The organism is Colwellia sp. 1_MG-2023 (genome assembly GCF_030546755.1).
Lineage (GTDB): Bacteria > Pseudomonadota > Gammaproteobacteria > Enterobacterales > Alteromonadaceae > Thalassotalea_H.
The window spans coordinates 1-230,686 of the sequence record NZ_JAUOPE010000002.1 but is presented as its reverse complement, the minus strand read 5'-3'; the positions used below and the strand labels follow the sequence as shown (position 1 = coordinate 230,686).

General features: G+C 37.6%; 183 protein-coding genes, 1 tRNA gene and 2 pseudogenes (1 of these 186 cut by a window edge). 113 read left to right on the top strand and 73 right to left on the bottom strand.

Going from position 1 to position 230,686, the window contains the following annotated elements:
• Positions 1–1,377, bottom strand: partial view of a chloride channel protein gene (locus tag Q4493_RS03150; protein WP_303449346.1) — the 5' portion only. The gene continues 348 nt to the left of window position 1, outside the view; 1,377 of the gene's 1,725 nt are visible here — the first part of the coding sequence; it begins with the start codon at positions 1,375–1,377; its stop codon lies off the left edge, out of view.
• Positions 1,378–1,536: 159 nt separating this feature from the next.
• On the opposite strand from Q4493_RS03150, the gene Q4493_RS03145 reads away from it, so the two are divergent.
• Both Q4493_RS03145 and erpA read left to right on the top strand, forming a co-directional pair.
• Complete coding sequence (locus Q4493_RS03145) at positions 1,537–2,205, top strand: DUF6776 family protein (protein ID WP_303449345.1); 669 nt, start codon at positions 1,537–1,539, stop codon at positions 2,203–2,205.
• A 53-nt stretch (positions 2,206–2,258) separates the two neighbouring features.
• Positions 2,259–2,600, top strand: a complete 342-nt coding sequence (gene erpA, locus Q4493_RS03140; protein ID WP_303449344.1) for an iron-sulfur cluster insertion protein ErpA — start codon at positions 2,259–2,261, stop codon at positions 2,598–2,600.
• A 31-nt stretch (positions 2,601–2,631) separates the two neighbouring features.
• On the opposite strand, the gene Q4493_RS03135 is transcribed toward erpA, so the two are convergent.
• Positions 2,632–3,249, bottom strand: coding sequence for a TetR/AcrR family transcriptional regulator (locus Q4493_RS03135; RefSeq protein ID WP_303449342.1), 618 nt, complete (start codon positions 3,247–3,249; stop codon positions 2,632–2,634).
• Positions 3,250–3,392: 143 nt separating this feature from the next.
• On the opposite strand from Q4493_RS03135, the gene Q4493_RS03130 reads away from it, so the two are divergent.
• The 4 genes from Q4493_RS03130 (at position 3,393) to Q4493_RS03115 (ending at position 10,421) form a co-directional block, all read left to right on the top strand.
• Positions 3,393–4,433 (top strand): MBL fold metallo-hydrolase, encoded by a 1,041-nt coding sequence (locus tag Q4493_RS03130; RefSeq protein WP_303449341.1) that lies wholly within the window; start codon positions 3,393–3,395, stop codon positions 4,431–4,433.
• A 118-nt stretch (positions 4,434–4,551) separates the two neighbouring features.
• Positions 4,552–5,640 (top strand): efflux RND transporter periplasmic adaptor subunit, encoded by a 1,089-nt coding sequence (locus Q4493_RS03125; RefSeq protein ID WP_303449340.1) that lies wholly within the window; start codon positions 4,552–4,554, stop codon positions 5,638–5,640.
• 9 nt (positions 5,641–5,649) lie between these two features.
• Positions 5,650–8,790, top strand: a complete 3,141-nt coding sequence (locus Q4493_RS03120; RefSeq protein WP_303449338.1) for an efflux RND transporter permease subunit — start codon at positions 5,650–5,652, stop codon at positions 8,788–8,790.
• A gap of 224 nt (positions 8,791–9,014) precedes the next feature.
• Positions 9,015–10,421, top strand: a complete 1,407-nt coding sequence (locus tag Q4493_RS03115; protein WP_303449337.1) for a M20/M25/M40 family metallo-hydrolase — start codon at positions 9,015–9,017, stop codon at positions 10,419–10,421.
• Positions 10,422–10,490: 69 nt separating this feature from the next.
• Here the strand turns inward: Q4493_RS03115 and Q4493_RS03110 are convergent, their stop codons facing one another.
• Positions 10,491–11,651, bottom strand: a complete 1,161-nt coding sequence (locus tag Q4493_RS03110; protein ID WP_303449336.1) for an HD-GYP domain-containing protein — start codon at positions 11,649–11,651, stop codon at positions 10,491–10,493.
• A gap of 301 nt (positions 11,652–11,952) precedes the next feature.
• On the opposite strand from Q4493_RS03110, the gene Q4493_RS03105 reads away from it, so the two are divergent.
• From Q4493_RS03105 to Q4493_RS03065, 9 genes are all read left to right on the top strand, one after another.
• Positions 11,953–12,570 (top strand): tetratricopeptide repeat protein, encoded by a 618-nt coding sequence (locus tag Q4493_RS03105; RefSeq protein ID WP_303449334.1) that lies wholly within the window; start codon positions 11,953–11,955, stop codon positions 12,568–12,570.
• A gap of 57 nt (positions 12,571–12,627) precedes the next feature.
• The gene (rnr, locus tag Q4493_RS03100) at positions 12,628–15,069 is read left to right on the top strand and encodes a ribonuclease R (protein WP_303449568.1); all 2,442 of its coding nucleotides are present in this window, start codon (positions 12,628–12,630) and stop codon (positions 15,067–15,069) included.
• A 117-nt stretch (positions 15,070–15,186) separates the two neighbouring features.
• On the top strand, positions 15,187–15,942 hold the full coding sequence (gene rlmB / locus Q4493_RS03095) for a 23S rRNA (guanosine(2251)-2'-O)-methyltransferase RlmB (protein ID WP_303449333.1): 756 nt from the start codon (positions 15,187–15,189) through the stop codon (positions 15,940–15,942).
• A gap of 218 nt (positions 15,943–16,160) precedes the next feature.
• A complete protein-coding gene (locus Q4493_RS03090) occupies positions 16,161–17,294 on the top strand; it encodes an ABC transporter substrate-binding protein (RefSeq protein ID WP_303449331.1) in 1,134 nt (377 codons plus the stop codon).
• 136 nt (positions 17,295–17,430) lie between these two features.
• Positions 17,431–17,853 (top strand): 30S ribosomal protein S6, encoded by a 423-nt coding sequence (rpsF, locus tag Q4493_RS03085; RefSeq protein ID WP_303449329.1) that lies wholly within the window; start codon positions 17,431–17,433, stop codon positions 17,851–17,853.
• A 39-nt stretch (positions 17,854–17,892) separates the two neighbouring features.
• Positions 17,893–18,213 carry a primosomal replication protein N gene (gene priB, locus Q4493_RS03080; protein ID WP_303449327.1) on the top strand — a complete coding sequence of 107 codons (321 nt, stop codon included), beginning with the start codon at positions 17,893–17,895 and terminating at the stop codon, positions 18,211–18,213.
• A 58-nt stretch (positions 18,214–18,271) separates the two neighbouring features.
• A complete protein-coding gene (gene rpsR / locus Q4493_RS03075; RefSeq protein ID WP_070375547.1) occupies positions 18,272–18,499 on the top strand; it encodes a 30S ribosomal protein S18 in 228 nt (75 codons plus the stop codon).
• 20 nt (positions 18,500–18,519) lie between these two features.
• The gene (gene rplI / locus Q4493_RS03070; protein WP_303449322.1) at positions 18,520–18,972 is read left to right on the top strand and encodes a 50S ribosomal protein L9; all 453 of its coding nucleotides are present in this window, start codon (positions 18,520–18,522) and stop codon (positions 18,970–18,972) included.
• Between the two features lie 221 nt (positions 18,973–19,193).
• Positions 19,194–20,846, top strand: coding sequence for an EAL domain-containing protein (locus tag Q4493_RS03065; protein WP_303449320.1), 1,653 nt, complete (start codon positions 19,194–19,196; stop codon positions 20,844–20,846).
• Here Q4493_RS03065 and Q4493_RS03060 read toward each other — a convergent pair.
• Positions 20,800–21,747 carry a 1-aminocyclopropane-1-carboxylate deaminase/D-cysteine desulfhydrase gene (locus tag Q4493_RS03060; RefSeq protein WP_303449318.1) on the bottom strand — a complete coding sequence of 316 codons (948 nt, stop codon included), beginning with the start codon at positions 21,745–21,747 and terminating at the stop codon, positions 20,800–20,802. The genes Q4493_RS03065 and Q4493_RS03060 overlap by 47 nt on opposite strands.
• A 121-nt stretch (positions 21,748–21,868) precedes the next feature.
• Between Q4493_RS03060 and Q4493_RS03055 the strand changes: the two genes are divergently transcribed.
• From Q4493_RS03055 to Q4493_RS02915, 29 genes are all read left to right on the top strand, one after another.
• Entirely contained in the window at positions 21,869–22,774 is a 906-nt protein-coding gene (locus tag Q4493_RS03055; RefSeq protein ID WP_303449316.1) for a hypothetical protein, read from the top strand.
• A complete protein-coding gene (locus Q4493_RS03050) occupies positions 22,774–23,382 on the top strand; it encodes a PilN domain-containing protein (RefSeq protein ID WP_303449314.1) in 609 nt (202 codons plus the stop codon). Before Q4493_RS03055 ends, Q4493_RS03050 begins: the two co-directional genes overlap by 1 nt.
• Positions 23,382–24,074 carry a hypothetical protein gene (locus Q4493_RS03045; RefSeq protein ID WP_303449312.1) on the top strand — a complete coding sequence of 231 codons (693 nt, stop codon included), beginning with the start codon at positions 23,382–23,384 and terminating at the stop codon, positions 24,072–24,074. The genes Q4493_RS03050 and Q4493_RS03045 overlap by 1 nt, the downstream gene beginning before the upstream one ends.
• Positions 24,067–24,384, top strand: a complete 318-nt coding sequence (locus Q4493_RS03040; RefSeq protein ID WP_303449311.1) for a hypothetical protein — start codon at positions 24,067–24,069, stop codon at positions 24,382–24,384. Before Q4493_RS03045 ends, Q4493_RS03040 begins: the two co-directional genes overlap by 8 nt.
• Before the next feature lie 14 nt (positions 24,385–24,398).
• Positions 24,399–26,087, top strand: a complete 1,689-nt coding sequence (mshL, locus tag Q4493_RS03035; protein ID WP_303449310.1) for a pilus (MSHA type) biogenesis protein MshL — start codon at positions 24,399–24,401, stop codon at positions 26,085–26,087.
• A 59-nt stretch (positions 26,088–26,146) separates the two neighbouring features.
• Positions 26,147–27,049 (top strand): ExeA family protein, encoded by a 903-nt coding sequence (locus Q4493_RS03030; RefSeq protein WP_303449308.1) that lies wholly within the window; start codon positions 26,147–26,149, stop codon positions 27,047–27,049.
• Positions 27,046–28,251 (top strand): lipopolysaccharide assembly protein LapB, encoded by a 1,206-nt coding sequence (locus Q4493_RS03025; RefSeq protein ID WP_303449306.1) that lies wholly within the window; start codon positions 27,046–27,048, stop codon positions 28,249–28,251. Before Q4493_RS03030 ends, Q4493_RS03025 begins: the two co-directional genes overlap by 4 nt.
• A 4-nt stretch (positions 28,252–28,255) precedes the next feature.
• On the top strand, positions 28,256–29,971 hold the full coding sequence (locus Q4493_RS03020; protein WP_303449304.1) for a GspE/PulE family protein: 1,716 nt from the start codon (positions 28,256–28,258) through the stop codon (positions 29,969–29,971).
• 4 nt (positions 29,972–29,975) lie between these two features.
• Positions 29,976–31,217: a type II secretion system F family protein gene (locus Q4493_RS03015; protein ID WP_303449303.1), complete on the top strand. Its 1,242-nt coding sequence runs from the start codon at positions 29,976–29,978 to the stop codon at positions 31,215–31,217.
• A 2-nt stretch (positions 31,218–31,219) separates the two neighbouring features.
• Positions 31,220–31,729, top strand: coding sequence for a hypothetical protein (locus tag Q4493_RS03010; protein WP_303449302.1), 510 nt, complete (start codon positions 31,220–31,222; stop codon positions 31,727–31,729).
• A gap of 149 nt (positions 31,730–31,878) precedes the next feature.
• Entirely contained in the window at positions 31,879–32,490 is a 612-nt protein-coding gene (locus tag Q4493_RS03005) for a type II secretion system protein (protein ID WP_303449300.1), read from the top strand.
• Positions 32,491–32,548: 58 nt separating this feature from the next.
• A complete protein-coding gene (locus tag Q4493_RS03000; protein ID WP_303449299.1) occupies positions 32,549–33,064 on the top strand; it encodes a type II secretion system protein in 516 nt (171 codons plus the stop codon).
• Positions 33,065–33,147: 83 nt separating this feature from the next.
• Positions 33,148–33,630 carry a type II secretion system protein gene (locus Q4493_RS02995; RefSeq protein WP_303449298.1) on the top strand — a complete coding sequence of 161 codons (483 nt, stop codon included), beginning with the start codon at positions 33,148–33,150 and terminating at the stop codon, positions 33,628–33,630.
• A 15-nt stretch (positions 33,631–33,645) separates the two neighbouring features.
• The gene (locus Q4493_RS02990) at positions 33,646–34,164 is read left to right on the top strand and encodes a type II secretion system protein (protein ID WP_303449297.1); all 519 of its coding nucleotides are present in this window, start codon (positions 33,646–33,648) and stop codon (positions 34,162–34,164) included.
• Entirely contained in the window at positions 34,154–34,726 is a 573-nt protein-coding gene (locus tag Q4493_RS02985; protein WP_303449296.1) for a prepilin-type N-terminal cleavage/methylation domain-containing protein, read from the top strand. The genes Q4493_RS02990 and Q4493_RS02985 overlap by 11 nt, the downstream gene beginning before the upstream one ends.
• The gene (locus Q4493_RS02980; protein ID WP_303449295.1) at positions 34,726–35,511 is read left to right on the top strand and encodes a PilW family protein; all 786 of its coding nucleotides are present in this window, start codon (positions 34,726–34,728) and stop codon (positions 35,509–35,511) included. Before Q4493_RS02985 ends, Q4493_RS02980 begins: the two co-directional genes overlap by 1 nt.
• Positions 35,501–35,977: a hypothetical protein gene (locus Q4493_RS02975; protein ID WP_303449294.1), complete on the top strand. Its 477-nt coding sequence runs from the start codon at positions 35,501–35,503 to the stop codon at positions 35,975–35,977. The genes Q4493_RS02980 and Q4493_RS02975 overlap by 11 nt, the downstream gene beginning before the upstream one ends.
• A gap of 165 nt (positions 35,978–36,142) precedes the next feature.
• Positions 36,143–36,760 carry a PEP-CTERM sorting domain-containing protein gene (locus Q4493_RS02970; RefSeq protein WP_303449293.1) on the top strand — a complete coding sequence of 206 codons (618 nt, stop codon included), beginning with the start codon at positions 36,143–36,145 and terminating at the stop codon, positions 36,758–36,760.
• Between the two features lie 177 nt (positions 36,761–36,937).
• Positions 36,938–41,761 carry a LamG domain-containing protein gene (locus Q4493_RS02965; RefSeq protein WP_303449292.1) on the top strand — a complete coding sequence of 1,608 codons (4,824 nt, stop codon included), beginning with the start codon at positions 36,938–36,940 and terminating at the stop codon, positions 41,759–41,761.
• A gap of 178 nt (positions 41,762–41,939) precedes the next feature.
• Positions 41,940–42,983: a rod shape-determining protein gene (locus tag Q4493_RS02960; RefSeq protein ID WP_303449291.1), complete on the top strand. Its 1,044-nt coding sequence runs from the start codon at positions 41,940–41,942 to the stop codon at positions 42,981–42,983.
• A 175-nt stretch (positions 42,984–43,158) separates the two neighbouring features.
• On the top strand, positions 43,159–44,046 hold the full coding sequence (gene mreC, locus Q4493_RS02955) for a rod shape-determining protein MreC (RefSeq protein ID WP_303449290.1): 888 nt from the start codon (positions 43,159–43,161) through the stop codon (positions 44,044–44,046).
• Entirely contained in the window at positions 44,027–44,512 is a 486-nt protein-coding gene (gene mreD, locus Q4493_RS02950) for a rod shape-determining protein MreD (RefSeq protein WP_303449289.1), read from the top strand. The genes mreC and mreD overlap by 20 nt, the downstream gene beginning before the upstream one ends.
• Before the next feature lies 1 nt (position 44,513).
• Positions 44,514–45,098, top strand: a complete 585-nt coding sequence (locus tag Q4493_RS02945) for a nucleoside triphosphate pyrophosphatase (protein ID WP_303449287.1) — start codon at positions 44,514–44,516, stop codon at positions 45,096–45,098.
• A gap of 28 nt (positions 45,099–45,126) precedes the next feature.
• Positions 45,127–46,590, top strand: a complete 1,464-nt coding sequence (rng, locus tag Q4493_RS02940; protein WP_303449285.1) for a ribonuclease G — start codon at positions 45,127–45,129, stop codon at positions 46,588–46,590.
• Between the two features lie 93 nt (positions 46,591–46,683).
• A complete protein-coding gene (locus tag Q4493_RS02935) occupies positions 46,684–50,670 on the top strand; it encodes a YhdP family protein (protein ID WP_303449284.1) in 3,987 nt (1,328 codons plus the stop codon).
• Entirely contained in the window at positions 50,663–51,490 is an 828-nt protein-coding gene (locus tag Q4493_RS02930) for a carbon-nitrogen hydrolase family protein (RefSeq protein WP_303449283.1), read from the top strand. The genes Q4493_RS02935 and Q4493_RS02930 overlap by 8 nt, the downstream gene beginning before the upstream one ends.
• Positions 51,491–51,504: 14 nt before the next feature.
• The gene (gene tldD / locus Q4493_RS02925; protein ID WP_303449282.1) at positions 51,505–52,944 is read left to right on the top strand and encodes a metalloprotease TldD; all 1,440 of its coding nucleotides are present in this window, start codon (positions 51,505–51,507) and stop codon (positions 52,942–52,944) included.
• Between the two features lie 312 nt (positions 52,945–53,256).
• Positions 53,257–53,484 carry a hypothetical protein gene (locus Q4493_RS02920; protein ID WP_303449281.1) on the top strand — a complete coding sequence of 76 codons (228 nt, stop codon included), beginning with the start codon at positions 53,257–53,259 and terminating at the stop codon, positions 53,482–53,484.
• Between the two features lie 73 nt (positions 53,485–53,557).
• Complete coding sequence (locus tag Q4493_RS02915; RefSeq protein ID WP_303449280.1) at positions 53,558–56,080, top strand: TonB-dependent receptor; 2,523 nt, start codon at positions 53,558–53,560, stop codon at positions 56,078–56,080.
• Between the two features lie 72 nt (positions 56,081–56,152).
• Here Q4493_RS02915 and Q4493_RS02910 read toward each other — a convergent pair whose 3' ends face one another.
• Together Q4493_RS02910 and Q4493_RS02905 are read right to left on the bottom strand one after the other, a co-directional pair.
• Positions 56,153–56,983 (bottom strand): S1 RNA-binding domain-containing protein, encoded by an 831-nt coding sequence (locus Q4493_RS02910; protein ID WP_303449278.1) that lies wholly within the window; start codon positions 56,981–56,983, stop codon positions 56,153–56,155.
• 122 nt (positions 56,984–57,105) lie between these two features.
• Positions 57,106–57,552: a TerB family tellurite resistance protein gene (locus Q4493_RS02905; protein ID WP_303449277.1), complete on the bottom strand. Its 447-nt coding sequence runs from the start codon at positions 57,550–57,552 to the stop codon at positions 57,106–57,108.
• A 214-nt stretch (positions 57,553–57,766) separates the two neighbouring features.
• On the opposite strand from Q4493_RS02905, the gene nagX reads away from it, so the two are divergent.
• The 4 genes from nagX to Q4493_RS02885 all read left to right on the top strand — a co-directional run bounded on the left by nagX (position 57,767) and on the right by Q4493_RS02885 (position 65,238).
• Complete coding sequence (gene nagX / locus Q4493_RS02900; RefSeq protein WP_303449276.1) at positions 57,767–58,915, top strand: transmembrane glucosamine N-acetyltransferase NagX; 1,149 nt, start codon at positions 57,767–57,769, stop codon at positions 58,913–58,915.
• Positions 58,916–59,190: 275 nt separating this feature from the next.
• Positions 59,191–60,396: an efflux RND transporter periplasmic adaptor subunit gene (locus tag Q4493_RS02895; protein WP_303449274.1), complete on the top strand. Its 1,206-nt coding sequence runs from the start codon at positions 59,191–59,193 to the stop codon at positions 60,394–60,396.
• Between the two features lie 3 nt (positions 60,397–60,399).
• Complete coding sequence (locus Q4493_RS02890; protein WP_303449272.1) at positions 60,400–63,549, top strand: efflux RND transporter permease subunit; 3,150 nt, start codon at positions 60,400–60,402, stop codon at positions 63,547–63,549.
• A gap of 309 nt (positions 63,550–63,858) precedes the next feature.
• Positions 63,859–65,238 (top strand): PhoH family protein, encoded by a 1,380-nt coding sequence (locus Q4493_RS02885; protein ID WP_303449270.1) that lies wholly within the window; start codon positions 63,859–63,861, stop codon positions 65,236–65,238.
• A 126-nt stretch (positions 65,239–65,364) separates the two neighbouring features.
• On the opposite strand, the gene Q4493_RS02880 is transcribed toward Q4493_RS02885, so the two are convergent.
• Positions 65,365–65,982: a MarC family protein gene (locus Q4493_RS02880; protein WP_303449269.1), complete on the bottom strand. Its 618-nt coding sequence runs from the start codon at positions 65,980–65,982 to the stop codon at positions 65,365–65,367.
• Positions 65,983–66,219: 237 nt separating this feature from the next.
• On the opposite strand from Q4493_RS02880, the gene Q4493_RS02875 reads away from it, so the two are divergent.
• Positions 66,220–66,741, top strand: coding sequence for a DUF3124 domain-containing protein (locus Q4493_RS02875; RefSeq protein WP_303449267.1), 522 nt, complete (start codon positions 66,220–66,222; stop codon positions 66,739–66,741).
• Here Q4493_RS02875 and Q4493_RS02870 read toward each other — a convergent pair.
• From Q4493_RS02870 to Q4493_RS02830, 9 genes and pseudogenes are all read right to left on the bottom strand, one after another.
• Entirely contained in the window at positions 66,734–68,713 is a 1,980-nt protein-coding gene (locus tag Q4493_RS02870) for an LTA synthase family protein (protein ID WP_303449266.1), read from the bottom strand. The genes Q4493_RS02875 and Q4493_RS02870 overlap by 8 nt on opposite strands.
• A 94-nt stretch (positions 68,714–68,807) precedes the next feature.
• Positions 68,808–69,554: an ABC transporter substrate-binding protein gene (locus Q4493_RS02865; RefSeq protein WP_303449264.1), complete on the bottom strand. Its 747-nt coding sequence runs from the start codon at positions 69,552–69,554 to the stop codon at positions 68,808–68,810.
• A 21-nt stretch (positions 69,555–69,575) separates the two neighbouring features.
• Positions 69,576–69,941 (bottom strand): diacylglycerol kinase, encoded by a 366-nt coding sequence (locus Q4493_RS02860; RefSeq protein ID WP_303449263.1) that lies wholly within the window; start codon positions 69,939–69,941, stop codon positions 69,576–69,578.
• A gap of 3 nt (positions 69,942–69,944) precedes the next feature.
• A complete protein-coding gene (locus Q4493_RS02855) occupies positions 69,945–71,627 on the bottom strand; it encodes a phosphoethanolamine transferase (RefSeq protein ID WP_303449261.1) in 1,683 nt (560 codons plus the stop codon).
• 10 nt (positions 71,628–71,637) lie between these two features.
• Positions 71,638–72,021, bottom strand: a complete 384-nt coding sequence (locus Q4493_RS02850; RefSeq protein WP_303449259.1) for a hypothetical protein — start codon at positions 72,019–72,021, stop codon at positions 71,638–71,640.
• Positions 72,022–72,337: 316 nt separating this feature from the next.
• Positions 72,338–73,756: a HAMP domain-containing sensor histidine kinase gene (locus Q4493_RS02845; protein ID WP_303449258.1), complete on the bottom strand. Its 1,419-nt coding sequence runs from the start codon at positions 73,754–73,756 to the stop codon at positions 72,338–72,340.
• Positions 73,756–74,430, bottom strand: a complete 675-nt coding sequence (locus tag Q4493_RS02840; protein WP_303449257.1) for a response regulator transcription factor — start codon at positions 74,428–74,430, stop codon at positions 73,756–73,758. The genes Q4493_RS02845 and Q4493_RS02840 overlap by 1 nt, the downstream gene beginning before the upstream one ends.
• A gap of 206 nt (positions 74,431–74,636) precedes the next feature.
• Positions 74,637–74,948, bottom strand: a pseudogene (locus Q4493_RS02835) (hypothetical protein).
• A gap of 80 nt (positions 74,949–75,028) precedes the next feature.
• Positions 75,029–76,033, bottom strand: coding sequence for a LacI family DNA-binding transcriptional regulator (locus Q4493_RS02830; protein WP_303449255.1), 1,005 nt, complete (start codon positions 76,031–76,033; stop codon positions 75,029–75,031).
• 317 nt (positions 76,034–76,350) lie between these two features.
• Between Q4493_RS02830 and Q4493_RS02825 the strand changes: the two genes are divergently transcribed.
• A complete protein-coding gene (locus Q4493_RS02825) occupies positions 76,351–77,613 on the top strand; it encodes a sugar MFS transporter (protein WP_303449253.1) in 1,263 nt (420 codons plus the stop codon).
• A gap of 7 nt (positions 77,614–77,620) precedes the next feature.
• Positions 77,621–80,239 (top strand): exo 1,3/1,4-beta-D-glucan glucohydrolase, encoded by a 2,619-nt coding sequence (locus tag Q4493_RS02820; RefSeq protein ID WP_303449251.1) that lies wholly within the window; start codon positions 77,621–77,623, stop codon positions 80,237–80,239.
• Between the two features lie 112 nt (positions 80,240–80,351).
• Here the strand turns inward: Q4493_RS02820 and Q4493_RS02815 are convergent, their stop codons facing one another.
• The 5 genes and pseudogenes from Q4493_RS02815 to Q4493_RS02795 all read right to left on the bottom strand — a co-directional run bounded on the left by Q4493_RS02815 (position 80,352) and on the right by Q4493_RS02795 (position 90,786).
• Entirely contained in the window at positions 80,352–81,167 is an 816-nt protein-coding gene (locus Q4493_RS02815; protein WP_303449250.1) for a polysaccharide deacetylase family protein, read from the bottom strand.
• 228 nt (positions 81,168–81,395) lie between these two features.
• Complete coding sequence (locus Q4493_RS02810) at positions 81,396–84,374, bottom strand: TonB-dependent receptor (RefSeq protein ID WP_303449248.1); 2,979 nt, start codon at positions 84,372–84,374, stop codon at positions 81,396–81,398.
• 590 nt (positions 84,375–84,964) lie between these two features.
• Positions 84,965–87,613 (bottom strand): annotated as a pseudogene (locus Q4493_RS02805) (family 16 glycosylhydrolase); the annotation flags it as partial.
• Positions 87,614–88,092: 479 nt separating this feature from the next.
• Complete coding sequence (locus tag Q4493_RS02800) at positions 88,093–89,412, bottom strand: glycoside-pentoside-hexuronide (GPH):cation symporter (protein WP_303449246.1); 1,320 nt, start codon at positions 89,410–89,412, stop codon at positions 88,093–88,095.
• Positions 89,413–89,454: 42 nt separating this feature from the next.
• A complete protein-coding gene (locus Q4493_RS02795) occupies positions 89,455–90,786 on the bottom strand; it encodes a GH1 family beta-glucosidase (RefSeq protein WP_303449245.1) in 1,332 nt (443 codons plus the stop codon).
• Between the two features lie 219 nt (positions 90,787–91,005).
• Between Q4493_RS02795 and Q4493_RS02790 the strand changes: the two genes are divergently transcribed.
• A complete protein-coding gene (locus tag Q4493_RS02790; protein WP_303449244.1) occupies positions 91,006–94,317 on the top strand; it encodes an ATP-binding protein in 3,312 nt (1,103 codons plus the stop codon).
• Positions 94,318–94,776: 459 nt separating this feature from the next.
• On the opposite strand, the gene Q4493_RS02785 is transcribed toward Q4493_RS02790, so the two are convergent.
• The 7 genes from Q4493_RS02785 to Q4493_RS02755 form a co-directional block, all read right to left on the bottom strand.
• Positions 94,777–95,232 (bottom strand): MarR family winged helix-turn-helix transcriptional regulator, encoded by a 456-nt coding sequence (locus Q4493_RS02785; RefSeq protein ID WP_303449242.1) that lies wholly within the window; start codon positions 95,230–95,232, stop codon positions 94,777–94,779.
• A 321-nt stretch (positions 95,233–95,553) separates the two neighbouring features.
• The gene (pulA, locus tag Q4493_RS02780) at positions 95,554–99,924 is read right to left on the bottom strand and encodes a pullulanase-type alpha-1,6-glucosidase (RefSeq protein WP_303449241.1); all 4,371 of its coding nucleotides are present in this window, start codon (positions 99,922–99,924) and stop codon (positions 95,554–95,556) included.
• 2 nt (positions 99,925–99,926) lie between these two features.
• On the bottom strand, positions 99,927–100,604 hold the full coding sequence (locus Q4493_RS02775; protein WP_303449240.1) for a hypothetical protein: 678 nt from the start codon (positions 100,602–100,604) through the stop codon (positions 99,927–99,929).
• A gap of 287 nt (positions 100,605–100,891) precedes the next feature.
• Entirely contained in the window at positions 100,892–102,523 is a 1,632-nt protein-coding gene (locus Q4493_RS02770; protein WP_303449238.1) for a methyl-accepting chemotaxis protein, read from the bottom strand.
• 301 nt (positions 102,524–102,824) lie between these two features.
• Positions 102,825–103,904 (bottom strand): phosphotransferase enzyme family protein, encoded by a 1,080-nt coding sequence (locus Q4493_RS02765; RefSeq protein WP_303449237.1) that lies wholly within the window; start codon positions 103,902–103,904, stop codon positions 102,825–102,827.
• 36 nt (positions 103,905–103,940) lie between these two features.
• Positions 103,941–104,858: a sugar phosphate nucleotidyltransferase gene (locus Q4493_RS02760; RefSeq protein ID WP_303449235.1), complete on the bottom strand. Its 918-nt coding sequence runs from the start codon at positions 104,856–104,858 to the stop codon at positions 103,941–103,943.
• 7 nt (positions 104,859–104,865) lie between these two features.
• Positions 104,866–106,332, bottom strand: a complete 1,467-nt coding sequence (locus tag Q4493_RS02755; RefSeq protein WP_303449234.1) for a Gfo/Idh/MocA family oxidoreductase — start codon at positions 106,330–106,332, stop codon at positions 104,866–104,868.
• Between the two features lie 530 nt (positions 106,333–106,862).
• On the opposite strand from Q4493_RS02755, the gene mraZ reads away from it, so the two are divergent.
• The 16 genes from mraZ (at position 106,863) to lpxC (ending at position 124,877) form a co-directional block, all read left to right on the top strand.
• On the top strand, positions 106,863–107,321 hold the full coding sequence (gene mraZ, locus Q4493_RS02750) for a division/cell wall cluster transcriptional repressor MraZ (protein WP_303449566.1): 459 nt from the start codon (positions 106,863–106,865) through the stop codon (positions 107,319–107,321).
• 31 nt (positions 107,322–107,352) lie between these two features.
• Positions 107,353–108,294 (top strand): 16S rRNA (cytosine(1402)-N(4))-methyltransferase RsmH, encoded by a 942-nt coding sequence (gene rsmH, locus Q4493_RS02745; RefSeq protein WP_303449232.1) that lies wholly within the window; start codon positions 107,353–107,355, stop codon positions 108,292–108,294.
• A complete protein-coding gene (gene ftsL, locus Q4493_RS02740) occupies positions 108,294–108,611 on the top strand; it encodes a cell division protein FtsL (RefSeq protein ID WP_303449230.1) in 318 nt (105 codons plus the stop codon). Before rsmH ends, ftsL begins: the two co-directional genes overlap by 1 nt.
• A gap of 8 nt (positions 108,612–108,619) precedes the next feature.
• Entirely contained in the window at positions 108,620–110,374 is a 1,755-nt protein-coding gene (locus tag Q4493_RS02735) for a penicillin-binding protein 2 (protein ID WP_303449229.1), read from the top strand.
• Positions 110,367–111,896 (top strand): UDP-N-acetylmuramoyl-L-alanyl-D-glutamate--2,6-diaminopimelate ligase, encoded by a 1,530-nt coding sequence (locus Q4493_RS02730; RefSeq protein WP_303449228.1) that lies wholly within the window; start codon positions 110,367–110,369, stop codon positions 111,894–111,896. Before Q4493_RS02735 ends, Q4493_RS02730 begins: the two co-directional genes overlap by 8 nt.
• Positions 111,893–113,290, top strand: a complete 1,398-nt coding sequence (gene murF / locus Q4493_RS02725) for a UDP-N-acetylmuramoyl-tripeptide--D-alanyl-D-alanine ligase (protein ID WP_303449227.1) — start codon at positions 111,893–111,895, stop codon at positions 113,288–113,290. The genes Q4493_RS02730 and murF overlap by 4 nt, the downstream gene beginning before the upstream one ends.
• Positions 113,290–114,372: a phospho-N-acetylmuramoyl-pentapeptide-transferase gene (gene mraY / locus Q4493_RS02720; protein ID WP_303449225.1), complete on the top strand. Its 1,083-nt coding sequence runs from the start codon at positions 113,290–113,292 to the stop codon at positions 114,370–114,372. The genes murF and mraY overlap by 1 nt, the downstream gene beginning before the upstream one ends.
• A 40-nt stretch (positions 114,373–114,412) precedes the next feature.
• Entirely contained in the window at positions 114,413–115,777 is a 1,365-nt protein-coding gene (gene murD / locus Q4493_RS02715; RefSeq protein WP_303449224.1) for a UDP-N-acetylmuramoyl-L-alanine--D-glutamate ligase, read from the top strand.
• Between the two features lie 23 nt (positions 115,778–115,800).
• Positions 115,801–116,985, top strand: a complete 1,185-nt coding sequence (gene ftsW, locus Q4493_RS02710; protein WP_303449565.1) for a cell division protein FtsW — start codon at positions 115,801–115,803, stop codon at positions 116,983–116,985.
• Positions 116,985–118,076, top strand: coding sequence for an undecaprenyldiphospho-muramoylpentapeptide beta-N-acetylglucosaminyltransferase (gene murG, locus Q4493_RS02705; protein ID WP_303449222.1), 1,092 nt, complete (start codon positions 116,985–116,987; stop codon positions 118,074–118,076). Before ftsW ends, murG begins: the two co-directional genes overlap by 1 nt.
• 44 nt (positions 118,077–118,120) lie before the next feature.
• Complete coding sequence (gene murC / locus Q4493_RS02700) at positions 118,121–119,551, top strand: UDP-N-acetylmuramate--L-alanine ligase (RefSeq protein WP_303449563.1); 1,431 nt, start codon at positions 118,121–118,123, stop codon at positions 119,549–119,551.
• Entirely contained in the window at positions 119,544–120,503 is a 960-nt protein-coding gene (locus tag Q4493_RS02695; protein ID WP_303449220.1) for a D-alanine--D-alanine ligase, read from the top strand. The genes murC and Q4493_RS02695 overlap by 8 nt, the downstream gene beginning before the upstream one ends.
• 12 nt (positions 120,504–120,515) lie before the next feature.
• Positions 120,516–121,295: a cell division protein FtsQ/DivIB gene (locus Q4493_RS02690; protein ID WP_303449219.1), complete on the top strand. Its 780-nt coding sequence runs from the start codon at positions 120,516–120,518 to the stop codon at positions 121,293–121,295.
• A gap of 5 nt (positions 121,296–121,300) precedes the next feature.
• Positions 121,301–122,536: a cell division protein FtsA gene (gene ftsA, locus Q4493_RS02685; protein ID WP_303449218.1), complete on the top strand. Its 1,236-nt coding sequence runs from the start codon at positions 121,301–121,303 to the stop codon at positions 122,534–122,536.
• 121 nt (positions 122,537–122,657) lie between these two features.
• Entirely contained in the window at positions 122,658–123,827 is a 1,170-nt protein-coding gene (ftsZ, locus tag Q4493_RS02680; RefSeq protein WP_303449217.1) for a cell division protein FtsZ, read from the top strand.
• 132 nt (positions 123,828–123,959) lie between these two features.
• Positions 123,960–124,877 carry a UDP-3-O-acyl-N-acetylglucosamine deacetylase gene (lpxC, locus tag Q4493_RS02675; RefSeq protein WP_303449215.1) on the top strand — a complete coding sequence of 306 codons (918 nt, stop codon included), beginning with the start codon at positions 123,960–123,962 and terminating at the stop codon, positions 124,875–124,877.
• A 43-nt stretch (positions 124,878–124,920) separates the two neighbouring features.
• Here lpxC and Q4493_RS02670 read toward each other — a convergent pair whose 3' ends face one another.
• The gene (locus Q4493_RS02670) at positions 124,921–125,397 is read right to left on the bottom strand and encodes a DUF721 domain-containing protein (protein WP_303449214.1); all 477 of its coding nucleotides are present in this window, start codon (positions 125,395–125,397) and stop codon (positions 124,921–124,923) included.
• A 65-nt stretch (positions 125,398–125,462) separates the two neighbouring features.
• Between Q4493_RS02670 and Q4493_RS02665 the strand changes: the two genes are divergently transcribed.
• The 3 genes from Q4493_RS02665 (at position 125,463) to mutT (ending at position 129,792) form a co-directional block, all read left to right on the top strand.
• A complete protein-coding gene (locus Q4493_RS02665) occupies positions 125,463–126,365 on the top strand; it encodes a M23 family metallopeptidase (RefSeq protein ID WP_303449212.1) in 903 nt (300 codons plus the stop codon).
• Positions 126,366–126,465: 100 nt separating this feature from the next.
• Positions 126,466–129,168 carry a preprotein translocase subunit SecA gene (gene secA / locus Q4493_RS02660; RefSeq protein ID WP_303449211.1) on the top strand — a complete coding sequence of 901 codons (2,703 nt, stop codon included), beginning with the start codon at positions 126,466–126,468 and terminating at the stop codon, positions 129,166–129,168.
• 231 nt (positions 129,169–129,399) lie between these two features.
• Complete coding sequence (gene mutT, locus Q4493_RS02655) at positions 129,400–129,792, top strand: 8-oxo-dGTP diphosphatase MutT (protein ID WP_303449210.1); 393 nt, start codon at positions 129,400–129,402, stop codon at positions 129,790–129,792.
• 31 nt (positions 129,793–129,823) lie between these two features.
• Here the strand turns inward: mutT and yacG are convergent, their stop codons facing one another.
• The 9 genes from yacG to Q4493_RS02610 all read right to left on the bottom strand — a co-directional run bounded on the left by yacG (position 129,824) and on the right by Q4493_RS02610 (position 138,018).
• A complete protein-coding gene (yacG, locus tag Q4493_RS02650; protein WP_303449208.1) occupies positions 129,824–130,060 on the bottom strand; it encodes a DNA gyrase inhibitor YacG in 237 nt (78 codons plus the stop codon).
• Between the two features lie 60 nt (positions 130,061–130,120).
• The gene (gene zapD / locus Q4493_RS02645; protein WP_303449207.1) at positions 130,121–130,867 is read right to left on the bottom strand and encodes a cell division protein ZapD; all 747 of its coding nucleotides are present in this window, start codon (positions 130,865–130,867) and stop codon (positions 130,121–130,123) included.
• 99 nt (positions 130,868–130,966) lie between these two features.
• A complete protein-coding gene (gene coaE / locus Q4493_RS02640) occupies positions 130,967–131,581 on the bottom strand; it encodes a dephospho-CoA kinase (RefSeq protein ID WP_303449206.1) in 615 nt (204 codons plus the stop codon).
• Between the two features lie 27 nt (positions 131,582–131,608).
• Positions 131,609–132,496 (bottom strand): A24 family peptidase, encoded by an 888-nt coding sequence (locus tag Q4493_RS02635; RefSeq protein ID WP_303449205.1) that lies wholly within the window; start codon positions 132,494–132,496, stop codon positions 131,609–131,611.
• Positions 132,497–132,576: 80 nt separating this feature from the next.
• Positions 132,577–133,827 carry a type II secretion system F family protein gene (locus Q4493_RS02630; protein WP_303449204.1) on the bottom strand — a complete coding sequence of 417 codons (1,251 nt, stop codon included), beginning with the start codon at positions 133,825–133,827 and terminating at the stop codon, positions 132,577–132,579.
• A 90-nt stretch (positions 133,828–133,917) separates the two neighbouring features.
• Complete coding sequence (gene pilB, locus Q4493_RS02625; protein ID WP_303449203.1) at positions 133,918–135,627, bottom strand: type IV-A pilus assembly ATPase PilB; 1,710 nt, start codon at positions 135,625–135,627, stop codon at positions 133,918–133,920.
• A gap of 137 nt (positions 135,628–135,764) precedes the next feature.
• A complete protein-coding gene (locus Q4493_RS02620; protein ID WP_303449202.1) occupies positions 135,765–136,211 on the bottom strand; it encodes a prepilin-type N-terminal cleavage/methylation domain-containing protein in 447 nt (148 codons plus the stop codon).
• A 333-nt stretch (positions 136,212–136,544) separates the two neighbouring features.
• Complete coding sequence (nadC, locus tag Q4493_RS02615) at positions 136,545–137,456, bottom strand: carboxylating nicotinate-nucleotide diphosphorylase (protein WP_303449201.1); 912 nt, start codon at positions 137,454–137,456, stop codon at positions 136,545–136,547.
• A gap of 37 nt (positions 137,457–137,493) precedes the next feature.
• Complete coding sequence (locus Q4493_RS02610; RefSeq protein WP_303449200.1) at positions 137,494–138,018, bottom strand: TIGR02281 family clan AA aspartic protease; 525 nt, start codon at positions 138,016–138,018, stop codon at positions 137,494–137,496.
• A gap of 148 nt (positions 138,019–138,166) precedes the next feature.
• Between Q4493_RS02610 and ampD the strand changes: the two genes are divergently transcribed.
• The 7 genes from ampD to Q4493_RS02575 all read left to right on the top strand — a co-directional run bounded on the left by ampD (position 138,167) and on the right by Q4493_RS02575 (position 149,035).
• Positions 138,167–138,754 (top strand): 1,6-anhydro-N-acetylmuramyl-L-alanine amidase AmpD, encoded by a 588-nt coding sequence (ampD, locus tag Q4493_RS02605; RefSeq protein ID WP_303449199.1) that lies wholly within the window; start codon positions 138,167–138,169, stop codon positions 138,752–138,754.
• A gap of 97 nt (positions 138,755–138,851) precedes the next feature.
• Positions 138,852–139,781, top strand: coding sequence for a beta-lactamase regulator AmpE (gene ampE / locus Q4493_RS02600; RefSeq protein ID WP_303449197.1), 930 nt, complete (start codon positions 138,852–138,854; stop codon positions 139,779–139,781).
• A gap of 307 nt (positions 139,782–140,088) precedes the next feature.
• Positions 140,089–140,844: a pyruvate dehydrogenase complex transcriptional repressor PdhR gene (gene pdhR, locus Q4493_RS02595; RefSeq protein ID WP_303449561.1), complete on the top strand. Its 756-nt coding sequence runs from the start codon at positions 140,089–140,091 to the stop codon at positions 140,842–140,844.
• Between the two features lie 147 nt (positions 140,845–140,991).
• A complete protein-coding gene (gene aceE, locus Q4493_RS02590; protein ID WP_303449195.1) occupies positions 140,992–143,667 on the top strand; it encodes a pyruvate dehydrogenase (acetyl-transferring), homodimeric type in 2,676 nt (891 codons plus the stop codon).
• Between the two features lie 20 nt (positions 143,668–143,687).
• Positions 143,688–145,352, top strand: a complete 1,665-nt coding sequence (aceF, locus tag Q4493_RS02585) for a dihydrolipoyllysine-residue acetyltransferase (protein WP_303449194.1) — start codon at positions 143,688–143,690, stop codon at positions 145,350–145,352.
• Positions 145,353–145,552: 200 nt separating this feature from the next.
• Complete coding sequence (gene lpdA, locus Q4493_RS02580) at positions 145,553–146,983, top strand: dihydrolipoyl dehydrogenase (protein WP_303449193.1); 1,431 nt, start codon at positions 145,553–145,555, stop codon at positions 146,981–146,983.
• A gap of 102 nt (positions 146,984–147,085) precedes the next feature.
• Positions 147,086–149,035, top strand: coding sequence for a S9 family peptidase (locus Q4493_RS02575; RefSeq protein ID WP_303449192.1), 1,950 nt, complete (start codon positions 147,086–147,088; stop codon positions 149,033–149,035).
• Between the two features lie 68 nt (positions 149,036–149,103).
• Here Q4493_RS02575 and Q4493_RS02570 read toward each other — a convergent pair whose 3' ends face one another.
• Positions 149,104–150,189, bottom strand: a complete 1,086-nt coding sequence (locus Q4493_RS02570; protein WP_303449191.1) for an OmpA family protein — start codon at positions 150,187–150,189, stop codon at positions 149,104–149,106.
• A gap of 200 nt (positions 150,190–150,389) precedes the next feature.
• Here Q4493_RS02570 and Q4493_RS02565 point away from each other — a divergent pair, with 200 nt between their 5' ends.
• A complete protein-coding gene (locus Q4493_RS02565) occupies positions 150,390–150,722 on the top strand; it encodes a hypothetical protein (RefSeq protein ID WP_303449190.1) in 333 nt (110 codons plus the stop codon).
• An 83-nt stretch (positions 150,723–150,805) separates the two neighbouring features.
• Here Q4493_RS02565 and Q4493_RS02560 read toward each other — a convergent pair whose 3' ends face one another.
• Complete coding sequence (locus Q4493_RS02560) at positions 150,806–153,613, bottom strand: bifunctional aconitate hydratase 2/2-methylisocitrate dehydratase (RefSeq protein WP_303449189.1); 2,808 nt, start codon at positions 153,611–153,613, stop codon at positions 150,806–150,808.
• 497 nt (positions 153,614–154,110) lie between these two features.
• Positions 154,111–154,392 carry a peptidylprolyl isomerase gene (locus tag Q4493_RS02555; RefSeq protein WP_303449188.1) on the bottom strand — a complete coding sequence of 94 codons (282 nt, stop codon included), beginning with the start codon at positions 154,390–154,392 and terminating at the stop codon, positions 154,111–154,113.
• 322 nt (positions 154,393–154,714) lie between these two features.
• Here Q4493_RS02555 and Q4493_RS02550 point away from each other — a divergent pair, with 322 nt between their 5' ends.
• The 3 genes from Q4493_RS02550 to Q4493_RS02540 are packed head-to-tail and all read left to right on the top strand — an operon-like array spanning position 154,715 to position 156,934.
• On the top strand, positions 154,715–155,263 hold the full coding sequence (locus tag Q4493_RS02550; RefSeq protein WP_303449187.1) for an RNA polymerase sigma factor: 549 nt from the start codon (positions 154,715–154,717) through the stop codon (positions 155,261–155,263).
• Positions 155,256–155,990, top strand: a complete 735-nt coding sequence (locus Q4493_RS02545; protein WP_303449186.1) for a hypothetical protein — start codon at positions 155,256–155,258, stop codon at positions 155,988–155,990. The genes Q4493_RS02550 and Q4493_RS02545 overlap by 8 nt, the downstream gene beginning before the upstream one ends.
• Before the next feature lie 5 nt (positions 155,991–155,995).
• Positions 155,996–156,934 carry a hypothetical protein gene (locus Q4493_RS02540; protein WP_303449185.1) on the top strand — a complete coding sequence of 313 codons (939 nt, stop codon included), beginning with the start codon at positions 155,996–155,998 and terminating at the stop codon, positions 156,932–156,934.
• 102 nt (positions 156,935–157,036) lie between these two features.
• On the opposite strand, the gene Q4493_RS02535 is transcribed toward Q4493_RS02540, so the two are convergent.
• The 5 genes from Q4493_RS02535 to Q4493_RS02515 form a co-directional block, all read right to left on the bottom strand.
• Positions 157,037–157,447, bottom strand: a complete 411-nt coding sequence (locus Q4493_RS02535) for a hypothetical protein (RefSeq protein WP_303449184.1) — start codon at positions 157,445–157,447, stop codon at positions 157,037–157,039.
• A gap of 291 nt (positions 157,448–157,738) precedes the next feature.
• A complete protein-coding gene (locus tag Q4493_RS02530) occupies positions 157,739–159,916 on the bottom strand; it encodes a malate synthase G (RefSeq protein WP_303449183.1) in 2,178 nt (725 codons plus the stop codon).
• A gap of 313 nt (positions 159,917–160,229) precedes the next feature.
• Positions 160,230–160,940, bottom strand: coding sequence for an LrgB family protein (locus Q4493_RS02525; RefSeq protein WP_303449181.1), 711 nt, complete (start codon positions 160,938–160,940; stop codon positions 160,230–160,232).
• A complete protein-coding gene (locus Q4493_RS02520; RefSeq protein ID WP_303449180.1) occupies positions 160,933–161,289 on the bottom strand; it encodes a CidA/LrgA family protein in 357 nt (118 codons plus the stop codon). Before Q4493_RS02520 ends, Q4493_RS02525 begins: the two co-directional genes overlap by 8 nt.
• 9 nt (positions 161,290–161,298) lie before the next feature.
• A complete protein-coding gene (locus Q4493_RS02515; protein WP_303449178.1) occupies positions 161,299–162,243 on the bottom strand; it encodes a LysR family transcriptional regulator in 945 nt (314 codons plus the stop codon).
• A gap of 332 nt (positions 162,244–162,575) precedes the next feature.
• On the opposite strand from Q4493_RS02515, the gene Q4493_RS02510 reads away from it, so the two are divergent.
• The 3 genes from Q4493_RS02510 (at position 162,576) to Q4493_RS02500 (ending at position 168,214) form a co-directional block, all read left to right on the top strand.
• On the top strand, positions 162,576–164,177 hold the full coding sequence (locus Q4493_RS02510; protein WP_303449177.1) for an isocitrate lyase: 1,602 nt from the start codon (positions 162,576–162,578) through the stop codon (positions 164,175–164,177).
• Between the two features lie 350 nt (positions 164,178–164,527).
• On the top strand, positions 164,528–166,507 hold the full coding sequence (locus tag Q4493_RS02505) for a methyl-accepting chemotaxis protein (RefSeq protein WP_303449176.1): 1,980 nt from the start codon (positions 164,528–164,530) through the stop codon (positions 166,505–166,507).
• A 129-nt stretch (positions 166,508–166,636) separates the two neighbouring features.
• Positions 166,637–168,214, top strand: coding sequence for a YdiU family protein (locus tag Q4493_RS02500; protein WP_303449175.1), 1,578 nt, complete (start codon positions 166,637–166,639; stop codon positions 168,212–168,214).
• Here the strand turns inward: Q4493_RS02500 and Q4493_RS02495 are convergent.
• Positions 168,211–168,666, bottom strand: coding sequence for a CBS domain-containing protein (locus Q4493_RS02495; protein ID WP_303449173.1), 456 nt, complete (start codon positions 168,664–168,666; stop codon positions 168,211–168,213). The two genes, Q4493_RS02500 and Q4493_RS02495, sit on opposite strands and share 4 nt — an antisense overlap.
• A gap of 311 nt (positions 168,667–168,977) precedes the next feature.
• Here Q4493_RS02495 and Q4493_RS02490 point away from each other — a divergent pair, with 311 nt between their 5' ends.
• The 6 genes from Q4493_RS02490 (at position 168,978) to Q4493_RS02465 (ending at position 176,627) form a co-directional block, all read left to right on the top strand.
• Positions 168,978–171,116: an ABC transporter permease subunit gene (locus tag Q4493_RS02490; protein ID WP_303449559.1), complete on the top strand. Its 2,139-nt coding sequence runs from the start codon at positions 168,978–168,980 to the stop codon at positions 171,114–171,116.
• A 15-nt stretch (positions 171,117–171,131) separates the two neighbouring features.
• Positions 171,132–172,769, top strand: coding sequence for a phosphate ABC transporter permease PstA (gene pstA / locus Q4493_RS02485; RefSeq protein WP_303449171.1), 1,638 nt, complete (start codon positions 171,132–171,134; stop codon positions 172,767–172,769).
• Positions 172,770–172,847: 78 nt separating this feature from the next.
• Positions 172,848–173,672 carry a phosphate ABC transporter ATP-binding protein PstB gene (pstB, locus tag Q4493_RS02480; protein WP_303449169.1) on the top strand — a complete coding sequence of 275 codons (825 nt, stop codon included), beginning with the start codon at positions 172,848–172,850 and terminating at the stop codon, positions 173,670–173,672.
• Positions 173,673–173,693: 21 nt separating this feature from the next.
• The gene (gene phoU / locus Q4493_RS02475; RefSeq protein WP_303449167.1) at positions 173,694–174,380 is read left to right on the top strand and encodes a phosphate signaling complex protein PhoU; all 687 of its coding nucleotides are present in this window, start codon (positions 173,694–173,696) and stop codon (positions 174,378–174,380) included.
• A 261-nt stretch (positions 174,381–174,641) separates the two neighbouring features.
• Positions 174,642–175,322 (top strand): TIGR00153 family protein, encoded by a 681-nt coding sequence (locus Q4493_RS02470; protein ID WP_303449165.1) that lies wholly within the window; start codon positions 174,642–174,644, stop codon positions 175,320–175,322.
• A gap of 9 nt (positions 175,323–175,331) precedes the next feature.
• The gene (locus Q4493_RS02465) at positions 175,332–176,627 is read left to right on the top strand and encodes an inorganic phosphate transporter (protein WP_303449163.1); all 1,296 of its coding nucleotides are present in this window, start codon (positions 175,332–175,334) and stop codon (positions 176,625–176,627) included.
• A gap of 85 nt (positions 176,628–176,712) precedes the next feature.
• On the opposite strand, the gene Q4493_RS02460 is transcribed toward Q4493_RS02465, so the two are convergent.
• Both Q4493_RS02460 and Q4493_RS02455 read right to left on the bottom strand, forming a co-directional pair.
• Positions 176,713–177,441 carry a hypothetical protein gene (locus tag Q4493_RS02460; RefSeq protein WP_303449162.1) on the bottom strand — a complete coding sequence of 243 codons (729 nt, stop codon included), beginning with the start codon at positions 177,439–177,441 and terminating at the stop codon, positions 176,713–176,715.
• A gap of 77 nt (positions 177,442–177,518) precedes the next feature.
• Entirely contained in the window at positions 177,519–178,259 is a 741-nt protein-coding gene (locus Q4493_RS02455; RefSeq protein WP_303449161.1) for an ABC transporter substrate-binding protein, read from the bottom strand.
• A gap of 164 nt (positions 178,260–178,423) precedes the next feature.
• Here Q4493_RS02455 and Q4493_RS02450 point away from each other — a divergent pair, with 164 nt between their 5' ends.
• From Q4493_RS02450 to Q4493_RS02435, 4 genes are all read left to right on the top strand, one after another.
• Positions 178,424–178,801, top strand: coding sequence for a YacL family protein (locus Q4493_RS02450; RefSeq protein WP_303449159.1), 378 nt, complete (start codon positions 178,424–178,426; stop codon positions 178,799–178,801).
• A gap of 98 nt (positions 178,802–178,899) precedes the next feature.
• Positions 178,900–180,171 (top strand): efflux RND transporter periplasmic adaptor subunit, encoded by a 1,272-nt coding sequence (locus tag Q4493_RS02445; protein WP_303449158.1) that lies wholly within the window; start codon positions 178,900–178,902, stop codon positions 180,169–180,171.
• Complete coding sequence (locus Q4493_RS02440) at positions 180,171–183,311, top strand: efflux RND transporter permease subunit (protein WP_303449157.1); 3,141 nt, start codon at positions 180,171–180,173, stop codon at positions 183,309–183,311. Before Q4493_RS02445 ends, Q4493_RS02440 begins: the two co-directional genes overlap by 1 nt.
• Before the next feature lie 28 nt (positions 183,312–183,339).
• Positions 183,340–184,491 (top strand): PQQ-dependent sugar dehydrogenase, encoded by a 1,152-nt coding sequence (locus Q4493_RS02435; protein WP_303449156.1) that lies wholly within the window; start codon positions 183,340–183,342, stop codon positions 184,489–184,491.
• Positions 184,492–184,627: 136 nt separating this feature from the next.
• Here Q4493_RS02435 and Q4493_RS02430 read toward each other — a convergent pair whose 3' ends face one another.
• Positions 184,628–185,470, bottom strand: coding sequence for an HDOD domain-containing protein (locus tag Q4493_RS02430; protein WP_303449154.1), 843 nt, complete (start codon positions 185,468–185,470; stop codon positions 184,628–184,630).
• Positions 185,471–185,690: 220 nt separating this feature from the next.
• On the opposite strand from Q4493_RS02430, the gene Q4493_RS02425 reads away from it, so the two are divergent.
• Positions 185,691–186,782 (top strand): YCF48-related protein, encoded by a 1,092-nt coding sequence (locus Q4493_RS02425; protein ID WP_303449153.1) that lies wholly within the window; start codon positions 185,691–185,693, stop codon positions 186,780–186,782.
• A gap of 372 nt (positions 186,783–187,154) precedes the next feature.
• On the opposite strand, the gene Q4493_RS02420 is transcribed toward Q4493_RS02425, so the two are convergent.
• Entirely contained in the window at positions 187,155–188,282 is a 1,128-nt protein-coding gene (locus Q4493_RS02420; protein ID WP_303449152.1) for an NF038122 family metalloprotease, read from the bottom strand.
• A 774-nt stretch (positions 188,283–189,056) separates the two neighbouring features.
• Between Q4493_RS02420 and trpS the strand changes: the two genes are divergently transcribed.
• Entirely contained in the window at positions 189,057–190,076 is a 1,020-nt protein-coding gene (gene trpS / locus Q4493_RS02415; protein ID WP_303449151.1) for a tryptophan--tRNA ligase, read from the top strand.
• Between the two features lie 150 nt (positions 190,077–190,226).
• On the opposite strand, the gene Q4493_RS02410 is transcribed toward trpS, so the two are convergent.
• The 3 genes from Q4493_RS02410 to Q4493_RS02400 form a co-directional block, all read right to left on the bottom strand.
• Positions 190,227–191,192, bottom strand: coding sequence for a S41 family peptidase (locus tag Q4493_RS02410; RefSeq protein ID WP_303449150.1), 966 nt, complete (start codon positions 191,190–191,192; stop codon positions 190,227–190,229).
• A 624-nt stretch (positions 191,193–191,816) separates the two neighbouring features.
• On the bottom strand, positions 191,817–192,407 hold the full coding sequence (locus Q4493_RS02405; protein ID WP_303449149.1) for a hypothetical protein: 591 nt from the start codon (positions 192,405–192,407) through the stop codon (positions 191,817–191,819).
• A 488-nt stretch (positions 192,408–192,895) separates the two neighbouring features.
• The gene (locus Q4493_RS02400) at positions 192,896–193,369 is read right to left on the bottom strand and encodes a hypothetical protein (protein WP_303449148.1); all 474 of its coding nucleotides are present in this window, start codon (positions 193,367–193,369) and stop codon (positions 192,896–192,898) included.
• A gap of 164 nt (positions 193,370–193,533) precedes the next feature.
• Here Q4493_RS02400 and Q4493_RS02395 point away from each other — a divergent pair, with 164 nt between their 5' ends.
• Complete coding sequence (locus Q4493_RS02395; RefSeq protein WP_303449147.1) at positions 193,534–194,580, top strand: AraC family transcriptional regulator; 1,047 nt, start codon at positions 193,534–193,536, stop codon at positions 194,578–194,580.
• Between the two features lie 75 nt (positions 194,581–194,655).
• Here Q4493_RS02395 and Q4493_RS02390 read toward each other — a convergent pair whose 3' ends face one another.
• The 9 genes from Q4493_RS02390 to Q4493_RS02350 form a co-directional block, all read right to left on the bottom strand.
• Complete coding sequence (locus tag Q4493_RS02390; RefSeq protein ID WP_303449146.1) at positions 194,656–195,081, bottom strand: hypothetical protein; 426 nt, start codon at positions 195,079–195,081, stop codon at positions 194,656–194,658.
• 317 nt (positions 195,082–195,398) lie between these two features.
• Positions 195,399–196,052, bottom strand: coding sequence for a hypothetical protein (locus Q4493_RS02385; RefSeq protein ID WP_303449145.1), 654 nt, complete (start codon positions 196,050–196,052; stop codon positions 195,399–195,401).
• Positions 196,053–196,054: 2 nt separating this feature from the next.
• Positions 196,055–196,546, bottom strand: a complete 492-nt coding sequence (locus Q4493_RS02380; protein WP_303449143.1) for an RNA polymerase sigma factor — start codon at positions 196,544–196,546, stop codon at positions 196,055–196,057.
• Positions 196,547–196,756: 210 nt separating this feature from the next.
• Entirely contained in the window at positions 196,757–197,764 is a 1,008-nt protein-coding gene (locus Q4493_RS02375; protein ID WP_303449141.1) for an alpha/beta hydrolase, read from the bottom strand.
• Positions 197,765–198,083: 319 nt separating this feature from the next.
• Positions 198,084–199,103, bottom strand: a complete 1,020-nt coding sequence (locus Q4493_RS02370) for a serine hydrolase (RefSeq protein WP_303449139.1) — start codon at positions 199,101–199,103, stop codon at positions 198,084–198,086.
• Between the two features lie 42 nt (positions 199,104–199,145).
• Complete coding sequence (locus Q4493_RS02365) at positions 199,146–199,922, bottom strand: bifunctional 2-polyprenyl-6-hydroxyphenol methylase/3-demethylubiquinol 3-O-methyltransferase UbiG (protein ID WP_303449138.1); 777 nt, start codon at positions 199,920–199,922, stop codon at positions 199,146–199,148.
• Between the two features lie 186 nt (positions 199,923–200,108).
• Positions 200,109–200,903, bottom strand: a complete 795-nt coding sequence (locus tag Q4493_RS02360; RefSeq protein WP_303449137.1) for an ABC transporter substrate-binding protein — start codon at positions 200,901–200,903, stop codon at positions 200,109–200,111.
• A 261-nt stretch (positions 200,904–201,164) separates the two neighbouring features.
• Positions 201,165–201,842, bottom strand: a complete 678-nt coding sequence (locus Q4493_RS02355) for a DUF2306 domain-containing protein (RefSeq protein ID WP_303449136.1) — start codon at positions 201,840–201,842, stop codon at positions 201,165–201,167.
• Between the two features lie 18 nt (positions 201,843–201,860).
• Complete coding sequence (locus Q4493_RS02350; protein ID WP_303449135.1) at positions 201,861–202,565, bottom strand: hypothetical protein; 705 nt, start codon at positions 202,563–202,565, stop codon at positions 201,861–201,863.
• A 145-nt stretch (positions 202,566–202,710) separates the two neighbouring features.
• Between Q4493_RS02350 and Q4493_RS02345 the strand changes: the two genes are divergently transcribed.
• From Q4493_RS02345 to Q4493_RS02330, 4 genes are all read left to right on the top strand, one after another.
• Positions 202,711–203,406, top strand: coding sequence for a response regulator transcription factor (locus Q4493_RS02345; RefSeq protein WP_303449134.1), 696 nt, complete (start codon positions 202,711–202,713; stop codon positions 203,404–203,406).
• A gap of 95 nt (positions 203,407–203,501) precedes the next feature.
• On the top strand, positions 203,502–204,692 hold the full coding sequence (locus Q4493_RS02340; protein WP_303449133.1) for a HAMP domain-containing sensor histidine kinase: 1,191 nt from the start codon (positions 203,502–203,504) through the stop codon (positions 204,690–204,692).
• A 73-nt stretch (positions 204,693–204,765) separates the two neighbouring features.
• Positions 204,766–204,891: a hypothetical protein gene (locus Q4493_RS02335; protein ID WP_303449132.1), complete on the top strand. Its 126-nt coding sequence runs from the start codon at positions 204,766–204,768 to the stop codon at positions 204,889–204,891.
• A gap of 290 nt (positions 204,892–205,181) precedes the next feature.
• Complete coding sequence (locus Q4493_RS02330) at positions 205,182–205,409, top strand: IS3 family transposase (protein WP_303449131.1); 228 nt, start codon at positions 205,182–205,184, stop codon at positions 205,407–205,409.
• Between the two features lie 133 nt (positions 205,410–205,542).
• Here the strand turns inward: Q4493_RS02330 and Q4493_RS02325 are convergent, their stop codons facing one another.
• On the bottom strand, positions 205,543–206,502 hold the full coding sequence (locus tag Q4493_RS02325) for a hypothetical protein (RefSeq protein ID WP_303449129.1): 960 nt from the start codon (positions 206,500–206,502) through the stop codon (positions 205,543–205,545).
• A 126-nt stretch (positions 206,503–206,628) separates the two neighbouring features.
• Between Q4493_RS02325 and Q4493_RS02320 the strand changes: the two genes are divergently transcribed.
• The 3 genes from Q4493_RS02320 (at position 206,629) to Q4493_RS02310 (ending at position 212,482) form a co-directional block, all read left to right on the top strand.
• Positions 206,629–207,681: a competence protein CoiA family protein gene (locus Q4493_RS02320; protein WP_303449128.1), complete on the top strand. Its 1,053-nt coding sequence runs from the start codon at positions 206,629–206,631 to the stop codon at positions 207,679–207,681.
• Positions 207,682–208,088: 407 nt separating this feature from the next.
• The gene (locus Q4493_RS02315; protein ID WP_303449126.1) at positions 208,089–211,520 is read left to right on the top strand and encodes a TM0106 family RecB-like putative nuclease; all 3,432 of its coding nucleotides are present in this window, start codon (positions 208,089–208,091) and stop codon (positions 211,518–211,520) included.
• A gap of 32 nt (positions 211,521–211,552) precedes the next feature.
• Entirely contained in the window at positions 211,553–212,482 is a 930-nt protein-coding gene (locus tag Q4493_RS02310; protein WP_303449125.1) for a hypothetical protein, read from the top strand.
• A gap of 213 nt (positions 212,483–212,695) precedes the next feature.
• Here Q4493_RS02310 and Q4493_RS02305 read toward each other — a convergent pair.
• Positions 212,696–212,772, bottom strand: a tRNA-Ile gene (locus Q4493_RS02305).
• Between the two features lie 192 nt (positions 212,773–212,964).
• The gene (locus tag Q4493_RS02300) at positions 212,965–215,709 is read right to left on the bottom strand and encodes a choice-of-anchor B family protein (RefSeq protein WP_303449123.1); all 2,745 of its coding nucleotides are present in this window, start codon (positions 215,707–215,709) and stop codon (positions 212,965–212,967) included.
• Positions 215,710–215,926: 217 nt separating this feature from the next.
• On the opposite strand from Q4493_RS02300, the gene Q4493_RS02295 reads away from it, so the two are divergent.
• Both Q4493_RS02295 and Q4493_RS02290 read left to right on the top strand, forming a co-directional pair.
• Positions 215,927–216,700 carry an MbnP family copper-binding protein gene (locus Q4493_RS02295; protein ID WP_303449122.1) on the top strand — a complete coding sequence of 258 codons (774 nt, stop codon included), beginning with the start codon at positions 215,927–215,929 and terminating at the stop codon, positions 216,698–216,700.
• Positions 216,693–217,859 (top strand): methanobactin export MATE transporter MbnM, encoded by a 1,167-nt coding sequence (locus Q4493_RS02290; protein WP_303449557.1) that lies wholly within the window; start codon positions 216,693–216,695, stop codon positions 217,857–217,859. Before Q4493_RS02295 ends, Q4493_RS02290 begins: the two co-directional genes overlap by 8 nt.
• Before the next feature lie 153 nt (positions 217,860–218,012).
• Here the strand turns inward: Q4493_RS02290 and rpoD are convergent, their stop codons facing one another.
• The 4 genes from rpoD to rpsU form a co-directional block, all read right to left on the bottom strand.
• Positions 218,013–219,854 (bottom strand): RNA polymerase sigma factor RpoD, encoded by a 1,842-nt coding sequence (gene rpoD / locus Q4493_RS02285; RefSeq protein ID WP_303449121.1) that lies wholly within the window; start codon positions 219,852–219,854, stop codon positions 218,013–218,015.
• 147 nt (positions 219,855–220,001) lie between these two features.
• Positions 220,002–221,756: a DNA primase gene (dnaG, locus tag Q4493_RS02280; RefSeq protein ID WP_303449120.1), complete on the bottom strand. Its 1,755-nt coding sequence runs from the start codon at positions 221,754–221,756 to the stop codon at positions 220,002–220,004.
• A 142-nt stretch (positions 221,757–221,898) separates the two neighbouring features.
• Positions 221,899–222,345, bottom strand: a complete 447-nt coding sequence (locus Q4493_RS02275) for a GatB/YqeY domain-containing protein (RefSeq protein ID WP_303449119.1) — start codon at positions 222,343–222,345, stop codon at positions 221,899–221,901.
• 42 nt (positions 222,346–222,387) lie between these two features.
• Positions 222,388–222,603 carry a 30S ribosomal protein S21 gene (gene rpsU, locus Q4493_RS02270; protein ID WP_076420232.1) on the bottom strand — a complete coding sequence of 72 codons (216 nt, stop codon included), beginning with the start codon at positions 222,601–222,603 and terminating at the stop codon, positions 222,388–222,390.
• A gap of 229 nt (positions 222,604–222,832) precedes the next feature.
• Between rpsU and tsaD the strand changes: the two genes are divergently transcribed.
• Positions 222,833–223,873 carry a tRNA (adenosine(37)-N6)-threonylcarbamoyltransferase complex transferase subunit TsaD gene (gene tsaD, locus Q4493_RS02265; RefSeq protein WP_303449115.1) on the top strand — a complete coding sequence of 347 codons (1,041 nt, stop codon included), beginning with the start codon at positions 222,833–222,835 and terminating at the stop codon, positions 223,871–223,873.
• Positions 223,874–223,933: 60 nt separating this feature from the next.
• Here tsaD and plsY read toward each other — a convergent pair whose 3' ends face one another.
• Entirely contained in the window at positions 223,934–224,524 is a 591-nt protein-coding gene (gene plsY / locus Q4493_RS02260) for a glycerol-3-phosphate 1-O-acyltransferase PlsY (RefSeq protein ID WP_303449556.1), read from the bottom strand.
• Positions 224,525–224,719: 195 nt separating this feature from the next.
• Here plsY and folB point away from each other — a divergent pair, with 195 nt between their 5' ends.
• The 4 genes from folB (at position 224,720) to Q4493_RS02240 (ending at position 227,733) form a co-directional block, all read left to right on the top strand.
• Positions 224,720–225,076, top strand: coding sequence for a dihydroneopterin aldolase (gene folB / locus Q4493_RS02255; RefSeq protein ID WP_303449113.1), 357 nt, complete (start codon positions 224,720–224,722; stop codon positions 225,074–225,076).
• A complete protein-coding gene (gene folK / locus Q4493_RS02250; RefSeq protein ID WP_303449112.1) occupies positions 225,076–225,567 on the top strand; it encodes a 2-amino-4-hydroxy-6-hydroxymethyldihydropteridine diphosphokinase in 492 nt (163 codons plus the stop codon). Before folB ends, folK begins: the two co-directional genes overlap by 1 nt.
• A gap of 10 nt (positions 225,568–225,577) precedes the next feature.
• Positions 225,578–226,390, top strand: a complete 813-nt coding sequence (locus Q4493_RS02245) for an undecaprenyl-diphosphate phosphatase (RefSeq protein WP_303449111.1) — start codon at positions 225,578–225,580, stop codon at positions 226,388–226,390.
• Positions 226,391–226,575: 185 nt separating this feature from the next.
• Entirely contained in the window at positions 226,576–227,733 is a 1,158-nt protein-coding gene (locus Q4493_RS02240) for an acyl-CoA dehydrogenase family protein (RefSeq protein ID WP_303449109.1), read from the top strand.
• A 64-nt stretch (positions 227,734–227,797) separates the two neighbouring features.
• On the opposite strand, the gene Q4493_RS02235 is transcribed toward Q4493_RS02240, so the two are convergent.
• Entirely contained in the window at positions 227,798–229,222 is a 1,425-nt protein-coding gene (locus Q4493_RS02235; RefSeq protein ID WP_303449108.1) for a diguanylate cyclase, read from the bottom strand.
• Between the two features lie 180 nt (positions 229,223–229,402).
• On the opposite strand from Q4493_RS02235, the gene Q4493_RS02230 reads away from it, so the two are divergent.
• A complete protein-coding gene (locus Q4493_RS02230; RefSeq protein ID WP_303449107.1) occupies positions 229,403–230,230 on the top strand; it encodes a tetratricopeptide repeat protein in 828 nt (275 codons plus the stop codon).
• A 150-nt stretch (positions 230,231–230,380) separates the two neighbouring features.
• On the opposite strand, the gene Q4493_RS02225 is transcribed toward Q4493_RS02230, so the two are convergent.
• Positions 230,381–230,686, bottom strand: a 306-nt coding sequence (locus Q4493_RS02225; RefSeq protein WP_303449106.1) for an integrase core domain-containing protein, incomplete at its 5' end; no start/stop codon positions are given.

Below are 230,686 nucleotides of genomic sequence, written 5' to 3'. Positions count from 1 at the left end.
TGGTGATGAGTCCATTATTAAAGCAATGTTTTCTTGCATCACCCCTAATACCCCGATACGTTGCAATGACTTTTCAATAGGGGGCTTACGGTATAATAATTTTTGTACTTCCAGCTGCATAATAATAATGGAACGGTTTTTTAAAAACTGTCCCGAGACGACACATGCAGATGTGATTGCGATCATCGCGGGTATGATAATTTCTATTTGATTGGATAATTCAACAACTGCAAGTAATGCTGCCAATGGAGCATTTAGAGTCGCCGCCATAAATCCGGCCATGCCCATTAAGGCGTAATCGGTTGCAATATGTTGTCCAGGTAAGTAAGTCATTGCAATCGTTGAAGCACAAGTACCTGCAATAGCGCCAATAGCGAGAATAGGGCCAATAATACCACCAGGAATCCCTAATCCTAAGGCCGTTACAGTCATTATCATTTTGGCAATTAATAAGCCAAGCAATAATTGAAAATGCTGTTCATAGGCTAAAGAAAAATTAACCGCACTGATATCGGTTCCCATTGCATAAGGGATAAAGAAGCCTAATCCCCCCGTAATAAACGCGGCTAGTAACAAGCGAGGAATAATATGATAATTACCTGAATATTTTACTAATAACGTTAAATATCGATTAAAAATAAAGGCTAGCACTCCAAGAGCCATACCTAGAATAATAATTAATGGGTAATGGCTGATAGTTAGCTCTATCTTATTAAAGTAATCTAAGTTGTGAGCCGGTCCAAAAAAGTTTTGTGTGATTAACGAGCCAACAATGGCGGCAATCATCACTGGAATAAAAATATGAACTTTATATTCGCGTAATATTACTTCCATTACGAATATTACCGCAGCTATTGGTGTATTAAAACTAGCAGAAATACCGGCTGCGATACCACAGGCACATAAAGTTCTAGTGGTATTAAATGATAATCTTAGCAAACTGCCAATATAGCTACTACAGGCGGCACCTAAATGAACGGCTGGGCCTTCACGTCCGACTGAAAACCCCGATGCTAAAGCAATCACCGTCCCAACAAATTGGTGGATGGTATTTCTTAAAGGAATAATGCCATGAGCGACTTTTAACCGATGTAAAACAAAGGGGATCCCGGTTCTTAAATAACGATAACCAGTAATCCTTGAAAAGATAATAATAAGGATTGCGCCAATTATCGGTAAATCAAAACGACTTACCATATCTAAACTGGTATAATCGTCTAATTGGTTCAGATAGAATTGTTGTAAACCTTCAATACTTAATGTAAACAATATCACTAACAGCGCGGAACATGCCCCACCAATAGCCGCAAGCAAGCATAATTGCCAAGAAGTTCTGGGCAATGATAAATGTTTTCTTAACGGGGTTAATGAGATCATATTAGGCTTAATTAGTTACAGACAAAGTCAAATATCAGTTTTTTATTTCATGGATATCATAATACGTTACAAATGAGTTGGTTAGCAAAAATAAATCTGAATACAGTGGTACTTCGATTAGGCACCTTTCGATCGGCAATTTTACTATTGGCGTTGATCATGACATGTTTATTTTGTGGTTATCGTATGGGAAATTTCTTTCATGCCTATCAAGAGCAAACGCTTGAACAACAAAAACAACGTTTAGATAACTTATATCGTAAACAAGGTGAGCAAACTCGCCGCATAAATACTTTAGAAGTTGAATTAGAAGTTGAACGTTTAGCGAATCAAAAATCACAACGATTGTTAAAAGAAATGGAAGCACAACATTATCAAGTCAAAAAAGAATTGGCGTTTTATGAAAAAGTGATGGCACCTGAGAAGCAAGCCGATGGTTTAGTGATTGATAATGTCGTAATTTCAGCTACAACTAGTCCAAACCATTATCGTTTTCAAGTGATCTTAGTGCAGCAAAAAGTGAAAAAACGTTATGCTAAAGGTCATGTTGAACTTAACTTTGTTGGCAGTTTAGATAATAAACCACATACCATTAATGTGAATAAACTTGCTGAATTAACTAAAAAGCAGTTGTCATTTAATTTTCAATACTTTCAAATTATTCAAGGTGAATTTACATTTCCTGAAAATTTTAAGCCAGAAAAATTAACATTAGCTGCGATAATGCCTAAAAGCAGGTGGCAGAGCTATCAACGTGTTGATGAAAGTTACCCGTGGCAAACAGTTCTTGAAAATATTCCACAAACACCACCAGTAATACTTGATTAAATTAGTCAAGTTTAAGATAATTACCACCTATATTTAAAGAGATTGTTAACCCCATGTCTGATACTGAATTACCGATTAAATTTTCTGATGCTGCCGCCAATAAAGTGTTAGCTTTGGTGACAGAAGAAGAGAACCCTGAACTTAAATTACGTGTGTATGTTACAGGTGGTGGTTGCTCTGGTTTTCAATATGGTTTTACCTTTGATGAAAAGATCAATGATGGTGATATGACCATTGTAAAAAAAGGTGTCACTATGGTGATCGATCCGATGAGTTTACAATACTTAGTTGATGGTGAAGTCGATTATGTTGAAGGCTTAGAAGGGAGTCGTTTCTTAGTAAATAACCCAAATGCTTCTACAACTTGTGGTTGCGGCGCTTCATTTTCTATTTAATCTCATGCGAATAAAGTAAAGCTAGCTCATGCTAGCTTTTTTGTTGATAACGCGCCAAAAACATACGAGCGGTTTCTTGAGCTAAAGTCCTTTTTTTATCATCATGATAATCCTTGTCCATTTGGAATAATTGCGGCCAAAAACACCCTCCTTTGATCAAGTTATGTATTTGATCACTCGCAAAATCTACATCATCTATTAATAATTTTTTATCTTTAATTGCTGCATTTAACCAGCGAATAATAGCATTTTCTTGGCAAGATATTTTTTCAAATTCTTTTTGTAAGGCTTCTGAGTTATAAAAGAAATGACCAATAGCCACTTTAGACACATCCATATGCTCTTCAGTACAAATGAAGTTTATTTCAGCTAGCAGTAACTCCATTAATTGCTCTTCCAGTGATATATTTGATTGATATACGACATTTACCTGTGTTTCGGCCTTTTGCCAAAGTTCGGCAACTAGATACATTAAAAGAGCTTCTTTCGTAGCGAAATGATTATAAACAGTTCGTTTAGAAACTTTTGCTAGCTCAGCCAGCTTATCCATACTAGTAGCTTGAACCCCAAACTCTTTAAAAGCTTGTTTTGCGGCATCAATAATAGCTTCTCGTTTAAGTTCGCTTCGTGTTTTAGTTTTAAATGTCATCAATAAAATCGCAGATTAAAAAATATATTTTACACTCATCAGTTTACTTTTCAATTGTATTTTTATAAACTGCACCGTGTAGTTTACTTTTGGTTGTTGAAATGAGTGTTAAAAAATTAATTATAATATTTATAGGGGTTGTCATGGCTTATGGTGTTTTTGCTAAATTGAATGGACATGTAGGTAAAAGCCATTATCAAAATAGTGACTTAAACTATGATGTATCAATGAGTAGTTATTGGAAAATAATTAAAGCTTATATCAATGCAAAACGATTTGAGGCAGAGCCAAAAAGTGATATTCCGGTTAGTTTTATTACGCAAGAGCAATTATTGAATGATAAGTTTGATGCCGTAATTCGTTTAGGTCATTCAAGTTTATTAGTTAGAATTGATGGTGAATTCATTCTAATCGATCCTGTCTTTAGCGAAAGAGCATCACCTGTGCAATGGTTAGGACCAAAACGATTTCATCAAAGCCCAATTAGTCTTGATAAGTTACCGCAACTCAAGGCCGTAATTATTAGTCATGATCATTATGATCATTTAGACAAAAACACCATTAAACTACTTGACGATAAAACATCGACGTTTGTTACTCCCTTAAATGTTGGTGACTATTTAGTCAAGTGGGGAATAAGTGAAGAAAAAGTTCATCAACTTGACTGGTGGCAAGAAGTACAATTGAATAATTTAACACTTGTTGCAACGCCAGCTCAACATTTTTCAGGACGTGGTATTTTTGATAAAGACCAAACATTGTGGGCGAGTTGGGTTATCCATGGCAAGGAAAGCAACTTGTTTTACAGTGGTGATAGTGGTTATTTTTCAGGATTTAAAGAAATTGGCAATCGTTATGGGCCGTTTGACATTACGATGATCGAAACTGGCGCTTATAACGATCTTTGGAGTGAAATTCATATGTTGCCAGAAGAAAGTGTTCAAGCTCATATAGATTTACAAGGTAAAGCAATGATACCCGTACATAATAGTACCTTTGATTTAGCGCTTCATGATTGGTATGAACCACTAGAAAGAGTTAATGAATATTCAAAGATAAAAAATGTAAATTTATTAACCCCAAAATTTGGTGATTCAGTCAACGTGAAAACACCTCATTCTAACGAAAAATGGTGGCGGTTAAATATTAAGAAATCGCAGCCAGTATTAGAAAGATTTAAGTAGTATAAACTTTACAGATTTATATTTATTAACAACTTGTTGCAATCGATATTTAGACAAAATTTGAGCAACTAGGTACAATTAATTAAGTCGAATTATTATTAATTTTTCAGGAAACATAATGACACGAATTCAACATGGACGAAGATGGTTAACAGAGCGCCCATATATTATCGCTTTATTCATTACGCTTACTTTAATTCTTTGGATGGCTTCTGGCATTATGCAAGCTCAAGAAGTCCCTAAAAAAACAGCTAAAGAAAATAATGTCATACCTAAAGTTAAAGTGGCGACGCTTTTCGCTGAACAAGTCAGTGATGTAGTTGAACTTTATGGTCGAACTGAGCCCGATAGAGTGACTCAGCTCAAAGCTGAAATATCAGGAAAGATTAAACAAGTGTTAGCAAAAAGAGGTTCGAAGGTCACTAAAGGGCAAATAATCGCTAAGCTTGAAATGAATGATCTTGAAGCACAATTAATGCGAAGCAAAGCTTTATTGAGTCAACGTGAAATTGAATATCAGGGAGCAAAAAAGCTGAATGCCGATGGTTATCAAGGACAGGTGCAAGTTAGTAGTGCCGCAGCCAATCTTGCTGCTGTTAAAGCGGAAATAAAACGATTGGAAATCGCCATTAGTTATACGGTTATTCGTGCTCCCTTTGATGGTATTTTAAATACTCGATATGTCGAAGAAGGTGATTATGTAAAAAGTGGCGATGATATTGCCATGATTGCTGATTTAGATCCGCTGGTTGTTCGGGCGTTCGTTACGGAACAACAAATTTCGCAGTTATCGGTTGGGCAAAGTGCGGAAATAAGTTTATTAAATAAAACTAAACTGCCAGGACACTTAAGATATATCTCCAGTGTTGCAGATGACAGTACCAATACCTTTAAAATTGAAGTCGCCATTGAAAATAGTGATTTAAATCTATTAGCTGGCATTAGTAGTGAAGTCGCTATTGTTTTAAATGAAGTTTCGGCAATGAAATTGTCACCGGCTCTATTAGCGCTTGATGAAATGGGCAATATCGGGGTGAAAACAGTCAATCAAAATACTGTTGTTTTTACGCCAATTGATGTGGTTAAAAGTGAAAATGATGGTATTTGGTTAGCAGGTCTTGGCGAGCAAGCCGATGTCATTATTCTTGGGCAAGGCTTTGTTCGCGCTGGCGATACGGTTGATGCCATAATGAGCACTGAAAAGTAAGGAGGCTTTGTGCTAACAATTATTGAAGCCGCTTTATCGCGGACGCGCTCTGTATTAATGGTGTTTTTACTTTTATTAATCACAGGGGCGATCACATACGCTAATATCGCCAAAGAAGCCAATCCTGATATTACTATCCCGAATATTTATGTCTCTATGGTTCACGATGGCATTTCACCAGAAGATGCCGAGCGTATGCTTGTTCGTCCGATGGAAAAAGAGCTGAAATCTATCGCTGGCATAAAAGAAATGAAATCCACCGCCAGCGAAGGGCATGCATCAATTAATATTGAGTTCTTGGCGGGATTAGATCCTAAAGAAGCCTTAGCCGATGTCCGTGATAAAGTCACCCTTGCCAAGGCTAAGTTGCCTTCTGAATCTGAAGAGCCAGAAGTTCATGAAGTGACGATGGCAAATCAAGTTCCAGCAGTTACCGTGATTTTATCTGGTCCTGTAACCGAGCGAGGTTTATTAACCCTTGCTCGTGATCTCAAAGATAAAATTGAAGGGATGCAAGAGGTCCTTGAAGTTGATATTGGCGGTGACCGCGAAGATATGGTTGAAATTATCGTAGATCCTTTGCTGATGGAAAGCTACGGTTTAGATCAAACGGATATTTATAACTTAGTTGAGCGTAATAATCGTCTGGTACCCGCAGGGACTATGGACACGGGCAAGGGACGTTTCGCCATTAAAGTCCCATCGGTATTTGAAACTGTACAAGATTTGCTTGAATTACCAATAAAGGCTGATGGCGATAAGGTAATTACCTTTCAAGATGTTTCTACAGTGCGTCGTTCATATAAAGATCCTACGACTTTTGCTCGGTTAAATGGTGAGCGTTCTATTTCAATAGAAGTAAAAAAACGCTCGGGTGAAAATATTATTTATACCGTTGATAATGTCAAAGCACTAATCGAAAAAGAGCGAGAGAAATGGCCTAATCAAGTAGTAGTTGATTACATTGGTGATCAATCTATTGAAGTTAAAAATACCTTAAGTGACTTACAAAATAATGTTTTATCTGCGGTGTTACTTGTGGTTATTGTCATTATTGCCGCTCTTGGCACACGTACTGCTATTTTAGTTGGTGTGGCAATTCCGGGGGCTTTTTTAACCGGGATTTTAGTGTTGGCCATTGCAGGGTTAACGGTAAACATTGTTGTTTTATTTGGATTAATTATGGCAGTGGGCATGTTGGTAGATGGCGCCATTGTCGTGACCGAATTTGCAGATCGCGAAATGAGTGAAGGCAAGCCAAGACATATAGCCTATGGTTTAGCAGCTAAGCGCATGGCATGGCCGATTATTGCATCAACCGCCACCACTTTAGCGGCTTTTGCCCCTTTGATGTTTTGGCCTGGAATGATGGGAGAATTTATGAAATATCTGCCGATCACATTAATTGCTGTATTAACCGCTTCTTTAGCGATGGCACTAGTGTTTGTGCCAACCATAGGCAGCGTTATAGGCAAAACTCGAGTGTTAAGCAGAGAAGAAAAATTACGCATCCAAAACACCGAGCAAGGTAATTTAACTCATTTAACCGGTTTTACCGGCAAATATGTGGCCTTATTAACAACCGCTGTTCAACATCCTTGGAAAATTGTATGTGCTACTTTTGGTACCGCTGTATTTGTGATGTGGTTGTATGGTGCTTCTGGTTTAGGCGCAATATTTTTCCCAGAAATAGAGCCTAACAGTGCCACCATTGTAGTACGTTCACACGGTGACCTATCGGTGAAAGAAAAAGATCAAATAATGCGAGATATTGAAACACGTATTCTTGATTTGGAAGAAATTAAAACCTTATATACCCTCACTGGTGGCAATGATATTGTTGGTTCATTTCAAGTGAACTTTGTTAATTGGCAATTTCGACGTAAGTCGGATGAAACCATTAAAGAAATTCATCAGCGTACTACTGATTTAGCTGGTGTTGAATTAGAAGTGCGCAAAAATGAAGATGGTCCACAATCAGGAAAAGACCTCAGACTTGAGTTGAATTCTCGTTTCCCTGACAAATTGAATGATGCGGTTAAAATTATTCGTCAGGCATTAATAACTAATGGTAATTTTACTGATATAGAAGATTCAGGGGCAAAACCCGGTATTGAGTGGCAATTAAAAATTGATCGTTCTAAAGCGGCTACTTATGGGGCTGATGCTGCGATTGTTGGTTCAACAGTGCAAATGGTTACTAATGGTTTGAAATTAGGAGAATATCGTCCTGATGATGTCGACGATGAACTCGATATTAGAGTTCGCTTCCCGGAAGAAAAACGCAATATTGGTCGACTTGATACATTACGCATTAAAACAGCGGAAGGCTTAGTGCCCATTAGTAGCTTTGTTACTAGAGAAGCTGCGCCTAAAGTCGATACCATACATCGAACCGATGGTAAAAGAGTTGTCACTATTCAAGCTAACTTAGTGAGTGGCGCACAGCTATTAACCGAATTGCCGGCATTGAAAGCACAGTTTCCATCATTAGGTATCGACCCAAGTGTTAATATTAGTATTAAAGGCCAAAACGAAGACCAACAAGAGTCGGAAGCATTTTTAGTGAACGCCTTTGGTATTGCGCTTTTTGTCATGGCGATAATATTAGTCACACAGTTTAATAGTTTTTATCAAGCATTTTTAATTTTAAGTGCCGTTATTTTTTCTACTGTAGGGGTTTTCTTGGCACTGTTTTTAGTACAAAAACCTTTTGGTATTGTGATGGGCGGGATAGGTGTTATTTCCCTGGCAGGCATAGTGGTAAATAATAATATCGTATTAATTGATACTTATAATGTCTTACGAAAAGAAGGATTGTCGCCAATTGATGCAGTGTTACAAACAGGTGCTCAACGCCTTCGCCCTGTTATGCTAACGACAGTTACGACTATTTTAGGGTTATTACCTATGGTACTGCAGGTGAATTTAGACTTCTTTAATCGCACTGCCGTTTTTGGTGCGCCATCTACGCAATGGTGGACACAATTAGCGACAGCCGTAGCTGGAGGTTTAGCGTTTGCCACCGTGTTAACTTTGTTTTTAACGCCATGTTTAATTGTCTTAAGAGATCGAAATAAGCAGGCTCGTAAAGGGCAAAGCAAATTAAACTTTATCAAAAGATTGAAGCGTTTAAATCCAGCTGCTTAGTTGAATTGTTTGCAGGTAATCACTGAGCATTGAGGCTATTTTAGCTTCATTGAATTCATGTAATTAGATAGATTCACTTTGATTAAATATTTATACTAAGTTATGAAGTCGATGTATTTAACTGGTCGGTTTGTAGAGAAAATAGAATACTTATGACCACAAACTCAGCTTCAAGCTGAAAATAAAAAATTGTTTATATAGAAATACTCAAAATTGGAGTTTCAATGAAATTGATTAAACTTGCAGCTATTGCTGCTTGCGTATTTACAGCACCTATTTTTGCTAAAAACAGCATTATCCCTGTTTCATCAGAAACGAAGGAAGCTACCATCAACCTTCGCGATAAAGCCATTAATGATGACAGTGCTTATGAAATTTTAAAGTCTTTAACCACTGAAGTTGGGGCTCGACATCCGGGTACCCCGGGTGAAAAAGCCGGCATTGAATGGGGCATTCAAAAATTAAAGGCGTTAGGCTTTGATAAAGTATACACCGAAGACGTTAAAATGAATGGTTGGCTACGTGAAGTTGAAGTGGCAGAAATTTTAGTGCCTTCTTATCAAAAAATGGTCATCACGGCACTTGGCCGTTCAAAATCTACACCTAAAGGTGGTTTAGAAGCTGAAATTGTACACTTTAAAAATTATGCGGAACTTGAAAAAGCGGGTGATGGAAGCTTAAAAGGAAAAATAGCTTTTATTAGTAACCGTATGGAAAGGTTTAAAAATGGTGCGGGTTATGGTCCTGCAAACATTGCGCGCAGTAAAGGACATGAACTTGCCGCTAAAAAAGGAGCTGAGGCGCTATTAATACGTTCAATAGGTACAGACGATCATCGTAATCCTCACACAGGAGCAACCAATGTTGCTATGGGATATACCGCAGTACCAGCGGTAGCACTTTCTAATCCTGATGCCGATCAATTAGTTCGTTTGATGGAATTTGGTCATACGCCGAAAATTCGTTTGAATATTCAAACGAAAGATTTAGGCCCTATTGTTACTAAAAATGTTATCGGTGAAATAACGGGTAGAGAACTACCGAATGAGGTGGTTGTTATTGGCGGACATTTAGATAGTTGGGATTTAGGAACCGGTGCTGTTGATGACGGCGCTGGTGTTGCTATTGCTATGGCAACTGGCGCTTTTATTAAGAATAACGCCAAGATTACTCCTCGACGAACCATTCGTGTCATTCTTTGGGGAGCTGAAGAGTTGGGCTTAATTGGGGCTCGTGCTTATGCCAAAGCAAGACAAGAAGATGACACTATAGCTAATCATGTTATTGGTTCAGAATCAGACTTTGGTGCAGGTCCGGTATATGGTCTGCAATCATCAAAAAATGTTTCAGCTAACGCATTACATGTTGTTGATACTATGGCTGCTATTATGGGTAAACTAGGCGTTAGCCGTCGTTCAGGTGACACAAGCGGAGGTCCTGATATGATTCCATTGGCTGCTTTAGGTGTACCAGCATTAAATTTAATGCAAGATGGCAGTGACTATTTTGATTTGCACCATACGCCTGACGATACATTTGATAAAGTGAACCCTGAACATATGCGTCAAAATTTGGCTGTTTGGACTGTGTTTACTTATATTGCCGCAGAATGGCCGGGCTCATTTAAATAAGCTGCTTTATTTTGAGTTACAAAAGTTGATAAATCCCTTGTTAATGTGACAAGGGTTTGTAGTTTCTGATCAGCCTTCCATTAACAGGAATTCGATGATTTTGTTCATATCTAGATCAAAGTCATCGGCTCTGACCCCTTTGACGATAAAGTCGTTATTTTTTGCTAAATCAATATCTTCAGTCATCACATAGTTATGTTGTTTTGAGTTATAAAATGAACGAACTTTCGGATTGGTAGGATCTTCAAGATTTCGTTGTTCAACAATGGCAATTTTGTTTGAGTTTAATTCAACAAGCGAACCAACCGGATAAACTCCCATGCATTTGATAAACAGATTAACAAGTCGTTGATCTAAATGATTGCTTTCTGCCAGATTACGTAAAATATTGAATGCTTTAATATGACTATAGCCACTTTTATAACAACGATTTGCGGTTAATGCGTCAAAAATATCACAGATAGAAATCATTCTTCCGTAGGTTGAAATATCTTTACCTGCCACATTAAATGGATAACCATTCCCATCAAGTTTTTCATGATGCAAAGCAGCAACTTCTAAACTTAGTGCTGAAATTCCCGGAGTGTTTTCAATAATATCTATGGAGTGATTTACATGGGTTTTCATGGTGACAAATTCATCTTCTGTGAGTTTTCCGGGTTTATTGAGAATTGCTTCAGGAACCATTATTTTGCCAACATCATGCAAAAAAGCACCGATTGATAATTGCTGGACAATAGATTTTTCTATTTTGAGGAAACGGGCAAAAATTGTCATCAATACCGACACAGAAACAGAGTGTTCTAAAAGATATTCATCGGTATTTCTGATGTTTATAACGCAGGCTAGTGCATCAGGGTTTTTAAATATTTCAGTAATGGTTTCATCTGTTATTTGTTCTACAGGACTTAAATCTAAAGGTTTACCCGTTTGCGCATCTGAAAATATTTTCTTTTGAATAGCTTTCGACTGGTTAAATAATTCTTTCGCTTTATAAACGTCCATGATTATGGGCGAACTGTTATTGTTTTTTGTTATAGGTTTTTGATGTTTTATTGTTTTATTTGTATCAATTAATACACTCAGTACCCCTTTAGCGATCATATTCTTAATGACAAGTTCACTTTTTATGTGACCTGCTTGCGTTAGAGTAAATTGCTGTTCTTGTTTAACAATTTTCTCAACATAATGACCTACTTGTAGTGCTGATATTTCAACTTCTTTCTTCATTTTTCTGGGTAACACCTTAAATCCATCTAAACAAATCCATACATATTAAGTTAGCTTGTCGTTATCACTTGCTTAATTTATTGTGCTCAGCGACTTTATATGTGGTATCAATTTTGCTTTTATTTAATCATTGTTATTGTAACGGCAGTTAATCTGAGATTAAATCCTATCAGTTTAATCATAATAGACTTTGTCTTCATTGAAACATTTTTTCAAAGTTTTTTTGATTTTTGTAAAGTTTGGCCGATATAAAGTTAACTTGCTGCTTCATCCTTACTCTGGGCTTTTAATAGGTAAATTTATGCGTATTTTTTTAGGGTTATTGTTATTTTTTTGTAGTTATATGCCCAATGTTTACGGCGCAAAATTAAATGTTGTGCAAATTTATACTGATGACGTATTGCTTGACTTGATTAAAGAAAACAAACACTTAAGTCAAATGGTTGTTGATGAATGTCAACTAGTACAAGACATTGAAGCGCGAGCCGTGATTTCACACAAACCCGCTTTTCAATTTTTATGGGGAGATATGCTAGCCTTTGGTGTTTGCGTAAAGAAAAATGTGCCGTTAGGCCTACATTATATGCGTGAATCAGCAGATCAAGGTTTACCTGAGGCGTTAGAACAGTTAGGGCGGTATTATCATGTTGGTAAGTTTATGCAACCAGATATTCGACAGGCAATTATTTTCCTCAAAGAAGCGGCTAGTCTTGATAATTTAAAGGCACAAATTCGCCTCGCTGAAATTTATAATGCTGGTGAAGGCAGTCCGTTAGATTTTCCTGAGTTGTATGCTCAACTACATCATTCCGTGACTGATGATAAAAAAACACATAAAAAAATCACACATTTATTGACAGGGCTTGCTGAAAAAATGCCTGAACGAGTGGTTAATGCAGCAAAAGAAGGAAAATATTAATACCAAATGGTACAACTAAGATATAATAATAAACAAATCACTTGAGTAAGTATTAGTATTATTAAAGATCCACACCAACAACGCGAAGCAAAAAAGTACGATAACCCTGTGGCTAGTCGTGAATTGATCTTGTCAATTATCGAAAAGCTACCAACTCCGCCAAATTTCAAAACACTTTGTCAAACGTTAAAATATCAAGACGAAGAGCATATTATCGGTTTGAAGCGTCGATTACGTGCGATGGAAAATGCAGGGCAATTAATTTTTAATAAATTTAAACAGTATGCTATCGCCCCTAAAAATCATCTACTTACCGGTACGGTTATTGGCCATCGAGATGGTTACGGATTCTTTGCTCCCGATACAAAACCGGGTGATAAAAAGCCTAAAGACTTATTTATATCATCTCATGAAATGCAACGGGTTTTTCATGGTGATGTGGTTGAAGCGATTTTAGTTGATAGAGCGGATCGCAAAGGTCGGCAAGAAATTAAAGTAACAGATATTATAAAACCGCGGAAAGCAGGTATTGTTGGTCGTTTTTTTCTTGAACATAATATTTGTTTTGTGGTGCCAGACGATGCACGTATTAAGCAAGATATCTTAATTGATCCTAAAGAAAGGTTAGGAGCGCGTCATGGTCAAATGGTTGTTGTTGACGTTGTTCAACGACCATCTAAAAGAAATAATGCTGTTGGAAAAGTGATTGAAGTGTTGGGTGATCATATGGCGCCTGGTATGGAAATCGAAATAGCGCTAAGAGAGCACGACTTACCTTATCAATGGTCACCTGAAGTTGAAGCTGAAATTGCGACCATTGCCGATGAAGTGGAAGACGAAGCGAAATTACCACGTGTTGATTTACGACACCTTCCTTTAGTGACTATTGATGGGGAAGATGCACGTGATTTTGATGATGCTGTTTATTGTCAACCGAAAAAATCAGGTGGTTGGCGATTGTGGGTAGCGATTGCTGATGTTAGTTATTATGTTCGCCCAGGTACCGCACTTGATGATGAAGCTCTGGCGCGAGGCAACTCGGTTTATTTTCCAAGCCAAGTTATTCCAATGCTTCCAGAAAAACTCTCTAATGGTTTATGTTCGTTAAATCCTGATGTCGATAGGCTTTGTATGGTTTGTGAAATGACCATTAGTGAAGCCGGTAAATTATCTGGAAGTAAATTTTATCCTGCAGTGATGCGTTCTCATGCGCGTTTTACCTATACAAAAGTTGCGGCAATATTAGGGGATGCAGAAACAACGGGCGATGAAACGTTACGTAGCCAATATCAAGCATTAGTACCTGATTTAGAAAATTTAAATGCCATGTACCACACACTAATTACGGCACGAAATAGCCGTGGTGCTATTGCTTTTGAAACGGAAGAGTCACGTTTTATTTTTAATGCAGATAAAAAAATTGAATCGATTGAGCCACTGGTCCGTAATGATGCGCACAAAATTATCGAAGAATGTATGATTTTGGCTAATGTTGCGACTGCAAAATTTGTTGAGAAGTATAAAATGCCTGGCTTATTTCGCGTTCATGACAAACCGAGTGAAGACAAGTTTAATAATTTTGTCAGTTATTTAGCTGAACTTGGTTTGCAAATGCCGCGTGTTGACAATGAAGATGGTTTGCCGGCGCCACAAGATTACAGTGACATTTTGGCGCAAGTGCAAGGTCGTCCTGATCAAGAACTTATCCAAACCATGTTACTAAGATCAATGCGCCAAGCGGTATATCAAAGTGAAAATATTGGTCATTTTGGTTTAGCACTTGAATCTTATAGCCATTTTACTTCTCCGATTCGACGATATCCTGATTTAGTGATTCATCGGGTTATTAAAGCTATTTTGCAAACCCAAGCAGACAGTGCAGCCAATGATGGTTGTTATAGTTATGCAGAAGAGGCGGTTATTGAACTTGGCGAACATTGCTCGATGACAGAGCGGCGCGCTGATGATGCCACTCGCGATGTTTCAGACTGGCTCAAGTGTGAATTTATGCAAGATCATGTTGGTGATACTTTTACTGGGGTAATCTCAACTGTTACTAATTTTGGCTTGTTTGTACGTTTAGCAGACTTACATATTGAAGGTTTAGTCCACATCACTTCGTTAGGGCGTGATTTTTATCATTTTGATGATGTTCGCATGTGTTTATCAGGCGAGAAAACCGGCAATAAATTTCATGTCGGTGATGTATTAGAAGTACAAGTTGCAGCGGTTAATCTCGATGAAAAGAAAATTGATCTAGCATTATCAGGAGAGAATGCGGTTATTAGTCGTGCTAAACCTTTACCAAAAGGTAGAGGAAAACATACGGGTAAAAGCAAACCGAAAGGTTTTAATGACAAGAAAAGCGGCAATGCAAAACCTGCAAGTGGTGCTAAAAAGGCAAAACCGAAAAAAGATAAACCTGAAAAATCAAAATCTGCAAAGCGTAAAGCGAGAAAAAAACGGCCGGGTAAAAATGCTCGAAAAGCCACTAAGTAAAGACTTGGCTAAATTTTTATAGCTAAAGCGTGAATAAAATTTGCTTGTAGTCGTCATTATTTAACGAAGAACGTTAATAAGAAATATTAAAATATAATAGTAAGTAAGAGAAAAAACATGGCAAAAAATGATGAATTAGTATTTGGTATTCATGCAGTTAACGAATTGATTAAGCGCTCACCTGAACGTTTTATCGAATTGTTTTTATTAAAAGGCCGTGACGATGAACGGTTAATGCCAATGATCAATTTATCACGAAAATATGGTATCCCTGCTCAAATGGTGAGTAGAAAGGTGTTGGACGATAAATCAAACGGCGAACAGCATCAAGGTGTTGTTGCTCGTGTTCAACAAGGGAAAACGTTCACTGAAGCTGATTTAGATGACATTATTGCTGGTGCAGAAAAAAAAGGGACTCCGCCTTTTTTATTGATTTTAGATGGCGTAACTGATCCGCATAACTTAGGAGCCTGTTTACGAAATGCCGATGCCGCGGGTGTACAAGCGATTATAGTCCCCAAAGATAATGCTGCGCGATTGACAGGTACCGTTCGAAAAGTCGCCGTAGGTGCGGCAGAAACCGTTCCACTTGTGCAAGTAACAAACCTTGCTAGAAGCATGAAGCACTTACAACAAATGGGTGTATGGATAATAGGTACTGCAGGAGAAACCGATACCTGCTTATACGATGTTAAACTATCTGGACCAATGGCGCTTGTAATGGGAGCCGAAGGTAAAGGCATGCGTCGGTTAACGCGTGAAAATTGCGATCAACTCGTGAAACTGCCCATGGCAGGGAGTGTTTCTAGTTTAAATGTTTCTGTTGCAACAGGGATTTGCTTGTTTGAAATTGTTCGTCAACGACTCAATTAAATTTAGCTGAGCACTTGATATGCTTATGTATTCTATATCATTAGATACGTTCAAATATTGCATATATGTAGGTAATTGTTATTTTAAATGTCAATTATTGCAAAAATTGACTATTCTAAAAAGAATAAGCAAACGGTAAAAAGTTTAAAAGCTTGCTGTTAGCTGTTATGGATATTAAGTTTTCAAGGATGCCTTTGAACTGATTGTGATGCCAATACATGCTGTACAAAAACTTTATTCTGCTGCGTTTAACTCTTTGTGCATTCATTTGCGTTAGCAGTAATGCTGTTGGTAATCTTAATAATCAGCAAGTTATTAAATTAGCCGTTTCTAATGCCACTTCAGGTCCTACCTCACAACTTGGAATCCGTTTAAATCAAGGTGCAAATGCATACTTCAGTCGAGTCAATCTTGAAGGTGGAGTTGCCGGTAAAACCATTAAAATTGAACATTTAGATGATGGTTACGAACCTTTCAAAACGTTAAAGAATACGCAGAAATTTTTAGCCAGAAATGACATTTTTGCTTTTTTTAATTATGTTGGCACTCCTACAACCCACGCGATATTAAATTTAATAAGCGATAGCGAAACGCCTTTTTTGATGCCTTTTACAGGTGCTGAATTTTTACGTACCCCTGCTATTGGTAATATTTTTCACTTACGCGCCAGTTATTATCAAGAAACAGAGCAGCAAATAAATTACTTGGTGGACTCTAAAAAAATAACGAATATTGGTTTATTAATTCAAGCTGATGAATTTGGTACTGCTGTAGAAAAAGGCTATTTAATGGCGCTAAAAGACAGAGGTCTTAAACCCACTGTTACCACAAGATATCGTCGAAATACCAATGAAATTGACTTAGCATTAAGTATTCTTAAGGCTAAAAATGTTCAAGCAGTGGCTTTTGTTGGTACTTATGAACCATTTGCTCAATTAATTAACTCTGCTTATCAACAAAATTTCACGCCTTTTTTTACCTCTGTTTCATTCATTTCTAGTCATGATTTGTTTCAGCGTCTCAATCAAGCGAGTAATGTGTTAGTGACAGAAGTGATGCCAGATCCGAATGCTTGTTATGATGATATTTGTTTGCAATTTAAACAGGATATGAGAGCACAAGGAATTGAAGAGGTCGATCAAATACTTTTTGAAGGGTACCTGAATGCTTTTGTTTTTGTTGAAGTTGCTAAACTATGCGGTATTGCGTTGAGCCAGAGTTGCTTCCTCGAAAATATGGCAAATTTTGAGTATAACCAAAAAGGTTTATCAATTTCATTTAAAGACAATGCCCATCAAGGGCTTTCCAGTATTTTCCTCAATTTCTTTACTTCAACAATTAATAGCCAATAACGCGATTAAAAGCTTGCCTTTATTGGTTAATTTACCTACACTACGCGACCTTAATTCAGCCTGAACTTTTTTGTTCCTTGCCTCAACTGGTGTTGGCTGAGCCAGATAATGAGGCTACAACCGTAAGGAGCTCGTAATGCGTCATTACGAAATCGTATTTATGGTTCACCCTGATCAGAGTGAACAAGTACCTGGTATGATCCAGCGCTACACAGATTTGATCAATGCTGCTGAAGGCAAAATCCACCGTCTAGAAGACTGGGGTCGTCGTCAATTAGCATACCCAATCAATAAACTTCACAAAGCACACTATGTTTTATTAAACATTGAAGCGCCACAGTCAGTTATTGATGAGTTAGAAACTTCTTTCCGTTACAACGATGTTGTTATTCGTAACATGATCATGCGTACTAAAAACGCAGTAACTGAAGCATCAGCTATGGCAAGTGCTAAAGAAGAACGTCGCGACGATCGCCGCGAAGTTAAGCAAGAAGTTGCGCCAGCTGTTTCAGAAGCTCCGGCTGAAGAAGCACAAGAAGAAGCTGCGAGCGAAGAATAAGCTGGTCGTGACAATCTCTCAATGTTAGCAGCTTCTGTTATGGAAAATACTAATTTAGAGAATTGCCTCGTGTTGGTAGGAGAAGTGGTTAAGCCACCTAAATTATCAACTAGCCCTGCAGGTATTCAACATTGTCAGTTTTCAATGGACCATAAGTCCATACAAAATGAAGCCGGCATGAATAGACAAGCTTTTGTCAGAATACAAGTAGTGGCAACTGGTGAAATGTCACAACACTTAACTCGTGATTTAATAGCGGGCAGTAAATTAAAAGTGACGGGTTTTATTAATCGTCATGAATCCAGAAACGGTAATCCGCTTTTGGTCTTACATGCTCAGCATATTGAAATGATTAATTAGGTGATTATTATTTAGCGTATGTTTGCTAAAAAATAACATCGAATATTAGGAGAAATCCATGTCTCGTTTTTTTAGACGTCGTAAATTTTGCCGCTTCACAGCGGAAGGCGCTACCTCTATCGATTATAAAGATATTGCTACGCTGAAAAACTATATCACTGAAAGTGGTAAAATCGTTCCTAGCCGTATTACTGGTACAGCTGCTAAATATCAACGTCAACTTGGTCGTGCGATCAAGCGTGCTCGTTACTTAGCATTGTTACCATATACTGATTTACATAAGTAACCTAATAAGGGGTTTTGAAAATGGAAGTAATTCTTCTTGATAAAATCGCCAAATTAGGCGGCCTTGGTGACAAGGTAACTGTTAAGTCTGGTTATGCTCGTAACTTTTTATTACCACAAGGTAAAGCTGTTTTTGCCTCTAAAGCAAACGTTGAGCACTTTGAAGCTCGTCGTGCTGAATTAGAGAAGAAATTAGCTGAAGTATTAAGTGCAGCAGAAGCTAAAGCAGCGAAAATCGTTGAATTAGCAGAAGTTACTATCGCTTCATCAGCTGGTGAAGAAGGTAAATTATTCGGTTCTATCGGTACTAAAGATATTGCTGATGCGATTACTGAAGCTGGCGTTGAAATTGCTAAAGCTCAAGTACGTATGCCTTTAGGTACAATTCGTGAAGTAGGTGAGTACGATATCGTTCTTCACTTACACAACGATGTTGATACTAGCATCAAAGTGATTGTTATCGCTGAAGCTTAATTTATTTTTCTTTATTAAAAGTTAATTAAATTAAGTTATTAAACACCGCACGGGAGTTATCCTTTGCGGTGTTTTTTTATAGTTAATACAGTTTAATCAAACGATTCGTTTCATTACTTATCGCGCGATAAATATCCAGATACAAATCATTAGGCATAAAAATGCGTACTTTATTCATTATTGACTACACTTGCTGGTAACTTGAATTTTTAATGATTGATATGTCAAATACGTTTCAAAATACTGCTAATGCTTTTCATCGGCTTGTTCGACATGTGTCGATAAGTTTGATCATCTGTGCGCTTTTATTTGTTTTTATCAATTATTTTATCGAAGGCCCGAGCGCATGGAATAACATGGTCTGCATTGTTTCTATCATGCTGTTAGCGGTTTTACATTTGATCAACTATTACTTTCAAAAAATGTTACAGCAGCAACTTAAGCATATTACTGCATTAGAAAAATGGGCAGATTTATCGAGAATTTGTGGTGAAATTCAAGTAATACCTCATAATGACGATAATTTAAGCCAAACCATTTTGACATTAAATCAACAATTATTAATAGCAAAAAACAGCGATACTCATCTTGATAAGGTATTAAGAAGTAATGCGCTGCTTGATAAAGATACCGGCGTAGGCAATAGCGAATTTTTTAATAATCGACTTGATGCCTTGTTAAAAGAAGAAGACTGTCAAGGCGCTGTTTATTTTATTCAGTTTAAAGACTTTGATTTAGTACATGCTTTGTTTGGTGAGCAACAATCATCAGTGTTGTTGGATAATTTAATTCAAACAATAAAATCCCGTTTGACCGCTTTACCTAACTACTTTATTGCTCGACGAGATGATTCGGAACTTGCCATTATTGTTCCTGATATATTTTTCAATGATGCAGAAAAGTTAGCTGATAAATTATTAAACTCTTTGTGTGCAATCGCATTGCCTGTTGGAATGAATAAAGATGAATTTATTCATATCGGCGTGAGTTATTTTTCTCAAGCAGAAAATTCATATCAAGTAAAATCTGAAGCCGATATGGCATTACGTTCTGCGCAATTACAAGGACCATCACAATGGTTTATGTATGATCCGGGGGAAGTGGAACATGCCAGTGCCAAAGGTTCGCTCAAGTGGCGTACTTTTTTAAATCATGTTATTGCTAAAAATGCGTTAGTTATCTTTTTTCAACCGGTTATTTCTGTGAATGACGAACGGATATTACATCATGAAATCTTGACTAAAATTAGAGATGCCGACGGTAGTTTAATCAGCGCTAGAGTATTTTTGCCGATGGCGAAAAAGTGTGGTTTGATTCAACAGATCGACTTGTTAGTGTTTAAACAAATTTGCCGATTATTAAGCTATGATAATCAACAAAAAGATCAATGCAGTTTAAACTTATCGATTGAGTCATTATTGTCAGATGTTTTTCTTAAAGAGTTTATAGCTGTTTTACAAGATTATCCCGGTATTCATGAAAAGTTGATCATTGAGATCAGTGAATATCATTTAGTGAACCATCTTGAAAAACTACAAAAGCCATTAGCTATGCTTCATCAGTTAGGCATTAAACTCATCGCCGATAAAGTTGGTCAGTATGTGGTAAGTGCTCAATATCTCAGTATTTGTCCCATTTTCAGTATAAAATTGCATCGAAGTATTGTCCTAAATATTCATCGGAAAACAGAGAATCAAATATTCATTCAAAGCTTAAAGGCAATTTGTGATGTGCAAAAGGTTAATGTCTATGCTTTAGGGGTTGAAAATTTAGATGAATGGCAGACGTTAAAGCGATTAGGTGTTGACGGTGGTCAAGGGCACTACTTTACTGAGCCTGTTGCGCAAGTGGCAAAGGCCATTCACTTGCCTTAAGTTTCTTTTGTTCAATTAACCCACCTAACCCTTGTAAACCGCCAGTATGTAACAGCACAATTTTATGGCGTGGTGGAAAATAATTTATTGTGATTAAGTCTAGTAGCGCTAAGATCATTTTACCCGAATAAATAGGTTCGAAGGGAACTCCTGTAATCGCTGAAAAATCTTGTAATTTTTTTAAGCTTTCAGGGCTAAATTTAGCGTAGCCGCCGTCATGATAGTCATTGAGTATTTGCCAATTATTAAATAACCTATCTACTTTATCGTTAAGTAATGCCCGTACTTCGTTTGCTAAGTAATCTGTTTGCTTTAACACCGCAATACCAAGAATTTTATGCTGATTATTATCACCTGCAATTAACCCTGATAGGGTACCGGCACTTCCTACTGGGGTCAGTAAAGTATCATAGTGTGTTTGTTGATTTAATTCATGACAGATTTCTGCAACGCCTTTAAGCGCTAATGTATTACTTCCGCCTTCAGGAACAATGAAATAGCCAGGGTATTGCTGTGATAATTGTTGTAAATATTCAACCGTATCACGTTTTCGATAAGTGATTCGATCAACAAATTTTAATGCCATGCCCCATTGTTTAGCTTTTGACAGCGTAAAGTTTTCGGCAAAATGAGCTTCTCCTCGAATAACCCCTATGGCGAGAAGATCGTGTTGTTTACAAGCAAAGGCGAGTGCATGTATATGATTTGAATAAGCACCACCGAATGAGATGATGCCTTTATATCCATTTTCTTTAACGTGTTTTAAATTGTATTTTAGCTTTCGCCATTTATTACCCGAAATAATTGGATCAATTAAATCATCACGCTTTATCTGAACATGCAGCTGATATTGCTCAAAAAGTGGGTGCTGTAATGTTTGTAATTCTGATAAATTTGACATGAAAGCTAATGATTTTATTTAATTAATCGGTTTTTTTACTTTAAAAAACTTGCGCATAACGGCTAATCAGGGATAATGAATTTAACGACAATTTGTTTTTAAAGCATAATAATATCGATAAATGTCAATAATCGCACGGATAAATCAACTATTTTCATCACCGGAACCTTCAGGTTTACTCGGTGTCTGTTTGCAACAGCAAACTATAGCCTTTTGCTCCCTTGAAAAAAATCAACAAGCTGAATTTCATCGTTCAGGGGTTGTTGATGATCGATATGTTGCTGCATTTAAGCAATCAAAAGCGAAAATCAATTTAGTAGGGCAGTGTAACCTTGTTTTATCAGCAAAACAGAACCAATTAGTTCAAGTTGATAAGCCGAAAGTACCTGATGAAGAAATCAATGCGGCTATTAAATGGCAGATAAAAGATCTAGTGTCGATTGCGCCAGAAGATATGATTGTTGATTATTATGATGGACCAGTGATGGGCGGCGGCCTTGAAAAAATTAATGTTGTTTGTGCCGCTAAAAGTGAGTTGTTGCCTTTAGTTGAAAATATTCATCAAGATAATTGCCAAATTAATAGAATTACCGTGGAAGAGTTTGCTTTTGCAAGTTTGTGCCCGGTTGAAGATGATGCTCGTTTAATGGTATGTCAGCAGCCAAACGAAGAAATATTATTGATCATCGTTAAAAATAAAGAATTATGTTTTCAGCGTCGACTACGTGGTATGGCGACCATTGCGAGTAAATCAGAAGATGAACTTAATATGGGTGTTATTGATTCCTTGAGTTTAGAAATTCAACGTTCAACTGATTACTTTGAAAGACAATTAAAACAAGCACCGATTCGCAGTATAGAAGTATTGGTGCCAATGGTTCATGAAGCCTTTTTAGCACGAAAACTTGCAGAAAACACCAATGTACCGGTGAATTTATTTACTATGCCAGAAGGGTATAGTGAGCATAGAGAGTATGCTGCCTGTATTGGTGCCACCATGTTAAATGACATGGAGAAAAGTGCGTAATGAGAAAGTTATCAATTAATTTATTGCAAGCAGAATTAATGCCCGAGAAACCGCTTTGGACCTTAAAGCGTGTAGTAAGTGTATGGGCTATTGCATTTGTTTTGATGTTAGGTTGGATGTTCTATAGCAACTTTCAATTAACTCAACGCACTCATGAATTTAATCAAGCGAATGAGCAGAAACAAAAATATGAAGCCTTGCAGGCCGATTTAGAAATACAAGTAAGCCAAAATAGGGCAGATCCACTTCTACAAGAAAAATTAGCAACAGTTAAATTGCTGTTCGTGAATAAAACAAATCTTCATAAACAATTAACTGATACTAATAGTACTTATTCTGCAGGTTTTTCAAAAGCCATGACTGAATTATCTGAACTTCATCATCAAGATGTCAGTTTACAAAAAGTTCATATGAACAAAAGTCATATGACGTTTTCAGGAATTGCCAGAAAACCTGAAGCGGTTCCCACGTGGTTAGCGGCTTTTGATAACGCGACATTCTTATCAGGACAATCATTTAAGCATTTTAGTTTGAGTGAAAATGAAGAGGCGGTGACTCAGTTTACTGTGAGCTCTCAACGTTTATCTGAACAATCAGGAGGTCAATAATGAAAGCATTATGGCAAGATTATTCAGAGAAATATTTAAACATCTCTACAAGAGAACAGTATTTAGTGTTGCTAACTGGTTTGGTTGCAATAATTTTTATCTTTTTTACTGTGTTTATTGATGAAAAACTAGTCGAGAGTAATTCCCTTGCTCATCAAACTAAACAAATTAACAACAGTAATCAAACGGCTCAAACGACAATAAATATACTTGAGCAGTCTTTAGCAAAAGATCCTAATGAAGCCATTCAAAAACAAATTGCACAATACGAAAAAAAATTATCATCAGTAGATAGTGAATTACTTTTGTTGACGTCTGATTTAATTAATCCAGTGCAAATGCGTTACGCGCTTATTGATTTATTAAAAACTCAATCATCGGTCGCTCTGTTATCTTTTGAAGTCATAGCTGCTCAACCTGTGGCTACGGAAACATCACCTAATCATGAAAATAAGCTTGAGAGTGAGATAAATAATGATGGTGAGCAGTCACTTACATTATATAAACATGGTATAAAACTGAAACTGAAAGGTAGTTATTTTAAATTACGGGATTATTTGAGCCAGTTAGAAAATATGCAATGGACCTTTTTTTGGCAAGAGTTTGATTATCAACTTATCGAGTACCCCAATAGCGAACTGACTATTGAAATGTATAGTTTAAGCACTCAGAAGGAGTTTATTGGTGTATAAATGCTTATTACTGTTTTTATGTATCACTTCTGTTAGTGTTAACGCTGAGTCTGTTGACCCAACTAAACCGTTAAATTTTAATCTAGGTTCAGTTGCTAGCGTAGTGAATAAAAATGCCTTAGTGTTACAAACCATTGTTGAAAATGATGGACAAAAAAGCGTGGTCATCAATGGTCAACTTTTATCTTTAGGTGATCAAATACGTCAATATACTTTATCTGAGATAACAAAACATGATGTGCTGTTATCTTCACCAGAAAAAAATATTAAGCTATCAATGTTTTCATCTGTAGTGGCTAAATCAAAATGAAAAGAAAAATAATTATGCATACGCCTTCAAAAAGTTTTTATATAACATCTTTGTTAGTTTTCTTGCTTGGTTGTCAAACGGTGCCGTCACAACCAACACATGTCAAAGCTGAATTAGACGATGCAATTGCACAAGCTAGCAAAAGCAAAGCTCCTAAACCTTTATCGACCGTACCTTCTTCGGTGCAGCAAGAGTTAATGAAGCAAAGTATGACGCAAGCACGTCAAGGATTACTTGCCGAAAAACGTTTAGAAATTGCCGCTAGCCAAGTTGATGCTCAAGCTTTTTTTGCTGCCCTTGTTCAAGATTCAAAATACAGTGTCGCGGTTCATCCTGATGTTGCGGGTACTATTACGTTAAATTTAAAAGATGTCACTTTAGATGAAGCTCTTGATGTAATTGCTAGTCTTTATGGCTATGACGTGCAAAAACAAGGCAATGTTATCAAGGTATATCCAGCAGGTATTCGTACCGAAACTATTCCATTAAATTATTTGTTTGTTAAACGCTTTGGTACGTCAAGTACTAGTATTAATTCTGGTGGCGTGTCAGAAAATGATCCAAATAATGGTGGAAGCAACGGCAATAATAATAACAATCGAAATAATAATAACCGTTCCAATAATAGTAGTAACGGTAATAACCAGAACGGTCAAAATAATCAAAATGGCAGCAGTGGTATCAATATTTACACTGAAAACGAATCTGATTTTTGGACCGAATTAAAAGAAACGTTAACGTCTTTAGTAGGTGATCAAGACGGGCGTTCGGTGATTGTTTCTCCACAAGCCGGTTTAATTACAGTGCGAGCATTACCTAGCGAAATTGCTTCGGTTAAAAAGTTTATTAATGACACACAAAATCATTTACGTCGACAAGTGATTATCGAAGCAAAAATTATGGAAGTTACCCTGAACGATGATTATCAACAAGGGGTGAAATGGGATCAAGTGTTAGGTCATGCGTCGAGTACAGATCTGACTTTTTCAACGACTGGAAACATTGCCAATAATGTTATTTCTTCTGCCATTGGCGGTACAACAGCATTGAGCTTTATTAATTCAGATTTTTCAGGCGTGATTGAACTACTGCAAACGCAAGGCAATGTTCAAGTACTTTCTAGCCCAAGAATTACGGCAACTAATAACCAAAAAGCGGTAATTAAAGTAGGTGAAGACGAATATTTTGTCACTGAAGTTTCTAATACTACAACGACAGGAACAGCTACCACCACTACTCCAGAAGTGCAGTTAACGCCATTCTTTTCAGGTATTGCTTTGGACGTAACGCCACAAATAGACGAACATGGCGAAGTGATTTTACATATTCATCCGTCGGTAACATTAACCGATGAACAATCAAAAACTATTCGTTTAGGGAGTGAAGACTTTACCTTGCCACTGGCGCAAAGTAGCGTACGAGAGTCTGATACTATTATTCGAGCAAACTCTGGCGAGATTGTCGTCATTGGTGGTTTAATTGAAACAAGAAAAGTGGATTTAGAATCTAAAACGCCGTTACTTGGAGACATTCCTTTAGTTGGTGAACTGTTTAAGAGTAAAAATCAAACCATGCAGAAAAAAGAATTGATTATTATGTTAAAGCCAATCGTCATTGGGCAAAACACATGGAAAGATCAATTAAAAGATGCGCGAGCATTATTAAAAGAATGGTTTCCAGAAGAAGATCAAATCGAAGAATAAAGTAGGGTTCAACGCACTAATTTTTGACAATAATCGTGTCTTAATCGGCTAAGTAAGTTATGTATTTATATCACTTTGGTTTAAAAGAATTACCTTTTACTTTAACGCCAAATACTAACTTTTATTTAGGTCTTGAACCGCATAACGAAGCGTTGGCTGTCTTAACTACAGCGTTAAAAACAGGTGAAGGTTTCATTAAAGTGGTTGGTGAAGTTGGCACAGGCAAAACTTTGCTGTGTCGAAAACTGCTCAATGAAATACCCGAGCATTTTGTGACTGCTTATATTCCCAATCCATATTTAAAGCCAGATGAACTAAGGCGCGCCGTTGCTGTTGAGTTGGGAGTTAAGCAAGCGCAACGTATGTCAGTGCAGTTATTAACGCAACGTATTCAACAACGATTACTTGAACTACATAGTCAAGGCCATTCAGTGGTATTGATTTTAGATGAATCGCAAGCATTACCTGCGGAAAGTTTAGAGGCACTTCGTTTATTTACGAATTTAGAAACGGAAACAAGAAAGTTATTACAAGTGGTGTTATTCGCACAGCCAGAATTAGATCATCGATTAAATGAGCCCGCGTTTCGACAATTAAAGCAACGTATTACCTTTTCATACAACTTACGGACAATGGATAGCGATGAAGTTGAAAGTTATATTCAACATAGAATGGTAGTGGCGGGTTATAAAGGAGCTACTTTATTCAACCACCGTTTATGTAAAAAAATAGCCAAAGTGACTAAGGGAACACCAAGATTGGTGAATATTTTATGTCATAAAATGTTGATGTTAAGTTATGGGCAAGGACAATACCAAATGACCAGTAAACACTTAAAAATTGCCTGCCATGATACCGAAGCTATCAACCAGCCAGATTATAAGTTAACCCTAATATTTAGTCTCTGCGTAATGATCAGCGTAGTGATTTTTATGGCGTATTATTATGGAGCATTGAAATGAGTGTCATTAATCAGATGCTAAAAGATTTGGATGAGCGCCAAAATGAGCAACAACACTCGCAAAATAGTGCTGTGCCAATAAGAAAACAAGGCATGCCTTGGAAGTTAATCGCTATTATTGTCATCATAGTAATTGCGCTAAATATTCTCGGAATTTTTATGTGGCAGCTTTATAATGAAAATAAATCGTTAAAAAGCTTGAACGATAATTCATATGAGCAAAATCAACACGCACAACAATTGGTAGAAGGCGTAGATAATGCCTTTAATACTGATGCTGCAAGTAAGAAAATTAACACGCTTATTGAAACCGTTAACAACGAAGAAGATACGTCACCCGCCGAAGATGAAATTAAGGAAGATAAAGCGCAGGAAAATGCTCAAACAATTACTACTTTGGCAAATACCAGCATTACAAAACCAAATGATTTAACAAAACCAAATGATTTAATAGAAAAAAATGTTTCCAATAACGAAATTAAAAACGTTTCTAATTTGAACCATCAAACCGCGTTAAATACAAAAACGACAGAAAATGAAAATATTAACCTTGATGCATTGCCAGTAAAAGAAGCGGAAAAAACAGTCATCAAAAGTGAGAAACCGCAGTTAACCATTTCACGCAAACAATTAACGGCTGCTGAATTAACTCAGCAAAAAATTGATCAAGCCGAGCAAGCGTTAGCTGAGAATAAGTTAACCAGAGCTGAAAAATTGTTTGAAGATATTCTGCTAATGTCACCAGATCATCAAATTGCTCGGAAAAAATTGGCGGCGTTATGGTTTGGTAGGCAATCTTACCAACCTGCCATTAATTTACTCTCGCAAGGTATTCAACTATACCCACAAGATAGCGAATTTCGTTTAATGAAAGCTCGTATATACTTAAATCAAGGGCAAACGACAGCGGCGGTTAACACCTTAAAAGAATTACCCGCTGTTGAGAATGTAGAATATCAAGCATTGCTTGCTAGTCATGCCCAACAAATATCACAATTTAACATAGCAATAACAGCCTATCAGTTATTAACAACATTAGAGCCAAATGCAGGGCGATGGTGGCTTGGTTTAGCGGTTGCGTACGATAGTGATAGTAATTTTGAACAAGCAAAACGTGCTTATGGTCAAGCGATAAATAAAAATGATCTTTCTGACAATGCTCGACAATTTGCTGTTCAGCGAGTTCAAGAGTTAGGAGAATAATTAAATGGCAGCCCCTAAATTAAAAATGCGGCTAGGTGATTTATTGGTACATGAACATATCATTACCAATGAACAATTAATGCAAGCGTTAAACAGTCAAAAATCAACGGGTAGAAAACTCGGTGATACCTTGATTGAATTGGGTCATATTGCAGAACGTCAATTATTAGAATTTTTAGCGCAGCAATTGGATGTACCATTTTTAGATATAAGCCAACGTAGGATTGACCCTGCCGTGGCGAAGCTTTTACCTGAAGTGCATGCGCGTCGCTTACGCGCTGTTATTATTGAAGATCAAGGTGATGCAGTTCTGTTAGGCATGAGTGATCCCGCTGATTTAAGTGGTCTTGATCAACTTGAACAAATGTTATCGCCTAAAGCGTTAAAACTTGCCGTGGTGATGGAATCGCAATTGTATGACGCCTTTGATGGCTTATATCGTCGTACGGCTGATATCGAGTCATTTGCTAGTCAGTTAGAAGAAGAGTACGAACAAACCACTGATTTTGATTTAAGTACTTCTTTTGTTGATGAAGGTGGTGATGCAACGGTAGGTAAGTTACTGCAATCAGTGTTTGAAGACGCAGTACAAATGCGCGCATCTGATATTCATATTGAGCCTGATGAGCATTTATTACGTATTCGTCAACGTATTGATGGTGTCTTACAAGAAAACGTTTTAAAAGAAAATAAAATAGCCTCAGCGATGGTTTTGCGTTTAAAACTGATGGCAGGTTTAGACATTTCAGAAAAGCGTCTTCCTCAAGACGGACGTTTTAATTTGCAGATCAAGGGCCATTCAATTGATGTGCGTATGTCAACTATGCCCGTTCAGCATGGTGAGTCAGTAGTTATGCGCTTGCTTGACCAATCAGCAGGCTTATTATCGCTTGATGAAACCGGCATGCCAGCTGATATCGTGGCTAGAGTACGGCATCAAATTTCGCGTCCTCATGGTATGATCCTCGTTACAGGGCCAACGGGTAGTGGTAAAACAACTACGCTTTACGGGGCATTGAGTGAATTAAACCAATCAAGCAAAAAAATTATTACTGTTGAAGATCCGGTGGAATATCGTTTACCACGAGTCAATCAAGTGCAAGTTAATAGTAAAATTAACCTAACTTTCTCTGGAGTATTAAGAACAGCATTACGACAAGATCCTGATATTCTTATGGTTGGTGAGATGCGTGATCATGAAACTGTTGAAATAGGCTTACGGGGAGCATTAACGGGTCACTTGGTGTTATCTACCTTACATACTAACGATGCTATCACCAGTGCATTACGTTTAATGGATATGGGCGCAGCAGGCTTTCTCGTAGGTAGCTCTTTACGGGCGGTTATCGCACAGCGACTAGTACGAAAAGTTTGTGATAAATGCCAGGAAGAATATCAACCGAGCAGCCAAGAAAAATTATGGTTAACCCATTTAGCAGGAGACAAAGCTAATGGTGCCACTTTTAAACAAGGTAAAGGTTGTCAAACTTGTCAATATACCGGTTATAAAGGTCGTATTGGTGTTTTTGAATTATTAGAAATGAATGAGCCAATGATGGCTGCATTGAAACGTGAAGATGCAGAAAGCTTTACTGAATTATCAAAAGCAAACCCAAGCTTTACTCCTTTAGCGGTTGCGGCGTTTAACTATGCAACTCAAGGTATCACAACGGTTGAAGAAGTCCTTCGCCTCGTAGAAATAATAGATGTGAAAGAGTAAATAAATGGCAGCTTTTAGCTATATAGGTCGAAACTCACAAGGAGCACAGGTTAAAGGCTCTATTGATGCTCCGAATGCAAATGCCGCAGCGGAACAATTATCACGTCAACAAATTGTGCCAGTTTCAATTGAAGCAGCAAAAAAAGTGGTTAATAGTTCGGGTGATCTTGCTGATATAGATATAGGTGAATTGTTAGGTTTTTCAGCTATTTCATTGGACGACTTAATTGTTTTTTGTCGACAAATGTATGCATTAGTTCGTTCGGGCGTGCCGATTCTACGTGCTATAAACGGCATGGCAGAATCAAGTAACTCACCAAAGCTTAAAGTGGCGTTAGCTGAAATAGCCACTCAGCTTGAAGGCGGCTATGAACTTTCTTCAGCCTTACATCAACACCCCAAATTATTTTCACCACTTTTTGTTTCATTGGTACATGTTGGTGAAAACACCGGTCAACTTGACGAAGCATTTAGTAAATTAGCGAGTTATTTTGAGCGAGAACAAGACACCCGAAAACGCATTAAAACTGCGTTGCGTTATCCTTCATTCGTATTAGGTGCAATTGCCATTGCTATCGTTATTTTAAATATTTTTGTGATCCCTACATTTGCGAATATGTTCTCAAAATTAGGCGCTGACTTACCCTGGGCAACGAAAGCTCTGATCTCAAGCTCTAATTTTTTCTTAGATTACTGGCCGCATTTATTGGTGGTTTTACTAGGTGTTTTCTTTGGTTTAAGAGCTTATTTAAAAACAGAAAAAGGCCTATATCAGTGGGATAGAATAAAAACAAGATTGCCCATAGTTGGTTCTATTATTGAACGTTCAATTCTATCTCGTTTTTCGCATAGTTTTGCAATTGTCTTAAAAGCAGGGGTTCCGATGACTTCCGGCTTAACACTTGTTTCTGACGCGGTTGATAACACGTATATGAGTGAAAAAATTATTGCTATGCGAACGGGGATTGAAAGCGGCGAAAGTTTATTACGCTCTGCTGTTGCCAGTAAGCTATTTACTCCTTTAGTGTTACAAATGATAGCCGTAGGTGAAGAAACTGGTCGAGTAGATGAATTGCTAGAAGAAGTTGGCGATTATTACGAGCGAGAAGTCGATTATGAATTAAGTACGCTTACCGCAAAAATTGAACCTATACTAATAGCGATAGTAGCATCAATGGTATTGATTCTAGCATTAGGTATATTTACACCTATGTGGGATATGATGTCGGCATTTAAAGGAAAATAATAGTGAAGCGTGCCGAGGGGAGTAACCGTGGAAAAACGCTTGGCGAAAATGTCCTTATTATTGCGTTAATCGCAGTATTGATGGCGAGTTTTATCTATTACTTTTTTAAACAAGAGCAACAGTTAACTGAAGTAGGTTTTGATGCTGTTGCCCGTAACTTTTCGGCTAGTGTTTTAGCAATTAGGGCACAGTGGTTTATGGACGGACAGCCAGATGAAATTATCTTAAAAGAAAAAGATAAACCAAATGTCATATTGAAAATAAATTCACAAGGTTGGATTGACGTTGATGATAAAAATGAAAAATGTAAGAAAATTTGGTTTGCGTTAATGACAACCGATTTATATTTTATGAATCAGCCGATTGCGGTGCTAGAAATAAACACGAAGAAAAGTACGACCAATCAGGATGAATATAAGATTACTAACACGTGCCGTTATACTTTACCTTCAGGGGTAAGCTTTGATTACGATATGCAAAATGGGAAAGTGAGTGAAGTAAACTACCTGTAGTTGTCATTGATGAAGGTAGACATTGTTACTGAAAAGCATAAAATTACCAAATAATGTAAAACTTGTTAATGAATTAAGTGACTTAGCAAGCTAAACGTTGTTAGAATCAATTTAGATAAGATTGTTAGTGAAGAATATTAGAGGTTGATATGAAAAAACAGTCAGGTTTTACCCTTATAGAATTAGTGATTGTTGTGGTTATTTTAGGATTTTTGGCGGTAACAGCTATTCCTAAATTTCTTGATCTTACCGATCAAGCCAAGCAAGCTAATATTGAAGGCATGGCAGGAGGGTTTGCAACCGCTGTATCATTGACGCGTGCTCAATGGGAAGCAGAAGGCCGACCGCAAGACACTAACACTAACTTTGTGAACTATGATGGTTCAGCGTTGTACTTAACAACACCAGCAACGAATACCAATGCGTTTCGACCAGGTTACCCTATGGGTTTAACCACAACAGGTGCAAATAACGGTAATATGAATACGACTCGTTGTATCGAAGTATGGAATAATATTCTAGCGCAACCACCGTCAATTTCTGATACGGCTGCTGACTTAAATAACGGTGCTAATATTGATTATTTTGTTGTGCAATCGGTAGGTACGGGTAGTAACGGTAATAATACGTGTATCTTTTATTTAAAAGAGTCATTACCAAAATCAGGTGGCTCATATGCAACACCAACAAGCACAGCTCAAGGTAATAACTTTACCTATGACCCTGCTTCAAGCACAGTGGCAATTACAATTAACAATTAATCAATCAATACTAAATAAAGATTAAATAAATTATTTTCATTAAAAATAAGGCAGGTTTATGAAAAACTTATCAAATATAAATACAAAAGCTAAAGGTTTTACCCTAATAGAATTAGTGGTGGTTATTGTTATTTTAGGTATTTTAGCGGCCACAGCAGCACCTAAATTTATCGACTTAACTAGTGATGCGACTGGCGCAACAATTGAAGCCGTTAAGGGATCTGTAGATAGTGCAACTAATATGGTTCATGCAAAAGCTTTAATTAGTAACAATGTTAGCGGAGCATCTACTATAACAATAAATGGTGCTACAGTAGGTTTAGTGGATGGCTGGCCTGAAAATGGTGATGCAAATGCAACCACATGGGGAGCAATTTTAGATATTGATGCAGCTAACTTTTTATCGGCAACTGACGGCACAACAGCAACAAATGGGCGAATTGTCTGGTATCCTACTGTTGATCCTGCATTAACTGCGGCTGCTGCGGTGACTGCTAACTGTTACGTGTCATATGTAGAAAGTACTGATTCAAATATTAAGCCTGCAATAACGTTTGAGACATCGGGCTGTTAAATCTTGCCATTATGGTAAAATTTGATATCTTCAAAGGAGAGCATTGCTCTCCTTTTTTAATGAATAGATAAAGCGAACGGTTAATGAAAAGTAAAGGTTTTACTCTGATAGAGTTAGTGGTGGTTATCGTTATTCTTGGCATTTTAGCCGCAACGGCGGCTCCAAAATTTATTAATTTAGAAGCGGATGCGCACACGGCGACTTTACAAGCAGTGAAAGCCTCGATGGAAGGGGCATCGGCTTTAGTTTACGGTAAAGCGATTGTAAAAGGCATTCATAACGAAGCTTTTGCATTTCCAGCATTACCGTCGATAACTTTACCCGGAGGAGTGACAGTTTTTACTCATTATGGTTATCCTCTGGGTACTGATACTGAATGGAAAAAATTAATCGATTACGACACTGATGCTTTTAGCATACAAAAATCCACCGATTCAACCAGAGTATATATTTATAGAAAAGGTGAAACGGTGCCTACTTCAACAAGTGATGCTTGCATAGTGCACTATACGCGATCTACAGGAGCTAATACCAAGCCAGTTATTGGTGTTAACCCTTGTTTATAACTAAGTCATGTTCTTATGAAGCTTAAATTTTTTGACAGCACAAGACTCACTACCAAAGGTTTTACCTTGATTGAGTTATTGGTGACTATCATTATTTTAGGCATCTTATCGGTAACAATTGTCCCTCGGATGTTTACTTCAAATGGCTTCGAGGCTTATGCATATCGCACTGAAGTGATTTCTACGCTTCGTAATATTCAGCTGCGTGCTATGCAACAAACCGTTGATACTGATATTTGTCGGCAAATCAAAATATCGACAGATAAAAAAATAATCGGTTTACTTAAAACCGATACAGCCAATGCGAACAATTGCGATACAAGTCAATGGTCTGATGCGCAAGCCGGTGAAGTAACCAGCGTAAAAGTAGATGCTGAACATTCAGTTACTTTTAGTTATAGCGATACTGGAGTCTTTTCATTTGATCAAATGGGCCGGCCTCAAGGTTGTGCTGCAACCTGTGAAATTTATGTTGTTGGTGAAGAAACCTTAACCATTACCATAGAACCTGAAGGATACATTCATGCATCCTAAATTCGGTCGTTTAAATATCCGTAGGCATACACTTAGAATGGTAAATGGCTTTACTTTAATTGAAACGGTCATTGGCATTGTGGTGTTGTCGATAGCTTTTTCAGTGTTACTTACCTTGATTTATCCGATGACTGAGCAAAGCGCTGATCAACTTCATCAAATTAAAGCGGCAGAGCTGGGTCAGTCAATGCTCAATGAAATTCAACAAAAAGCCTTTGATGAAAACTCGGATAAAACGGGTGGCTTAATTCGTTGTGGCGAAGTGTCTGCACCTGCATGTAGTACAACAATGGGTGCTGATAGTGGAGAAACAAGAGCCACTTACGATGACGTTGATGATTATAATGAAATTAATAAAGGGGATGTCATACAAAATTCGTTAAATGATAATACACTTGCTGCTTTATATGTAGGTTATGGCGTTGATGTGGCTGTGTGTAACGATGGTGATTATAATGGTGAATGTGATGCCAGTACTGATATTGCAAAACTTATAAAAGTTACTGTGACCACGCCAACAGGTTTTGATATTGTTTTTTCAACGTATCGAGCAAACTTCTAATGCATCGCCTCCCTTCTAAATATCAATCAGGCTTTACCTTAGTTGAGTTAGTCACTGTGATTATTATTCTGGGGATCCTTGCCGTTGGTATGGGTAATTTTTTGCAATTTGGTAGCCGTATTTTTACTGAAACCAGTGCTCGTGATCAATTAGTTTCGTCTGCTCGTTTTGCTATTGAACGATTAAATCGAGAAGTACGTCATGCGGTACCTAATAGTGTTAAAGAAGTTAACGCTAACGGGAATTGTTTATCGTTTTACCCAACCATTGCTAGTACGGTTTATATCGACATACCGGTTTCCCCAGAAGCCGATAACGATGAAATAACCATAATCCCCTTTGATGATAATACTGTTGCTTTAGCTAACAATGTTATTGTTTACCCATTAATGGCGACGGATTTTGAGCCTTCGGTAAATACTAAATACCATCCGTTTACGTTACCTATAGATAAAACAGCCACGCCTTGGGTATTAAGTTTTTCTTCGCCAGTAAGTTTTGCGAATGACTCACCCACACAAAGAATTTTTTTCTATGGAGATGAAGTCAGTTATTGTGTGGTAGGTACTCAATTAATCCGAAGTGCATCGGGTAATAGCTCGGTAATGGCCGATGATATTTTAAATTACTACAGCACGAATAATATGGCAGCCTTTAAAGTGACAGAAGCGACGCAAACGAGAAATGCAACCATTCAAGTACGCTTACAATTTGGTGTCAATGGCGAAGAAAGTGGTGAACAAGTAACGTTTAACAACGAGATACAGGTGCCAAATGTTCCTTAATATTTCAAACTTATCGAAAATGAAAACTAATTTCGTTAGCACTCGCACAGCACAAGGTGGCAGTTCACTGGTGATTGCAATTTTTGTGATTGTGATTATTTCAATGTTAGGGGCGGCATTAGTTAAGATGATGCGTTCAAGTTCTGACAGTATTGTCTATGAAGTGTTAGGCACTCGTGCCTATAACGCGGCACAAATTGGCCTACAATGGCAATTACAGCAATTATTCCCCCTTAATAATACTAATCAACTAACTTGTGCTGCAGTGTTAAATACTCCAACCAATGAAGCACAATTTATAAGTAATGCACCAGGCTTGGAAAACTGTGACCTTGTTTTCCCAATTAGCTGTACAGATATAGACGTGTTGGGGACACGTTATTACACGATAACTAGTACAGGACAATGCGACGTAGCTGGGGTAATAACCTCAAGAACGTTAGAAGTGCAGGCAAGATCTTTGTAACAGCTATTTAACAAAAAAGTGTAAAAACTTTTTACACTTTGTTTTAGCTTAACAAACTCTATTTTTTATATTGTTGATTTTTAGTGTGTTTTTGTTTTTGGTATAAGGTTTGCATTGTTATAGGTAATTGTAGAGTTGTCTAATCATTAATACGAGGTTTCTTTAATGTTTAAGTTTACTATCAGCGTTTTATTTGTACTGTCATTATTTGTTTCAAACGCATCATATGCGTCTATTCTTTTTGTTGATTACTCAGGTGATTATACTGAAGATAAACTGACGTCAGATTTACTTGATATTAATTTTATTAATATCGGTGATTGGGATTATGTGTGGGCATCACCTGTTAATACAGAGTATTGGGATAGTGATGGTGATACTATTTATGACAATCAGCTTTTATCAGCAGACTTTCAACTAAACTGGCAAGAAGCACAAGATTGGCAATTACAGTTGTTACGTAATTTAGGCGTTGAAGCCTTTTTTAATGAAGAAACAGGCGAGTACATTGAAGCGGTAAAATATTGGAATACTGGTTTTACCGGATTATCTTCAAGTATTGCTGAACCTGACGCCGTTACTACTTCAGATTTTGTTGCAGGTCTAATTAGTAGTGCATTTGAAGGCTTAGGTGCAGGTCTTGATTTTGCTGATACTTTCTATGTTCGTGAAGCCTCTAAGCGCCCAGATGCAGTTGCTACAAAAGTACCTGAACCTGCGACATTGCTGATATTTTCATTTGCTTTAATTGCTTTGTCGTTAAGAAAAAGATTCGTAAAATAATAATTTAGTAGTATCCCGTTTCATGAAATATAGCCTTGCAGGACGCAAGGCTTTTTTTATGCGTAAAAGAAAAATGAAAATATCTACATAAATACAAGCTGTTACTTGTGAAAATTTAGGGTAAAGAGTAACTTTAGCGTATAGTTATAAATAAGTTTGACGCTAGGGCCGCTTTAAATGCTTGCACGTTATTTTACACCGTTGTTATTTTTTATCTTATTCCATGCTGCAGTAGATGCCTCAGAATGCTTGTCAGTTTTTCCTGATTACTATAACCAAGCAAACTCTTCTAATGAGCAATTAAGTAATTTTCCTATAAATAATTCAGGTGCTTATCTTACAAATGGAACAACCTTGCCACGCGGTGATAATTACTATTTAGGTTCAACCGTCGGAAATAATGGCCAAATTTATGTTGGGGGAATTTCTGGCGGGGAAACTACGGCTCGCTTATTTTTTCGTAGCTCTGTTTCATGGCAAAACGTCAAGATAAATGAAAACGGTAACCCGGAAGATTTAATTATTATTGTTGATGGTAGTTTATCGATAACTGGGAGTAACACATTAATAAACGCTATCATCTATGTGAAGGGGGCTTTAACCGTTAATAATGGAACTTTTAACGGCGCTTTAGCTTCAGTCGGTTCTGCTAGCGGCTCTGCTAGCTTTAATTATGATGAAAGCTTTATCAATAACGCTGATTTTAATGGTATGTGTGAAGGTAAAGATAAGCCATTAGCTGAATATCGCTTTGATGAAACTAGCTACGATAGTTCAAGCGATGAAGTGATTGATAGTATTGGTGGCTTTCATGGTCAAGCCTTCGCAACACAACCTGTGCTAGGTAAGGTCTGTAATGCGGCTGATTTTTCAGCGTACGGAACTGCAGATTATATTAAATTAAATGAAAGCGTCCTACATGCAAAAACTGATTTTACCGTCTCTGTATGGGCGAAAACAACGAAAACAAATAATCAAATTATATTGTCAGGCGCCGGTTCGGATAGCGCCAATGAATTGATGTTTTGGTTTGTTAATAATAACTTGTTTCGCCCATTTCTAAGAGGACAAAATACTGACATTGCAACAAGTACTATTGCTGATGATAACTGGCATCATCTGGTGTGGACACGTTCAGGAACGCAAAACTGTTTATATAAAGATAATGCACTTCAAGGCTGTAAAACCTTACAATCAACTACATTAAATATTCAAAGTTTAATTCTTGGTCAAGAACAAGACAGAATTGGTGGTGGTTTTGATCCAAACCAAGGCTGGGAAGGACTTATTGATGAATTAGTGGTGTTTGATTCTGCTATTTCTACAGATGAAATAGAGGAAATTTACAACAATCAAAATGCGGGGTTAGGTTATGATGGCAGTGCGCGTACTTGTCCTGTATTACCTGATGCTGATCCTATCGCTAACTTTCATTTTGATGAATGTTCATATTCTGGTGTAAATGGCGATACCATTGACCAAACAGGTAGTTATTCTGCCACTAGCCAAAATACACTTGAATCGTTAACAACCGGGGTGGTTGAAAGTGCAGCAGATATTTCGCATTACAGTCATCATTTCACCACGTCTATTCCTGTGCCGAGTTCTTTTAGTGTCTCTACTTGGTTTAAAAAGCCTACTTCGACAACCAATAGTCGATATTTTGTTTTAGGTGCTATGCAAGGCGGTGGCGATTTATTGTATCTAGATCGAAATAATAGTTGGCGCTGGGGTGTTTATGATGGCAGTAGTTCTACCAATGGCAGTTATTCATTTTCTTCACTTGATGATAACTGGCATCACATGGTGTTGAATTATAGTGGTTCGAAAACAGATCTGTATATCGATGGCGTTCTTGTCGATACAATCGCTCGAAAGCCTAGTGGAACCTTAGCCTATATAGGCACTTCTTATGATTCTGTCGGCTCGTCGAGTGCGCAAGGTTTTCGTGCGCCACTTGATGAATTTATGGTTTTCGATGTAGCGTTATCTACGTCACAAATTGCCACTATTTATAATAATCAACTCGCAGAAAATAACTACGACGGCACGACGCGTGATGCGATTAATTGTAGTCTCGATCCCATAGCCTTATATCGATTTGAACAAACAGACTTTTCATCAGGTATCGTTGATAGCAGTGGCTTTGATAACCACGCCAGTAATAGCAACGGTCTTTCAATTGCTGCGGGAAAATATTGTCGCGCTTTTGACAGTAACGGCACGAATAGCACATCAACCACAGATAACGCTTTTATTTCTTCGCTGGATTTAGATGATGATGTCGGCATCAAAGGTACAATTAGTTTTTGGTTTAATAGTAATACTGCATGGGATCAAGGGGGCTATAACGGCGGAGAACGCACCTTATTTGATGCCAGTGTTGGTAGTTCAGCTTCAGATAAATACTTTGCTTTAGAGCTCCAATCTAGCGGCCGTTTACGCTTTACCTTTGAAGATAGTGTAGATTCTGATTTTAGTATCGAAGAGCCGTCTGTGGGTGCTCGTTCGGCGAATACTTGGTATTATGTAACGGTGACGTGGGATTATGAATCTGACACCTTTGAGCTATACGTCGATGGCAGCTTAAGAACACAACAAAGCCAAAATACCAATGGTAGTATGAGTAATTTAGGTTCAATTGTTTTTGGTGACAACGCTTCTACTTATTCCGCTAATGGGAATGGTTCTTTGCCTTCGCGAACATCGGCAAACGGTAAATTTGACGAAGTGCGCATTTATCCGCGGGTGTTAAGCCAAACGGAAATCAGTGCTGATATGGATGACAACAATGGTTGTGTTAATAATATCAATCACTATCAAATAATTCATGACGGTCAAGGCCTAACCTGCGCACCCGAAACTATCACAATTAAAGCTTGTATTAATGTTTTTGATGGCAGCTGTACGTTAAGTACAGATGAAGTAACCTTAGATGTGGTGGCAACGGGGGCACCTGCTGTTACCAATAACATCACATTTACGGGGTCAACCACCACAAACATCGCCTATACCACGCCAGAAACTGTGGTGTTATCTATTAATAATCCGACCATTGCGCCCGTGAGTGCAACTGTTTGTAATGATAACAGTGCGGGGAGCTGTGATTTGGATTTTGCTGATGCAGGCTTTGTTTTCTTAAATGGCGGCAATGCCAATAATATCATTGATAACCAAGTCTCAGGAGACATATTTAATACGTTAGAAATTCAAGCGTTATATAGTAATAATGGTGTTTGTGAAGGGCTATTTACCGGTAATGTTGATGTGAATTTATCACAAGAAAACAAAACGCCAAATAATACAAATCCGGGTAACAGTTTTGAAGTAAACGGGGTTCCAATAGTAAAAGGTTCAACTCCTTCATCAAGCGTCACATTAAATTTTGGCAATGATAGTATCGCAACTATCCCTGCTCCACGATATTTAGACGCAGGACAAATTCAATTACATGCTAGTTATAACGAGGCCGGCGTGAGTTTGCTGGGGAGTTCATTACCATTTTGGGTCAGGCCTAGCTATTTTCAAATTGATGCCGTTTCATGTAAAGATGATGTCGGCGGTTGTAATAAAGACTCAACGACAACGCATAAAGCAGGGGATAACTTCGCTTTTTCCGTAACCGCTTATAACAGTGCAGATACAATTACCCAAAACTATCGCCAAAGTGATGGCCAATTACAGTTAAAACTAACACGGGTTTTACCAAATGTAGCTGGTAGTGTTGAGGGAATTTTCACCTATGCAAGTGGTCAATCACGCTCGACGGCAAGCGGAATATTTAGTCATGCAATTTTGGAAGATTTCTATGCCGGTACATATGGTATTTCAACATTTGCTAATGGCCAATATGACGAAGTGGGCGTGATTAATGTGGATGTAGAAGATATTAATTATGGCGGAGAAAACTTAGTTATTGCCGCACAAGATATTGATATTGGTCGGTTTACGCCTCATCATTATCGACAAACCATTAAAGCAGGTCATGCTGGCAACTTAATTGCAAATCATGGTGCCACTTGTGACAGTGAAAACTGGGTGTATAGCGGACAAACCACTGCTGGTATTGGTAGTATTCGTTATGATTCATTACGACCTACATTGACGATTACCGCTTATAATGCCGGGAACAACCCGACTGAAAACTATCGAGGCGGTTTTGTTAAATTAGCAAATGATGATGTAACTTTCGGTGTTGTTAATTCAACTCATGCCAATGCTTTACCTTTGACGGGTGTCGTTACTATGGATGGTAATATCACTGATTCTATTGACAATACTGCGATAGACAAAGGTTCTGTTGAATATGAATTATCTGAGGATCATCATTTTACTTACACGAGAAACTCAACCAGTTTAGTCGCGCCTTTTGATGCTTCATTTGAAATTCCTGTTCTTACTATTGAAGATGGCGATTCTATCAATTTAAAACCTTCAGCTGGCGGAACAGATTATTTTGTTAACCCGAGCTTTAGTCTTGCTCAGTCAAATACGGTTAATGTTCGCTTTGGTCGTTGGCATATTGACAATGCTTATGGTCCTGAAACAGAAAACTTGCCGGTAACAATGACAGCTCAACAATGGAATGGTACTAGTTTTGAAACTAATAGCGATGAAAGTTGCCTTATTCCACAATACGGCAGTAAAGTGACATCAGGTAGTTTTTATGACCCATTAGTTGATTGGCAATATCGCTTATTAGACACCCCAGATGGCGAGCCAATTACGCCAAATAATACAAGTGTTATCACCCCAGTTCCACTTATCTCTTTTGAAAATGGCGAATATAAATCGTTTATTTTTAATGCGCCTGATGAGCCTGCGGATGATGAAAATTATCAAAGAGGTTCTCTGCAGTTTGAATATGCTGTTCCTGCTTGGCTGAAATATGATTGGCAAAATCAAGATGGTACTTTTGATGATAACCCGATAGGGCAGATAACCTTTGGTTTATTTAGAGGCAATGACCGTATTATTTCATGGCGAGAAGTGGAAAATTAATCTGAATTTATTCATTTTTAGCTATTTGAGCAAAAAAAAGTAAAAAAACTACTGTTTTTTGCAAAATCATGCATCACATCTTCTAAAGTCTGGGGTATGATGAGCAGCAATTATAAAAATAACTTTATTACCCTAGTACATATTTATACTAGCGAGATAGCAAGGACATAGAGATCATATGTTTAAAAAATTACGCGGCATGTTTTCTAACGATTTATCAATTGATTTAGGAACAGCAAATACCCTGATTTATGTAAAAGACCAGGGCATAGTATTAGATGAACCTTCTGTAGTGGCAATTCGTCAAGACAGAGCCGGTGGTTCGAAAAGTGTGGCGGCAGTGGGTGCTGCAGCAAAACAAATGTTAGGTCGCACACCGGGTAATATTGAAGCGATTCGCCCGATGAAAGACGGGGTTATCGCCAACTTTTTCGTCACTGAAAAAATGTTGCAGTATTTCATCAAACAAGTACATAGTAATAATTTCTTACGTCCAAGTCCCCGTGTCTTAGTTTGTGTGCCATGTGGTTCTACACAAGTTGAACGTCGTGCGATTAGAGAATCAGCCTTAGGTGCGGGTGCTCGAGAAGTTTATTTGATTGATGAACCAATGGCGGCAGCGATTGGTGCGGGTATGCCTGTTTCTGAAGCGACGGGTTCAATGGTAGTCGATATTGGTGGTGGTACCACGGAAGTTGGTATTATTTCTTTAAACGGTGTGGTGTATTCTTCTTCTGTACGCATCGGTGGTGATAAATTTGACGATGCCATTATCAATTATGTCCGCCGTAACTTTGGTAGCTTGATTGGTGAAGCAACGGCTGAGCGAATAAAACATGAAATTGGCTCTGCTTATCCAGGTGAAGAATTAATCGAAATTGAAGTGCGTGGTCGCAACCTTGCTGAAGGTGTTCCGCGTAGCTTCACGCTAAACAGCAATGAAATCTTGGAAGCATTACAAGAACCTTTAACCGGTATTGTCAGTGCGATTATGGTCGCGTTAGAGCAATCACCGCCAGAGTTAGCATCAGATATTTCTGAACGCGGCATGGTGTTAACTGGTGGTGGCGCATTATTAAAAGATTTAGATCGATTATTAATGGAAGAAACCGGTATTCCTGTTGTTGTTGCTGATGACCCGCTTACGTGTGTTGCTAGAGGCGGCGGTAAAGCTTTAGAGATGATTGATATGCATGGTGGCGATTTATTCTCTTACGAATAAACGCCCTGATTTCTTCTTTGCTACTGGTTTTCATTTCTTCGTTAAAAGTACTCATTGACTAGCGTCAACTCCGTGCTTCTTCCTTGAACTGAAAGCCATTAGCTTCGAATGAAATAGCGCAAATCATGTAAAATTTTGTTTATTTGGAAAATCTATTGGCTTGTAGCATTAATTTATGAATCCAATTTTTAAACATGGACCATCCCCACAGCACCGGCTAGTTCTGGTGCTGTTTTGTTCTGCTTTGTTGATATTTTTCGATCATAAAGTCAACAGTTTCGAGTCTGTTCGAGGCTATCTTCAATCAATGGTGAGTCCATTACAATACCTTGCCACTACGCCTAAACAACTTATTGATTGGGGGGTGGAAAACATTGTCACTCGTAAGCAATTGATCGAAGAGAATCAAGAATTTAAAACTAATGAGCTGCGCTATCAAGAACAATTAATGCAGCTAAGTATGCTCAAAAAAGAAAATGATCGATTGCGTTCTTTATTAGCTTCTCCTGTTCGAGCAGACGCTAAAAAAATGGTCGCTGAAATATTATCTGTTGATAGCGATCCGTACTCACATCAAGTGGTGATTAATCGTGGCGCGAACCAAGGGGTTTTTGAAGGTCAAGCGGTGATAGATGACCAAGGTATTGTCGGACAAGTATTACATGTCGGAACTATTTCTAGCCGTGTTTTATTAATTACTGACGTTACTCATGCTGTGCCTGTTCGAATTAGTCGAAATGGTATTCGTTTGGTCGCCAGTGGCACCGGTACCATTGATCGATTAACACATAATTATGTGCCCCATAGTACCGATGTGCGAGTAGGCGACTTATTAGTGACCTCAGGATTAGGCGGCAAATACCCCGAAGGTTATCCTGTTGCACGAGTTTCGGCCGTTAGACAAGATGAAACGCGGCCTTTTGCACAAGTACAAAGTGAGCCGGTTGCTCAGATAAATCGTTTACGATATTTATTATTGTTATGGCCAGAAAAGCCAACCAATATTTTTTCATCAAAGGATGATTTAGCGGCAATTAATGAGGATGACGATATTGGCACATAACGGCATAATCATAATTTTTACCTTATTAGTGGCTTTGATGGCGAGTATTATGCCAATGCCATTGAGTATTGACGCTTTTCGGCCTGATTGGGTTCTCGTTGTTTTACTTTATTGGTGTTTAGCCTTGCCTACCCGAGTTAATGTAATAACGGCTTGGGTTATGGGATTCTTATTGGATGTATTGTTAGGTTCGGTATTAGGACTGCATGCCGCTGCTATGGCACTGTCTGTTTATATTGTGGCTGGAAACTTTCAAAAAATACGAAACTTCTCTGTTTGGCAACAAGCACTGATAATTGGCGTGATATCAGCTTTATATCATTTACTGGTTTTTTGGTTTCAGCGATTTTTAACCGATGTTGTTTTTCTTCCTAGCTATTTATACCCGGTTTTTACTTCCATTATTTTATGGCCTTGGGTGTTTTTATTACTGCGTAAAGTCCGTCGTCATTTTAAAATAAAGTAATATGAAATCATTAATTTTAGCGTCACAATCGCCACGTCGTCGTGAGTTATTAGCACAATTAGGTTATCAGTTTACTTGCTGCCCAGCTGATATTGATGAAACAGTCAAAATTAATGAGACGCCGATAGAATATGTTCAACGTTTAGCTGTAGAAAAATCTGCTCATATAGCAAAAAGTCAGCCGGAAACAACCTTGGTATTAGGATCAGATACTTGTGTTGTTTATCAGAATCAAATATTAGGTAAGCCAGATAATTTAACTCAATCGATAGATTGTTTATCTATGTTGTCAGGAAATACTCATCAAGTGTTAACGGCAATTGCGGTTGTTCAGGGACAGTTCAGCAAGGCTTTGGTAGTTTCTACCGATGTCACGTTTAAAACGTTAACTAAAGAAGAAATCATCAACTATTGGCACACAGGTGAGCCGCAAGATAAAGCTGGGTCTTATGGTATTCAGGGCATCGCCGGACAATTTGTGAAACACATTAGTGGTAGTTATTCTGCCGTGGTTGGCTTACCGTTATATGAAACGGCACAATTGCTCGCTGAATTTTCTTGCCCAACGCCTGTCCAAAGTATTTAACGTACAGAATTGAATAAAAGGATTAATCATGAGTGGTGAGTTACTCGTTAATGTTACACCAAGTGAAACGCGCGTTGCGTTAATTGAAAACGGCGTGTTACAAGAAGTTCATGTTGAACGTGAAGCTAAACGAGGATTAGTAGGTAATATTTATCTCGGTAAAGTTATTCGAGTGCTACCCGGGATGCAGGCGGCATTTGTTGACATAAACTTAGATAAAGCCGCTTTTTTACATGCTTCAGATATTAACTCTAAATTGATCTTAAAAGAAGATGAACAAAGTGATCAAGTACCTGATATAAGATCTTTAGTTCATGAAGGGCAACATATTGTCGTACAAGTGGTTAAAGACCCTTTAGGAACAAAAGGCGCACGTTTAACTACTGATATTACCGTGGCGGCACGTTATTTAGTACTGATGCCTAATTCTAGCCATGTGGGTATTTCTCAACGTATAGAAGAAGTTGAGGAAAGAAAAAGATTAAGAGATATTGTGTTACCGTATTGCGGTGAAGAACATGGCTTCATTGTTCGTACAGCCGCAGAAGGTGCTGGCGATGAAGAGTTGCGTCATGATGCTGAGTTTTTACGTCGAGTATGGATAAAGGTTTTAGAAAGAAAAGCACGTAAACAAACCCAAACAGCGATTTATCAAGATTTATCATTAGCGTTTCGTGTCCTGCGTGATTTTGTCGGAATCTCTTTAGAGCGAATTCGAATTGATTCTAAACTTACCTTTGATCAACTGGGCGAGTTTACACAAGAGTTTGTCCCTGAATTAAAAAAGGTACTTGAATACTATCCCGGCGAAAGACCCATATTTGACTTGTTTGATGTTGAAAATGAAATTCAACGAGCCTTACATCGTAAAATTGAGCTTAAATCTGGTGGTTATTTAATTATCGATCAAACAGAAGCTATGACAACGATAGATATTAATACCGGAGCATTCGTTGGTCATCGTAACTTAGAAGAAACTATTTTTAATACCAATATTGAAGCAACCCAGGCTATTGCAAGACAACTAAGGCTGCGTAATTTGGGGGGGATTATTATTGTTGATTTTATTGACATGCTTAATACTGACCATCAAAAACGCGTACACCACAGCCTTGATGTAGCCATGAGCAAAGATAAGGTAAAATATAGTATCAGTGGTTTTTCTGCTTTAGGATTAGTGGAAATGACTCGTAAACGTACTCGCGAAAGTTTAGAGCATATATTATGCGGTGAGTGTTCTGTGTGTGAAGGAAGAGGACATTTAAAAACTGTTGAAACAATTTGTTTTGAAATTTTGCGTGAAATCGTTCGAGTAAATAGGGCTTATGATGCAGATAAGTTCATTGTTTATGCTGCGTCATCCGTGAGTGAGTCATTAATTAATGACGAGTATCATAACCTTGCTGAGCTTGAAGTATTTATTGGTAAGCAGATAAAAATACAAACTGAAATCATGTATAATCAAGAGCAATTCGATGTAGTGATGATGTAAATAACTCAAGGAGGAGTCATTTGAATTTACCGGTAAAATGTAAAATCGAGTAAAGCAATTTGGTCGATAAAGTGTAGAGATATTTTTAAAGATATGGGTATATCGAAGGTTTCAAATCGTTGGTTAAATCGCACCTACAAATGTATTGCCATTTTTTTGGTGATCTTTGCGGTGTTGATCAGTGCTTTGCGTTTATTTCTGCCTTACGCCCATAATTACCGGGAAGATCTACAAGATTACATAAATACCACCTATCAAAGCGATATTGTTATTGGCGCTTTAAATATGGGATGGCAGAGCTCCGGACCAACTTTACAAGCGGAAAATGTCAGTCTTTTGCAAACGGATGGCTCTGAAGTTTATATACAAGCTTTTGATATTAATATTGATTTTTGGAAGAGTATTCGCTTTAGACGAATCATTACCAAAGACTTTACTTTAGATGGCGTAAAAGTTTTATTTGACGACAAAGTATTAGCGAATAATGCTAATTCAGAGCAAAATGCTACGTTAATCAATAGTGTCACAGAACTATTTCTCAAACAAATAGGGCGCTTTTCGGTAAAAAATAGTCAAGTTATTTACCGCAAAGGTAAAAGTAAACATACCTTTTTAATTAGCCAAATAGATTGGTTAAATCAAGGAAAAAGCCATCAAGCACACGGTAATGTAATTGTTGATGGATTAACATCAAATAACCTACAGGTTAAGCTTGATCTTCAAGGCGAAAAATTAGCTGATATGAAAGGGGTTATTCATTTAGATGCTAATCGATTAAATATTACTCCTTGGTTGGACCAAGTGCTGGCTATTGATAATGAGAATACCCATTCAACGGTTAATTTTAATGCTTGGTTGTCAATAGACAAAGGAATAGCAAAAAAACTTCAAGTAGTACTAGGTAATAATCAAATTGCTTGGCAACACCAAGAAAATATTCGCACATTAAATATCGATCAAGGACAGATTTTATTTCAACACCTTGATAGTCTAGAAAAACTGCAAATCACTTCATCTGATATTCAAGTTAGCTCAAATGAACAAACATGGGCACCTTTAAATTTTGATATCAAAAAAGTAAATAAAGAAACCCATGGGTTTATTTCAACCGTTGATATTGCAGGTCTTGCTGATTTATTGCCGTTAGTGATTGAAAAAACAGACGTTAATTTATTAATTGATGAGTTAGATCCAGTCGGCACAATAAATGATGTTTATTTTAAGTTTGCCAATGATAAACTTTCCACCGTTGCGCAATTCTCTGACTATTCCAGTCAATACAGTAACGGTATTCCGGCAATCGAGAATGTAACTGGTGAAATAATATATTCAGATCAGCAACTGCAAGTGGACTTTAATGCCAGTGATGGCGCTTTGAACTTCGATAAACATTTTAAAGCACCTATTGTTTATCAACATTTAGCGTCAACCATCACCATGAAATTTGTTGAGAATTCATGGCAACTTACCAGTGATAATATCAGCTTTGCTTCAGATGAAATTAAACTCAATGCCGAAATAGGTGTGTTTTCCGAGCCTGATAAAGACATAGAGTTATCGTTATTAGCAACTGCTTTTGACGGTAACGCAATATACGCACAATCATTTTATCCTCATTTATTAATGGGAGAAGATTTAGTTGATTACCTAAATGGTGCCTTACAGCAAGGTAAACTTGAGCAAGCCTTGGTATTAATTCAAGGACAGCTAAATAGTTTTCCTTATCCGAAGAACAAAGGCACATTTATAGTTGATGCTGAATTAGTTGGCTCTACTTTTAAATTTGATCCAAATTGGCCTTCGATTAACCATTTTAATGCCAATTTAAATTTTACTAACAATAGTATGATGATCACTGGCCGTGAAGGATTATTAAGCGGTATTGATGTGAAGGGAGTAACAGCTGCTATTACTGATTTAACGCAAAACAGTGTATTAGCGGTAGAAGCTAAATTTAAAGAAACGGCACCAGGGCTCGTTACCAATTTAATGATCACTAGCCCGTTAAACGAAAGTGTTGGTGCGGTACTAGAAAAAGTTGTGATCAGTAAAAATATAGCGGGCAAGTTTTCATTATCTTTACCTTTAGATAATCCGGATTTAACAGTCGCACAAGGTGAAATCGCCTTTAATCAAAATAAAATAGCATTACAAGCACCTGAAATGAATTTTACTCAAGTGAACGGGTTATTGAGCTTCGAAAATGAAAAAGTTAATACCCAGCAACTAAAATTAATGTGGCGCAATATGCCATTAACACTGGACGTAAATACCTATGATAAAGAAGAACATTATCAAACAGATATTAACATTAATGCACAATGGCAGAACAAAGAATGGCTTGCCCAACTACCTGAATTACTTAAACCTTATGGAGATGGTTCATTAGATTGGCAAGGTGCGCTTGAGATTAAAAACTTTCATGATGGACAGTTTTCATATCAATTAAACATTCAGTCAGATTTACTACAAACACAATTAAATTTACCTGCGCCTTTTGATAAAAAAGTAAATCAAAATAAACTCGCTAGCGCTAAAGTTTATGGTAACCAAGATCAATCTCGAATTGATGTCAAAATTGGCGATTCGCTTAATTTTTATGGCAATTTAAATCATCAATTGGCTGCGTTTACCCAATCACACCTTATTTTAGGTGATGAAGAAATGTATTTACCGATGAATGGATTCCATATAACGACGAATTTAGATGAAGCTAAATTTGAACAATGGCAGCCTTTTGTTGGCAAAATTATTGATAGTATACCCGCTGCTGATACAACCGATTCTTCTCCTGGGTTGTTGGAAAAACCGCAGCGAATACGAGGAAATATTGGCAAGCTTACCTTCTTAGATGAAGCTATTCATGGTGTATCTTTTAAATTAGAAGATGAATTAAGTTGGTGGTTATTAGAATTAACTAGCAAAGAAGCTAGAGCAAAAGTGAAGTTTTATCCCGATTGGCATACTCAGGGACTTGATGTTAACGCTGATTTTATTCATTTAGCCCCCGAAAAACTGTTGTTTGCTAAATCCAAAATATCTGATGGTGAAGTAGAAATAGCTGAGACTACTCAGACAAACGAACAAGCCGCGCCATTTGATATTCACGTTAATGACGAGTTTTTTAAAAACGTTCCTCCGTTACAAGTTAGGTGTGCTAGTTGCTCTTACGGAAATTTAAACCTTGGTAGTGTTAATTTTATCTTGGAAAGAAAACGAGATGATTTACTCGTGGTGAATAATTTTGTTTCACAACGAAAAGATAATAAATTATCGCTTAACGCACAATGGCAGCATGATCAAAAAACCTCAAAGACAACAGTTACAGGCGATTTAAATAGCAAAGATATTGAACGTGAACTTGAACGTTTAGGTATTTCATCAACGGTGAAAGATAGTGGCTTAAAATCAAACTTTAATGTGAATTGGTTTGGTGGCCCACAAGATTTTACTTTAGCGAGTGTCAGTGGTGATATCCGAGGCGAACTTGATGAAGGTTATTTAGCTGAGGTGCCAGACCAAGCCCGTGCGTTTTCAATTTTAAGTTTACAATCTTTAGTGAGAAAACTTAAATTTGATTTTAGAGATATCTTTAGTGATGGTATGTTCTACAGTAAAGTCACTGGCGATTTTCACCTTCAAGACGGCATTATTTATACTAAAAATACTTTTTTAAAAGGTTCGGCCGGAGACTTAACGGTTAGCGGTAATACCGATCTAATTAATGAAGCATTAGATTATCGCATGTCGTATAAACCTAATGTTACCTCAAGTTTACCGGCTATTGCGTGGATAGCTACCTTAAACCCAGTGACGTTTTTAGCGGGTATTGCCATTGATGAAGTGATCACTTCTCAAGTTGTTTCAGAATATAAGTTTGAAGTAACGGGATTGATCAGTGAGCCAAGCTTTAAAGTGGTTGACAGGAAAACACAAAATATTAGTGTAGGCAGAGACTCTCCTCCACAAGTGGTGGAAAATATTCCAACGCTTGAGCAAGAAACATTGAACGTGCCCCCTCAAGAGCACAAAATTATCAATGAGCAAAAGCCAAATAGTCAGGAAAATAAAAGTGGTTAAACTCTCTGCAATACAACTTACCTCTGAGCCAAACGTAGCCGCTAATTTAGCGGTTATCGAACAAGCGTTATCAGCTTTGGCGTATAGTGATAACCACCTTGTAGTATTGCCAGAGTGTTGTTTGTTTTTCGGTGGCAAAGATGCTGAACAATTAGCATTAGCGAAGGCAACCTACCAAGATAATGCTTTAATTGAGCAGTTGGCTGCATTGGCAAAAAAGTATGCGGTAAATTTGATTGCAGGCAGTATCCCAATTTATCAGCCTAATACTGATAAATTTACCAATAGCAGTTGTGTATTTTTATCGTCAGGTGAGCAAATAGCGCAATATGACAAGATTCATTTATTTGATGTGAATGTCGATGATAATGAAAAGAATTATCTGGAATCACGTTATACTCAAGCGGGACAAAACGTAGTTACTGCCAATATCAATCAAATGAAGGTAGGCTTAACCATTTGTTATGATTTACGTTTTCCTGAATTATACCGTCAATTAACAACGTTAGGCGCTCAAATAATCACGGTTCCCAGTGCCTTTACTAAAGTAACAGGCCAAGCACATTGGGAAAGTTTATTACGTGCTAGAGCGATAGAAAACCAAGTATATATCGTTGCCGCCGGCCAACAGGGTGTTCATGAAAATGGACGCGAAACATGGGGGCATAGTATGATTATTAGTCCTTGGGGTGAAATACTCGCGAGTAAATCAAAAGGGCAAGGCACCATTAGCGTAGATGTTTGTTTATCCGAACTATCTAAAATTCGTTCGGCCATTCCGGTAGCTGAACATAACCGATTTTTTACCACATTGAAGTAACAAGTAGAAATTATATGAATATAGTTGAGCGTGAGCTCTTGGCTGATAGCCAAATCGATAGAAGTTTTTTGCATGACACCCTAAATAGCATATATCAACGAAATGTTGATTTAGCGGATCTGTATTTTCAATCAAGCGCTCATGAATCTTGGCTGTTGGAAGATGGTGTTGTAAAAGAAGGTTCATACAATATTGAACGTGGTGTAGGTGTTCGCGCTATTTCAGGTGAAAAAACAGGCTTTGCGTATTCTGATGATATTTCAGCACATGCTTTAACAAAAGCGGCTGACGCTGCAAAAGGTATCGCTTTTGCAGGAAAAAGTGGCACTGTTCATGCGTTTAAAGCGCAATCACAACCTGAAATATTTCAAGGCGTTGACCCAATTGGTAGTTTGACTCAAGAGCAAAAAATCACTCTATTACATGAAATGGAAGCCCATGCGCGTTCTATTGATAGCCGTGTTAAACAAGTGATTGTTAGCTTATCTGGTGTGTTTGAAAAAGTATTAGTCGCGGCAAGCGATGGTACATTTGCGACAGATATTCGTCCATTGGTGAGGTTGAATTGTTCGGTATTAGTTGAGGACAATGGTAAACGAGAACGTGCAAGTGCCGGTGGTGGCGCTAGAACTGATTATAGTTATTTTTTCGAGGCTGAAGGAAATAAAGCGCGTTATTTAGCTTATGCTGAAGAAGCGGTTCGCCAAGCATTAGTCAATATAGTTGCTATCGAGTCGCCTGCGGGAAGTTTCCCTGTTGTGCTTGGCTCTGGTTGGCCGGGTGTGCTTCTACATGAAGCGGTTGGTCATGGCTTAGAAGGCGATTTTAATCGTAAAGGCTCATCAGCATTTTCAGGAAAAGTGGGAGAGCAAGTAACTTCAGAGCATTGTACGATTGTTGATGACGGTACGTTAGCGAATCGTCGCGGTTCTTTGAATATTGATGATGAAGGTACGCCTGCTCAATATAATGTGTTAATCGAAAAAGGCATTTTAAAAGGTTATATGCAAGATAAGCATAACGCATCATTAATGGGCGTAAAACCAACCGGTAATGGTCGCCGTGAATCTTACGCGCATTTACCTATGCCACGCATGACCAATACCTATATGCTAGCGGGTGAACATGATCCGAAAGATATTATTAAATCAGTTAAAAAAGGTATTTACGCGCCACATTTTGCTGGCGGACAAGTAGATATCACTTCGGGTAAGTTTGTTTTTACTAGTTCAGAGGCTTATCTAATTGAAAATGGTGAAATAACGACACCAATTAAAGGTGCTACATTGATTGGAAGCGGCCCTGAAGCGATGAAAAATGTTAGCATGGTGGGTAACGATTTAGCGCTTGATGCTGGTGTTGGCGTGTGTGGTAAAGATGGCCAAAGCGTGCCTGTTGGTGTTGGGCAACCTACATTAAAAGTCGATGAAATGACCATAGGTGGCACGCAATAACCCTTATTTTATCGTTAATGGATATGATTATTTAAATTTACAATTAGTTTAATTGTTTTGTTAAAGACACCTTTTGAGGTGTCTTTTTTTGTGCGAAAAATAAACATGAAGCTTATATGATCGTATATTGATATCTAAAGCGTATGAAATGTATTCACTTAGCGTTAAGCTGACAATAAATGTAGTTGAATGACATGTACATTCATTGCAGAAAAAACGTGACTGTTATATTATCACATTATGAATGACACTTATCTGCACAAGAATACGTTACTAAGGCTTATCACACTGTTTGTGTTGATGAGCTTTTCGTTGGCGAGTTTTTCGCATGTCGTGCATAGTGGTGATGTTGGTAGCCAGCAAGTAGAATCTCTTGACTGTAAATTATGCCAACATAATCTCGACAATAATAAAAATGAACTTACCGTAATTGAAGAATTTACGGTACAGTTTTTTATTTCCTCCCCCCTAAAAAGCTCGCTGCTTGAATACCATCAATTTTTTCTCATTCCAGCGTTGAGAGCGCCGCCAATTAACTAGATTCGTTAAATATAAAACATAAACATTAAATTTTTATCTTTATCTTATTTATATAAGTTAATTGGAAGTACCCATGCAATTAAATAAAATCACAGCGGCATGCATTATGTCGTTGGCAGTTTCACATGTCGCCTATGCACAAAAAGTATCAGGTATAGTCGAAGATTTATCAGGTAAGCCAGTCGCTAACGCGAAAGTTGTCGTTGTAAATAGTTCCCAATCAATGACGACTAATGAGTTAGGTCAATTCACTTTTGATAATATTTCAAAAGGCGACATTGAGTTACATGTGACAGCAAGATCTTTTAGTCACAATAATTACCATCTTGAGGTTACGGATACTGACTTAACCGGTGTGTTAGTAAAAATGACGCCTAGCGTGATGGAAGTTATCGATGTACATGCCACACCTTTACATTCTTCAAATATAGAATCTGCATTACCAGTTAATGTGATCGCCGCTGATGAATTACGCATGAAACACGCCTCGACGTTAGGTGAAACGTTAAAACATGAAGTGGGTGTACATTCTAGCTATTACGGCCCAGTGTCAAGTAGCCCTATTATCAGAGGATTAGATGGTCCACGTGTCTTAATCACACAAAATGGTTTAGATGTAGGCGATGCTTCAAGAGTAGGCCCTGATCATGCAGTGTCATCCGAAACAGCTACCGCTCAACAAGTTGAAGTACTTAGAGGACCGGCAACCTTATTTTATGGTAGTGGCGCCATTGGTGGGGTAGTGAATATAGTTGATAGTCGTGTACCTAAAGCGCTTGATGATGGTCTAGATTATATGATCAAACATAATGATGTAGCTGATGAAAGTGAAGGGGCATTTTCATTAAATACTTCATCAGGTAACCTTGCTTTTCATTTAGATGGCCTTTGGCGAGAATCTAATAACTATGAAATCCCTGGTTTTTCCGAAACTGAAAATGCTCATCAAGAACATGAAGAAGAGGATGATCATGATCATGACGAGCATGAAGAAGAACTTGGCTCAGAAGGTGTGTTATTAAATAGTGATTCGAAATCTTCAGGATTCACTGTTGGTACGAGTTATATTTTAGAAAATGGTTTTATTGGCTTTTCTTACGGTAGAACGGATAGAGAATATGGCATCGTTGGTCATAGTCATGATCATGGTGAAGAACATGAAGAACATGAAGAACATGAAGAACATGAAGAACACGAAGAGCATGAAGCTGAACGTGTTTATGCCGATTTAAAACAAGACCGTATTCAGTTATTAAGTGAATTAAATTTTGATGAAGGTGTTATCAACAGAGTGGCAAGTAAAGTTGCTTATACCGATTATCAACATCAAGAAATAGAAGATGGTGAAGTAGGAACACAGTTTAAAAACCAAGTGTTTGAAGCGCGTTTTGATGCCTATCACCGAGAATACCAAGGTTGGAAAGGTGCGTGGACATTACATTATAAAAATAGTGATTTTGAAGCGTTAGGTGAAGAAGCATTTACTCCTCCTTCTGAAACAAGTTCTGTCGCATTAGCTTGGTTAGAAGAAAAACATTTCGATGATGTGTTGGTTCAATTAGGTGCCAGACTTGAGCATGTTCAATTGGATACTAGTGGTACATATGAAGTTGAACATCATGACGAGCATGAAGAAGAACATGATGAAGCTGATCATGACGAACATGAAGAAGAACATGACCATGAGCACGAAGAAATGTACTTTGATGCGCAAGAATTTACGGCAGCAAGTGCTTCATTAGGTTTAGTATGGGATTATCAGTCAGGTTATAATTTAGGGTTTTCAGCGTCGCTTTCTCAACGAGCACCATCATCAGCTGAAGTATTCTCTAAAGGAGCACACATTGGTACAGGGAGCTTTGAAGTAGGGGCTATTTATGATGTTGAATATGAAGACGGCGAAGTTCATTTTGAAATGAACGATCAGTCGTTAGAGATAGAAACAGCCTATAGTTTAGATATTACCTGGCGTAAATTTGAAGGCGACTTTGGTTTTGTCGTGAGTGCGTTTGTTAATCATATTGACGATTATTATTACCAACAAAATACCGGCTTATTTTTTGAAGATGAACATGATCATGACGAACATGAGGAAGAACATGACGATCATGAGCATGAGGAAGAACATGAAGAAGAAAGCGAAGGGTTACCTATTTACGTTTATCAACAAAATGATGTCGATATGTATGGTCTTGAAGCTGAAATGGTTTATCAAGTCACCCCTAATTTAACCACCACTGTCTTTGCCGATTATATTAAAGCTAAATTGAGTGACGGCGGAAATTTACCTCGTATACCTCCTAAACGCATTGGTGGGCAGCTAAATTATCAAAGTGAAAACTATGCGGCAGAGTTATCTTTCAGTCATTATTTTAAACAAGACGATGTGGCACAATTAGAAACGAAAACCGATGGATATACTATTGTTGATGCCAATGTTAATTATTATTTAGACGGTATTGGTGATGACTTTGTGGTGTTTGTTAAAGGCAATAATCTGACGAATGAAGAAGCCCGTGTTCATGCTTCATTTTTAAAAGATGTTGCTCCGTTACCGGGCAGAGGGTTTGAATTTGGTGTTAGAGGTAGTTTTTAATTTGTTGAAAGCGCTACTTTAAACGGTGTATAAAAAGGAGCTTTAATAGCTCCTTTTTTATCATTGAGAAGTTTATTTTAAACGAATGCCATCTTTTTCAATGGTGATTTTGCCTTTTTTTAATAAGTTTCCAACGGTCGATTTAAAGGTTTTTTTACTCACCCCTAAGGTACGTTTGATTAGTTCTGGCGAGCTTTTATCATGCAAAGAACTAAAACCACCTTGCTCGGCAATATGAGCAAGTAATTTGTCGGAAAAGTCATTAACTTTACCTTCGCCAGGGCGAGAAAGTGATAAATCAATTCTGCCATCTTCACGGATATTTTTGATATATCCGGTTACTTTTTTACCAATACGCAAGGGTTGAAAAATTTCATTATCATACAATAACCCCCAATGGCGATTATTGATGATGGCTTTAAAACCTAAATCCGTTTTACCACCAATAACCAGGTCTACTTTATCCCACTTTTGATAGTCTGCCGGCCAAATATCCAAAAAGCGGTCAATCTTACTCGAAGCTACAAGACGTTCAGTCGTTTTATCTAAATAGATATGTACTAAGTAATATTTCCCGGTTTCCATTTTGGAATGTTGTTCGTTATAGGGAGCCAGTAAATCTTTTGGTAACCCCCAATCAAGAAAGGCACCCATTTTATTTACTTGTGACACTTTTAATGAAGCAAATTCGCCAAGTTGAGCAAGCGGTGTTTCAGTAGTGGCAATTAATCGATCGGCTGAATCGACATAAATGAATACCTTAAGTTGATCATCAATTTGACAGTTTTCTGGTAAATAGCGATTAGGTAATAAAATTTCTCCCAGTTCGCCAGCATCTAAATAAGCTCCATTAGCCATAATGGCGATGACAGGAAGGGTATTATATTGACCAATAGTTGCCATAGTTTACACTCTAAATTGTTGATAAATGAAAAAGACAATCGCTATTATATCGTATTGCTTTACTTGCGTGTTGACTATTCGAGTAAATAGCTTGTTTAAAAATTATGGGGAGTAATGAAATATTACTTTTCTTTGACTGAGCTTTTAGCTCGAATATATTGAGCATGACTTAAATGCAAGAGATCCGAAATTCGTCTAATGATATGCTCTTCAATACTCGCAATTTCACCATCAGCCATCGCTAATTGCCATAATAAGGTCACTATTTTCTCTTTCTCATGAGGGGAATAATGGCTATTTATTTTTGAAGTAAATTGATGAAAATCAATAGCATGTTCGCTTAATTCAATCGCTTTTTTAATGAGTGCTGTTACTTCATTTGACGACAATGCAAATTGCTCAGAAATAATCTCTGTTAGAAATAGTTGCTCTGTATTATCTAAATGTCCATCGGCTCTCATCACTTCACATAACAATACGGTACAAGCCATTTCAACACTTAACGTGTTCTTTTCTGTAGAAACGTCTTCATTTAATGACTGAAAAAAGGTCGTTATTTTAGCTAACATAGTAAACTCCTTACTTTTGTTCATTGTTGTTTTTTATCACCGATAACTCAAGATGTTAAACGCAATAAATTGTTTCAATGCTCAATAAACTTTAAATCAAGGGCAATAAACATTTGAGGTTTGCTATTTAGTTAACGACTCCTTACAATCATTAAATGACAGCGCTGTCTAAGATGTGTCTGAAAGTTCATTATAATAAAAAATAAGGGTAAATATGAGTCAAATTCAAGCGTCATCTGAAACGCCCCCAGTGAAAAAGAAACGATTATTATCGATTGACGCTTTGCGCGGTTTCGATATGTTTTGGATATTAGGTGGTGAAAAGCTATTCGCAGCATTTTTTATTATTACCGGTTGGTCTATTTTTCATTTCGGTGCTGAGCAAATGGAACACTCGGTTTGGCATGGTTTCACCGCTTATGATTTAATTTTTCCACTGTTTATTTTTCTTTCTGGCGTAAGTTTAGGAATTGCTGCAAAACCTTTATCAAGCTACCCCGCTGACCAAGCTAAATCTATTCTTCATCACGGAGTTAAACGTTTAATTTTATTAATTATTTTTGGTGTTTTATATAATCACGGTTGGGGAAATGGCATGCCTGCGTCGCCAGATGATATCCGCTATGCCAGTGTGTTAGGGCGTATTGGTATATCGTGGTTTGTGGCCGCACTGTTGGTATGGTATGTCAGTGAACGAACTCAATGGATTGTCGCGATAGCAATTTTAGTCGTTTATTGGTTAATGCTGCAGTTCCTTACTTTAGGTGGCCTTGGTGGAGGAAACTTCACTGCAGAAGGTGCATTAAATGTGTGGTTTGATCAAACGTTTTTACCGGGGACGACGTATCGAAATTTGCCGTTAGATCCTGAAGGGTTATTGTCGAACGTAACTTCTGTGGTTAATGCGCTCATTGGTGTTTTTGTTGGTCGCTATATGGTTCAACATTTATCCAATGCTAAGTATTTACTTATTCGACTATTATGTGCAGGTATTACATTACTTGTTTTGGGCTATTTATGGGGGATGTTCTTTCCAATTAATAAAACGTTATGGACAAGCTCTTTTGTTTTAGTAACAACAGGTTATAGCATTTTATTACTTGCATTGTTTTATGCACTAATTGATGTGATTGGTCTAACGCATTGGGCGAAATTTTTTGCTGTAATTGGTACCAATTCAATTATTGTTTATTTGGGGTCAAGCCTGATCAATTGGCAATATACTAGTAAAAGCCTATTTGGTGGTTTTATTAACGTTGCTCCGGCAGGTTGGCAGGACGTTATCTTATTTGGTGGCATGCTTTTATTGCAATGGCTTGTATTATATTGGTTATATTGTCGAAAAATTTTCATAAAAGTATAAAAATTAGTTATTCTCACTAAGTACCATTAAAAAAGGAGATCTTCGTAAGGTCTCTTTTTATTGTTTTTATTTCAAACGATGGTTTTTAACTCATTGTTTATTAGGTGAATTATATATTTATCTTGTTTTTATCCTACTTCATCGCATTTCGGCGCGATATTTGTAACAAGCGTTTACAACTTTTGTAAAATACAATGCTGGTAATTCGTTATCATTACTATCAATGAAATTTTATAAATTGTTACACTTGAAAACATATATCCGAGGAATTAGTGGTGACTAGAAAAAAACAAATTATCGTCCCAATTGTCATTTTAATCGCAGGAATTTTACTTTTTATGGCTTTTGCAAGTATGAAGAAGCCACCTGAAGAAAAAGCGAAAGTAGACAATACCCCTATCGTGGCAGTTGAGGAAATTTCTGTCGCGCCTATGACTTTAACCGTTGATTCATACGGCATTGTCACTCCAAAATATGAAACTGAAATTGTTGCACAAGTAAGCGGGCTTATTGTTGAATTGTCTGACGCATTCGTGCGTGGCGGCTTTGTCGAAAAAGATCAGTTACTCGCGCGTATTGACCCAAGCGATTATGAAGCTGCTTTAATCGATGCAGAAGCAAACCTTGCCTCAGCATCTGCAGCTTTAGAACAAGAGCAAGCACAAGGTAAAGTAGCCGAGCAAGAGTGGAAACGCATTACTGATGCATCTCCTACGGAATTAAGTTTACGTAAGCCGCAACTTGCACAAGAACTTGCAAGAGTTAAAGCTGCTGAGGCTGCCGTGTTAAGAGCGAAACGTAACCTTGAACGTACTGAAATTAGAGCGCCTTATAATGCCATGATTGAAGATCGAAATATTGGTTTAGGAGCATTTGTTGGTACTGGTAATCGCGTTGGTAAATTATTAGGCACAGAAACGGCTGAAGTACGTTTGCCCGTTGCTGATAATCAATTACAGTTTTTAATTGATCAAGGAAAAGAAGCCGAGGTTGATTTAGTCGGAACTTATGCCGGTATTGATACTACATGGCGAGCACATATCGCACGCTCAGAAGGCGTTATCGATAACAAAAGTCGCATGAGTTATTTAGTGGCTGAAATTAAAGATCCATATTCATTGTTACCTGCTAATCAGGACGCTAAAACTCCTTTGCGTTTCGGTTCATATGTCAATGCAAATATTCTTGGTTTAGCCTTAGCTCAAGCTACTAAATTGCCTCGTTATTTAGTAGTTAATAATCAAGTTGCTGTTTTAGATGATGAATCAAAACTTCACTATGTAGATATTGAAATTGTTCGTCAAGATGGTGGAGATGTCATTGTTTCTAAGGGGTTAACCCATGGAGATCAATTAATTACTTCAGCACTTGATTATCCTGTTGATGGCATGAAATTAGCCCTACCGGGTGATAAATCTGAAAATATTGATGCTGAAGAAAATAAAGAAACTGACACACAAATCGCCAGTGTTAAGGACTAAATGATGGATGATACGCATAAAGGCTTAATTGCTTGGTTTGCACGCAATAGTGTTGCGGCCAATCTATTAATGATATTTATCTTAATTGGTGGGTTATTGACCATTCAAACCATCAATAAACAAATGTTTCCTCAGGTAAAAATAAATTGGATTTCTTATTCTGCACCTTATCCAGGAGCAGCTCCACAAGAAGTTGAAGAAGGGATCACGATAAAAATTGAAGAAGCGTTAGAAACGGTTCAAGGTTTAAAACGTGTTATTACCTATTCAAACCGTAACTATTCAAATGGTTGGTTTGAGGTTGAACTCGATTATGATCCGCAAATTGTCTTAGAAGAAGTTAAATCCGCGATTGATTCTATTTCAAGCTTTCCTGACGGTATGGAGCGTATCAAAGTTGAGCGTGAAAAGTTTCGTCAAGAAGTGATGTACATCAGCTTATATGGTGATTTAACAAACGGAGAGCTCAAAGAGCTTGGACGAAAAATCCATAACGAGATACAACAATTACCACTGATAAATATTTCTGAATTTTACAGTGGTTTAGGCTATGAAATTTCTGTTGAAGTGAGCAAAGACAAATTACGTGAATACGGATTAAGTTTTAACGATGTTGCAATGTCTGTGCGTAATTATTCTCGCAATATGTCAGCGGGACAAATTCGTGCGGAAAATGGCTATATAAACTTGCGTGTTGAAAACCAAGCCTATCGTGGTCATGAATTTGAACAAATTCCGGTTATTACTTTAGAAGACGGTTCTAAAGTGCTATTAGGTGAAATCGCAACCATTATTGATGGTTTTCAAGAAGGTTTACAATACTCTAAATTTAATGGCAAAAATTCTGTAACTTTCTTTATTGGTGCCGCCGATAATCAAAGTATTACTGATGTAGCTAAAGTCGTTAATAAGTATGTTGAAACGAAGTCGGATGCGTTACCGGCAGGCGTAGAATTAGAAACATGGGTAGACATGACCTATTACCTTGAAGGTCGCTTAAACATGATGCTTGAGAACATGGAAAGTGGTGCGGTTTTAGTTTTCATCATGTTAGCGTTGTTTTTGCGAGTGCGTTTAGCTTTTTGGGTAATGATGGGCTTACCGGTATGTTTCTTAGGGACATTGTTATTAATGCCGTTGGAGTTTATCGACGTTACTATTAATGTGATTAGTTTATTCGCCTTTATTTTAGTATTAGGTATTGTCGTTGATGATGCCATCGTGATGGGTGAAAGTGCCCATGATGAAATAGAAGCAAGTGGTCATAGTACCGAAAGTGTCATTCGCGGGGTTAAGCGCGTCGCCATGCCAGCAACGTTTGGTGTTTTAACAACCATCGCGGTATTTGTGCCTTTCCTCTTTGGTGAAGGACCTTCATCAGCTTTTGGGAAAGCGATTGGTGCTGTCGTTGTCTTGTGTTTAATTTTCTCATTAATCGAGTCGAAACTTATTCTGCCTGCTCACCTGGTTAAAATGAAAATTAAAGAATTTAATCCTAAAAATCCTTTAGATCGTTTACGCGCGTGGATTGATACAAAACTAAAAGCGTTTATTGAAACTAAATATCGTCCGGCTTTAGCATTATGTATTGAGTATCGTTATGCCGTCTTTATGTTTTTTATCAGTTTAATGTTAATAAGTGCAGGTTTGTTTGCAGGTGGTTTTGTTCGTTTTATTGGTCAACCTAAAATTCCTCATGATTTTCCACGTATTAGCGTAGAAATGAATGTTGATGCTTCAGAAAAAGCGACACTTAAAACCCTGTTAGATATTGAAAAAATTATCTATAAAATAGATAAAGATATTGAAGAAGAATATGGCACAAGCATGATCTCTGATATGCAAGTCGATCTTCGTAGCCGTACTAGCGGTCGGGTAATGGTAAAACTAGTTATTCCTAAACTTAGACCTATGAATACCTTTGAATTAGCTGAATTGTGGCGTGCGGCAATTCCTAATTACCCTGGAATGAAGTCGTTATCTATTGATGACAACTTGTTTGGCGGTGGACGTGATGATGGTGATATCGCCTTTAGGTTAGAATCTCAAAGTGATGCTCAGCTTTTGGCCGCTGCAAAAGTGTTAAAAGAAAAACTGAATACACTGAAAGGAGTTGGAGATGTTAATGATAGCCGTCAAACTAGTGCTAAAGAAGTACAGCTTGAGCTTAAGCCTTTAGCTTATAGTTTAGGGCTAACACTTTCTAATGTTGCCTCTCAAGTGAGCTATAGTTTTTATGGCTTAGAAGCACAACGTATTTTGCGTGATACCGAAGAAGTAAAAGTAATGGTTCGTTACCCATTAGAACAACGTAGCTCGGTTGGTCATGTCGATGATGTCATGATTCAAGCACCTAATGGAGCCGAATTACCTTTATCAGAGTTAGCTGATATTAGCTTAACTGATGGTGTAACCCGTATCCGTCGTGAAAATGGTAATCGCACGATAAATGTTTGGGCGAGCGTTGACGCTGATCAGGTTGAACCATTTGAAGTGGCAAAAGATATTCGTGATAACTTTATTCCACAGCTATTACGTCAATTCCCACAAGTGCAAAGTGAGGTTTCGGGGCGAATTCAAGAAGAAATGGAAAGTGCAAGCTCTCAGGTGCGTGATTTTGTTATTTCGCTCCTTGTGATTTTCTCACTATTAGCGATACCATTAAAATCATATTCACAAGCTGTGATGATTATGGTGGTGATCCCATTTGGCGTTATCGGTGCGGTCATGGGACACTTTATGCTAGGAATGGACTTAAGTGCCTTGTCTGTGATGGGAATATTAGCTGCTTCAGGTGTTGTGGTGAACGACTCGTTAGTGATGGTTGATTATGTCAATAATTCTAGAAAGTCAGGCGTGCCATTAAAAGATGCCGTTATGTTTGCAGGAACTAAGCGCTTTAGAGCGATTATGTTAACGTCGTTAACGACCTTTATGGGCTTAGCACCAATTATTTTCTTTGAAACCAGTGCGCAAGCGCAAATCGTTATCCCGATGGCGATATCGTTATCCTTCGGTGTACTATTTGCTACTGTAGTGACATTAATATTAATTCCAACCTTGTATGTCATTATCGAAGATTTAAAACGTGTCCTTTCACGAAAAAAGAAAAAGCAACTACTTGAGCCAACCGGTGAGGAAGTTACATCGTAACGCTTAATTGAGTTAACAATGTCTATCAAACCAGTTATTGAAAAATAACTGGTTTTTTTATGGAAAAATTTAAATTTTATGCTTGATAAAAATTCATTTATCTAGCGTAGAAGTCACTTGCAAGACTATAAATAAACTGTCAAAGTGAAGGTGACTTCGCTCGCTGATTTGCTCAAGGAGGTTATTGCTACAAAAATGATTGTCGATCATTTTGTCAGCTACATTGTTATGCTTTTGGTGCATAGCCACAGGTATAGAAAGTGACATATTGGTTGACCCATTGTTTATCAATAATTATGGAACTTTTTTATGACTGAAGAAAAAATCACATACATTTTAGACACCAATATTTTACTGCACGAACCCTTCGCTTTTTTATCTTTTCAAGAACATGATGTCGTTGTACCTATGACGGTATTAGAGGAATTAGATTCGATTAAAGATCGTCATAAAGACGTAAGTCGAGATGCTAGAGTTGCCATTCGAGCGTTAGAAGATGCGCTAGCTGATGCCACTCCAGAAGAGGTGATGGCGGGAGTTTTATTACCTAATCATAACGATGACAATATTACCGGACGTTTAGCAATTTTTAATGATTATACGCTAGAGCAAACGGCTGGAAAATTATCATTTAATGAAAATGATAATCGCATCATCAATACTGCAATTCACATTCAAAACCTTAACAAAGATCGCAAAGTCGTATTAGTCACTAAAGACATTAATATGCGATTAAAAGCAAAAGGTGCAGGGCTTAACTTTGTTGAAGATTATCGAACAGATCAGCTTATTGACGATATTCAATTTTTAACCAAAGGCTACCATAAGTTTTCAGGAGATTTTTGGGAGCACGTTAATGATTGTGAAAGTGAAACTGAAGGACGCAATACCACGCATTACATTAAAAAAGATCTTCTGCCTAGTGTATATATGAATGAATATTTACTGGATGAAGGAGAGCATTTTGCCGGAAAAGTAACCGGTTGGGATGAAGAGAATTTAGCCATAACCGATATTAGTCGTGAACGCTTAATGTCGAAGCAGGCGTGGGGCATTCATCCGAAAAATGTCTATCAAGGAATGGCAATGGATGCCTTACTTGATCCGAGTATCGATTTAGTCATATTAACAGGGCCAGCCGGCTGCGGTAAAACCTTGCTGGCATTAGCTTCTGCGCTTGAATTGGTGGTAGAACGCGGTTTATACGATAAAGTGATAGTGACGCGTAGCACGCCAGAAATAGCAGAATCTATCGGTTTTTTACCTGGCACAGAAGAAGAAAAAATGGCGCCATGGCTTGCTGCTATTACTGATTCATTAGAGGTGTTGCATAAACAAGATGAAAATATGGATGGTAGCTTAAATTATATTATGGAGAAGGCGAATATTCAGTTTAAGTCAGTTAACTTTATGCGTGGCCGGAGTATTCAAAATGCCATTGTCTTGCTTGATGAATGTCAAAATTTAACCGCTTCACAATTAAAAACTATTATTACTCGTTGTGGCGAAGGCACTAAATTGGTGTGCTCAGGTAACTTAGCGCAAATAGATAGTAATTATTTAACGGCATTAACATCAGGGTTAACTTATATTGTTGAACGTTTTAAAGATTTTCCTGGCAGTACTACGGTAAACCTTAATGGGGTAGTTCGAAGCCGATTAGCCTCATTCGCGGAAGAAAATTTATAAGACTTTTGGCTTTCAATAGAATAAGGGGGATGGCGTGTACTTGATAAAATATGGAGCTAAATTTAGCTCCATATTTTATATGAACAATGTAATTTTTTGTCTAATGAATTGTTAAGTTTCTCGGGGTTAAGCAATCATATGATAATACTCACCTAACCCTTCAAGAATGTTTTTGACAGCAACCGAAGATAAAATGACTCCCATTATTCTGCTCACGACACTTGCGCCACTACTGCCAATCACTTTATTTATCCAGCCGGCCAGTAACATTAGAATATAAACAAGCACTAAAACCGACAGCATCACTAATACTGTTTGTGTTTGTTGCCAAAGCGTAAACACTGAATTTTCTGTCAGTAAAACCGCTGCTAACATTGCACCCGGGCTAGCAATAGAAGGCACAGCAAGCGGGAAAATCGCAGTGTCTCGATGGTCTTTTTGAAACTTTTTAATTTCCTCATCTGGTTTGCTTTCGCCAAAGATCATGGTTAATGCAAAAATAAACAGTACGATACCTCCGGATATTTGAAAGGCAGGTAAAGGTATTTTTAATGCATTTAAAATTAGCTCTCCAACGACAACGAAAAATATTAAGATAAATGCTGATAACAGCGTTGCTAGTAAAGCGATCCGTCGCTTGGTTTTTGGTGTAAATTGATCAGTTACAGCGATAAAAACCGGAATCGTTCCTATGGGATCAATAACGGCAAAAAATATGATAAAAGTAGCTACAATATCAATCATCTAATCTTCCTTATATTGCTTGTTATTTTATAGAATAGGGGAGTCGGAAAATTGCTATTGTATCATATTCAACTATTTTTCACTTGAGCCGTTCAGTATGGTTTAAATATTAATCACGCCCTAGTGCTTTTTGATCAATTACCAAGCAATGTAAGCCTGATGTTAATGACTTAATCTAACTTGCCGTTAATTCTCTTTCTTAATTATAATAACCAAAACCTTTAGGCCGCTCATATTATGAAAAATATCACCCTATTAGCTTTTACTTTACTTATTATCTTGTTACTTACAGCCGCTTGTGGGCAAGAAAAATTACCGGCTGAATCGAAAGTACTAGATTGGAAAGAACGCGTTGTTGATGTTAACGAAGCGCTTCCATTGCTTTCAGGAAGTTCTTATTTGTCTGTGTACTCTGCGGTTTATTTACATTCCGAAAATGATTTTAAAGAACTCTCTTCTACAGTAAGTATCCGTAACATCAACAAAAAAGATGCGATTTATATCAATAAGATCGAATACTTTAATACCCAGGGTAAGTTGGTTAAGTCTTTTATTAAAAATAGTATTTATGTACAGCCGATGGAAACAGTTGAAATTGTTATTGAACTTTCAGATACCGAAGGTGGCACAGGTGCTAATTTTGTGTTTGATTGGAGTATCAAGCCAAACTCAAATGAACCTTTATTTGAAGCCGTAATGATTTCTGCTGTTGGCAATAAAGGCTTTGGTTTTGTCACCCACGGCAAAAAAATTAATTAATCTGTTTTGTCGATAACGAATACCAGTAATTTTTATAAGCTAAGCTTCCCCATAACACATGCGCTAATGCGACATCTGAATGTTTAGGGTTGACCTGTTGTGGGAATAGTTTGTTTTGTTCATAGTCATATTTAAAATTTAAGGGTGCTTTACTGGGTTGGAGTATCGTTACTTCATCTTTCGTCATATAAGCGAAGTTTTCTGCATATTGCATCATTGCTCTGTTTGATGCATCTGAATTTGTCAGATCTTGTCCTAACATGGGAGAATCGTTATCAATGCCCATTAACGATAGAAGGGTTGGGGCTAGGTCAATTTGGCTAACAACTCGTTCATCAGAAATTGGTGCTTTACCTGAATTTAGGATCACTCCGGGTATATGAAAATTATTTATCGGAACCAACCCATTTCCCATTGCTCTTGCATCGTGATCTGCTACAACAAGAAATACCGTATCCTGCCAATATGGCTGTGTCTTTGCTTTTGCAATAAATTGTCCTAACGCATAATCTGCGTATTGTATGGCTTTATGGCGAAGGAGTTCTTTATCATCATATTGTTGTAATTGTTCATCACTGTATTGAATTGGTGAAACAATACCATTAGGTATTTCAAAGGGGTCATGGTTGCTTGAAGTAAAAATAAAGCTAAAGTAAGGCTTTTCTTCGTTATGGAGTTTAGTTAATTCAATATCAGCTTGATTAAACAAATCACCATCGCTTGCTCCCCAAGAGGCAACAAATTGCGGATTGTCAATATCATCAAAATCAACGATATCGGTAAAGCCATTTCCTAGAAAGAAACTTTTCATATTGTCAAAATGACTTTCACCTCCATAGATGAATTGACTTTGGTAGCCATTTTGAGTGAGTAATGAAGCAATAGTAAAAAAATCTTTTTGCGATTTATCTAGTTTTACAACGGCTCTAGATGGTGTTGGCGTAAAACCAGTGATTACAGCCTCTATGCCTCTAACAGAACGTGTGCCAGTTGCATATAAGCGTTTGAAAGCCCAACCTTCCTGATTTAATTTATCTATCTCAGGAGTAAGAGGAAGGCCACCTAGAGAAGATACATATTGAGCGCCCAAACTTTCTTCAAGAATGATGACTAAGTTTTTAGGTTTTCCTTTATAACTCGGTAAGCGCTTTGCAAGTGATGGAAATTTACTACTATTAAAACTATTGAAAGGTAGCCCTGTTTCTTGACGTACCAGCTTAATCACTTGGCTTTCATCCAACTTACCGTATAGCTTTGCGGCATTTTTTTCATCACCAAACTGATTAAGGGCATAGGCAACGCTATAAGTTGAGTTTAATGTCAGTGAGTTTATTAGTGGATCTGTCGAAAAATACACTAAGGCAGGGTTGATTGGGCGATGACCTACAGTGCCTCGCGCAGCGATAAAAATGACTAAAACGAGGATGATAGAAGCGGCAATTCTGTTTGTTACTTTCGTATCTGCTGTGTTTTCATTGCTTGATACAAGATGATGAGAAAACTGCCATAGTTTTTTTACAGGTAGTAACAATAAAGTGAACACGACAACTAAAGTCACTAAATGGCCATTGACTAGCATTTTTGTTACTTCATCAGGGTAAGCCAAATATTCAATAAATAACCTGTTAGGTCTAAAGCCATATTCATTGATAAATGCGGGTGTCGCTAATTCAAAAAACAGAATAACCATTAAGCAGATCAAAAACCAAACTCGCAAAGCAAATGACCAATAGTCTTGAAACCTAGTTTTTGACATCCAAGGATGTAAAAGTGCAGGGATCGCACATAAGTAACCAACGCTACTTAAGTCTATACGAAGGCCACTTGTGAAGAGGTTCCAAATACTGCTGAAATCATTGAATCTATCAAATTGCCAAATAGCGAATCCAGAGCGCATCAAGGTTAGGAACGCCATGATAGAAATAGAAAATAGGAATAATGGTCTAATAAAACTGTAGATAGAAGTAAACATCGCAATTCATTTGAGTAATAAAAACGATGTTTACTGTATTAAGTGAAACTTAAGAATTACTTAAAACAGACTTAATTTTTGTTTAAAAAAGCGCTTAATGTATTTTTTTTAATGCCGTATTAAATTTACTAATATCAACTTTATTTTTACGAAAAGCTAAAAATACAGGGAGTTCGTAGCTATCTATCACTAAAGCAGTAAAACTATTTTCAATTGAACTTACCTTGAGCAAATATTTTCCAACTTCATAACTTGTAATCACAGCTTCCAGTCTGTTTAGGCGGAGCATTTCAAATAATGCCTCATTCGAATGAAGTTTACGTATATTTGCCTGCGCTAAGTTGTGTGGAAGTTTTATTTCTTTGTGAAGATTAATGCCGCGGTGAACACCTATTTCTTTACCATTAAAATTAGTCTCTTCAAACGGAATACCTTTAGTGTAGAAAATAGCTATCTTGGTTATGTGCATAGGTTCAGAAGTGAATTCTAAATACTTCTCTCGATTTTTAAATTTGCCTAAAGAAAAGTAGCAATCATATCTGCCTTTTGATATTTCGTTTTTTAATCTTGACCAAGGGAGGTTATCTATAGAAAAATTAACCTCTAAATTTTTAGACAACTTATTAAGAATATCCATATCTAATCCACTAAAAGTATTATTTTTAGCATCATAAATTGTATAAGGGGGGTAGTGAGTGGTGGCGCATTTTAACGTGTCTTGAGCAGTAGAGTTAAAAGAAATTAAAAAAGCAAAAAGTATCAGAAGATTATTTCTCACAATTTGCAATTTTTCCGTTACTTTACCTAATTTAAAAGTTTCGATCGCTATCAATTTTGCCACATTTCATCATATTTTTTTATTTTATAGCAAAATTATAACCCAAACCCCACTACAAATTAAAATACTAATCAATACAGCGGCAGATCCCAAATCTTTAGCTAAACCAGATAAAGGATGAATTTCTAGGCCAATTCGGTCAACAATTGCTTCTATTGCGGTATTTAAAACTTCGGTAAAGATAATAAATAGTATTGAAATTATCAGTATTAACTGTTCTTTAAACGTAATATTGAATAAGCAAGTTAAAGCAATAGAGCAGGCAAGTAGCATTAGTTCTTGTCTAAAAGCGGCCTCATTATCAAGTAACCACTTGAATGCTCTCGTAGAGTTTAATGTTGCTAGATAGACTCTTTTAAGACCTTTAGGTTTGTTTTTATTATCAAACATGGATTAATTTACTCCTTGAGCGATTATTTCTGGTGTTGTCTTTACTGAAGCAATATCCATAGAACATTGCTTAAATGGATTGTTAATCGGTTGATAGGCTTTTGAGTTTATTGCCATTTCACCTAATAAAATATCGAATATATTATCATGGGATATAGGTTGTTCTTTGATGCTATTCAAACAGGCTAATTTTGCTTCGTGATGTATTTTATCTCCCCAGTAAATAAGCGGTACTTTTATCTGTTCTTGTGGTGCAAAGGCGTAAGGTAATCCGTGCAAATAAACACCACTTTCACCTAATGACTCACCATGATCTGAGATATAAATCATTGACGTTTTGGTGTTACTTTTATTACTCAACGTTTTAAGCTCGTTGATGACTTCAGACAATACTAAATCGGTATAAGCGATTGTGTTGTTGTAGGTATTGACAAGCTCGTCTTGAGTACAGTTTTGAATGTCGCTGCGTTGACAGTCTGGAGAAAATACACGTTCATTTTCTGGGTATCTCCGATAGTAAGTAGGGCCATGAGAGCCAATCATATGCAATACAATTAAGGTATTATTACTGGTAACGGAATGAAGTTTTTTTCTTAATTCGTCAACCAACACTTCATCGAAACAATACTCACCATCACATAATGAATATTTAGGATTAGTCGAAATCTGCTCCGTTTTTACCCGTGAGCATACGCCTTTGCAACTACCATTATTATTGCTGATCCAATACACTTCAGCTCCTGCCAAATGGATTAAATCAATGGCGTTTTGTTGTGCTATAGCGATTCTTTTATCGTAGTTATCTTTGTTTAACCTCGAAAACATACAAGGCACTGATACGGCTGTTGCTGTGCCACAGGAAGTAACATCTCTAAATGAGACTACGCCTAAGTCTTTAGTTAGATTATTGGTCGGTTTTTCATATCCATTTAAAGAAAAATTTTGGGAGCGTGCAGTTTCACCTAGTACTAATACAGTAATACTTTTAGCACTACCAATTTGCGAAATGGTGGGAGAAGTGTCTATTAGCTTAAATTTTAACGGTGGATATAAATAGTTTTTTCGCACATATTTAATTGTTGAATCAATCAAAGCATATGGTGTTAGGTAACCCACTAAATCGCGATTATTGCGGCCAACTGAGGCATAACTTGAGTAAAATACGATAGCAATAAGAAATATAACACCTACGCTGCCACTCAGTAATTTTGTCCGTGTGAAAAGTTCTCCCAAAAAAGAATTGTAAGTTAGTTGGACTTTGGCAATAAATAATGAAGGTGTTACTCCAAAAAATAGGAAAAATATGATAGCAGAAAAGTTAAAATAGGAAAGCGCTTCAGCCGTATCTGTTTCAACTGTATTTTGGATCATGCCATAGTCAAAAACTATCCCGTATGTCACTGTGCTATAAAAAATAACCGCCGACAATAAAACCATTAAGATGAGCAGCGGCTTTGTCAGCCACCGAAAGGATAAAAAGCATTGAATGAAAATAGACAATGTTAGTAAAAAAATGGGCACAGAGAATAAGAAAAACAGGTTGTAAGATTCAAGTGCCGTAATTGCTGCCGTTGTTTTACTTAAAAATGGGAAATTCAAAACAAAAGTGATGTATGAGCAGGTATAAATCACTAATTGATTGGTTGTCAGCTTAATATGGTTTAAATAATGGATGATTTTGAACACTTGGCTTGCCTTAGAAAGAATGCTTGGTGGTTATGCGAAACTCAACACCATTAGCATTGCCGTCAGATGTTAATGGTTTGATTATTTCGACATGAATGACACATGCGTCACTGGTTTGAGTCGAATAATACCGAGCACCAATTCCAACTGAAGTCATCCAAAAATCTGGGGTAGCGGTATTTTCTTTAAATGGATTGTTGATTTTTAAGTGAATATTCCAGCAACTCCATTTCCACACGGTATTTCTATCAGAGTGAATCTCTTTCGTATCTTCGATGTGAAAAAAGTTGCTCCAACTCGGTAGGAAAATCGTTAAAGGGTAAGTTAGGTTACAAATATTATTAGCAGTGAGTTCAATTTTATTCTTTTGACTACAAATAATAATTCTCTTCATAAAACCACCTCATCAGATTAAGGCTTTATGATATTTCTCTTAACTTAAGATTTGCTTAGCTCAAACTGATAAATGACATGATTTAGACTGAATTTAATAAAATTTAGGACTGTGCTTTTCTATTTTCAATTTAGAGCTCAGTTAAAATGAGCATAAAATTTAACATAGGGAAGTGTTTATTTACTTTTTTATTGAATATTAAAAGAGAAAGGAAATTATATTTATTAGTTATTAATTGTGTATAAAAGCTTTATTTGTAGTAGAAAATTTGGATATAAAGCAAGTGAAAGCAGAATGGGGTTAAGGAGCTTTTTCATCATAGCGACACAGTAAAGGTTATCGCCTTTTCAACGAGCGTTACAGAAACGCTTGCTCCTAATTTTTTACAATAGGACTTTACGATTGCTAATCCTAAGCCAAAGCGCTCGGTTGATGTTCGAGATTCATCTTTTTGCCATAAGGGATCAAAAAACATTTTTAAATCAGCTTCTTGGCATTCTTGGTTGCTAACATTTGAGATTTTTATGATTGCTTTTTCGTCTGAAGCTTTTGATATTAATACTTCAATCGCTGTGTCATTGGGACTGTAAAAAAATGCATTATTGATTAAATTCGAAAGCACAGTATCTAAAGCAAATCGATTCGTTTCAACAATAACAGGCGCTGCTTCGTGTTGAAATTTCACCTCTCTACGTTCTAAATTTTCTCGATTGATAATTTTATTGAGTAGTTCAATTACGTCCACTTTACTTTTTGGTAAATCATGCGAACTACTACTTTTTTGTAATAACATAATGCTATTTACAATATGCTTTAATCGAGAAGATATTTCGTACACATCATTAACAAGATTATCAGTAATTTGTTTTTCATGAGGGAACTTTAAGGCCACTTCACTCAAGCTTAAAAGCTCAGCTATTGGGGTTTTTAATTCGTGGGCAATATCAGAAGTTATACGTTGTTCCCGCAGATATAGGCTATGATTTTCTTTAATAAATTGATTAACTCCTTTCGCAATAGGAACGAGTTCTTGCGGTAAGGTTTCTACAGAGACTTCTAGGTTGTCAGAATTTAAATTTATCTTACTAAGTTGGGTGTTAAATTCATTTATCGGCTCTAAACTATTAGAAACAACAACTGTAACAATTTTTCTAACCGCAAATACGGCTAATATAGAAGTAATTATAAAAATAACATCAACAAACCATAGTACGTAGTCTAGTTCTTCAGTACTTAGTGCGTAAGCAAACTCCATCGGTTGCTGGTTTTTTGTAATTTCTTCTCTGGTTAGGCCTAACTGTTGTCTATGTTCAGATTCAATTTGTGGCAAAAACTTTGTATAAAGCATTCTGCCAGCCCTTCCATCAGGCAGTATGACATTTTGAAAAGTAGATTCTCCTAATTTTACATTTAGCCTTGGTAAGTCTCTGATTTCAAATAACTCTAAAGTATCAGAACGTTCAAACACTTTTTCTTTATACCAAAGTTGGAAGTATTCAGGATTTTCTTTTCCTTCAAATTCGGGCATAAATTCACCAGCGAAATCAAATTCTAACCCTTCCTCATCTTCTTCGACTAAAGTTTCTAGTAACCCTACCTTGTTAACCATTGCACGGTCGAACTGTTCACTGATCCAAGTATCAACACTTATATCTGTTGCTAATAAAATCGATACTAAAAGTAACGAGATAGAAATTGATAAATAGCGACTTAGTTTTTTATGAATTGAATTCACTATTGACTCTCAACAAAGTAACCAAAACCTCGTTTGGTTTTAATGGGAAGTTCATATCCTATCGCTTTAACTTTTTTACGGGCAGATGAAAGGTGAGCTTCTAAAGAATTTTTCGCAATAGCATCATATTGCCCTGCAAGATATTCGCTAAGTTTTTCAGGAGAAATGACTTTTCCTTGGTTGGTAAATAAACATTCAACAACTTTATATTCATTGGGTGTTAATTGAGCGTCGGTTTCACCACATTTGAGTAATTTTAAATGTAAATCTAAAGATATTGAACCAATATTAATCGTGTTATCGTTGACATTTAAACTACCTCTGCGCATTAAGCAAAGCAACCTGACATGTAGTTCGTCAAAAGAAAAGGGCTTGGTGAGATAATCATCAGCACCGTTAAGTAATCCCTCAACTTTATCTTCTGTAAGATCTTTCGCGGATAAAATTAAAACACGGATATCTATAGCCGCTTTTCGAATAGCCTTTAATATCGACGTACCGTCTACTGAAGGCAGCATTAAGTCTAATATCAGTAAAGAATAGTCACCAGCTAATACCATACTCAAACCTTCGGAGCCATCTCCTGTGTCATCAACGGTAAAACCTAAGTTTGATAGCCCAACTTTTAAGCTTCGCCTTAGTGATGTAGAGTCTTCGATAATTAAAACTTTCAATGCAATATGCCTTTGAATAAATATAGTTCAGAGTATCGCGTTAAACTTAAGATTAGCTGAATTTACACTTAATATTTCATTTTCTTTTATTAAAGCTTCCTACTTTCCCGCTGATTTTTCACCTTTAACTATAACTCAGTAAAGTTTCAATTATTACAATGATGTTAGATTTATGCGAGTGTGAGTTTAGTGAGCGCTGTCTTCGTTCATCGTTTATGTTTATTGTTGTATTGATTGAATGTTGCTGTATTAACCCGCAATAAATTAGGGGCTGTTGATCTTTCGAGATTGTTTTTGCCGCATTTTCTTGGGTATTTATACAAGGCAGAGCCTTTGTAATAGAGTTGTTCCACATAAAAAGGCAATAAAGACTTTATGCTCCTGCAAAGTCACCTTACCCCACATCCTTGTGGGGCAACGCCGTTAAAAATGACCAACAAACGCTGTCCGAAGGATTCGGCTAAAATCGTTTTACGCTTTGTTGAGTAGTATTTGCTTAGAATGACTAGGCTACACACTACTTGCCGCGATTAAATCGATTTTATCTCGAACAAAATTTAACCGCGAAAGATCAACAGCCTCTAGCCGAAAATTAAAATTAGGTCTTATTTTTTGTGATCGATTCTCTGACTATTAATTCTGGCGTGAATTTATTATTGACGAATACCTCTGTGTGTTTATAAACATTTTTTAATATCCATTGTGCTGACATTTTAGCCATTTCATTAATTGGATAGTTCATAGTGGTTAATTCTGGGTGAAGATAATTAGCAAAGTAGACGTTATCAAATCCTATAACAGAACAATCTTGCGGAATTAACATTTTGTGATCTCTTAAGCCTTTCATGGCACCAGAGGCCATTTCATCATTTGCACAAACTGCTGCAGTAAAGGGTTTATTTGTTTTCAGGAGATGATCTATACCTACGCGTCCACTAGTTGTTAAAAAATCGCCTTGATAAAACAACTCCTCATCAAACTTTAAATTAGCTTCATTTAAGGCTCTTTTATGGCCATTTAAACGTTCGTTTGCATCTTGTTTAAAGAGTGGGCCAGAAATATAAGCTAAGTCTTTATGCCCTTGTTCAATAATATATTTAGTCGCTAAATATCCGCCGAGCTCATTGTCTATATAAAAGCATTTGTCTTTAATTTCAGGGATCAAGCGGTTTAAGATCACTACAGGAGTTGAGCCTTTTGATAACTCAATTAGAAACTCATCTGAGAGTGAATCAATTAAAATGATTATGGCGTCACAGTTACGGTCAATTAAAAAATTAATACCGTCTTTTTCACTTTGTTCGACACTATGCCCTGCTGTTACTACTGCATGCTTGCCTGCTTTTCTAAGTTCCATTTCAATACTACTAAGCATTTCCCCGTAGAAAGGGCCATGTAATTCAGAAACTAATACACCAATACTGTTTGAACGGTTCGAGGCTAGTGAGCGTGCTACGCTATTAGGGCGATAACCTAATTCATTCATCGCTGCCATGACTTTTTGTTTAGTCTTTTCACTGACATGCTCATGATCATTTAGCACCCTAGAAACGGAAGATAATGAAACACCTGCTAATGCTGAAACTTCGTAAATCGTCGCCATGATTACCCTTTAGCGTATTGTGATATTTTGCCCGTAGACTTTAACATGAAAGTTCAATGCTTAACTAGTAAGAGTTAGTGTTGTGCTTGGTCCGGCATACTTATTTAATATGACATAATTTACCAAAAATTGGAAGCGCTTCCAAAAACTTGTAAAAATCATTGCTTTTTGTTTTTTAAGAGGACAAAATGGAAGCGCTTCCAGTTTTGTCAATTAAGCTAAAGTGAAGCTGAAGTAAAAATAACACAACAAGCTGAGTACTAATCAGTGAAAACATAATAACGTGAGAAAGGTGGGGAAAATGTTAGGAGAAAATAATGGCTAGTGTATCCATACAACCAGGTGAGCTTGAACCAGTTAAAAAAAATGATAATGACAATTATGCTTTTGCGCTAACCTCTTTAACGTCATTATTTTTTATGTGGGGCTTTATCACTTGCTTAAATGATATTTTAATTCCTCATTTAAAAGGTGTATTTGATTTAACTTACAGTCAAGCAATGTTGATACAGTTTTGTTTTTTTGGTGCTTATTTTCTCGTCTCAATACCTGCCGGCGCTTTAGTAAAAAGAATCGGTTTTCAAAAAGGCATAGTATTAGGATTAATCATCGCGGCCGTTGGCTGTTTAGGTTTTTATCCAGCCGCTTTAATCCATAGCTATGCAGTGTTTCTTTTTGCTTTATTTATTTTGGCCAGTGGCATTACTATTTTGCAGGTGTCAGCGAATCCTTATGTGAGTATTTTAGGAAAACCTGAAACGGCTTCATCAAGATTAAATCTTACGCAGGCGTTCAATTCTTTAGGTACCACCATCGCGCCTTTTTTTGGCGCATACCTTATTTTAGAACAAGTTGCAGAAAGTATGTCTGCAAGTCAACAAGCGGAATCAGTACAGCTGCCTTACTTGATCTTAGCGGGTATGTTACTCATGCTTGCGGCCATTTTTGCGTATATTAAATTGCCTACGGTTGAATATGCACAAGACTCTCAGGAAAACCACAATATTTCTGGGAGTGCATGGCAGTATCGTCACCTTGTGTTGGGGGCTATTGGCATTTTTGTTTATGTTGGCGCAGAAGTAGCTATTGGTAGTTTTTTAGTGTCATTTTTAAATGATCCCAATATCGCAGGCCTAGAAGAGTCACATGCTGCTAAGTATATTGCGTATTTTTGGGGCGGAGCTATGGTGGGCAGGTTTATCGGTGCCGCTGTTATGCAAAAGCTACCGGCTGGTAAAGTGCTAGCATTTAGTGCCATGGTCGCGGTGATTTTTATTGCGAGTGCCATGATGACATCTGGGCACATTGCTATGTGGTCAATCTTATTAGTTGGTTTTTGTAACTCAATAATGTTTCCTACCATTTTTAGCTTAGCTATTACGGGCCTTGGAAAACATACTAGCCAAGGTTCTGGGATTTTATGTCTTGCAATTGTCGGTGGCGCAATTATTCCATTAATTCAAGGGGTATTGGCGGATAATCTTGGTCTTCAAAATTCATTTTTCTTACCGATAATTTGCTATTTATTTATCGCTTTTTATGGTCTGTCAGGCAGTAAGCCTGTATCAAATAAGGCTTGAGGTTAATATGTCTATTAAAATTAATATTAAAAATCGCTTCATCAACTCAGTATTATTTGTCGCTATTACAGCTACTTTAGCGGCGTGTAATAATGATAAAACACAAACGATAACTGAACATGATGTAAGCCAGCAACATGAAAACCAGCTTGCAGAGCAAAACACAGCGCAACAATCGGGTAAAAATTTGGCAATTTGGCCAAAATTAGACATTGCCGTGAAACAAGATCCTCATGTTGAAGCGAAAGTGTCAGCACTGTTGAAAAGTATGACATTAGAGCAAAAAGTCGCGCAAATGATCCAACCGGAAATTCGTGATATTTCTGTCGAAGATATGCGCCAATATGGTTTTGGCTCTTATTTAAATGGTGGTGGAGCTTTTCCTGATAACAATAAGCACGCGACACCGGCTGATTGGATAAAACTAGCTGAGTCGATGTATCAAGCATCAATAGATGATTCATTAGATGGCAGTAAAATTCCAACTATGTGGGGAACTGATGCCGTTCATGGCCATAATAATGTCATTGGTGCGACGTTATTTCCTCATAATATAGGTTTGGGGGCGGCGAATAACCCTGAACTTATTGAAGCTATCGCTGCAATCACTGCTAAAGAGGTGATGGTAACCGGCATTGATTGGGTGTTTGCGCCTACGGTTGCCGTTGTTCGTGATGATCGTTGGGGCAGAACGTATGAAGGGTATTCTGAAGATCCTGAAATCGTCAGACATTATTCTGCTGCAATTGTCAAAGGCCTTCAAGGAGCCGCAGAGCAAGACTTTTTAGGAGATGAGCGCGTTATTAGTACCGTTAAACATTTTCTGGGCGATGGCGGTACGGAAGCTGGTGATGATCAAGGTGATAACCTAGCGACTGAACAGGCGTTATTTGATATTCATGCCCAAGGTTATGTTGGTGGATTATCTGCAGGCTCACAATCGGTAATGGCCTCGTTTAACAGTTGGCATGGCAAGAAAAATCACGGTAATAAGTACTTACTAACTGATGTGTTAAAAAACCGTATGGGGTTTGATGGTTTTGTTGTTGGTGACTGGAATGGTCATGGTCAAATTAAAGGTTGTACTAACGAAAGTTGTCCGCAATCTATTAATGCCGGTTTAGACATTTTTATGGTACCAACTAACGCATGGAAACCTTTATATGAAAACACCATTGCGCAAGTAAAAAGTGGTGAAATTAAACAAAGCAGAATTGACGATGCAGTGAGCCGAATTCTACGTGTAAAAGTAAGAGCGGGTCTGTTTGATAAACCTAGCCCAGCAAAGCGTAAACTATCGGGTAAAACAGCACTTATTGGTGCTGATGAACATAGAGCCGTTGCACAGCAAGCCGTGAGAGAATCTTTAGTGTTATTGAAAAATAACGAGAACCTTTTACCGTTAAGTCCCCATCAACATATTTTAGTGACCGGTGATGGTGCAGATAATATAGGTAAACAATCTGGTGGTTGGACGATCACTTGGCAGGGCACAGGTAATAACAATGCTGACTTCCCTGGTGGTAGTTCTCTTTATGATGGTATTAAAGAAAAGGTTGCTAAAGGTGAAGGAACCGTTGAGCTAAGTGATGATGGTTCATTTAAGCAAAAACCTGATGTTGCTATTGTAGTTTTTGGTGAAGAGCCATATGCCGAAGGTAATGGTGATTTAAATAACCTTGAATACCAACGAGGTAATAAACAAGATTTAGCTTTATTGAAACGATTACAAGCACAAGGCATAAAAGTGGTGTCGGTATTTATTAGTGGTCGTCCATTGTGGGTAAATGCCGAATTAAATGCCTCTGATGCTTTTGTCGCGGCATGGTTACCTGGCTCTGAAGGTAAAAGCGTTTCAGATGTTTTATTTACCGATAATAATGGTGAAGTGGTTTATGACTTTACCGGTAAGCTTTCTTTCTCTTGGCCAGCGAGCGCTGATCAAACCACGGTTAATCGTTTTGATAAAGATTATCAGCCGCTACTCCCTTATGGTTTTGGCTTGAGTTACGCGAAAAGTACGCCGAAAGAGCAACAACTTTCAAACCAGTTAAATGAAACATCAAAAGACACTTCACAGTCGTTGTCTGAGTTAACAATTTTTGAATTAGCGGTGAAAAAACCATGGCATGTTGCGTTACAGTCAGGTGATAAGTCTGCCAATATTACTTCTACTGTTCAACATTTCGGCGCTGTTTCTTTAAGAACCTTAGATAAAAATATTCAAGAGGATGCCCGAACACTCACATTTAATGGTAATGATCTGGCTAGCTTGCATATATTTAGCAGTTTTCCAGAAGATTTAAGGGCTTTCCATGAAGCAAAATCAGCTTTAACTTTTAATGTAAGACTTGAGCAGATACCAACAAGTGCGGTTAATATTTCGATGATTTGTGAGAATGGTTGCAATAGTTCGGTTGATATTAGCGGTTTACTTAAGTCTGACGCGTTAAATAAATGGCAACCATTAAGTATTGATTTAGCGTGTTTTAAAGAACAAGGGGCTGATTTTGCTAAAATTATGTCGCCATTTCATTTATCGACTGATGGAAAATTATCACTCAGCTATTCACATATCGGCGTTATTCCTAATAGTGCAGAGCAAGCGTCGATAAGCTGTCAATAAATTGAAAGGATAGTCATTGTTTCTTCCCCAGGACAATGGCTATCTTTTTTCATTCATTTCTTCTTCTCTTTTCTCTTATTCGTTTGACTAATACTTGGTTGATGAGATTAGGTTAGTGATTACTTTTCGCCAAATATTGACTAATGTTTCGATAGGTATCAACCCAATAATCTTTTTTATTTTTTGATAAATAAGCTAATAAAGTGCTGTGCGCTTTATTAGAAACACTTAAATGATCGCCACCAATCCCATGGAACGTAATATGAGCAATTGTGCCGTATTTTTTAGCTTGTTTGACATAGTCAATTAATGCCTGACCTGTGACATTACTAGGAGCCATGAAGGGGGCATTAAAGCGATCAAATGTGGTCATATTTTTGGCTGGCTGACCAACATGTGATTTTATGCCGATAAAACTATCTTGTAACGCGTGCACATAATTTTTATTTTCGACGATTTGATCGGTACAAGGTACCGTAAAGGTACGGAGTTTTTCGCCATCAATCGCTTGTAAAAAACTATTTGCCGTCTGTATTTCTTGAATGATGGCCAAGAAAAACTTTTTATCCAGGTCGTTATGCGCTGGTACCCATTCTCTGCCCGGTAAAGAGCCACGACAAGCATGATTAATCGAGTGATTACCTAATTCATAACCGAGTTTGGCCAGCGCTCGCCATTCATTTAACCGAGTTGAGATAGTGTTTGATGTTAAGGATAAATAAAATGTCGCTTTTATATTGTGTTTAATCAAAGCGGGAAGGGCATTATCTAATTGGCTATCCAACGCGTCATCATAAGATAAACTCACCGCAGCTTTGGCGTTATTCGGCCATTTAAAATGAGTTTCTGCTTGTGAGTCAGTATTTATTAATAGTGTGCAAACAAGCAATATTTTGACGTATATCACTGAATCAAAAATTATTTTCATCGTAAATAATAACTCTCATAAAAGTAGTAAACTTTGGCTGTGCTGAGGATTCACCTTAGCAAAAATGTATCTGTGGATTATCTTAACCTAACGGCATGATAAAATTAACACGCAAGATAATTTAAGCGTTTAGTTGTAATAACATAGCGACTTAATGAAAATTTGCGAAATTTAAACAAAAAAAGCCACTAGTAATATAGCGGCTTTGAAAGGGAGATTAACTATTGGTTATTTAAAACTGTAGCGCATGCCTAAGGTATACCTTGAGCCATATTGGCGAGCAAAAAGGAACTGCTCTTCATAGCGACCAAAGCCTTGTTCTGTTTCATTATTCAGATTTAACCCTTCAAAAAATACCGTGAAGTTATCATCGATATCATAGTTGATACTCATATCCACTTGACCAAACTCTTTGGCAAATTGCGGAGGATTATCAGAAGAACCTTGCGCTTGTCCCACACCGATTAAGTATTCATCACGCCATGCGTAAGTCACTTTCACCGATAATGCTTCTTTTTCATAAAACAATTGAAAGTTAGCTGAATCACTTAAGCCAGTTAAAGGCGTTTGTGGTTCTAATTCGGATACAGAATCAACCTTAGTGATATCATCAACATCAAACTCAACATCACCATCAACAAAAGTTGCATTTGCACCAAAGCCAAAGCCGGTATCACCAAAGAAGTGTTGTATCGCTAACTCAAAGCCATCTACTACTTTGTTGTCTGGCGTATTAAATGGACGAGTAATATCCCATTGCATTAATGGATCATCACCCGCTGGCGTCAAATAGCCCTGCTCATTTAACGTGGCGCCATTTAGCTGCATTTGTGCAAATATTTCATCGTTAGTTGGACTGCCACCTAAATCCGCAACGGCTTGATTCCATCGTGCCCCTTGATAAATTTCACGCATATCATCAATTGATGTCGTGACTGTTTGGCTACTGATAAAATTCTCTACATCTTTTCTAAAATAACCGACAGCGGCATAACTACCTTCTGCGTAATAATATTCTAAAGAAAGATCGAAATTGGTGGCTTCATAAGGTAATAAGTTAGTGTTACCTTCACTACCAATGCGAGAATTAGGTCGAGTACTTGCTCCTAATGATCTACCACCTGCTAAATTACCTAAAGGTGCACGAGTAATGGTTTTACCCCAAGAAGCACGTGCAACAAGGTCTTCGGTAAGGTCTACTTTAGCATCTAGCATAGGGAGGAATACATCATGCTTACCTTCAAGCGATAAAATAGTATTGTCACCTGATTGGTATTGAGTATGCCATTCACTACCACCTTTCCACCACACTTCTGTAGGAATAGGCTGTAAGACATTACTTGTTACATCAGTTTCTTCGTACCTGAAACCTACATTTACTTGTACTGGAAAATCAGCAATTTCAAATTCCCAAAATGAAGAAGCATAAATACTGGTGGTATCTTCATCAACAGAGCCTTGTGTGATCACACTACCATCGCGGTAAGGGTCGGTACTAAAGTAATCATCGCCTAATAAATCACTGTTTAAAAATGCTTCTGAACGGGCAACAGCTTCATCAAAATCAAAGCTATAATAATAGCCAGCGCCCATTGCATTATCACCATTTGAAAATTGATCTAAAAAGCTATCGGTGGTGTTGTATTCAAACATACCGTCTGGGAAAGCCGCAGAATAGTTGGGATTAAATAAAAATCCGCCAATTAAGCCGCTCCAAGCGCTAGAGCCTCCAATTGATTGCTCGGTGCGGGCAAGACCTACTTTAACTGATATTAGTGATGAATCATTGGGGTTTTCCCAAGCGCCATCTATTTGTAGTTGCTCTATTTCAGATTTACCTGGGCTGTGAATAAATTGACTAAAATGAGAGTCCATTTCACCAGGCGATAAGGTAGTTGTGCCATTTTTCCAAAAGATTGTCCCTTGTGGAATATCACCGGTTCTAAAGTCATAATGTTTGCTTACTAATTGATCTGAGCCAAACACTAAAGAGCCGGTACCGTCCATGCCTGAATCTTTACCGTTATCGGCTTTGTTTTCTGAATTATGATAATCAAAAGATACAGAAATATCGTCAGTAGCAGCCCATTCAATATTAAAACCTATCGACTTTTCATTGGTTTCTGTAGTATCGCGATTGGCAGTATAAGAGCCATCATTACCGGCTAAATCAGCGAATAATACGGTACCATTTTCGTCCAATTCATAGGCTTTGATGTTGCCACCATAATCATGCCATTGCCCCCAACTAATCCCGTTATTTCCGGTGATTGATTGGCCCATAGTGTAATCAAGCGTTAAAATAACACTTTCAATAGGAGCATACTGAAACGTGACATTGGCGTTGGTTCTTTCTCGTTGAACATCTGTGATACCGTACCCCATATTTCGAGGGAAGAAAGCACCAGCAGCGGCATTTGCATCACGATTATCAACGACTTTGTCTGCATCTAATGAGGGTAATTGGGCGTTAGACTGATATTGCCAGCCTTGAATTCCTGCCCATTGTTGTTGAAAGTCTCGTTCTTGATGAGAAAAAGCAATTGAGAAGCCAAAAGTGTCATCTTCATAAGTATTACTATACATACCTGAAAACTCAGGAGTTAAATCATCACCTTCTACATTAGAGGTGTCATGAATTCCTTTACCTGAGATGACAAATTTTTCACCTGGGCTACTAAATGGTTTCATGGTAACAATATTAACCGTTGCCCCAAGACCACCACTTGGATTTTCAGCGCGAGCCGTTTTATGTACTTCAAGCGAGCTAACGCCATCTGACGATAAATTTTCCAAACTGTATGAACGTGAATTACCTGTACCTGGCATTTGACGGCCATTTAAAGTAATCAAGTTAAAGTCAGGGCCAAAACCACGAACGGTAATTTGACTACCTTCACCGTTTGAACGACTGACAGAAACGCCAGTAATACGCTGTAAAGATTCAGCAAGGTTAGTGTCAGGGAACTTACCCATATCTTCAGCTGAAATCACATCCATAACGCCTGAGGCACTTCTTTTTAATGCCATTGAGCGCGTTAAACTGCTCATGATGCCAGTCACTTCAATAATTTCTATTTCAGAATTTTTATCTGCATTAGTTAATTGTTCAACTTCTGCCGCAGATAACTGGTGCGTTAACCCTGTTGCTAAAATGGCTGATATGCAAGTAGCTAAACGCTTTTTAGAATATTTTGATTGTTTCATTTTAACCTACTTTCTTAAAATTAGTTTAATTAACGTCGGCTTTTTCAGCCGAACAGTTTTTTTTAATTACGTGTCTACGGAGCTGTTATCGCAACATTATCTATTCGATAAACAGCGCCATCACCCGTTCCCCAAGCAGGGAAAACCATCAATACATCAATTGCGCTGATATCTAAGCCAGCATCAAAGAGTGCTTGTAAAGAAAAGGTATAGGTTTGCCATTCACCAACCACAGGCGTTTGTCCTTCTTGACTGGCAGAAAGCGCTAATTCAACGGCTGAAGATGCATCGCCAGCTTCAATTTTAAATAACCATGTTGAGCTTGAATCAAAAGGAGCTGAAACCACTTTCATATCAAAGGTCACGGCGCCATTTTGTAGCATTGAACTTGCGTCATAATAAACATCATCATTGGCTAAAAAACCCATCACTGTTGGCGCTGAGCCAATAACAAATTCAGCAACCATCCCATGACTCGCATCATCTTCTTCTTCGGTAGGTGTTGAGCCTCCACAACAGTCCCAAATAGGCCATTCATCATGTTGTGAATTATCGTAAATGGTTAATCCTTTTGGTGCTGGAACACTTGTAGGATCATAAATCATGACATTATCTAAACGGTATGTAGCGCCATCGCCAGCTCCCCAAGCAGGAAATACCATCAGTACGTCTATTTGACTAATATCTAAACCGGCATCAAATAATGACTGTAATGAATAAGTATAAGTTTGCCATTCACCAACCACCGGATTTGCCCCTTCCTGACTCGCAGATAAGGCTAGTTCAACAGCACTTGAGGCATCTCCAGCTTCAATTTTAAATAACCAAGCTGCACTTGAATCAAAGGGGGCGTTAATAACTTTCATTTCAAATTGAACAACACCGTTGGCTAATAAGGCTGAAGCATCAATATAGACATCATCGTCAGCTAATAAGCCCATCACGGTAGGTGAAGCACCAATAACAAATTCTGCCGTTAAGCCATGTTCAGTATCATCATTTTCAATGGTTGGAGTAGTGCCACCACAACAATCCCAAATACTCCATTGTTCTTTAGCTTGGTCATCAAATAAGACAAAACCACTAAAGCCACTTGCTGCGTTTGGATCATATATTTTTACGTTATCCACACGGTAAACAGCACCATCGCCAGCGCCCCATGCAGGAAATATCATCAACACATCTAACGCACTAACATCAAGGCCCGCATTTGCTAAGTCTGCTAAATTAAAAGTATAGGTTTGCCATTGGTCGGCTACAGGACTTACCCCTTCAACACTATCAGATAAAGGTAACTCTACAGCGGATGCGGCATTGTCAGCTTCAACTTTAAATATCCAGGCCGCACTTGCATCGTTTGGCATGGCGGTGACTTTCATTTCAAATTGCACAACGCCATTGGCTAGAATGCTGGTCGCATCAAAAGGAGCAGGAGTCGTAGTATTTTCTTCACGTGAAATAAAGCCCATCACTGTTGGATTTGCACCAATAGCAAACTCTGCGACGTTACCGTGTTCATCATCATCTACTTCCACGGTTGGCGTAGAGCCACCACAACAATCCCACATTGGCCAACTGGTATTTTCATTATCACTAAAGATAGTGAGCTCAGGAGAGGCACCAACGTCACCTTCAATTGCTAAATTAGTAATGTGATAAACAGCACCTTCGCCAGCGCCCCAATCAGGAAATACCATAACAACATCAATAGCACTTAAATCTAAGCCTTTATCTGCAAACGCTGATAATGGGAAGGTATAAGTTTGCCATTGCCCAACAACAGGGTTAACACCTTCAAGGCTTTCATTTAATTTAAAATCTGCTGCTGTGCTTGCTTCATTACTTTCTACTTTAATATTCCACGCTGCACTTGCTGCAGGAGCAGAAACTAATTTCATGTCAAAAGTAATAACACCATTTAAATCTACAAGCGGGGAGGCATCAAAAGGTGTTCCTTGACCGTTTGAGTCGGTGATAAATTCTTCTCTGGAAATAAAGCCAACTACCGTTGGATTTGCACCGATAACAAATTCAACAACGTCGCCTTTGTCTTCATCAGTGATAATGGCAGGAGTTGAGCCACCACAACAATCCCATGCTGGCCAATTAGGGTTCAAAGAGCCCGAGAAAATGGTGAGGTTTTTAGCTTCACCGGTAGAAGGTAGGGTAGGAATTGGCGCTTTACCTTCAACAAGTGCATCTTCTAAATCATCATAGCCAGATCTAACGGTTTCACAGCCTTTACCGGTTTCAGGGTTTTGTTGACATTGATAAACGCGGATATAATCAATTTCGAAAGTTTGACCTGCTGCAAATGCGCTGGCATCAATGCCTAAGTCATTGGTATTTTCAGCCCAATCACCGCCAACAGCGTTATTTAAAATCATGTAAAATTCTTGATCGTATGGTGCATTATCCCAATGAGTAGTTAATTCACCCGTTGTTTGATCAAAGTATTCTGCAAACCAACCTTTATGCGATAAGCCCACAGCTTCATCTTTACTGTTATATCGTACTTCAGATTTACGTTGGGTTGCATATAAGTAGCCATCTACATACCAACGAATTTCACCTTCTTGCCATTCAATCGCATACACATGAAAGTCGTCTGCTGGATTTATGCCATCAGGCAAACTGTATGACGCACCTGAATGAGAGTTATTCGGCCATTCTTTACCGTAATGTAAAGTACCGTGAACGTTATTTTCAACAACACCTTCGTCGTTGACCGTTTTTAAATTAACTGTCTCGAGGATATCAATTTCGCCTGATTTTGGCCATCCACCATAAACTTCGTTGGTTGGCATCATCCAAAAGGCAGGAAAACTGCCTTGGCCGTACGGCATTTTTGCTTTTATTTCAAAGCGACCATACTTAAAATCTGCTTTATTTTTACTGATCATACGTGCTGAGGTATATGGCAATTCAGCACCCTCTGCTGCAGGTAACGCAACTAATTTCAGCGTTCCATCACTAACATAAGAGTTTTCAGAGCTTTCGGTATAACATTGTTTTTCATTATTACCGCCCCCCCAACAATTTACTTCATGGGTCCAGTTTTGACTATCAATGGCTTCACCATCAAATTCATCACTCCAAACCATTTGCCAATCACTGACAGGTTGTTGTGGATCTACTTTACTAGAATCAGTTTCAGTTTGAGCACCACCACATCCTAATAACGACATTGTCGATACTAAGATGAACAATGGTGTAAAACTTTTTGAAATTTTTATCATTATGTCTCCCCCGATTAATCTAAGCTCTTTTTTTATTTTTTTGGAAGCGCTTCCAGTTTTACTTAAAAAAACACTCGTTCTTTTCTGGAAGCGCTTCCATAAATTAAGTCAGATTTATATTTAGGTCAAGTATAAACTACCAAAAAATGCAACTAAATTAGAGCTTATACTCTTATGATGTGATGAAACTATGCTTGCTAAGTGAGTTAGAAATATATTTATATTAGAGAACTTAATGTGAAAATCAGTAACAGGAGCGAGTGATGATAAAAGAAAATATCGCTTTTAAGAACGACTACCATTTATAAGAAAAGCCGTATTGGTTGCGGGAAACATGCTATTTACTCACTCTAAGCTCGGATTATCCCAAGTCTAGGGTGAATAAATGGCGAAAAGTGTATATGCAACCCGTAGGAAAATATTGTTACGCTTGCTTTTTATAGCTTAAATAATGAAATAAACGCATATTATCGAGTGTTTCATTGTTTTAATTCTTGGTGGATCATAGTGACTTTATCATTGTCGAGCGTATACCAACGCATCACAAATGCCACCATAACCGAGCCTAAAGCGGCGAAAACAGTGAAGGATAACAAGATGCCATGTTTGGTTGCTTCATTTTGTTCAATGTCGGCTTGATAACCATAATAAGCTAATAACCAACCAGCTAGCGCTCCACCTATCGCTACGCCAAGCTTGATAAAGAAGACAACCGCAGAATAAACCATTCCGGTGATTCTAACACCTGTTTTCCAATGACCATAATCAATGGTATCTGCCATTTTTGCCCAAAGCAGAGGCGTAGCCATTTGTAAAAAGAAACTCCAGAAGAAAAATAAACTTAATGCCAGAATTATTTGGTTGGCGCTGACAAAGTAATTGATAACACAAATAAAAGCCGCAATAGATTGCAATGTAATATAGGCTTTAATTTTACAAAATTTCTTTGCGACCATTTGTGATAAAGCACAGCCAAGAATACTTCCTATCATACCTAAGGTCATAAAAGGAGTGATTAAATCAGCTCTCACTAAATAATATTTCACGTAATATACAGCCAAAGTGCCACGCAGTACTTGACCACTTAACAATAACAATCCGGCTAAACAAAGAACGCGCCATTGATCATTTTGCCACAAACAAATTAAGTCTTGTTTGAAGGTTGAATTTTGCTGTGGGGGAGGGCTAACACGCTCTTTTGTACCTGCAAAACAGAGCAAAAATAACACCACACCTAATACGCTCATTGCAATCATAGTGTATTGATAGCCTAGAGCTTTATCGCCTTGACCAAAACATTCAACTAACGGCATGGTACCTGCGGCCACGATTAAACCGCCTAACATGCCAAAAACAAAACGGTAAGACTGCACGGAAACACGTTCTTTAGGATCTGCGGTTAATACCCCACCAAGTGCCGAATAAGGTATATTGATGGCGGTGTAGGCAATCATTAGCAAAGAGTAGGTTGCAAATGCATAGATGATTTTACCCTGTTCAGAGAGATCAAAAATGGTAAAAGCTAATACACTGATCAAGCCAAAAGGTAGGGCTAACCAAAGTAGATAAGGTCTAAATTGTCCCCATTTAGTGTTTGTTCTATCCGCCATTGCGCCCATTAATGGGTCGGTTATCGCATCAAATATTCGTACAACTAAAAATAACGTTCCGACTAATGCCGGCGAAAGACCAACCACATCTGTATAATAAATGAGTAAAAACATCATTACTGTTTGAAAAATGATATTACTAGCGGTATCACCTAGGCCGTACGCTATTTTTTCTTTCATTCTAAGCATGTTATTTTCTCTTATTGTGATGCTCTTTTAGTGATATTAGCTTTATTGGCGTTGTTGAATAAAATCTCGATAAGCATAGCCACTTGCTTTAATGGTTCTTTTTTGGGTTTGATAATCAACATAAACAATACCGAATCGTTTTAAATATCCTTCAGCCCATTCAAAATTGTCCATCAAACTCCAAGCGAAATAGCCTTTTATATCAACATTTTGTTCTATGGCTTGATGTACAGCATTTAAATGACTGTGATAATAATTAACTCTATCTTCATCGTTTATCGTGTTGTTTATTAGAGTATCAGGCATCGCTGCGCCGTTTTCAGTAATATAAATCGGCGGTAAGTCATAGCGATTATTAAGATCGACTAATAAATCGGTAAAACCTTGCGGATAAATTTCCCAACCCATATCTGTTAAAGGTACATCATCTAAACTGATTTGCGTAAATATTTCTTTATTATCAGCCTGATATACTGCTCTTGTATAATAATTAACGCCTATAAAGTCAATGGGATGAGCGATTATCTGCAAATCACCTGCATGAATATTTGGTTGTTCAGTGGTTGGTAGAGTTGTCAGAATATCAGGGTATTGAGCGTCAATAATTGGCTGGATATACCATTGATTAAAATAGTCATCAGCATACTTTGCCGCTGCAATATCAGCTTCATTGTTTGTGTTTGAATAACAAGGCGTGAAATTTAACACGATACCATTTAAGGTGTTTGGACTGAGCCTTGCTAATGATTCCATGGCCAAACCATGAGCGAGTAATAGGTGATGCGCTGCTTTTTTACCGTATTCTTTACCTGTTATTCCTGGTGCATGTATACCAATTTCGTAGCCTAAATAGGCACTGCAAAATGGTTCATTTAACGTAGCGTAAGAATAAACTCGATTGCCAAAGGCGTGAATAACTAACTCGGCATATTCTTTAAATTTAAAGGCAGTTGCTCTATTTAGCCAACCGCCATCATCTTCTAAATATTGAGGTAAGTCCCAATGATAGAGGGTCACGAACGCCTTGATCTTTTTTGCTTGTAAGGCATCGAGTATCTTTATATAGAAATCAATACCTTCTTGGTTTGGACTACCATCTTGATTCATTACTCGCCCCCAAGCAATTGACAAACGATAGGCATCAACTCCTAAAGAGCTGATCATTTCGATATCTTTTTGCCAAAGATGGTAATGATCACAGGCAGTTTCCCCATTGGATTTGTCTGCTATAGCGTTTTCTGTGCGACAAAAAGTATCCCAAATACAAGGTAATCGATGTTCTGCCCCGCCTTCTATTTGGAATGAAGCGGTTGCAACGCCTAGTGTGAATTCTTTAGATGTTAAACGTGAAGATTTAGGTAACGTAATTTTCATGGGATACTTTATTATATAATGAGTTTCTGGTAGCGCTTCCAAAATTTGAAGCGTTATTTCTGGAAGCGCTTTCAATTTAGCGTGGTTATTTTAAAACGTCAATACCTTTTCTAATATTCGAATTGTTTCTTAATTGTACAAAGCATGATTTTTGAAAATTTTCGTTATATCATCCAATAAATCAGTTCTCTTTTACTAACTTCTAAAGATACTTAATCAATGGCATTAGCGGGCAAAAACCAAGTTGTAACGCGTTATAAACTTTCTATTATTGGGGTATTTGTTGCGATAATGCTTGTGGCATTTATGCTGGCAAGTTTTCGATACTATGGTGAGTTACGTGCCATAGAAAAAAGTGAATACCATAACTTAATTAACCATACGAGCCTGATTAATCGTCAATTTAATCAAGCCGCTAATTCTGTAGCTGCCATTCAAAACTATGTTACTCATACCCTAAATTTTCCTGAAGAAGTGCCATTAAAGTTGCCGCGCTTTTCTCAAGAAAATGAGCATTTTTATTTACAAAAACCACGTCACGATATTATTAAATATCGTCAACGGCCAAGTGTAAACATTACCGGGGTTGGCGATTTAAACTCTCTAAGTAAGTCGTTAGCAAATGAATTAGCGATGGCTCATTCATTAACTCCTGCATTTATGACCGCACAAAATGCCAATGAAACGGCAAACTGGTTTTATTATGTGTCTGAAAACCAATTTGTCAGTATTTACCCTTGGGTTAATAGAAATAATTGGCAATATTCTAATAACTTGATTGAAAACGAACACGTTCAACGATTGAAAAATACCAAAAGTGATTTTGACGGAGTGCTGTGGTCAGCTCCATATATTGGTACCTCAAGTAAAAGTTTATATACCGCAGTTGGGGGGCCGGTATTTCTCCAGGAGAAATATATTGGTGCTGTTATTATCAATATCGACTTATCAAGACTTCATCAAAAAGTTTTATTAAATATCAATGAAAATGAAACGTATGTGCTTATTAATAACAAAGGTCAAGTTTTACTAAATCACACAAAGCAGGGCGAGCCTTTAAAAAAACAAGTTTCATGGCAAGATATTTTACCTGAGTCATTGGCAAATCTATCGCTGGAAAATATTCATAATTTACCATCGTCATCGCAATTTAACGCTTTACTTGTTCAAAAAGCTGAACTGGCAATTGATGGTTGGTTATTATTGAAATATCAACCTTATCAAGAGTTTACCAACCCTATTTTTGAACGGTTTATGGGGCTATTTTTCTTGCTGTTTTTTGGTCAGATAGTGTTGTTAGCCGTGGTTTATATAGTCACAAGTAAAACTTTTATAAAACCTACGCAACAATTTATCAGTCATATTGCTTATAGTGCGCAAGGTGATCATGGCAAAATTACACCGCCAAGTGGTTGGTTACATTGGTTTAATTTAGTAGGAGATATCTTTAGTCAAAACAGAAGTTTAATGCAACAACTTAAAGAACAAAACAATATATTAGACAGTAAAGTAAATGACAAAACACAAGCGCTTTTAGAAAAAAGTAAACAACATCAACATGACTATGCCATTTTGCATTCAGTAATGGACGCGATACCTGATTATTTAATATTTAATGATCCTGACGGCTTATTAATCGGTTGTAATTTAGCGTTTGAAACTTTTATTGGTAAAAAAGAACAAGCCATATTAGGTTGCCAAGCAGGGGAGTTAATTCCCAATGAATTAGGCATGGCTTTATTAGCGGCAAGTAGAAGTGAAACTAAAGCAAACCATACTCAAGGTGTTTTTCAAGTTATTGAAACGGTTGATAATACTTATGAGTTATTTACCTCTGAGTTTTATGATCAAGAACAACATGTTTTAGGCACTATCGTTATTATTCGTGATGTAACGGAACAATATGCAATCAATGCTGCGTTAGCAACGGCAAAAGAACAAGCTGAATTAGCGAACCAGTCGAAGAGTCAATTTTTGGCGAATATGAGTCATGAAATTAGAACGCCGATAAATGCGATTCAAGGCATGCATTCATTACTTGAAAAAACACCTATTTCAAATCAACAACGTAAACATTTAGTCAATGCACAAAGTGCTTCAGGAGCATTACTGCATTTAATTGATGAGTTACTCGATTTAGCCAAAATTGAATCAGGTAATATGTCGATTATGAAAGAAGAATGCAGTTTAGATCGAATAATCAGTCAAGCAATTAACTTAAATATTGGCAATGCTAATAAAAAAGGTATAGAGCTTATCGTCAATATTGAGTCAAATGTGCCTGTTATTGCCGTAACCGATGAAATGCGTTTAGTGCAAGTGTTAAGTAACTTATTGAATAACGCGATTAAATTTACGCGTAATGGCAGTGTTACTATTCATTTAGCAGTATTAGCCATGAGCGACATTGACACTTTAGTACGTTTTCGAATTATCGACACGGGTATTGGAATTGCAAAAGATAAACAAGGTCATTTATTTGAAGCTTTTAAACAAGCTGATGAATCTATGACACGAGAATATGGTGGCTCAGGGCTTGGTTTATCAATTTGTCAGCGTATTATCAATTTGCTTGGTGGAGAAATCAAAATTATTAGCCAAGAAGGGGTAGGCACTGAGTTTAATTTTGTTCTACCACTGAAAATTAATAATGTTAATCCTTATGCTGAATATAATAATAACGTACAAATATTTAGTGTGAAATATGATTTGCCACCGAGTTTTAATGCCCTAATTAAAGATTATGGTTATCAATATCATCCGTTAACGTCGCCAGAAAAAATAGAACAATACCCAGCGTTAAAATTGAATATATTATTTATTGACGCTCAAGAAGTGAATGAACAGTTATGTCAAATATTGATTAAACAGCTTTGTCATCCTAATCAATCATCTACACAAGAAAATCAGCTACCAGGCGATAATGACGCTGACAATAAATGTATGTTGGCGGTATGTTTGCCAGATCAAAATCGTGATTATAGTTTGGCGTTTGAATTCTTGGATAGCTATCAAATACCTTATATTGTTTGTGAATCTCCTCTTTCGAGATATGACTTATTTAATATTTTTGATACCAATAACGAAGCACAAGTTCAAATAAGTGAACCGATTCAAGGTGACAGTTCAACCGACAAACTCACTGAAGTAGTTCCGAAAAATTTAGCGAAGGTAACTATTTTACTGGTAGAAGATAATTTGGTGAATCAATTAGTTGCTAAAGAATTATTAAAGAGTATGCAAGCCGATGTTACCGTAGTCGAAAATGGTCAATTGGCGATAGAAAGTCTTGAAGAGTCACCATTTGATGTGGTGTTAATGGATATTCAGATGCCGGTGATGGATGGCCTAACTGCGACCAAAATTTTACGAGAGAACGAAAAATTTAAAGATTTACCTATTATCGCGATGACCGCACATGCTCGCCAAGAAGACATCGAAAATAGCTTAGCTGCCGGGATGAATTTACATATTGCTAAACCCGTGAATGCTGAATTACTACTGAGCAGTATTTTGAAAGTATTAAAGTAAACGCAGTCACTCACATTTTCGCGTTAAGTGAAAATATAAATAGAATGAAGTTAACGATTGCGTAGGAAGGGAATACGCAAGTCACATTATTGTAAATTGTAGGTTTCAATATGAAAAAAGCACTTTTTTTAATTTTAATCTTTAGTTTACCTGCCATATTTCTATTTCCACCAAGTGTACATATTAGCTTCTGCATGGCTATTAATTTATTAGCCTCTCGCTATATGTTATCCCATATATATTTTTAGAAAACCTGATAAAACCATGATTAAGTTATTATCTTACACGCCATTAATTTGTTTCTTCGTCGCATTACCTATAACCTTGATATTAAATAAATTTAATGATGTTTTATCTACTTCATTAATAACTAGTCTTACTGCTTTATTAATTGCGCTATTGGTCGGTTATATCTATTTTGGTTTAATTTATTGTCTGTATTTAAGTTTAAAAAATTGGTTATTTCGCTTGTTTTGAAATGTACTCGGTGACTTTTTCAAGTTTGCTAAAAGCATTATTCAATGTTGATAATTCTTGCAAGCTTAATACCGACAATAATTCTTGCTCTCGAGTTTTTACTAAAGGGGCTAGTTGATTAAACAGGGTTTGACCTTTTTTGCTGAGCTTGAGTAAGGATGACCGCTTATCTTGAATATTATTCACTTTTTCTAAGAGTTTATTTTCGGCTAATTTTTTAATAGCTCTGCTAGTTGGCATTTTTTCAAGATCGGCTTTCTTCCCTAATTCTTTAGCATTGAGCGAACTATCATTCGCTAATATAGCTAAGACACGCCATTCTTGTTTCGATAAATTAAATTCTCCCATATAGATTTCAGCAATAGAGTCACTGATCATCGCTTGTAATTTCGCTAATTGATAGGGAAAAAATGTCGTTAAGTTAAGTGGATTATTCATGGCTAATCATTTTTCATTGGCGTGCGACGGTATTGATAATAGCTAAGATTATATCGGTTGTTACTTGGCAAGCAACTTGTGTTGAAAAATAGTTATATGCACCTTTGCTGTTTAACTGAATCAAGGAAAAAAGACAAAAAAAACAGGCCGGGGAGAGCAAGGCCTGTTTTTAAATTCGAGTTAACTATTGCACGTGCTTAAATGGCATACTGCACGTAAACCTGATAAACGAATTATGTAAACTCGTTAGAATAACTCGTTTCTATTAAGCTTTGTGGTCAAACAAAGCTGTAATAAGTGTAGCAGAGATTTAACGTAACATTATTGGCTGAAGCTAATTTTGGGGTATCCCACTTGATCAGCATCCAAAGTAAATGTGACAGTAGTCGCAGATGGGCCAGAAAATATCACGTTTCCTCCTGTGGTTGTTAATGTTAATACTTGCTCTGCAGTCAAGGTTTCATTTTCGCCATAAGCGATGGAGAAATCTTCATTAGCAATTTTAAATTCATGATCTGCGCTCTCTATATCAATAGTAGCCTGATACAAACCATTGCCTTGGTAAACGAAAGGAGTATTTATGCCCCAATCGTTCATGCTGCCACGTAAATAAAATGTTGTACCAGCAAAGGGCTCAATTGCTCTAATAGTAAACATGGGTGAATTAACATTGCTCGCATCTAAAACAAACACTAATTCTTGTTCAGCGACTAAAGATAAGGCTATGTTGTCGTTGGTCCCTGGTGTTAACTCAAAAGTTGCCCCTACACTTGTATTGATATTGCCACCTAAATTAGGACCTCCGGTGCCTCCCCAGTCGGCATCTGCTACTTTTAATGCATGATCGCCAGCTGAAACTAAATAGCTACCTCGGTAGATGCCATTTCCAGCATACGTTAACGGTCGGTTAGTTCCCCAGTCGCCCATTAAACCTCGTAAATATACCGTCGACTCACCAAAAGGTGGAGGAATAGCATTAGGATCATCTGGCGTAATTATTAAGCTTGGGGTTTCACTGTTACTGGCATCTAATTCAAAAATATAGCTGCCGTCAGCAATTAAGTTTAAATATAGGTTATTACCGCCATTGGTTAAGTTGGCTGTTTGACCAATAGGCATAGTAAAACCACCGCCAATATTGGCGACTGAAAAGTTCTCATCAGCAATTTTAAACTCGTAATTACCGGCTAATAAGCTCACTTCCAGTTGGTATTTGTCATCGCCAACGTATGTAAAGGCCGAGGAAGTATCCCAAGCATTCATACCGCCACGTAAATAAAGGGTATTTTCACTATATGGAGGACGTGCTGTTAAACCATAGCCTTGAGTTGCCCCTTGTGGCTTAACAAAAACAGCCGTGGTATATGCCGGTACGGTAAAAGTCCCTTGATTAAATGAAGCTGTTTGCACTGTGTTGTCTATCGAATTTACTTGCTTGGCATGCAAGGTAAAGTCAGTTGCTTTGGCAATATAGAAGGATTGATCTTGATTACTGCCGTTAAATAACACAACGATAGCATCATGATTTTCATCTATATCCGTTAAGCCAATTCCATCATCTAAGCTCATTACCACTAAGCCTTGCGTTTGCTCATTGCCAGTATTATGAAACTTTATCCGTGCAGAAATATCTTCAGCGCTGTTCAGTCTAAATAGCTTGCTTGTTGCTCTGATATTAAGAAACTCTTTAAATACTTCACTGCTAAATTGGATATCTTGTGAGGCAATCGCGCTGTTTGGGTTAGCACTAATTCCACTGATAGTCGCCCATTTGTTTTGATTATCTTGCGCTAAAGGTAAACCGATATTCCAGTTACTGTCTAATTGAGTAAAATCGACTCGGTTAAACCAGTCTCCCGCATCGTAGGTATTTCTATCCATAGATTTTGAACGAATTAAGTCAGATCCCATATGTAAAAAAGGAATACCTTGACTTAACAGCGGCAACGACAAAGAGATGTTTTGAATACGCACTCTATCAGACAAACTTAAATCGCTAGGTGAATTGTATTGCAGTTGATCCCAAAGCGTTTCGTTATCATGCTTTGAAACATAGTTAACGGTATCTGCCGGATCGCTACTGTAACCGGCTGGTTGTCCATTCCATTGGTAATCATACATTGATAGATACGCGCCGCTGGCTGCGGTAAAGTGATAACTTCCCACATTGCCAACTAACCCCACACGAATGGTATCTTGGTCGTTTAAACTGCCGCCGCTATTAAATAACGCCGCACTTCGCACAGCATCGCGTTGTCTATCCGAAAACGTGCCAATTTCACTACCGGCCATATTTAATTGTGAAGCTTGCTCAAATCGACGATTGTTAACCACTTCGCCAAAGTTCCAGCCTTCACCATAAAAATAGGTGTCAGCATCAACGGCTCTTACCGCTTGTCGAGCATTTATAACGGCTTGCTTAGGCAGATGACCCATTAAATCAAAACGGAACCCATCATAGCCAAAATGTTGAGCAAAACTCACCAATGAATCACTCATTAACTTTGCCATCATTTTATGTTCTGTCGCGGTATTTTCGCAGCAAGTTGAATTTTCTATCATGCCGCTAAATTCATTCAATCGTTGGTAATAACCCGGCACGACTTTATCAAGCACAGATTTATCATATAAACCTGAAGAAGCGGTATGGTTATAAACAACATCTAACACCACGCGTAAACCAATTTCATGCAATGCTTGGTTCATAGCACGCATTTCAATAATACGAGCGACACCATCGGCATTTGATGCATAACTGCCTTCTGGTGCAGCAAAATGTTGCGGATCATAACCCCAGTTAAATCCGTCAAAAGCGCGCATCGACTCAACTAAAGCCTGTGCTTGTGTACTACTTGGGTCGTAACTGTTTAACACGTCGAGGAGCACGGCATTGTTATCTTCAACACCACAAACCGGCGCATGACTATTACGTTGGCATAATTGAGCAACCGTATCGGTAACATCGACACGTTGACTCGACGCTTCTTCAATAGAGGCAATATCATTTGCCGGTAATACATGGAAATGGGTTAAACCGGCATTTTGCAATGATTGAAGGTGCTGCATTGGCGCAGAATTTAGCTCGGTAAACGCTAAATATTTACCACGGTTTGCTGCACTGGTACTTTGATCAAGAATACTAAAGTCGCGAATGTGACTTTCGTAAATGATGCTGTCTTCAGGGTCTTCAACTGTTGGTACCAGATGCGTATCCCAACCTGCAGGTTTTAAATCATTATCGGCTAAATTGACAAACTGAGTATAGGCACCATTAGTTGACAGACCAACCGAATAAGGGTCAGTACTCGTAAGGGTTTCTATTTGTCCGGTTAATGGATGATAAACTGTTAACTCATAACGATAAAATAAACGATCCACTTCGGCTCTATTGGCAGTATATGACCAAATGCCTGTTGTCGAATTTGAGCTCATCTCATGAGAAGCAACCAATTGTTTGGCGGTATTGTAAATGTTTATTTTTACGTTTGACGCGGTAGGCGCCCAAACTGATGCTGTGACTTGTTCACCTTGATACTGTAAACCAAGCATTGCTTCGTCGGCATCATTGCTCTTTCGGGTATATAAATAATCCAATAATCGCGGTGTTTGAACACGAGTAGCATCGAGCAAATTGCCTTCAGTATCTAAGGCGACTACTAACAGTTGCTCTTTAATGAATTGTTTTGCTTCTTGCTCAGCAAGGTCAATTGAAAATCCTTGAAAGCTCGAAAGGTGTGGGTTTTCGCTAAAGTAGCTTTCATTCACTGTTGCTGGGTTTATTGCTACAAACGGGAGTGCCGAGAGTGTTTGTTGATTTAACTCAGTAACGCTCGCTTGAGCAGCATGATACAAACGGTAACTATCGGCATTAGTGGCATCGGTAGACCATAATAAGGCGCTAGTATCTAACCAATGTGCTCTTGCACCATCAAGGAAAATAGGGCGTGAAGTCACAGGGCTATACCAAATATCGGGATAACCGTTAAAGGTAAAACCTTCTTGTCCGTTATTAGGCTCAAAGCGGCTATTATTATTGCCGAGTGCTTTATCATTGCCTTTATGAATTATAAAGTTATAGCATTGTGCGCCTGGCTCAACCGTTAAAATATAATAACCACCAAAATCAGGATGCACACCATCAACGGGGTAAGGAGCTCCCCAATTGGCAAAGTTCGTGCTGTCGGTTGTTGGAGCTGCATAGTTTCCACAACCTTCACCATTCCACAGGTGTAATCCCCATCCATCGTAATTACCATCGCTACGATTATAGAAAATCGCAATTTGATCACTGGCTAAATCAAGCCCGGTTCCCAGTGTTTCGACATCTACTTCAGCACGAAGGTCGAGAGAAACCAAGTCGCGCTTTAACTCAAGTTTTAAGGTGAAATTGTGGCTGTCGCCAGCGGCAAGTTCATCAATAGCTAAATTCACATAAGGAATGCCTGCCGTTTCCCCATCAATATTAAACACTTCATGGCTGGTCGCTAATAGTAGTACACGCATCGGTCCTGAAATGCTGGTATCACTTTGATTTGTGATAGTGACTACAGAGGTATATTGACGATTGACACGATCATATACAGGGCGGGAAGAATAATTAAATGCGGTCTCGGTGGTTTCTTGCCAATCGGCTTGCACTAGTGTTGATGTAAAGAGCATCAACCATAGGAGTAAATGCGATAATAACTTCATTACTATGCTCCTTTTTTCGCGAAATGAGAGTTTTTAAGGCTAAGTGCGATTAAGGCAAAAAGTAAAATAGTTAAAGTACTTGGCTCAGGTACTTCTGTTGTTACTTTCGTAAGAGTGACGTTATCGATAGTCAAGGCAGAGCTAAAAGATTCAGGGTTAAAACCCGCTTGAACAGTGAAATCTAAAAACCAATTGTTTTGATTACTAAAACTTGGCGCTAAAGTTTCTGAAAAGGTACCCGCCCCAGTTGCGCCGTTTGGCGAGATTAAAAAGCCAAGATTGCCATCAGCGCCAAATAAATTACCATTGCCATCATTTAAGCTAACAAAAAAGAAGTCTGAAAAGTCATCATTTAAATCAAAACTTGTAAAACTCCAATCAAAACTTAAACGAAATTCGTCACCACTGGTGGTTAAATCAAGTGCCGTGAACAATGTATTGGCATCAAATACTGTTGCGCCATTTAAAAAATCTATATTAATTTCAGCCTGACATTCACCGGCATTATTTATGATGGAAAAATCACCCGTTGCGCCGGGATCACCCCAGCCATCGGTATCTTTTTGCCAGTGGTCAAAATTACAAGTTTGAAAGTCCCCATTAGTAATAACGCCCGCTTGAACTTGCCAGTTCAGCAAACACGCTACACAAAATGTGAGTAATGCTATTTTTATTCTCATTATCGCAATCCTTTATATATTTTTATAATAGTGGAAGTAATGAATACCAAAGATGGATTAACGCAAAGCGAATAAATCACAAGGTATTCAAGCGTGACTTCATTAAACGAAAATTGAGCAATTTATGGTGATGAATACGTATTCATGCATACGTATGCATGGTTTTGTTGCGGCGAAAAGCCAGGGTATTAACGGATAAAAATAAGGCTTATATATTTATATAAGCCTTATTTTTTGTGATGTGTGGGCATAACAGGGCTATCATGGTTATGCAAAGTCAAATCAAGTTATGAGGTTTTAAAATGCTTCATTAATGTTTCAAGCTCGTCGGTTAACGTGGTTAACACTTGGGTAGCATTTTTTCCTGCATGAGCTAACTCCACCGCTTCATGCGAACTTTCGGCAATCATATTAATACGGCGAGAAATGTCATCACCCACTTTATTTTGCTCATCTGCCGCTGTTGCTATATGACTATTCATATCAGTAATTGCGCTTAACGATTGGGCAATTTGATTTAACGCTTCAGCTGCTTCTTGGGTTTGACTCACGGTATTAATGCTTGAAGTTTTACTCATATTCATGGTTTCAACGCCACGATGCGAGCCTGATTCAAGTCGTTCGATCATATTTTGAATTTCAGTGGTACTATCTTGTGTTCTTTTCGCTAAATTCCTAACTTCATCTGCTACTACCGCAAAGCCACGACCTTGTTCGCCCGCGCGAGCGGCTTCTATAGCAGCATTCAGTGCTAATAAATTAGTTTGTTCAGCAATAGCACGAATAACATCTAATACCGAAACGATATTTGAAACATCATTGCCTAATTCGGTAATGACAACACTCGCTTCGTCAATTTGAGTGGCTAAACTTTCAATCGACTCTACTGCAGAGTCGACAATTTCATGTGCTCTTATACCTTGCTGATCTGCTTCGGCCGTTGATTGCGCCGCAGCACTGGCGTTGTCAGACACGGTTTGTGACGACGCAGACATTTGTGTCATTGCTGTGGCAACCATGTCAATTTCTGAACGCTGTTCTTCAAAGGTACGGTCAATCTCAGTGGAGCGGTTATTGGCATCTTGGGTTTCATTTCTTAACTTGTGAACAGAACTATCAATGCTACCTAAAATTCCTGCCATCGATTCTCTTAATTGGATCATAGAGCCAAAAATTGAATCGGGTCTTGCGGTGCAGTTTTCCGATGTCGTTGAGCCGGTCAAATCACCTGCTGCTACTTTTTGTACTAAACGTAATACTTGTTTGGGCTCGCCTCCTAAATCATCTAATAATTTACGAGTTGACCAATAAAGTAATACGCCTAAAACACCCGTCAATATTAAACAAATCAAGACTTGCCATTTTGCGCTAGCCCAAAAACGAGCTTCTACTTCAGTAAAGCCAATTCCGGTACCAACGTACCAACCCCAAATCGGTGTTTTTTGTGCAATTGACAGTTTTTCTTCTATAGAACCATCGGCTTGTTTTTGGCTCCACTCATACTGGGCAATACCATTAGGATTATTGCGCACCGCATTTTGCAGAATTTTACCAACGCTGTTACCTTTGCTGTCTTTAAAATCATTAAAACTCGTGCCATGCAATTGAGGATCTAAAGGTGTGGCAATAAAGTTCATGTTTTCATCAGCGACATAAACGTATTCAGTTTTATTATATTTATTTTCGCGAAGTACTTGAGTGGCAAGCTCTTTTGCTTGTGCTTGAGTCATTTTGCCATTGATGACATATTTTTCGATTTCAGAAATAACATTAAAAGTGGATTTGAATAGTTGTTCAACTCTTGCCTGATTATCATCACTACTGGCTATTCTTAATGTGGTTAAACCAACAATCATTAACATGAGAAATGACGCCAGAATGAGTCCTATTAATGCACCAACTTTTAAACTTAACTTCATATTACATCCTCGAAAAAGGTTGATTGATAGTGAATGAATTGCATTATTCAGCTGAAATGTATAGTGGAATTATGTGCATAGCACTGAATCTATTATCCACCACAAATTTTTGTAAACAATATCTTATTATTACTTTACAAGATTAGCACTAAATTATAATTTTTTTGTAAATAATTGATAAGAAACAATACTTAAATACATGAATAAACTATGAGTGTAAGTACAGTGTTATTCATGTGCTTAAGTAATTAAATGATTGGCTTAGGGATAATTACCTGCTGTAAAAGAGATATTATTCCTATTAACGAGTAATAATACGGGTTAATTCATCTTCAGAATGATGAAGTAGATGGAAAAAGTGTAATTGATTCTTGGCTCGTTCAATATTATGTGTGGCATGTTGAGTGTGAAAATAATGGTCGCCATCAATATAGTCTGTGAGAAAACGAATACCAATCATAAAGGGCAATAACTGTGCGCCAATGATTAAGCTTTCTCGTTCTAATTGAGTGATATTGCCAGCAAAACTATTAATGTAAGACTCAGCTAAGGCTTCAAAAATATCCATTCTTATTTGCATATCTTCTAGTGCGACACCGTCTTCTGGTAATGTAGAACAACAGGTTCGAACCATATCGCCAAAATCATGCATGATAAAACCTGGCATACAAGTATCTAAATCTATTACCGCAATTGGTTTCTTCGATTCACTATTAAACAATAAGTTATTAATTTTAGTATCATTATGAGTTACTTGCACAGGCAACACTGCGACTAACTCTGCGACTTTTTTAATAAAATTGACTTGTTCAAAGCAAAAATTGACCAAGTTTTGACAACCGCTTAATCGGTTCATTGGATCTTTAGCTACAACAGTTTTTAATTGCGCTATGCGTGAATCAAGGTGATGAAAATCGGGAATGATTTCAGCTAATTGATTGGCTGGAAAATCACTTAATGCTGAAGTAAATTGACCAAATGCAGCCGCCACTTGATGCGCTTGCTCAGTAGTGGCAACCGCTTCAACCGTATAGCAATTGGGAATAAATTGAATCGCTCGCCAATAACTATCATTGACGATTACCGCAGGAGAATTGTGTTTTGCCGTTAATTGCCACATGGGCTCTAAAGAATACTGTCCGTTTTCTTTTTTCGCTTGTAAATGTTTGTTGATTAACTCTGCGTTGTTTATCACCTGCGTAGGCTCTTTAAAAACATGGTGATTAATTTGTTGTAGAACAAAGCTTTGCTCAATGCTTTTCACTAAATAGGTTTGGTTAATTAGACCATTGCCCAGTGCGGAAACTTTACTATTTTTTATCGAGCAATGATAAAAAGGTAAAACTTCACTTAAAGCATTATTTTCTACAAGGTTGTTCATGAAAGGAAGATGTCCAATGATTAGCTTTTATTCTTGTTAATTTTTGTTTTCAGTTAAAGACTTAAACCAGCCTTTATTCGTTAACTCAGAAAGTTTGTTATTCACATTCTCTGAATCGGCCGCATATGTTACGCCAAACCACTCATCCTGTGAAGTTAAAACCTTGGTTGGCTTTGCGCTTTCAGTAGTTAACAAAGCAATAACGTCGGGTAAATAACACTCTTTTTCGTCGGATTGTGCTTGATCACATTGTTTGGCAGCAAAAGTATTGAGCAAAAGTTGACGCAATATCGGAAATATTTGTTGGTCAAAATACCAGAAGTTCATCGACACTAAGGTGTTGTCAGTTAACGATAGTTTCGGGTTAAGAAGGGTTTCACCATAAATTGCGCTGCCATCTTGGTGAATATTTTCACACTCAGTTAACGCGAATAATTCATTGTCATTTGAGAGCTGACAAATACCTCTATTGACACCACCAAAATCAGACAAGGTTTTTTTCAGTTGATAGGCAACCATTGCCGATGATTCATGGTTGATGGTCGTCACCAACTCAAAAGCTTGTTTGCCATAATAATCATCAGCGTTAATTACGCAAAAATTACCAGGAATTACTTGTCTTGCACACCATAGCGCATGAGCGGTACCGAGTGGTTTTTTTCTTGTCCGGGGAATCTTACATTCACTAGGTAAATCATCGTTTTCTTGAAAAACAATGTTATATCGCACTTTTTTAGGTAAGTGATTAATCACTTTTTCTATTAATTCTTCTTTATGCTTGGCTTGAGTAATAAAAACGATATGTTGACAACCCTTGTCTATGGCATGACAAATGTTATAAGACATTAAAGTTTTATTTAGCTGACCAAAAGCGTGGAACTGTTTAGCGCCACCAAAACGAGAACCTCTTCCTGCCGCGAGTATCACTAAGCTGGTTTCGGATAAATTTTTCATCAATCGCTTAACCTATTATGCCAAGTGGTTTTGCGGTTTGCCAAATGCCGCGCGTGAAATCAGGAATATCTTTACTGTTACTTCTGTCGGTAACCGAGTCAGCACTTAAAGGTGCGATTACCGACCAAGCTGCAGCATCATAAACGTCTTGGTCAAGAGCTTCACCGTGGCGTAAGCAATAAATCATTCGCCATAACATTAAAAAGTCCATACCACCATGACCGCCATTTTGTGTAGCAGCTTCCCCCATTTTTAACCATAGTGGGTGATCAAACTCGGCTTGCCATTTTGCTAATTGATGATCCCAGTGATGAAAACTTGGCGCTGAAGGCTTGCGACCGATTTGTCCTGAATCCAGCCAGTGTTTAAGTGCTATTTGGTAGTCGTTTTCATATTGCGCTGCTATTTTTTGTGGGGGAGTTTCTATCGCAATTCTATTTGGAAAGCCGGCAAAAGCGCCATTGGTTCCTTGAATATAGTTATGACGAGAATATGGTCTTGGCGTTGTTGTATCGTGTTGAACCATAATGCTGCGACCGAGTTTGGTTTTGATCACTGTGGTATTCATATCACCGTTAATGTAATTTAACTGGTTGCGTTCATGCTCAGCAGAAAATTCACGTTGAGCGTAGGCTTTTCTACCCAAAGCAGGCGAACTCGTAGAGGTTAAATAATCAAAACGATCGCCTCTATTAATATTCATATATTGTGAAACCGGCCCTAAACCATGCGTTGGATACAAGTTTCCTTGGGTTTTGGTATGCCAATAAGTACGCCAAGAGCCTGTTTTTCTGTCAGTCTCTTTCATTTGCCAACGTAGCTCATGAATATAAGCGGCCTCACCGTGCAACAGTTCGCCAAATAAACCATGGCGTGCCATATTTAACACCATTAATTCATCGCGCCCGTAACAAACATTCTCCATCATCATACAGTTTTTTTGCGTTCGCTCTGCGGTGTCTACTAATTGCCAACATTCTTCAACGGTGGTTGCTGCAGGAACTTCTACAAAAGCGTGCTTACCACTTTCCATGGTGTCGACAGACATGGGAGTGTGCCAACGCCAAGGGGTTGAAATAATCACAATATCAATATCTTGTCTGTTGAGCATGTCTTTATACGACAGGTCAGAGCCGGTATATTGATCTGGCGCTGCCAGTCCTTGTGCTACTACATATTGATTGGATTTATCTAAAACGTCTTGATGAATATCGCAAATCGCTTTAATTTCAACCCCTTCAATATGGCAACAATGTTTAACATGACCATAGCCACGCTCACCAACGCCAATAAAGCCTATTCTTACCACTGGCATTTTTGCTGACGTTAACCCCATAACTGTTTTATTTTTTGAAATGGGTGATTTTTTAGGAACTTGAGTAAAGGTATCAGCACTTGCTTGACTAGCGGAGATCGTCGCGGCGGTGACGGCAGCGACTGATTTAATAAAGTTGCGACGGTTAAATTTACTCATATAAAGGTGCTTTTTTAAAATTGGTAAGGTGGTGAATAAGTTACTTGCCGATAAAAGCTTTTGCAAGATATAGACGGTGAATTGTTTACACAATAAAAGTATCATCACTTTCAAAACGTCAATATGAAAATAGTCGCACCAGATGCTTAATCAATTATTTAAGTCATCTATATCATTTCATATTGAAGAAACGCGTGTTTAACGTCTTGTTTTAAAGTAAAATTCATCCACTTTGATTTAAGCAACTTTTTTAGCCGCCACTTCTGATGTCAAAACCCGCACATAAATAACAAAAAATGCTCAAAAAATTAATTTTTTCATCATTTTTGGGGATAGAGATCCACAAAACCCCACAAATTCATCATCTTCGCTAAATCCCTTAATTTTATTAGTGATCGTCGCGATCGAAATAACAATTCTTTGCTTGACATAACTTTGCATTTCTCACTAAACTGTATAAATGTGGAGAAAAGTGGGAAATTGTGGATCTTAAGATTCTACGACCCATTCAAAAAAATAAAAATAGGGTTATGTTTAGAGGCACCAGTTCAATTACGCTTGATAGCAAAAATAGAATCACGATACCAACTCGGTATCGCGAAGAGCTATTTGCTGATTGCGAAGGAAAAATGGTGTGCACTGTTGATATTCAACACCCTTGTTTATTGCTTTATCCGCTTCCTGAATGGGAAGAAATTGAATTAAAACTTTGTGGGTTATCTAGTATGAATCCACAAGAAAGATTGTTGCAACAAGTTTTACTTGGTAATGCTTCAGATTGTGAAATTGATAAAAGTGGTCGTTTATTAATTAATGGTCCGTTGCGTCAACATGCCGGCTTAGATAAAAACATTATGTTAGTTGGGCAGTTGAAAAAGTTTGAAATTTGGAGCGAACAAGCTTGGCAAGGTCAAATGCAGCAAGGCATTGCTAAGATACAATCAGGTGAAATTGAACTTACAGAACGATTACTTGATCTGTCTTTATAAATAGCATAACTAAATAACGGCGTTTACAAAAATGCATACAGATAAGTCTCATATTTCTGTGTTGCTTGACGAAGCAATTACAGGACTCGCGCTTAAACCAGACGGTATCTATATCGACTGTACGTTTGGTCGCGGCGGCCACTCGGGACTTATTCTTTCTAAGCTCTCTGACCAAGGGCGACTAATAGCCATCGACCGAGATCCTACTGCAATCTCAGCAGCGAAGAAATTTGCTGATGACTCCCGTTTTAGTATCGAACATCATGGCTTTGCTGATCTTCAGCAAATAGCGGAAAAACACCAGTTGTTAAGTCAAGTAGACGGCATTCTGCTCGACTTAGGTGTTTCCTCTCCGCAACTCGATGAAGCCGAACGCGGTTTTAGTTTTATGAAAGATGGCCCACTTGATATGCGTATGGACACGACACGTGGCCAAACCGCAGCAGAATGGCTAGCTACAGCTGATGTGGAAGATATTACATGGGTTTTACGTACCTTTGGTGAAGAAAAACATGCGTGGCGTATTGCTAACGGTATTGTTGATTCGCGCGAAGAAAACCCGTTAACACGCACCGGTGAACTTGCGGCATTAATTAAAAAAATTGCTCCGCAACGTGAAATCAAAAAACATCCCGCTACAAGAAGCTTTCAAGCAATTCGCATGTATATCAATAGCGAACTTGAGCAAATAGAAAAGGCATTAAATGCCTCGTTAAATGTTTTAAAAGAAGAGGGTCGTTTAGTCGTGATCAGCTTTCATTCACTGGAAGATCGTCTTGTTAAACAATTTATGAAAAAGCATTCACAAGGAAAAAAAGTACCACGCGGTATGCCGATCAGTGAAGCTGAATTAAATAAAGGCAAAAAGTTAATGTTAGTCGGTAGAAAACATAAACCGAGTAAAACCGAAGTAGAAGAAAATGTCCGCTCGCGTAGTTCAGTGATGCGAGTGGCGCAGAGATTGGCTGAGTAATGAAAACCAGTACAAAAGTCGTGTTGGCTTTTGAATTGTGGCGCGATATTAAACAACACATGGTTGTTTATATTTTATTAGCAATGGTAGTGATGTCGGCATTTTCGGTGATTTATTTCACCCATTTAAATCGACAAAGTACTAGTCAATTAGAAACATTATTAGCACAACGAGATGAGCTGGATATTGAATGGCGAAACTTATTGTTAGAGCAAAATAGTTTGGCAGAGCATAGTGCCATAGAAAGTAAAGCAGAAAAGTTACTGAATATGGTGAAACCAAATGCAAAGTCTGAAGTGATCGTGACATTAAAATGAAGGGCAGTGTGAAGAAGCAAGCAGATAAATACAAACCAACAACGGTAGCATGGCGTTTTTACCTCGTGCTAGGCGTTATTGTGCTTGTATATTTTGGTTTAGCGGCTCGCACAGCTTACATTCAGGTGGTTGAACCTGAAATGTTGAAGAAACAAGGTGATATGCGTTCACTTAGAACGGCAGCAAGTAAAGTGCATCGTGGCTCAATTGTCGACCGAAATGGTCGAGAACTTGCGGTTAGCGTTCCTGTGGAAACGGTTTGGGCGGATCCTAAAATCGTCATGCAAAATAATGCTTTGGCGATGGTTGAGCATTGGCAAGCACTGGCTGATGTGCTTGATAAAGACGTCAATATTTTAAAAGAAAGGGTGACTCGTAATCCTGCCAAGCGTTTTGTTTATGTTGAGCGTCAGGTTTCACCTGCCATGGCTGCCTATATCAAACAGTTAAAAATTCCTGGTATCCATTTAAGAAAAGAATCTAAGCGTTTTTACCCAACGGGTGAAATTAGTGCGCATATTGTTGGTTTTACCAATGTTGATGATAAAGGTATTGAGGGCGTAGAACGGGTTTATGATCAATTATTAACGGGTGAAAACGGTAAAAAACAATACCGAAAAGATGCCAAAGGAAATCGTATAGAGGTGTTAAAAGATGTTGAATCAACACCGCCTGAAGATTTAACCTTAAGTATTGATCAGCGTATTCAAGCCCTTGCTTATACTGAATTAAAAGGTGCGGTAAAAGCGTTTAAAGCAAGTTCTGGCTCTGTGGTGGTAACTAATGTTCACACCGGTGAAATATTAGCGTTAGTCAATAGTCCTTCTTATAACCCTAACAATCGTCGCAATGTTGCAATTCATCGTTTTAGAAATCGAGCCATTACCGATTTTTATGAGCCTGGTTCTACGATGAAACCATTAACTGTGTTATCTGCGTTAGAATTTGGCTCGGCAACGACTAACACAGTCGTTGATACTAACCCTGGTAGAATGCGCATTGGTGGTCGTCGCGTTAGTGACCCGCGTAATCATGGTGAGCAAACACTAACGGACATTTTAGTGAACTCATCAAATATGGGAACCACTAAATTGGCGTTAGATATGCCAAAAGAGTTTTTCTTAGATAAATTTTTTGAAGCAGGCTTTGGCGAGTCTACCGGCACAGGTTTAATCGGTGAAAGTTCTGGCATCATGCACGACCGTCAACGTTGGTCACAAATTGAATTAGCTACTCTATCTTATGGAATGGGCGTAGCGGCAACACCACTTCAACTGGCAAGATTCTATGCAACCATTGCCAATGGCGGTATTAAACGTCCGTTAACGATTCTTAAAAAATCAAAAACAACAACTGCCTCGCCAAGCTTATTTGAAGAGCAACGAGTGTTCTCAGCAAAATACAGCCAAGAAGTGGTCAGCATGTTAGAGCATGTAGTCAATGATCACCCTGTAGAACAAGCAAAAGTCGCTGGCTATCGGGTAGGTGGCAAAACGGGGACCGCTTTTAAAGCCATGGCCGGTGGTTATGGTAATGATTATGTTGGTCTTTTTGCTGGAATTGCGCCAATTTCAAATCCAGAATTAGCGATTGTTGTGGTGATTAATGAGCCTGGCGGCGATTTATATCACGGCGGTGAAGTAGCTGCGCCGGTATTTTCTAGAATTATGAAGGGCGCATTACGGTTATTAAATATTGCTCCTGATGCCAATACTGCAACCGCCAATAATAGCCTTAATACTAAGGAGCCAAGCCATGTTTAGCTCCAACGCTGCTGTTATTGAACAGGTATTATCACAGTTTGATGTATCGATTAACTTGTCGTTAAACGAACAAGTTCGTCATTTAGTCAATGATACGCGTGACGTTAATGCTGGCGATATTTTTTGTGCGGTAAATGGCACAGCACAAAAAGGTCGTGCTTATATTGCTGATGCGCTAGCAAAAAACTGTGATTTAATTTTAGTGGAATGTGACTCTGCAAATGAGCATGCTCAAAGCAGCGAGCAATTTAATGCACTAGGTAACTCTGTTGCAATTATTGAATTTTACCAATTAAACCAGCAATTATTTGAGCTGGCGAAAGCTTTTTATCAAGCGCCTCAAAATGCCTTAACCATGATTGGTATTACCGGAACTAATGGTAAAACTAGCACGAGTCAAATGATCGCTCAGTTATTAGATACTTCGGGCAAAAGTTGTTCGGTGATAGGTACAAATGGCGCAGGAAAAGTTGCGCAGTTATCGCCAATCAATAACACCACGCCAGGTGCGTCGCAACTTCATCAATTATTACAAGAGTTTAGAGAAGCGCAGCAATCACATATTGCGATGGAAGTATCTTCTCATGCATTAGCACAAGGGCGAGTGACTGCTTCATTATTTGATACGGCGATTTTCACAAACTTGACGCGAGATCATCTCGATTACCATCAAACGATGGAAAATTATGCGCAAGCAAAATATCAAATTTTTACCCAAACAGCAGCGCAAATTGCCATTGTAAATGGCGATGATGAACAAGCAAAACGTTGGTTAAGTGTTTGGTCAAAAAATCAGTCAGTATTGGTTTATGGTCGTAGTAACTCAGTCACTGATTTTGATTTATTTGTTCAAGCAAAAGCGATAAAACATTTACCACAAGGCGTTGAATTTCAGCTACATACTCACCTTGGCGATATTAGTATTAATAGCAAAATAATGGGTGATTTTAACATTGATAACCTACTTGCTGCGATTTCAGTGTTATTGATTGAAAAGGTTTCATTGTCGGATATTGCTAAAGCCGTGCAATCGTTAACACCGGTTATTGGTCGGATGGAAGCGTTTGTTGGTGCCAATAAGCCCGTCGCTATTGTTGATTATGCTCATACACCTGATGCATTAGAAAATGCCTTACAAGCTTGTCGTCAACATTGTCATGGTGCGCTATGGCTTGTGTTTGGCTGTGGTGGTGACAGAGATAAAGGTAAGCGCCCTTTAATGGGGAGAATTGCTGAAGCGAATAGCGATCATATTATTGTTACTAATGATAATCCTAGAACTGAAAGCGCAGAAAATATTGCGCAAGATATTCTTGCTGGCTGTCAGCAACCTGAAAAAATTACTGTGCTACTAGAGCGCCAACAGGCGGTAATGTCGGCACTGAATAAAGCTAAAAAAGAAGATGTGGTATTGCTTGCCGGAAAAGGTCATGAAGATTATATCATCATGGGCGATCAACACATTCCCTATAACGAGAGAGCGCTAGTTCGCTCATTTTATGCTCACGGAGCAGCATCATGATCCCTTTACATCTATCTGAAATTGCCCAGGCACTTGACGGCCAGTTAATTGGTGAAGATAAAGTTATTCATCAAATCGGTACCGATAGTAGGGCATTACAATCAGGTGAGGTATTTCTTGCGTTAAAAGGTGCCAACTTTGATGGCCACCGTTTTTTATCGCAAGTACAAGAGTCAGGTTGTTCTGCGGTCATTGTTGATCATGATTGTCAGTTAACTGTCCCACAAATTATTGTCGCGGATACCCATAAAGCACTCGGTAAAATTGGCGCGTATGTGAAAACAAAAGTTGCCCCTAAAACTGTCGCAATAACCGGCAGTAGCGGAAAAACCACCGTTAAAGAAATGGTAGCAGCAATTTTATCACGTTTAGGTAATGTCTTAGCGACCAAAGGTAATTTCAATAACGATATTGGTGTACCACTTACCTTGTTACGTCTAGAAGAAAAACATGATTTTGCTGTTGTTGAGCTGGGTGCAAACCATATGGGTGAAATTGCCTATACCTCTGCACTTGTTCAGCCTAATGTGGCGATAATTAATAATATTGCTGCTGCACATTTAGAAGGTTTTGGCGACCTTTGTGGTGTGGCTAGAGCAAAAGGCGAAATCTTTGAAGGATTGAAAGAAGATGGTGTCGCACTTTATAACCAAGACTGCAAATTAGCCAATAAATGGCAATGGCGTTTAGTGGATAAAACGGTACGTCGCTTTTCGTGTGTTAATCAAGCTGATTGTTACAGCGCTGATGTAGTACTTGATGAAAATGGCTGTGCCAATTTTAAATTAAATAGTGCCTTAGGCAGTGCTTATATCGAGTTAACGGTTCCGGGTAGACACAATGTTTGTAATGCCGTTGCTGCCGCTTCAATTGCTATTGAGTTTGGCGCGAGTATTGATGATATTCGTTTAGGTTTATTAGAGATGGAGCATACGAAAGGGCGTTCAAATATTCATCAATTAACCGAACATTTTAAGTTAATTGACGACACCTATAACGCGAATGTTGAATCAATCAAAGCTGCTACCGATTTATTAGCTAGTTACCCAGGTCGTCGTGTATTAATTTTGGGGGATATGGGGGAGTTAGGCGCTGAAGCACGTAGTTATCACCAAGAAGTCGGTGAATACGCTAAAGAACGTAATATTGATGATCTGTTAACTTTAGGTGTGTTAAGCCAGAACACTTCAGATGCTTTTAACCAAGATAATAGCGCTAAAGGAAGTCATTTTAGTGTACGAGAAAAGCTAATAATAAAATTACAAAAACTGTTGGCTGATGAAAGACAGCAAATTTCTATTTTAGTGAAAGGCTCACGTAGCGCACACATGGAACACGTGGTAACTGACATTATTGATTGGAAAACCAGTCAATTAAAAGAGGAATCAGCTTAATGTTACTTTGGCTAGGTGAGTATCTGACTCAGTATTACAGTGCATTTAACGTATTTTCGTATTTAACTTTTCGCGCAATTATTTCTACGTTAACAGCATTAGTAATTTCTTTGTATTTTGGTCCGAAATTAATTCGCGGTTTACAACGTATGCAAATAGGCCAAACGGTACGTGATGATGGACCAGAAAGTCATTTGTCAAAATCAGGCACGCCAACGATGGGCGGAATACTGATTTTAGCGTCGATTGTCGCTAGCGTTTTGTTGTGGGCTGATTTATCTAATATCTACGTTTGGGTTGTGCTTTTTGTGGTGGTGAGTTTTGGCATTATTGGTTTTGTTGATGATTACCGAAAGGTGATCAGAAAAGACGCCAATGGCTTAATTGCACGTTGGAAGTATTTTTGGCAAACCGTTATTGGTTTAACAACCGCTTTATTTTTGTATTACCTCGCTCAAGGTCCTGAAGAAACGTCACTGATTATTCCTTTTGTAAAAGATGTCTTACCGCAATTAGGTATTTTTTATGTCGTGATGACATATTTTGTCATTGTAGGAACCAGCAATGCGGTTAATTTAACTGACGGTTTAGATGGTTTAGCGATTGTGCCAACCATTATGGTGGCAGGTGCTTTTGCACTGTTTGCATATGTCACCGGTAACGCAAATTTCTCTGAATATTTAAACATTCCACATATTGCGATGACTAGTGAGCTTGTGGTGGTTTGTACGGCTATTGTCGGTGCGGGGTTAGGATTTTTATGGTTCAACACATATCCTGCGCAAGTTTTTATGGGTGATGTTGGCTCGCTTGCTTTAGGCGCTTCGTTAGGGGTGATTGCCGTGTTAGTTCGCCAAGAGTTGGTGTTATTTATTATGGGTGGCGTGTTTGTGATGGAAACTGTGTCCGTTGTTTTGCAGGTTGGCTCTTATAAATTAAGAGGACAACGTATTTTTAGAATGGCGCCTATCCATCATCATTACGAATTAAAAGGCTGGCCAGAGCCACGCGTGATTGTCCGCTTTTGGATAATTTCTTTAGTGTTGGTATTAATTGGCTTAGCGACGTTAAAACTGCGTTAAAAGCACCACTTGAAAATAGTGTTATGAAAAGAGAGTTAAGATGTTAGAGCGAGTTATCGCACAGTTAAAAAACAAACAAATACTGGTATTAGGCGCAGGCCTTACCGGTATGTCTTGTGTGCGTTTTTTAGCAAAACATCAACTTACTTGTCATCTAAACGATAGTCGCGACAATATTATTGAAAGCGACGAGTTTAGCCAAATGTTCCCTCATTGTTCATTGTCCTTAGGTGCGTGGGATCATCAGCAAATAAAAAGTGCGCAAGTAATATTAGTCAGTCCGGGTATTGATTTAGCTGCAGAAGGCCTCGAATCACTTATTGCGAGTGAGTGTCAGCTTATCGGTGATGTCGAGCTATTTTGCCAAATTACTGATAAACCTATCGTGGCGGTAACAGGCTCTAATGGTAAGTCGACCTTAGTGACGTTATTAACACATATTGGAAATTCATTAGGGCATAAAGTCGCGTTAGGCGGGAATATTGGGGTGCCTGTACTTGAGCAATTATCAGATGAGATAGATTGCTATATTCTGGAATTATCGAGTTTTCAGCTTGAAACTTTACAAAGCATGAATGCGGTTGCGGCATCAGTGCTTAATGTGAGTGATGATCATTTAGATCGTCATAAAACGCTTGAAAACTATAGTGAAATCAAACAACGTATTTATCAACAATGCGAAACTGCCGTGATCAATCGCGATGAACCTTTTAGTTTTTCACAAGTAAATACACAATCAAAACCGGTAGTTTCATTTGGCAGTGATGGTGGAAAAACTGGTGAATTTGGATTGATTCGTGACGGTGCAAGTTATTATTTAGCCATCGGTGAAGAAAAGCTAATTTCGCTTGAGGCATTGCCATTAGCTGGCGTACACAACGCATTAAATTATTTAGCGGCTTTGGCGTTAGGTCATTGTTTAGGTTGGCCTGTTAACGAAATGATCAATCATTTAGTTTCGTTTGAAGGATTAGCTCATCGCTGTCAGCGTATTACTAGCACCGACAATATCATTTGGATCAATGATTCTAAAGCCACTAATGTTGGGGCGACGTTAGCCGCAATTAACGGTTTATCATCAACGTTAATAAATAATAAATTGATTTTAATTGCTGGTGGTGATGGCAAAGGTGCAGATTTTTCTCCATTAAAAACAGCCATTAACAATACGGTAAGTTTTGTTTTCACCTTAGGAAAAGATGGTGAAGAAATCGCGAGGCTCACTAAAAATAGTCAACATGTTGCCAGCTTAGCTGAGGCGGTAAGTTTAGCCAAACAGCAAGCAAATGCCGGCGATATTGTGTTACTTTCTCCAGCGTGCGCCAGTATTGATATGTTCAAAAATTTTGCCGAGCGTGGTGAAATGTTTACTGATGCGGTTATTGCATTACAGGAGGCTAGTTAATGTCAGCAACTAGTTTATCGTTTATGCAATTAAAATTACCTGCTTGGCTGTTAATGCAACCTTCGTCTACTTCTACTTTTGACCGCAGCTATTTAGTCTTAGCCGTTGCTATGTATGCGATAGGGTTAGTCATGGTGATGAGTTCTTCAATGCCGGTCGCTGAGCGATTATTTGACAACCCATTTCATTTCTTTATTCGTCATGCCATTTACATTGTATTAAGTATTGGTATTGCAGCGTTTGTTTTACAAATTCCGATGAGTCGTTGGCATCAACATAGTGGTCATTTATTGATTTTAGCGATTAGTTTGTTAATTGTGGTTTTACTCGTTGGTCGTACCGTTAATGGCTCTACTCGTTGGATTGTTATTGGGCCTATTACGATACAAGCGGCAGAGCCTGCGAAATTATTTTTCTTTTGTTATCTTTCTGCCTATATGGTCAGACGCCGCGATGAAGTGATGGAAAATGTTAAAGGTTTCATTAAGCCTTTGGTCGTTTTTGGTGCTTTAGCGGGACTGCTGTTATTTCAACCTGATTTAGGCACAGTGATAGTGATGTTTGTCACAACTTTTGGTTTGTTGTTTTTAGCAGGAGCAAAATTGTGGCAGTTCATCAGCATTGCTGGTGTTGGATTAATGGCCATTGGCGCACTGGCATATTTTTCTCCTTATCGATGGGCTCGTGTGACTGGCTTTTTAGACCCTTGGGCCGACCCTTTCGGTACTGGATATCAATTAACTCAATCTTTAATGGCATATGGTCGTGGTGAGTTATTAGGACAAGGCTTAGGAAATAGCATTCAAAAATTAGAATATTTGCCTGAGGCTCATACCGATTTTGTTATGGCGATTTTAGCGGAAGAGTTTGGCTTTGTTGGTGTTTCTGTCGTGTTGATGTTAAGCATGATTTTAGTCTTTAAGGCTTTGATGTTAGGTAGAAAAGCCATTCAAAAAGAAAAATACTTTGAAGGTTTCTTTGCTTTTTCAATTGGTATTTGGTTTAGCTTTCAAACGGCAGTGAATGTTGGCGCCAGTGCGGGAATTGTTCCTACGAAAGGCTTAACTATGCCTTTGATCAGTTCAGGTGGTAGTTCAATGATCATTATGAGTATGGCTTTAGCTGCTTTAATTCGTATTGATCATGAAATTCGTTTGCAAAGTATTCAAGCTACCGCAGGTTATGGCAAAAAAGGGGGGCGCAGTTAATGACAACTGATAAACGTCCCACTTTATTAATTATGGCAGGTGGCACTGGCGGCCATATTTTTCCTGGTATCGCTGTTGCTGAATATCTACAACAGCAAGGTTGGGATATCCATTGGCTAGGTACTGCAAAAAGAATGGAAGCTGAAATTGTGCCACAGCACGGTTTTGCTATTTCTTTTATCAATATTGCCGGATTAAGAAATAAAAACTGGCAAGCCTGGTTGAAAACACCGTTTAAATTAATGCAATCGGTGATGCAGTCAATGGCGGTTATTCGCAAAGTAAAGCCAGATGTTGTGCTTGGCATGGGTGGATATGCCAGTGCTCCTGGTGGTGTTGCTGCTTGGTTATTAGGAAAGCCTCTAGTGTTACATGAACAAAATGCGGTAGCAGGTATGAGTAATCGCTTTTTAGCAAACATTGCTTCAAAAGTTTTGAGTGCTTTTCCTGGTGCATTTAAAGCGCGCATTAAACATCAAGTGGTGGGTAATCCATTGCGTAGTGGCATTGTCGCACTTGAACAACAAACCTCTGAAAAACCAGCAAGCAGTAAAAAAGTGCTTGTAGTAGGGGGAAGCTTAGGGGCGCAAATATTAAATGAAACTGTGCCGCAAGCGATGAAGCAAATTAAATTACAAAATATTACCGTTTGGCATCAAACCGGAAAAGGCAATCAAACGGCTGTGCTTAATAGTTATCAAGAGTACGGGTTACCAAAAGAGAATATTAAAGTTACCGAATTTATTGATGATATGGCGCAAGCGTATGCTTGGGCTGATGTGGTGGTTTGTCGCGCAGGGGCGTTAACGGTTTCAGAATTAGCCATGGCAGCAAAACCTGCGATATTTGTACCTTTGCCGCACGCGGTAGATGATCATCAAACGAAAAATGCAATGTATTTAGTTGAAAGAAACGCTGCAAAATTAATCGCACAAAGAGAATTTAATGGTACTAGCTTAGCGCAAATGTTGAACAGTATATTTGTCTCGGATTCCGTAGTTAAGTCAATGTCTAAAGCTGCACATGATGCCGCGCATGCTGACGCCACTATTCGAGTCGCTCAAACTTGTATTGAGTTGGTGAAACCATGAGTAATGAAATGAGAAAAACAATTAATAAAACATCGAGCAACGCAATGAATGCCTTGATCAAAATACCTGAAATGCGTCGAGTTAAGTCAATTCATTTTGTCGGTATCGGTGGCGCAGGCATGGGTGGAATTGCTGAAGTTTTACTGAATGAAGGTTATCAAATTACTGGCTCTGATATTGGTGAAAATCAAGTGGTTGCGCGTTTGCGAAAACTTGGCGCTAACATCGCGATTGGTCACCATCAAGATAATGTTAAAGATGCCAGCGTTATTGTGGTTTCTACGGCAATTAACCCAGAAAACCCTGAAATAAAACAAGCGGCAATTCTACGAATTCCTGTGGTTCGTCGTGCAGAAATGTTAGCGGAATTAATGCGTTTTCGTCATGGTGTCGCAATTGCCGGTACTCATGGAAAAACCACTACCACTAGTTTGATTGCCAGTATTTTTGCCGAAGGCGGATTAGATCCAACCTTCGTTATCGGCGGTTTATTAAATAGTGCGGGGACGAATGCGCGTTTAGGGACGAGTCGTTATTTAATTGCTGAAGCCGATGAAAGTGATGCGTCATTTTTACACTTACAGCCAATGGTTGCCGTGATCACCAATATTGATGAAGATCACATGGAAACCTATCAAGGTGATTTTGAGAAACTAAAAGATACGTATATTGAATTTTTACACAACCTACCGTTTTATGGGCTTTGTGTAGTCTGTATTGATAACCCGGTAGTACGTGAAATTTTACCGCGTATTAGTCGTCAAGTGATCACCTATGGATTTTCAACAGATGCAGATGTAGTCGCGACAAACTATCAACAAAATGGTGGGGTAAGCTACTTTACGGTTGAAAGAGAAGGCATGCCAGATCTCGATTTAAGCGTTAATTTACCGGGTCAACATAATGTTTTAAACGCGTTAGCGAGTATTGCTGTTGCCACCGATGAAGGTGTTGACGATGAAGCTATTGTAAATGCGTTAGGTAAGTTTGCTGGCATAGGACGTCGTTTTGAGCAATTAGCGGATTTAACGACAGATAACGGAAAAATGGTGTTAGTCGATGATTATGGTCATCATCCTCGAGAAGTGGCGGCAACCATTAAAGCAATGCGCAATGGTTGGCCAGACAAACGTTTAGTGATGATTTTTCAACCACATCGTTATTCACGAACGCGTGATTTATATGAAGACTTTGTTGAAGTTCTGTCACAAGTTGATTGCTTATTATTGCTCGATGTTTATGCGGCGGGTGAAGCGGCAATTGCAAGTGCGGATAGTAAAAGCTTAGCGCGCAGTATTCGTCAAAGAGGTCAATTAGAGCCCATTTATGTTGGCGATGTTGCGCAATTACCTGATTTATTAAAAGCTCAGTTACAAGATGGTGACATGGTAATTACTCAAGGGGCAGGAAATATCGGTACTATTTCGCGACAATTAGCGGTAAACCCTTTATTTATGGAGGGAGATCATGACTAATTCAACTCCACTTCGATCTGAAACAATAGCCGTATTATACGGTGGTGATTCTGCTGAACGAGAAGTGTCTTTGCGTTCAGGAGAAGCGATTGCAAAAGGCTTAAAACAGTCTGGTTATAACGTGGTGTTAGTTGATACCAAAGGCTACTGCTTATCACAATTAAGCCAATTAAAAATTGATAGAGCTTTTATTGCGCTTCATGGGCGTGGTGGTGAAGATGGTTGTATTCAAGGCGCTCTTGAGTTTATGGGTATTCCTTATACCGGTTCTGGTGTTTTAGGCTCTGCGCTTTCAATGGATAAAAACCGTAGTAAACAAGTGATGCAAGCCATAGGTTTACCAACAGCGCCATTTGTTATTGTTGAGCAAGCTGATTTTCGTCCCGAAAACGTTACCGATATCCTTGAGCAATTAGGCGGCAAGGTTATGGTTAAGCCGGCTCATGAAGGGTCAAGCATTGGTATGGCGATGGCAGAAAATACCGAGCAATTAAGTGATGCATTAACCGCGGCTTTTGCTTTTGATGATGAGATTCTCGTGGAAGCGTGGATTAATGGTCCTGAATACACAGTCAGTATTTTGGGGGATGAAGCTTTGCCTGCCATACATATGGAAACCCCGAACGAATTTTATGATTATGACGCGAAGTACCAAGCAAATACTACGCAATATCACTGCCCATGCCATTTATCTGAAAGTGATGAGTCGACATTAAAGTCGCTTGCCTTAAAAGCTTTTAAAGCTACGGGAGCAAGAGGTTGGGGACGTGTTGATGTTATGCGTAATGAAAAAAATGAATGGCAAATTTTGGAAGTAAATACGGTACCGGGAATGACAGAAACGTCGTTGGTTCCTAAAGCGGCCAAAGTACACGGATTAAATTTTGCAGAATTGGTTTGTAAAATTATTGAGCTAAGCAAACAGCAGCGTATTCGTGCGCTAGATAAGTAAAAGCTAATACATATGACTAAGAAAAAAGAGCAATTAGCAACCACTTACCACAATGAACAAACGTTGCATTGGAGCTTTTGGCTCGGTGTTAGTTTTTTTGTGTTAGTGATTGTCGCGATTTGTTCTTTAGCTTGGTTTGTTCGCGATAAAATGTCAGCAGACGAGTCAGCTCCTGTTACCTCAGTAGTGATCAGTGGTGAGATGGTGTACACCCAAAAAACTGACATTGAACAAGCGATTGATAGCATCAACTTAAGTAATTTTTTTAATGTTGATGTTAACCAAGTGCAAAATGAAGTAGCCAATTTGCCTTGGGTGTACTCAGTATCAGTGCGAAAAAAATGGCCGAATGAATTAAAAATTTATGTGGTAGATCAAACGCCTGTAGCTTATTGGAACGGTGACTTTTTGATTAATCAACAAGGTGTTGCATTTCAGGCGGATATCAACCGAATTCAGCATCCTTTACCTGCTTTTTATGGGCCAGAAGGCAGTGAAATAGTAGCACTTGATAATTACATCAACCTAAGTGAATTGCTTGATTATCGTACCTTAGCTATTGATGAATTAGTGTTGTCGGAGCGTTTTTCTTGGCAATTAACCTTAAACGATGGGGTAACTTTGAATTTAGGGAGAGAAGAACGAGTGCAACGTATTCAGCGGTTTATGGACATATATCCGCTCATTAAAAAGAATATAAAAGCTGATCAACAAGTCGATTATGTTGATTTACGTTATGACACAGGGCTAGCCGTTGGCTGGAAACCTTTAACAGTAAAAGAAAGAGTTTAACGTTAATGTCAAAAGTACATGAAAGAAACCTCGTCGTAGGGCTAGACATTGGAACATCAAAGATATCCGTGGCAGTCGGAGAAATTACCCCTGACAATCAATTAAGTATTGTGGGTGTCGGTAATCAACCAGCCAGAGGCATGGATAAAGGTGGCGTTAATGATCTTAATTTAGTTATTCAGTCGATTCAGCGAGCAATTAATGAAGCTGAATTAATGGCAGATTGCCAGATCACTTCTGTGTATTTGGGAATTTCAGGTAAACATATCAGTTGTCAAAATGAAAACGGTATGGTGCCTATTAATGATAAAGAAGTGATCCAAGAAGACGTTGATAATGTGATTCACACTGCGCGATCTGTCCCCATTTCTGCAGAACGAAGAATGTTGCATGTGCTTCCTCAAGAATACTCCATTGATTGTCAAGACGGCATCAAAAGCCCTATCGGTATGTCTGGGGTGAGAATGGAAGCAAAAGTGCATATCGTCACGTGTGCAAATGATATGGCTAAAAATATCGTTAAATGTGTTGAACGCTGTAACTTAAAAGTAGATCAACTGATTTTTTCTGCCCTTGCGTCAAGTTATGCGGTCGTGACCGAAGATGAGAAAGAGCTCGGTATTTGCGTGGTTGATATTGGCGCTGGAACTATGGATATATCCGTTTTCACTGGTGGTGCGCTTCGTCATACCGCTGTGATCCCTGTTGCTGGTAATCAAGTAACGAGTGATATAGGCAAAATATTTAGAACGCCATTGAGTCATGCTGAAGAAATTAAAGTGCAATATGCTTGTGCATTACGCCAGTTGGTAAGCATGGAAGAAAATATCGAAGTACCAAGTGTCGGTGGTCGTGTTGCTCGTTCAATGTCGCGTCATACCTTAGCCGAAGTTGTTGAACCGAGATATCACGAACTATTTGAATTAATACAAGAAGAATTAAGAGAAAGTGGTTTGGAAGATCAAATTGCAGCAGGTTACGTATTAACCGGCGGTACTTCAAAAATGGAAGGCGTCGTTGAATTTGCTGAAGAAGTTTTTCAAATGCCAGTGCGAGTTGCTGTACCACAAGAAGTATCAGGATTGAAAGAATACGTAAATGATCCAACGTATGCCACTGTTGTGGGCTTATTACATTACGGCATGCAAGCCAGTGAACAAGTGAACAATGAAACTAAATCAACAGAAGGTGTGGCAAGTATTGGTGCACGAATTTTAGCTTGGTTTAAAGGCGAATTTTAGTTGCTGTTAAGTAGATATGTGACTTAACGCAATGTTAACTAGAGAAGTAAAAAGAAGTACAAAGAAGTATTTTTAAAAAGAAGTTTTGGTGGAACAAAACGATAATAATCGGAGAGAGAAAATGTTTGAATTAATGGAAGACCATAACGAAGAAGCAGTAATTAAAGTCATCGGTGTTGGTGGAGGCGGCGGTAACGCTGTTGAGCACATGGTGTGTCAAACCATCGAAGGTGTAGAATTTATTACAGCAAATACCGACTCGCAAGCGTTACGAAATTCTTCAGCGAATGTAACTTTACAAATGGGCGGTGATGTTACTAAAGGTTTAGGTGCGGGTGCTAATCCAGAAATTGGCCGTCGTAGTGCCGAAGAAGATAGAGAAACCATTAAGGAAACTTTACAAGGTGCTGACATGGTTTTTATTGCTGCTGGTATGGGCGGTGGTACAGGTACTGGTGCTGCGCCAGTAGTTGCCGAAGTGGCTAAAGAAATGGGCATTTTAACCGTTGCAGTTGTTACTAAGCCTTTCCCTTTTGAAGGGAAAAAACGTATGAACTATGCCGAGCAAGGTATTGAATTTTTATCGAAAAATGTTGATTCTTTGATCACTATTCCAAATGAAAAGTTATTAAAAGTATTAGGTCCTGGTACTTCATTATTAGATGCTTTTAAAGCGGCAAACAATGTTTTATTAGGTGCCGTTCAAGGTATTGCGGAACTTATTACTCGTCCTGGACTCATAAACGTGGATTTCGCCGATGTTCGCACAGTGATGTCTGAAATGGGCACCGCTATGATGGGATCAGGTTTAGCGTCAGGTGAAGATCGCGCTGAAGAAGCTGCAGAAGCCGCTATTTCAAGTCCATTATTAGAAGATGTTGACCTTGCAGGTGCGCGCGGTATTTTAGTAAATATCACTGCTGGTATGGATATTAGTATTGATGAGTTTGAAACAGTAGGTAATGCAGTTAAAGCGTTTGCTTCTGAAAATGCTACGGTTGTAGTGGGTGCGGTGATTGATCCTGAAATGACAGAAGACCTACGAGTGACGGTCGTTGCAACAGGTATTGGTGCTGAACGTAAGCCAGATATTACGTTAGTTAACCCTGCTCCTGCAATGGAACCTATTGCCGTTGGTCAAGAATTTATTGCTAACCCGCAAGCGGAAATTAGTTCGCAACCAGTGACAATGCAAGATGCAAATGCACAAGTACAAGCACAAAAAATGCCTGCGGCAGATTTAGATAATTATTTAGATATCCCTGCATTTTTAAGAAAACAAGCGGACTAAATCATTTTCTAATAGGTAAATGATTGAGTAAAAGCTGAGGTTTTGATTTTATTATGCTTTTTTGCTATATTATGCGCCCGTCATTATTCGACGACGTATTTTAAGTAAAATATAGGCTTAAGAAGGCTGTTTATGATTAAACAACGTACCATTAAAGAAAGTATATCGGCAGTAGGTGTTGGCTTACACAAAGGCGAAAAGGTGCAGATCACTCTCCGACCTGCGCCAGCAAATACGGGTATCGTATTTCGTCGTGTAGACTTAAAACCTGTCGTTGATATAAAAGCGACACCCGAAGCTGTGGGTGAAACAACTTTGTGTACCTGTTTAGTGAATGAGCAAGGCGTTCAGATTTCCACCGTCGAACACTTGCTATCTGCTGTTGCAGGTTTAGGAATTGATAATTTAGTTATTGATGTTGATTCTCCTGAAATTCCAATTATGGATGGCAGTGCGCTACCGTTTGTTTATTTAATTCAATCGGTAGGCATCGAAACCTTAAATGTTGCTAAACGCTTTATTCGTATTACTAAAACTATTCGTGTTGAAGAAGGCGATAAATGGGCTGAATTAAAACCATATCAAGGTTTTAAGGTAAATTTTGCCATCGAATTTGAGCATCCTGTTATTGCTAATACTTGTCAAACAATGAGTATGGATTTATCGAGCTGTTCATTTATAAAAGAAATTAGCCGTGCTCGTACTTTTGGTTTTATGAAAGATATTGAGTTTTTACGTTCTCATAACTTAGCCTTAGGTGGCAGTTTAGAGAATGCGATTGTGCTTGATGAATATCGTATGCTAAATAAAGATGATTTACGCTACGATGATGAGTTCGTCAAACATAAAATATTAGATGCCATTGGTGACTTATACATGTGTGGTAGTAGTATTTTAGGCGAATTAAATGCGTTCAAGTCAGGCCATGGATTAAATAACTTATTATTACGTGAAGTGTTTAAGCAAGTTGATTCTTGGGAGTGGGTTACTTACGAGAATGAAGCCGAATCTCCTATAGAATTCCAAGAAATTAGCGCTAATCAATTTTAATGATGAAATATTTTACGAAAACCAGCTTTTAGAGCTGGTTTTTTTATATCGTATTTTTTGGGTTATCGGCTAAGCTGGCCAACCGTTGCAATTTTCGTTTTAAACTTTCAGGCGCATTTTCGGCAATTTCATTTAACTGTTGTGCGGTTTTTTGTGAAATATTCCTTACAATTGGAGGATTGATAGGCTGCTTTATCTGCTGTTGATTACGATAAGGGGACACTTTAATTTCAATCTGAGTGAATTCACCCGCCGAGACATCTGATAATTTCTGACTGATTTTAACGCGTTCAAATTGCAGTCGTTGCCCCCAAGTTGCTGAAATCACCTCAATTACGATAGAATTTTGTTTGAAATTGGCAATATGCCATACTTCTGCTGGCAGGTCGGGGCATGTTTGTCGTACAATATCTGCTAAAATAGTTAAAGAGTTGGTTTTTGCTGCTATATATGCCAAAGTGCCGGTTGAAGATTTCATCAAGCTAGAGGTATCGAGAGGTTTTTTTGTTTTTCTAGCCATAAATCAACCAGTTATATATTATCATTCTTAAATTGCAGAGTGATACTAATGAAATAAAGAGTCCTATGAGTTTAACACTACTATATCGCGGAAAGAATGTTAGATTTTCAATGAAATTAAATAAATTTCATTGGCTATCTGCTATCGTGATATTTTCTATCATCTCGGGCTTTATTGTTCACTTACTCATTTCTTCAGATGCTGAACCAAATTTACCGCTGTACAGTATTAAAAACAATACTATCGAGACGAATGAACCAAGTGATGTAAATGAGCAACAAGTGGTTGCTTTAACCATGAAATTAGCCGAGCTACAAAGTCAAGTCTTACGATTAAATGCGCTGGGCGATCGCCTCGCTGAACAAGCCAACATTCCTGAAAATGAGTTTAACTTTGAAACATTACCCCCTAGTGGTGGCCCTATGATTCAAAGCCAAGGGAGTGAAAAAAGAAGCTTAGTTGAGTTATTAGCCGATATTTCAAAAGTTGAATTAGCATTATCATTTGAAGAAAAACAATTATTAATGCTTGAATCTATTACTTTGGGTCACCATATAGAAAATATGAGCTATTTATCGGGTAGACCTATCAAAAAAGGATGGCTTTCCTCTTATTTTGGTACACGTAAAGATCCGTTTAATGGTCAACCTGCAATGCATAAAGGTATTGACTTTGCAGGTAAAGAAGATGCTGACATCATCACCACCGCATCAGGTGTTGTAACGTGGGCAGCAAAACGTTATGGCTATGGAAATTTAATAGAAATAAATCACGGTAAAGGGATAAAAACCCGATACGGTCACAATAAAAAAATATTGGTAAAAGTGGGTGATGTTGTTAGTAAAGGACAAGTCATTGCTAAAATGGGAAGTACAGGTCGTTCAACAGGCCCTCATGTACATTATGAGATTCTCCGTAATAACACTCAAATAGATCCAATTAAGTACGTTTATCGAAAAGCTAAATAGGTTTTTTGCATAATATTTTTTCTGTGATCGGCCTAGGCCGATCACTTTTATTTTGAAGCAGAAGATATTCTTCGCGATTTTATAAAATGGTTAAAACACGATGTTTGTAAATTTAATGACAAAACTGTTTGGTAGTCGTAATGATCGATTAATCAAACAAATGCAAAAAGAAGTTGTAAAAATAAATGCACTAGAGCCAGTTTTACAAGCACTGAGTGATGAAGAGTTAAAAGCTAAAACAACTGAGTTTAAAGAGCGAATTGCTAAAGAAGAAACATTAGATAGCATATTGCCAGAAGCTTTTGCCGTTGTTAGAGAAGCAAGTAAACGTGTGTTTGGTATGCGCCATTTTGACGTGCAAATGATCGGTGGCATGGTGCTTAACAATGGTAAAATTGCTGAAATGCGTACCGGTGAAGGTAAAACATTAACCGCAACGTTACCAGCCTATTTAAATGCGTTAACAGGCAAAGGAGTTCATGTTATTACGGTGAACGACTATCTTGCTAGTCGTGATGCTGATTGGGCTCGTCCATTATTTACCTTTTTAGGTATGACTGTTGGCTGTAATATACCTGGAATGTCACCGCAAGATAAGCAAGCGGCTTATCAGTCAGACATTACTTATGGAACAAACAATGAGTTTGGTTTCGATTATCTACGTGACAATATGGCATTCTCGCCAGAAGAGCGCGCACAAAAACCATTAAACTTTGCCATTATTGATGAAGTAGATTCGATTCTTATTGATGAAGCGCGTACACCGCTAATTATTTCAGGGCAAGCAGAAGACAGCTCAGAACTATATCGTTTAATCAATACCGTTGTGCCAACGTTAGAGCAGCAAAACGAAGAAGATAAAGACGAAGAAACTGGTCAAAAAGAAGATTTTGTTGAAGGTGACTTCACCATTGATGAAAAAGCTAAACAAATTTATTTAACAGAGCGTGGTCAAATTCGCATCGAACAAATCATGCAAGAAAAGAATTTGATAGAAGAGGGCGATTCTTTATTCTCAGCGAGTAATATCACCTTGCTTCATCATGTTATGGCGGCTTTACGTGCCCATAAATTATTCCAAAAAGATGTCGATTATATCGTTAAAGATGACGAAATTATTATTGTTGATGAACATACAGGTCGAACAATGGAAGGTCGTCGCTGGTCGGAAGGTTTACATCAAGCGGTGGAAGCGAAAGAAGGCGTTAACATTCAAAATGAAAACCAAACCTTAGCATCTATTACTTTCCAAAACTTTTTCCGTTTATACAATAAATTATCGGGTATGACAGGTACTGCGGATACAGAAGCTTTTGAGTTCAATCATATCTATGGTTTAGAAACGGTCGTTATTCCAACGAATCAACCGATGATCCGTAAAGATTTGGCGGATCTTATCTACCTAACCGCCGAAGAAAAATTTGAAGCTATTCTCGAAGATATACAAGACTGTGTAAAACGTGGCCAGCCAGTGTTAGTGGGTACCATTAGTATTGAAACGTCTGAGTTCTTATCATCATTTTTGAAAAAAGCTAAAATTAAACATAAAGTCTTAAACGCAAAATTCCACCAACAAGAAGCTGAAATTGTAGCTGATGCCGGTAAAGTCGGTGCGGTAACTATTGCCACTAATATGGCAGGTCGTGGTACAGATATTGTATTAGGGGGCAATTTTGATGCGATTGTTGATAAATTAAAAAATCCTACTGAAGAAAATATCGCGAAAGCGAAAGAAGCTTGGCAAATTGAACATGACAAAGTACTTGAGTTAGGCGGCTTACATATTGTTGCTACTGAACGTCATGAGTCACGTCGAATAGATAATCAATTACGTGGTCGTTCAGGTCGTCAAGGTGATGCGGGTTCAACACGTTTTTACCTATCGATGGAAGATGGTTTAATGCGTATTTTCGCGTCTGAACGTATTACGAATATGATGCGTAAACTTGGTATGGAACGCGGTGAAGCTATTGAACATCCATGGGTGACAAAAAGTATTGAGAATGCGCAACGCAAAGTGGAAGGACGTAACTTTGATATTCGTAAACAATTATTAGAATTTGACGATGTTTCTAATGATCAGCGTAAAGTTATTTACGAACAGCGCAATGAATTAATGGATGAGTCTGATATCAAAGATGTTATCTCAGCAATTCGTGCAGATGTTGTTAACGGTATTATTGACCAACATATTCCACCGCAATCATTAGAAGAAATGTGGGATGTTACTGGTTTAGAAGAACGTTTTAAAGGTGACTTAACCATCGAAATGCCGATAGCGCAATGGTTAAAAGAAGACACTAAGTTACACGAAGAAACTTTACGAGAGAAAATTTTAGCAACAGTTGAAGCTCAATATGAAGCTAAAGAAGCTATGGTAGGTGCCGACGTATTACGTCAGTTTGAAAAAGCGGTAATGTTGCAAAGCTTAGACTCTCATTGGAAAGAACATTTAGCGGCGATGGATCATTTACGCCAAGGTATCCATCTACGTGGCTATGCTCAAAAGAATCCGAAACAAGAGTTTAAACGTGAATCTTTTGAATTGTTTTCTGAATTACTTGAAAACTTAAAATATGACGTTATCGGTATTTTAAGTAAAGTACAAATTCGCGCCGAATCAGATGTTGAAGCAGTAGAAGAGCAGCACCGTAAAGCGGATGAAGCGCCAAAAGAGTTCTCTCATGAATCATCAGGGGACGCAACTGCACAACAGCCACAAACTCCACGAGTAGGACGTAATGAACCTTGTCCTTGTGGATCCGGTAAGAAGTATAAGCAATGCCATGGTAAATTGAGTTAATTAAAATTCATCTTGTCGTTGTAAAACTTAATTTCATTGTTAGAAGTACTCATTGACTAGCGTCAACTCCGTGCTTCTTCCTCGAAATTAAACCATACAACTTAAAGCTGAATTTTTAATAAATTAGATTAATAATTCGATTTAAGAATTAGTATTTATTTTGCAAATGCCAATCATCTGATTGGCATTTTCATTTTGAGAAAGTGTGTTAATAAAGTTTTGAGAGAAATTATGAAACAAGTTCATGTTGCTGTTGGGGTTATTGTCTCAAATGGAGACGTTTTTCTTACTAAACGTCTTGATCATGTTCATCAAGGTGGAAAATGGGAATTTCCAGGTGGTAAGGTTGAAGAGGGCGAATCAGTTTCTCAAGCGCTTCATAGAGAGCTACAAGAGGAAATTGCTATTGATGTACTATCTTGTATGCCATTAGTTGAAATAAGCCATGATTATGGTGATAAGCGCGTAAAATTAGACGTTTTCTTAGTCGATAACTTTCAAGGAGAGCCAACCGCGCAAGAAGGGCAACAACAAGGCTGGTTTAATATAAGTGAATTAAGCTCGGTTGACTTTCCTGAAGCGAACATTGTTATTGTTGAAAAACTGAAAGGTTTATATGCTTAAGATCTTCGAGTGAAAAGTCAGAGTTAAAAAGTTACTCGGGCTCAACAAAAAACTTATTATGCTGAAGAAATTCATCTTCTAGTGCATCTAACATCTCTTCACTAATTTGCATATCTTTCTGTGCAGGCTGTGAAATTTTATGGTTTTCATCTGCCCAATCACCTAAATCAATTAATTGGCAACGTTTACTACAAAATGGGCGAAACTCGTTTTCGGGTAACCATTGAACTTGTTTATCACAGGTAGGACAAGGCACTTTAAGAGACATAAGGTAATTCTTTTAAAAAATAATCCGAATTATAAGAAAAACAGAGAGTGGTTACTAGCATTAACAACGTGCTAATTGAAATTGCACCTGTTGATCATAATATTTCCGACCCGTTTCGTTACAAGGCAACATAAACCTAATCGAATAGCGAAATTTATTACCACTCACTGTTGGGTAGTAGTTGGCATCCTGAGCTAATTTTATGCGTAATAATAAAATGCCTTCACCATTATCTTGATAAAAACCATTTTGACATTGCACATTTTCAAAACTGGTACGTTGTCGAATAAATTTTAAAATAAGTGCTAATGATGAAAAAACTTGTGTTAATAGCGATAGCCAATGATGAATGTCTTTTTCAATGTCAGTGTGGGGGCGATTAAGCCAGAAAGTTAGTTGCGGCAGGTCAAAGCTACAGCTACCGCCTTGCATGGCATAACGTTGTTTTAAAGTAGAAAGAAACTTATCTTCTTTAAGTTGTAACCATTGCGGGCTCGGGGTTTTAAGTTGACAAAGTAAGGAAACAGATTGTTTTAAATTATCCTCCAAAATACTGTTATCAACATTCGGAGCTCTCGACCAAATTACCAGATTTTGTTCCAATTTTTCCAGATCTTTGATTAATTCTCCACGAATATCATTGCGCTCTAAGGTATCTAAGATGGCAAAAAAAGAAGAGAAAAATATTTGATGGCTGAGGTCAATATCGCAATGTAGACAATTTTTTGCTTGAGAATATAATTGCTCAAGCTTTAAATAGTTTCTAATACGCTCATTGAGCGGATGTTCATACAATACAGACGACATTTTGAAACGCTTTAGCTTAATGATTTAATAGGTAATTATTTCTATACTACCTATAGAGTTGACAAATGGCTAATATTTTTACTTGTCGATGTTTGTTGATTAGGAATTAACCGCGCTGGCTTGACTTTGGTAGCGTGCATTCAATGAAATCACTTGTTCTCTCACGTATGCTAAGTCAGCTCGTTCATTGTTAATGATATCATCAGCTAAAGCTAAACGTTGGTCTCTATTTATCTGGCTGTTGATAATGGCGTTAACTTCTTGCTGATTACTCTTGTCTCGAAGACAAGTTCGTTTTAGCTGAGTTTCAACAGATACATCCACCACTAGCACTGTATTGACTAAAACGTGTAAATTATTTTCAAGCAATAAAGGTGCTGATAAGATGCAATATTGCCCAGCGGCTTGTGATAATGCCATTAAAATAGATTGTCTGATCAACGGGTGTAATAATGCGTTCAACCAACGTTTATCTTCATCATCGGCAAAAACTTTACTTCGTAAGGCGCTTCTATCTAATTCACCATTGGTCAGTAAAATTTCTTGACCAAAATGTTGAGCGATTTCTTTAAGGGCTAGACTGTTAGGAGCGACAACTTCTCGAGCGATAATGTCTGCGTCAATTATTTCAACGCCTAATTCTGCAAACATATTCGATACGGTAGTTTTGCCGCTACCAATACCACCGGTTAAACCTACAATGTATTTCGCCATTTGCTCACTCGTCAAAACCTAGTTTTTTTAAGGCATTATGTAGCTTAAATAGCTTTGCCAAATATTTTCACCCCATAATAGACAAATCCAGCCAGCCATTGCTAAGTAGGGGCCAAACGGAATCGCTTGTTCACGTGCGTGATTTTTAAATACCATTAATGAGATGCCAATAACGGCACCGACTGCAGAAGCCATTAATATTAATAAAGGTAATAATTGCCAGCCCATCCAAGCGCCAAACACTGCTAATAATTTGAAATCACCATGCCCCATTCCTTCTTTTCCGGTGATTAATTTGAATAACCAAAAGACTGTATATAGGCTCATATAACCACTCACAGCACCAATAACAGCTTGATCTAAGGGAACAATTAATCCATCAATATTAATGAGTAAGCCTAACCATAAAAGAGGATAAGTAAACTGGTCAGGTAATAACATATGATCATAATCAATCATGGTTAAACAGATTAGCCCCCAAGTTAAGATTAAAACAAAAAAGGTGATAGGGGCGACGCCAAAATGAAGGGCTACAACTAAACTTAATATAGCGGTTGCGCTTTCAATAATTGGATAACGGATGGAAATTGCCGTTTTACATTGGCTACATTTACCTTTTAAAAACAACCAGCTAAGTACAGGTATATTTTCATAATAACGAATTTCATGCTGGCAATGTGGACAGGTTGAATTAGGCTTTGAAAGCGTAATTAGTGGTTGCACTTTTTCAGGAGAATCGTTAATTTCGTCTGCCAGAAATTCTCGACATTCTTTATACCATCCTTGTTCTAACATTTTTGGAAAGCGAAAAATAACGACATTTAAAAAGCTACCTATGGTTAAAGCAACAATAACTACTGTTATATAGAAACTTAAAGGGTAATACTCAAAGGTGGTAATAACATCTGAAAACACGAGGAACCTACTTGAAAAGTTATTTGAAAATTGCGGAAAAAAGGTGGCGAAGCATTATCGCCACAGTATACTTGCGCAGGTTAAACGACCATACCTATTTGGAATATAGGTAAGTACATAGCAACTATTAACCCACCAATAACTACACCGAGAACCGCCATTATCATTGGCTCCAATAAGCTCGTCAATGAATCTACGGCATCATCTACTTGTTGCTCGTACACTGTTGCGACTTTGGCTAGCATATCATCAACTGCGCCAGATTCTTCACCAATGGCCACCATTTGAATGACCATATCAGGAAATATATTACAATTACGCATTGCTAAATTCATTTGCATACCTGAAGAAACTTCTGAGCGAATTTCTAAAATAGCATCGCGAAAAACAGCATTACCAGAGGCCCCGGCAGCAGACTCTAAGGCATCGGGTAACGGCACACCGGCAGCAAAAGTCGTTGAAAGCGTGCGGGCATAACGTGCGACAGCGGCTTTCTCTAATAAATCACCTATAACAGGTAGTTTTAGTATTTTTCTATCGACACTATCGCGAAATTTTTGGCTGTTTAAGTGAGCCTTTTTGAATAAATATATAGCGGCTATAACAATCCCTAAGCCAAGATACCAATAGGATTGCATAAATTCAGAGATAGCTAAAACTAATAATGTAAATGAGGGTAATTCAGCGCCAAAGCTGTCAAATATTTCTTTAAAAACAGGTACGACAAATATTAATAATATGGAAGTAACAATCGCTGCTACCACTAAAACGGCAATTGGGTAGGTCATTGCTTTTTTAATTTTTGCTTTTAGCGCTTCTGCTTTTTCTTTGTAAGTTGCAATACGATCATAAATGGTTTCAAGCGCGCCCGATTGCTCCCCTGATTGAACGAGATCACAATACAAACTATCGAAAAATTTAGGGTGTTCACGCAAACATTCCGATAAAGGAATACCTGATTGTAATTTAATCCCCACATCCCCTAACAGCTTTTGCATGTTGCCATTACTATGACCTTTACCTATCATTTCAATTGATTGCACTAAAGGCACACCAGCGGTTAACATAGTAGCGATTTGACGAGTAATTACTGCGATATCAGCTGCAGTAATGGCTTTATCGCCGCCTAAGCCAAATAAAGGTTTTGCTTTTTTCTTAACTCTGCCAGGCGTGACACCTTGTTTTCTTAATTGTGCTTTTAATTCCAGCATACTGGCTGCTGAAAGTTCACCGGAGACTTTTTTACCTTTTCGGTTCACGCCTTGCCATTGAAAGACATCGAGCTCTTTTACGGTAGCCATTTTTTGTTTTGCCGAAGCTGAAACTGCCATATAAACCCCTAACTTATTAATTACATTTATGTCGGTAAATTATATTAATAATTCGTTTTCCTAGGTAAACAAATTCAAAAAATAGTGCGTTTATGAATTTGTTACTCGATTAATTTCTTCTAAACTTGTCATACCTTGCATGGCTTTTTTAATGCCTGATTGTCTTAAATTATCAAAACCTTCTTTTTGGCATTGTGCGGCAATATCTAATGAGTTTCCGCCTTCCATAATAATATTGGCAACTTGCTCACCGATTTTAATGACTTCATAAATACCGACCCGGCCTTTATAGCCGCCGGTACATTGCTCACAGCCGACAGGTTTAAATAATGTAAATTGGCCGATTTTATCTTGCGGAAAGCCCTGATTAATTAATTCTGCTTCAGGGATAACTTCTTCTGCTTTACATTGAGTGCATAATCGGCGTGCAAGTCGCTGAGCAATAATAATGCTGACAGAGCTAGCAACGTTATATGAAGGTACGCCCATATTGAGCAAACGAGTTAAAGTTTCAGCGGCAGAATTAGTATGTAAGGTAGATAATACTAAATGACCCGTTTGTGCGGCTTTTATCGCGATTTCAGCGGTTTCTAGATCTCGAATTTCACCCACCATCACGATATCTGGATCTTGACGTAAAAATGAGCGTAACGCACTAGGGAAAGTTAAGCCCGCTTTGGTATTAATTTGTACTTGGTTTATACCTTCTAGATTGATTTCAACCGGATCTTCGGCGGTTGATATATTTCGCTCTTGAGTATTTAAAATATTTAAACCGGTATAAAGTGATACTGTTTTTCCTGAGCCGGTAGGGCCTGTCACTAATATCATGCCTTGTGGTTGGGCGAGGGCGTCCATATAGATTTTTTTTTGCTCAGCTTCATAACCTAGCATATCAATACCAAGCATTGCACTTGAAGAATCTAATATCCGCATTACAATTTTTTCACCCCACATAGTGGGTAGGGTGCTGACACGAAAATCGATAGATTTACGTTTTGACAAGGCTAATTTTATACGACCATCTTGCGGTACGCGGCGCTCAGCAATATCAAGTTTAGACATGACTTTTAAGCGCGCAGCCATGCGAGAAGATAATGAAATAGGCGGTTTTGCGACTTCGGTTAATATACCATCAACCCGAAAACGAATACGATAAGATTTTTCGTAAGGTTCAAAATGTAAATCAGAGGCACCTTTTTTAATAGCATCGAGCAGTATTTTATTAATATAAACAACAATAGGCGCATCTTCTTTACCGCCGGTGGCACCTTCATTGTCTTCATCTGTTCTTTCTTCTTGAACATCAATGCCAGCAAGTTCTTCAGTATCAATATCGCTGATGTCTAGCGCGTCGCTTTCTTCTTCTAATACTTTATCAATACAGGCATGTAAACTTTGTTCGTTAGTTAATACTAATTCAGTGGTAAAGCCGGTATTAAATTGAATTTCTTCAAGTGCATCTAAATTGGTTGGATCAGACATCGCGACAAATAACACTTTGCCACGTAAAAAAAGTGGCAGCGCATTATGCTTTCTAATCAGTTTTTCGTTGCGGATGCCGTCTGGTACAAGACTGGTATCGAAAAACTGTAAATCAATTAATGGATAACCAAAACTACGCGATAAGATACTAGCAATATTTTGGGCATTAAATTTTTTATCTTCAACAAGATAGCGAACAAAAGGTTTTTTTTGCTGAATAAAATCAGCACTAATTTCATCTAGCTGCTCAGGAGACACTAAATTATGCTTAGATAACGCTGATAACAAACTAGATTGTTGGTGTAGTCCTTTCATAAAGTCTTGGTTGTACTCAATTTAATAGTAACGTTAACAGTGTAACGCATTTTTGTACACAAAGAAAAACAGTTGTTTAAAAATTAAAAAAGCTCCTAAAAGGAGCTTTTCAATTTTGTTTATTTTAGTTTATAAAATTAACAAAGAGCTGGGTTGGTTGCATTACCATTACAAGTTTCTGCCCAAGAAGTGATAGGAGCACCAACTGTTACACCGCCTGTAGGTGTTAAAACATATGTATTTGCAGCAGCGATTCCTTTAAATACATTTGGAGTAACAGTAATCACACCATTTGCTACAGCAACACTTGCTACAGCCTGAGATGTAGTAGTTGCAGGAATACCATTCGTACCTAAATCACAATCAGCAATAGCGTTAGTTAAAACACAAACACCAACTGCTGTTTTATAAGGTGTTACTGCTAATTTTACTTCAGCATAGGCTGCTTTGGATGTATAAGTTTGATAAGCCGGTAATGCTACCGCGGCTAAAATACCGATAATCGCAACCACGATCATCAATTCAATTAATGTAAAACCTTTGTTAGTTTTTGCTGTTGCTAAGTTTTGTAATGTTTTTTTCATAATAATTAAATCCATACTCTAATTACGGGGGCTGACTTCATACTGCGACAAAATTTGTGAAATGTAAAATTTTGTATCGATTTTTTTTGAATTTTTTTCAATTTTTATCTAAAAAGCCCTTTTTTAAGCAAAATAAGGTTGATTTTTAACAGAATATTAACGCTTGATGATCGTTAAATGACAGTAAATTTAATTTTTTAAAGATCTAATGATTCTTTAAAGCGCTTAAATGATGAATGAGTGGAAGATTGTTTGATAATCAAAGATAAACTAATAAGAAAGCAGCAGGACTAATCTTAAATGATTAGTCCGTTTTAGTTGGAAATAATTAGATCAAACAAAACGCATTGAAAGGTCAACGGCGTTAACATGTTTTGTTAACGCACCTGATGAAATAAAATCAACCCCTGCTTTAGCATAAGTGGTTAATGTTTCTATGGTCATATTGCCGGAAACTTCAAGCTTAGTATTACCTTGTGAAATTTCGGCCGTTAATGCGACGGCTTGCTCGATCATGGCAGGGGTAAAATTATCTAACATGATAATGTCAGCCTGTGCATTAAGTGCTTGCGTTAATTCATCAATACTTTCAACTTCAACTTCAACCGTAATCGAAGGGTGATTGGTTTTTGCGGCTGAAATAGCTTTTCCAATACCACCACAGGCGGCAATGTGGTTCTCTTTAATTAAGAAAGCATCAAATAAACCAATACGATGATTTACTCCGCCACCACACTTAACCGCATACTTTTGCGCACTACGTAAACCTGGGACGGTTTTTCGAGTATCAAGTAATTTAGTGGTGGTGCCAGCTAAGCATTCAACATATTTACGAGTGGTGGTTGCTGTGCCTGATAAGGTTTGTAAGAAATTAAGAGCACTACGTTCACCAGTAAGTAAGATGCGTGCATTACCTGATAATTCAAATAACGTGGTATTGGCTTTAACCACTTGGCCATCATTAACAAACCAAGTAATTTTTGTTGCTTGTTGACCAGTAAAACCTAAGGCTTTATCTAGTTGTAAAAAAACTTGGTTTACCCATTCAACACCACAGATCACACATTCATCACGGCTGATAATATTCGCTACTGCTAAGTTGTCTGCGGGGATTAATTCGGCAGTAATATCTAAGCTGTTGGTTATTTCGGTCGGTTTACGAACGCCAAGATCTTCACATAATGCCCAAGCAACGGTTTGCTCAATATCGTGTTGAAGTTCTGTTGAATGTTGAGAAGTGGTCATTAAATTTTCGCTTAATAATTTTGTAAAGAGTAAAACACTATCGCTCACGTAAAATGAGTAAGTTTCCTGATTGACTAAATTCTACCTTTTTTAAGGCGCTCATGCCCAATAGAATTTCATTTGATTTCATACCAGGATTAATACTTGCGCTGATATTATACAAAAACAAGTTACCAATATTGAGCTGGTCTAAAGTTGTTTTAAATACTCTGACATTGCCATTGGCTGTTTGAGCGATATGACTGCCTTCACCAGTTAATTGAAGCTTGTCAGCAATATGAGCAGGGATAGAAACATTTGTCGCGCCCGTATCAAGTAAAAATGTTACGTTTTGATTATTAATTTTCCCTTGCGTAACATAATGACCATGTTTGTTTTGTAATAAACGAACCTCTGCTTTTCCTGATTCAGTGAGACGATACTCAGGTTGGGCATTAGGGTTCCATTGCTTTTCTAAAATATCTTGAAAGACAAAGACTAATAATCCTAGAACAATCAACCATGCAATCCAGATAAATATTTTACCCATTTTGTTGGTACTCATTTCTGGTTGAGATGACATGAACTCAAGTTTCCTTACTATCGATTAATAAAGTGGTTTGTACTACACATTTTGTATGTTTTGTCATTGCACTTGCTAACCTTGACTTTGATTAAACACTTTCAAACAGTATGATAGTGAGTATATCAATATTTATTGTGCGATTTGTATGCCTAAACCAACAATTACTCGATCTGACACTGTTATGACTATTAAACAAGGTTGGTTAGAGCAGGCTGAAAAATGTATTTCACCTCATTATGATCAACGTGAACACTGTGATAGCGCTGAAATCTCATTGCTAGTTATCCATAATATCTCACTACCGGCAAAGCAATTTGGTGGTCAATATATTAGCGATTTATTTTTAGGTAAGTTAGACCCTAAAGCTCACCCTAGTTTTGAAGAAATTTATCAATTGCGTGTCTCCGCCCATTGTCTTATCTGTCGTGATGGTCAGATAATCCAATATGTGTCTTTTAATGATCGAGCGTGGCATGCAGGTGTTTCAAGTTATCAGGGCAAAGAAAAATGTAATGATTTTTCTATAGGAATAGAGCTGGAAGGCGCCGATGATATTCCTTATACTGACGAGCAATATCAACAGCTTAGTCAGTTAACGTTATCACTCATTACAGCTTATCCTTTAATAACAGATAATATTACTGGTCATAGTGATATCGCCCCGGGGAGAAAAACAGATCCAGGTGATGCATTTGATTGGCAAAAATATCAACAAATGATAAGAGTAAAATAGCCAATTCGTAAAGAATGGCTTGACGAAAACTCGGTAACTTTCTTGCTTTACAAGATGCTAATATAATAAATTTTGATGACAATGATGGATAATAAACATGAGCCTAATTAGTTTACTTATTGCTTTAGCGGCAGAACGCTATTTATCTTCTTCTGCTTGGCAGTTTTCTTCATATTATTCTCGTTATCATGCCTTATTTAAACGTTACTTAGCATTAGGCTCGCCTAGCAAGTCGATATTAGCCAATAGTGTTTTTATACTTGTACCTGTCATTGCTTGTTATTTTCTATTAAGTATTGTCGATAATAGTTTAATTCATCTCATTGTCTCTACCGTAATATTGATCTTGTGTTTTGGTTGTGTGAAAACTCGTGATATTTATAAGCAATATTTAATGGCTGCTTTTCGAGGGGAAACAACTACATGTGATATGCACCATAGGCAATTATTACAAGATAAAAACTTGCCTGATATGGGGTTTGGTCAAATGTTAATTTGGCTTAATTACCGCTACTTTATTGCGATAATGATATTCTTTGTCATTTTTGGTGCGCCAGGCGCTTTATTTTATCGATTGCTTAGTAAACTTAATGAAGCAAGTGAAGACAAAGACAGTGAGAAAAACACCACAGCTGAATCTGACGTTAGTAGTAATGAAGCAAACCTTGCTGATACTTCTGAACACACCAATGAACAACAAAGTAGTGAAGATGAACGTAAAGTCAGTGATTTAAATCAGCAATTATTATTTTGGTTAGATTGGTTGCCCGTTCGGATGCTTGCTTTTGGTTATATGTTAGTAGGACATTTTTCAAGAGCTTTACCGGTTTGGTTGGAAAACTTCTTTGATGTAGGAAAATTACCACATAATGTATTAATTGATGTTGCCGAGAAATCGGAAGATTTTATGATTGACGTAAACGATTGTACTGCTGAGCCATGTTTGTTAGTTCGACTAGCGAAACGCTCGTTATTATTATGCTTTTCCATTATTGCATTGCTTATTCTTACTGGGGTTATTAGCTAAATTATAATATTTTTCTTAACCTTATAGCCGTAACTTCTATCCCTTAAAGTTGCGGCTTTCTCACTGTTTTTACTCTTTTTAATCCTGTATAAGCCACTTCTTTCATGCAATAAAAGCTATTTTACCTACCCGTTTATAGTTGTTTTTTTAGTCAGCTGAACTATGTTCTATTTACAAAATCAAAATATTTTGTTATTTTTACGTCACTTTTTACAATGGTAATACCAATTGACCGCAAGTATTTTACTTGTTTTTAAAAGGATATTTATCAAATTAGGTAAAGATTTACACTATGGTTTTAGCGAATATTAAACAACCAGTAAAACAAGCAAAACTCTCAGATGTGATTCAGTCACAACTGGAAGCGATGATCTTGGAAGGTAGTTTAATCGCCGGACAAAAATTACCCCCCGAACGCGAATTAGCCATTCAATTTGATGTATCCCGCCCTTCATTACGCGAAGCCATTCAAAAATTAGAAGCCAAAGGTTTAGTGACACGCAAACAAGGCGGTGGCACTTTTGTCAGTGAACAAATTTTAAAAGGTTTTTCTGATCCTCTTTTTGATTTGATGGCTCAAAGTAATGAATCGCAGTTTGATTTATTAGAGTTTCGTCATGGTATTGAAGGAATGTCAGCTTATTATGCTGCGATGCGTGGCACGGCTGCCGATTTTGATGAAATTAAAAGTAAACATGAAGCGATTGGCAATGCTCAGCTTGATAATGATTATTGTGAGGAAGCGAAAGCGGTCTATGAATTTTATTTAGCAATTTGCTCAGCTTCACACAATGGTGTGATTTTGCATTTAGCTAGAAGCATGTCTTCAATTGTTATCGATAATATTGAACAAAACTTAACAATTTTGGCTCAACGCCCTGATATATTCGCGAAAATTGCTGAGTATAGAACGCGCTTACTAGACGCTATTGTAAGTGGACAGCCTCAAAAAGCTTGGGGGGCAAGCCATCGACATTTAGCTTTTATTGAAGAAGTATTGTTGAACTTAACGGAAGAACAAAGTCGTATGCAACGTTCAATGAGACGTATGCAAAAGATTTGATAAAAAGAAACTGGTTTTTATTTATTTTCTAAGAACCTAACAAGAATAGGTAGATTAAAGAGATTAAGGTGGTTTGATACCTAATTAGTACTTTTTAATCTACACCTTATTTACCTTAACTAACGAAAGAATGGAGACTAAGTAATTATGTCTGAATTCCCAAACATTGATATTGATTCATTAGAAACCCAAGAGTGGTTAGAATCAATGGAATCGGTTTTAGAAAATGAAGGTCCAGAACGCGCACATTTTTTATTAGAAAAATTAATCGACCATGCACGTCGTAGTGGCACTCATTTACCTTTTGATGCAACTACTGCTTATGTGAATACTATTCCTCCAGGACAAGAACCACATATGCCTGGCGACCAAACAATCGAAGCGCGTATTCGTGCAGCTATTCGTTGGAATGCGTTAGTATTAGTATTAAGAGCGTCTAAGAAAGATCTTGAACTAGGTGGCCATATCGGTTCTTTTGCTTCATCAGCGATGCTTTACGATGTTGGTTTTAATCATTTCTTTAAAGCGGCTTCACCAGAAGACGGTGGCGATTTTATTTTTGCTCAAGGCCATATTTCTCCAGGTATTTATGCACGTTCTTTCCTTGAAGGTGCTTTAACTGAAGAGCAATTAAATAACTTCCGTCAAGAAGTTGATGGTGGTGGTCTATCTTCATATCCTCATCCTCATTTAATGCCTGACTATTGGCAATTCCCAACCGTTTCTATGGGTTTAGGTCCATTACAAGCTATTTATACGGCGCGTTTCTTAAAGTATTTAACCGATCGCGGTATTAAAGATTGTTCTGGTCAACGTGTTTATGCCTTCCTTGGTGACGGTGAAACGGATGAGCCAGAATCGTTAGGTGCTATTGGTTTAGCGTCTCGTGAAGGGTTAGATAACTTAACGTTTATCATTAACTGTAACTTACAACGTCTTGATGGCCCTGTTCGTGGTAACGGTAAAATTATTCAAGAACTTGAAGGTACTTTCCGTGGCGCAGGCTGGGAAGTTACTAAAGTTATTTGGGGTTCATATTGGGATGCTTTATTAGCACGTGATACTTCAGGTAAATTATTGCAGTTGATGAATGAAACAGTGGATGGTGAGTACCAAAACTGTAAAGCGAAAGGCGGTAAATACACTCGCGAAAACTTCTTTAACAAGTATCCTGAAACGGCTGAAATGGTTGCCAACATGTCTGATGAAGACATCTGGCGTTTAAACCGTGGTGGTCATGATCCAGTTAAAGTATATGCCGCTTATGATAAAGCAATGAAAACTAAAGGTCGTCCAACGGTTATTCTTGCTAAAACAGTAAAAGGTTTTGGTTTAGGGACTGCTGGCGAAGGTTTAAATATTGCGCATAACGTTAAGAAAATGGACGTTGAGTCGATCAAATATTTCCGTGATCGTTTTAATATTCCAATTGCTGATGAAGATATTGGTGATTTACCATATTACAAATTCCCTGAAGATAGCGTTGAATACAAGTACATGAAAGAGCGCCGTGAAGCATTAGGTGGTTCTTTACCTGCACGTCGTCAACAAGCGGAAGAAACGTTAGAGATTCCACCGCTTAAATCTTTTGATGCGATCTTAAAAGGCTCTGGTGAGCGTGAAGTTTCATCAACCATGACGTTTGTTCGTGTTTTAAATAGCTTATTAAAAGATAAGAAAATTGGTAAACGTATCGTACCAATTATTCCTGATGAAGCACGTACGTTTGGTATGGAAGGTTTATTCCGCCAAGTAGGTATTTACGCGAATGAAGGTCAAAAATATATTCCTCAAGATGCGGATCAAGTGGCTTATTATCGTGAAGATAAGAAAGGTCAAGTACTACAAGAAGGGATTAATGAATTAGGTGCAATGGCTTCTTGGGTTGCATCAGGTACTTCATATTCAACTTGTAACGCGACAACGATCCCATTTTATATTTATTACTCAATGTTTGGTTTCCAACGTGTGGGTGATTTAGCTTGGGCGGCGGGTGATTCACAAGCGCGTGGTTTCTTATTAGGTGCAACCGCAGGTCGTACAACGCTTAATGGCGAAGGTTTACAACATCAAGATGGTCATTCACATGTTCAAGCGGGATTAATTCCAAATTGTGTCACTTATGACCCAACGTATGGTTATGAAGTTGCCGTTATCGTGCGTGATGGATTACGTCGTATGTACGAAAATAATGAAAATATTTTCTACTACTTAACGTTAATGAATGAGAACTATCAACATCCTGCCTTACCTGAAGATAGTAATATCGCAGATGAAATCATCAAAGGTATTTATAAACTTGAAACTGTAGCGGCGAAGAAAGCCGTTGCGAATGTTCAGTTAATGGGCTCAGGAACTATCTTATTGCAAGTTCGTGAAGCTGCACAGATTTTGAGTGCTGAATACAATATCTCAAGTGATGTTTATTCTGTAACTTCATTTAACGAATTAGCACGTGACGGACAAGAAGTGACTCGTCAAAACATGCTTAACCCTGAAGCTGAACAAAAAGTACCTTATATCAGTACGGTTATTACGAAAGAAAATGGTCCTGCTATTGCAGCAACTGATTATGTTAAGTCATATTCTGATCAAGTTAGAGCCTTTATTGATACAGATTATCGTTGTTTAGGTACTGACGGTTTTGGTCGAAGTGATAGCCGTGCAAACTTACGTCGTCACTTTGAAGTGAATGCAGCTTACATTGTTGTTGCGTCATTATTTGAATTAGCTAACCGTGGTGAAATTAAGCACTCGGTGGTTTCAGAAGCGATCAAACGTTTTGATATTGACACAAACAAACTTAACCCACTTTACGCTTAATAAGGACTAGGAGAATTATTATGTCTGATATTCAACAAATACTAGTCCCAGATGTTGGTGGTGACGAAGTTGAAGTAATTGAAATTTGTTTTGCCGTTGGCGATACCTTAGAAGCTGATGAAGGTATTGTTACAGTTGAAACGGATAAAGCCTCTATGGATATTCCTGCCCCCGTTGCAGGTGAACTAACGGCGTTAAATGTTGCCGTTGGTGACAAAATCAAAGAAGGTGATTTAATTGGTGAAATGAAAGTTGCGGGCGGTTCAGCTGAAGAAGCGCCAGCTGCTGAGCCTGAGCCAGCTCCTGTAGTAGAAACACCCGCAGAGCCAGCACCCATTGCAGAAGCTCCAGCCGCAGCTCCTGTTGCTACTGGCGGAAGTGAAGTGATTGATGTTGTAGTGCCTGATATTGGTGAAGATGGCGAAGTAGATGTCATTGATGTTTTAATTGCTGTAGGTGATGAAATTGCAGAAGAAGATGGTTTAATTACCTTAGAAACTGACAAAGCAACCATGGATGTACCTTCTTCACATGCCGGTATTGTGAAAGAAGTATTAGTGGCTACGGGCGATAAAGTTAAGCAGGGCTCGTTAGTGATTAAATTAGAAACTAACAGTGGAGCTCCTGCGGCAATTGAACAACCTGCTGCGCCTGCACCAGTTGCACAAGCACCTAAAGCTGAAGCTACTACTGCGCCGGTTGAAAAGAAAGCTGCGCCTGTTCCTCATCATCCTCAATCGGGTGTGAAATCTTCAGGAGCAATTTATACTTCACCTTCTATTCGTCGTTTAGCTCGTGAGTTTGGTGTAGATTTAACCTTAGTGAAAGGTACAGGTAATAAAAACCGTATCTTAAAAGAAGATGTGCAATCTTTTGTTAAATATGAATTGTCTCGTCCTAAAGCAAGCGCTTCTAATTCGGTAGCAGGCGGTAGTGGTGGTTTACAAGTTGTTGCAAGTAAGCCTGTCGATTTCTCTAAATTTGGTGAAATTGAAACAAAAGAATTATCACGTATTCAAAAAATATCTGGCCCGTTCTTGCATAAAAACTGGGTCACTATTCCACATGTAACGCAATTTGATGAAGCTGACATTACTAATGTTGAAGCATTCAGAAAAGAGCAAAATGTGGTATGTGAAAAGCAAAAGCTTGGTTTTAAAATTACGCCTTTAGTCTTTATTTTAAAAGCAGCAGCGGATGCGCTGAAAACTTTCCCAACATTTAACTCAAGTTTGAGTGAAGACGGTGAAAGTTTGATTTTGAAAAAATACATTCACATTGGTGTCGCTGTAGATACGCCTAATGGTTTAGTTGTTCCTGTGGTACGTGATGTTGATAAAAAAGGTATTCATGAATTATCTCGTGAATTACTTGAAATCAGTATTAAAGCACGTGAAGGAAAATTAAAAGCGGCTGATATGCAAGGTGGCTGTTTTACTATTTCAAGTTTAGGTGGCATAGGTGGAACTGCATTTACGCCAATCGTTAATGCGCCAGAAGTCGCTATTTTAGGTGTTTCTAAATCTGAAATGAAACCTAAATGGAATGGTAAAGATTTTGAACCTAAATTAATGTTACCGTTATCTATGTCATATGATCATCGTGTGATTGATGGAGCGTTAGCAGCACGATTTACGGTACATTTAGCAGGTGTGATGAGCGATATTCGTAAATTAATCTTGTAAAAGTAGTGATAAAAAAAGTGAGAATGAGACAATCTTTCTCACTTTTTACTACTTTGGTCAAAGAAGATACGATTAAAGATAGCGATTTGGTGCGAGTTTAAGTAAAATTTCGCCCAGAAAAATCATAAAAATTTATATTTGCTGCTTAATGTTGTAATTAAAGTGGTAAGTGACAAAACAACAAGGTAATTGAGGTTAGCATGAGTAACGAAATTAAAACTCAAGTAGTCGTTTTAGGTGCAGGTCCAGGTGGTTATTCAGCAGCATTTCGTGCCGCTGATTTAGGTTTAGATGTAGTTTTAGTGGAAAGTCGCGCTACATTAGGTGGTGTTTGTTTAAATGTTGGTTGTATTCCTTCAAAAGCATTACTTCACGTAGCTAAAGTTATTGATGATGCAGCAGCTATGGCATCTCATGGGGTAACATTTGGTCAACCTAAAATTGACCTAGATAAAATTCGTAGTTGGAAAGAAGACGTTATTGGACAATTAACTGGTGGCTTAGGCGGTATGTCTAAAGCACGTAAAGTTAAAACTGTTACTGGTTTTGGTAAATTCACTTCTGATAAAACTATTGAAGTTGAAGGCGCTGATGGCAAGACGACTATTACGTTTGATAATGCAATTATCGCCTGTGGTTCTTCAGTAATCGACTTACCATTTATTCCAAACGATGACCCACGTGTGATTGATTCAACGGGCGCTCTAGAATTAGAAGACGTACCGGGTGAAATGTTAGTACTTGGTGGTGGTATTATTGGTTTAGAAATGGGAACTGTTTATAGTGCCTTAGGTTCTAACGTGTCAGTAGTTGAGTTTGCTGACCAATTAGTGCCAGCTGCTGATAAAGATATCGTTAAAATTTACACCAATTTCAACAAGAAAAAATTCAACATCATGTTGTCTACTAAAGTCGTTGCTGTTGACGCAAAAGATGACGGTTTATACGTGACTTTTGAAGGCAAAAATGCTCCTGCTGAACAAGTTCGTTATGACAAGATTTTAGTTGCCGTTGGCCGTAAGCCCAATGGTCACTTAGTGGCTGCTGATAAAGCAGGCGTAAATGTAGATGAGCGTGGTTTCATTAATGTTTCTAACGAATTACGTACTAACGTAAACAACATTTTCGCCATTGGCGATGTAGTTGGTCAACCTATGCTTGCACATAAAGCGGTTCATGAAGCACATGTTGCTGCTGAAGTTATCGCTGGTAAGAAACACGTATTTGACCCACGTTGTATTCCTTCAATTGCATATACTGATCCTGAAATGGCATGGGTTGGTGTTACTGAGCGCGAAGCGAAAGAGCAAGGTTTAAATATTGAAGTTGCCAACTTCCCGTGGGCTGCTTCTGGTCGTGCTATTGCATCAGCACGTACTGAAGGTAAAACTAAGATGATCTTCGAAAAAGAAACTGGCCGAGTACTTGGCGGTGCTATCGTTGGTATCAATGCTGGTGAAATGCTAGGCGAAATTTGTTTAGCGGTTGAAATGGGCGCTGATGCTGAAGATGTTGGTTTAACTATTCATGCTCACCCAACGTTAAACGAATCAATTGGTTTAGCCGCTGAAATTTTTGAGGGTTCAATTACTGATTTACCTAACGCTAAAGCCGTTAAAAAGAAAAAGTAATGAATACTGTATAAAAGATGATTTAAAAAGCCAGCATTACGCTGGCTTTTTACTTTTATTAACTTTAATATGTTAATACATTTAAATTATTCAAGGAAGAATATGAGATATATCATATACATAACTGTAGTGATGGCATTGATGTCAGCCGTTGCTTTTGCAAAAAACACCCCCTTAACTTATAAAGAATTCGGTCATTTACCTATGCTCGAATCACCTACTGTTTCACCCAATGGTAAATACATTGCGTCAGTCTTTAATTCGCAAGATGGCCCTAAAGTAGTGTTAAGCGAGTTTGCTTCAACTGAAATTTCTACGCTAGTTCAACTGAGAAAATCTGAAGATAGGATCGAAAATATTTATTGGGCAAATAATAATAGGCTACTTATTTCAGCCAGTTATTCTGAAAAAATAGTCAATAGATATTTTAGAATGAATCGTATTTTTTCTGTTGGAATAGATGGTAAAGAAATACGTGAATTGAAAACAAAGGTCGTTAAAGACCTTGCTCCTTGGGAAAAAAGAGCGATGGCGGATATTAATTTAGTGTCATTACTTAAAGATGATAAAGAGCATGTTTTATTACAAATGTATGATGTGAGAGATGAGGCTCAGGTTGTCTATAAAGTAAATGTTTACGATGGTCAGTTTACTAAATTATTTGCGAACAGATATAACGTGTTTAATTGGGTAGTTAATGAAAACGATGAAGTAACCTTTGGTTATGGCTCCCTCAAAGAAGACCCCGAAATAAGAACGATATGGCACCGAAACACCGAAAAAGATGATTGGAAGTTATTGCATAAACAAAAAGCTTTTGAAGGAGAAACTTTTTTACCTATCGCTATTGAAGGCAATAAATTGATTGTGTTAACGGATCATGAAACTCGTCGAAAGTCACTGTGGGAATACGATATTGTTAATGGAGAATATACTAAGCTAATTTATGGTCATGAAAAATACGATGTAAATAATGTTATTTATAATACCGATCGTGATGAAATTATCGGTGCCACGTATTTTGAACACTTCCGTCAAGATCATTATTTTTCAGAAAAAAATAACCAATTAGCAAAAATTGTAAATAATACGTTCAAAGGCTTTTATACCAATATTTACAGTAAAAACAAAGATGATACTAAATTGCTTATTTTCGCAGCAAAAGATAATAGTCCGACAAAGTTTTTTTGGTTAGATCTAGAAAATAAAAAAGGTGGCCTATGGTTCAGCCAATATCCTTATCTTGAAAATCAGCCGCTCGCGAATGTTATACCGATAAATTTTGAGGCACGAGATGGTGTTTCATTAAGCGGTTATTTGACTATGCCAATTAAAAATATGGCAACGAAACCACCATTAATTATATGGCCTCACGGTGGACCGATAGGTATTCGAGATTACCAATACTTCGATCCTTATGTACAGTTTTTTACCCATAAAGGCTTTGCGGTATTACAAGTCAATTATAGAGGCTCTGGAGGGTTTGGTTCTGATTTCCAAACTTCTGGTTATCACGAATGGGGACAGAAAATGCAAGAGGATCTCTATGACGGTATACAATGGTTGCATGCTAAAAATTTAGTGGATGAAGAAAATGCGTGTTTCGCTGGTTACAGTTATGGCGGATATGCAGCGTTGACTGCTGCTTTTCAACAACCTGATAAATACAAATGCATTATTAGCATTGCTGGGGTCAGTGATTTATTAGAGCTTGCTGAGAAAGATTATAAATGGGAAGGTGGTATTCGAGCCCATATAGTAAACACTATTGGTGACCCTACTAATGATGAAATAGCGGATACTTTAAAAAAGAATTCAGCGATATATCATTTAAATAAAATTAAAGCCCCAATTTTATTGTTGCATGGCACGCACGATACTCAAGTGAGGTTAAATCAATCAAAAGAATTTTACGATAAAGCTAAGTCAGCAGGGTTAAAGGTAAAGTATGTAGAGTTTAAGCATGGCACCCATTACTTAGATGAATCGGAAAATAGATTAAAAGCTTTTAGTGAGTTAGATGCTTTTTTATCAAAACACTTACCCAATTAATCAATATTATTGAATTGAAAAAGCCAGCGTAATGCTGGCTTTATATTAAGCTTGCTAGTGGCGTTAAATTATCTTTTTATCGCAACTTTCTTAGTGGTTTGAACTTTTGCTTGAATACGTCGGTTTTGCGCATGAGCCGCAGGGGTATTCGCTTCATTCACTAATTGTGCTTCACCGTGACCAATTGCCGTTAATCGACTTTGTTCTAGAGCAAAGTTATTCACTAGTACATCGACAATAGCTTGAGCACGTTTTTCAGAAAGTTGCTGATTGTAGTCAGCTTCCCCAACAGAAGAAGTGTGGCCATTTATGGTTAAATCAACGTGAGGATATTGCTTCATAAAATCAGCAACGCGAGCAATTTCAGATAAATATTGCTCGTCGACATCACTTTTATTATTGGCGAAGTTAACAATTAAGTTAATCGTTTCTTGTTGTTCAGTAAATATAGTACAACCATTGGTATCAACTTTATCAGTCATTGGCGTATTCGAACATTGATCTTTTGAATCGAAAACACCATCCGAGTCAGAGTCTTTTGACGTGGCAACTGTTTGGTTAGTTGGTTGGGCTGCAACTGGTTTAGCGCGTTTAATTGGTGCAGGCTTAGTACCAAAATAATAAACAAAACCAATTTTAGAAGAATAATCAACATAATGATCATCTAATTGATAATGACTTTTCCCTTCAACATAAAGCGCGGTGTTCTCACTCAGGTAATGGCGATAACCTAAGCCTAAATCAGCAGATAAATTTGAATGATCAATATCTAAAAAGTCAGCGCCGGCAACAACATAAAAATTAGCTTTATTTGGAAAGTATAATAAATCAAAAGCAGTACTTGAACCTGATGGTACGTCAAAACCCTTATGGCCAGTATCAATATTTAACTTTGATAACGATAAACGTGCTTCGTAAAATGGTGAAATACGATAACCAAATTCGCCACCAAACCCAGCTGCACCATCGATAGCTGATTTGCTGTCTGTGGTAAATAATCGATCTAAATCTGTTTTGATATAAGTTAAATGTCCACCAAGGTAAGTGTTTCCTACTAAAGAATCAGCATCTGGCTGTTCCGTTGCTGAAACAGATAGCGATAAAGTTGTAAAACAAATGGCTTGGCAAAGTCTTGTCGCATTAAATAGACGCATTAAATATATTCCTTTTTTGTCGTCAAAATGAAGTATGTCAATTAGGTGTATTTTACTTTATTCATTAGAGCAAGTGATATAAATATTTACAAAATCCATATAAAAAGTTGTTAAATTACCGAAAAAGTAATGGAAAGTGTGCAATGTGTTATATTCTTTAAAGGCAGTTATTAAAACTGAAACAGGATGAGGAGAGATAGATGATGAGATTTTTTGTGTTAATTTTATGCTTACAAATTACTTCTTGTACATTGATGAAAAATGATTCAAATAATTGGGATTTTGATCATGATTTACAATTCAAACAAGAGCAATTAGCTGAAAACGTTTATCAAGTTGTAATTCATCGAAAAAAACAGACACGATTTTCTCAACTTTCTTCATTCTTATTACGTTATGCTTTAGATGTGTGCCAGGGGTATGGTTATAAACTTGAAGTAATAGAAGGTGTCGAAGGGTTTTATGATAAGGACGTTGCTAAAAGCTATATTCAACCTGACTTAAAGGCGATAATAGAGTGTCCTAAAAAATAGCAATGAAAAAAGGTTACTCCTACATATTATAGAGAAGTAACCCTTATGTTTTCTTTACCGTTTGTAAGTCGAATTATTGTAAATTAAACGACTGTAACCGGCACAGCTTGTGTTGTGTATTTAGTGCTCATTGCTTCAGTTGGTGGTGTGAAGCGAGTTAAGTCAATGCCTTCAACAGCCGCTGTGTACTCATCCATAGTTGGGAAACGACCCAATACAGTTGAAAGTACAACTAATGGCGTAGAACCTAGTAAAGACTCACCTTTTTTCTCAGCAGTATCTGCAACAACACGACCTTGGAACAAACGTGTAGAAGTAGCGATTACCGTATCGCCTGGTTCTGCTTTTTCTTGGTTACCCATACATAAGTTACAGCCTGGACGTTCAAGATAAAGGATATTGTCGTATTTAGTACGTGCAGCACCTTTAGGGTTGGTATCATCAAATACGAAACCAGCGTATTTTTCTAAAATTTCCCAATCGCCTTCTGCTTTTAACTCATCAACAATATTGTATGTTGGTGGCGCAACAACTAACGGTGCTTTAAATTCGATGGCACCATTTTGTTTTTCCAGGTTACGTAACATTTGTGCGATGATTTGCATATCGCCTTTGTGTACCATACAAGAACCAACAAAACCTAAATCAACGGGCTTACCGTTATAGTATGAAACAGGACGAATAACATCGTGCGTGTAACGCTTAGAGACATCATCGTTATTTACGTCTGGATCAGCAATCATAGGCTCAGCAATCGCATCTAAATCTACAAGCACTTCTGCGTAATATTGAGCATTATCATCTGGCGATAATGCTGGCTGCTCACCAGATTGGATTCCGGCAATACGCTCATCAGCAAGTTTAATTAGACCCGCTAACATGCCCGCTTCGTTGTCCATACCCTTGTTGATCATGATTTGGATACGGCTCTTAGCAAGCTCAATTGACTTGATCAGTGTTTCGTTATTTGAAATACAGATTGAAGCCTTCGCTTTCATTTCTGCTGTCCAGTCAGTGAAAGTAAATGCTTGGTCAGCTAATAAAGTACCAATATGTACTTCAATGATACGGCCTTGGAAGACGTTTTCACCGCCAAATTGCTTAAGCATTTGCGCTTGTGTGGCATGAACTACGTCACGGAAATCCATATGACTTTTCATGTTGCCTTTAAACGTAACTTTCACAGACTCTGGAATTGGCATAGCCGATTCACCTGTGGCTAGCGCAATCGCTACTGTGCCTGAGTCAGCACCAAATGCGACACCTTTTGACATACGGGTATGAGAGTCACCACCAATGATAATTGCACGGTCATCAATTGTGATGTCGTTCAATACTTTGTGGATAACGTCAGTCATAGAATGATAAACACCTTTCGGATCACGTGCTGTGATTACGCCGAATGCGTTCATAAATGCCATTAACTTAGGAGTATTAGCTTTCGCTTTGCTGTCCCATACAGAAGCTGTATGACAACCAGATTGGAAGGCCCCGTCAACTGATGTTGAGATAGTAGAAGCAGCCATTGCTTCTAATTCTTGACACGTCATAGGACCTGTTGTGTCTTGAGAACCAACAATGTTTACTTTAACACGAACGTCTGAGCCCGCATGTAAAGGCGCATCAGAAGCAACGCCTACTGCATTGCGGTTGAAGATTTTTTCTACGGCTGTAAGGCCTTGACCTTCATGAGAAACTTCTTTTGCAAGAGCATAAACTGCTGGCGCTTGTACACCTAAGGTTTCAGCTGCAAATGTTTGTAATTTCTTACCAAAAGTTACCGCGTAAGAACCGCCTGCTTTCATGAATTCCATTTTTTGTGGAGTGAATGCAGAAGATACGTCAACTAACTCTTTATCGCCGTTGTATAGCTTCTTGGTTTTCGTATCAATTGTTAACACTGTGCCAGTTGCAACAGAGTATGCTTCTTCTAAAACCGGGTCGCCGTTTTCGTCAGTAACTGTGTTACCGTCAGCGTCTACTTTCTTAACCCAGTTTTTAAGGTCAAGACCAATACCACCGGTTACATCAACGGTTGTTAAGAAGATAGGTGCGATACCGTTAGTACCGGCAACAACTGGGGCGATGTTGATAAATGGAACATAAGGAGACGCTTGCTCACCTGCCCAAAGTGCAACGTTGTTTACACCCGACATACGAGAAGAACCTACACCCATCGTGCCTTTTTCAGCTACTAGCATAACTTTCTTGCCAGGATGCTGTTTTTGAAGGGCAACGATTTCTTGTTGTGCTTCTGGCGTGATCATACATTGGCCATGTAACTCACGGTCTGCACGAGAATGAGACTGGTGACCAGGAGATAATAAATCTGTAGAAATATCACCTACACCTGCTACATATGTTACTACTTCAACTTTTTCTTTCACTTCAGGCAATTTTGTGAAAAATTCAGCTTGTGCGTAGCTTTCTAAAATATCTTTGGCAACTGCGTTGCCTGCTTTATAAGCCGCTTCAAGACGAGCTGTATCAGCGTCGTATAAGAATACTTGAGTTTTTAAAACATCAGATGCAGGTGCAGATACTGATGCGTCATCACTAAGTGCTAAATCAAGCAGTGCTTCAATTGAAGGACCACCTTTCATGTGAGAAAGCAATTCAAAGGCAAATTCAGCTGAAATTTCTGCAACAACTTCTTGACCTAAAATAATTTCTTTTAAGAATTCTGCTTTAACACCTGCGGCACTTGTTGTACCTGGCAATGTGTTGTAGATGAAGAACTTTAATGAGTCTTCTCTGTGCTCATTTTTTTGATCTTTAATTTGCGAAATAATTTCTGATAATAGGTCTGCACTATCAATTGGCTTAGGCGCTAAGCCTAGCTCATTTTTACGATTTTCAATTTCTTTGATGTATTCTAAATAAAGACTCATTTAATACTCTCTTTAGGATTGATATGCTAATATAAATTTAACGAGGGGATAATTTATCCCCCTAGTTTACCTTATTTCCTACCTGACATAAATCATTTGCTTTAATACGCACTATTCACGAAATTTATATGTGAAAGTAAATGTAGTTATTTGCTTTATATTGTTTTTAAGGTAACTACAACTTAAAAAAAGAATCATAGATCGATACCCAATTATTGGATTTATCGATTATTAACCTTTTTTGTCATGATGAAAGTATTGATGAAAATCGTGAAGGATCAAATAATTTTGGGGATATATTGTTAACTACAAATTTTCTCACTTTTATTGATAATATTTTCAAGTGTTTGTTGTAGGCATTAGAGCAGCTTAGTGTATTTTGGCAAGTTTAAAAGGAATTAAAATGCCACTACTTAAGAAATAGAAATGGCATTTTGTATTAACACGTTGAAGAACTATGAATGGATTCTCACTAACTTCGAATGGTTAACCGAATGTTAGTCTGTTCTTTTAGTGACTTCGAGTAAATGATAACCAAATTGCGTTTTAACAGGTCCTTGTACTTTATTAAGTTCAGCGCTAAAGACCACTTCTTCAAATTCTTGTACCATTTGTCCTCGACCAAATGAACCAAGAGCTCCACCTTGCATTTTTGATGGACAATTAGAATATTCTTTGGCAACTTCGGCAAAATCGCTACCTGATTCTATTTGATTTTTTAACTTTATACATTGCTCTTCTGTGTCGACAAGAATATGTCGTGCTGATGCTGTGACCATTTTTCACCTTTATTTGAAAAAAATATCGGCTAACAATATCGTATTTTTTCCTTCAAGAATACAGGTTTTTTATTATAATTTATTCTTTCGTGTGTTTGTTGGTTTTTCGTTATAGGTAATTGTTATTTATGGTAATTTTTATTGATAACATAATGAACAAGAACGGTACTTTTTAATTGCTTGATATATGTCTTAAATGTATTCACACTTTTTAAAGTAAAAGTATTTCAAAATAAATGTAAATATTTTCAAACTATTTGCTCTTCACACTCTACTTTAATAATAACGAACGAGTTATTTAACAAAAACAATAGGACATTGCGTGTTTGAACGAAGCGATGAAACGCTAGTAAAGCAAGCGCTTAGCGGGAAAAAATCAGCCTGGATCACCTTGGTTAAGCGTTATGAAAAGCACTTATTCAATTACACCATGCGAATGGTGAGTAATCGAGAAGATGCGATGGATTTAATGCAGGATGTTTTTGTCGCTGTCTTTCGAAATTTGTCTTCTTTTCGTGGTGATAGTCCATTTAAAGGCTGGATTTTTAAGATTGCTCATTATCGATGTATTGAGTTTTATCGTCGAAAAAAGCCAATGCAATCTTTAGATGATACACCGGAACAAGAAGAAGTAGATGATAGTGCATGTCCAGAGTTTACTTTTTCTTCTGGACAACAAGCGCAAGATATTCAAAAAGCGTTACAACTTTTACCTTTTAATCAAAAAGTAGTAGTTGAGTTAAAGTTTTTTCAACATGCAACGTTTGAAGATATCTCATATCAATTGGGAATATCGATAAATACCGCTAAATCGCGACTTTATAGCGCACTTGATAAATTAAAAGATCATTTGGAGTTGGATTATGTCTGAACGTAAAGATACCGACCAGGAACAAAAATTTGCTCAGTGGTTAGCAGAGAAAACGAGCCAAAAAAATAAAGCCATTAATGAAGTTGAGTTCGAGCAAGACAGCCAATGGCAAGCGCGAATGGAAACGGCAAGCAAACTTGCTCATCATGCTGATATTACAACTGATTTCGAAGTACCCCATTGGGATAGAGCCTCAATGTTTGAGTCGGAGAAAAAACCTTGGTGGCAATGGAGCGCTTTACCCGCGATGTCATTTGCTTTCTCATGTTTTGCCATCGCATTAGTGTTATTGAAAGTTGAATTAGTTGTTAAACCTGAAGGTGTGATGTTGAGCTTTGCTGACAATTACCAAAAAAGTAATCAAGCGAGTCAAGATGAAAGACTGGCACAGCTTGTCGATCAAAAGCTACAAACCTTTGCCAGTGAACAACAAGTTATTCTTGCTAACTATGCCGCAGATATAAAAGTTAAACAGCAAGAAAGTAATCTTCAATTAGCTACTTATGTCTTAGGTGCTTCACGTCAAGAGCGCAAAGAAGATATGACTGATTTTATTAAATATATTAATGAGCAACGTGCCGATGAACAATTCGAGCAAACAATGAAATTTAAAGAGTTAGAACAGGCAATTAAATATCGCACAACTCAAATAGATAATCGTTTAGATAGAAATTTACCTAATCTTGGTTTGCAGCCGACACCTGCAGATTGGACAACAGAGGAATAATCACCATGAAGAAGTTTACCCCCATAGTTTCAGCTTTATTAATCGCTTTTACTGGCAATGCTAGTAGCAATGAATTTGATACCATGCATAAGCAATTAAATATTATGAGTAAGATTATTACCTCATCTGTTGCTGTTCAAGAAGGGCGAAAAAGCTCAAAAATAAACAGTGTGGAAAGTACATACTTAAAAGGGCAGGGCGTTGTTTTTACGATTAATTCAAGCTCTCGATCACATAATTGGGGTAATTATAAGTTTGATTTTGTTATGCCTGATTTACCGCCGGTTGCGCCATTACCTCCTACAGCAGAAATAGCTAACTCGGTAATTGTTGAAATGTCTCATGACGAAGAGTTTCAAGAAAACATCAGTGAACAAGTTTCAAATGCGATGGAAATAGCGGCAGAAAGTTATGAGCGTGCTATTGATTCACTGAATAACGATCGAGAGTTATCCCGCGAGTTAAGAGATCAGCAACGTGATTTAGCTTACCAAGTGAGAGATCTTGAACGTGAAAAGCGTGATATAGAATATCAAATGCGTCGCGCTGATGAAGGCTCAAAAGAGGAATTAGCAGCGGAAGTGAAAAAGCTTAAAGCAATGGAAAAAGAGATAGAAAAAGAACGTTTAAAACTTTCTGAAAAGTCGAATGCTTTAAGTAAAAAACAAAAAGAAAAAAAACTCGCTCAAGAGCAGGAACGTGTTAAATATTATCAAGGTTTAACCACGGCATTAGTCGATACTTTCTGCCTTTATGGCAATGGTTTAAGGGCTGTACCTAAAAATGAAAACGTGAGTTTGATTATTAAGTCAGCGGGTGAAAAAGAAGCGCGTCGTTATAAAGATAAAATTTATGTTTTTAGTAAACAAGATATTAGTGATTGTGCTGCGGATAAAATCAATGTCGCAAAATTGCTAGAAAAAGGTAATGGTTATCAATTTTAAACCAAAGGGCTTACTTGATTAAGATGTAAAAAAACCGTTCGATTGAACGGTTTTTTTTCGAATTGATTTTGTTAATTCAGGCGAAATGAAAAAGTAACAATATTAGTAAATTCGAACGTTACTGTTGATATTTAAATCATTCGATGAGTCTTTCTTTTCGGCAACGTTAAAACTTTTAGAGTCATCAATATAAGACAAGAACATTTGTAACTTATCGTTGAAAATGGCAGATAGTTCATAAAGTTCGTTCTTCTTTTTAGATTGGCAGCCTTTGTAGGTTACTTTTTTTGAAGACACTTTAGGCAAGACAAAGTTATCATGTGAATAAGCTATTTTTTTAGTCTCAATCATAATTGATTTAGCGCCATCACTTGCTACTTTTGGCACATAAAACATTAATTTATTCTTTTGAATAACATCGACATTTATTGGAGTGCTTTTATTATTGGTCGCGTTAGCAACTGCACACGTTAATATGCCAGTTATTAGTATAGTTTTACCAAGTGATATCATTGTTCCATCCTCGCCCAAGTTTCACTATCTGTTGCTACAATTATTTAACATATGTAACGACAGTAGTTAGATTTTAACTGTAAATGCAAATAGATGCTATTGCTATTTTTATGGGATAAGCGGTCGGTTTTATGGGTTTAAGCGTTACAAATGTGATAATTCTGCTTTAAGGGAGTTTGAATCGTGATGTTTATAGAGTGTTAATAATAATATTTGTGGAACATGAAAAGGTAAAAAATACACTTTTACCTTTTCAATATTAAGTTTGTTTACTATTACTGCAAATGACTTTTACAACGAGTGACTTTGTTTCTTCTTTAATCGAAATTGATGCAACAAGGGTTCAGTGTAACCATTAGGTTGCTCTTCGCCTTTAAACACTAGGTCACAGGCTGCTTGAAATGCAATGCTATTGTCTAAATCATCAGTCATCTTGGTGTATAACGGGTCTGCACTATTTTGACTATCAACGATTTTTGCCATTTTACTTAGACTTGCCAACACCATTTCTTTGCTACAGATATTATGTTTTAACCAATTAGCCATATGTTGACTTGAAATTCGAAGTGTTGCTCTGTCTTCCATTAGGCCAACATCATTTATATCTGGTACCTTTGAACATCCTACGCCTTGATCAATCCATCGCACTACATAACCTAAAATTCCTTGAGCGTTATTATCAAGTTCGTGTTGAATTTCAGTGTTTGACCAGTTTGTATCTTTCGCGAGAGGAATGGTTAAAATATCATCCACATTGGCAGGAGTACGTCGCTGAATGCTTTTTTGTAATTCAAAAACATTTACGCGATGATAATGTAATGCATGAAGAGTTGCGGCCGTCGGTGAAGGTACCCATGCGGTATTTGCTCCTGCTTCAACATGATTAATTTTAGTCGCTAGCATATTTGCCATTTGATCTGGAATTGGCCACATACCTTTCCCTATTTGAGCTTTGCCACTAAAACCACAGGCTAAACCAATATCAACATTGTTATCTTCGTATGCATTAATCCAAGGCGTTAGTTTTATGTCGGCTTTGCGTTCCATGGCGCCTGCTAGCATTGAGGTATGAATTTCATCGCCCGTTCTATCTAAAAAGCCGGTATTAATAAATACCACTCGTTCTTTTGCCGCGAATATACAAGCTTTTAAATTTACACTGGTGCGTCTTTCTTCATCCATAATGCCAATTTTAATGGTGTTTTTTACTAAAGATAACGCTTGTTCTACTTGTTCAAACAATAAATTTGCAAAGGCAACTTCTTCAGGGCCATGCATTTTAGGCTTAACAATATAGATAGACTGTTCAGCGCTATTGTTAAGTTGCGTTTTGTCTTTAATATCGTAAAGGGCGATTAATGAAGTGATCATTGCATCAAGAATACCTTCAGGCACTTCTTCGCCAGTTGATGTTAAAATGGCATTATTTGTCATTAAATGACCAACGTTGCGAATAAACATTAAGCTTCGGCCTTTTAAATTCAGCTCGTTACCCTTAGTTGTTTTATAGTGACGATCTGGTGCCATTGCACGTACAAAACTTTTGCCGTTTTTAGTAATGTTTTCCGTTAACTCGCCTTTGTTTAAACCGAGCCAATTTTTGTAGGCAAGCACTTTATCTTCTGCATCTACTGCTGCAACAGAGTCTTCACAATCCATAATAGTGGTTAACGCTGACTCTAGAGTAATATCACTGATACCTGCTTTATCGCTCTGGCCAATGACACTTTCATTATTGAAATTTAATTCAAAATGCAAACCGTTATTAATAAATAACAGGCAAGATGGCGCACTTGTTTCTCCTTGAAAAGCCAGGTATTGCTCAGGAGATTGTAAGCTTGTTTTTTCACCATTATCTAAGGTAATAGTTAAGGTATTATCAACCAAACTGTATTGTTTAGCTTGATGATGTGAGCCGCTCTTTAATGGTATATGTGTGTCAAGGAAGTCACGAGCAAAAGCAATAACTTTAGTTCCGCGAACCGGATTATAATTACCCGCTCGTTCTGCGCCATCTGTTTCTGGAATTATATCTGTGCCGTAAAGTGCATCATATAAACTTCCCCAGCGGGCGTTCACTGCATTTAGTGCGAATCTTGCATTCATGATTGGTACTACTAATTGTGGCCCTGCCATGGTGGCTAATTCTTTATCCACATGTTCGGTAGAGATGTGAAAATCTTCTACCTGCGGCACTAAGTAGCCAATTTCAGAAAGAAAGGCTTTATAGTCTGTAAAGTTAAATGCTTCACCTTGATGTGACTGATGCCATTGATCAATTTGTAATTGCAATGACTCTCTTGTTGCCAGCAGTTTTTTATTCAGGGGCATTAAATTTTCTATAACGTTGGCAAAGTTTTGCCAAAAATGATTAGAGTCGAAAGATAGGCCGGCCAGTACGTCTTGTTCAATAAAATCATAAAGGCATTGTGCTACTTGTAAATTGGCAATCTTGGTTCTTGGAGACATAAGTAATTCCTTACATGATTTAAATTAGAAAGTTTTCATTGTTTATTTCAGTTTCTAGCGATGAATGTAAAAATTTTCTGCTAAACAAGCAATAGCTCAACATTGTCAAAAAATATTTTTTTAGAGCTTTTAATAAAAGAGGTTATTTTTGCTTTAATTAACTCTATGTAAATTATAAGGTTATTCATTAGGTTTCTCTTTTTGTGACTTAATTAAGTGATGTATTGTCATTTTCAATACCTACTATTTATTTTATGAATAGTGATGGTTTTTGTGGTTTTTTATATGAATGTAAGTTAGATGAGGACCTAGCCTAGAAGAACCATGAATTGAGCTGATGAACTAAAGACGGGGATATAATGGCGGTGATCGTTGCTGAAATAATTAATGCTAATGAACTATAAGCAGCATGTTGAAAACTTAACTGACTAATTGTTGCCGTACCTAACGCGTGACTCGCCGTTCCTATCGCTAATCCTTGTGCTTTTGGCGAAGTAACCTTAATAAAAGTTAACCATTTTATGCCAAAAATAGCGCCAAAAAGTCCTGCTAATATTATCGCAAATGCTGTAATTGCAGAATTGCCATTAAGTTGTTCTGTTAAAGCTATGCCAACAGGCGTAGTGATAGATTTGAATGATAATGAAACGGCAATTGACGGTGAATTTATCAAAATCATCGTTAATACATAACTCATTGAGAGCAATATACTTATCGTTATTGTTAAAAAGTAGACGATTTGTTTCCATTGAGACTTCATCGAATTTAAGTGTTGATAAAGTGGAAAGCCAAGCGCAACCACGGCAGGCTCAAGTAAGTTACGTAGTATATTTGTGGATTGGCGATATTGTTGATAATCAATCTCTAGAAAAGTGATCATGAAAATAAGCACAAAAATGCACAATAACATAGGATTTAGCCATATCTTACCGGTTTTATTTTGCAGCCAAGCAAATCCTTGATAAACCGTTAACGTAATACCATTATAAATAAATATATCAGTAAGTATTGATAAACTAATCAAGTGAATTTGCCTTATTTTCAAGGCGTTGAAATAACAGGCCAACGAAAGTTAGTACTAATAAGGTGCCGATAAAAGTAATGGCAACCAGCATCAACCCATGTGTTTTGATTAACTGAAAGTGGTTGATGATGCCTACTCCCGCCGGAACAAAACACACACCCATATTTTTAATTCCCCAAGCAATTGACGTTTTAACGCGAGTGGCATCACATAAACGAAAATGTAGCATTAAAGTAAAAGCCATCATGCCATATAAACTTGCCGGCAAACCGCCAAATATATGATTAATGACATAACCGATAATTAGGCATGTAGCAATAAATAAGAGTGTATATAGTAAATTCAACATAAGTAAGTGCTAACTATTTTCATGTTCCTTTGCCGCTTCTATCACTAACTGTCTGAACCATATATGACTAGCATCATGGTGTAATAATGGACTCCAGATCATTTTTAATTCAATATCTGGGATCTCAAAAGGAGGCTTTAAAATAGTGTAAGATGCATCATCTTTATGCAACATGGCGGCTTTGGTCGGTAAAGTTGCCACTAAACCATCTTCGTGGGCGAGTTTCATTGCAACATGGTAATTACGGGTAAAAACTTTAATGTCTCGTTTTTTACCTAATCGTGCTAACGCTTCGTCTACCCAGCCAAGTTTTTGAATATCTTTTGGATCCATACCAACGCCGATACCAAAGCCCGTTTTTGACACCCAGACATGCTTAGAAGCTAAGTAACTATTGAGGTTAAACTTAGTCACAACCTCGTTATCAGCACTGAGTAAACAAGCAAAAGTATCGCGCCAGATGGTTTTTTGATGGAAAGACTGAGGTAAATCATCAAAGCGATTGATCGCCATATCAATTTTTCCCGCTTCTACATCATGAAAATTAACATCACTTGGCGTCATAATATCTATGATAACGTTTGGCGCTACCTGGTTGATTTTTCTAAGTAAGCCCGGTAGCAGGGTTGAAGCAGCATAATCGCTTGCCATGATCCTAAATACGCGTTGGCTATGCTGTTCATTAAATTCTTCTTCGCCTTGTAGGGCTTCTTCTAATTCTAACAATATTTTTCTGATGACAGGCGATAAAGCGCGAGCACGTTCGGTAGGTACCATACCGTCTGACGTTCTTACCAAAATAGGATCATTAAAAAGCGTTCTTAATCGTTTTAAGCCGTTACTCATCGCCGGTTGGGTAATATTAAGTTGGCTAGCTGCACGAGTAACGTTTTTCTCCCTTAGTAACACATCCAAATAAATCAGTAGGTTTAAATCGATCTTAGATATATTCATATACTAAATGCTCTTTATAAAAATCATAAATTAAGTATATGTCATTGTTAGGCGAGCTTTGCAAGTAGAAATTAGTACTAGACGTTGTTTATTGATAGAGATTAAAAAAACTTTGCTACTAAACGTAATGCTTACTTGTTGGATTTAAAGGAAAAGTAGATACTATAAAACCCTTTATTTCTATTGTGAATACTGGTGATAGAAATTATATATTTCATTAATGCACTTTGGATCGATTAACCTTTTTGTTGTTCGGTATGACAACTTACCAATCGAATTACAAAAAACTGGAAAGCTTATTGATAACGCACTGAAGTGCCGGGAGAGATGAAATGATTAATTACCGCGAAGAAATAGCCACAATAGAAAACCAAATTAATGCACAAAATAACTGGCAAGCCATTGATGCAGAATCAGTAGCGCGTATGCGTATTCAAAATCAATTTAAAACCGGTTTAGACATTGCAAAATATACGGCGGCAATCATGCGTAAAGATATGGATGCTTATGATAAAGATTCTAGTAAATACACTCAATCTCTGGGCTGCTGGCATGGTTTTATTGGTCAACAAAAAATGATCTCAATTAAGAAGCATTTTGAAAATACTGACCGACGCTATTTATATCTTTCTGGTTGGATGGTTGCTGCATTGCGTTCTGAATTTGGTCCTTTACCCGATCAATCGATGCATGAAAAAACATCGGTTGCTTCACTTATTGAAGAATTATATACCTTTTTACGTCAAGCGGATGCTCGCGAATTAGGTGGTTTATTTCGAGAGTTAGACGCAGCTAAAGAAAGTGGCGATCAAGTAAAAGAAGCCGAAGTGCAAAGTAAAATTGATGGTTATGTAACACATGTTGTGCCAATTATTGCTGATATTGATGCCGGTTTTGGTAACGCAGAAGCAACCTATTTAATGGCGAAACAAATGATTGAAGCCGGTGCTTGTTGTATTCAAATAGAAAACCAAGTGTCTGATGAAAAACAATGTGGTCACCAAGACGGAAAAGTAACAGTTCCTCATGCAGATTTCTTAGCAAAAATTAATGCCGTGCGTTATGCCTTTATGGAGCTTGGCATTGATGATGGCGTTATTGTTGCACGTACCGACTCTTTAGGCGCAGGTTTAACCAAGCAAATCGCGGTAACAAAAGAGCCTGGAGACTTAGGTGATCAATATAATAGCTTTTTAGATTGTGATGAAGTGTCTGAAAACGAGTTAGGAAATGGCGATGTAGTTATCAAGCAAAACGGTAAATTAGTTCGCCCTAAGCGTTTACCAAGTAACTTGTTTCAATTTAAAAAAGGAACCGGCGAAGCACGTTGTATTCTTGATAGTATCACGTCATTACAAAATGGTGCTGATTTAATCTGGATTGAAACAGAGAAGCCACATATTGGTCAAATTGGCGGCATGATCGACGAAATTAAGAAAGTTGTACCTAATGCTAAGTTGGTTTATAACAATTCTCCTTCGTTTAACTGGACATTAAATTTCCGTCAGCAAATTTTTGATGCGATGTTAGAAGCGGGGAAAGATGTTTCAAGTTACGATCGAGATCGTTTAATGAGCGAAGAATACGATAATACTGAATTAGCCATTACCGCTGATGAAAAAATTCGTACCTTCCAAGCCGATGCAGCCAAAGATGCCGGAATTTTCCATCATTTGATTACTTTACCTACTTACCATACAGCTGCTTTATCAACAGATAACTTAGCTAAAGAGTATTTTGGTGACCAAGCGATGTTAGGTTATGTAGCCGGTGTTCAACGTAAAGAAATACGTCAAGGTATTGCTTGTGTGAAACATCAGAACATGGCGGGTTCAGATATGGGTGATGATCATAAAGGTTACTTTGCAGGTGAAGCAGCATTAAAAGCCGGCGGTAAAGACAATACCATGAATCAATTTGCTAATATTGCATAATAATTAATGGGCTTAATTAAAGTAATACCCCCTAAAATTAGGGAACATAATTACCGTTAATTCTTAATTTCTGCATAATAAAAACCGATTGAATATTATTTCAATCGGTTTTTTTATTGTGTTATATCTCATCAAAAGATCATTAAAAGGAATGGCCACCTGGTCGTTTTAATAAGTTTTTATTGTATTTATGTATAAATTAATCTGAATAATTGCGCTAAATCAAATATAAAATAAACTAAAAATGCTATGTTGTATTTGAGTAATTATTACACTCACACTTCTTGTTTGTATTTTAAACTTATAACTACTTTTGGAAAAACCAAAATCGCCTCATTTAGGGATGAATAATGATACTTGCTGATGTTTCTTTTAAAAATAAAATTCTTTTATTACTCGCTTTACCGTTAATTGGCTTTATTTGGTTAAGTATTTCTGCAATCACAAAAAGCTATTTAGTGAATAAGGAAATGGCACAACTTTCACAGTTGACAGAGTTATCGGTAACGTACAGTGAGTTAGTGCATGAATTACAAAAAGAGCGAGGGATGACGGCGGGTTTTCTAGGTTCAAGTGGAACAAAATTTACCTCAGAAATAGAAAGCCAGCGTGCTGAAACTGATAAAAAGCAGGCTATTACCCAAAAGTTTCTTAGCAGTAATGATTTTGAACAACCAGCAATAATGCAACTAAACCAGCAAATTCAAGCGGAATTAAATGAGTTAAACCAAATCAGACAACAAGTCAGTGGTTTAAGTATTCCGGTTGGTGATGCCATTGGTTTTTATACCAACTTAAACAGCAAGTTATTAAAAGTTGCTAGTGTAATTGCTGAGTCGAGTACTAATGCAGATGTCACGAAAGTAATCACGGCGTATTATAATTTTTTACAAGGCAAAGAGAGGGCGGGAATTGAAAGAGCTGTATTAAGTAACACTTTTGCAAAGGATGAGTTTTCACCCGGTATGTTTGTTAAATTTATTGCGTTAGTGACTCAGCAAAATACTTACTTTGCTAATTTTATTGCTTTTGCGAACGCTGAAACCATTGCGTTATTTAAGGAAAAGTTAGCTCATCCTTCTGTGTCGGAAGTTGATAGAATTAGAGAGGTCGCGCAAAATACGCAACGAAATTTCTCAATCGATGCACTTTATTGGTTTGAACAATCAACTCAACGCATTGGTCAACTTAAACAAATAGAAGTCGGGCTATCAAATCGCTTGTTATCCATGAAAACAGTGAAGAAGAAAGATGCCTTTTATGCCTTTATCATCAATATATTACTCAGTCTTTTATTAATTATTTTTGCTGCACTTATCAGTTTTTTTACTATCAAAGATTTAACGTCAAGAGTTAATGCACTAACGCAAGTGATGACGAGAGTCAGATCTGATAATGATTTAACGGCACGGGTTGAAGGTGAAAGTGCCAGCGAGTTAGGACAAATTGCTTCAGGATTAAATTTAACTTTAAGTACCTTCTCTGGGGCGATTAATGAAATATCTTCGTCAAGTTTAACTTTAGCCTCAGCTGCAGAAGAAACGTCACAAACTTGTGAGTATAATTCTGCCTCTATGTTAGAGCAGCAAGAAAGAATTGGATTAATTGCGACCGCCGTAGAAGAGTTATCCGCAACAGTAAAAGAAGTGGCAAGTAATACTCAATTAACAGCAGACTCTGCTAGAGACGCAGATAGTCAGGCGCAAAATGGCTTGGCGGTTGTTCAACAGTCGTATCATGCTATTGAAGATCTAGCACAGGAAATTGACGGTTTAGCAAAACAAATAAACAATTTACACGAGAGTAGCCAAAATATAACTAACGTGGTTGATGTAATAAAATCTGTAGCGGAGCAAACAAATTTACTCGCTTTAAATGCTGCTATTGAAGCTGCAAGGGCCGGCGAGCAAGGTCGAGGTTTTGCGGTTGTAGCCGACGAAGTAAGAACACTTGCACAACGCACTCAACAATCTACTGCTGAAATAGAAGGTTTTATTACCTCTTTACAATCCGATGCAAATGCTGCGTTTAATGTTATCGAACAAAGTCAGCAAAAAGCCGTGGATGCCGTTGAAAATTCTAAAAATGTAGAATTGACATTAGAAAGCATTTCAGGGGCAGTAAGTAATATATTTACCATGACTGAACAAGTGGCTACCGCTATAGAGGAACAGTCTGTGGTTACTGAAGATGTGGCACAAAATGTTGTATCTATTGAAGAAAAGTCGACAGAAACAACAACCGGAGCCGCTCAAATTGCGGCAACAGCGAAAGAGCAAGCTTTGCTAGCAACCACACTACAAGACATTGCGAAAACATTTAAAGTTTAAGGATAATTAAGCACCATTTTTACAGGGTAAATGGTGTTTATTTTCTTTTGTTGAATACATGAACTTTGCTTTAGGCTTTTGCTCGTTTGAGATAGAATTAGCGTTACATGCCATTTTGCTTTGACCTTTATGAACCAACCTTTTAGTTTGAAAATTGATAATCAATTTACTCTTCTTCTGCCTGCAGATATACAACAAGATGTTTTTCCAAGACAAGTTGAAAATGCGGCATTTTCGTATGTAAATCCACAAAAAACTCAACAACCGTCACTGGTTTCTATGAATGAATCTTTAGCGTATGAATTAGGATTTTCTCCAAAAGATATTCAAGATAAAACGATTGCTGACGTGCTAACCGGTAATAAAATTATTAACGGTATGCAGCCATATGCTATGAATTATGGAGGTCATCAATTTGGCCAGTGGGCAGGGCAATTAGGAGATGGCAGAGCAATTAATTTAGGTCAAGTTCACACTGAAAATAAAGGCTTACAAACACTACAATTAAAAGGAGCGGGCAAAACGCCTTATTCTCGTCATGCCGATGGTTTAGCTGTGCTTCGCTCATCCATCCGAGAGTACTTATGCTCTGAGGCTATGTTTCATTTAGGGATCCCAACTACTCGCGCGTTAAGTTTATGTTTAACGGGGGATAAAGTGACAAGAGACATGTTTTATGACGGGAATCCACAATTAGAATTAGGAGCCGTGGTTTGCCGAGTATCGTCTTCATTTATGCGCTTTGGCAGCTTTCAATTGCCCGCCATGCGTGGTGATAAAGCATTATTAAAGCAAATGGTCGATTTTTCTATTAGACAAAACTTTGCTCATTTAGGCGAGCCAAGTCCTGAAGTTTATTTAAAGTGGTATCAAGAAATTAGTGAAAAAACCTGCCAATTAATCGTTGATTGGATGCGAGTAGGTTTTGTTCATGGTGTGATGAATACTGATAATATGTCGATCATTGGTGAAACTATTGATTATGGGCCATACGGCTGGATTGATGCGTTTGACTTAACCTGGACGCCAAACACTACCGACGCTCATGGTAAACGTTACAGTTTTGGTCGTCAGCCTGAAATTGGCCAATGGAATTTATTTCAGTTAGGAAATGCCATTTATTCGTTAATTGAAGATGCTGAACCACTGAATAAAATTTTAAATGATTATGCGGTAAATTATGAACAAGCGTGGCAAAAAATGATGCAAGCTAAGGTAGGGTTTGATTCGTTAATTGTAGAAAACGACGCGGCTTTATTTAATCGTTTAGAAAAACTCATGATGAGCATTGACATTGATATGACCCTGTTTTATCGAGCGCTGTCATCATTACCCCAACAAGCCAATTTATGGCAAGCACATTTCTTAGATTGTTTTTATCAAGATATTCCGTTAGCGGATAATTATTTTGAACCGTTTTCAATCTGGTTATCTGATTATCAACAACGACTGACATTAAATACAAGCACGCAACAACAACGCCAACAGGCGATGGATGCAGTAAATCCTAAGTTCGTATTAAGAAATTACTTAGCTCAGCAGGCGATAGAAAAAGCTGAGCAAGGGGATTATTCGATGATTGAAGAATTGCTACAGGTATTACAAACGCCTTATGACGAACAAAAGGCATTCGAGCACTATGCGGTAAAACGTCCAACATGGGCGAAAAATAAAGCCGGTTGTTCTATGTTGTCGTGTAGTTCTTAAAGAATTTGAATATCTGAATTTTTATTTTGTTTTGCTAATTTCATGCGATATTGAATTGCGATGATTTTAAGTATGTCGCGCCATGAAATAATGCCTATTGGATGGAAGTTTTTATCCACTATCGGTAAGCATGAAATATGATGATCGTGAAACAATAAAACTGCCTCATTTAATGAGGTATTTTCATTTGCGGTCACAATTTCTCTACTCATGATTAAATGAATTTTCTTACTGAGCAGAACCGTATCTTTTGGGGTTTCTTTTTTTGTACCTACATTGGGGCTCAAATGTTTATATAAATCACGATCGGTAATAATGCCGGCAAGCTCTATACCATTTTTGATTAAAATATGATGAATGTTGTGTTGTTCAAATATTTGTTTTGCTTTTGATAAGTTATCATCAATATCAAGCGTAATAACATCTTTGGTCATAAATGAGCTTAACGACATTTAATTACCTTAGCTAAATTCAGTCAGATAAACATCATTAAAAGATAAACAAGTTATTGCTATTTAACAATAACCTTTACGGCACTTTTCAAAATATTCTCGTTATTATTGATTGAAAAGTTTTGCTGTCACAAAAGTGTCACATAACTGTCTTATACTTTCGCCAATTGGATAATTTCTATCTTTTAAGGTGTTTATCAGTGTCAATCGCGCTTAAATCAGTCGGCATACGTCAGGTTAAGAATTCATTAGCTAAATGGTTAATAACACTCGGTGGTATTAGTGTGTTATTTACCCTAGTGCTGATTTTTATGTATTTACTCTATGTAATAAAGCCTGTTTTTGAATCAGCTACCATTTCACCTGTTGCGTCATTTGCTATTGAAAATGAACAACAGGTTCTAGCTACGGGCTTAGATGAATTACAAGAGTTAGCTTATACAATCAACACAAGTGGTAATATTAATTACTATGCTTTAAAGCCTGATCATCAGATATTAACGGATGATAAAAAGGTTGCTCTTACGTTTCAAGAATCGATCAGTGACAGTAAAATAACCAATGTGATTGATGCGGGCGAAAATTATAAATTATTGCTCGATGAAAATAATCATGTGTTCTTAATTTCACCAAAATTTCAAACAAGTTATGACACGGGAGCGAGAGAAGTTATCCCGCATATTAGCTATCCGTTAGGTGAAGAATCTATTGCTGTTGACGAGCAAGGCGCTGAATTTACCCATTTATCTTTTGCCATGAACGACGAGAAAGCCGTTTTTATTGGTTTTACACAAGACCAACGGTTAATTAAAACCACTTTAATTGCTGAAGATGATTTTTCGTATGATCCTAGCTATGAAATTGAATACCAAACCATTGATCTTTCTACTAATCAAGTAGATGAAGTTTTGGTTACGCCTGATCTTGCTATGGCGTTTATTCAAAATGGTGATCAAGTATTAGTGTTTGATTTATCTGATGATAGTGATGTTGAATTAAAAGCTACAATTATTCCTCAACTTGCCCAAAGCCGAGAAAAACCAATGCACATTACGGCTATGGCATTACTGTCAGGTGGCAGTTCAGTGTTGTTGGGTGACAGTAATGGTAAAGTGAGTCAATGGTTTGAAGTGGCTACGGACAATGGTCGTCAATTTAAACAAATAAGAACTTTTAACGTAAGTGATACGGAAGCGGTTCGTCAAATTCATACCGAGCAGTTTCGAAAAAGCTTTTATACCTTTACCGATTCTGGCGAAATGGGCACTTTTTATACCACCAGTGAGGCCGATTTATGGCGTGGCAATTTAACGAATAATATCCCTGATTCTTTCGTTATTTCACCAAGATCTGATGGCTTATTAATGTTTACGAATAATCAATTTCAATTATTCTCAGTTAAAAATGAACATCCAGAAGTGACTTGGCAAGCACTTTGGCAAGAAGTTTGGTATGAAGGTTATCCAGAAGCTGAATATATTTGGCAATCTACCTCAGGTTCTGATGACTTTGAAGGCAAGTTTTCGTTAGTGCCTATTTCTTTTGGCACCATGAAAGCAGCGATGTACGCGATGTTATTTGCTGTACCTATTGCTTTGACCGCAGCCATTTATACGGCCTATTTTATGACACCGGGCTTGCGTAAAAAGGTCAAACCAACGATTGAATTAATGGAAGCTTTACCAACCGTTATTTTAGGGTTTTTAGCGGGCTTGTGGCTTGCACCAATTATTGAAACGAATTTACCTGCAATTGCTTTATTATTTATTATGTTGCCTATCTCGGTTTTTATCACGGCATTTGCATGGCACAACTTACCTAAAGAATTAAAGGCGCAAATACCAGAAACATGGGCACCTATTATTTTAATACCGGTTTTAATTTTGGTTGCATATCTTGCATTCGCTTTATCTCCTGTTATGGAAACATACCTCTTTGGTGGTGATATACGACAATATATTACCAATGATTTAGGCATTGATTTTGATCAACGTAATGCTTTAGTCGTTGGCATTGCAATGGGATTTGCTGTTATTCCGACCATTTTTTCAATGGCAGAAGATGCAATTTTTAGTGTGCCGAAACATTTAACGAGTGGCTCTTTAGCTTTAGGCGCTACCCAGTGGCAAACACTAATTAAAGTTGTGTTATTAACGGCTAGCCCAGGAATTTTCTCGGCAATCATGATGGGCTTAGGTCGAGCGGTTGGTGAAACGATGATCGTATTAATGGCAACAGGTAACACGCCAATTTTAGATTGGAGTATTTTCCAAGGTATGCGTACTTTGGCGGCCAATATTGCGGTTGAAATGCCTGAGTCTGAGGTTGGTAGTTCTCATTATAGAATTTTGTTCTTGGCAGCATTTGTCTTATTTATTTTTACTTTTGTGTTTAACACGCTCGCTGAATTTGTACGTCAGCGTTTACGTGAAAAATATAGTTCGTTATAGGTTGAGGTCTGAAAAATGAATAAATGGTTTAAATCAGGCTCACCCTGGATATGGTTATCAGCGGGTGGTGTAAGTCTAAGTTTAATCTCAGTATTGGGGTTATTATGGTTAATCGCTTCTCGAGGTTTATCGTACTTTTGGCCGGCTCAAGTTCATCAATTTGAATTGATGGATAATCAAGGAAATGCAAGTACAGTTATTGGTGAAATTTATGATCGTGAAAGTATTCCAAGCCAACAACTTGTACATTTGAATTTGGACTTAGATCCGAGTGAAGAAACGGTCGAGCGTTTATTAATTAAAACCGGTAATCGTGAACTGGTTAGTTTAGATTTTCGTTGGATTTTAGTCCCTGAAATTACTCAGCAATCTACCCCAGAAAAGTTAGTTGTGGTAGAACGAAGAACGAATGGTAATTTTTATGGTTTTATTGAAGCGGTTATTCAAGATGGAAAATCGGTATCAATCGATACCTTGCCTAGCTTGTTAACACGTGTTCTTGAGCTACAAGATAAGATTGAAACGCTACAAAAAGTTGAGATTGGCGCAATAAATTACCAACTTGAACGGTTACGACTACGTGAGCGTAAGCATAAATTACAAGAAACGTTAACGCTTGATAGAGCACAAGACATTGCCAATGAAGTGGCCATTTTACAAGCTAAGTATCAAGTACTAGAAAAAAGGTTATTAGCATTACGCGACGAAACTGCACGCGATCAAATTAAACTACGTGCAATGGATGATCAAATTGTCACAGTAAGTTTTGCCGATATTTTAAAAGTCACCAATAACAATCAAATGAACTCTTTTGAAAAACTGATGATGTTTTTCAGTCAAATAGCTGTGTTTGTTAGTGATGACCCAAGAGAAGCCAATACCGAAGGTGGTGTGTTTCCTGCTATTTTTGGCACCGTTTTAATGGTCCTACTAATGACAGTGATTGTTTCTCCGATGGGTGTTATTGCGGCAATATATTTACACGAATATGCGGGAAACAATGCCTTAACTAAGCTGCTAAGAATAGCGGTTATCAATTTAGCGGGTGTTCCTTCTATTGTTTATGGTGTATTCGGGTTAGGCTTTTTTGTTTATATGGTTGGCGGCAGTTTAGATCAGATTTTCTACCCTGAAACTTTACCAAGTCCAACGTTTGGTACGCCTGGTGTTATGTGGTCAGCAATAACATTAGCAATATTAACTTTACCTGTGGTGATTGTGTCAACTGAAGAAGGTTTATCTCGTATTCCTGCGGCAATGAGACACGGTAGTTTGGCTTTAGGCGCGACAAAAGTAGAAACCTTATGGCGAATCATTTTACCAATAGCAAGTCCTGCGATTATGACAGGTATAATTTTAGCTATTGCGCGTGCGGCAGGTGAAGTTGCTCCTTTAATGTTAGTTGGGGTGGTGAAAATGGCACCTAATTTACCGTTAGATGGTAACTTTCCTTTCTTACATTTAGATAGAAAATTCATGCACTTAGGTTTTCATATTTACGATGTTGGTTTTCAAAGCCCGAATGTTGAAGCAGCAAGACCCTTGGTATATGCCACAGCATTATTATTAGTAACGATCATTATTTCATTGAATATGACTGCTGTCTCAATACGAAATAAATTACGTGAAAAGTATCGCATGTTGGAACATTAAACTGGTTTAAGCATGTTACTTCGAGTCGCTTAGCGACCAAATGAAACGATTAAAAAATGATGAATAGTAGAGAAAAATATGATTTCTGTTAGCCCTAAAACAATATTAGATAGCACAACTAAGATTGATTTAAATAATATGTCTGCAGAGCAAAAAGCGCTAGATATTAAAAACTTAGATTTATACTACGGTGATAAACAAGCGTTACAAGATATCACGATGTCAATTCCTAAAGGACAAGTGACAGCGTTTATCGGCCCTAGTGGTTGTGGTAAATCAACGTTATTACGCTGTATCAATCGCATGAATGATTTAGTTGATCATTGCCGAATTGAAGGCGAGATAAACCTTCATGGCGAAAACATTTATAACAAACACGTTGATGTTGCTGCGCTTCGACGAAAAGTGGGTATGGTGTTTCAACGACCTAATCCATTCCCGAAAAGCATTTATGAAAATGTTGTATATGGTTTACGAATTATGGGAGAGAACAATCGCAGAGTTCTTGATGAAGCGGTTGAAACAGCATTAAAAAGTGCTGCCCTTTGGAATGAAGTGAAAGATCGATTACATGACAGCGCGTTAGGCTTGTCAGGTGGTCAGCAACAACGTTTGGTTATTGCACGAGCAATTGCGATAAAACCTGAAGTTTTGCTATTGGATGAGCCAACCTCTGCGCTTGATCCTATTTCAACCTTGACCATTGAAGAATTAATTAATGATCTGAAAAAACAATTTACCGTGGTGATCGTAACTCATAATATGCAACAGGCAGCTAGGGTTTCTGACCAAACGGCGTTTATGTATATGGGAGAGCTTATTGAATATAGCGACACCAATACCTTATTTACGACACCGGTTAAAAAGAAAACCGAAGACTATATTACTGGGCGTTACGGCTAATTAAAGCGTTAGGAGAATTATATGGATAACATGAATATTGGCCGTCATATTTCCGGGCAATTTAATGAAGATTTAGAGCGTGTGATTAATCATGTCATGCAAATGGGTGGTTTAGTTGAAAAACAATTGAGCGATGCGTTAACGTCAGTCTGTGATGCTAATGAAGATCTCGCCAAAAAAGTACTCAAAAGTGATGAATCTATCAATGAATTAGAAGTTAGCATTGATGATGAATGTACGCGTATTATTGCGAAACGTCAGCCGGCGGCGGGTGATTTACGGTTGATTATGGCAATTGTTAAAACCATTGCAGATCTTGAACGTATTGGTGATGAAGCACAGAAAATTGCTCAAGTCGCATTAGAAAGTTTAACGAAAGATCATAAAGAACTATTACTTAATTTAGATAATTTAGGTCGCCGTGTCCTCGAATATCTACAATTAACACTGGATGCGTTTACCCGAATGGACGTTGATTCAGCCATTAAAGCACACAAAACCGATGATAAAATTGATCGTGAGTACGAAGCGTTGATGCGTCAATTGATGACGTATATGATGGAAGACCCGCGTTCTATCCCACAAATTATGAGTGTTATATGGTCAGCTCGAGCGTTAGAAAGAATAGGCGATCGTTGCCAAAATATTTGTGAATATATCATCTATTTTGTTAAAGGGAAGGTAGTTCGTCATTCATCACCTGAGTAACTATTGTTACTGACAGTTACAGGAAACTATTAAAACTGTCGTACTTTCTAAGGTTAAATCATAGTTGAGCAATAGCGCTCTTTGTGTTTTTATTAGAGAGTTTAAGATAAATAGACTATGTTTTAGACACGTTCTAACATAGTCTTTTTTTATTTAGGAAAAAGTAATAAATTCGACATTAATCCTTTTGTTCATAGTGATAAATGGGTTAATATCCGCGCGAATAATAACAAAGAGCGATATTGCTCCTGGAAAACTATTATGGCCAGAAATTCAATTCTTGGTGTATTTGCAAAATCACCACTTAAACCATTAGAAAAGCATATTCGAATGGTGTCTAAATGTTCTAAGCAGCTTGTTCCTTTTTTCGAAGCGGTAACCGAAGAAAATTGGGCTACAGCAGGAAAAATCAGAACAAAAATTTCAAAATTTGAGCGTGATGCTGACGATCTTAAACGACAATTACGATTAGAGTTACCAGGCGGATTATTTATGCCTGTTGATCGCGCTGATTTATTAGAATTGCTTTCGCAGCAAGACAAAATTGCCAATAAAGCAAAAGACATCGCAGGGCGTATTTTAGGGCGTAAGTTAACTTTGCCTGAAGTATTGCATGAAGAATTTAAACAATATGTAAAGCGCTGTATCGATGCGATTGAAAAAGCAGCTGAAGCAATTAACGAATTAGACGACTTACTTGAAACGGGCTTTAGAGGCCGAGAAGTAGAGTATGTTGAAAATATGATTCAACAGTTAGATGCTATTGAAGATGATACTGATGCTTTACAAATCACTATCCGTAAAAACTTATTGGCAATTGAAGATGATTTAAAGCCAGTTGACGTAATGTTTTTATATCAAATTATCGATTGGGTAGGAGACCTAGCAGATTTAGCCGAAAGAGTCGGTGCTCGATTAGAAATTTTATTGGCTAGGAAATAAGGGTCAGTCATGGATATTTTATTACAACATGGTTCTACATTAGTCATGCTCGCCGCCATAGTAGGTTTTTTTATGGCGTGGGGTATTGGTGCAAATGACGTTGCGAATGCTATGGGAACCTCGGTTGGTTCGAAAGCACTGACAATTAAACAAGCAATTATCATTGCGATGGTATTTGAATTTGCTGGCGCATATTTAGCGGGTGGCGAAGTAACTTCGACTATTCGTAAAGGGATAATAGACCCCGGTTTCTTTATTGATATTCCGGAGTTATTAGTATTCGGTATGATATCAGCCCTATTAGCTGCAGCAACTTGGCTATTAGTAGCGTCTGTATTAGGTTGGCCTGTTTCAACCACTCACTCAATTGTTGGTGCAATCATTGGTTTTGCCGCTATTGGTATAAGCCCTGATACAGTGGCTTGGGGTAAAGTAGGCGGTATTGTCGGTAGTTGGATTATAACCCCACTTATTTCTGGTGTTATCGCTTTTATTATCTTTAACAGCGCACAAAAGCTTATTTTTGATACGGATAAACCATTAGATCAAGCTAAGCGTTACGTGCCTTTTTATATGTTTTTAGCCGGTTTTGTTTTGTCGTTAGTCACAATTAAAAAAGGCTTAAAGCATATTGGTTTAGACAATGTAAATTTAGGTTTTTACAATTTTGAATTAAAAGGTGCCGGCGGTTATTATTTAGCGGTTTTAGTGGCGGTGATTGTTGCCTTAATTGGTAAATATTTCATTACTAAACTTAAATTCGATGAGAAAGCTGATAAGAAGAGTCAGTATGGCAATGTTGAGAAAGTATTTGCTATCTTAATGATTGTTACTGCTTGTTGTATGGCATTCGCTCACGGTTCAAATGATGTTGCTAATGCTATTGGTCCACTAGCGGCTGTCGTTAGTATTGTTGATAACGGTGGTGAAATAGCGAAGAAAGCTAGCTTAGTTTGGTGGATTTTACCTTTAGGTGGTTTAGGTATTGTTGCAGGTTTGGCATTGTTTGGTCATCGAGTTATCGCCACTATTGGTAACGGAATTACACATCTAACGCCAAGTCGTGGATTTGCTGCCGAGCTTGCTGCGGCATGTACGGTTGTTATTTCATCGGGTGCTGGTTTACCTATTTCAACAACACAAACATTAGTGGGTGCGGTATTAGGGGTAGGAATGGCACGTGGTATTGCCGCGATTAATTTAGGCGTAGTACGAAATATTGTTATTTCTTGGGTTATCACTTTACCAGTAGGTGCCGGGCTTTCAATCGTCTTCTTCTGGATAATGAAAGCAATATTTACCTAATATTAAAATTTTTATGTCATCGAAAAGCCAGCAATTATGCTGGTTTTTTTATGCTTTAAAGGAAAAGGAAGTTGCATTTAATATGTTATTTCCCTAGTTTTTTTAGGACCTTTTTCATATGTTCTTGGAAGTTTTTATCGAACTTAGATTTGCCACAATTAAAACCTTCCACTGATTTAACCCCCTCAATACCGACAGCGGTTAAATCTCTTTCAATGGTGCATCGCCCGTCATCTCCTTTCGTTATTTGAATATCAGAACTAATTTGCTGGCTGGTTTTCTTTTTTATTTCATCCGTTGTTAATTGCTTTGTTGAATGAGGGACAAGGTTGGGTGAGCCATCTAATATTGAAGCAGATTTTTTTTGACTATAACGATAACTTTCTTGTTCAATTATTTTGTTATTGAGGTTTTTTTGTAGGTTATTTAGCTGGCTAAATGCGGAAAAATTTCGTGGCGGTTGGTTAACCACAGGATTATCAATGTTTTTTGTTGTTGTTTTTTCGGGATTTTTTGTTGGTTGTTCAACAATTTCAAGTTCAGAAGATGTTTCGGCTATTACGCTTTTTGGCCGTTCTTGGGGAATTGTAATGGGTTCGATATCTGTTTGCGGCGCTTCTTGAGTGCGACTGTCAACTTGTTCATGTGCTGATGTGTTTTCTTGCTTTGGTGGAACATACAGAAAACTTTTGATGGCTTGTGGTGTGGTATCACGTGTTAGTGATGGTACGGCTGTTGTTAAACTGATCAAATAAAAAATAACAATATGTACAGCAAGTGAGAGTAATATGGTTTGATAATATCCCTTTAGCACAATTGTTTTTCCAGACGACGAAATAATAATTTTTTGATGCTTGATAGACCATTAAAAGTATTATTTGTTCAAAGGAATTATTTATTGTTTCTAATGGCTTGAATTTCTCCACTATCTAAAAGCTGTTTTTGCATTTGAGAAAATAGCGCAACTTCTTGGGAAAAAGGAGACTTTTTTGAAAAGGCAATATAGGAGTCTACAGAACGATTATATAAATAATCAGCAAGTTTAATTTTTTGTTTATACTCGGCATTATCTATCCAAGGTTTTACTGATTCTTCACGCTCTAAAAATGTATCGATGCGATCTTTTAAAAGCATTTGTAGTAATTGATTATAATTTACTACTTCCACTTTATTTAAAGTGTTATCGTGATCAAACCGGTCAAAGTATGTAGCGGCTCTTAAGGTGCCTATACGCAAATTTGCTAAATCTGAGTAATTGGTAATATTAAGATCACTGTCTTGTCTAATATAGAACTGTAAAGGGAAGGTTTGCGTACTAAATGGTTGATCTAAGTAAGTTAAAAACTTGCTCCTTTCTGCTGTTTTTCTAAGGCCAATAATCGCATCCGCTTGTCCCATTTCTAAAAAGGATAAGCATCGTGCAAAGGGACAATGAAGAAACTTGACTTGCAAATTTAACTTTTCAGCTAACAAGGTAATTATTTTGACATTAATGCCAGTATATTTATTATCAACAAAATATGAATAGGGGGGTTCGATGTTGGTGGCGACCAATAGCGTCTCTTTATTTTCAGCAGAGGCTGAAAATACGTGGAGTATTAAACACAATCCCAGCGCCAAAATAATTTTCACTCAAACTACCACCTTTGTTGCTTGTCTCATTCATTATAATTTAAATTCGATAATCTGGCTAAACTATGTTGAATTAAGTCACTTCAGTCGTCATTTTCTTCTATAATTAAGGCTGAACATTCACTTTATTACTGTGTTCTGTCATTTATTTTTCTGAGGTGTTTATGGAATACGAATTTATTCATGATGCAATAACCGGTGGCGCAAAAGCTAAATTTTCATTAGAACATCAAATTGTAGGTCCTTGGTTGGAAATTGAATTAGGACAAAATACAGCAAAACTTGAAGAGATTTTGACGGCGATTGACTTGGTAGAGTCAGGAAAGTGTCAAGAAAAATTGATCACAGGTCATGAGTATTCATTAGTGGTTAATCAAGAAGATGTCCATATCCAAGCCAATGCATTACTTAATGGTGAAGAAAAATTACCAGAGGAGTTCAGTGAAGATGGAATGAACTTTGACGGTCAAGATAGTTCATCTTGTGGTGTAGAAGATTTTCGAACGTTATTATTGTCGTGGGCAAAATTTACAAAGGTTTAACTTTCTTTACAAAGTTTAAACTAATTTTTTCAAATAGTTATTGAATTTTATCCTACTAGTATAATAATAGCTTGATCCTTTCAAATTGAGATACTTACATGTTTAATAAAAAACCTTCTAGTAATACTGAGCGTCGTATGGTGCCTTTACGTTATGTATTAACACCTTTCGCTATTATTTTTGCTGCGATAATTTTATTAATTATAGTCAGTGCTCTTGCGCCAAAACCTGAAAAAAAACCGATTGTTCATAAGGCGCCTTTAGTTGAAGTAGAAAGCCTTAAAAAAGAAAGTGTTACTTTTGTCATCCCATCACAGGGGAATATTCTCCCGCGTACTGAAACCAATCTAATTGCTGAGGTTTCCGGAAAAGTAGTTAGTGTGTCTGAAAAGTTTAAAGTAGGGGGCTACTTTTTGAAAGGAGAACAGTTACTCGCTTTAGATGATGTCGATTACAAAATTGCTTTGATTCAAGCACAAGCCAATTTAGCGAATGCCAAAGCAAATCTCGTTGAACAAAAAGCACGAGCAGAGCAGGCTGAAGCTGAATGGTTGTTAAGTGGTGAATCCTTAGATAATGCGCCTGTATTAGCTCTACGTATTCCCAATTTACAAAAAGCGGAAGCTGATTTAAAAGCAGCTCAAGCTAATTTGCAATCAGCAGAAATAAAATTAGCGCGAACAAAAATTACGGCTCCTTATGATGCAATGTTACAAGAAAAGCATGTTGATATTGGTCAGTTTGTTAGTATGGGCACGACTATCGCGAAAACATTTGCTATTGATTACGCCGAAGTTAGGTTACCAATAAAGCAACGAGATGTTTCATTCTTAAACTTACCTAAAATTAACCAAGAACAAGCCAAAACAGCCCTTGTGGATATTCAGTTTGATTTAGATGGCAAGGTAACACATTGGCCAGCAAAAATTACTCGTTATGAAGGTGTGGTCGATAGTAAATCTCGCGTTCATTACATTGTTGCGCAAATTGATGATCCTTATGCATTACTTAGTAATAATCCACATCAAGAAATAAGGATGGGTGCTTTTATTCATGCCGATATTCAAGGGAAAACGGTTGAGGGGGTATTATCAATTCCTCGTGATGCACTTCATGGCGCTGATACTATTTATACGCTTGATACGACTAATAAACTTCATATTCAGAAAATAGAACTTTTGCGTACAGATGCGAGCTTTGTTTATAGTCTAAATGACTTACCTACTGGACATCGTTTAATCACTACTATGCTAGAAATGCCTGTTGAGGGTATGTCTTTACGGGTTGCCGGCGAGCAAAAAAATAATAATGAAGATGCTTTAAAAGAAACAGTACCACAAGAAAATACTGAAGTGATAGGTGAAAGCTAATGACTCAATCTTCAGAAAAACTCACTGGTATTATTGCTTGGTTCACTCGAAATAGTGTCGCAGCAAATTTGTTGATGATTTTTATTTTATTGGCAGGTTTTACCTCTTATCAAAGCATCAACAAAAAAATGTTTCCTGAATTTAACCCTAATAGTATTCAGGTTATGGTGCCTCACTTAGGTGCTGCACCAGAAGAAGTGGAGCAAGCGGTAATATTAAAAATTGAAGAGTCCCTTGAAGATATTGAAGGGATCAAACGTATCACTGCAATTGCAAATGAAGGCATGGGTGTTGTTACTATTGAATTGCAGTCAGGCTATTCAATGGCAGAAAAGCTTGATGAAGTTCAAATGCAGGTTGATGCGATAACCACTTTCCCTGCCCAAACAGAAAAACCTATCATCACCAAGCAAGAGTTCAAAGGACAAGTGATGTGGTTGTCTATTAGTGGCCCTATGGAAAGGCGTGCTAGACAAACCATGGCGCAAAATATTCGTGATGAAGTGATGGCACTTTCCAGTGTAAACAGTGCAGAGATTGTTGGTAGCCGCAACTATGAAATTAGCATCGAAGTTTCAGAAGAAAAATTACAGCAATATCAATTAACGTTTGATGAGATTACTCAGGCAGTTAGGCGTTCGTCTATTGATATGCCGGGTGGAACGATAAAAACCACAGGTGGGGATATACTTGTTCGTACCCAAGGGCAAGCATACACCGGCGTTGAGTATGCAAATTTGGTGTTAAGAACAGAACCTAATGGCACGCGATTAATATTGTCTGATGTTGCTAATATTATTGATGGTTTTGTTGAAGTACAGGGCTTTGCGGTTTTTGATGGTGAACCAACATCAAGCATTATGGTGCAGTCAACAGGTGATCAAAACGACTTAGAGATTGCTGCCGAAGTAAGAAAGTATGTTGCTGAAAAAAATAAAAATTTACCACAAGGTGCCAAATTAAGTGTTTGGGGTGATGCTTCTTATTACCTTTCTGCCCGACTCGATATGATGATCTCAAATATGCTACTCGGGGCATTTTTGGTTTTTCTCGTACTGGCTTTATTTTTACGAATCAAAATCGCTTTTTGGGTAATGTTGGGTATTCCAATCAGTTTTTTTGGTGCCTTTCTAATGATGCCATTATTAGGCGAGTGGTCTGTTTCTATTAACATGCTGAGTTTATTTGCCTTTATTATGGTGCTTGGTGTGGTGGTTGATGATGCCATCGTCATAGGTGAGAGTGCGTATGCTGAAATTCAACAATATGGTCATTCAACCGATAATATTATTCGCGGTACAATGCGGGTTGCTATGCCTGCAACGTTTGGTGTTTTAACAACTATTGCGGCATTTGCTCCATTACTCTTTATTGATGCCACGTTTGCGGCGTTTTTTAGGTCAATTACTATCGTGGTTGGCTTTTGCTTATTATTTTCATTAATTGAGTCTAAATGGATATTGCCCGCTCATTTAGCCCACATGAAATATGTTCCATTAACCAATGACAATACCAACCGACTTGAGCGTTTTCAAATGCGTTTCAAAGAGAAATTAGATCATTTTATTCATCATACATATAAACCTTTTTTAGAAAAGACACTGATTGCCCGATACAACACTATGGCAACTTTTGTCGCAATTTTAATCTTATCTATTGGGCTGATTTCTGGCTCATTTGTAAAAGTAGAAGTATTCCCGAATATTCCAAGTGATTTTATTCAAGGGCAAATCATTATGGTTGATGGCACTGCGCCGCAAAAAAGAAATGATGCGATTGAGCGAGTGAATAAAGCTGTTGAAACTATTGCAGAAAAAAACAAGTTTAATGGTAATTCTTTCATTAAACATACTATGGTTTTTACTAGCGGAAACACGCAGGCAACATTTTTGTTAGAGCTAGTTAAATCAGAAAATCGTGATTTAAATGCCTATGAAATTGAAAAATTATGGCGTGATGAAATAGGTGAAATCCCGGGTACGAAAGAACTTCGCTTTTTTGCGGGCACCAATGCCGGTGGTGGAGCGGCAATAGAGTTTCAATTAACCGGCAAGAACGACCAAGAGTTAGAACTTGCGGCTGAGGCTATTCAGGCTAAATTAGAAAGTTACGACGGTGTTTATGATATCCGTCATTCGTTTAGTCGTGGTAGCCAAGAAATTAAATTAGCGATAAAACCAGAAGCGGAAGTATTAGGTTTAACGCTAGCAGACCTTGCTAAACAAGTACGACAAGCCTTTTATGGTGATGAAGCGCAACGCATCCAACGAGGTCGAGATGAGCTCAAGGTGATGGTGCGTTATCCAGAGGAAGACCGTTTATCTGTGGCTGATTTAGAAGATATGTGGATCAGAACGCCAAGCGGTGCTCAAGTACCATTTTATCAAGTGGCTGATATTCAAATAGGACGAGGATTTTCAAGCATTACCAGGATAAATCAAAAACGTTCAATTAAAATATCCGCGGATATTGATAGTGAAAAAGTAGAATCTCGTAAAGTAGTTTCAGAAATGAATAACGAGGCTATTCCAAATATATTAGCAGATTATCCTTCGGTTCAATATGGTGTTGAAGGAGCGAGTAAAGATCAACAAGACTTTTTAGGTCAACTCGGTTTTGCGGCTATAGGTGCGTTGTTTTTAATTTATGGTTTAATCGCTATTCCAACAAAGTCATATGTGCAACCTATCGTAATAATGTCAGTGATTCCTTTTGGTATTATTGGTGCCATTTTTGGCCATTTTGTTTTAGGAAAAACTATTAACATGATGTCGATGTTTGGCTTTATTGCTTTAACCGGGGTTGTGGTTAATGACAGTTTGATTATGGTTGATTTTATAAACAAAGCAAAAGGTAGTGGTTTGCGAATGATTGAAATTGTTATGCAAGCGGGCACACAAAGATTTAGAGCAATATTGTTAACATCGTTAACCACTTTTTTTGGTATTTTTCCGCTTTACTTTGAACAAAGTTTACAAGCACAGTTTATTATCCCAATGGCAATATCATTAGGCTTCGGTATTGTTTTTGCAACATTAATTACGCTGTTTTTAATTCCTTCACTTTATTTGATAAAAGAAGATCTTCGGAAGGTTTTTAATAAACCTAAAAAGGCTCAATCGCCAATATTAGAGAATTAAATATATGACGAAAAGTATGAATTTGTTTATGTCTAAATTAGTAAATAGTGTACTCGTAATCATGGCTTTAAGTCTGACGGGCTATGTCAGTGTTAGCCATGCTTTTGATTCTCATCCTTTAAATACAACAGCGTTTTTTGGAAAGTATAAATTAGCTGATGTGAACGATGGTTTTGATATTCCTTGGGGCATGGTGCAATTGCCCAACCAAGATATATTAGTTTCAGAACGTCGTGGTGAGTTGCGCGTAATTCATCAAGGTAAGTTACTAGATAAATCGATCCAGGGGCTGCCTAAAATAGACAACAATGGTCAAGGCGGGCTGTTAGATTTAGCGCTAGATCCTGACTTTATTAATAATTCGTGGCTATATTTTACCTATGCGGATGACTCAGGTGATGGACGAGGAAGTAATACCGCATTAATGAGAGCAAAGCTCAACCTTGCAACAATGTCGTTATCAAATCAAACACGTTTGTATAAAGGTAAAGTGAACTCTACTAAAGGCCAACACTATGGCAGCCGTATCGCTTTTGATGAAAAAGGCTATGTGTATTTCTCTATCGGCGATAGGGGCAGGCGAGATGAAAATCCTCAAGATTTAAAGAAAGATGGCGGTAAAATTTATCGACTACACAAAGATGGCAGCATCCCTTCTGATAATCCATTTTTGGATGAAAATGGTAAAACAACTGCAGTGTTTTCATATGGTCATAGAAACCCACAAGGCTTAGCGTTTGATACATCAACAGGTGTCTTATGGTCACATGAACATGGCCCTAAAGGCGGTGATGAAATAAATGTCATTTCTGCGGGGAAAAACTACGGTTGGCCAGTTGTGAGTTACGGGGTGAATTACAGTGGTACTACATTTACTGAATTGACTGAAAAAAAAGGCATGGCAAATCCAGCGCTATATTGGCTTCCTTCAATAGCACCATCGGCGATGATTTATATTACCTCAGATAAATACCCTCAATTGAAAGGGAAGCTTTTATTAGGTTCAATGAAGTTTGGCTATATTGTTGCAGTAAGTGTTACTGATAATAAAGTGGAGCAACAGTTTAAATTATTCAATAATTTAGGACGAGTACGCAGCTTAATGCAAGGTGTAGATGGATTCATTTATGTAGGTTTAGATGGTGGAGGTATTAAAAAACTACTGCCAATTGATACTTAAATATTTCTTGCTCACTTTTCGTAATCAGATTATTGAATTAGTGAGCGGTTGTTTTATATTAAGCGTCTGTTTTTAAAGTAATGACTAGTTTTTTTGAAATAATTACTAGATGTTTTTAAGTTAAGGTCGTCATAAATTAATCTTGAAATTCTGCACTGTCTTCAAATAAATCTTGATAATCTTCTTCATCAATATCTAATAAAGTGAAAATTGAATCTTTTAAGTAAGGCCAATCAGCGGCGTCTCGAAAGTGTTTATGGTTATGCACGATATTTTCTGCCATTTTTAGCGTGGCAAAGTAATACTGCTCGGGTTGGTTAGTTAAAATATCAAGGAATGTTCTGTCATGATGGCAGAGAATCAATTGACAGATGTCTTTTGGTAAGCGCCAAGACGAGGCAACATAATAACCTAAAGTGGCGTGGTTCACCTGATAAACACTTTCTTCAATAGATGTTAATGTTTCGCTAGGTGTTTTCATCGCATGTTCATAGGTTTCCGTGTAATCAGAATACTTCATTGCCATCACTGGAATGCCGCAATCATGAAATAAGCCGATTGAAAATAATTTATCAGCTGAAAGTGGCTGTTTGATAGCTTTGCCAATAAATACATTGGTATTGGCAATATTGCTGGCATTGGTCCAAAACTCTTCTAAAGCAATACCGCAATCATTTTGATTAAAACTTTTTCGAATTAACGTGTTAGTTACTAATGATATTATTCCGTTGACGCCGATGTAACGAACGGCTTTGTGAATATCTGCAATAGAGCGAGCTAAGCCATAAACCGGCGAGTTGATGGTTTTAAGTACCGTTGCAGAAACAGCAACATCCTGAGAGATAGTGTCTGCTATTACGTTAATATCTGGTTCATTCTCTGCCATAAGCTTTTGTAGTTTTAACAACAACTCTGGCTGTGCTGGTACGGCGAATCCACGACCGATATCTGCAATTACTTTTTCATCAATAGTTAGCATTTTAATGGTATATATTTTTTGAGTTTATTAACTTACTGGTAAAATCAATTTATTAACTATCGCTTAAATCTTGCCAACATACAACGATAATGGGCATTAATCACAAACTTAAGGTTGCTTTATAGAGGAGATGCTGGCTTTTTTATTCGGGAATGTGTTGTTATTTTTGGTGATTTATTGAATAGTTAAATGGTCATTAACTTCACATAAAGCGATGAAAATGAATAGAAAACTAATCGGTAACAATAACAAGAATATGAATCGTATTTTATCGTCACTCCTTATACTTTTATTTAGTATCTCTAATTACTCCGCCTTTGCGACTATGTCGATTGATTTACCGCAATGGCAATATATGACCATGAAGGGGAGCCCTTCGCTGCGAGGTGCCGCCATTATTGAAAAGTCATTATGGGTAACAGGTAGCAATAATAGTGTGTTTGTCAGTCAAGATGGTGGTGTTACTTGGCAAGATAAATCCGTTAATGCATCCGTTATTACTGACTTTAGAGATATAGCGCTATTTGATCATCAAACAGCAATTGTGATGGGGGTTGGAAATGGACAATCATCTCGGTTATATAAAACGGTAGATGGTGGAGAAAACTGGCATTTACTTTATCAAAATACTGATGAACAAGGTTTTTTTGATTCAATAGCCTTTTGGGATAACAATCAGGGGTTGTTATTAGGGGATCCTGTGGATGGTTATTATGTTGTTAAAAAGACACGTGATGGCGGAAAAACATGGCAGAGAATTGCTAAAAATAAATTACCACCAATATTAGATAAAGAAGCCGCATTTGCCGCCAGTGGTAATACTTTGATTGTCGGAGAAAATGGTAAAGCTTATCTTACAACGGGTGGTTTTTCTTCATCGGTTTATGTGAGTGAAGATTATGGCGAATCTTGGCTTCGATATAGTGTGCCCTTGTATCAAGAAACTCAAACGGCTGGCGGCTATGGTTTAGCGTTGAATCATAAAGGTGAACCTTTTGTCTTAGGAGGTGATTATCAACAGCGGCCTAAACAATATGCCAATATGGCAAGATTAGACAATGACGTGTGGGTTTCAGTCAACTCAGGTGAAAATGGTTTGAGAACAGCAATGAGTTGTCAGGGGAATATTTGTATAGCAACCGGTAAAACAGGAATTGATGTGTCTTTTAATGCTGGTAAGCATTGGCAAGTTTATCAAAATAAAAATGTGCCAGCAGGTGATAAGGGCTTTTATACGCTTGCTTCAGATAGGTTCGTTTTTGTTGCTGCTGGAGCTGATGGAAAAGTAGGGGTTTTATCGTTTCAACGTTAGCTGTAAAGACATGATTAAAATTTAAAATTAATAATAAAAAAACGCTAGAAAAGTTATTTCCTAGCGTTTTTTATTTAGGGCATGTTGATCTTTCGCGATGATTTTTGCAACTGTTTGTTTGGTATTTATACAAAGCATTGCGAATGTTATGTGGTTATTTCAACTCAATGAGCAAAAATGCAGTAGAAATGACAAACAAACGTTGCCCTAAAGGTTCAATTAAAAGCCATTTTTTAATTCGTTGTTCGCTATTTACATGGAACAACCACGCTACTTAACTCACGCCTTGAATAAATGGCTTTTATTTTGAACAAAATTTAACCTCGAAAGGTCAACACACCCTAATATCTTTTTAAGAAAAGCGAATGATTATTAACTTTTTCTGCGACGTGAACGCGAAGCTACTAAGCTTAGTGTTGCTAAACCAAATAATGCGATGCTAGAAGGTTCAGGCACAGTTGTCGTAGCTGAACGTAAATCCCAACCAATAACATCAAATGCTAGTATATCGAAACCAGTCACATCAACAAATTCCCCTGCGGCTGCTGTTGGATCTAAAGCACCAATATCTAAATGATCTTTCCAATGACTAGCTTGTTGGCCATCACCGGTCACTCTTCCTGTTGAAAATGGCGCATAGTTAGTTTCACCACCATCAATTGAGAAATAGCTGTTTCCCCCTGCACGAAAATCTTTTACCCCCTTACCAGTTTGATAGCTTTCTTCAGAATAGCGAAAAATATCTAGCGTTGAGGCAATTGCATAGCCATCTAAATCGAATGCATAATTTGGGTTTGGATCGTTATCGTTATATCTATCATATGTATCAACACCACTGACAAAACCTAATGCATGTCCAATTTCATGAATAGCGACACCAACAAAGTCCCATTTATCAGCATCAACGCCGTCGCTTGGGTCAAAATCAAATGCAAACGTATTACTAAAAGTGATATAAGCATCCGTTGCTGAGAATGGGTTACCAAATAAGTCTGTGGTAAAACCTAACGCTTTTGCGTTTGCTTGGGTCATATCTAAATAAAAATTATCATTAGAGCCGTCAAAATCATGCTCAGTGATATCATTGCCATTAACATCTTGTTCGGTATCTAAGAAAGTCATTCCACAAAATGATTCGCCTTGAGTGGCACATTGAAGGTTATCCGTAGCGATTGCATCTGCAACTGAAGTCGCATCGTTAATTAATTGAAAACCAGTATTATGGTAAGACTGCACTGTTCTTGTTGAGCTGGCTCCACCTAAGATGCCATCGCCAAGTGAATCAAAGGCTATTGTCAAGTTTACCGTGACACTGTCAGTGAACATACTTTCCCAAAAAGTAGCAGCTTCCTGAAAGCCTGCTAACGCTTGCTGCCCTTTAGCATCAGCAAACTGGCTTGGTTCATAATCTAAAGCAATGGTCGTTGCGTTAACCGTTGAAGTGGCTAACATTGCGCTTAAAACTGCGCTGGTAAGTAATGATGTTTTTGACGTAAACATATATTGCATCTCTAAAGTTATTATTTTGGTTTTAAGGATAACAAGTGTTAATTTTTTGTTAATTTGTTTATATGCAATTATTACTCCCTTTTTATTTTTATCATTAATTCAATGATTTATGTGAGGGTGGATAAGCAGGTGTTACATTGTTGTAAAAAAATCCGACACTTAATTGGAGTTTTTAACTTGCTGATATTGATCAATTTAAGTGGTGGCCCTTCTCTGACTTGAACTGAAATGTGGTATGAAATTTAGGTCACCAATAATCAATTAGTTTCTATCATAGAAAATATAGAGTGTAAGGGATAATTTTCTTATCAACTTAATATACGAGTAACTCTTATATTGAACGAGCTAAATTTGAAGTCATTGTGGCTTATTAAAGTCAGAAATGAGCGAACAAGAGGCAGTCAAACTTATTTAACACTAAACAGTTAGTGCAACAATAAGCACGATTAATTAACTCTTTACTGCACCAGAATACGTCATCGTAAATGTTCATAATTGATATGATTCTTTGACAAAATGACTAGGTAGTGTAATGCCAAACAATATTGGAATTTACATTTCTTTCCCCGGAATTGATTGAGTCTCACCGTCTACTTTGTTACGCTTCGACCATGAACACGATACTTCTTAATACAATTTTTTCTAATTGGTGGCGCTCACTCTGAGCGGCACGGAATTCGTACATTCTTTTGCTGCTGGAAGGTAGCTGAGTATGTATGTTCTTTATATCTCCAGTAGCACATTTTATTCACTCGGAGATATTTCATGAACAATCAAACAAACACTACACGAGAAACCATCCTTACTGGCGACAGAGCGACTGGTCCTCTTCATCTAGGCCATTATGTTGGCTCGCTGAAGAAACGTGTATCTTTACAAAATGAACACGACCAAACAATCCTTGTCGCTGATATTCAGGGACTGACTGACAATGCACATAAGCCATCAAAAGTGTCATCCAACATATTAAATGTAGTAGCTGACTACTTAGCTGTTGGAATAGACCCTCTGAAAACTACTATTTGCATGCAATCACAGCTACCTGCTCTTGCTGAGCTAACAATGTATTATAGTAACTTAGTAACCATTTCAAGACTTGAGCGCAATCCAACTGTAAAAAGCGAGATAAAAAGCAAAGGTTTTAATCGCTCTGTCCCCGCTGGTTTCTTAACGTATCCAATTTCTCAAGCCGCTGATATTACAGCATTTAATGCTACATTAGTTCCTGTTGGTGACGATCAGCTTCCAATGCTTGAGCAAACGAACGAAATTGTTAGAAAAATTAATTCATTGGCAGGTAAGTTTGTGCTCAATGAGTGCAAACCATTGTTAAGCAATGCTTCACGACTACCGAGCACTGACGGCAAAAATAAAATGAGTAAGACAATGGGTAACGCCATTAACCTCGGTGCTACTGAAAAAGAGATAAGGACCGCTGTTCATAGTATGTACACCGACCCAAGCCACCTAAGAATTGAAGATCCAGGTAACGTTGATGGGAATATTGTATTTACTTATCTAGATGCGTTCTACCCAGACCAGGAGTATGTTAATCAACTTAAAGAGTCATACCAACGTGGTGGTCTTGGTGATGGTACAACAAAGAAAATACTTGAAGAATGCCTGCAAGAATTGTTGAAACCAATTCGAGAGCATAGGGAGTTTTACTTGAATGACAAGGCACAGCTTATTGAAATATTGCGAGCAGGAAGTGAGATCTCAAAAAGTAAAACCAACACTTTACTTCATCGAGTGAAAGATGTATTTGGGTTGAATATACTTTGACGGTGAGCCATAAGAAGTACAACATCTTCCTTTTTAGTTTTAGCGGCTAACTTTCATTAATTACGGTAAAGCTAATAAGTTCTATCTAATTTAAAAACCTTAATGCTACCTTATAAATAGCCCAAGATATTACTTGGGCTATTTTTAGATTTATTTAGCACCTAAAGATTTAGCAAATGCAGCATCAAATGCATCAATAGGGTCTGTATGAAAATCTGGCTGGATTCCTTTCTTTTCCCAGTTCTCCCCTGAAATAGGTAAAGTCGGTTTAGCCAAAGAGATACGAAATGTTAGCTCATCTGTAATCTTTCTTACTCCAACGTAAAAGCCTGCTCCAGCAGTTACGCCGCCAATAACTTTAGCCTTACCTCTATCTTGTAAAACGCCTGCGAATAATTCGGAAGCACTTGCTGTAGTTTGGCTAGTTAACAGCCAAACAGGAAAGTCTTTCTTAAAACGCTTGTGAACAGGTGTTGTTTTAACGGTAATGATATCATTGAGTGAGTTATCTCTTTTTTCAACCGTCCAGAGCATTGTACCTGAGTCGAAAAAATAGCTGAGCATGTGTTGCACTAGCTTAGGAGAGCCACCAATAGTATCTCGCAAGTCAATAATTAAACCATCACTGTTTTGCAGAAAAGACAATGCAATATCTGCCGTTCTAAGCGCATTTTCAGCTGGGTGAAACTTATTAAGTTTTAAATAGCCAATATTTCCAAATATATATTTTACTTCTTCAAAAGCATGATTATATGAAAGCCGGCCACTCTTTGAAGGAAGGATATGTGTTAATGGTTCATTAGGGTTTTGTACCATTAAGCTAATGTGCACGTCACCTGAAATATTGCGTATATCACGACCAACAACTTCAGCAAACTCAGCCAGTGTGGTGATGTCTTTATATACGCCCTGTTCCAATCGAGAACTGATGACTGAACTTACATATTGAGTAGCGTTAGCATCAATGTAGTTTTCGGAGAAGACTACTAAGGTTTGGTTTATTAGTTCATTGACCTGTGTTGCTGATAACCTGGTATCGCTATAAGCAAGAGTACTAAAAACAATAAAGCACAGATATACGGCTTTCGTAAGCCATCGACAAAATAGATTTTTCATAAATATTCTCTTTTAATTATTTAGGTTGAGGTTTCTTCAATACTAAAAAAGAGAAATTATCCTATAAGTGCGAGTTGCCGATACGGGCCGATGCTTTTCTTCCATTGGCTGGTTCGATAAGTAGGGGATGCCGCAGTATCGAACCAGTTGGAATGAATGGGTTCAGAATAAAAATATTCATCTACTTTATACGAAACAACGAGCTCATGGATTGTTTCGGAGAAAATCCTACGGGCCTGTTGCTTACTGTGGCGAAATAGGCTTGCGCGAGAAGTTTGCGTAACTGTCTTTTCTATCTTTACAACGTTGTCTTCAAGCTGAAAGATAGGTAATTGGATATTGAGTTCAACACGATCATTTGCTGATAAATTAAATAAGCAAATAATTAAGCTAATCGTCAATAAAATCAGTTTTATGGCGTTCATCAACATCGAGTTAGTGATTTAATAGTTTAAATAATTATGGAGGCTTTACTGCTTGGCTCTCAATAGATTAAAAATAAGTACCTGACAACTATGAAATAAAGAGTATTAAGTTGAATAAGTTTATTAGTATCATTATTTTACACTTATTACGCAATTATCTTTAAATTCAAGCACTACCTGACCAGTAATACTAAAAAGACTAAGGTTTAGTATATTCCACCAACTCTTCTACGTAACGGTAATCATCCTGTATTTGCGTCAGTTTAATAAATTTTTTCACTTCTGGTGAGTATACGTATATCTCTTCAGAATCTGCATTGTATCCCCTTGAGTTACTGATTTTTCCTTTGTAAGAAATGGTATAAGCCATAAACTTGCCAGCGCCAACCGTCTCTTCTTTATAATGAAGTACCTTTGCTTTCTGAACTGTTTTACCCGTGGTTCCGTCGTCACTCTTCCAATGATTTTCATAGGTCCACGTTTTACCGACTACTAGCGGCCACTTAAATCGAGGCGTTTCACTTGTTTCTGGTTTAACGATGTCCGAAACAGGGATTGCGCCGTACTGACTTTTTACGCTTAAAACTCCGTTGTCTTCTATCACTTGCCTAACATCATGGCCTTCTGATCTAACTACACCTTGGTCTGTAACCCCTTTAAATTTCCACACCCACCTTTCTCCAACTTGGTAGTCAGCTATTTGTGGCTGAGCAGTAAAGACTTGACCTTTATTAGCGCTGTTTGCACTTACTGTAAACAATACGAACAAAGTGAAAATAGTATATTTCATAAATAACTCCATTAAGCAAAAGTTTGCTATGTATAAATTGTTAAATTGGTAAACCGAATAACCCAAATTGGTTTTATGAATTATTCGCAGTACAACGATAAATCTCACAATAATTATGAATTTTATTTTATAGCAGCTTGGCAACCTAATACGACACCATCAAGGTTTACTTCATTTACCTTTCGTCAACTAGCAAAATCTAGGTGCTCTGGATCGTGTGAACCGCTGGTTTCTGCAAAGCCCGTAATACCGGCGTTGTTAATTAACAAAGTCGATTCGACCATGTTTAGCTAAGATGCATGTTTGTGTACTTCACCAATACCTCTTGCAGTCCCAGTAATAAGCGCGATTTTATTTGCTAATCGCATATAAACTCCTAATTTTTGAAATTCGCAGTTAACCGATATGCTAATCGTTTAATACATGTTTTGAATAAAAGTAACGCATGTACCTAGCCATAAGTATTCCAGCTAAACTATATACAAAAGTCATGATTGGGTATTACTATGTTGCTTTTTTCGCTTCCATGGCTCTATTGGCTGCTGAAAATATTTCCACCAAACGTATTTCCAAGGAATACAAATAGCAATTAAGCAGCTTCCAATTATCGATCCTTTTACACTTACGACGCCCGGAATTTGCTCTCCTGCCATCCATAATGGTAACGCCACAGCAGCCAACCAGACTGCCTTCCAAACGATTTCAAACAGCATGACTGGTAGAAAAGTTAGTGGGCGAAACATGCCCCCAATAGCCAATAAAGCAAGTGCAAATAGCAGCGAATGTCCGACTCCTCGCCATGATGTCCATTCATAAGGCCCCCCTAAAATAGACATCAACTGCCATTTCCCGATGACAAACACTAATCCAGCAAAGAATATTCTGAGTCCCCAAGTTTTCCAAAGTGGCACTATTGGCGCACCATTTTCTATTTCAATATCAATAACTGAATTGCTTTTCATAATCATTCCTCAATTTCAAAATTCATCACTATGCTGCCATGTACAAAGGCTTGAGAAGACTCGAATTTCAAATTTGATCCACGAAAAAGACAAAATCGAACAATCTCATCGAAAAATTATATAAGTAATGTAAAATTACTTATTAGTTGAAAAGGGGATATGCATTGGAACTGCTAAAGATTTTGCAATTATGGGTTGTGTTGTTATGTATTGGACTAGCAACTATTCATTTTAAACGTCGAGATAAGCATGTTCTGCATTTGGCTTTCGCATTTTTTTGTGCTTCCTCTTCAATGCATATGGCATATATATATACAGCTGACTACTGGTCACCCTACCATCATTTAATCGGAATTTTTGGTTTTGCTACTTGCAGCGGCTACTGGTTGTTTGCTAGAGCTTTTTTCCGAAAATCCAACCCCATTAATCAGCATCACCTTTTGTTCGTTGGTCTCCTTGCTATATTTTTAACGTTAAGACATCTTTTCCGTTTTACTGAAAAAATGTGGTTGGCCAATACAGACTGGCTTTCAGTTGTAAATACGATCTTATCCGAGGCAATCACTCTCTTATCTTCAGGTATGCTAATTCTTGCTTTCTGGGAAGGCTACAGGGGGTTAAAGCATGCTACTGCTACACAGCGTAAAGTGTCAGTTGTTTACTTATCTGCTCTCATGACAGGCATTGTAAGTGTTATGTTAATTGCTGCTGCGCTACCAAAAGAGTTATCGGATGGAACAGGGCGAGATTGGCTTGTGGTTTTTGCTTACACGTTGATTTTATCAATTTCACATGGGCTCATTTGCTTTCGCCAGCATCAATTTGGTCAACTAGAAAAAGCTTCTGACTCAGTTACTAAGGAAGAGGCTATTTTGGCTGAGAAAATTCACACGCTATTGATTGAAAATAAGCGCTTTTTAGAACCTAATTTACGCGTTGCTGATATTGCTCGTGAGATAGATGTCCCAGAGTATCGTATTCGTGCCATTATGCAAAATCACTTTAATGCCAAAAACTTCAACCATTATATTAACGGGATGCGTGTAGAGTATGCTAAAAATATTTTGTGTGCACCTGACAAGCTAGATTGGCCTGTACTTGTTGTTGGAATTGAAAGTGGTTTTTCTTCAGCTGCTCCGTTTACCAGAGCATTTAAGGAATTTACAGGGGTTACGCCAGGTCAATATCGCAAGCAACAGTCCACAACTTAATATGCCCTATTGGGGATTGGCAAGAAAACCAAATGAAGGTAATGATTCGCTGTAAGTTTTTTTTGGCGGTTATGGTTAAGTAAGCACCATTTTAGATATTTCGATCGTAAAACCGATTAAAGCTAAAACAAGACCTACACCTCCGATAGCATTTCCCCTACCTAGAACAATTCCAAGTCTTACAAAAACCTTACTAATAAAGGCCACAACGCCAAGGAATATAGTAAAAACTGTAAATGCTACGTTGGCGACGATACTCATCGAAGGTTCCACAATTGAAACTATAGCAACAGAGATCACCCAAATAGCAATATAAAATCCAATGGCTACCCCATGCCAGTCTTGTCTCGTCGCGGGCCTACCAACGAAGCGAAATTGAATTGTTTCAAAGAATACTTTCAAACGTTCCGCTAATTTAGGTAAATAGAGCTCAACCGTCACCAACAATAGGCCGAATACTTGTATTGTTAAACCAACCCAGTTTATTACACTCTCATTCAAAATTTACCAATCTCCCACTATTCCATATAAGTCAACGAAATTCATACCAACGCCGAAATAACGGGCACTTAAACTCGGCTAAAATCCACGGTATACATGAGTTAAGCCAAGCTTTGCGTGCTCCTTTTTGATTTACTTGTTAAGTAATTTTGAACAGCAAAACTGAATAACAAGAATCATTTTTTACGTTTTGATGCTGCTATAGTAATTATCACAACGATAAGAACAACTACCACACCCCCAATTACTGAACTACTCATAATTTCCTCCATTGATAATATATATTGAAATTTAATCAGCTAACCCGTTTCTACCACTTAGTCTTTTTCCATATTGTCGAACTGGTCTAACAGATGCGTTAACCTGCGGCCTGATATTTCCTTATGAAGCCAAGCAATTAACTTGTTATCTCTATTTTCTGGTTTTAGCTTACTTATTAAGAATACAACCAGTCCGGTAAAGGTAATTGACATAACAGAAAATCCAATTTTTGTTTCAACAGACATAAGTGAAAATAAGTCAACGCCAAAAACTATGTCATAACCTAAAAATACATAAGCCATATATAATGGAATGGATAGCATTATTAGCTTAAAAATATTCAAATTGTGTGTTCTGACTGCAATAAGATCAGTCAACGTTTTTTTAACAGGCATGGAGAAGTCTACTTTACTCAACAGCGCTATTTGACCAATATTCCCAGCTAACCCGACAATAGCAAATATATTTAATATAAAGGCTGATACGACAGGAGCTGTAAAACTCCATGACGAAACGATATATTTCCACAGTAAAACGACGATAACAAAAAATAATAAACCTTCAACTGCTCTCGTTGCTAAAAGCTTGTTTAATTGACTTTTTTTACTTTCTATCTTCTTTTCTTGCAGTAGTTTTTTATTAAGGCTCATACACTCGTCTAACTTTTCACTATGTTCTTGCCACATAGATTGCATTTGCTCTAAATTCATATCTAATTACCTCTTTGCTTTAGTTTCTGTTTGATTCGACTAATTTTGGTTGAAACATTTGAAACTGTGATATTTAAATTGGCGGCAATTTCAGACTGATTTTCGCCTTCTAAGTACATCAATAATACCGCCTTATCTATATCGTTCAGTTCGTTAATAAACTCATATAGTTCAATCAAACTCTGTTCATTTTCACTCTCTCGCTCCATGTCGTAACTGAGTAGTTTGTCTTCCATTTCAGTATGCTTGTAGGCGGCTGATTTATCCTTTCTGTAAAATGAAATTGCAACATTGAGTGCCACGCGATACATCCATGTGGTAATTTTAAAAGCGTCATCGTAAGTATCTAAAGATCGCCAAATTTGAGCGAGAATTTCTTGAGTTAAGTCTTCTCTATCAAACTCATTTTTGCAGTAAGAGCGAGTGATTTTGAAAATAATGCCTTTATGCTTTTCTATGATTTCTAGATACAGCTCATGCTTATCACCGCTCATTTCACTCTTTTTTAAAAATTGCACTTATAAATAACCTTGTGTAAATGGTTTGCTAACTGAAAATAATTTCAATTCTTGGTGTGCCTGAGTTGACATTATTTTATAAATCGCAACGCAGTAGCACCTAATCATAGCCACTAAGTAGTCGCTAACAAAACCTGTTTACCTAATTATTCGCAGCTACAAAATAAATCTCACAATTTTATCAAATTAATTTTTTACCAATAACCCTTGTTCAACTAACCAGTTTTTAATTGCCAGCATCGTTTCTTGGTTGTGTCTAATGCCATTGTGAGTTTCGCCATCAACTATTTTCAAGTCGCCATTTTGATAGGGTTCTAATGTGGCTTCGAATGCACTTGTGTTAAAGGCTTCGTCTTGATTGCCTACCACGGTAAAAAAAGGGACCTTGATGGCTTGTAAGCCTAATTCATGACTTTCAGGGGACATACTTGCACTTGCGTTAAAACTATAGGTAGATAAAGGAGACTCTTTAGGTACGTTGAAAAAAAGTACAGGCAAGTCATTCCAAGTACTAATACCCACAGTGTTTAACAGTGCCAAGCCGATAATTCTCTGCAAATGAACTTTCATAAATGCTTCTTCGCTAGAAGCTGATGCCTTATTTAGAGTAGGAGAGTCCTGACCCAATAAAGGTGCAATCATTAACAAGGCATCCCATTTGGGTTCATTTTTTATTGCATTTCTCAACGTAATGCCAGCGCCCATTGAATGACCCGCTACAATGACTTTTCCTTCTGGCTTTTCTTGTTTTATTGCTTCGATAATGTCATTTACGTCATCCGCATATTGGTCGATATAATCAATATGCCCTTTAGTTCCAGAAGAAAGTCCATGCCCACGTAAATCCACCGTAACGACTTCCGCTAGAGTTGCCTCATTCAGAAGACCTGAGAATTTGTTGTATGTAAACCCATCTGACAAAACTCCATGAATAACCAAAATGGTCAAATTCGAAGATTCTTCGCCAAATCTTCTCGCATATATTTGACCTCCATCTACTAATGAAAATACATGTTCTCGAAAACTATAAGGTTGTTCAAATCCTAAATCTTGGAGCTCCTTTGCAGTCATTGTCATATTAGTCGACGCTTTAAATGTCGGAGAGTCCGAATTTACCAACAGGTAAGAACCACCAAAAAAAGCACTCAACAAAGCGAATGTAATAACTAAAATCTTGCGATAATTTTTTTTCATTTAACTTTCCAAATTAACTAAATTTTAAAAACTAAAATAATGAATCGCAGCAATGACAAAAAACTCACAGCATAAAATCATTTTATTGACTAAATTTGCGCTAGCACCAAATGGAACCAGTTAAATCTTTAGCTTCATGTGAGCAATTTAACTTATTGTTTTTTAATTGACTTTTTCTAACAGAGAGAGGTTGCATTTCAAAAGGTGGGGAATGATTGATATGTAGTGCACAGATCCCTGCGATCGAGTTCGGAAAGCTCTTTTGATCGAAAGTATCTAATTCTCATAATTGTGACACTATAAATTTTACTCGGGTGCTTTACCTTTTGCGTATGATATCAATAATTCGATTGTGAACGATTTGAGAAAGAAGCAAAGTGTCATCACCAGTTGTATTAACAAACTGAACAACAACGGTGTCAATATCGGCATAATAGCGGGCACGACTCCAGTAACCTAATACCCAGCCATCGTGCTGATACTCATAAAGCCCTTTATAAATCTCGGCTTCATCTTCGGTAAACAAGGAACCGTCATTGAGCACCCTAATAAATTTCCCTACGGCTTCTGCTGATGCGACCATACCTTGGTCTAGATATTTGAAATCATCTGGATATCCAATGTAATAACCACTCATCATCCTGTCTTGGTTAACCTCATTTACCGACATAAAAGTATCCGCAATACCCAAGGGAAATAACATTTCTTGCTTTATAAATTGCCCGTAGTCGTAACCAAGCATTTTTGTCATGATCTTATGCAACAGTAGGTAATTTGTATTTGAGTAGCTGTAGTCAGTGTCTGGCTTAAAGTCAGCTGGCTTATCAAGAATCAACGCTAAACCATCGATGTTTGATTTGCTCCAGTCAAATCCTTGAACATCAGTAAAATTCGGAATGCCACTTCGGTGTTGAATCATCATGCGAAGTGTAATTTTGTCGGCGTATTGGATACGTTCGCTTAACTCTGGCATATAGTCAACAAGCGTTTTTTCCAATGACAGCGTTTTGTTAGCTACAAGTTTTACTATTGCCGACGCATCATAAAGCTTTGCAATACTTGCTATTTTAAACAATGCTTGGGGGTCAGCAGGCGTTTTAGCATCGCGATTGTGATAACCTTCGGCATAGTATTCAGGCGGCTCGCCGTTTCTATCAACGTATACGATAATTCCATCTAATCGTTCGTCTACAGCATTCGCTAGCTCTTGCTCTATCGTATCTGGTGTCGATTTTAGGTAATAGAGCCCGAATTCCCAAGGCGCGAACACATAAATGCTAATTGTGGTTAAAATGGCGGCAGTGATAATACGTATAGCCGCTAGCTTAAATTTTTTCACCTTAGAGCTCCTTAGCTTTAGTGGCTATGATGATCATATCTGTTACGGTGCTGGTTTACATGCCTTAATAGAGTAGACTAGAGGGACCCATACTCCACTATGGTTAAGTGAAAACTTTCCTTTTTCTAGCTCTTCCATATTTTCAAAACAGTTATAAGGGCTATATGGATATTCGTTAAACTGCTCAATAATCAAGCCTGCATTAATGAGTGCATTTATGACTTCGGTTAACGGATGTGGCCAGGTAATTACAGTTAATTTATCACCATCATCATTTTCGGTATAAGTATTCTCTTCTTCAACATCGGGGATTGCATTTGGAAAGTAAGAATAACCAGAGATAACATCAAAAAAAGGATGAAACTCAACAATATAAAATACCCCTCCCGATTTTAGGCTGTTCGCTATTAAACTGGCCCATTTGTCTAAATCAGGTAACCAACAAAGTACACCGTATGAGGTAAATACAATATCGAATTGTGAATTGTTTCTCTGAGAAAATTCATAGAGATCTGCGCAAATGAATTGTGCGTCTAATCCAGTTTTTTCTGCCAACTTACGTGCACTATTTATTGCTTTTGAAGAAAAATCGACACCTGTTACTTTTGCCCCTAGTTGAGCCCAAGACAATGAATCTAAACCAAAATGACACTGTAAATGCAGCAAAGACTTGCCAGCGACACTTCCAACTTCATTGAGTTCTATTTCATTAAGTGAAGTTTTACCTTGAATGAAGCCTTCAACATCATAAAACTTAGATTTGAGATGAATTTCCGCTCTTCTGTTCCATGTATCCTTATTTACTTCAATATAATCCAAGTGTTTCCTCCTGCTTTTAAATCCGATATAAAAGTTGCTTCTTCAGAAAAATGCATAGCCATTTACGTCTGCATGATTTAGCTAGTCCAGCCACAACCTATATATTATTAGTTCTAAATATGAAACTAACACACAAATTCCATTCTAATTGGAACTTATTAACTGGCTAAATCTTATTTTGCAAAGTTACTTAATGCCGTACTTACTCATGATTTTGTCAACATCTCCATTTACATTGTATTTAGTCATTTCTTGTTCAAAAAATTTTATCAACGACATGACTTTTAGCGACTTTTCAAGCGAAGGTGTAAACGCAATATAGATATTACTTTTATTTAAACAACCGGCCTCACGAATTTGGTTATCCAGATTGGTTTGCTTTAATTCAAACAAGGTGGTGTTTCTCGTAAATAAAAAAGTATCAATACGACCTTTGAGCAGCATCATTGCACTTTGGTAAACATATCTATCGAGGTAAGGTAAATATTGAAATTGTTTTTCATTTGAGGCTTGAAATTCATTCAATTCTTCCAAAGACGTATCTTGAGCTACACCTATCGACAGCGAAGATAATGATTTAGGTCCTTTATAAAGCCAGTTACTCGCATTGGAGACAAAGAAACACATTTGCTGTTTACCAATAGGTATACTCGGGTAAATTAAAGTTGGTGCCTCATCTTTTGCGGGTGCTAACAGTGCATCATATTTCCCTTCATCAACCATTTTAATTGCACGTGACCATGGCATGCTATGAATTTCTAATTGATATTTTTCACTAGCATATATGAGTTCTACGATATCTTGCACGTAGCCCTTATTGACCTCTTTAGGACAGATCTGAGGGCACCAGTCTATCGAAGCAATACTCAACTTTACAATTTCTGTATTTTTTGCCGAATTAGCTAATGGAGGCTGTAGACAAAAAAACAATAAGATGAAAGGAATAAACTTAAACTTCCATTTACTTGTTATTATTTTCATAGCTGGCTTCTAATCCTTAATCCAACAAAGTTACCTTTCTAACCTAATGCCCAGCGAATAAATAGTTGGTATATTTAGTGTAAGATTCAGTTTGTTCTAATTTCAATTTGTAGTCCTTGGTTGTATGAATAAACCGTTCATCAAGTATTACCCAGATAAAAAATATTATTTTGCTCTCAGCCTAGTACATTAGAGCGCGTCATAGACATAAGTAGCAGAGCAAGACTTATTAACTAATGATTCGCAGTGTTAAAATAATTCTCACAATGTTTTTGAATTAATTTTAATTAGTTTGAATCTCATTTTAATTACCCAGTAAATCGTTGTAAGTACAACCAGAATAACTGGCAGTAATAGAAGCTCTGTTCGTTGTATAAACTCAGGTAAGTGCTTGGCTTGGCCAAGAAAGAATGCTGCTGTCGACATTAACAAGGGGAAAAACATGCGCCATAAATGTCTAACTAATCTGCTATTTCCACTTAATCCACCACGTAGTAGATAACGACAATCACCGATGCAGCATAAAGCCATGACACTGCCGAAAACGATATAAGCTTCAATGCCAAAACCACCTAGCTCTTTGCTCTCTATCTGGTTGATTAAATAAGAATACCAACCAAATCCAATCGTAATCAGAATGACAAACATAAACAGCAGCTTATCCAATGCATTGGTTTGCTTAGGTGGTTGCAAAATCGTGTTTATTGAAGACAACACTAAGTAGCAAAGTACTAAACCATTGAGCATCGAAAGCGGTATTTCTTTTATAATCGCTATATATGTACCAGTAAGCCCAAGTGCTAACATTGCTTCGACATAAACTCGACCTAAGTACTTATGTGTCATCTGTCCTTTTTTTGCAACAATCACTGAGTACCCAGTTAACAGAGCGATTGCACCCGCACATATATGAAACACTAAAAAAAACGATAAAAACATGGGGAGATTCCTCTAGTATTAACTGGCTTTTTCAAGCTGTTTATTAACTAAGTGTGAGTCACATTTAAACCCTGCCACTAAAAGATAAATCGGCACAATAAGTTGAGTTAGAGCAATAGGTGCTTGAATCAATGTTGGAATGGATAATTCAAAAAAGGTATGACCAACTGCAATCAACTGAAGTGTTACGGAGAAAACTGCGAAACTGGCAAGGTAAGTTGGCAACAGTTTTTCTCTTAAAACCAAGCCATAGAAAAACAACAAGCTTAAACTTGATATAAATATTGAAAAAAAGTGCGCCTCGTTTCTTCCTGTCGCCAGTAGCTTTTTCAGTGGTTCGAATGTCTCACTACTTGACCCCGCATCTAAATAACCACCTGTTAAAAAAACTACGTATTCAGACAGTTTTGCATATTCAACTGTAGAAAGTGCTACTCCTACTGCTGCCAAGACAATAAGAGTAATAAACATGCCGCTTTGTCTACTCACTCTGTCTTTTGGCAACAGCAAACCAAATACTAAATTAAGTGAACTAATAATAAGCGCCACAAGGGTTGCACTTCCTAGTATATAGATGAGTTCTTGAGTACCTACTGAGCCGTCATATCTTAAAATAGGTTTTAAGAAATAGAAATTTAACACTATTCCCAAGAGCATTTGCACAAGCATCAAACATGCTAATAATCTCGCGATGGATTTGTTACTGTTATTAAGTAGTGACATAAAATGCTCCCTTGTTGGTAATTAGGAGCGATTATACCCACTTCCACTAATGGCTTGGGTAACATAGTGTAACAATTGCAATAAAAGGTTTGTGTTTGACTCTCTCATGAAAGAATATGTCGTAAACAATACACAAGTAGCTACTATGACAAAGATATTAATAATTGATGATGATGAAGAGTTAACGGAAAGTTTAGCTGCTTTCTTCAACAATCATCAATGTGAGCTCGTCGTAGCCAATGATCCGCTTTTAGCGATGGCTCTAATAGAAAAAGAAGCACCACGATTACTGCTGTTGGATGTAATGATGCCAAGAATAGATGGCTTTACTTTATGTGAACAGATCCGAAAAAAATACACCTTACCTATCATTATGTTAACTGCTAGAGGTAAGTTAGAAGATAAAGTACATGGCTTCGAAATTGGTGTTGATGATTACTTACCCAAGCCTTTTGAACCATTAGAGCTGTTAGCCAGAGTACAAGCCTTACTTCGACGAACAAGGAGTAAAAAGGAAGAAATCAAAATACAAGAACACATTCAGTTTGCTAGCCTTGATATTTTTCCCGCACAGCAATTAGTTAAAGTGAACGGTGAAGAGATCAACTTGTCCGGCATGGAGTTTCACTTGCTTTATACGCTGGCGACCAATCCTGGCAAGGTTTATAACCGAGAACAAATTACGGGTGCCTTAAAAGGCGTAGAGGTTGACTTGTATGGTCGCGCTGTCGATATATTGCTCAGTCGACTAAGACAAAAACTGAATGATTCTGCCGCAGATCCTATGTTCATAAAAACCATCAGAGGCATTGGTTACACATTTATTGGAAAGCCGTTGTGAAACTCCCAAACTTGAACTTATACACGCGCTTCTTTTTGCTTTTTTCCATCACTACACTGCTACTAATTGTTCTGATTGTACTAGGGAGTTTTTCCATGTCTGAACAAAAGGCACAGCAAATTGTTTTAGATAGACATGAAGCGCTGCATGAAATGATGGCTAAACTAGTTGCAGGGGCAATCGATATTGAGCATTTAAAGACAGAAGCTAAAAAGAATCGTGTCGCGATACAAATTACCAGAGGTGAAAAAATTTGGTTAACCGGAGGTCCGCTACCAACACCGGAAAAGCTAATGAATAATGCAACACCTCTTGGCAATTTGTTTTTTACAAAAGTAGACTCAAAATACTTTATATTTACCACTTCAAACAACACAACCATCGCGGTCACCTCGCAAATAGCTAACCTTCTCGTTTACCCAAATTGGCTGGTATTTTGGCCCTGGTTTGGTGTGCTATTGGTATTGTTTGTTAATTATAAGCTGTTGAATAAGCAGTTAAATCCAATCCAAAGAGCCATAGACAGCGCCACCCAAATTAGCCAAGGCAATCTTAAACACCGCATTCAAACTCACCCTGCCAATGACTTGGGAAAACTTACCAACGGTTTAAATATTATGGCTGAAAATTTAGAAGAACTTTTTGCTTCAAAGAATGAATTATTGCTGTCAGTTAGCCATGAATTAAGATCTCCCATGGCAAGAATGAAGGTGTTGTTAGCACTTTTAAAAAATGATCAAACCGTGTCAAAACTCAATCAAGAAATAAACAAAATGGATGCCATTGTAGAGCAACTACTAGAAAGTGAACGGCTGCGAGATTCACACAAACTATTAAATTTAGAGCCATATTACTTTCCCAATGTGATAGCAGACATCATTAATAGTTTTGATGGCATAGACAACTTAACACTAGAAGGCTCAATTCCAGAGATAGTCATTGATATTGATTTAGGCCGCTTTAAGTTTTTAGTGCGAAATTTAATTGAAAATGCGCTAACCCATTCCACCGACTCAAGCCCTGTACTTATTGCATGCAAAAAGCGTTCAAATCAACTAACAATCTCGGTAAGAGATTTTGGTTCAGGAATGGAAGAACAGTTTTTGCCTAAGGTGTTTGAGCCCTTTTCTCAAGCAGAAAATGTAAACAACCGCAGCAATAAAGGTGTTGGTTTAGGGTTATTTTTATGCAAGCGTATCGCATTAGCTCATGGCGGCGATTTATCAGTAAAAAGTGAGCTTGGCAAAGGTAGTACGTTTATTTTTAAGTTACCAATCTCTGCTTAATGTTAAACTGTAACGGTATGATTTAACTAGAGACTTCGTTAGAGTTAAAATTACATTAACTAACGAGGTCAAAATGCCAAAGAAAACATTAACAATAGAATTCAAACGTGAGTGTGCAGAGCTAGTCATTATTCACGGTTATAAACACAAAGATGCAGCCGCAGCAATGATTGTTGGATTATCATCAATTCAGCGCTAGGTAAGCCAATACCGAAAAGAGCAAAAAGGTTACACACCCACAGCTAGCGCACTAACGCCAGAGCAAACCCGTATTCAAGAATTAGAAAAACAAATTAAACAGCTAAAAAGTGATAATGCGCTGTTAAAAAAAGCTTCAGCCTTTTTCGCTATGGAAATGAACAATGTCAGCAAGTAGGTGCCAAGCTGAAAAAGGCAGGAAGTAAGGTTCAGCAAATATGCCGCTGTTTATCGATACCGTTTAGCTCGTTTTATTATAGAGCTAAGCCAAAACCTATTTGTGCTGAACGTGTGAAGCTTGATGCAGCCATGAAGCAAATTCATGTCGATATGGACGCTACTTACGGCAAAGTGCGTATGCATGGTGAATTACAAGCATTAGGTTTTGATATTGGCCTTCATCGTGTTTGTACGTCGATGAAGCGATTAGGATTAGTCACTAAACGACCTAAGCAGTATAAATATCCTATGGGTGGTAAGCCGTCGGTAATTGCACCTAATTATTTAAATCGTCTTTAAGTCTTGTTGATACATAAGAATAGGCTTTACAGGCGTTTTTACTGGATTTTTGGCACAAAAAAGACGCTAATGTTCGTCTTTAATCGTTGAAATGGTGGCCCCTCCCTAACTTGAACAGGGGACCTGCCGATTATTATCTAAATAGCTTAGTCCCAGACATTAAATCTTTATCAAAAGTGAACTGATGCTCTTGCGGATTATTTAAACATCTACCGATGATTCTCGATTTAAATATACTTTGTTTCTCTAAGATAACAGAGTTCTCAAAGCCGTAAACATTAGCACATATAGGGCACTTTCCCTCAATTTGAACTGAACTTAGCCTTCTACTGATGTCAGTTATTTTCTTAGTATTAGGTGAAGCTGAAACTTCAGAAAGGCAAATCGAGCTCAAAGGTTGAAATATATGTTCAAGCAAAGTCATTTTACGAGTGCTAACACTAAGGATATTTTTCACTGGCATAAAAGTGATGTAATAAATGATAAATAGCGGTACCCATAAGTAGATTGAAAAGCCAGGTTTAACAAGCATCCAACCAAGATATATAGGCATAGCAATAAAATAGAGAATTAACACGATTAGCAAAAATTGTCTGTTTCGTGTTTTTTCAAAGAATGGACTGCAAGCGGTTAAATACCATGGGGTTCTTTTAAGTTTCTTCGCTTGGTAACGAACAGTACTAAAATCAATGGTAGAACTAGTAGAAGAATCAGTATCACCTTGCTTCGGATTATTTGCGTCGAGACTGACGGGTTCAATATAGAAAGCAGTCTCGTTGCCTGAACCGCCACTCCCAGATTGCTTCTTGATCATAGGAAAGAGAGTAAGCTCTTTTGATTCTCTACTTTCCCAGATGAATTTCTTATTGTCGTTGATTTTTTTAATCAGCCAATCTAACCAATTTACGTAGGTTTTTGGATCTCTTGGCCTTGATGTATTAGCAACATCAGACAATTGAGTACGTAGTAATTGTTCGTTATCCGATAGATGTAACAAACAAGCTACAAAAAACAACCTCTGCTCTTCACTTCTCATAACTTCATCCAAGAAGTCCAAAGCATCTATTAAAAACGAAATTTGCTTATCTTTCATAACCTTCCTTGTTCTATTTTCCGGAAATTCTAGAATTTCACGATTATCTTTCTGATTTTATTAATTATTCATATTGAGCGCACAAGCGCCACTACATATGAAACTTAATTAAGAAAAGGAAATATTATGAATGTATCAATGGCCCAGGTAAATAGTAACGAAATAAATGATATCGAAAAAACAGAGCTACATTACGGTATTAAAGACGGTCGTGTAGTACATGTTGAATCTGTAATTAATGGTCTTGATTGTGGGTGTTCATGCCCACACTGTGACAGTCAATTGATTGCCAAAAAAGGTAACGTACGTGTTCACCATTTTGCTCATTACAATGCGGTAGACTGTGAACATGGCTCTGAAACAGCAATACATCTGTTGGCTAAGCAAATAATAGCTGAACGAAAAGTTGTTCAGTTACCTGCAACATCTTTGAAGCAAATGACTCTAGATACTAATGTACATCCTCACCATGTTAACGAGTTTATACCAACGAAATTAGAAATGTTTGAATCAGTAGAAGAAGAGCCAACCATGGAAGGCTATAGACCTGATTTAACAGCATTAGGTTTTGATGGTGAATGGCTGGATATTGAAATAAAAGTAACTCACGAAGTTGATGATTTTAAAGCAACAGCTCAGATTGAACGCCGGCGTAATATGTTAGAAATTAATCTATCACAAGTATCTAGAGTGTTGCCTTATAAAGAACTAGAGGAGGTTGTACTGTACTCAGCACCAAGACACTTTATTTATTCTCAAGAGCACCATAAAATAAACTTAGTCCTTGAAGCAGAACTTGAAGAAAAAATTAAATATGTGGATAACTTAATACACAATGCCCAACCTAAGAGTAGCTCAGGACTAACTACTAAATGTGATGAAGCCGTCATGCTTATTGGTTATAAAATTGGTAGTGGTTTTTCAACCAAAAATCAGTCAGATTTTAAAATCGCACACCTATTTTATGTGAAGCCAGTTCAGTCGAAAGATACTGCTAACTTTAGTATTAACGGTAGTAAAGGTTTTGAAGTGGAGCAGGTAGATGTAAAAGAAACACTAAGTTCGAAGCTTGAAGGTTTGGATTTTCCCGTAGAAGTGAAACTTCAATATGAGCCTAAGCCCGGTTTTGGACGAAGAACCAAGTGGATCGTATCTGATATAACAGAAATCAATTTATAAGTCATCAATGCCCTAATTTGCATCCACTAATTAGGGTTATTATTAAAATGGACTTATGAATTTTAGCGAATAACTAGTAATTAATAGACTTATCAAAATTCCCCCAATGAAACGTGTCATATAATGCATTGATTTTAAATGATTAATTTACTGGCCATGGCGCGCCATGGCAAACGCTTTATTTCTTTGTGCTTTAAAGGTAGAGTCGAGTAACTAATATGATTTTTTATTCATAAGTATAAATAAATCAATGACTAATCGAACTAATACTTTCAAATAGCTAAAAATGTTTGGACATAATAATACAGTAAAAATGTCTGATTGTTTTCAATATATGATGCAAATATTATCTATTGGTCGGTTTTAAAATTTATAGTCTTTCAGGGATTTAGTTAAGGGATTAGAACATGCAAAAAAGACAAGGGGTTTATCAATATTCACCATCAGATTTGACACTTTATATGTCGAGTCATTTTGCATCTTGGATGGCTAGGTTTGTTATTGAGAGGCCAGATGAAGTTCCAGAAAAGGATGATGAAGACGAGTTAATGAGTTTACTTCAGAAAATGGGGTATGCTCATGAAGACGCTTTGGAAGCTACATTAGTAAATGAAGGGAAGTCATTAGTTAAAATCGATGGTAATACCCCTACTGAAAAATTTTCTGCGACAGTTGATGCTATGCATAGTGGTGTCGATGTAATTGTTCAAGGCAGATTAGAGTGCGCACCATTTGCAGGGTATTCTGACTTTTTGATCAAAGTACCCGGCGCTAGTAAATTAGGTGACTTCCACTATGAGGTGTGGGATACCAAGTTAGCTAGTACACTTAAGTCTTCGTTTGTTATCCAGCTTTGTTGTTATGCTGAAATGTTAGAAGAAATTCAAGGAGTGAGACCTGAAAAGATATCTGTTGCTCTTGGAAACGGAGAACTTTCTGTACTAAGAACTAACGACTATTTTCATTATTACCTTACGTTAAAGCAGTCATTTCTTAATGAGCAATCCAGTTTCGATGCTAACAGTATGCCAGATCCTGCTGAATCGAAAAATTTTGGAAGTTGGTCATCTTACGCAGAAAAACTTTTATTAGAACGGGACCATTTATCTCATGTTGCCACCATAACTAGCGGCCAAATAAAGAAACTTAATGCCGTTGGAATATTAACTATGCAGCAATTGGCTCAAACAGAAATCGACGCTGTACCCAATTTATCTCCAATTATTTACAACCGTCTTCAGCAGCAAGCGTTGATCCAGTTTAAGAGTAAGGGGCTAAGTAAGCCTTTATTTCGAATAATAAAATCTGATCCAAGAGAACGACAAGGCTTATCTTTGTTGCCGCCGCATTCGAAGATGGATGTTTTCTTTGATATAGAAGGCTTTCCTTTAGATGAAGGTGGTTTGGAATACCTCTGGGGGAATACTTACTTTGACGAGAATAACCAGCGACAATTTATAGACTTTTGGGCGCATAACCAAGAGCAAGAGAAACAATGCTTTCAAGACTTTATTCATTGGGTGTACGACCGATGGATTAAAGATCCATCAATGCACATCTACCATTATGCCAATTATGAAATTGCAGCCTGTAGAAAACTGATGGGGCGATATGGCGTATGTGAACATGAGGTAGATCAGTTACTTCGCAATGAAGTTTTTGTCGATTTGTATAAAGTGGTGAAAGGTGGGCTTTTACTAGGCGAGCCTCGTTACTCAATAAAAAATGTAGAACATTTATATCGCGGTAGCAGAGACACTGATGTAGGTACCGGTGGCGATTCTGTTGTTGTGTATGAGAAATGGCGAGAACAAAATGCTTTGAATAAAGAAGGGGATACCTGGCAAACATCTGCAATATTGAAAAGCATCCGTGATTATAATATTGATGACTGTGATTCTACTCAAGAGTTAGTCGACTGGCTAAGAATTCAGCAACAAGAAAATGCTATTGCGTTTGTTGGAAAAACAGACGTTGTTGAAGTTGAACAAACAGCAGAAATTACAAAGGTAGAAAAACTTAGGGATAATCTGCTTTGTAGAGCAAAGGCTGAAGAAGTTACTCAACATGAGCAAAGCTTGATTACTGAAAACCTAGCTTGGTCGTTAGAATTTCACCGAAGAGAGTCTAAGCCAATTTTCTGGAAAATGTTTGACCGCATGGGAGCGGAAGAAGGTGAATTGCTGGATGATTTAGATTGTCTTGCCTTTTGTACTCGTACAGCTAGAGCTCCTTTTAAAATCAAACGAAGTCATGGTTATGAATATAGCTTTGATGTTAACCAAGAATTTAAAGCGGCATGCTCAAGCTATTATGTGCTCAATGAAGAAACTGATGAAGGAAATTCGTTAAAAGTAAATGTAGATAGGGAGTCGAGCGATTTTGACAATGGTCTATTGGTTGTTAAATCAATGAAAAATGTACCTCCTCAAATGATGACTTTGATACCTGATGAATATGTAAACCCAACGCCTATTCCTGACGCTATTGCTAACGTTGTTGAAAAATACAATGACAATGGTGGTGATAATCTTGCGATAGTGGATTTCTTATCGCGTTCAACACCGCGAATAAACGGTTTGGTAGAAGGTAGTCTAATCGCTGACAGTAAAGATGCTTTTGAAAATTTACAGCAAATTATTACGGCGGTTAAGAAATTAGATAATAGTTACTTGCCAATACAAGGGCCACCAGGGGCTGGTAAAACTTACACAGGAAAACACGTCATTGCTGAACTTGTAAAAGAAGGCAAGCGTGTTGGTATCTGCAGCAATAGTCACAAAGCGATAAATAATTTGCTACTTACAACGGCAAAGTATTGCAAGGAAAATGATATCTCAGTCAGCTTTGTTTGCACCAAAGAAACAGACCCTGAGTTGACAGAGCTAGATGTTAATATTATCAAGAATAAGGATTTAGACCAGTGGGTTGAAGAGTCATGTGTTATCGGTACTACGGCATGGGGATTTTCTCGAAGTGAGATGATCAATCAGTTGGATTACCTATTCATTGACGAAGCAGGTCAAGTAAGTGTTGCTAACTTGATTGCAATTAGTCGCAGTACTAAAAACCTAGTGTTGATGGGTGACCAGATGCAATTAGGACAACCTATTCAAGGGACTCACCCAGCTGATAGTGGTGCTTCTATTTTGGATTATCTGCTAAAAGACAACCCCACAATTGACGAGAGAAAAGGTATCTTTCTCAATACAACATACCGAATGCATTCAGCAATAAATAAGTTTATCAGTGACGCTGTTTATGAAGGTAAATTAGTAAGTGATAAAGACAATGATAACCAAATCATAAGCATACCTAGTTCATATAAAGGGCCATTAAGTAAAGAAGCTGGTGTAATATTTTTACCCGTTGAGCATTTTGGTAATACTCAGGCTAGTGACGAAGAAGTCTCGGTAATAGTTGAGTCTGTTCTTGAACTGATTGGTAGAACATTTACCGATAAAGCAGGGCAAACGAGAAATATTAATTGGTCGGATATTTTGATTGTCGCCCCATACAACTTCCAAGTGAATAAACTAAAAGTTGCTTTTTCATCTTCGCCTGGAGGCGAAAATGCAAGAGTAGGAAGTGTTGATAAATTTCAAGGCCAGGAAGCACCAGTTGTGGTTTTAAGCATGTGTGCATCTGATGCAAATGAAAGCCCTCGAGGTGTAGATTTCTTGTTCGACAAGAACAGACTTAATGTTGCAATTTCAAGAGCTCAATCATTGGCTATTGTTGTAGCAAATCCAGCTTTAGCAAGCACATCAGTTAATGGTGTTAAACAACTAGCCAAAATCAATATGTTTAGCTATTTGTTGCAATATAAACAGGCTTAAAGACATCAATTTTTTAAAGGAAAGAAGTAACAATGAAAATTTATTCTAAAAACGATTCATTTGTATGGATCCCTGTAAGCCAAGTGACTAAAACATACACTCCTCGGGCCTTTCTTCCAGTAAAAGGTCTTGAGGAAGAATATGGGTACGGTTACAAAGCCGAACGGAGTATAGGTACTTACTTTGACGCTTTGATAGATATCCAGCAAGCTTTTAAAGATAAAGTGTCAAAGGAGTTTATTAAAGGAAATGGAGATATAGAATTACAATTTAAAGCTAGATGGTGGCATAAGAACCCCAATGGAGATTCAGCACTGCTTGAGCCTAAACATTGGGTAGAACTACCAGTAGAGAATATTTTAGCGGTGGATGAGAAAGAAATATCAGAGCTAATAGGAAGTTCAACTGAACCATTTATAACTTGGCGTACGTATAAAGAAAAAAGAGCCGGTATATCAAATAGGGTTGTTGAATCTAATTCGATTGAGCAGCCATCTAGTACTGAAGATGTAACAATAGATGAATATATTGATGCAACAAATGAAATTGATAAAAAAGTAGAAGTTTTAGTTAGAACTGAACAAGCCTTTTTGCGTGAAAAACTATTTAACTCTCATGATATTGCTACATGCTGTATCTGTAATTCTCCAATGCCAATAAAGTTTTTAGTTACTGCGCATATTAAAAAAAGATCTCTCTGTACAGATGCTGAAAAGCGCGACTATAAAAATATTGTGACACCAATGTGTAAGTTCGGTTGTGATGAATTATACGAACGTGGCTTCATAGCTGTACATGGTGGGCATGTCATAAACTTAAAGACCCCATCTAATGGCTATGGATATGATTACTTTAATGAATACTTAAAGAAAATCACAGGTCAAAAATGCAATACATATACCCCTAAAAGTAGTAGTTACTTTGAGTGGCACTATAATAAACATAAGTCTGTAGAGGACTAAGTAAGATATTATAGTGAAAAATAGCTGTTTTAGTCAGCCCTACAATTGAGATTAATGCCTTTGGACACACAGATTAAGTGACCATTATCGTATTTTAAACGATTTTGAAAATTAAAATGATATAAAACCGGTGTGACCTGGTGATTTATGTAGTAAAACGATGAACAATTGAATAGCAAATTGCCTTGTATTTTATGAGCTATAGAAGAGTGATGGTGGCCCCTCCCTGACTTGAACAGGGGACCTGCCGATTATGAGTCGGATGCTCTAACCAACTGAGCTAAGGGGCCATTTAGATTTGAATCGTTAAACAAAGGAGATTTGTAAAACGGCGTGCAGTATAAGCATTTTTTATTTTGTTGTCACTATCACTTAAATAAAAAATCGATAAATTTAATACTGTTAGCTCATTTGTTAAGCAACTAACGCTGATGTAACGCTAGTTGCTTAAAACTTTTGAATTTAGAGTCGTCTTTTTTTGATTAAAAGGTTTTCTTTCTATGGTTTTTCAATGCGGATAAAAACAGTAAACTGAATATCGTTATCCATGTTGTGCTTCCTCCACCACTGCTTTTTTGTGGAGTTACTGTGATCACTTCAGTTGGTGCAACTACTGAAATGGTGATTGATGCTGTCGTCGCTGCGCCTCGGTAGTCTGTAGCGGTAAAATTAAAAGTTAATGATTCAGCAGTAGTGGGGGCAGTAAAACTTGCCGTTAAAGTCTCTGCGTTTGTTAAGGTAACACTAGTGCCTGAGGTTTGCTCCCATAAATAACTCATTTCATCGTCGTTACTATCTGAAGCTTCGGCACTAAGGTTGACAGTTTGTTCAGTATTTACTTGAAAATTTTCGCCTAAGGTTACAGTGGGGGCTTCGTTTTTATCATCATCGGTAATGGTGAATACGATTTCGCCATGAGTGCCTAAACGAGCATTATCAACAGCAGTTAAGCTAAGAGTAAACACTTCATTTTCTTCTTCTATGTCGTCATTAATAATTGAGAGGGTAATTTCTTTGCTCGTATTGTCGCCATCAGCCCATGAAATTTCACCAGAAATATCTTCTACGTCACTGCCTAAAGTGGCGCTCGATGCAGAAAGTTGATAGTTAAACGTCAGCTCGCCTGTCGTACTGCCGATACGATTTACTTCAACGATATATTCACCAGTGTTTTCACTTAGCGTTATTGCGTTTGATGCAAATGTTCCAGAACCTGAGTCGACAATACCGGCGATATTGACTGTGGCATAACTGCTTTCTCCTAATACTGCGCCATTAATTGGATTGTATAAACGAATAAAAAAACTTTCTGGGAGCTCATTCGCTGTTTCATCTGCTTTTATGTCGATATTAATGTTTTTTTCGGTATTATCATTAGCTGCCCATGTCAGTGTCTCGTTTTCAACAACAAAATCAGAGCCCGATTGTGCACTGCCGGGGATCACTTGATAACTAACAGCAACGGCTGTATCTAATTCGGTACCATTTCGTTGAACATTAATTGATAAATTGACGCCTTGTTCGGTAGCGAATGCTTTGCTATCAAAGGCAAACTCACCTTTTGCTGAATTTTTAGCATTGTCTTTTAGTACGTAAAGGCCACTATTAATATCACTAACGAGTATATTACCTGAGGGTAAAAACGGGTATACGCCCCATGCACCGTTAAAATTTGCGCTATTGCTTGGTGTATAAGTATCAAAAAAGCCTACTTGTGTTGGCGTGGCAGGATCGGTGATGTCTAATATCGTTAAGCCGCGCTCATAGTTAGACATGTAATATCTGTTTCCGCGAACGAAGCCGTTATGGTCAATTGCTCTTGTAGGGCCTGTCCATTGTCCTACTTGAGTAGGAGTGGTTAAGTCTTCAATAGAAAAAATTCTGACGGTGGTATTGAGTCCACCACGATTTTCGTCAAATTCATCGTGTAGTAGTACAAACTGTTTATCTTCTGTTCCCCAGCCCGAGTGAACATATTGATTACTTTTGGCAACGTCGTTGTACTCTGCGCTGCCTAGTTGTGTTGCGTTATCTGGGTCGGAGATATTCCATAGTTTCATTTCTTTTTCATTAAAATCAACAAAAACCGTACAACTACCTGAAAGTAAGGCACAGTCACTGACTGCGCGTTGGTCATCAATAGATAAAGACGTGCCATCGTGAGTATAACCACTTCCATAGTTTTTAGTGCTGGTAAAACTTAATGTGGTTGGCGTTGCTAATGAGTAATTTTGAAACGCGCCACTTTTAGTGTTCGCGCCTACTAGTTGTAAACTTGCGGTTTGATCTGGTAAGGGAATATTTAAAGAGTAATCCACATTACTGATATAAATATTATGTGAAGTACTGACTACATTATTTTTTTCAATCAAGCTGACAGAATGAGGTAAGTTATTTAAATCAATGATTGAAACGCCACCATTATAACCCTCAGTTGTAACATAAGCATAGGCTTGCCATAGGTTGATGCTCTCATTAAAGTGTTGATACACTTTGACATCGCGCCATGATGAATTAACGCCTGAAATGGTGCCAACTTCAACAGGTTCACTTGGATTTGACACATCAACTATGATCACGCCATTGTTGATAGTCATCAGCGCAAACTCATTACCGGTATTTAAATCAACATGTCCCCAAATATCACTACCTGAACTAGGGGTACTCGACATTTGTGACAATGGCATATGCGCGAGTAAATCCACATTTTCACAGTCAAAAATATCGGCTTTACCGTCAACACAAGTTACGTTCTTTTGACTTTCATTTAGCTGTTGATAGCTCGCTAGTTTTGCCTTGAACTGTTTATCGTTAGCAAAAGATTTGCCATCGGCAATGATATGAAAACCATTTTTTCGCAACGTTTCAGCCATATCATAAGGAACATTTTTTAATGTTGTTACATTTGATTGTGGGCTTTGCGATTGAAAATGGTCAAAGCGATTATAGCCGCCATAAATTGGCACTAACGCGCTTTTTAAATAGAATAATTCATCACTAGAGGTTATTTGAAATTCACCGGCAGAGAGCAAAATTTTATCGCCCTTATTCGCTTGGCTCACTGCATATGAAATAGATTTACAAGGTCTTAATACATTATCGCAACGACTATTGTCTGTGCCATTAGGAGCAACAAATCGAGATTTATCATGTTCTGAGTGACTATAAACATTGATGCTAATAGATAACAGGCTCGTAACGGATAAAAGCGTAAAAAATTTATTCATGTAAATTCCTTTTTCATTGCACTGAAAGTGAGGTTACTACCAGAACAGGTGAAACTTGTATAACTGATGTCACTTAAGCAAGATTCAAGTGAACTTAAGTTGATTAACGATAAATATAACTTAGCATTAACGTTGCAAGTTTTGAATGTTTAGCCTGTTTTAAATGTTAATTTATTGTAAAATAAAGTGTGCATTAGCGAATTGTTTAGGAATTTTGATGGATAGTAAAAAGACAGTTTATCTGTTTATGATGTTATTTGTTTTTGGCTGTAGCAAAAACAATAACTCGGCAATATTAATGTTTGAGCCTATATATAATGGGCAAATTATTGAATGTAATAATAAGATTAATCATCAAAATAAAGCATGGCTTGTTAACCAATTACAGTTTTTTATTAGCCAAGTTCAGTTGCAAAATAGGCAAGGGAACTGGCAAAACATGGCGTTAGCGAAAACGACGAAACAAACCGAGAATACGGCGTTACTCGGTAGTACTTGCCAAGGGGCTGAATTTGAACATTGGCAATTAAACTTTAAGGATGATTTTAGCCTGGCTGACTTTCAAGCGGTGCGTTTTTCATTAGGTGTACCGTTTGAGCAAAATCATTTAAACCCTCTACAACAACCTAGTCCGTTGAATGATTCTTCTATGTTTTGGATCTGGCAAACGGGTCATAAATTTCTCCGTCTTGAAATGAGCAGTGGAGCTGATGATTGGCTTTTTCATTTAGGCTCTACTGGTTGTAAATCGCAAAGCGTGATGCGTGCGCCTAACGATGCTTGTCTTTATCCTAATGTATTTCAATTTCAATTACCCTTGGGTAAGTCAAATACTATTGCCTTTGACCTTAGTAAGTTAATTGGTGAGCTACCACTTGCTATGGCGACTAGTTGTCAATCAGAGCATGACAATCCAGCATGTCGGCCGTTATTTACACGGTTGATTGAAACTGGCAAACAAGCGGTTTTTCGAGTATCTATTGATGATTAATCGAGGTGTCTTATTAGCAAAAGGAGTTTTCAGTACGATAATATTGACGTTGATCTTCGTGTTATCTCTTGTGAGTTGTGACTCAAATAAAACTTCTACACTTGAATATCAATGGTCTATTCCGCAAGGTTTTCCTAAGCCGCAACTTCCGGCTAATAATCAGATGTCTGATGAGAAAGTCACATTAGGTAAACGACTTTTTTATGATAAAAACTTATCTTTTAATCAACAGCAATCTTGCGAAAGTTGTCATCAGCAAACATTTGCCTTTGCTGAGGCTAAGGTAACATCGGTGGGAACGAGTGGTGAAAGTCATCGCCGTAACGCACCGGCTCTTGTCAATATTGCTTATAATAAAACCTTAACATGGGCGCATGATGGTTTAACGTCGTTAGAACAACAAATTTTGATCCCTATGTTTGGTGAATCACCCATTGAGCTTGGTATTACAAGCTATGATGCTGAAGTTTTGGCGCGTTTTAAAACGGCGGAATATTTGCCTTTGTTTCGCGCAGCGTTTCCAGATCAGGAAGTCAGTTTTGATTTGATCGTTAAAGCATTAGCGAGTTTTGTGCGCAGTTTAATTTCATTGAATGCTCCGTTTGATCGGTATGCTTATCAAGGGGACGATAATGCCATTTCACCGTCAGCGTTACGCGGCATGAATTTATTTTTTTCTGAAAAGCTAGAGTGTCACCATTGCCATGGCGGTTTTAATTTTACCCAATCAACCAGTCATGAAAAGCAATTGATTGACCGGCGACCCTTTCATAACACAGGTTTGTATAATATTCAGATTGAAAATAAATCAATAGGTTACCCTGAAACTGATGTAGGTCTTGCTGAAATTTCTACCTTAGCGCGTGATAATGGTCGGTTTAGAGCACCAACGTTACGTAACGTCGAGGTAACCGCACCGTATATGCATGATGGTAGCATTAGCACTTTACCGGAAGTGTTAGACTTTTATGCGGCGGGAGGTCGTAAAATATCTGAGGGGAGTTATCAAGGCGATGGTCGAGAAAACCCTTTGAAATCCGCTTTTATTAAAGGATTTGAAATGAGTGCACAAGACAAAAACGATTTAATCAATTTCTTAAAAACGCTTACCGATGAAGAATTTTTATCGAATCCCGCTTTCTCGCAATCGATAGAGTAACTTTACTATCAAACTTATATTACTAAGAAAAGTAACTTGAAATAAGTTAAAAGAAATAAGTTAACAGAAATAAGCGATAAAAAATCCAGCGCTAAGGCTGGATTTTTTATGACTGCAAAGAATGATGATTTATCTATTCATGCTTAGGTCAGTTTATTCGCCGTCTAAGAAACTTTTCAGTTGCTCAGAGCGAGAAGGGTGGCGTAATTTACGTAACGCTTTCGCTTCAATTTGACGAATACGCTCACGGGTCACATCAAATTGCTTACCTACTTCTTCAAGAGTATGGTCAGTATTCATGTCTATACCAAAACGCATTCTTAACACTTTTGCTTCACGGGCTGTTAAACCAGCTAATACTTCGTGTGTTGCATCTTTTAAGTTTTCAGACGTTGCCGAGTCAACCGGTAATTCACCACTGCCATCTTCAATAAAGTCACCTAAGTGCGAATCTTCATCATCACCAATTGGCGTTTCCATTGAAATTGGCTCTTTAGCAATTTTTAATACCTTACGAATTTTATCTTCAGGCATGATCATGCGTTCAGCTAATTCTTCAGGAGTAGGTTCACGTCCCATTTCTTGTAACATTTGACGTGAAATACGATTTAATTTGTTAATCGTTTCAATCATATGTACTGGAATACGTATGGTTCTTGCTTGGTCAGCAATTGAACGAGTGATTGCTTGACGGATCCACCATGTCGCATACGTTGAAAATTTATAACCGCGACGGTATTCAAATTTATCAACCGCTTTCATCAAACCAATGTTACCTTCTTGAATTAAATCTAAGAATTGTAAACCACGGTTGGTGTATTTTTTCGCGATTGAAATTACAAGACGTAAGTTAGCTTCAACCATTTCTTTTTTCGCACGGCGAGCTTTTGCTTCACCAATTGACATACGACGGTTAATGTCTTTAATGCCATGAACGTTTAAGAATGTTTCTTCTTCTAATTGATTTAACTTATAAATACAACGCTCTACATCTAACTCAATATCTGCCATTTTTGTAGAATGCGGTAAACCTGCTGCACGTTGCTCGTCAAACCAATTTTTAGAGGTTTCGTTACCTGGGAAAATTTTGATAAAGGTCGCTTTTGGCATACCCGCACCAACTACACAGTGCTTCATGATTAATCGTTCTTGAACACGTAAACGATCCATCACGCTACGCATGTTTTTCACTAATCTATCAAAAACTTTTGGTACTAATCGGAATTCTTTAAATACTTCAGCTAGCGCATCAATGGCTGTTTGTGCGTCTTTATGGCCACGCCCTTTAGCAGCAATGACTTTATTAGCGCTTTCATAAGCTTCACGCAGTAAGGTGAATTTTTCACGTGCTAGTTCTGGACAAGGGCCTGTATCTTCTTCTTCCTCATCTTCATCATCTTCAGCGTTATCGTCTTCATCTTTAAGCTCTTCATCAGATAATTCAGAACCAATATGAGTCGCAGCCGCTGGAATTTCTTCTTCTTCAGCATCAGGGTCTAAGAAACCAACAATAATATCGCTTAATCGACCTTCTTCCGCTTCAAAGTTATCCCATTGCTCTAATAAGTAATTAATTGCAGGTGGGTATTCAGCAACTGAACGTTGTACTTCTTTGATACCTTCTTCGATACGTTTAGCGATAACAATTTCGCCTTTACGTGTAAGAAGTTCAACAGTACCCATTTCACGCATATACATACGTACTGGATCCGTTGTTCTACCAATTTCACTTTCAACGGTAGCAAGTGCCTGAGCTGCAGCTTCTGCCGCATCTTCATCGGTATTTGCTTCACTCATCATTAGCGTATCGCTATCAGGAGCATTTTCAAATACTTGAATACCCATGTCGTTGATCATACGTACGATGTCTTCAACTTGGTCTGAATCGATTATGTCTTGTGGGAGATGATCGTTAACTTGAGCAAATGTTAAATACCCTTGCTCTTTACCTTTGGTAATTAACTCTTTTAATCTAGATTGTGGGGCTTGATCCATTGACGAGTGTCCACCTAATTTATGGCTATCAAATTGAAAACAGTAAGCCGGAAATTATAGCCAATCAGTGACTAAATTACCAGCGCTAAACTATTATCGTATTATTTAAATGTTATATAGTTAAAATATGTTTTAACTTCAACCGGTTTAAGCTGTTAGAAGGCTATATAGCTCTTGTTTTTCTTCTTTGCTAAGGCCATTCTCTTGCTCTTTAGCAATTAATTGCTCTGTGCGTTGTTCAATAAATTTATTCAAAAAACTTTCTAAAATGTCTAAAAAAGTACTTTCAGCGTTTTCCGCTTCCACATAATGTTCAAGGCACATTAATTTAGTTAATTGCGCTCCTTCAGGCGTGCCACGAAAATACTCAATTAATTGCGCACTATTAATTTTGTCATTTTCATTACACAACTGAACCAATCGGTTTAATAACGGCATTCCTGGCATATCTAATTGTTGTAAAATAGAGCTGTCAGGGATTGCTTTTACAATATGGGGATGCTCAAGCAATAATGCAATAGCCAGTCGAATTGGCGTAATTTTAGGTTGCTTGGTTTTTGGTTTTTGTTGTTCTTTGCTATGGTGACGACGCAACTCTTCTAAACGTTTTTCACTACCGCGTGCAAATTTATTGGCAATTGATGAAATAATACTTTGCTTAAGAAAACTCTCAGGTAGTTTATTTAAATAAGGTTGAAAAAGTTCAACGAGCTTTGAAGTGCCTTCATTGGTATTTAAATCAGTTTGTTCTGATAAATTACTGAGTAAAAATTCTGATAACGGCATGGCATTATCTAAAATATTTTCAAAGGCGTGTTGGCCCTGTTCGCGAATTAATGAATCAGGGTCTTCACCATCAGGTAAAAAAACAAACTTGAGTGAATAGCCGTCGCGGATCAGCGGTAAAGCGTTATCCATGGCACGCCAAGCAGCATCTCGACCGGCTCTATCACCATCATAACAACAAATCACTTCTTTTACGGTGCGAAATAATGTTTGTAATTGCTCTGGGGTGGTTGCTGTTCCTAACGATGCTACGGCGTAGTTAACACCATGTTGTGCTAAAGCAACAACATCCATATAACCTTCAACTACCACTAAACGGGTCAGTTGTTTATTGGCTTGCTTAGCTTCAAAAAGACCGTATAGCTCTTGACCTTTATGATAAATACGCGTTTCGGGCGAGTTTAAATATTTTGGTGTGCCGTCACCTAATACGCGTCCACCAAATCCTAATGTTCGACCACGTTTATCGCGAATAGGAAACATAATGCGACCACGAAAACGGTCATAAGGTTTGTTTTTATCGCCTTGAATCGCCATTCCTAAATCAACCAATTGTTGGGTTATGTCGCGATTTTTTGCAAAAACGCTCATCATGCCATCCCATGCATCACTGATGTAACCCATGCCAAAATGTTTAACAATTTCTCCGCTAAGTCCGCGACCTTTTAAATAGTCTATGGCGGTATTTTTATCAGCAGCAACTTTTAACTGTTGTTGATAAAAGCGCGAAATACTGTCCATCAACTCGTAATCATTTTGTTTTTGTTGATACGCTTGTTGCTGTTTTAATTGTTGAGCAGGTGATTGGTTGTTCTGCTCTCTTGGCACTTCCATGTTGTAATGGGAGGCAAGTTCTTCAATAGCGTCAGGGAACTCCAGTCGATCAAATTCCATTAAAAAGGAAATTGCATTGCCGTGTTCGCCACACCCGAAGCAATGATAAAACTGTTTGTCTTGGCTAACGGTAAACGAAGGGGATTTTTCTGTATGAAATGGACAACAGGCTTGGTAGTTTTTACCTGCTTTTTTTAACGGTACTCTCGAATCAATTAGTTCTACGATATCAGCGCGTGCTAATAAATCGTCGATAAATTGTCTGGGGATCATACCTGCCATGTATTTAAAAAACCTATTAGAAAAGAGTTAGTGGTGCAATTAACGTCGAATACGACTAAAAATAATCTTGCTACTTTAGCGTAAATATAAAAAAACCGCATCTATAAAGAGGCGGTTTTTATCGATAAAGTTCCGATTGATTTTAACTATTTAAGGCCGATCTAACTTGACCACTTACCGAGCCCATGTCTGCTTTACCTTGCATAGCTGGTTTTAATAGCGCCATTACTTTTCCCATGTCAGCCATAGAAGCTGCACCAGATTCAGTAATTGCATTATTTATCAATTCTTGGATTTCGTCTTGAGTGAGTGGTTGTGGTAGAAAGGTTTCTAACGCGACCACTTCTGCTTGTTCATTTGCCGCCATGTCATCTCGACCACCGTCGGTAAACATTTTGATAGACTCTTTGCGTTGTTTAACCATTTTGGTTAATACGGCAATGATGTTCTCATCAGTTGCTTCGGTGTTGTGATCAATTTCAGCTTGCTTGATAGCAGACAATGCCATGCGGATAACGCCAAGACGTAATTTGTCTTTAGCTCGCATGGCATTTTTCATTTCATCTTTGAGTTGTATGAGTAAGCTCATAATACTGATTCAGTTAACTCAAATAATAACTAAGATATTTTCTTAGTACATGCGAACGCGACGAGCGTTCTCACGAGAAACTTTTTTAGCAGCACGTTTAACAGCAGCTGCTTTTTTACGTTTACGTTCCCAAGTTGGCTTTTCGTAACATTCGCGACGACGAACTTCAGAAAGGATACCTGCTTTTTCACATGAACGCTTAAAACGACGTAATGCTACGTCAAATGGTTCGTTTTCTCTTACTTTAATTACTGGCATGTACTGTTTTACCTTAGTTATGTATCTATATAAATCGGTGTTCGATTTCAGCCATTTGGCCTCATCTTCACCCACTCTATTAAAAATTGGTGCCGTATTCTAATGCTAAGGTAAGGTGCTTGTAAAGTTATAAATGATTTTTATCCAGTAAAGCTGCTGGTGTAAAAAGTTGTTAGCAGGTAAAATCGGCGTCTTTACATTCATAGCAGAAAATTTGGGCTAATAAATAATGCGTATTTTAGGAATTGAAACCTCTTGTGATGAAACGGGTATCGCCATTTATGATGATGAAGGTGGAATTTTAGCGCATCGTTTATATAGTCAAATTGCCGTTCATGCTGATTATGGTGGAGTTGTACCTGAACTCGCTTCGCGGGATCATGTAAGAAAAACCATTCCTCTTATTAAAGAAGTTTTAGCGGAAGCTAATTTAACGCCTCAAGATCTTGATGGTGTTGCTTATACTTCTGGCCCTGGTTTAGTTGGTGCGTTATTAGTGGGTTGTTCAATTGGTCGCAGTTTAGCCTATGGTTGGGATTTACCCGCTGTTCCTGTGCATCATATGGAAGGGCATTTATTAGCGCCAATGTTAGAAGATGATGTGCCTGAATTTCCTTTTGTTGCACTATTAGTGTCTGGCGGTCATACCATGTTAGTTCGGGTTGATGGGATTGGCCAATATGAATTGTTAGGTGAATCGGTTGATGATGCTGCCGGTGAGGCATTTGATAAAACGGCAAAATTATTAGGGTTAGATTATCCTGGAGGCCCTGCGTTATCAAAAATGGCAGAAACGGGTGTTCAAGGCCGTTTTAAATTTCCAAGACCAATGACAGATCGACCAGGATTAGATTTTAGTTTTAGTGGTTTAAAAACTGCAACCGCAACTGCTATTCATAAAGAAATTGACTTACATGGCACGATGGATGAACAAACTCATGCTGATATTGCCTATGCCTTTCAAGAAGCTGTGGTTGATACTTTAGCGATAAAATGTCGTCGAGCCCTACAACAATGTGAATTAAAGCGTTTGGTTATAGCCGGTGGTGTAAGTGCAAATACTGTTTTAAGAGCTAAGCTTGAACAAATCACACAAAAAGTTGGTGGACAAGTCTATTATCCTCGTCCTGAATTTTGTACTGATAATGGAGCGATGATTGCGTTTGCGGGCATGCAACGATTAAAAGCCCAACTTGATGAAGGCCATGATATTGATTTAACGTTTAAAGCAACACCTCGTTGGCCTTTAGATAGTCTTTCTGCTATCTAAATAAATGAAATAACACGAGGGAATTTAACTGTAATAGATAAGTTTCCTGTGGTTCGCTATTTATAAATTCAACTTAGTATTAACTTTAGGCTCTGTACCTTTTATTAAGCGAATAATATTTGCCTTATGTCTAATGATGATAAGCACGGAAAGCATGATCACTGGATAGGTGTAAATTGGTTTTAGTAACCAAGTATAAAAAGGAGCGAACGAAACGGCAACTATTGCGGCTAAGCTTGAAAATCGAGTAAATTTAAGCGTAGTCAGCCAAGTAAGAATTAACAACCCACCTAAATCTAAACCTATGGGCAATAATACTCCGAAGGCGGTGGCAACCGCTTTGCCTCCTTTGAAGTTAAAAAAGATTGGAAACATATGACCTAAGCAGGTTGCTAAAGCAATGACACCTAAATAAAGAGGTTCAACATTGATAAAGTATGCGCCCCAAACAGGTATAGCACCTTTTAAAATATCAAAAATTAACACACTGATAGCTGCCCATTTACCACCAATGCGATAAACATTAGTAGCTCCGGGATTTTTTGAACCTGTGGTGCGGGGATCAGGAAGGTTTAATACTTTGCAAACTAAAACAGCACTGGATATTGAACCTAATAAATAGGCGGCAATCATCAATGCGAAAGTGAGCAATAGCATGTAAAAGTCCTTTTATTAGTGAGTGTTGGTGTTTACTAATTCAGTATTGTATAACTTAGTTCACTAGTTTTTCTACTCTTAGGCAGGTAAACTCGCCAATTAATTTGTAATATACCATTAATCATTCATAAGTGGTTGACCTCACCCTAGTGTATTCAAGCCATTTATTGATAAAAGAGTAGCATTAAGATGGATAAAGTTTTTATTCGCGGGTTGAAAATTCAAACAACGATTGGTTTTTTTGCCTGGGAAAAAGAAATAAAGCAAACGTTAGTCATTGATCTGGCTATGGGGTGGGACACACAATTAGCCGCTGAAAATGACGAGCTTGCAAAAACTTTAGATTACGCCGAAATATCTGAAAAAATAGCCCTTTTTGCTAATGACAATCCTGTAGATTTGTTAGAAACACTCGCTGAACGTTTAGCCAACTATTTAATGTCAACGTTTCAAATCCCTTGGTTAAAACTAAGTATTGGTAAACCAGGTGCCGTTCATAATGCTGATACAGTAGGTGTGGAAATTGAACGAGGCCAAGCGTTGTAATGGTGCAAGTATATTTATCGCTTGGCAGCAATATTGACCGTGAAAATAATTTAACCTCTGGTTTAGCTGAATTAACCTCGATTTATCAAAAGTTAACTTTATCTTCTTTATTTGAAAGCGAGGCGGTTGGTTTTGATGGCTCTCCTTTTTATAATATGGTGGTCGGTTTACAAACAAGTCAAACAATAGAAGCATTAAGCACAACATTACGTGACATTGAATTTAAATTTGGCCGGGAAGTAAACGCGAAAAAATTTAGCCCAAGAACGTTAGATATCGATATTTTACTTTATGGCGATCTTGTACAAGCAGAGCCTGTTCAACTGCCGCGTGAAGAAATTAGTTTTAATGCTTTTGTTTTATGGCCTCTTGCGGAAATAGCGCCACAAGAAATACACCCTGTACTTAAGCAAAGTTACCTTTCTTTATGGCAAAACTTTGATAAAAGTACGCAAAAATTAGCAATCATTCCGTTTAACTGGCAAGGATAATCAACTAAACATGAGCACTATTGAAATTTTTTTCTTAGCTTTAATACAAGGGTTAACTGAGTTTTTACCTATTTCTAGTTCTGCCCATTTAATATTACCGTCAGCTGTATTGGGCTGGGAAGATCAAGGACAAGCATTAGATATTGCACTGCATGTAGGAACACTATTAGCTGTAGTTTTATATTATCGAAAAGAAGTTGGTTCTATGGCCGTTGCATGGTTTGGCACGATAGGTATTGGGCCTGAAAAAAGCAAGGCATCTTTTGATGGTAAGTTAGCGTGGTGGATTATACTCGCGTCAATTCCTTTAGGTTTAGTTGGTTTTCTAGGTAAAGATTTTATTGAAGAGCATTTACGTAGTGCGGCAGTAATTGCGCTTACTACGATTGTTTTTGGTTTTTTACTCGGTTTTGCTGATATCAAAGCTAAAGAAAACGTCAATATTGAAAAGCTAGGGTTAAAAGGCGCAATTATTATTGGTCTTTCGCAAGCATTAGCGTTAATTCCAGGTACGTCACGATCAGGTATCACCATGACATTAGGCATGATGCTTGGGCTAACTAAAGAGAATGCGGCTAGGTTTTCTTTTTTATTATCTATTCCCGCTATTGTCATGACAGGCAGTTATTTAACGTATAAATTAATTACTTCTGCAGAAGCAGTTGATTGGCATACACTTGGTTTAGGAAGTGTCTTAGCGTTTATCAGTGCTTATGCGTGCATCCATTATTTTTTAATCTTAGTAGGTAAATTAGGCATGATGCCCTTTGTTATTTATCGCTTAGTACTTGGTTTTGGGCTTGTATGGTTTTTAATGAGCTAACCAAGATACGACTTTACATATATAACTTAACTGAGAACGCGCTTTTATAGCGCGTTTTTTCATTTTAAACTCAATGGGATATTTTTCTTTCAGTTTACGTAAACGTTAAATAATTGGTGAGAATTTTTTAATCTTTGTTTAATATAGAAGGATTGAAAATTATTTTATGAATATGAGCAATTCTAATGAATCTTTCGTTAACTGAAGAACAAGTCATGATTCAAGACATGGCGCGTAAATTTGCTGAAACCGAATTAGCCCCAGTTGCAGCCGAGCTTGATGAAACACAAAACCAAACACTTTTTTTAGCAAATTTAGCTAAATTAACCGAATTGGGCTTTATGGGATTAAACATAAAAGCTGAATATGGTGGAGTAGAGGCAGGCACTGTTGCTTTTAGTTTAGCGATCACTGAAATTGCTCGTGCTTGTGCTTCAACTGCAGTCACTACCTCGGTAACGAATATGGTGGCAGAAGTGATACAAGCAATTGGTAGCGAAGAACATAAACAAACGTACTTACCTAAGTTATGCAGTGGCGAATATCAAGCAGGCGCATTTTGTTTAACGGAAAGCGGTGCCGGCTCTGATCCTGCCGGCATGAAAACAACGGCAGAATTAGATGGTGATGAATATGTATTAAATGGCAATAAATTGTTTATTACCAGTGCAAGTTTTGCTGGGATTTTTGTCGTTTGGGCAGTCACTGATGCTAGTGCGCCAAAAGGTAAAGGAATATCTTGTTTCTTAGTTGAAGCGAATACGCCGGGTATTACAGTTAGTAAGGCTGAGGAAAAGATGGGGCAGAAAGCCTCGCCAACGAATGAAGTTAGTTTTACTCATTGTCGGATCCCAAAAAGTGCATTAATGGGCGGAGAGAACAAAGGCTTTGCCGTTGCGGTAGGTGAATTAGCTGGGGGGCGAATTGGGATTGGCTCGCTAGCATTAGGTATTGGTTTAGCTGCCATGGATTACGCGCGTGATTATCTGACTGAGCGTAAACAATTTAATCAGTCGTTATCAAATTTTCAAGGTTTACAGTGGAAACTTGCCGACCGTTACACTGAACTTGAAGCGGCTAGGTTGTTGTTAATGCAAGCCGCTTACACCAAAGAGCAAGGTCTACCGTTTGGAAAGCAAGCGTCTATGGCGAAATTATTTGCCGCAGAAAAAGCCAATACTGCTTGTTATGATGCGCTGCAAATGATGGGAGGAGCAGGTTATATTAAGGAATATCCTCTTGAACGTTTTGCCAGAGATGTGCGTGTGACGTCAATTTATGAAGGGACGAGTGAAATTCAAAAAGTGATTATTTCGAGAGCTTTACTAAAAGAAATCTCGTAATCGTTTTCACAAAAATAGTGAGCAGTGCATGTTACTAAATTAGTTAAAAGCTCGGGAGTAAGCATTAAATATCATGCGTATTGTTTAACGTTGATATTGAATCTTTTCCTTGAGCTTTGGCTTGATACATAGCGTTATCTGCAGAGATAAACCATTCATCGGCTGAGTCTTTACTATGTAATTCAGCGATACCGATACTACATGTTACCTTAGGGCAGGCATCACTTTTAATTTCTTTCAATGCTTGTTGAAAACGTTTCGCTAAAAGTACCGCTTCATCTAAATCGGTTTCAGGACATAATAAAACAAATTCTTCACCACCCCATCTCGCGACTATATCTGAATTACGTGCGCACTTGAGCAGCACATTAGATAGGGTTTTGAGAATATCATCACCTACTTTATGGCCAAGTGTGTCATTGACTTTCTTAAAGTCATCGATATCAATCATGATCAAACACGAACGTGTGTTGTATCGGTCTTTTAATTTAATTTGTTGATTGATCATTTCAGCTAAATGAGAGCGGTTATAAAGCATGGTTAACGGATCTCTAATAGACAACTCTGCTAGCTGTTTATTTTTAACATCTAATTGAGTATGAAGCTTTTTCAGGCTGATATTCTTATCGGCTAAAGTTTGACTATAACGAACAGAGCGCGAATAACCGAAATATAAAATAATAAAAAGGATACTAAAGAAAGAAGTTAAACCAATAAGAAGTGTGTAATCGGTAATGCGTACAAAATTGGTCGCTTTTAAATAGTCAAAAACTTTTTGATGCTCTTGAACAGTGATTTTACTAATTGCTTGATTTAATTCAGGTAGTAAATACTCTGATTGTTTATTTACACCAATACGTAATTTATCTTCGTATTCTGAAATACCGACAATTCTTAATTTGGAAAATGAAGCGTCTTGTATGATTTTATTCGCACTATAATAAGAACCCACATAATAATCAATTTCTTTGGCTTCTACTTTTTTCAAACCTTCAAGTTCACTATTTACAGCAACAACATTCATATTAGGAAACGTTTTTTTTAAGTAATGATATAAACGATAATCCATTACAACTGCAATTGATTGTGAAGTAATGCTCGATAAATTACCGATCAATGGTTGGTCATAATGAGCATAAAGCGCATTCGGCGCATGAAAATAAACATCAGAAAACGTTAAAAATTTATCCCTCTCAGGTGATTGATTTAACATTGCGATAAATTGGCATTGATCTTCTTTGGCAAAGTGTAAGGTTTGCTTCCAATCCGTTGTCGGAACAAGTGCAAATGAAAAGGAAGTGTATTGACTGATAATGTCTAGATATTCTTTTGAAATACCTTGGTGTTGATCATTTATTATGGATTCATAAGGAGCCCAATTAGGATCAACACAATACTTAACTTTAGTTAGCTTTGAGCTTTGGGCAAAAGCAACGCTTCCCCAAAGCATTAATATGATTAACAGCAGATGAATGGTGTTTTTATACAAACAAAACCTATCTTTTTATTATCTGGTAATAAAGCACGAAAAACGCTTACCTTGTTAAACTACAATATTAGCCGATTTTGATTAAAAGAAAAGCCACTCGTTTAACCTTGTTATATATTTTATTGCCCCAAAATAAAGTTTATTGAAAAATGAGAGATTAGGTCGAATATGAATGTTGCAATGACAATAGAGAATTTTCAAAAAATTATTGTAGAAGATTCAAAAGAAAAATTAGTTTTAGTCGACTTTTGGGCGGAGCAGGTTCCGGAAAGTGTCGAATTAAGAGATAAATTATCAATAGCACTTAATTCTTTTGAGGCGCATATTTTATTTGCAACGGTGGACTGTCAAACCGAACAACAAATTTCACAACAATTTGGTATTCAAGGATTGCCTACCGCAGTATTAGTAAAAGATGGTCAGCCTATTGATGGCTTATCGGGCCCGCAAACTGATGAAACAATCAAAGCCTTTTTAGAAAAACATTTGCCGAAAGAAGAAGACCTTTTATTTGCTCAGGCTAAAGAGTTAATGGCTGGCAACGATATTAACCAAGCTTTTACTGTTATTTCGCAGGCATACCAACTGAATAATGAGCGTGCAGATATTAAACTTTTATTAGCTGACGTTTATATTCAAACCGGCAAAATAAGTGAAGCTGAATCTTTGTTATCAACCATATTAATGGTAGATCAAAATAGTGAATACCATGCGGTGATGGCGAAACTTGAATTAGCGAGTCAAGCGGCAGACTCTCCTGAAATTCAAGCGTTAGAAAGTGAGTTAGAAAAAACGCCTGACAATGTTGAGTTACAACAAAACTTAGCGGCTCAATATAGCCAAGTTAATCGCCATGAAGAAGCATTAATTCTGTTATTTAGATTGGTGCAAAAAGATGGTAGTGATACGCAAAGTAAACAATTATTGCTAGATATATTAAAAGCCTTGCCTGACGGCGATCCGCTAGCGACAAAGTTTCGTAGAAAGTTATATACCTTAATGTATTAAATGTATTAAATGTATTAAATGTATTAAATGTATTTCACTATCTATATTGGCATCTTGTTACGTATAAATGACAGCCCTTAGCTATTAATTACTTGTACTAGCTCAGACTTGATCTGACAGTTACCCGTTTTTTAATCGGTGACTGTCAGTTTAAATTTGAGCTAAATTCTTCTCAGCCCAAATCGATTTCCCATCAAGTAATGTTTCAAATGGCGTTCTGCCACAGCACATTTTTCCCTGATGAGTTCGCTCATTATTGTAATAAGCCATCCATTCGTCCAGATCTTTTTGAAGTTCTTCAAGCGAGCTGTAAAGCTTTTTACGGAACGTGACTTGATAGAACTCATTAAGTATCGTTTTGTGAAAGCGCTCGCAGATACCATTGGTTTGAGGCGACATCGCTTTAGTTTTCGTATGGTCGATATCATTAATCGCCAGATATAGCTGATAGTCATG

What these genes read in the sequence shown, in the direction of transcription:
- Q4493_RS03145 (WP_303449345.1), top strand. Translation starts at nt 1,537, where the DNA reads ATGACATGTTTATTTTGTGGTTATCGTATGGGAAATTTCTTTCATGCC.
- erpA (WP_303449344.1), top strand. Translation starts at nt 2,259, where the DNA reads ATGTCTGATACTGAATTACCGATTAAATTTTCTGATGCTGCCGCCAAT.
- Q4493_RS03135 (WP_303449342.1), bottom strand. Translation starts at nt 3,249, where the DNA reads ATGACATTTAAAACTAAAACACGAAGCGAACTTAAACGAGAAGCTATT.
- Q4493_RS03130 (WP_303449341.1), top strand. Translation starts at nt 3,393, where the DNA reads ATGGCTTATGGTGTTTTTGCTAAATTGAATGGACATGTAGGTAAAAGC.
- Q4493_RS03125 (WP_303449340.1), top strand. Translation starts at nt 4,552, where the DNA reads ATGACACGAATTCAACATGGACGAAGATGGTTAACAGAGCGCCCATAT.
- Q4493_RS03115 (WP_303449337.1), top strand. Translation starts at nt 9,015, where the DNA reads ATGAAATTGATTAAACTTGCAGCTATTGCTGCTTGCGTATTTACAGCA.
- Q4493_RS03110 (WP_303449336.1), bottom strand. Translation starts at nt 11,651, where the DNA reads ATGAAGAAAGAAGTTGAAATATCAGCACTACAAGTAGGTCATTATGTT.
- Q4493_RS03105 (WP_303449334.1), top strand. Translation starts at nt 11,953, where the DNA reads ATGCGTATTTTTTTAGGGTTATTGTTATTTTTTTGTAGTTATATGCCC.
- rlmB (WP_303449333.1), top strand. Translation starts at nt 15,187, where the DNA reads ATGGCAAAAAATGATGAATTAGTATTTGGTATTCATGCAGTTAACGAA.
- Q4493_RS03090 (WP_303449331.1), top strand. Translation starts at nt 16,161, where the DNA reads ATGCTGTACAAAAACTTTATTCTGCTGCGTTTAACTCTTTGTGCATTC.
- rpsF (WP_303449329.1), top strand. Translation starts at nt 17,431, where the DNA reads ATGCGTCATTACGAAATCGTATTTATGGTTCACCCTGATCAGAGTGAA.
- priB (WP_303449327.1), top strand. Translation starts at nt 17,893, where the DNA reads ATGGAAAATACTAATTTAGAGAATTGCCTCGTGTTGGTAGGAGAAGTG.
- rpsR (WP_070375547.1), top strand. Translation starts at nt 18,272, where the DNA reads ATGTCTCGTTTTTTTAGACGTCGTAAATTTTGCCGCTTCACAGCGGAA.
- rplI (WP_303449322.1), top strand. Translation starts at nt 18,520, where the DNA reads ATGGAAGTAATTCTTCTTGATAAAATCGCCAAATTAGGCGGCCTTGGT.
- Q4493_RS03065 (WP_303449320.1), top strand. Translation starts at nt 19,194, where the DNA reads ATGTCAAATACGTTTCAAAATACTGCTAATGCTTTTCATCGGCTTGTT.
- Q4493_RS03060 (WP_303449318.1), bottom strand. Translation starts at nt 21,747, where the DNA reads ATGTCAAATTTATCAGAATTACAAACATTACAGCACCCACTTTTTGAG.
- Q4493_RS03055 (WP_303449316.1), top strand. Translation starts at nt 21,869, where the DNA reads ATGTCAATAATCGCACGGATAAATCAACTATTTTCATCACCGGAACCT.
- Q4493_RS03050 (WP_303449314.1), top strand. Translation starts at nt 22,774, where the DNA reads ATGAGAAAGTTATCAATTAATTTATTGCAAGCAGAATTAATGCCCGAG.
- Q4493_RS03045 (WP_303449312.1), top strand. Translation starts at nt 23,382, where the DNA reads ATGAAAGCATTATGGCAAGATTATTCAGAGAAATATTTAAACATCTCT.
- mshL (WP_303449310.1), top strand. Translation starts at nt 24,399, where the DNA reads ATGCATACGCCTTCAAAAAGTTTTTATATAACATCTTTGTTAGTTTTC.
- Q4493_RS03030 (WP_303449308.1), top strand. Translation starts at nt 26,147, where the DNA reads ATGTATTTATATCACTTTGGTTTAAAAGAATTACCTTTTACTTTAACG.
- Q4493_RS03025 (WP_303449306.1), top strand. Translation starts at nt 27,046, where the DNA reads ATGAGTGTCATTAATCAGATGCTAAAAGATTTGGATGAGCGCCAAAAT.
- Q4493_RS03020 (WP_303449304.1), top strand. Translation starts at nt 28,256, where the DNA reads ATGGCAGCCCCTAAATTAAAAATGCGGCTAGGTGATTTATTGGTACAT.
- Q4493_RS03015 (WP_303449303.1), top strand. Translation starts at nt 29,976, where the DNA reads ATGGCAGCTTTTAGCTATATAGGTCGAAACTCACAAGGAGCACAGGTT.
- Q4493_RS03005 (WP_303449300.1), top strand. Translation starts at nt 31,879, where the DNA reads ATGAAAAAACAGTCAGGTTTTACCCTTATAGAATTAGTGATTGTTGTG.
- Q4493_RS03000 (WP_303449299.1), top strand. Translation starts at nt 32,549, where the DNA reads ATGAAAAACTTATCAAATATAAATACAAAAGCTAAAGGTTTTACCCTA.
- Q4493_RS02995 (WP_303449298.1), top strand. Translation starts at nt 33,148, where the DNA reads ATGAAAAGTAAAGGTTTTACTCTGATAGAGTTAGTGGTGGTTATCGTT.
- Q4493_RS02990 (WP_303449297.1), top strand. Translation starts at nt 33,646, where the DNA reads ATGAAGCTTAAATTTTTTGACAGCACAAGACTCACTACCAAAGGTTTT.
- Q4493_RS02985 (WP_303449296.1), top strand. Translation starts at nt 34,154, where the DNA reads ATGCATCCTAAATTCGGTCGTTTAAATATCCGTAGGCATACACTTAGA.
- Q4493_RS02980 (WP_303449295.1), top strand. Translation starts at nt 34,726, where the DNA reads ATGCATCGCCTCCCTTCTAAATATCAATCAGGCTTTACCTTAGTTGAG.
- Q4493_RS02975 (WP_303449294.1), top strand. Translation starts at nt 35,501, where the DNA reads ATGTTCCTTAATATTTCAAACTTATCGAAAATGAAAACTAATTTCGTT.
- Q4493_RS02970 (WP_303449293.1), top strand. Translation starts at nt 36,143, where the DNA reads ATGTTTAAGTTTACTATCAGCGTTTTATTTGTACTGTCATTATTTGTT.
- Q4493_RS02965 (WP_303449292.1), top strand. Translation starts at nt 36,938, where the DNA reads ATGCTTGCACGTTATTTTACACCGTTGTTATTTTTTATCTTATTCCAT.
- Q4493_RS02960 (WP_303449291.1), top strand. Translation starts at nt 41,940, where the DNA reads ATGTTTAAAAAATTACGCGGCATGTTTTCTAACGATTTATCAATTGAT.
- mreC (WP_303449290.1), top strand. Translation starts at nt 43,159, where the DNA reads ATGAATCCAATTTTTAAACATGGACCATCCCCACAGCACCGGCTAGTT.
- mreD (WP_303449289.1), top strand. Translation starts at nt 44,027, where the DNA reads ATGACGATATTGGCACATAACGGCATAATCATAATTTTTACCTTATTA.
- Q4493_RS02945 (WP_303449287.1), top strand. Translation starts at nt 44,514, where the DNA reads ATGAAATCATTAATTTTAGCGTCACAATCGCCACGTCGTCGTGAGTTA.
- rng (WP_303449285.1), top strand. Translation starts at nt 45,127, where the DNA reads ATGAGTGGTGAGTTACTCGTTAATGTTACACCAAGTGAAACGCGCGTT.
- Q4493_RS02935 (WP_303449284.1), top strand. Translation starts at nt 46,684, where the DNA reads ATGGGTATATCGAAGGTTTCAAATCGTTGGTTAAATCGCACCTACAAA.
- tldD (WP_303449282.1), top strand. Translation starts at nt 51,505, where the DNA reads ATGAATATAGTTGAGCGTGAGCTCTTGGCTGATAGCCAAATCGATAGA.
- Q4493_RS02915 (WP_303449280.1), top strand. Translation starts at nt 53,558, where the DNA reads ATGCAATTAAATAAAATCACAGCGGCATGCATTATGTCGTTGGCAGTT.
- Q4493_RS02910 (WP_303449278.1), bottom strand. Translation starts at nt 56,983, where the DNA reads ATGGCAACTATTGGTCAATATAATACCCTTCCTGTCATCGCCATTATG.
- Q4493_RS02905 (WP_303449277.1), bottom strand. Translation starts at nt 57,552, where the DNA reads ATGTTAGCTAAAATAACGACCTTTTTTCAGTCATTAAATGAAGACGTT.
- nagX (WP_303449276.1), top strand. Translation starts at nt 57,767, where the DNA reads ATGAGTCAAATTCAAGCGTCATCTGAAACGCCCCCAGTGAAAAAGAAA.
- Q4493_RS02890 (WP_303449272.1), top strand. Translation starts at nt 60,400, where the DNA reads ATGGATGATACGCATAAAGGCTTAATTGCTTGGTTTGCACGCAATAGT.
- Q4493_RS02885 (WP_303449270.1), top strand. Translation starts at nt 63,859, where the DNA reads ATGACTGAAGAAAAAATCACATACATTTTAGACACCAATATTTTACTG.
- Q4493_RS02880 (WP_303449269.1), bottom strand. Translation starts at nt 65,982, where the DNA reads ATGATTGATATTGTAGCTACTTTTATCATATTTTTTGCCGTTATTGAT.
- Q4493_RS02875 (WP_303449267.1), top strand. Translation starts at nt 66,220, where the DNA reads ATGAAAAATATCACCCTATTAGCTTTTACTTTACTTATTATCTTGTTA.
- Q4493_RS02870 (WP_303449266.1), bottom strand. Translation starts at nt 68,713, where the DNA reads ATGTTTACTTCTATCTACAGTTTTATTAGACCATTATTCCTATTTTCT.
- Q4493_RS02860 (WP_303449263.1), bottom strand. Translation starts at nt 69,941, where the DNA reads ATGTTTGATAATAAAAACAAACCTAAAGGTCTTAAAAGAGTCTATCTA.
- Q4493_RS02850 (WP_303449259.1), bottom strand. Translation starts at nt 72,021, where the DNA reads ATGAAGAGAATTATTATTTGTAGTCAAAAGAATAAAATTGAACTCACT.
- Q4493_RS02830 (WP_303449255.1), bottom strand. Translation starts at nt 76,033, where the DNA reads ATGGCGACGATTTACGAAGTTTCAGCATTAGCAGGTGTTTCATTATCT.
- Q4493_RS02825 (WP_303449253.1), top strand. Translation starts at nt 76,351, where the DNA reads ATGGCTAGTGTATCCATACAACCAGGTGAGCTTGAACCAGTTAAAAAA.
- Q4493_RS02820 (WP_303449251.1), top strand. Translation starts at nt 77,621, where the DNA reads ATGTCTATTAAAATTAATATTAAAAATCGCTTCATCAACTCAGTATTA.
- Q4493_RS02815 (WP_303449250.1), bottom strand. Translation starts at nt 81,167, where the DNA reads ATGAAAATAATTTTTGATTCAGTGATATACGTCAAAATATTGCTTGTT.
- Q4493_RS02810 (WP_303449248.1), bottom strand. Translation starts at nt 84,374, where the DNA reads ATGAAACAATCAAAATATTCTAAAAAGCGTTTAGCTACTTGCATATCA.
- Q4493_RS02800 (WP_303449246.1), bottom strand. Translation starts at nt 89,412, where the DNA reads ATGCTTAGAATGAAAGAAAAAATAGCGTACGGCCTAGGTGATACCGCT.
- Q4493_RS02795 (WP_303449245.1), bottom strand. Translation starts at nt 90,786, where the DNA reads ATGAAAATTACGTTACCTAAATCTTCACGTTTAACATCTAAAGAATTC.
- Q4493_RS02790 (WP_303449244.1), top strand. Translation starts at nt 91,006, where the DNA reads ATGGCATTAGCGGGCAAAAACCAAGTTGTAACGCGTTATAAACTTTCT.
- Q4493_RS02785 (WP_303449242.1), bottom strand. Translation starts at nt 95,232, where the DNA reads ATGAATAATCCACTTAACTTAACGACATTTTTTCCCTATCAATTAGCG.
- pulA (WP_303449241.1), bottom strand. Translation starts at nt 99,924, where the DNA reads ATGAAGTTATTATCGCATTTACTCCTATGGTTGATGCTCTTTACATCA.
- Q4493_RS02775 (WP_303449240.1), bottom strand. Translation starts at nt 100,604, where the DNA reads ATGAGAATAAAAATAGCATTACTCACATTTTGTGTAGCGTGTTTGCTG.
- Q4493_RS02770 (WP_303449238.1), bottom strand. Translation starts at nt 102,523, where the DNA reads ATGAAGTTAAGTTTAAAAGTTGGTGCATTAATAGGACTCATTCTGGCG.
- Q4493_RS02765 (WP_303449237.1), bottom strand. Translation starts at nt 103,904, where the DNA reads ATGAACAACCTTGTAGAAAATAATGCTTTAAGTGAAGTTTTACCTTTT.
- Q4493_RS02760 (WP_303449235.1), bottom strand. Translation starts at nt 104,858, where the DNA reads ATGAAAAATTTATCCGAAACCAGCTTAGTGATACTCGCGGCAGGAAGA.
- Q4493_RS02755 (WP_303449234.1), bottom strand. Translation starts at nt 106,332, where the DNA reads ATGAGTAAATTTAACCGTCGCAACTTTATTAAATCAGTCGCTGCCGTC.
- mraZ (WP_303449566.1), top strand. Translation starts at nt 106,863, where the DNA reads ATGTTTAGAGGCACCAGTTCAATTACGCTTGATAGCAAAAATAGAATC.
- rsmH (WP_303449232.1), top strand. Translation starts at nt 107,353, where the DNA reads ATGCATACAGATAAGTCTCATATTTCTGTGTTGCTTGACGAAGCAATT.
- ftsL (WP_303449230.1), top strand. Translation starts at nt 108,294, where the DNA reads ATGAAAACCAGTACAAAAGTCGTGTTGGCTTTTGAATTGTGGCGCGAT.
- Q4493_RS02730 (WP_303449228.1), top strand. Translation starts at nt 110,367, where the DNA reads ATGTTTAGCTCCAACGCTGCTGTTATTGAACAGGTATTATCACAGTTT.
- murF (WP_303449227.1), top strand. Translation starts at nt 111,893, where the DNA reads ATGATCCCTTTACATCTATCTGAAATTGCCCAGGCACTTGACGGCCAG.
- mraY (WP_303449225.1), top strand. Translation starts at nt 113,290, where the DNA reads ATGTTACTTTGGCTAGGTGAGTATCTGACTCAGTATTACAGTGCATTT.
- murD (WP_303449224.1), top strand. Translation starts at nt 114,413, where the DNA reads ATGTTAGAGCGAGTTATCGCACAGTTAAAAAACAAACAAATACTGGTA.
- ftsW (WP_303449565.1), top strand. Translation starts at nt 115,801, where the DNA reads ATGCAATTAAAATTACCTGCTTGGCTGTTAATGCAACCTTCGTCTACT.
- murG (WP_303449222.1), top strand. Translation starts at nt 116,985, where the DNA reads ATGACAACTGATAAACGTCCCACTTTATTAATTATGGCAGGTGGCACT.
- murC (WP_303449563.1), top strand. Translation starts at nt 118,121, where the DNA reads ATGAATGCCTTGATCAAAATACCTGAAATGCGTCGAGTTAAGTCAATT.
- Q4493_RS02695 (WP_303449220.1), top strand. Translation starts at nt 119,544, where the DNA reads ATGACTAATTCAACTCCACTTCGATCTGAAACAATAGCCGTATTATAC.
- Q4493_RS02690 (WP_303449219.1), top strand. Translation starts at nt 120,516, where the DNA reads ATGACTAAGAAAAAAGAGCAATTAGCAACCACTTACCACAATGAACAA.
- ftsA (WP_303449218.1), top strand. Translation starts at nt 121,301, where the DNA reads ATGTCAAAAGTACATGAAAGAAACCTCGTCGTAGGGCTAGACATTGGA.
- ftsZ (WP_303449217.1), top strand. Translation starts at nt 122,658, where the DNA reads ATGTTTGAATTAATGGAAGACCATAACGAAGAAGCAGTAATTAAAGTC.
- lpxC (WP_303449215.1), top strand. Translation starts at nt 123,960, where the DNA reads ATGATTAAACAACGTACCATTAAAGAAAGTATATCGGCAGTAGGTGTT.
- Q4493_RS02670 (WP_303449214.1), bottom strand. Translation starts at nt 125,397, where the DNA reads ATGGCTAGAAAAACAAAAAAACCTCTCGATACCTCTAGCTTGATGAAA.
- Q4493_RS02665 (WP_303449212.1), top strand. Translation starts at nt 125,463, where the DNA reads ATGAGTTTAACACTACTATATCGCGGAAAGAATGTTAGATTTTCAATG.
- secA (WP_303449211.1), top strand. Translation starts at nt 126,466, where the DNA reads ATGTTTGTAAATTTAATGACAAAACTGTTTGGTAGTCGTAATGATCGA.
- mutT (WP_303449210.1), top strand. Translation starts at nt 129,400, where the DNA reads ATGAAACAAGTTCATGTTGCTGTTGGGGTTATTGTCTCAAATGGAGAC.
- yacG (WP_303449208.1), bottom strand. Translation starts at nt 130,060, where the DNA reads ATGTCTCTTAAAGTGCCTTGTCCTACCTGTGATAAACAAGTTCAATGG.
- zapD (WP_303449207.1), bottom strand. Translation starts at nt 130,867, where the DNA reads ATGTCGTCTGTATTGTATGAACATCCGCTCAATGAGCGTATTAGAAAC.
- coaE (WP_303449206.1), bottom strand. Translation starts at nt 131,581, where the DNA reads ATGGCGAAATACATTGTAGGTTTAACCGGTGGTATTGGTAGCGGCAAA.
- Q4493_RS02630 (WP_303449204.1), bottom strand. Translation starts at nt 133,827, where the DNA reads ATGGCAGTTTCAGCTTCGGCAAAACAAAAAATGGCTACCGTAAAAGAG.
- pilB (WP_303449203.1), bottom strand. Translation starts at nt 135,627, where the DNA reads ATGAAAGGACTACACCAACAATCTAGTTTGTTATCAGCGTTATCTAAG.
- Q4493_RS02620 (WP_303449202.1), bottom strand. Translation starts at nt 136,211, where the DNA reads ATGAAAAAAACATTACAAAACTTAGCAACAGCAAAAACTAACAAAGGT.
- nadC (WP_303449201.1), bottom strand. Translation starts at nt 137,456, where the DNA reads ATGACCACTTCTCAACATTCAACAGAACTTCAACACGATATTGAGCAA.
- Q4493_RS02610 (WP_303449200.1), bottom strand. Translation starts at nt 138,018, where the DNA reads ATGTCATCTCAACCAGAAATGAGTACCAACAAAATGGGTAAAATATTT.
- ampD (WP_303449199.1), top strand. Translation starts at nt 138,167, where the DNA reads ATGCCTAAACCAACAATTACTCGATCTGACACTGTTATGACTATTAAA.
- ampE (WP_303449197.1), top strand. Translation starts at nt 138,852, where the DNA reads ATGAGCCTAATTAGTTTACTTATTGCTTTAGCGGCAGAACGCTATTTA.
- aceE (WP_303449195.1), top strand. Translation starts at nt 140,992, where the DNA reads ATGTCTGAATTCCCAAACATTGATATTGATTCATTAGAAACCCAAGAG.
- aceF (WP_303449194.1), top strand. Translation starts at nt 143,688, where the DNA reads ATGTCTGATATTCAACAAATACTAGTCCCAGATGTTGGTGGTGACGAA.
- lpdA (WP_303449193.1), top strand. Translation starts at nt 145,553, where the DNA reads ATGAGTAACGAAATTAAAACTCAAGTAGTCGTTTTAGGTGCAGGTCCA.
- Q4493_RS02575 (WP_303449192.1), top strand. Translation starts at nt 147,086, where the DNA reads ATGAGATATATCATATACATAACTGTAGTGATGGCATTGATGTCAGCC.
- Q4493_RS02570 (WP_303449191.1), bottom strand. Translation starts at nt 150,189, where the DNA reads ATGCGTCTATTTAATGCGACAAGACTTTGCCAAGCCATTTGTTTTACA.
- Q4493_RS02565 (WP_303449190.1), top strand. Translation starts at nt 150,390, where the DNA reads ATGATGAGATTTTTTGTGTTAATTTTATGCTTACAAATTACTTCTTGT.
- Q4493_RS02560 (WP_303449189.1), bottom strand. Translation starts at nt 153,613, where the DNA reads ATGAGTCTTTATTTAGAATACATCAAAGAAATTGAAAATCGTAAAAAT.
- Q4493_RS02555 (WP_303449188.1), bottom strand. Translation starts at nt 154,392, where the DNA reads ATGGTCACAGCATCAGCACGACATATTCTTGTCGACACAGAAGAGCAA.
- Q4493_RS02545 (WP_303449186.1), top strand. Translation starts at nt 155,256, where the DNA reads ATGTCTGAACGTAAAGATACCGACCAGGAACAAAAATTTGCTCAGTGG.
- Q4493_RS02540 (WP_303449185.1), top strand. Translation starts at nt 155,996, where the DNA reads ATGAAGAAGTTTACCCCCATAGTTTCAGCTTTATTAATCGCTTTTACT.
- Q4493_RS02535 (WP_303449184.1), bottom strand. Translation starts at nt 157,447, where the DNA reads ATGATATCACTTGGTAAAACTATACTAATAACTGGCATATTAACGTGT.
- Q4493_RS02530 (WP_303449183.1), bottom strand. Translation starts at nt 159,916, where the DNA reads ATGTCTCCAAGAACCAAGATTGCCAATTTACAAGTAGCACAATGCCTT.
- Q4493_RS02520 (WP_303449180.1), bottom strand. Translation starts at nt 161,289, where the DNA reads ATGTTGAATTTACTATATACACTCTTATTTATTGCTACATGCCTAATT.
- Q4493_RS02515 (WP_303449178.1), bottom strand. Translation starts at nt 162,243, where the DNA reads ATGAATATATCTAAGATCGATTTAAACCTACTGATTTATTTGGATGTG.
- Q4493_RS02510 (WP_303449177.1), top strand. Translation starts at nt 162,576, where the DNA reads ATGATTAATTACCGCGAAGAAATAGCCACAATAGAAAACCAAATTAAT.
- Q4493_RS02505 (WP_303449176.1), top strand. Translation starts at nt 164,528, where the DNA reads ATGATACTTGCTGATGTTTCTTTTAAAAATAAAATTCTTTTATTACTC.
- Q4493_RS02500 (WP_303449175.1), top strand. Translation starts at nt 166,637, where the DNA reads ATGAACCAACCTTTTAGTTTGAAAATTGATAATCAATTTACTCTTCTT.
- Q4493_RS02495 (WP_303449173.1), bottom strand. Translation starts at nt 168,666, where the DNA reads ATGTCGTTAAGCTCATTTATGACCAAAGATGTTATTACGCTTGATATT.
- Q4493_RS02490 (WP_303449559.1), top strand. Translation starts at nt 168,978, where the DNA reads ATGTATTTACTCTATGTAATAAAGCCTGTTTTTGAATCAGCTACCATT.
- pstA (WP_303449171.1), top strand. Translation starts at nt 171,132, where the DNA reads ATGAATAAATGGTTTAAATCAGGCTCACCCTGGATATGGTTATCAGCG.
- pstB (WP_303449169.1), top strand. Translation starts at nt 172,848, where the DNA reads ATGATTTCTGTTAGCCCTAAAACAATATTAGATAGCACAACTAAGATT.
- phoU (WP_303449167.1), top strand. Translation starts at nt 173,694, where the DNA reads ATGGATAACATGAATATTGGCCGTCATATTTCCGGGCAATTTAATGAA.
- Q4493_RS02470 (WP_303449165.1), top strand. Translation starts at nt 174,642, where the DNA reads ATGGCCAGAAATTCAATTCTTGGTGTATTTGCAAAATCACCACTTAAA.
- Q4493_RS02465 (WP_303449163.1), top strand. Translation starts at nt 175,332, where the DNA reads ATGGATATTTTATTACAACATGGTTCTACATTAGTCATGCTCGCCGCC.
- Q4493_RS02450 (WP_303449159.1), top strand. Translation starts at nt 178,424, where the DNA reads ATGGAATACGAATTTATTCATGATGCAATAACCGGTGGCGCAAAAGCT.
- Q4493_RS02445 (WP_303449158.1), top strand. Translation starts at nt 178,900, where the DNA reads ATGTTTAATAAAAAACCTTCTAGTAATACTGAGCGTCGTATGGTGCCT.
- Q4493_RS02440 (WP_303449157.1), top strand. Translation starts at nt 180,171, where the DNA reads ATGACTCAATCTTCAGAAAAACTCACTGGTATTATTGCTTGGTTCACT.
- Q4493_RS02435 (WP_303449156.1), top strand. Translation starts at nt 183,340, where the DNA reads ATGTCTAAATTAGTAAATAGTGTACTCGTAATCATGGCTTTAAGTCTG.
- Q4493_RS02430 (WP_303449154.1), bottom strand. Translation starts at nt 185,470, where the DNA reads ATGCTAACTATTGATGAAAAAGTAATTGCAGATATCGGTCGTGGATTC.
- Q4493_RS02425 (WP_303449153.1), top strand. Translation starts at nt 185,691, where the DNA reads ATGAATAGAAAACTAATCGGTAACAATAACAAGAATATGAATCGTATT.
- Q4493_RS02420 (WP_303449152.1), bottom strand. Translation starts at nt 188,282, where the DNA reads ATGTTTACGTCAAAAACATCATTACTTACCAGCGCAGTTTTAAGCGCA.
- trpS (WP_303449151.1), top strand. Translation starts at nt 189,057, where the DNA reads ATGAACAATCAAACAAACACTACACGAGAAACCATCCTTACTGGCGAC.
- Q4493_RS02410 (WP_303449150.1), bottom strand. Translation starts at nt 191,192, where the DNA reads ATGAAAAATCTATTTTGTCGATGGCTTACGAAAGCCGTATATCTGTGC.
- Q4493_RS02405 (WP_303449149.1), bottom strand. Translation starts at nt 192,407, where the DNA reads ATGAAATATACTATTTTCACTTTGTTCGTATTGTTTACAGTAAGTGCA.
- Q4493_RS02400 (WP_303449148.1), bottom strand. Translation starts at nt 193,369, where the DNA reads ATGAAAAGCAATTCAGTTATTGATATTGAAATAGAAAATGGTGCGCCA.
- Q4493_RS02385 (WP_303449145.1), bottom strand. Translation starts at nt 196,052, where the DNA reads ATGAATTTAGAGCAAATGCAATCTATGTGGCAAGAACATAGTGAAAAG.
- Q4493_RS02380 (WP_303449143.1), bottom strand. Translation starts at nt 196,546, where the DNA reads ATGAGCGGTGATAAGCATGAGCTGTATCTAGAAATCATAGAAAAGCAT.
- Q4493_RS02375 (WP_303449141.1), bottom strand. Translation starts at nt 197,764, where the DNA reads ATGAAAAAAAATTATCGCAAGATTTTAGTTATTACATTCGCTTTGTTG.
- Q4493_RS02360 (WP_303449137.1), bottom strand. Translation starts at nt 200,903, where the DNA reads ATGAAAATAATAACAAGTAAATGGAAGTTTAAGTTTATTCCTTTCATC.
- Q4493_RS02355 (WP_303449136.1), bottom strand. Translation starts at nt 201,842, where the DNA reads ATGTTTTTATCGTTTTTTTTAGTGTTTCATATATGTGCGGGTGCAATC.
- Q4493_RS02350 (WP_303449135.1), bottom strand. Translation starts at nt 202,565, where the DNA reads ATGTCACTACTTAATAACAGTAACAAATCCATCGCGAGATTATTAGCA.
- Q4493_RS02345 (WP_303449134.1), top strand. Translation starts at nt 202,711, where the DNA reads ATGACAAAGATATTAATAATTGATGATGATGAAGAGTTAACGGAAAGT.
- Q4493_RS02340 (WP_303449133.1), top strand. Translation starts at nt 203,502, where the DNA reads ATGTCTGAACAAAAGGCACAGCAAATTGTTTTAGATAGACATGAAGCG.
- Q4493_RS02335 (WP_303449132.1), top strand. Translation starts at nt 204,766, where the DNA reads ATGCCAAAGAAAACATTAACAATAGAATTCAAACGTGAGTGTGCAGAG.
- Q4493_RS02325 (WP_303449129.1), bottom strand. Translation starts at nt 206,502, where the DNA reads ATGAAAGATAAGCAAATTTCGTTTTTAATAGATGCTTTGGACTTCTTG.
- Q4493_RS02320 (WP_303449128.1), top strand. Translation starts at nt 206,629, where the DNA reads ATGAATGTATCAATGGCCCAGGTAAATAGTAACGAAATAAATGATATC.
- Q4493_RS02315 (WP_303449126.1), top strand. Translation starts at nt 208,089, where the DNA reads ATGCAAAAAAGACAAGGGGTTTATCAATATTCACCATCAGATTTGACA.
- Q4493_RS02310 (WP_303449125.1), top strand. Translation starts at nt 211,553, where the DNA reads ATGAAAATTTATTCTAAAAACGATTCATTTGTATGGATCCCTGTAAGC.
- Q4493_RS02300 (WP_303449123.1), bottom strand. Translation starts at nt 215,709, where the DNA reads ATGAATAAATTTTTTACGCTTTTATCCGTTACGAGCCTGTTATCTATT.
- Q4493_RS02295 (WP_303449122.1), top strand. Translation starts at nt 215,927, where the DNA reads ATGGATAGTAAAAAGACAGTTTATCTGTTTATGATGTTATTTGTTTTT.
- Q4493_RS02290 (WP_303449557.1), top strand. Translation starts at nt 216,693, where the DNA reads ATGATTAATCGAGGTGTCTTATTAGCAAAAGGAGTTTTCAGTACGATA.
- rpoD (WP_303449121.1), bottom strand. Translation starts at nt 219,854, where the DNA reads ATGGATCAAGCCCCACAATCTAGATTAAAAGAGTTAATTACCAAAGGT.
- dnaG (WP_303449120.1), bottom strand. Translation starts at nt 221,756, where the DNA reads ATGGCAGGTATGATCCCCAGACAATTTATCGACGATTTATTAGCACGC.
- Q4493_RS02275 (WP_303449119.1), bottom strand. Translation starts at nt 222,345, where the DNA reads ATGAGCTTACTCATACAACTCAAAGATGAAATGAAAAATGCCATGCGA.
- rpsU (WP_076420232.1), bottom strand. Translation starts at nt 222,603, where the DNA reads ATGCCAGTAATTAAAGTAAGAGAAAACGAACCATTTGACGTAGCATTA.
- tsaD (WP_303449115.1), top strand. Translation starts at nt 222,833, where the DNA reads ATGCGTATTTTAGGAATTGAAACCTCTTGTGATGAAACGGGTATCGCC.
- folB (WP_303449113.1), top strand. Translation starts at nt 224,720, where the DNA reads ATGGATAAAGTTTTTATTCGCGGGTTGAAAATTCAAACAACGATTGGT.
- folK (WP_303449112.1), top strand. Translation starts at nt 225,076, where the DNA reads ATGGTGCAAGTATATTTATCGCTTGGCAGCAATATTGACCGTGAAAAT.
- Q4493_RS02245 (WP_303449111.1), top strand. Translation starts at nt 225,578, where the DNA reads ATGAGCACTATTGAAATTTTTTTCTTAGCTTTAATACAAGGGTTAACT.
- Q4493_RS02240 (WP_303449109.1), top strand. Translation starts at nt 226,576, where the DNA reads ATGAATCTTTCGTTAACTGAAGAACAAGTCATGATTCAAGACATGGCG.
- Q4493_RS02230 (WP_303449107.1), top strand. Translation starts at nt 229,403, where the DNA reads ATGACAATAGAGAATTTTCAAAAAATTATTGTAGAAGATTCAAAAGAA.